This window comes from Sinomonas sp. ASV322 (assembly GCF_030908245.1).
Lineage (GTDB): Bacteria > Actinomycetota > Actinomycetes > Actinomycetales > Micrococcaceae > Sinomonas.
The window spans coordinates 1-228121 of the sequence record NZ_JAVFJJ010000005.1; the positions used below are offsets into that span (position 1 = coordinate 1).

Below are 228121 nucleotides of genomic sequence, written 5' to 3' on the forward strand. Positions count from 1 at the left end.
GTTCCAGCACCACGCCGTGACGCGCCGGAACGAGCGGTCGGGGCCCAGGCCGGCCTCGGCCTGCGTGTCCTTTCCCAGCAGCCAGCCGAGGAAGGCCTCGAGCTCGTGCCTGCGGGACAGGTCGGGGCGCCGACGAGTGGTCCCGGCCCGGCACGAGACGCACCTCCACCGCTGCGTCCCCGCGGCGGTCCGCCCGTTCTTTACCAGGACGGACCCGCATACCCGGCAGGACGTCGAATTGGAAGCAACCCTCACGCCTAAGGGTCACAGAGTAAGACGACCCCGATTTTCCCGCGCCAGCACTGGGATCCAGGCCAATCCCATCCCCACGTTTTGTCCTATAACCCGCCACGGAGGCCGCCCACGCCGATCCGTCCCACTCGCCTCAGTGAAGGCACCTACATCGCCGGAAGAGACTGCTCACCACGGAGATGCCCACACCAAACGGTACGGAATTCGCGGGGAACAACACTGAGTCCCCGAAAACGCCGCTAGTTTGATGCCTGCTCGGATAGAGCTCAAACAGCGATGGGGGATAACCATGAGTTCACTCTCAATTACTGCCGTAAAGACAGCGCACAAGAGGTCGGTTGCTCTTGCGCTAGCAACCGCCGTGCTGCTCTCGGCGCCAGCGGCAGTACGTTCGGCTTCAGCTTCAAGCGACATCACGGCAGCGTCGAGGTCCGTCGCGGCGACGTCGTTGGCAGCGAACGCGGCGGAAGCTTCAATACCTTCCCCATTGGCCATTGCCGGGACCGGCACGTCAGGACCATCAATATTGGAACACCAGAAGCGAATCAACATCGGGCCCGTGCTCAACTGGATCAGGTCGGCCGCTCCGTGGGTGTGGAACGCCATGGTCAATGCAGCCAGGTGGGGCTGGAGCGCCTTCATCAATTGGTGGAACGGGTTGGCTGGCTGGATCCGGGGCACCATCAATTGGTTCATCGGCGGCTATCTGTGGGACTTCTTCATGGAACTCCGTCGGCACTTCTTTGGCTGGTAAAGCATAGTTTGGGTCGCGTCCGAGGGAGTCGGCACGCTCGGACGCGACTAAATCAGAAAGGTCTTCCATGAGCAGTGCTCTAAATAGAGTCACCATTCAATTGGCTTCGCTCTGCGCGATCGCAGTACTGATTTCAACGGTGAGCTATCTGGCACTCTCAACGATTGAGATTGATGGGGATCTAGCATCGGGTCTTTCAATGGGCGCGACAGCACTCGGGCTGATGCTCTTCTCCCGCCTGTTTGCGATGCAGCCGGCGAGGATGTTAACCACTTCCTACCCAACACAAATTGCGGCCGCGCTGGCATTGGGGGCAATCTCCGTCACAGCCACATCATTTTTCTATCTTCCAATCGAGAGCGTCCGCCTCGGCCTCATCGGGATTTCGGCAGCACTCTTTGAGGAAGTCATCTTTCGTGGACTTCCGCTCTTGATAATTCTTCGAGAATCATGCGCGCCATTGGCCAGTGGCGGCATTATACTTTTGACCTCAATTGCATTCTCATCTCTCCACCCTTCCTTGCATCCAGTGATGTATGTGGATCGCCTCGTTTTTTCCGTACTTGCATTCCACCTCGCTACCGCAACAGAGTCCGTCTGGCCTGCGGTGGCTTATCATCTCTTCTCCAACTCGGCGGCAATAGCGCTCGTCTATTCATTTGAAGATGCCTCCGAATGGGCGATCCTCATCGCCGATTTGGCAATATTCGTCGGAATCCGTACAATTGTGGCGACGTCATGGGTCGTTGCACATGGACCAGTTGGGGGGATCTGGAACAGATGACACTGCTCGTCAACCGAATTTCCAAGACGTTCGGAGCCGTACAGGCGGTCCGCGAAGTTAGCTTTTCCTGCGAGTCAAGCTCGATCACGGGCTTCATCGGACCGAACGGATCCGGAAAGTCAACGACTCTGAAAATTGTCGCAGGCCTCGTGAAGCCTGACAGTGGCACGGTCTTGTTCAATGGCCAGCCTTACGCCTCTCTAGCAAATCCGGGTCGAGAGGTCGGGTTTCTACTGGATCCGACGGCCCACCACCCGGGAAGATCCGTGCGAGAGACCGCCCTGCTCAGCGCGATCATGATGGGCCACTCGAAGAGCCGAGTCCACGAGGTTCTGGAAGCCGTGGGCCTCGCAACCGTCAGCCGCAGGCGCGTTCAGACCCTGTCACTGGGTATGCGCCAGCGTCTGAGCCTTGCCATCGCCCTTCTTGGTGAACCCAAATGTCTCATACTCGATGAGCCGGGCAACGGCTTGGACGTCGAAGGTATGGCATGGCTCAATGAAGCCCTTCGTCTTCTCGCCTTAGACGGAGTATCCATACTCGTTTCCAGTCACTTGCTCAGCGAACTCGAAACCTACGTCGATCAGGTCGTTATTATCGATCGCGGGATGGTCGTCGCTGCGGAGTCCCTTGAACACCTGAAGACGACCGACCGCACGCATGTCAGCGGCCCTGAGTTACGGAATATTGAACTCGCCCTCCGCGAGGCCGGACTATCTGTCGAAGCCCACGATGGCTATGGATCTCATTATCTTGAAGTTCGAGCTCTCCCCGAGCTTGTTGGCGAGATCCTCTGGAAGAAGCATCTACAGGTGAATTTGCTGCAACAGGGGAAAGCCGATTCGTTGGCAGAATTTTACAAGGGTATTACCTCGCCTGAGTTCGCATCACCCAATAGAACGGATGGTGAGTGACCATGCCTTCCCTCAGCAATCCGGCAACCAATCCGCTGGGCGTTGCTCTATATGTTGAAATGCGAAAGCTGTTCGATACGCGAAGTGCACGATGGCTGCTCCTTTTTATGGGGATTTCGGGCATCTTAGCTGTTGGATTGGTCATCGTGCTGTCGATTATGCGGCACGAGCCGTTGAACCTGTCGGCATTGCTAGTGGTATTGGCACTTCCGGCCGGCTTCGGCACGCCGATCATAGCGATTCTTTCCATCACCTCGGATTGGCAGCACAAGGATGTCATCAAATTTTTTACCTTGCAGCCCCGCCGAGGCGTCATCCTGGGCGCCAAGTACCTCGCCGTTGGACTGTTTGCACTTGCCATAATGCTTCTTGCATCCTGCCTGGCGCTGCTTACAGTGCTGGCAATATCGGCAGCAACCGGTTCCGAATTGATCTACGGGGAGATCGGCGCCAATCTCTGGCTGGTCTTCTGCACGACCACGGTCGGCGCCGTCTCCGGAGCCGCCGTAGGTTCTGCCATCCTCTCCACCCCGCTGGCGATCATCTTCGTTCTATTCCAATCGTTTGTCTTCGATGCGCTGATTGGGCTCGTTGCCGAGAAGGCGACTCCCTACCTTCAGTCCGGCTCATTTGCCAAATTCCTGACAGAAGGCGGAGATATTCTCCCAGCCATCACATCATGCACAATTTGGATTGTTATTCCAGCCTCTATTGGCATCTGGCGCAACTTGAAGTCAGACATTTGATCGCACATCCACCGAACGAAAGGCTTCCGCTATGAATATTGGTCAACAGAAGCAGTTGGTCTTCCAGCTAAGACGAAAGGGAGTGCCGGAGTCCTCGCTGCCTGGCCTGCTGCAGAGCGCCCGCGAGGCATCCGCCGAGCAAGGTTCAACGTTTAGTGTGGCTGACTTCGCCGCGAAGGTTCCCAAGGGGCGGCAACGGTCAAAGGGAACCGTCCTCGGACTCATCGCCGCCGCAGTAGTTCTGGCGGGCCTGGGCGGGCATCTTTTCCTCAGCGGCGTTGTCGGTCTGCCGCTGAGCCTTCCCACACGTCTCTGGTCTATCGCCGGCACCCTTCTCATCTTGATAGCGCTCGTGTTCGCGGCTCACCACGTTGACCGCAGGCTTCCCGAGGGCTGACTGCACGTGAAAGCAGGCCATGCGCCATATCAGACGAGGCGCTCGAGGAGGTCTGCGAGCTCGATCGGCTTTGTGAGCATGGGAAAGTGACCCGTGTCGATGTCATAGACAGGCATGCCGTCCGCGCGAGCCCGCTCGGTGACCACGGACATGGGGTCATTCGCAGGGTGTTCGGTGCAAGTGATGTACACACGCGGGATCGTCTGCGTCGCGGGATTCCTCACGGTCATCACTTCACGGTACGTACCGATCGGGTGCGGGCCACGTCGCGACAACAAGGCCACGACCTTGTCGCCGTCAACCCCTTCACCGACTGACCCAATCCCGCCCAGCCGATCCAACGGCATAGGCGGGATACGCCAGCCATCCCCAGTTGCCTCCGCCGCCGCTTGAATGCTGTCGCGCACAGGCACGGGCAGGAGATCGAACATCGACATACCGTCCACTGGCAGGAATGCGTCGAGGTACACCAGCATCGAGATCTGATCAGGGATTCGCTCGCCGACGCCGGCGGCAACCAGTCCCCCGTAACTAAAGCCGACGACAGTGACTCGATGGACCCCGATCACCTCGCAGACTTGATCGATGTGGTCACTCAGTCGGGTCGCTGGGCCGCCCTCGCTGATCCGCTCGCCAACCCCGACCAGGCTGGGCGCCAACACCTCATGTCCGCGGCCGCGAAGGACCTCGGCAAAGTCGTCCCAGAGCCATGCTCCGGTTCCAGCGCCATGGATCAAAACGAACTCGCTCACCGGAACCCCTGCCCAACAAATCTTCGCGAGCCGCGACGCGGACGACGTCGACATTCTACTCGCAAACCAGCCCCCAGGGCAGGAGTAGGCCCTCGCCACCGGAAGGTGATCTACATCACTTCTCATGGCCATCCCGTAGGCTCCTCAAGGAGCATGGGCACCGTCATGCGTCAGGAGACCGGAGGAACATTCATGGCCGCAGCCGTCCACGAAGTCAAGGCAGTCGTCGTCCGCGAGAAGGGAGCCCCCGCAACCCTCGAGACGATCCTCGTCCCCGACCCAGGCCCCGGCGAGGCGCTCGTCGACGTCCTGACCTGCGGCGTGTGCCACACGGACCTCCACTACAAGCTCGGCGGGATCGGCAACGACTACCCGTACCTGCTGGGCCACGAGTCGACCGCCGTCGTGAGCGCCGTCGGCCCCGACGTCACCGACCTCAAGCCCGGGGATCGCGTCATCCTCAATTGGCGCGCCGTGTGTGGCGAGTGCCGCGCGTGCCGCAAGGGCCAGCCGCAGTACTGCTTCGCGACGCACAACGCGACACAGAAGATGACGCTCGCCGACGGCACGCCGCTTTCGCCCGCGCTCGGCATCGGCTCGTTCGCCGAAAAGACCCTCGTCGCCGCGGGGCAGTGCACGAAGATCGACGACGACGTCGACCCGGCCGCGGTGGGTCTCCTCGGCTGCGGCATCATGGCCGGCATTGGCGCGGCCATCAATACGGGTGCGGTGCAGCGCGGCGAATCGGTCGCCGTCATCGGCTGCGGCGGCGTGGGCTGCGCGGCGATCGCGGGCGCGAAGCTCGCGGGCGCGACGACGATCATCGCCGTCGACCTCGACCCGGCCAAGGTCGACATCGCCAAGAGCCTCGGCGCGACGCACGGCGTCGTCTCCCGCGAGCAGGACCCCGTCGAGGCGATCCGCGACCTCACGGGCGGCTTCGGCGCCGACGTCGTGATCGACGCCGTCGGCCGCCCCGAGACCTACAGGCAGGCGTTCTATGCGCGCGACCTCGCGGGCCGCGTCGTCCTCGTCGGCGTCCCGACGCCGGAGATGCTGCTCGAACTCCCGCTCCTCGACGTGTTCGGCCGCGGCGGCTCGCTCAAGTCCTCGTGGTACGGCGACTGCCTCCCGAGCCGCGACTTCCCGATGCTCGTGGACCAGTACCGGCTCGGCCGCCTGCCGCTCGACGCGTTTGTGACCGAGCGCATCGGCCTGGGCGACGTCGAGGCTGCGTTCGAGAAGATGCACCGCGGCGAGGTCCTCCGCTCGGTGGTGGAGCTCTGATGGCGGCTCGCATCGAGCGGATCGTCACCTCGGGCACGTTCTCGCTCGACGGCGGGACGTGGGACGTCGACAACAACGTGTGGATCGTCGGCGACGACGAGCAGGTCGTCGTGATCGACCCTGCGCACAACGCCGCCCAGGTCGCAGAGGCCGTGGGCGGGCGGACCGTGACGGCCGTCCTCCTCACGCACGGCCACGACGACCACATCCGGCACGCGGTCGACTTCGCCGAACGGGTCGGCGCTCCCCTGCATCTGCACCCCGAGGACCAAATGCTGTGGGAGGACGTCTACCCCGGGACGCGCCCGGACGCGGAGATCGCGGATGGGCAGCGGTTCGCGGCAGGCGGCACAGAGCTCGTGGCTGTCCACACGCCTGGCCACTCCCCCGGCTCGGTGAGCTTCCATGCGCCCGCGCTCGGAACGGTCTTCACGGGAGACACGCTCTTCCACGGCGGCCCGGGGGCCACGGGCCGCTCATTCAGCGACTTCCCCACGATCATCGAGTCGATCCGGGGCCGCCTCCTCACGCTGCCCGCGGACACGGTCGTCAACACGGGCCACGGCGACTCGACCACGATCGGCGCCGAGGCCCCTCACCTCCAGGAGTGGATCGACCGGGGCCACTGACACGGTCTCGCAAAAGTACGACGACGAAGGGCGGGCTCCGCGCGGAAGCCGCCCTTCGTCGTCGTACTCTCTGCGACCACCTGCTCAGCTGGTCTTGACGGTTCCTCCGTCGATCACGACGTCGGCGCCGACCAGGCTGAGCGCGGCCGGGGACGCGATGAAGGCGACCAGCCGCGCGACCTCCTCGGGCTCGGCAATGCGGCCAGAGGCGATGCCGAACATCCCGGGCATCGCGGCCAAGAAGTCTTCGTGCTCGGCTCCGTGGGCGGCGGCGACTTTAGCGCCGAACCCGTCAGGATCACGCCACAGCCCGGTGCCCACGGGGCCGGGAGACACCGTGTTGACACGCACGCCTCGCGGCCCGAACTCTTCGCTGAGGCGTTTGCTGAACGCGACCAGCGCCGCCTTGGCTTCGCTGTAGCCGACGGGGCCGGTCGCCGGCACACGGGCATTGATCGATGCGATGTTGATGATCACGCCCTGTCGGTCAATCAGACTCGACAACGCCGCCCGTGACGTCCAGACGGCGCTGAACAGATTCAAGTCAAAAAGGTTGCGCCACTGCTCGTCGTCGGCGTCGAGAAACCCGCCGAGCTTCAGCCGATCCGCGTCACCGGCACCCACGTTGTTGATGAGGATGTCGACTCCTCCAGTTTCGGCGAGAGCGGTTTCGACGACCGTTTGTGCACCATCGGGGGTGGACAGGTCAGCCGACACCGCCGCCACACTGGCCCGCTCCAATTCAGGAGTGACCGTGCGGGCCGCGCCCACCACGCGGGCCCCTTCGCGAGTCAACGCTTGAGCAATGGCGAGGCCGATCCCCCGGCTTGCACCCGTGACGACTGCGGTCTTTCCTTCGAGCTGGAGATCCATCTCAAACCAACCTTTCTTGAACTACTGGTCTAAAACGTGGGCAAAAGATAGGGCGGCCCGCGGGCCGCCCCTGGCTAGAACGTGGAGAGGGTCGTTTCGATGATCCGGTACAGAACTGGAGCTTCGTGGGTCATGGCCATGACGCGCAGACCTGCGAGTGTGTTCGCGAGGTACTCCGCGTAGGCGCGCGGGTCGAGGTCGCGGGAAACGTCGCCGTCCCGCTGCCCACGCTGGATCCTCGCTTCGAACCAGCCCGTCGACTCGTCCTGCATCCCCCGGATCTTCTGCGCAATGTCGGCGTCGTGGCCGGCGAGCTCGACGGCAGTGTTGCCGACGAGGCATCCCCGCCGGAGGGGCTGGGCCAGATCGGAATCAACAACGAACCGGAGCGCGGCGCCGATACATTCACGGGTGGTGCCGGGATGCTCGAGCAGGCCCTTCGCGAGCTCGGCGACCTGCCGGTGGTAGAGCTCCAGGCACTTGGTGAACAGCTCCCGCTTGCTCGCGAAGGCGTTGTACAGGCTGCCCTTGGCGATACCCGTCGCCTCCGCGAGCTGAGCCGGCGAGGTGCCGCCGTAGCCGTTGGTCCAGAACGCCTCCATCGCGCGGGACAGCACGACGTCGTCGTCGAAGGTCCGCGGTCTGCCCATGCCCCGACCGTAGACGTTTTAGTCCGATAGGTCAAGAACGTCGGGCCTGCCACCAGCAGGTCGCGGGCTACCCCCGCTTCTCAAAACGGATCATGACGGCCTTATAGGCGGGGGTGTTGGATTCCCGCGCGACGAGCTCCTTGTGGACCAGGACATTCGTCTCGGGATAATACGCAGCGGCGCACCCCTTGGCGGTCGGATACGCAACAAGCCTGAATCGTTCCGCGAGACGGTCGGACCCGTTGAACGTCGACACGACATCAACCAGCTCCTGATCGGCAAATCCGAGTTCGTCGAGGTCGTCTGGATGGACGAGCACGACTCGTCGCGCCTTGGAAATTCCGCGATAGCGGTCGTCGAGGCCGTAGATGGTCGTGTTGTATTGGTCGTGGCTCCGGAGGGTCTGGAGAATGAGATGGCCGGGCGGCGCCTCGAGATATTCGAAGGGGCTGACCGTGAAAATCGCCTTGCCGGCATCCGTGGCGAACGTCCGCGTATCGCGGGGCGGGCTCGGCAGCACGAATCCGCTCTTGCCCCTGACTCTGCCGTTGTAGTCCGCGAAACCCGGAATGGTCCGGGAAATGTGGTCGCGGATCACGTCGTAATCCTCCGCCATGGCCCGCCAGTCCACAGGGTGGCTGTCCCCGAACGTCGCCTGGGCCATCCGAGCGACAATGACCGGCTCAGCCAGGAGATGCTCGGAGACGGGACGGAGGCGGCCTTGGCTCGAGCGCACAACGGACATCGAATCTTCGATGGAGACGAATTGGCGACCGGAAGGGTGCTTGTCGTCGATATCCGTGCGCCCGAGCGTCGGGAGGATGAGCGACGTGCGGCCATGGACGATGTGGGATCGATTCGGCTTGGTCGAGATATGCACCGTCAGGCCTGCGCTTTTGAGCCCCCGCTCAAGGAGCGCCGTGTCGGATCCGGCCGAGGCGAAATTGCCGCCCATCGAGACGAAGACGTCGACCTCCCCGGCTTCGAGCGCGTGCTGGGTTTCGACCGAGTCGTAGCCGTGCTTTCGCGGCATCGGAAAGCCGAATTCCCTTTCGAGCGCGGCACTCAGGGCCTCTGTCGGCTTCTCCCAGATCCCCATCGTCCGGTCGCCCTGGACATTGGAATGACCGCGGACCGGGCAGGCGCCCGCGCCGGGCTTGCCGAAATTCCCCTGCAGGAGGAGGAGGTTGATGATCTCCTTGAGCGTGGGGACTGAATGCGGCTGCTGCGTGAGCCCGAGGGCCCAGCAGATGATGGTGCCTTTGGAGGCGGCCAGCATGTCAGCGACAGTTTCGATCTCCGCTCGGGCCAGGCCCGTGGCCGCCTCGGTGGCTGCCCAGTCGATCGCGCGGCGCGCCTCCGCATACGCCTCGAAGCCAAGCGTCTGCGACTCGACGAATTCACGGTCGACGACGGAGCCCGGCTCGCACTCTTCGCGCACCAGAAGGAGGTGGCCCAGAGCCTGGAGGAGGGCCAGATCTCCTCCGATCCTGATCTGCAGGAATTCATCGGCGATGGATGCTCCGTCGCCGACGACGCCTTCAATTGTCTGCGGGTCCCTGAAATTCAGGAGGCCCGCCTCGGGAAGAGGATTGACGGCGACGACCTTGCCGCCATTCTTCTTGCAATCGGCGAGCGCTGACAGCATACGGGGGTGATTCGTGCCGGGGTTCTGGCCGATGACGAGGACGAGCTGCGCGTGGTGGATGTCCTCGAGGGAAACCGTTCCCTTGCCGATGCCGATCGTCGGAATGAGCGCGACGCCCGACGATTCATGGCACATGTTCGAGCAGTCGGGAAGATTGTTGGTCCCGAGGCTGCGGGCGAAGAGCTGGTACATGAACGCGGTCTCGTTCGCGGTGCGCCCCGAGGTGTAGAACACGCAGCGGTCCGGCGTGGTCGCGTTGATGTGCTCCCCGATCAGGGCAAAGGCCTCATCCCACGCGATCGGCGAGTAATGCGTCTCGCCCGGGCGGATGACGACGGGAGCACTGATGCGGCCACGGCTTCCGAGCCAGAATTCGCTCTTGCCCTCGAGCTCCTCAATCGAGTATTCGGCCCAGAACTCGGGGGTCACGGTGCGAAGGGTGCCCTCTTCGGCGATCGCCTTGGCGCCGTTCTCACAGAACTCGGCCGGCTTCCGAGCGCCCGTGATCGACTCGGGCCACGCGCAGCCCGGGCAGTCGAAGCCGCCCCTTTGGTTGATGCGGAACATGGAGCGGGCCGTGCGGACGAGGCCAGCCTGGGCCAGGCCTCGTTCCATCGCCACCGCGACTGCCTTGACCCCCGCGGCGGCCGTCTTGGGGGGATGGACCTCCAGCGCATCCTCATCGATGTCGTGGGGGTCTGGCTTCTGGGCAAACACGGCCCGCTCCTTTCCGTGGATCGAGCCGCGCGGCGGCGGCCGATCCGAGGCAGTCGACTCAGGCGGACTGAAGGACCCCGGCCCCAGCAAGAGCGACGTGCCGGTCGTTCTCAACCACGTCTCCGCTGACACCTACCGCGCCGATGACCTCGCCCTCGCCGTTGCGCAGCGGGACGCCGCCGGGGAACGTGATGAGTCCGCCGTTGGAGACCTCGATCTGATAGAGAGGGCCACCGGGCTGGGAGAGGCCACCGAGGTCGCCGCTCTCCATGTCGAACTGCCGAGACGTCCGGGCCTTCCGGATGGAGATATCGATGCTGCCCAGCCAGGCGCCGTCCATCCGGCGGAACGCCTTGAGGTTGCCGCCGGCGTCAACGACAGCGACGTTCATGCGGCAGCCGATCTCGTGCGCCGCCCTGATGGCCGCCTCGAGAACCTGCTCTGCCTGGTCGGTGGAGATGTCGCTCATGATATGGCTCCTTTCGTAGGGAACTGCCATATCTGAAGGTATGAAACTAATATATGAGAGTCAAGGGGTCGGCAGCCTCATGAAGCGCTCGCCACGCCTGCTAGACCGCGAAGAGCGCCGCCCGCACCGCCGTCTCGAACCCTTCCACATGGAGGGCCGCAAGCTCGGCAGCCCGCTGCTCCTGGCCGTCGACGACGGCACGCAGGAGCGCGACGTGCTCATGGAGATGCCCGGCAAGGCCCGGGAGGCGATCCATGACAAGACACCAGATGCGGGTCGCGAGGTTGTCGTAGCGGACGAGGGCGTCCTCGAGGTGCGGATTGCCGGCGGCCGCGTAGATGCCGCGGTGCATTTCGGCGTCGAACCGAAGCGTCTCGCGGACGGTGGCCTTCGAGGCGTCGAAGGTGCGGACTTGCCCGAGGAGCGACGTGAGCTGACGACGCGCGGCAGGCGACGCCACGCGTGCGGCGCGGGCCGCGGCAAGGGGCTCGAGCTGGGCGCGGATCTCGGAGATGTAGGCGAGGTCCGTGACCTCTACGGGGGTCGCGAACGTGCCGCGCCGCGAATAGGTCACAACGAGCCGATCCATCTCAAGACGCTTGAGCGCCTCGCGCACGGGCGTGCGTCCGAACCCCAGTTCCCTCGCGAGAGCCTCGTCGTTGAGGGGGTCGCCCGGCCGGATCTCGAGGGTCAGGAGCCGGTCCCTGAGGGAGAGGTAGGCCATATCCGCCAAGGACGGCCTGAGCTGCGGATCGATCACCGCGTGGACCATGTCGGCACCCACCTCCACTGTTGACCCCACCGCTCTCGGCAGGATAGCCTGAGTCATACAGCTAATATATCAGAGTTGTATCAGACGGATATGACTCTCCTACCAGGAGCACCGATGTCCATGAGTGAGACCGCCACACGTCTGGCTGAGCCCGCTGCTTCGTCGCCCCGGCAGGCGAACCCCAAGGATGGGGAATCCCAGCATGGGAGAACTCACCAAGGGAAGGCCGGTGCAGCAGGGCACACCTCGGTCCTGACCCTCTCGTGCCCCGAGCGCCCCGGCATTGTCCAGGCCGTCACGGGCTTCCTGTATGAGCGCGGCTTCGACATCGTCGAACACCAGCAATTCGATGACCGCGGGCGCGGCGTGTTCTTCCTCCGCACGGCCTTCTCCGCAGAGTCGCCCGTCGACGCCTCGAAACTCGAAGAAGAGTTCCGCGGCACCGCGCGCGAGTTCGAGATGGAGTTCTCGTTCCACGACGAGACGAAGCCTCGGCTCCTCGTCATGGTGTCCAAGTTGGGCCACTGCCTCAACGACCTAATCTTCCGCTGGCGCGCAGGCACACTCGGCGGCGAGATTGCCGTCGTCGTGTCCAACCACGAGGACCTCCGCCCGATGGCCGAAGCCGCCGGGCTGGAGTTCGTCCACGTTCCGCTCACCGCCGACACGAAGGCCGAAGCCGAAGCGCGCCTCCTCGCGCTCATCGATGAACACAGCATCGACCTCGTCGTCCTCGCGCGCTACATGCAGATCCTCTCCGACGAGCTCACCACGGCCCTCAAGGGCCGCGCGATCAACATCCACCACTCGTTCCTCCCGGGCTTCAAGGGCGCCAAGCCCTATCACCAGGCCTACGAGCGAGGGGTCAAGCATGTGGGCGCGACCGCGCACTACGTGACGGCGGACCTCGACGAGGGCCCGATCATCGAGCAAGAGGTCATCCGGGTCGACCACACGTACCATCCGCAGACCCTCGCGACGGTCGGACAGGACGCCGAGTGCCTCGCGCTCTCGCGGGCCGTCCGCTGGCACTGTGAGCACCGCATCCTCCTCGACGGCGCGAGCACCGTCGTCTTCCGCTGACCCCGCACGACCGAAAAGCCGAAGGAAGAACTATGACTGTCTCACAGGCCTCACCGCGCGTCGTCATCATCGGCGCCGGCATCGTCGGAACCAACCTCGCGGACGAGCTCGTCCAGCGGGGCTGGACCAACATCACGGTTCTGGACCAGGGCCCACTCGACATGCCGGGCGGCTCGACGTCCCACGCTCCGGGCCTCGTCTTCCAGACGAACGCCTCGAAGACCATGAGCCTCTTCGCGAAGTACACGGTCCAGAAGCTCCTCTCCCTCGACTGCTTCAACCAGGTCGGGGGCCTCGAGGTCGCCACGACCGAGGCCCGCTACGAAGACCTCAAGCGCAAGCTCGGCTACGCGCAGTCGTGGGGCATCGAGGCCCGGCTCATCGACGCCGCAGAGTGCAAGCGGATCTACCCGCTGCTCAGCGAGGAGCTCGTGATCGGCGGCCTCCATATCCCGAGCGACGGCCTCGCCCTCGCGGCGCGCTCCGTCCAGCTGCTCATCGAGCGCACGCGCGAGGCTGGCGTCGTCTACAAGGGCTCGACGCCGGTCACAGGCATCGCCGTCGAAAGCACAGAGCACGACGGCGGCAAGGTCACCGGCGTGCAGACGCCCGACGGCGTGGTCCCCGCAGACATCGTCGTCTCCTGTGCGGGCTTCTGGGGCGTCGAGGTCGGCGCCATGGTCGGCATGTCGATCCCGCTCCTGCCGCTCGCCCACCAGTACGTCAAGACGGGCCCGGTCGCTGAGCTCACGGGCCGCAACGAGCTCCCCAACGGCGCAAGCCTCCCGATCCTGCGTCACCAGGACCAGGACCTCTACTACCGCGAGCACGGAGAGCGCTTCGGCATCGGCTCCTACGCGCACCGCCCGATGCCCGTCGTGGCCGCGGATCTCGGCCTGACTCCGAAGCAAGTCGACGAGCACAACATGCCGTCCCGCCTCGAGTTCACTCCCGAGGACTTCGCGGGGCCCTGGGAGGCCTCGAAGGAGATCCTGCCCGCGCTGCGTGAGGCCGAGATCGAGGACGGCTTCAACGGCATCTTCTCCTTCACCCCGGACGGCGGCCCGATCGTGGGCCAATCGCGCGACGTCGAGGGCTTCTACGTCGCCGAGGCCGTGTGGGTGACGCACTCCGCCGGCGTGGCCCGCGCCGTCGCCCAGCTGCTCACGGAGGGCAACTCGGAGATCGACCTCGGCGAATGCGATGTGGACCGCTTCGAGGACGTCCAGCTCGCCCCCTCCTACGTGAGCGAGACGTCCCAGCAGAACTTCGTCGAGATCTACGACGTCCTGCACCCGCTCCAGCCCAAGGAGTCGCCGCGCAACCTTCGCGTGAGCCCGTTCAACGCGCGGCACCGCGAGCTCGGCGGCTACTTCCTCGAGGGCGGCGGCTGGGAGCGGCCGTACTGGTTCGAGGCCAACGCTCCGCTGCTCGACGAGCTCCCGGCCGAGTGGCAGCCGCCGGCCCGCGACGCATGGTCGGCCCGCTACAGCTCCCCCATCGCCGCGGCCGAAGCGTGGAAGACGCGCACCGCCGTCGCCATGTATGACATGACGCCGCTCAAGCGCCTCGAGATCTCCGGACCCGGCGCCGTCGCCCTCCTCCAGAAGCTCACGACGGGCGATGTCTCGAAGAAGCCCGGCGCCGTCACCTACTGCCTCCTCCTGAACGAGCATGGCGGCATCCGCAGCGACATCACCGTGGCGAGGCTCGACGACGAGACGTTCCAGGTCGGCGCGAACGGCAGCATCGACCTCGCCTACTTCGCGAGGGAGGCGCGCCGCCAGCGCGAGGCCGATCCCACCCAGTGGGCCCAGGTCCGGGACATCACGGGCGGCACGTGCTGCATTGGCCTGTGGGGTCCGCTCGCGCGCGAGGTCGTCTCCTCGATCAGCAGCGACGACTTCTCGAACGACGGCCTGCGCTACTTCCGCGCCAAGAAGGCCACCGTCGGCGGGGTGCCCGTGACGGTCATGCGGCTCTCCTACGTGGGCGAGCTCGGGTGGGAGATCTACACGACCGCGGACAACGGGCAGCGGCTCTGGGACGTCCTCTGGCAGGCCGGCCAGCCGCACGGCATCATCGCCGCGGGCCGCGCCGCCTTCAGCGCGCTGCGGCTCGAGAAGGGCTACCGCTCGTGGGGCACCGACATGACCACCGAGCACGATCCGTACGAGGCCGGGCTCGGCTTCGCGGTGAAAACCGCAAAGGAGCACTTCGTCGGCAAGTCGGCGATCGAGGGCTGGACCGAGGAGACGCCTGGGCGGCGGCTCCGCTGCCTTACGGTCGACGACGGCCGGTCCATCGTGCTGGGCAAGGAACCGGTGTTCTACAAGGACGAGCCCGTGGGCTACGTGACGAGCGCTGCGTACGGCTACACGATCGGCAAGCCGATCGCCTACGCGTACCTTCCCAGCACGGTCACCGAGGGCGACGCCGTCGAGATCGAGTACTTCGGCGTCCGCGTCCGCGCGACCGTCACGCCCGAGCCGCTCTTCGACCCGGAGATGAAGCGACTGCGCGGCTGAATCCCGGGCAGCAGTCGCACGGCGGCCCGTCCCTCCCAAGGGGCGGGCCGCCGTCGTCCTCCTCGCGTTCGGATCCCGCGCCCGTTCCCCCGTGGCGAACCGCAGGCGATCCGGCGCGCCCTATACACCATCGTTCTGGCAGGATTGGCCCATGGGGAAGACAACAGAGTCCGAGGAACCGGACGAAGGACGATCCGCGAACGGCGTGCAGGCCGTCGATCGGGTGGTCCGCGCCCTCGAGATCCTTGCCAAGGAAGGAAGCGCCGCCGTCGGCGATATGGCCGATCGCATGGGCGTGCACAAGTCGACCGCCTCGCGCATCCTCGGGGCGCTCGAAACCCACGGCTTCGTGCAGCAGAGCACGCGCCGCGGGAAGTACCAGCTCGGCGTGGGCCTGCTCCGCGTGGCGAGCTCGATCCCGAGGCGGCTCAGCCTCGTCCACACCGCTCGCCCCGTGCTCGAAGATCTCGCGCAGCGCTACGGCGAAACCGTCAACCTCGCCGTGCGCCGCGATGTGTACGCCGTGAACGTCGACCAGGCACTGGGAGCGGCGAACCTCGCGAGCTACGACTGGATCGGCAACCTGACCCCGCTCTACGCGACGTCGAGCGGCAAGGTGTTCCTCGCCTACCTCCACTCGAGCGAACGGGACCAGCTGCTCGAGCGGGTCGAGCTCAAGGCCCTCACGCCGCACACACTCGACCGCGAACAGCTCGAGCGTGAGCTTCCCTCGATCGTCGAGCGCGGCTACGCGTCGACCCACGGCGAGCTCGAAGACGGGCTCAATGCCATCGCCGCGCCGATATTCGGCCACACGGGCGATCTCATCGGCGCCGTGAGCGTCTCCGGCCCAGCCTTCCGCTTCGACCCGTCCGATCCCGGCGTGATCAACGCCGTTGTCGCCGCCGGGGAGGAAATCACCGAGCTCATGGGCGGCCCGGCGCACGCCGAGTAAGTTCGAGGGCGCGCCGCCGCTGCGTTGGGAGCGCGCCTCAGAGCACGTCGCGGATCGCCATCTCAAAGCTTTTCACGTGTTCGAGGGTCAGGCTCGCCGCGGCATCGGCGTCGCCGTCCGCGATCGCGTCGAGGAGACGGGTGTGCTCGCGGACGTGGTGGGCGAGATCCGGCAGCCGGTCGATCACGAGGCACCAGATGCGGGTCGCGAGGTTGTCGTAGCGGATGAGCACATCCTCGAGGTGGGCGTTTCCGGCCGCCTGGTAGATGAGCTTGTGCACCGACATGTCGACGCGCATGAGGGCCGTGCGGTCGCCACTGCCGTCGACGCGGCCGATTTCCTTGGCCTTGGCCCGCAGCTCGGCGCGCATGTGGGGCCCGGCGTTCTCGGCGGCCCGGCGGGCGGCAAGCGGCTCGAGAAGCTCCCGGATCTCCGAAATCGCGGCGAGCTCCGTGATGTCGACGACGGTCGCGAACGTCCCGCGGCGGGGATAGGTCACCACGAGGTGGTCCGTCTCGAGCCGCTTGAGGGCCTCGCGGACCGGGGTGCGCCCGACGCCGAGTTCCGCGGCCAGCTGGCCGTCGTTGATGGGTTCCCCGGGGCGGATTTCGAGCGTGATGAGCTTGTCCTGCAGGCGCTGATAGGCGAAGTCGGCGAGCGAGACCCCGGCCCTCGATTCCCCCGATGCGAGCGCTTCCTGCAGCGTCATGAAAGTCCTGCCTTCCCTGTTCCGTGACGGTTGACTTCTCCTCCGGGCTCAATCATACTCGTCATCAGACATTGATATATCAGTGTGATACTAGTTTTGATCTAGCTCCCATAGGAGGAGGCGAGATGACTGATGTCCTGACCCGTTCGCTCGCAGAGACCGACCCCGAAGTCCACGCCGCGATTGCCAGGGAGCTGGACCGGCAGCGAGGCACGCTTGAGATGATCGCGTCGGAGAATTTCGCCCCGACCGCAGTCATGGAGGCCCAGGGCTCTGTGCTGACGAACAAGTACGCGGAAGGCTACCCGGGCCGGCGCTACTACGGCGGCTGCGAGAACGTCGACGTCATCGAGCAGCTCGCGATCGACCGGGTCAAGGCCCTTTTCGGCGCCCAGTTCGCCAACGTCCAGCCCCACTCGGGCGCGCAGGCCAACGCGGCGGCGATGTTCGCGGTCCTCGAGCCCGGCGACACGATCCTCGGCCTCTCTCTCGCCCATGGCGGCCACCTCACGCACGGGATGAAGATCAACTTCTCGGGCCGGCTCTACAAGGTGGTCCCGTACGAGGTGAGCCCCAAGGACTTCCTCATCGACATGGCCGAGGTCGAGCGGCTCGCACTCGAGCACCGGCCCAAGCTCATCGTCGCCGGCTGGTCCGCCTACTCGCGGCAGCTCGACTTCGCCGAATTCCGCCGGATCGCGGACCTTGTTGGCGCCCTCCTGATGGTTGATATGGCCCACTTCGCGGGCCTCGTCGCGGCAGGGCTCCACCCCAACCCGGTGCCCCATGCGGACATCGTGACGACGACGACGCACAAGACCCTGGGCGGGCCGCGCGGCGGCGTGATCTTCACGAACAGCCCGGAGCTCGCAAAGAAGATCAACTCCTCGGTGTTCCCGGGCCAGCAGGGCGGTCCGCTCGAGCACGTCGTCGCTGCCAAGGCGGTCGCCTTCAAGCTCGCCGCGGAGCCGGCATTCCGCGAGCGCCAGGAGCGCACGCTCCGCGGCGCGCGGATCATCGCAGAGCGCCTCCTCGAGAGCGACGTCGCCGCGGGCGGCGTCTCGGTGGTCAACGGCGGCACGGACGTGCACCTCGTCCTCGTCGACCTGCGGAACTCAGAGCTCGATGGGCGGCAGGGCGAGGACCGCCTGCACCGCATCGGCATCACGGTGAACCGCAACGCCGTGCCGTTCGACCCGCGGCCCCCGATGGTCTCCTCGGGACTGCGCATCGGCACGCCGGCCCTCGCGACGCGCGGCTTCGGCGAGGCCGAGTTCCGCGAGGTCGCGGACATCATCGCCACGGCACTCAAGCCCAGCTTCGACGACGACGTCGCGGATGCGCTGAGCGCCCGCGTGGCGCGGCTCGCCGACGCGCACCCGCTCTACCCAAATCTGACCCTGGTCCCGGCCGAAGACTCGAACCTCATCTCGAACGGAGCCCTGTGATGGCGGATCTCTTGCCCGAGCACCCGGATTTCCTGTGGCGCAACCCTGACCCGAAGCCCTCCTACGACGCAGTGATCGTCGGCGGGGGCGGGCATGGCCTCGCGACGGCGTACTACCTCGCGAAGAACCACGGGATGACGAACATCGCGATCCTCGAGCGCGGGTGGCTCGCGGGCGGGAACATGGCCCGCAACACGACGATCATTCGATCCAACTACCTGTGGGACGAGTCCGCGGCCATCTACGAGCACTCGCTCAAGCTCTGGGAGACCCTCCCCGACGAGCTCGAGTACGACTTCCTCTTCAGCCAGCGCGGCGTCATGAACCTCGCGCACACGCTCCAGGACGTCCGCGAATCGGTGCGGCGGGTGGGCGCGAACAAGCTCAACGGCGTCGACGCCGAGTGGCTCGACGTCGACCAGGTCAAGGAGCTCTGCCCGATCCTCAACACGAGCGACAAGATCCGCTACCCCGTGCTCGGCGCGACGTACCAGCCGCGCGCCGGCATCGCGAAGCACGACCACGTCGCGTGGGCCTTCGCCCGCAAGGCGGACGAGCTCGGCGTCGACCTCATCCAGAACTGCGAGGTCACGGGCTTCGTCAAGGACGGCAACCGCGTGGTCGGCGTCCAGACGAATCGGGGCACGATCGCCACTGAAAAGGTCGCGCTGTGCGCCGCCGGCCATTCGAGCGTGCTGGCGAAGATGGCCGGCTTCGACCTGCCGATCCAGTCCCACCCGCTCCAGGCGCTCGTGTCCGAGCTCCACGAGATCGTGCACCCGACCGTGGTCATGTCCAACCATGTGCACGTCTACGTCTCGCAGGCGCACAAGGGCGAGCTCGTCATGGGCGCGGGCATCGACTCGTACAACGGCTACGGCCAGCGCGGCGCGTTCCACGTCATCGAGGAGCAGATGGCCGCCGCCGTCGAGCTCTTTCCGATCTTCGCCCGCGCGCATCTCCTACGCACGTGGGGCGGCATCGTGGACGTCACGCTCGACGCGTCGCCCATCGTCGGCCTCAGCCCCGTCGAGAACCTATACGTCAACTGCGGCTGGGGCACGGGCGGGTTCAAGGGCACGCCCGGCGCGGGCTGGACCATGGCCCACACCATCGCAACCAACGAGCCGCACCGCCTCAACGCGCCCTTCTCCCTCGAGCGCTTCGTCACCGGGGCGCTCATCGACGAACACGGCGCGGCCGCCGTCGCCCACTAGCGCCGTCGCCCATTAATAAGGAGAGCCAGCGATGATCCTGATCAGCTGCCCGAACTGCGGGCCGCGCGACGAGACCGAGTTCCACTACGGCGGGCAGGCCCACGTGGCGTACCCCGACGACCCGAGCGCCCTGACCGACGAGGAGTGGGGACGCTACCTCTTCTACCGCGAGAACCCGAAGGGCCTTTTCGCGGAGCGGTGGGTCCACTCGGGCGGATGCCGGAAGTGGTTCAACGCCGTCCGGGACACCGCCACCTATCGCATCGCCGCCGTCTACCGCATCGGCGAGACCCGCAGTGTTCCGTCACTCGCCTCCGGCGAGACCCGCCCAACCCGCCCTGCCGCCTCGGACCAGAGCCTCCCTGGAGGAGCCAAATGAGCCGCCAACCCAACCGCCTTCGCCAGGGCGGCCGGATCGACCGCTCGGTGGAGCTGGCCTTCACCGTCGACGGGCGCGCCTACACCGGGCACCCCGGCGACACCGTGGCGTCCGCGCTTCTCGCGTCCGGAGTCATGGAGACGGCCCCATCGCTGTATCGCAACCGCCCGCGCGGCATCGTCGCGGCGGGGGTCGAGGAGCCGAACGCGCTCCTCAAGGTGCGCCGCCCGGGCCACTCCGTGACCGAGTCCATGCTCCCGGCCACGGCGCTCGAGCTCGTCGGCGGGATCGACGCCCAGTACCTCTCCGGCCTCGGCCAGCTCGACCCGGCCGAGGACACGTCCGTCTACGACAAGAAGTACGTCCACGCCGACATCCTCGTGGTCGGGGCGGGGCCGGCGGGACTCGCCGCGGCCCGCGAGGCCGCCCACACCGGCGCACGGGTGGTCCTCATCGACGACCAGCCCGAGCTCGGCGGTTCGCTCCTCTCGGACCCGAACGCGAAAATCGGCGGGCAATCAGCCCTCGAGTGGGTCGCCTCCGTCCGCGGGGAGCTCGACGCCGCGCCCGAGGCCACGGTCCTGACCCGCACCAACGCGTTCGGAAGCTACGACTCGAACTACGTCATCGCCCTGGAGAACCGTACGGACCACCTCGGCAGCCGGATCGAGAACGCCGCGCTCGCGAGCGTTTCCCGACAGCGTGTGTGGCACATCCGCGCCCAGCAGGTCGTGCTCGCGACCGGCGCCCACGAACGCCCCATCGTGTTCCGCAACAACGACCGCCCCGGCGTCATGCTCGCCTCCGCGGTCCGCACGTATCTCAACCGGTACGCGGTCGCGGCCGGCTCGCGCGTCGTCGTCTCCACGACGAACGACAGCGTCTACCCGCTCGTCGCCGAGCTCATCGCGGCGGGCATCCAGGTCGCCGCCGTCGCCGATGCCCGCCCCGAGCTCTCCGCCGCCGCCGAGGCAGCGAAGGCAAGCGGCGTCGTCGTCCTCCCTGGCGCCACCGTCGTCGACACAGTGACAGGCACCCAAGGCGGCCCGCGAGTCACCTCCGCGACGATCCGGGCGATCGACGACGACGGCGCCCCCGTGGGTGCCGAGCGAACCTTCGCGTGCGACCTCGTCGCCGTCTCCGGCGGCTGGAGCCCCGTGGTCCACTTGCACAGCCAGCGGCAGGGCAAGATTGGCTGGGACGACGATCTGGTCGCGTTCGTGCCGTCGGGCGCCGTCGAGGGCCAGCAGATCGTGGGCGCCGCCCGCGGCAGCTACGCGCTCGACGACTGCCTCGCCGAGGGGACCAACGCGGGAGCGGTCGCGGCGTTCAACGCCGGCTTCGTCACCGAGGGCGGCGCGCACGCCCTCTCCGTGCCGGGCACCGCGCCGCGCCCCGTGGGCACGACCCGCCCCCTGTGGGTGGTCCGGGACGAGGACGGGAGCCTCGCGGGTCTCGACGAGCACTTCGTGGACCTCCAGCGCGACCAGACCGTCGCGGACGTCCTTCGCGCGACCGGCGCCGGAATGCGCAGCGTCGAGCACATCAAGCGCTACACGTCGATCAGCACTGCGAACGACCAGGGCAAGACCTCGGGCGTCAACGCCATCGGCGTCATTGCCGCGGCGCTCAACAACGGCGCGACCCCGGGCGAAATCGGCACAACGACCTACCGGGCCCCGTACGCGCCCGTCGCATTCGCGGCCCTCGCCGGGCGCGAACGCGGGGAGCTCTTCGATCCCGAGCGCCTTACGTCGATCCACGCGTGGCACGTCGGGCACGGCGCGGAGTTCGAGCTCGTGGGCCAGTGGCTCCGCCCGCGGTACTACCCCCAGCCGGGAGAGTCGATGGACGACGCCGTCTACCGCGAGTGCGCGGCCGTGCGCTCCTCGGTGGGCATGATGGACGCGACGACGCTCGGCAAGATCGAGATTTGGGGCGGGGACGCTGGCGAGTTCCTCAACCGCATCTACACGAACGCGTTCAAGAAGCTCGCCCCCGGCTCGGCGCGCTATGGCGTCATGTGCACCCCAGACGGGATGATCTTCGACGACGGCGTCACCTTGCGCCTCGACGAGAACCGCTTCTTCATGACGACGACGACCGGCGGCGCCGCACGCGTGCTCGACTGGCTCGAGGAGTGGCACCAGACCGAATGGCCCGGGCTCGACGTGAACTTCACGTCCGTCACGGAGCAGTGGACGACGGTCGCCGTCGTCGGCCCGAAGTCCCGCGCCGTCGTCGCCCGCATCGCGCCAGAGCTGGACCTCGACAACGAGGCCTTCCCGTTCATGACCTTCCGCGAGACGACGCTCGCCTCGGGCATCCCCGCCCGCGTGTGCCGCATCTCGTTCTCGGGCGAACTCGCGTTCGAGGTCAACGTGGCCGGCTGGTACGGGCAGCAGGTTTGGGAGGACATCTTCGAGGCCGGCGCTGAGTTCGACATGACCCCGTACGGCACCGAGACGATGCACGTGCTCCGCGCCGAGAAGGGCTATCCGATCGTCGGGCAGGACACGGACGGCACCGTCACGCCGCAGGACGCGGGCATGGACTGGATCGTCTCGAAGGCCAAGGACTTCATCGGCAAGCGCTCCTACTCCCGCGTCGACACGGCGCGGACGGACCGCAAGCACCTCGTCTCGCTCCTTCCGGTCGACCCGACGTTCCGGCTCCCCGAGGGCACTCAGGTCGTCGAGTCCGGGATCACGGTCAACCCGGCCTACGGGCCCGTGCCGATGCTCGGGCACGTGACGTCGAGCTACCACTCGGCGGCGCTCGGGCGCTCGTTCGCCCTGGCCCTGATCAAGAACGGCCGCAACCGCATCGGCCAGACCCTCGTCGCCCCCGTGGGCAACCAGCTCGTCGATGTCGTCGTCGGCGACACCGTCCTCTACGACCCCGAAGGGAAGCGCCGCGATGGCTGAGCACCTGACTGCATCCACCCTCGCCGACCTCAACCGCCCGGCCGGCCCAGCCCTCGGCACTTCAGACCTGCGTCGCAGCCCCGCCGCCCACCTCGCGCCGCTCTTCGCGGCGGCCGAGGTGACCGGGCCGAACAGCGTCGCGCTGCGCGAAGTGCCGTTCCTGACCATGGTCGGCCTGCGCGTGGCCCCCGACTCGGACTCGGCGGACCGAGTCGAGGCCCGCCTCGGCACGCAGCTTCCTGCCCGCTGCGGCGACGTCGGCATCGGCACGGGCTGCTCGGTGCTCTGGCTGGGCCCCGACGAATTCCTCGTCGTCACCACCGCGAGCTCCGCAGAGTTCACCGCGCGCCTTGTCCAGGCCATCGGCACCGAGCCGGGCTCCGCCGTCGACCTCTCCGCGAACCGCACGACGTTCGAGCTCACCGGACGCGCAGCACGCGACGTCCTCGAGAAGGGCTGCCCGCTCGACCTGCACCCCCGGGCGTTCGCCGTGGGGTCCGCGTACGTCACCCAGCTCGGGCCCGTGCCGATCATCCTCTGGAAGACCGGCCCCGAGACGTACGAGATCTACCCCCGCGCGTCCTTCGCGGACTACCTCGGCCGCTGGCTCCTCGACGCAATGGCGGAGTTCAGGGCGCTGGAGCTGCTCTGATGGCGCTGAGCGCGCTCGATATGTTCTCGGTCGGCATCGGCCCGTCGTCGTCGCACACGGTCGGGCCGATGCGGGCCGCGGCACTGTTCATCGAGGGCTTGCGCTCAGCCGGCCTCTTGAGTGCCGTCGAGCGGATCCAGGCCGAGCTCTTCGGCTCGCTCGGAGCGACTGGCCACGGGCATGGCTCGGACAAAGCCGTGATCCTCGGCCTGCAGGGCGAACGGCCCGAGACCGTGGACACCGACACGGCCGACGCGCGGGTCGCTGCCGTCACCGCGCAGGGCAAGCTCCTGATCGCTGGCGAGCGCTGCATCGCGTTCTCGCGGGCCGACGACGTCGTGCTCCACCGTCGCCGCACGCTGCCGTCGCACCCCAACGGGATGGTGTTCAGGGCGTTCGACGACGGCGGGGAGCTCCTGAGGGAAGGGACCTTCTATTCCGTGGGCGGCGGGTTCGTCGTCGACGAAGACGCCGTCGGGGCCGATCGCATCGTCGAGGACGAGACGCCCCTTCGGTACCCCTTTACGAGCGGCGCCCAGCTCCTCGAACACTGCCGCCGCGAGGGCATGCGCATCAGCGACATCATGCTCGCGAACGAGCTGTCCTGGCGCACGGAGGCGGAGCTTCGCGCCGAGCTCCTGCACATCTGGGCGGTCATGAAGGAGTGCGTCCGCAACGGGTGCACCCGCACCGAGAAGCTGCTCCCGGGCGGTCTCAAAGTCCCGCGGCGGGCGCCGAAGCTCCTCGCCGACCTCGAGGCCGCACACGATGAGACCGACCCGTTCCGGGCGATGGACTGGGTCAACCTCTTCGCTTTGGCGGTCAACGAGGAGAACGCCTCGGGCGGGCGGATTGTCACCGCGCCGACGAACGGCGCGGCCGGGATCGTGCCCGCCGTCCTGCACTACTACGAGAAGTTCGTCCCAGGGGCTGACGACGACGGCGTCGTGCGCTTCCTGCTCACGGCGGCGGCGGTGGGCATCCTCTTCAAGGAGAACGCATCCATTTCGGGTGCCGAGGTCGGGTGCCAGGGAGAGGTCGGCTCGGCATGCGCGATGGCCGCCGGCGGGCTGTGCGAGGTGCTCGGCGGCACGCCCGAGCAGGTCGAGAACGCCGCCGAGATCGGCATCGAGCACAACCTCGGCCTCACATGCGACCCCGTGGGCGGGCTCGTGCAGATCCCCTGCATCGAGCGGAACGCGGTCGCAAGCAACAAGGCGATCAACGCCGCTCGCATTGCCCTGCGCGGGGATGGCAGCCACAAGGTCTCCCTCGACAAGGCCATCAAGACCATGCGGGAGACCGGCGCCGACATGAAGGTCAAGTACAAGGAGACGTCGCGCGGCGGCCTCGCCGTGAACGTCATCGAGTGCTGATGCGAGAAGGGCTGTGATTGCGCATGTTGTTGCAGGCCATCAAGACCGCGACCGGACGCGGACGACGGGACGACTGGTCACAGCTGATCGGCCGAACGGTAGAGGTGTGGCTTGGGGGCCAGCTCGTGACCACAGGCGTCGTGGACCAGGCGACCTCGGACGACATGGTCCTGTGGATCGCGGCCCAAGGGATCCAGCGCCGGAAGCTCTACGACAAGCTCACGGGCTACGAGATCTGGGCGTGACGGGGTCCCATTCGCGCGGCGGTGCGCTGCCGCCGGAGCGGCTGACGGCCGCTGCGCGGATGAGTCGGCTGGATTTCACAGGCCACTGGCTGGCACTCGGCGTTGACCCAGATCAGGCAGTCGAATGGCGGTCCGGCGTGCGCGATGACGTGCGCGCACCTTATTAATGGCCAGGGCGGGAATCAGTGAGGCGCTGGAAACCTGCGGCAAGCCAATCGCCCGAGCCAGTCGCTCACCCAACAGATCGAATGTATATTCGATTGTAGGGCTTGGCTGTGCTATGATTCGTACATATCTTTGATTGATGTTGGGGGGCATCGATGGCTGCGGACGTGGATTCGAGCACGTCAGGCGCTTGGAGGGCCAGGCCTGAGACTTCGGGGGCGGTGATACTGGTCCCTCGTCCGGGGTCACTGCTTGAGGGCTCGCTTTGGCATCCAGACCCCTCGACACTCTCAGGCGAGGACGCGCGGCGAGCGCTCGCAGATATCGGACGGGCGCGATCATTCCTTGCGGCCCTTGAGGCCCTCGCCGTGGAGCGCATCCGGCTCGCGAGCGAAGAGGAGGCCCGCGAGGTGGCCGCCCGCGCACATTCTGAGAGCCAAGCGGAGCGGTTCGGCGGCGATGTGGGCAGGGCGCTCGCGGTGTCCGAAGTGGCAGTCGCAGAGGGCATCAGCGAGTTCGCCGCCGCGAGGCTCGTCAACTCGTCGGAGGCTCTGTGCGGGCCGCAACAGGCTGTCCTGAGTTGGCTCGAGGGTGGAGTCCTGTCCGAGGCGCACGCGCGGGTCATCACCGACGAGACGTCGACCCTGCCCGAGGCCGTGGCGGAGGAATTCGGGATCGAGTGCCTGCGACGCCTCGAGACGCGCACCGGCCGGCGGCGCACGCCGGGCGAGTTCCGGAAGGCCGTGCGGGCGCTGCGCGAACGGCTCCACCCAGACTCGATCCGGGCCCGACGGGTGCGGGCCGAGCGGGATCGCGGCGTGTGGATCAGGCCCGAACCTGACGGCATGTGCACGCTGACAGCGTTCCTCCCCGCCGAGCTGGGCCTTGCCGCTTACAACCGTGTCGACGCCATCGCCCGATCGCGTCGGGATACCGAGTCAGGGGAAGGCCGCACGCTCCCCCAGCTCCGCGCGGACGAGCTCGCCGGCCTGCTGCTCGTCAACAACGGCGGAAGCTCCGAGCACAGCAATCGCAGCATCGAGCACAGCAACGGCAGCACCGCCCGCGAACGCGATTCCGCACGCATCGGTCGTGAAGTCACCCAGGCCGACGTGCCACGCCCGGCAGCCGAGGTCGTCGTCCATGTCTCAGCGGAGTCACTGCTTGGACTCGCTGAGGAACCGGGCGAACTGGAAGGCTACGGTCCGATCGACGCCGAGACCGCCCGCGCCCTGGCCGTAGACGCGCCCACGTGGCAACTCCTGTCCACGGGAGAAAACGGGGTGCCGCTCTCGCTCGGCCGCACGGCGTACCGACCGCCGAAACGGCTGCGTCGCTTCATCGAGTACCGCGACGGCAGCTGCCAGTTCCCAGGCTGCTTAAGTCCAGCATCGAAGGCCGAGATCGACCACATCGCCGAATGGCAGGACGGGGGCACCACGGACGCGGCCAACCTCCAGGCGCTCTGCAGAAAGCACCACGCCCTCAAGAGTCTTCACCTGTGGAAACCCACTCGGCTCGAGACGGACGGAGGCGCATGGGACGGCGATGTCCTCTGGGTCTCGCCGCTCGGCACACGCGTCCTCGCGGGCCCTGCCGACCGGGAGCTCGTCTCGACAAGCGAGAAGGGACTCGCGCCACCGAAGAGCCAGCAACTCGGGGGCGCGGACAGCAGCGGACTCCGGCCGGCGAAAAGCCCGCAACTCGGGCCGTCCGACCCACCTCCGTTCTGACGCCGCCGCCGTCCTGACGCCGCCGCCGTACGCCGCGACCTCAGCGCCCGCCGCTGTGCTCTGCCTGCGCGCCGCTTCCACGGCGTGGAGCAACAGGAGGGCCGTCGTCACGGTGCCCACGCCGCCAGGAACCGGGGAGAGGCCCGAGGTGACGGCCGCGACTGAGGCGGCGTCGGCGTCGCCCATTCACCAAGGCCGAGGGCCGTGCGCGCGAGGGCATCCGCGGCCTCGAGGATCTCCCGCGTGGCGGCTTCGTGCTCGGCATACTTCGGCCCTTGACCGAAGCGCGCGACCATGCCGATGAGGGCCGCGCCTTGGGCTGCATGGAGAGCCCCTGCGGCGCCTCCTCACGGCGTGGGCTCGCGTGAGGCGAGGCGGCCGAGATAGTCCTTTATGGCTTCGGAACCGATCACGGTTCCTCCTGTGCGGAACGCGGTGGCGGGATCAGAGGCGAGTTCGGAGCTCTCGCCTTCGGAGGCCTCGCACTCTTGATACACGATTGATATATCAGATCATGATATGTGCGGAGGCTGCAGCGGTCAACCCATCTGACGGTGATCCCCCGTTTACAGCGCATTTACAGCGCAGCCCTTGACGTCGACCTGTGAACTGCCTCACTGTTGTGTATGTCGCTTCGTGTTGCATTTACTGCAATTTACCTAGTCCCTCCCCAGTTCGGATGAGAAAGACCCATGAAGACTCTCGCGATTGTCGGATCCTCCCTCGCAGGCCTCTCGGCCGCCCGCGCGGCGCGCTCAGAGGGCTTCGACGGCCGGCTCGTGCTCATCGGCGACGAGCTCCACCGCCCTTACGACCGCCCGCCGCTCAGCAAGGACTTCCTGAGCGGGAAGGTCGGCGCGGACAGCCTCGCGCTCGAGGATCCCGACCAGGACTTGGGCGCCGAATGGCTCCTCGGAACGCGCGCCGAGGCGCTCGACGCAGCTGGCCGGACTGTCGTCCTCGCTGACGGGCGCCGGGTCTCGGCCGACGGCGTCGTCCTCGCCACGGGCTCGACGGCTCGCGTGCTGCCCGGCTTCGAGGGGTTCGAGAACGTCTACACGCTGCGGACGCTCGACGACGCGTGGCGCCTCCGCGACGAGCTTCGCCCGGGAGCCAAGCTGCTCGTCGTCGGTGCGGGACTCATCGGCGCCGAAGTGGCGTCGACAGCGCGGGCCGCGGGAGTCGACGTCGTACTCATCGCCGGTGCGGGCGTTCCGCTCGGCCGCAGCGTCGGCCCGGACATGGGGAGCATCCTTTCCGGACTCCACGCCGTCAACGGCGTCGAGCTCATCCGGGGTGCAACCATCGTCGGCCACCGTGGAGACTCCGGCAAGCGGCTCCGCGCCGTAGAGCTTTCGGACGGGCGCATCATCGAGGCCGACGCCGTTCTCGTCGCGATCGGCGGGGAGCCTGCGACCACCTGGCTCGAAGGCTCGGGAATCCACGTCTCCGACGGGATCGTCTGCGATGACCACGGCCGAACGAACATCCCCGGCGTCGTCGCCGTCGGCGACTGCGCGGCGTGGCACGACCGGCACCTCGGCCGCACTCACCGCCAAGGGCACTGGAACGCCGCACTCACCCAGCCCGCGCGCGCGGTCAAGGCCCTCCTCGGCACCCCCGATCCGGAGCCGCTCTCGACGCTTCCGTACTTCTGGTCCGACCAGTACGGCGTCCGCATCCAGTTCAGCGGGCACGCCGAGCTCGCGGACCGCATCGAGATCGAGGAGGGCGACGCGACGACGCACAGCTTCCTCGCCGCGTACTACCGGGGCGACCAGCCCGTCGCCGTGCTCAGCAGCGCCCAGCCGCGACTCTTCGCGAAGCGCCGGCGCGAGATCGAACGAGCCCAACGCGGCGAAGCTGGCCAACTCGGCGAACCTGGCCAACGCAGCGTCACGGCGGCCGAGCTCTCCGCGAGCTGAGACCACGAACTTCCCGCGACACGAACTACACCTCAGAAGGGACGACATGACTACCTCGACCGATTCGACCGAGAAGCTCGCATCGCAAGGAAGCGGTGCCACGAAGATCTCGGAGAGCCTCATCGCGACCTTGCCGGGCTCCACCTACGTGGAGGAGGCCGTGTTCCGCGCCGAGCAGGAGCGGATCTTCGAGCAGATGTGGTTCTGTGCCATCCGCTCGTCCGACCTCGACAAGGCTGGCGCGTGGCGCACGGTGCAGATCGGCCGCGAAAGCGTGCTGATCTCGCGGACCCGCAAGGGCGAGATCCGCGCCTTCTACAACATCTGCCGCCACCGCGGCGTGAAGCTCTGCATGGAGGAGCAGGGCGAAGCCGCCCGCAACTTCCAGTGCCCGTACCACGCGTGGACCTACGACTTCGAGGGCAAGCTCATCGCCGCGCCCAACCTCACGAAGATGCCGGACATCGACCGGGACACCTACGGCCTCGCGAAGGTCCACCTCCGCGAATACCTCGGCTATGTGTGGGTCTGCCTGGCCGATGAGCCGCCGTCGTTCGAAGAGGACGTCATGGGCGCGATCGAAGAGCGACTCGGCGACGTGCACAAGATCGATGGCTACGACGTCGCGAACCTGAGCCTCGGCCGGCGCATCCGCTACGACGTCAAGGCCAACTGGAAGCTCATCATCGAGAACTTCATGGAGTGCTACCACTGCGCCACGATCCACCCGGAGCTCACCGAGGTCCTCCCCGAGTTCGCCGACGGGCTCGCGGCGCAGTACTTCGTGGGCCACGGCGCCGAGTTCGGCGAGAACATCAAGGGCTTCACGATCGACGGCTCCGAGGGCCTGGACCAGCTCCCGGGCGTTGCGGAGGACCAGGACCGCCGCTACTACGCCATCACCATCAAGCCCACGGTGTTCGTGAACCTCGTTCCCGACCACGTCATCATCCACCGCATGTTCCCGCTCGCAACGGACCGCACGATCGTCGAGTGCGACTGGCTGTACCTCCCCTCGGTCGTGGAGAGCGGGAAGGACGTGAGCGCCTCCGTGGAGCTGTTCCACCGCGTGAACCAGCAGGACTTCGACGCCTGCGAGCGCTGCCAGCCGGCGATGGGCTCCAAGATCTACGCCAAGGGCGGCGTGCTGGTCCCGAGCGAGCACCACATCGGCGCCTTCCACGAATGGGTCATGGAGCGCGTCGGGGAATTCGTGCCGGAGAGCAGCCACGGGACTCGGACGGAAGTGCGATGACAGCCGACGACATGATCCGGGTCTGCCCGCTCTCGCAGCTGGACCGAGGCGACGCAATGCGCCTCGACACGCGTCCGCCGATCGCGCTGTTCCACACCGAAGAGGGCGAGCTGTTCGCGATCGACGACACGTGCACCCACCAAGACGCGTCCCTCACGGACGGCTACGTCGAGGGCTGCGAGGTCGAGTGCCCGCTTCACGCTTCCAAGTTCGATTTGCGGACGGGTATGGTGGACGCTCCGCCGGCCAAGCTGCCGGTCCGCGTACACGCCGTCGAGATTCACGACGGCGACATCTACGTCAAGGAATCCGACGAGGTGCCCAACCTCCCGCCCGGAATCACGATCGACGGCCACGCCTAGACCGCCCGCGCGAGGGCCTCGCCTAAGGAGCGACCAGCATGACAGCCAAAAACTACGACTACATCATTGTCGGCGGTGGCAGCGCCGGCTCCGTCCTCGCGGACAGGCTGAGCGCGGACGGAGACCGCACCGTCCTGGTCCTCGAGGCCGGGCGGAGCGACTACCCCTGGGATCTCTTCATCCAGATGCCCGCCGCCCTCACGTTCCCGAGCGGCAATCCGCTCTACGACTGGCGGTACGAGTCCGATCCCGAGCCGTTCATGGGAGGACGCCGCGTGGCCCACGCGCGCGGCAAGGTCCTCGGCGGATCGAGCTCGATCAACGGCATGATCTTCCAGCGCGGCAATCCGCTCGACTACGAGCGCTGGGGCGCAGATCCGGGCATGGAGTCGTGGGACTTCGCCCACTGCCTCCCGTACTTCAAGCGCATGGAGAACGCCCTCGCCGCCGCGCCCGACGATCCGTACCGCGGCCACGACGGTCCCCTCATCCTCGAGCGCGGCCCCGCAACGAACCCGTTGTTCCAGGCGTTCTTCGACGCCGCCGTCGAGGCCGGCTACCCGCGGACGGACGACGTCAACGGCTTCCGTCAGGAGGGCTTCGGCCCGTTCGACCGCAACGTCCACCGGGGCGAGCGCTACTCGGCGTCCCGCGGCTACCTGCGGCCCGCCCGGAAGCGGGGCAACGTCACGGTCCAGACGCTCGCCTTCGTCACCGGGATCGAGTTCGAGGGAACACGGGCGACGGGCGTGACCTACCGGCGCGGGGGCCAGAACCACACCGTGGGCGGCAGCGAGATCATCCTGTGCGGCGGCGCGTTCAACACCCCACAGCTCCTCCAGCTCGCGGGCATCGGCGACCCCGAGCACCTGCGCTCTGTCGGGATCACGCCGCGCATCGAGCTCCCCGGCGTCGGCGAGAACCTGCAGGACCACCTCGAGGTATACATCCAGCACGCGTGTCTCGAGCCGGTCTCCCAGCAGCCCTCGCTCGATCTGTGGCGCATGCCGTTCATCGGGCTCGAATGGCTCCTCGGCCGGAAGGGCCCCGCGGCGACCAACCACTTCGAGGGCGGCGGCTTCGTGCGCTCGAACGACGACGTCGACTACCCGAACCTCATGTACCACTTCCTCCCGGTCGCCGTCCGCTACGACGGCAAGAAGGCCGAGGTGAAGCACGGCTATCAGGTCCACGTCGGGCCCATGTACTCGGACGTGCGCGGCCACCTCAGGATTCGCTCGTCGGATCCCGCGGCACGCCCCTCGATCTTGTTCAACTACCTCTCGACTGACAACGACCGCCGCGAATGGGTCGAGGCCATCCGAGTTTCCCGCGAGATCCTCCGCCAGCCGGCAATGGCGCCGTTCAACGGCGGCGAGATCTCGCCTGGCGCGAGCGTCACGACCGATCAGGAGATCCTCGACTGGGTCGCCCGCGACGCCGAGACGGCCCTCCACCCCTCGTGCACGGCGAAGATGGGCCCGGCCTCGGACCCCCTCGCCGTCGTCGATCCGCTCACGATGAAGGTGCACGGCACCGAGGGGCTCCGCGTCGCGGACGCCTCCGCGATGCCCTACGTGACCAACGGCAACATCTTCGCGCCCGTCATGATGCTCGCGGAGAAGGCCGCGGACCTCATCCTCGGCCGGGATCTCCCCGCGGAGCCCGAGCCCTTCTACCGCCACCGCCACCAGTTCAAGGAGGCATCATGAGCGCCTCGGTCATAGACCCTACGAGTTCACGCCGCGCGGCCCGCAGCGCGGACACGGGCGAACCCGCCCTCAAAGTGGACGGGCTGTGGAAGATCTTCGGCCCGAAGGCCGACAAGATCCTCGGCACCCCGGACGAACAGCTCACCCGCAAGGAGCTCCAGGTCAAGACCGGCTGCCTCGCGGCCGTGAAGGACGTCTCCTTCGAGGTTGCGCAGGGCGAGGTCTTCGTCGTCATGGGCCTCTCCGGCTCGGGCAAGTCGACGCTCGTGCGCCTCCTCACGCGGCTCATCGAGCCGACGTCGGGCACGGTCACGATCGACGGCGAGGACGTCACCCGCGCGAGCAAGACCAAGCTGCGGGCCCTGCGCCGCAACCACATGGCCATGGTCTTCCAGCAGTTCGGGCTCCTTCCCCATCGGAAGGTCATCGACAACGTGGCCTACGGCCTCGAGGTCCGCGGCGAGGGCAAGTCCAAGCGCCTCGCCCGGGCGCAGGAGATGGTCGAGCTCGTGGGCCTCTCCGGGTACGAGCGCTCGTTCCCGGACCAGCTCTCGGGCGGCATGCAGCAGCGCGTCGGCCTGGCCCGCGCCCTCGCGGTCGACCCCCAGGTCCTCCTCTTCGACGAGCCGTTCTCCGCCCTCGATCCCCTCATCCGCCGCGACATGCAGAACGAAGTGTGCCGCCTCCACGAGGAGGTCGGGAAGACCATGGTCTTCATCACGCACGACCTTCAGGAGGCGCTCAAGCTCGGCGACCGCATCCTCATCATGCGCGACGGCGAGATCGTCCAGATCGGCACCCCCGCGGAAGTCGTCGCGAACCCGGCCGACGACTACGTGCGGGACTTCGTCTCCGAGGTTCCCCGCTCGCATGTCCTGACGCTCCGCTACGTCGTGCGGCCGCCGCGCGACGGCGAGTCCCTTGACGGGCCCATCATGCAGGCGAACCGGATCGTCCGCGACGCCGCGCAGCAGGTCCTGCACTCCGCGCTCCCCGTGCGGGTGTACGACGGCGACCGCTTCCTCGGCGTGGTTGACGACGACGACATCCTGCGCGTCGTCGTCGCCGAGGAGTCACCCGACGCGGCCGCAGGCAAGGAGCGCGCGCGATGAGCACGATCGCCGGGGCGCGCGAGCGCGCCGCCGAACCGGCCACGCGCCCGCCGACAGCTGTGCCGGGCGAACCCGCGCCGCGAGAAAAGGCGGGAGCGCTCCTCCGCCGCCGCTGGCGGCCTCTCCTGCTCGCCGCCGTCGTCGTCGTATGGCTCGTGCTGTGGGCGGTCCTGAAGGGAACGCAGACGCTCGAGCTCGGCGGCGCCGAGAAGACCGGCGTCCACCTCTGGCTCAACAGCCTGCGCGACGCCTTCGACGCCGCGCGCACCAACTCGGCGTTCTTCGAGTACGTCGTCCAGCCCATCACCGACGGCATCAACGGCCTCGTCACGTTCCTGCAGAACCTCTTCAGCCAGGCGCCCGCGGGGCGGCCCGTGCCCCAGGTGGGGTGGCTCGGCGTCGTCGTCCTCCTCGCGTGGGTGACGTTCGCGTTCGCCGGGTTGCGCTCGATGCTCCTCGTCGCGGCCAGCGTGCTCCTGTTCGGCTTCTTCGGCTACTGGCAGCAGAGCCTCGACACACTCATCGTGACGTTCGTCGCCGTCGGCCTCTGCACGGTCCTCGGCCTCCCGCTCGGTATCTGGATGGCCCGCAGCCGCCGTGCGTCGACGGCCATCACGCCCGTGCTGGACCTCATGCAGACCCTCCCCTCGTTCGCGTATCTCGCGCCGCTTGCCCTCGTGTTCGGCATCGGCCCCGCGGCCGCGATCATCACGACGATCATCTACGCCCTTCCGCCGCTCGTGCGCATCACCGAGCACGGCATCCGGAACGTCTCTCCGACAACGCTCGAGGCGGTCACCTCAATGGGCGGCACGGCGTGGCAGACCCTGACCAAGGTGCAGCTTCCCATGTCGCGCCGCACGATCGTCGTCGGCATCAACCAGTCCACGATGGCCGCACTCTCCATGGCCACGATCGCCGCGCTCATCAACGGCCCCGGCCTGGGCCAGCCGGTTCTCCAGGCCCTGCAGTCGCTCGACGTCGGCTCGGCCTTCGTCTCGGGCCTCGCGATCGTCCTCATGGCGATCATGCTCGACCGGACGACGACGGCCGCCTCCGAGCGCTCGAGCATCGCGGCCCGCGTGCAGCGCGGGGGCGGGGCCCTCCGCGGCCCCCGCCGACGGCGCCTCGTCGTCGTCGCGGGCGCCGTCATCGCCGCGATTGCCATCTATCTCTCGCACAGCTACCTCACGCTCGCGCAGTTCCCGGCGTCGCCCAATCTGGGGTCCCCGCTCGCGACGGCGGTCTCGACCATCGTGCAGTGGATCGTGACGACGTTCGCCGGCTTCACCGGGTGGCTCAAGGACACGGTCACCGCGCTCCTTGTCAACCCGCTCGAGTCGCTCCTCGCGCAATCGCCGTGGTGGGTCCTGGCCTTCGTGCTGCTCGGCGTCGCCCTCGCGCTCGGCGGGCTGCGGGCGGCGGCCATCACGGTCGTGTGCGAAGCAGTCATCCTCGGGACCGGCCTCTGGAACGAGAGCATGAAGACGCTCGCGACGACGCTCGTGGCGACGCTCCTCGTGGTGCTCGTGGCGCTGGTCATCGGCGTGTGGATGGGCCGGAACAAGCTCGCCGACTCGGTCATCCGGCCGATTCTCGACGCGTTCCAGACCATCCCGTCGTTCGTCTACCTCGTACCCGCCCTCGCACTGTTCGGCCCCACGCGCTTCACGGCCATCGTCGCCGCGTTCGCGTACGGCGTGCCGATCGCCACGAAGCTCGTCGCGGACGGCATCCGCGGCGTCTCGCCCGTGACCGTCGAGGCCTCGGAATCGATGGGGACCACGTCGTGGCAGATGGTCTCGAAGGTCCAGCTGCCCATGTCCCGCGCAGCGGTGGTCCTCGCCGCGAACCAGGGACTCCTGTACGTGCTGTCCATGGTCGTCGTCGGCGGCCTCGTGGGCGGCGGCGGGCTCGGCTACCTCGTCGTGTCCGGGTTCTCTCAGAGCCAGCTCTTTGGCAAGGGGCTTGCCGCCGGGATCGCCATCACGGCCCTCGGCGTCATGCTCGACCGCATCACCCAACACACCGCTGCCCGCCTGGGCCGCGCCTGACAAAGGAAGAAATCCGATGAAAAAGTGGATTGAAATCTGTGGGGGTCTGGAAAAAAGGACGAAGAAGAAGGCGTTCGCCGCCGTCGTCCTGACTGCGGTGCTGGGGCTCACCGCCTGCGGAGGCGGGGACATCTCGAGCGCCTCGAACGGCGGAGGGAGCTCCGCGAAGTGCGGCGCGTTCAATGTCGCCGTGAACCCGTGGGTCGGCTACGAGGCGGACGCGTACGTCGTCGGCACCGTGGCGAAGGCGAAGCTCGGCTGCACCGTCAATTACAAGACCCTCAAAGAAGAGGTGTCGTGGCAGGGCTTCGGCAGCGGCGAGGTGGACGCCGTCCTCGAGAACTGGGGCCACCCCGAGCTCGTGGACAAGTACATCAAGCAGCAGAAGACCGCGGTCGACGCCGGGCCCACGGGCAACACCGGCGTGATCGGCTGGTATGTTCCGCCGTGGATGGCCAAGAAGTACCCGGACATCGCGGACTCCAAGAACCTGAACAAGTACGCCGACATGTTCAAGACGTCCGAGTCCGGCGCCCAGGGCCAGCTCCTGGACGGCGACCCCTCGTACGTGACCAACGACGAGGCCCTCGTGAAGAACCTCGGCCTCAACTTCAAGGTCGTGTACGCGGGCAGCGAGCCTGCCCTCATCCAGGCGTTCCGCCAGGCCGAGCAGAACCACACCCCGCTCATCGGCTACTTCTACGAGCCGCAGTGGTTCCTGAACGAGGTCCCCCTCGCGAAGGTCAACCTCCCCGCCTACACGGACGGCTGTGACGCCGACGCCGCCAAGGTCGCGTGCGACTACCCGAAGTACGACCTCAACAAGATCGTCTCGACCAAGTTCGCCAACTCCGGCAGCCCCGCGTACAACCTGGTCAAGAACTTCAAGTGGACGAACGAGGACCAGAACGCGGTGGCCGGCTACATCGCGAAGGACAACATGAGCCCGGACGCGGCGGCCCAGAAGTGGATCGACGCGAACGCGGACAAGGTGGCGGCGTGGCTGAAGTAGCGACGCTTGCCGGCGCTGCCAGGTCCGTCGGTGAGGATGCGGTAAAAGGCCTCTTCATCGACGGCGCCTGGCAGCAGGCGGCCGACGGCGGGACCACCACCGTGCGCTGCCCCGCGGACGGGCGTGAGGTCGCCGTGGTCGTCTCGTCGACGCCGAAGGACGCGGAGCGCGCGATCGCCAGCGCGCGCTCCGCGTTCGACGGCGGCCCCTGGCGGCGGCTTACGGACCTCGAGCGCGGCGCGGTCATGCTGCGCGTGGCCGAGCTCCTCGAGCGGGACAAGGCGGTGTACGCGCAGGCCGAGGCGCTCGACACGGGCAAACGGCTCGTCGAGGCCGAGTACGATCTCGACGACATCGCGGCGTGCTTCCGGTATTACGGGAAGATCGCGGGCCTCGACGCGGGGCGCGTGATCGACACCGGGAGGCCGAACGCCATCAGCCGGGTCGTGTACGAGCCGCTCGGGGTGTGCGCCCTCATCGCGCCCTGGAACTATCCGCTGCTCCAGGCGGCGTGGAAGGTCGCCCCGGCCCTCGTAGCCGGCAACTCGTTCGTCCTCAAGCCGAGCGAGCTCACGCCGTCGACCTCGATCCTGCTCATGGAGACCCTCGCGGAGGCTGGCGTGCCCGCCGGCGTTGCGAACCTCGTGACCGGCACCGGGTCCAAGGTGGGCGGCCCGCTCAGCTCGGACCCGCGCGTCGACCTCGTCTCGCTCACGGGCAGCCTCCGCACTGGGCAGACGATCATGGCCGCCGCGGCGGAGACCGTGAAGCGCGTCGCGTTCGAGCTCGGCGGGAAGAACCCCAACGTCGTCTTCGCGGACGCGGATTGGGACGCCGCCGTCGACAACGCGCTCACCGCCGTCTTCCTGCACTCGGGGCAGGTCTGCTCGGCGGGGGCACGGCTCGTCGTCGAGGAGACGATCGCGGAGCGCTTCGTCGCGGAGGTCGTGGAGCGAGCGCGCAAGATCCGGATGGGCGGCCCGTTCGATCCGGGCGCCGAGACGGGGCCGCTCATCTCGGCGAAGCAGCGCGAACAGGTCCACGCCTACGTCCAGGCGGGAGTCGCCGAGGGGGCCGAGCTCCTGTGCGGGGGTTACATCCCCGACGAAGGCCCGCTCGCGGACGGCTACTTCTACCCGCCCACCGTGCTGGGCAACTGCCGTTCGGGCATGAGCGTGGTCCGCGAGGAATCGTTCGGGCCCGTGCTCACCGTCGAGACGTTCCGCGACGAGGCCGAGGCCATCGCGATCGCGAACGACACCGAGTACGGACTGGCCGGGGCGGTGTGGACTCAGGACGCGTCGAAGGCCCAACGGGTCGCGGGCGCGCTCCGGCACGGGACCGTGTGGATCAACGATTACCACCCCTACGTGCCGCAGGCCGAGTGGGGAGGCTTCGGGAAGTCCGGAATCGGCCGGGAGCTCGGCCGTGCCGGGCTCGACGAGTACCGCGAGGCCAAGCACATCTGGCAGAACCTCGCCCCGGCGCCGAGCGGCTGGTTCGGCGGGGGCGGCTAGGGAATCAGGCGACTGGCAAATCAGGCCGAGCGATCCAGGCCGACGAGGAATCAGCACGACTACCGAAAGGACGGACCATGGCAGGAAACAGAGCGGTTGCCTACAAGGAACCCGGTGTTGTGGAAGTTATCGACACTGACTACCCGACGTTCGAGCTCAAGGACGGGCCCGGGGTCAATCCCCTCAACGTGGGCCGGAGGGTCCCGCACGGGGTGATCCTGCGGACCGTGTCGACCAACATCTGCGGCTCGGACCAGCACATGGTCCGCGGCCGGACGACCGCCCCGCGAGATCTCGTGCTGGGCCACGAGATCACCGGCGAGGTCGTCGAGGTCGGCCGGGACGTGGAGTTCATCCGGGTCGGGGACATCGTCTCGGTCCCGTTCAACATCTCCTGCGGCCGCTGCCGGAACTGCAAGGAGCGCAAGACCGGGATCTGCCTCAACGTCAATCCCGACCGGCCGGGGTCCGCCTACGGATACGTGGACATGGGCGGCTGGGTCGGCGGGCAGGCCGAGTACGTCCTGGTTCCGTACGCGGACTGGAACCTGCTCAAGTTCCCGGATCGGGACCAGGCCCTCGAGAAGATCATGGACCTGACCATGCTCTCGGACATCTTCCCGACCGGCTTCCACGGCGCCGTGACCGCCGGGGTCGGGGTCGGCTCGACCGTGTACATCGCCGGGGCCGGGCCGGTGGGGCTCGCGGCCGCCGCCGGGGCGCAGCTCCTCGGTGCCGCCGTCGTCATCGTCGGGGACATGAACGAGGACCGCCTCGCCCAGGCCCGCTCCTTCGGCTGCGAAACGGTCAACGTGTCCCAGGGCGACCCCCGGGACCAGATCGAGCAGCTCCTGGGCGTGCCCGAAGTGGACTGCGGGGTCGACGCCGTCGGCTTCGAGGCCCGCGGCCACGGCAAGGACGCCTCCCACGAGGCCCCCGCGACCGTGCTCAACTCGCTCATGGACCTCACCGCCGCGGGCGGCGCGCTGGGCATCCCCGGCCTCTACGTCACGGGCGACCCGGGCGGGATCGACGAGGCCGCCCGGCACGGCTCCCTCTCCCTGTCCCTCGGCACCGGCTGGGCCAAGTCCCTCTCCTTCACCACCGGCCAGTGCCCCGTCATGAAGTACAACCGCCAACTGATGATGGCGATCCTGCACGAGAAGGTCCAGATCGCCAAGGCCGTCAACGCCAAGGCCATCACGCTCGAGGAAGCGCCCCGAGGCTACGCCGAATTCGACGCCGGCGCCGCGACCAAGTACGTCCTCAACCCCAACGGCTACATCAAGAACTGAAGCCCGCGACGGCACAGCCGTCCCTGAGCCGCATAACCGTCCCTCCCACCGGGATCTACGGGACGGTTATGCCCGCAACCGACGGTTGTGAAGCTCGGGGACGGCTGTGTGTGCGAGCCCGACGTGATTTCCCCCACCGGCAGCCCGGAAGCACCGAACTGGTCCCACCCCGCATGGAAGAATCGGCTGCGACGCTCGCCGGGAGGGGCATATGAAGATCTTGATCACCGGTGACTGGCACCGGGACGCCCACTGGGCAGTCGAGACCATCAAGGCGGCCCATCAGCAGGGCATCCAGCATCTGATCCACCTCGGCGATCTCGGCGCCTTCTGGCCGACCGACTACCCCGAGCTCCCGAGCCGCGAGAACCCCTTGGGCCGTGCCTACGGCTTCACGCGCTCGGTGGCGGACGCCGTCCGGGCCGCGAAGCTGCGCTTCCTGTTCATCGACGGGAACAACGACAATCACGAGTTCCTCGCCCGCCTGCCGCGTCGGCGCGGGGGAAGCGCCGACATGATGGGGCTCACGTACGTTCCCCGCGGAACGCGATTCCGGCTTGGCGGCCGACGCTTCGGCGCGCTGGGCGGCGCGTACTCGGTCGACCGAGCACAGCGCCGCCACCACGTGGACTGGTGGCCGGAGGAAGACGTCACGCCGGACGACGTCCGCCGCCTCGGCAGCAAGCCGCTCGACGTGCTGCTCGCACACGAGGTGCCCTCCGGCGTCGGCCTCCCGTTCCCCTACCGGCTGCATCCCGACGCCGCCGCCGTCGCGCATCGGAGCCGCGAATTCGTCCAGGCGGCCCTCGACGCGACCCAGCCGCAGCAGATGTTCTCGGGCCATTGGCATCAGCGCCTCACCGTCGATGTCCCCGGGACCAAGACGGCCCTGCACGTCTTGGACAAGCAGCGCAGGGCCGGCAACTCGGTTGTCCTGGACACGAAGACGCTGGGTGTCGAGCCGTTCATTCGCCCCGCGGCGGCCGGGCAGACGGCGCCGGCCTGACTTCACGCGCCGTTAACCCGGCCGTGCTCTATTGGGCGCGTGCCCGAACACGGTGGGCACCGCGCGCGTGTCCTCAGGAGGTTCCATGCCGCTGCTGCGCCAAGTCCCGGGCGTCGGCGCCCTGTCGCGACCGCGTCTCCGGTGGGCCGACGTCCTCATCGGCGCGGGCATCGCCGTCGTCTTCTATCTCGTCGTCAAGGCCTCGCTCGGCGCGGCCGCGCCCATCAACCTCGAGACCGCGCCCCAATCGGTATCGACCGATCCGGCGAATCTCCCCTATTACGCGCTCCGCTCGCTCCTGCGCATGTTCGCGGCCCTCGCGGCGTCCACGGTCTTCACCTTCGTCGTCTCGACGGCCGCGGCGCGGCTCCCCCGGGCCGAGAAGATCATCCTCCCCGCGCTCGACATCCTCCAGTCGGTGCCCATCCTGGGCTTCCTGTCGGTGACGGTAACCGGATTCATCGCGATGTTCCCGGGCTCGACGCTCGGACTCGAGGCGGCCTCGGTGTTCGCGATCTTCACGTCGCAGGCGTGGAATATGGCCTTCTCGTTCCACTCTTCCCTCGTGGCCCAGGCCAGCGATCTCGACGAAGCGGCCCGGCTCATGCGCCTCACGAAGTGGCAGCGCTTCTGGAAGGTCGACGTCCCGTCAGGGATGATCCCGCTGGTCTGGAACGGGATGATGAGCTTCGGCGGCGGCTGGTTCTTCCTCGCCGCGTCCGAGGCCATCAGCGTGGGCAACAACTCGTACGCCCTGCCGGGAGTCGGCGCCTACGTCGCCGCGGCAGTCGGCGCCGGCGAGCTCGACCACGTCTGGTGGGCCATCGCGACGATGGCGGTCATGGTCCTCGGCGTGAACTTCCTGTTCTGGCGGCCGCTCGTCGCGTGGACGGAGAGGTTCCGACAGGAGGACACGGCAGCGGCAGATCGTCCCCGCAGCGTCGTGCTCGAGGTCCTGTCCCATTCGACGATCCCGCGCGGGCTGGGCCGGGCCTTCGCTCCGGTCGGGCGCGGGCTCGACGCCGCGATGCGGCCCTTCGGGGTCGCCGAGCACCCGCTCTTCGTTCCCGCCATCCGGCGTCGCGCGACCGACGTCGTGCTCATCGTCCTCGTGGCCGCCGCCATCGCGTACGGGGCGTATTGGGCCTATGACTTCATCAGCTCGAACATCGGCCTCGGCTCGTTCGGCGAAGCCTTCGTTCTGGGGCTCGTGACGCTCCTGCGTGTCGCCGTCATCATCGTCCTCGCAACCATCGTGTGGGTGCCGGTCGGCGTGTGGATCGGGATGAGCCCGAAGATCAGCCGCCTCGCACAGCCCGTCGTCCAGCTGCTCGCGAGCTTCCCCGCGAACTTCCTCTTCCCGTTCGCGATCGCGTTCTTCGTGGCCACGAACATCCCGCTCGACGTCGGCGGGATCCTCCTCATGGCCCTGGGCTCGCAGTGGTACATCCTCTTCAACGTCATCGCGGGGGCGAGCGCGATCCCGACCGACCTCCGCCAGGCGATGGAGAGCTTCGGCCTGAGCCGCTGGCAGCGCTGGCGCCGGCTCATCCTGCCGGCGATCTTCCCGTCCTTCGTGACGGGCGGCATCACCGCAGCCGGGGGCGCGTGGAACGCCTCGATCGTCGCCGAAGTCGTGACGTACAACCACGAGACCATCACGGCCACGGGGCTCGGCGCCTACATCGCCCAGGCCACGAGCTCCGGCGACATGGCGCGCGTGCTCGTGGGCGTCATCGTGATGTCCGTCTTCGTCGTGGGCCTCAACCGCCTCTTCTGGCGGCGCCTTTACAAGATCGCGGAAACCCGCTTCTCCCTCTGACCCTCGCTTCTCCAACCGGCAGGAGGCCCCCGTGAGCATGACCGCCACGGCCACCGAACTCATCACGGTCGCCAACGTCAGCAAGTCGTTCGCGACAGACGGCGGCGAGAAGACCGTCCTCTCCGACATCAGCCTGACCATCCGCGAGGGCGAGATCGTCGCGCTCCTCGGCCGCTCGGGGTCCGGGAAGAGCACGCTCCTCCGGTGCATCGCGGGGCTCATCGGGCCGACGGCGGGCCGCGTCGCCTACCGCGGGACGCGGCTCAACGGCGCCAACCCTGGCACGGCCCTCGTGTTCCAGTCGTTCGCCCTGCTTCCGTGGTTCACGGTCCTCGAGAACGTCGAGCTCGGTCTCGAGGCCAAGGGCGTGAAGCCGGCCGAGCGGCGCGAGCGCGCCCTCCGCGCCATCGACGTCATCGGCCTCGACGGCTTCGAATCCGCCTACCCGAAGGAGCTTTCAGGCGGGATGCGGCAGCGCGTCGGGTTCGCGCGCGCGCTCGTCGTCGAGCCGGACGTGCTCCTCATGGACGAGCCGTTCTCCGCGCTCGACGTGCTCACGAGCGAGAATCTCCGGTCCGAGCTCGTGCGCATGTGGGCCGACGGCTCGATGCCCACGAAGACTGCCCTCATCGTGACCCACAACATCGAGGAGGCCATCCAGCTCGCGGATCGCGTCCTGGTCCTCGACTCGAATCCCGGGCGCATCAAGGCCGAGCTCGCCGTCGGCCTTCCGAAGCCGCGCGATCGGCGCAGCCCCGAGTTCGAGGCCCTCGTCGACGAGGTCTACGGCATCCTCACGGGGCAGAAGGCCGAGGCACGGCGCACCACCGGCGAAAGCACGACGACGACGGCGCCTTCCGGGCCAGGCCTCGAGACTCCCCTTCCGACCGCGAGCACGGGCGCGATCGGCGGCCTCCTCGAGCTCCTCGCCGCGCATGGCGGCACGGAGGGCCTCGCGGAGATCGCGGACGAGCTCCGCTACGAGATCGACGACCTCCTCCCCGTCGTCGATGCCGCGAACCTGCTCAACCTCGCGCGGCCCCAGGGCCCGGACCTCCGCATCACGGAGCAGGGGCGGCGCTACGCGGCGTCCGATCTCCTCCGCGCCAAGGAGCAGTTCGCAACGCTTGCGGTGGAGGCCGCTCCCCTCGTCCGGCACATCGTGCGTGCGCTCCGGCACAGCGACTCGGGCTCCCTCCGCGCCGACGACGTCCTCACGGAGCTCAAGGCCCTGTACGGCGACGAGGCCGAGCAGCAGCTCGACACGGCCATCGACTGGGGACGCTACGGCGAGCTCTACGAGTTCGATTCCGACTCCGACCGGCTCCTCCTGCCGACGCACCCCGACGCCGCCGCCGGGGCCGACCACCGCGATGCGCACGAGGGCTGACGCGTCGGTTTTCTGGGTCTTCGGACGTCACAGGGGTGGCGCGCTCGCGCGCAGTGGTTTAGGAACTCCATAATCTGTTTGTGAGGCCGCCCGTAGAGTCGCCCCCGATGAGGGGATCCACCGAAGACGCCGCCCGCGCCCGTGACCGGAGCGCGGTCCTCGTCGCGCGCCGCGGGGGTCGCCGCTACCGTCTCCTCTGGCTTCTCGCGGGGCCCGGAATCCTGGCCATGCTCGGCGAGAACGACGGCCCGAGCATGATCTCCTACGCCGTCTCCGGAGCGGGGTACGGGCTCGGGTTCTTCCTGCCGTTCACGATCGCGCTGTTCGCCGTCGCCTTCGTCTGCCAGGAGATGGCGATGCGGGTCGGCGCGGTGACGGGACGGGGCTTCGGAGAACTCATCCTGAAGCGATACGGTCCCGGATGGGGCTGGTTCGGCGCGGCCGATCTCGCCGTGACCAACCTCGTGACACTCGTCGCCGAGTTCGCGGCGATCAGGATCGGCCTCGCGTACTTCGGCTACCCCGCGTGGACCGCGGCGGCCCTCGGAATGGCCCTCGTGGTCGCCACGTCGGTCCTGGGGCGATACCGGAGGTGGGAGCGCACGGTGCTCGGCCTGGCCGCGTTCAATGCGCTGTTCCTCGTCGCGGCGATCCTCGTGCGACCCGCCCCGGCAGGCGTGGGCCAGGCTATCGCGACGTGGTCCCCGCTGCCGGACGGCAGCCCGGTCACGCTTCTCCTGCTCCTCACATCCACGATCGGGGCGACGGTCACCCCGTGGATGGTGTTCTTCCAGCAGAGCGCCTCGGCGGACAAGGGCCTCACGCGCGCCGATGTACGCTACGGGCGCGTCGAGACGGGCCTCGGGGCGGCTCTCGCGGCCGTGTTCGGCGCCTCCGCCGTCGTCGTCGGAGCCGTGCTGGCCGGCCCCGGTGGCGGCGATCAGCCGGTATCCTCCGACGCGATCCCCGCTCTCCTCGACCGCGCCGCGGGAACACCCGTCGGGGCCATCTTCGCGCTCGGCCTGATCGAGGCCGGCGCGGTCGCCCTCCTCACGATTTCGGCCAGCACCTCGTATGCGATCGCGGAAAGCCTGGGCCGCCCGCACAGCTTCAACGGCCCCACGCGCAGGGCAGTCGTGTTCCATTCGGTGAACTTGGCGACGGCGGCGCTCGCCGCCGCCGTCGTGCTCATTCCCGGCGCCCCACTCGTCGCGATCGCGCTCAACGCCAATGTGCTGGCGACGGTCCTCCTGCCCGTCACACTGACGTTCCTGCTCATGCTCGCGGCCGACCGCCAGCTCATGGGCGCCGCGGCGAACACGCGGCCGATGACGATCACGGCGGTCGCCGTCGTCGTCCTCATCGCGCTGTGCGCGGGCGCGTACGCGGTCGCGTCCTTCCTCGAAACCCTCGGCGTCCTGCCGCATCCCTAGTCGCCGATCGCACGATCCGCCGATCCGGCACGAGAACCGGACGCGGCCCGAGAACCGATGGAGAGTCCATGAGAGAACCCGACGCCCCGATCGTCCCGGTGCCGGTTGCGCGGGCCGTGCTCACCCCGCGGACGCGAGCGGCGCTGCTGTGCCTCCGGGTTCTGGCCCTCGCCCTGGCCGCGATGGTCGTGTACACGTTCGTCGCCAACGTCGCGGCGGGTCCCTGATCTCGGTCTCAGGTTGTGAGGCTACAATCCATCAATTCCTTCGCGCGACGAGAGATATCCATGCAGCATGATCGGCGTACGCCCGCGAGCCCCGAAGGGACGGGCGCCGCAGCCCTCCCCGGGCGCCATTTCCGTGTCCCCCGCAGGTGGCCCAAGGTCCTGCTCGGCGCAGGCCTCACGGCGGCGGTCGCGGTCGCGGGAGGGATCGTGTACGCCGGCGCCACTGCGGTGCAGATCAACAGCAACATCCACCGATCGGGCATCCTTGTGGACCCCGCGCAGTCCATCCAGGCCGTGCCGAAGCTGACGGCGGACACGAACATCCTCATCATGGGCATGGACTCTCGCCTCGGAGAGGACGGGAAGCCCCTTCCGCAGGACGTCTACGACGCGCTGCACGCGGGCGGCGACGACGTCGGCGGGTACAACTCCAACGTGCTCATGCTCGTGCACATCCCGGCCGACGGATCCAAGGCGACGGCAATCTCGATTCCCCGCGACGACTACGTGGTCACCGCAGGATTCCCGGGGGCCGGGTTCAAGGCCAAGATCAAGGAGGCCTACGGCTACGCCCTCGCGGCCGAGCAGGCCACGCTGCTGCGGCAGGGCAAGCCCAACGACGACGCGACCTACCAAGAGTCACGCGATGCCGGCCGCAAGGCGGAGATCGCGACGGTCACGAAGTTCCTCGGCAGCGTGCACATCGACCATTTCGTCGAGGTCACAATGGCCGCGTTCTATCAGGTCGCGCAGGTCATCGCACCGATCACCGTGTGCATCAACCGCGCAACGAAGGACACGTTCTCCGGGGCCGACTTCAAGGCCGGGACGCAGCAGATCGACGCGAAGCAGGCTGTCGCGTTCGTCCGCCAGCGCCGGGACACGAGCGACCCGTACTACTTCTTCACGGACCTGGACCGCGAGCGGCGGCAGCAGGCGTTCATCGCCTCAGTCCTCCACCAGCTCAAGCAGGCCGGCACCCTGACCGACATCCCGAAGATGCAGAGCGTGTTCGACGCCGTGAGCAAGAACATCGCCGTCGACTCGGGACTGGATCTCATCCAGCTCGCCCAGCAGGCCACGTCCCTCACGGGCGGCAACATCTCGTTCACGACCCTCCCGATCACCGGCTTCGGGACGTCGCCCGAGGGGGCGTCGATCAACACCGTGGATGTCGCGCAGGTGCAGGCCACGGTCAAGTCCCTGCTCGCGCCGCCGTCGGCCTCGGCGACGCCGACGCCCGGCTCCTCGACGGCGGCCGCGGTCCCCGCCGTCGTCGGAACGCCGGCTGCCACGGACCCCGCGGCGACAACGCCGTCTGGGGTGGCTCCCGGCGCGCCCGCCGGGTCGGGAGCAGGAGGGGCGACGACGGCGACCCCATCGCCCACGCAGAACAGCTATGCGGACTGGACGGGCGCACTCCAGGGCGGCGGCATTCCCTGCGTCAAGTAGGGCAAAAGCACAGCTTCCGACCCGGCCGCGGCCCGGGTGATCGGGTGCGGGTACGCATGCGCACATTTTCATGTATGCTTTGTGGGCAAGGTGCCGTTCGTTAGCTGAGGCTCCTTCGCGTAAACAAGCCAGCGACCGTAAACGTCGAGAGACGCCACTGGTCAGGACAGGCTGCCCCGGGCTAAGGGGCAACCCCGATTGGCTCCCTCTTTGGAGGGTCACGACGCGGAGTGCCAAAGGTCTTACGAGGAAGGGCACCCCGGGTTTTCTGCCCGGGGCCTCCGGAGGCACGTGAAGAACGATTCCTGGAGGTGACTCGCTATGCCAAGCGGCGATAGTAGTACCTCCTCGCGCGCCCTCTGAGCGTTCCGCTCAGACTCGCTCGCAATCGCCCCTCACTTCCGTTCCCAGCGCGCTGCCCGCTCCATTTCGGAGCGCCGTCAGCGTGCCCGCTTCTCAATCCCCGGCCACAGCCGGGAGGAAGCAGGTCCCCGTGATCAAGACCCCAATGACCGCAGCCCGCCGACCGTCCGCAACCTCCACCCCCCGCGCCACCGCACACGGGTCAGGCGCCCCCGCCGGAAGCGCGGTGCTCGATTCCGCGCACGTCGGCGACATCAAGGGCGCCTTCGGAACCATCCGCGCCGACGACACCTCGACGCCGAAGAGCTGGAAGACGCGCCTCAAGACCCTCCTGGCCATCATCGGACCGGGCCTCATCGTCATGGTCGGCGACAACGACGCCGGCGCCTTCGGCACGTACTCGCAGGCCGGGCAGAACTACGGCACGAGCCTCCTCTGGACGCTCCTGCTGCTCGTTCCCGTCCTCTTCGTCAACCAGGAGATGGTCCTCCGGCTCGGCGTCGTGACGGGCGTCGGCCACGCCCGGCTTATCCTCGAGCGCTTCGGCAAGTTCTGGGGCGCGTTCAGCGCGATCGACCTGTTCATCCTCAACGCGCTCACAATCATCACCGAGTTCATCGGCATCAGCATCGGCCTGGACTACCTCGGCGTGCCCAAGATCCCCGGGGTCATCGTCGCTGCGCTCGTCGTCATCGCCGCCGCGAGCACGGGCTCGTTCAAGCGCTTCGAGCGCACCTGCATGGTCCTCGTCTTCGGCTCGCTCCTGCTCGTGCCCATCTTCTTCATGAGCAGCCCCGACTACGGCCAGATCGGGCACGACTTCGTCGTTCCAGGCGTCCCCGCGGGCTCGAGCATCGCGGACGTGACGCTCCTGATCATCGCGATCGTCGGCACGACCATCGCCCCATGGCAGCTGTTCTTCCAGCAGTCCTACGTGATCGACAAGCGCATCACCCCGCGCTACATGAAGTACGAGAAGGCCGACCTGTGGATCGGCATCGTCATCGTGGTCGTCGGGGCCGCCGCGATCATCTCCTTCACCGCCTTTGCGTTCGCGGGCCAGCCCGAGTTCGGGCAGTTCACCGACGCCGGCGGGGTCGCGCAGGGCCTCGAGAAGTACGTCGGGCACCTCGCGGGCATCCTGTTCGCGCTCGCGCTCATCGACGCCTCGATCATCGGCGCCGCCGCCGTCGGCCTCTCGACCTCGTACGCGCTCGGGGACGTCCTCGGCCTCAAGCACTCCCTGCACCGCAAGGTCAGCGACGCGAAGGGCTTCTACGCCGCCTTCGCCGGGATCATCCTGCTCTCCGCCGTCATCGTGATCATCCCGGGCAGCCCGCTCGGCCTCCTCACCGTCGGGGTCCAGGTCCTGGCCGGGGTCCTGCTTCCCTCCGCGACCGTGTTCCTGCTCCTCCTGTGCAACGACAAGGCCGTCATGGGCCCATGGGTCAACGGCAAGGCGATGAACATCTTCACCTCCGCCGTCATCGCGGTCCTCATCATCCTCTCGATCGTGCTCACGTCGGCCACGCTCTTCCCGGGCATCGACGGCACCACCATCCTCGAGATCCTCGGCGGCGGCGCTGCCCTCGCCCTCCTCGTAGGCCTCGGGATGTTCACCGCGCGAGCGATCGCGAAGGCACGCGGCGGAATCTCGGCGGCTCCCGCCGTCGACCGTTCGGAGCGGCACACCTGGCGCATGCCCCCGCTTGCCCTGCTCGAGCGCCCGCAGCTCTCGCTCGCGCGGCGCGTGGGGCTCGGCACCCTGCGCCTCTACCTCCTGATCGCGATGGTCCTCGTCATCATCCGCGTCGTGCAGCTCGCGCTCGGCGCCGCCTGACCCTCATTCCCAAGTCACTCGGGCTGACGTACAGTCGTCCGAGAGGCCGACGTGCCCCTGAAAGGTATGACATGAACGTCGCTACCCAGACCTTGTCCCTGTCCACCGTCCTGCGCCGCCCCGTCACCGACTCCGACGGCCACCGCACCGGAACTCTCGCCGACGTCATCGTGCGGCTCCGGAAGGACAACTACCCGCTCGTCACGGGCCTCGTCGTCGCGATTGGCGGCAGCCGCACCTTCATCCCGGCCAGCGACCTCGCGGTGCTTGCCCCCGAACGCGTCGAGCTCGGGCACGGCCCCGCGGACGTCGGCGAATTCAAGCGCCGCGAGGGCGAAGTGCTCCTCTCCGAGGACGTCCTCGGCCACCGCCTCATCGACCTCTCCCGGGTCACGTTCGTCAAGGCGTATGACGTCCAGCTCAGCCCCGTCCTCGACGGCTGGGCCGCGACGGGGCTCGACGTGCATCGACGCCGCTGGCTCGGCCTCGGTCCCCGCCATGCCGCGCACGCGCCCCGGGACTGGATGGACTTCGAGCCGCTCATCGGCCACGCCGAGTCGGCCCGGGTGCGCCAGGCGACAGGGCGTATCCCCGAGCTCAAGCCCGCCCAGATCGCGGACATCATCGAGGAAGCGACCGAGCACGAGCAGGACGAGCTCCTCGCCCAGGTCCACGCCGACCCCGAGCTCGAGGCGGATGTCTTCGAGGAGCTCGACGAGGATAGCCAGTCCGAACTCTTCAAGGACCGCTCCGACGCCGAGGTGGCCGAGGTGCTCGCCCGCATGCAGACCGACGACGCGGCGGACGCGATCATGGACCTCCCGCAGGAACGTCGCTCGTCCGTCCTCGAGCGGCTGCCCGACGCGCAGCGCGCCGACGTCTACCGGCTCCTCGGCTACCACGACCTCACGGCGGGCGGGCTCATGGGCACGGACTTCATCGCGCTTCCCGCGACATCGACCGCCGCGGAAGCCCTCGCGGCCGTCCGCGGCGCGGGCGACATCCAGCCGCAGGCCCTCGTGACGCTCTACTCGCTGAATCCCGACGGCACTCTCGAGGGCGTTCTGAGCCTCGCCCAGGCCGTCCAAGCCGATCCGGCGGAGCGGCTCTCGGAGCTCGCCGACCCTGACGTTGTGCTCGCCTCGCCGGCGGACGACGTCGTCGACGTCACCACGCGTATGGCGGACTTCAACCTGCTCGCCCTGCCCGTGGTCGACGACGAGCGCCGGATCATCGGCGTCGTCACCGTCGACGACGCGCTCGAGGCGGCCATCCCCGAGGACTGGTCGCGCCGCGAGAGCAACCACCGGGAGACAGGGTCCGAGGGCTAGAGGGAGACCCGCTGGCCCGCATACATGCGTCCCCCGCGCCAGGTCGTGCACCTCGAGCGGCTCCTCGCCGGATTCCCGCTGTTCGGCCAGGCGCGGGAGCCCCTCACTGCGTGGTAACCCGCGCCGCGTAGGAGCGCGCCCGCACGGCCATGGGAACGCTGCGTTCGATCGCGATGGATCGGCTGGTCTGGGCGAGGGCGAGGAGTTTGAGGACGAGCTCGCGGCGCATGTGCATGCCGACGGCGACGTGGGCGACGAGGGCGTCGAGGTCCTCGGAGGAGGCGGCGTGGTCGAGGTCGACGTGGGCGATGAGGTCCACGGCCCGGCTGTAGACGTCCAGGGCCGCGGGCGGGACGGCGATCCCGAGGCGGTCCATCTCCTCGAGGTGGGCGTCGAGGGCGCCGCGGGCGGCGGTGGGCACGTCGGGCCAGCCGCGCAGGGCGACGACGGCGTTGCCGGCCGGGGCGCGCCCGGGCACGGGCTCGCCGAGCGACTGGACCTCGCGCTGGAGCGACTTCATGATCTCGACCCGGCTCGCGCCGGCGTCGATGAGGGCGGTGATGGCGCGGATCTGGGCAATGCTGAGGTCGTTAACCCCGCGCAGGGTCTGGATCGTGGCGATGCGGCGCGCGTGCGACGCGTCGTAGTCCGAGCGGGTCGCGGTCAGCGGCCGCCCGGGCGGGAGCAGGCCCTCGCGCAGGTAGAACTTGATGCTCGCGATGGGCACGCCGGTCAGGCCGCTGAGCTCGCGCAGCTGCATAGTCCGTTGACTCCTCATTCCCCCCATCGAAAACGACAAACCCCAACAAAGATACAGGAATGACAGCGTCGGGAAAACTCGGATATACGACACGCTAAATGCAAGGATAGTTCGGCGGCAACGAGGTATCGTCGCACCAGAGAATTTGACGGGATCGATGCGCGGAAAGGGTACGGGATCAACAATTGAAGCCACTGCTCGAACCCAGCGAGGACCGTCTCAGCCGCGCCATAGCGGGGATGCCGCCCCTCGCCGATTCCCTCCCGGGAGCAGTTTCGCGACGTCGCAATCGCACCGAAGTGCCACGCGATGAAGCCGATCTAAATGTCCGCAAAACCGGACGTCCGGAATATTCGAACACGTCTAACGGATTCCCCGGACGGCCCATACAAACCAAAAGGCCCCGCCACCATCAAAGGTGGGCGGGGCCCTTGGCGCGCTCCTCCGGGTCGCAAATCAACAGCGGAATGGAGGGGAACCAGACGCCAGCCTCTCGGCGATCTGGCTCTGAGCGGCGAAGGTCAGGTCAGAAGCTCTGCTTCATCGGGTCCGGCCAGTTGCCGATCGCGGTCGCCGACATCGGGTCCGGCCAGTTGCCGATGGCCGTGGCCTTCATGGGGTCGGGCCAGTTGCCGATCGCCGTGGCCGACATCGGATCCGGCCAGTTGCCGATGGCCGTGGACTTCATGGGGTCCGGCCAATTACCGATCGCGGTCGTCGAAGCTACCGAAACGCCTCCCAGCGCCAGAGCGCCCACGAGGGCGAACGACGCTGTCAACTTCTTCAGCATGTCATGTCCTTATGTTGTAGCGGGTGCATTCGGGCAGAGCGTGCTTTGTCGTGATTGACACACCAAGTAAAATAACATCCACAGCCAGTGTCAAGCCGCCAACGTACCGATTGCCCTGTTCAGCCGGTAAGGCGGCTCCGCGGTAGGAGGAAGTTGTGGGGAGCGGATTCGGAGAGAAGCTAAGGGCCGAGCGACTTGAGCGCGGCCTGACGCAGGCCGAGCTCGGTAAGGACCTGTACTCACCGAGCTATATCTCTCTGCTCGAAACCGGTCGTCGCGAGCCGACGCCCGAGGTCATCCAGGAGCTCGCGCGCCGCCTCGAGCTTGCCCCCAAGGCCCTCGAGGCCTGGAGCCAGCCCGTCTCCGTCAACGACGCCGAGTACGTCCTCGCAGGGCTGTACGCCCGGCAGGCGTGGGACATGCGCGACTATGCGCAGGCCGCGAGCCACGCCGCAACCGCCGCCCAGTTCGCCCTCGAGGGCAAGAACAACAGCGCGTGGTGGAACATGACCTACATGCAGGCCGAGTGCCTCATGAAGCAGGGCCAGCTGGCGGAATGCCAGCGGATCGTCCAGCATCTCCTCGAGCACCCCATCATCGCCGAATCAGATGGCCTTGCCGTGCGCGCGCATCAGATGCTCGCCGCGGTGTGCCACGGCCTCGGCCAGCTGGGCACCGCCGTCGAACATGCCCGGGAGGCCGTGCGCCTCGGCGCCCAGCTCCCCGCAGGCTCGACCATCTACATCGGTGCGCTGCGCGCGCTCATCGGCGCCCTCGCCGAGAGCGGTCGCCTCGACGAGGCGTGGGATTACTGCCGGATCCTCGGCACCCTCGTCGACGACGAATCCATGGGACAGCTCTCGGGCGAGGTCGAATGGGTCATCGGCAACGTGGCCTTCATGCGCGCCGACTACGAAGAGGGCGTCAAGCACCACGAGCGCGCCGCGAAGCTCCTCTCCCCCGCGAACGACATCGAACTGTGGGCGCGGTTCAACAAGGCCTCCGCCGCCGTCCGCCTCTCCGGCGGGATCGTCGAGCCGGAGACCCTCGCCGCGATCGAACGCGCCGAGCTTGCCCTCTCGATTGTGGGCGGATCGCGGCCCGAACAGCTCGAAGTCGCGTTCATCCGCGCCCGCTGGCTCTACCTCAACGGAGAGATCACCGCCGCGATCGAGCGCCTCAAGGAGATCCACGGCGAGAAGAACGTGCTGGGCCGCCACACCGCGGGCGAGGTCGCGCTCCTGTACGGCCGGGCCCTCAAGGCACTCGGCCGCAACGACGAAGCGCTCGAGCTGCTCAAGGACGCCCGCGAGCAGTTCAGCTACGCGGGCGCCTCGGACAAGGTGCAGCAGACCATGGACGCGATCCTCGAGATCCGCCTCGCCCAGCAGCGCTCGGACCGCCCGGCTTAGAGGCCCGAGGCCGCCGACTCAGGCCTCGAAGCGGCGGCCCGTGAGCTTCTCGTACGACTCGACGTACCGCGCGCGCGTGCGCTCGACGACGTCGGCCGGCAGCGCCGGGGGCTCCTCGCCCGACGCGCGGTCCCAGCCCGCGGCCGGAGACACGAGCCAGTCGCGCACGAACTGCTTGTCGAACGAGGGCTGCGCCTTGCCGGGCTCCCACGTCGCCGCATCCCAGAAGCGAGAGGAATCCGGGGTGAGCACCTCGTCCCCGAGCGTGATGTAGCCGGTCACGGGGTCGAGGCCGAACTCGACCTTCGTGTCCGCAAGGATGATCCCGCGCCCGCGCGCGATCCGCTCGGCCTCGCGGTAGAGCTCGAGGGTGAGGCTGCGCAGCTGGGCCGCGGCGTCGTCGCCCACCATCCCGGTGACGTCCTCGTAGGTGATGTTCTCGTCGTGCTCCCCGACCTCGGCCTTGGCCGACGGCGTGAAGATCGCCTCGGGCAGGCGCGAGCCGTCCACGAGCCCCTCGGGAAGCCGGATGTCGCACACCGTGCCGCGCTCGCGGTACTCCACGAGCCCCGAACCCGTAAGGTACCCGCGCGCGATGCACTCGACCGGATACATCTCAAGCCGCCGGCAGATCATGGCGCGGCCCTCGACCTCGGCGGGGACGCCGTCGTCCGCCGTCGAGCCGAGCACATGATTCGGCACGTTGAGCTGCTCGAACCACCACAGGCTCAGCTGGGTGAGGATGCGGCCCTTGTCCGGGATCGTGCTCGAGAGCACGTGGTCGTAGGCGCTGATGCGATCGCTCGCCACCACGAGCACCTGGTCCGCAGGCCCGTCGATCGGTTCGTAGAGGTCGCGGACCTTGCCCGAATAGACGTGCCGCCAGCCCTCGAGGACCGGGGCCTCAGTCTGGAAGCCGCGAGTCCCGGGGTTGCCGAAGTCGGCCATCAGACGCCTGCCTTCCCGGCCCGCTCCGGGACCGTGACCTCGCCGCGCGCCGCCTTGGCCGCGATGTCCGAACGGTACTGGCCGCCGTCGAGCCGGATGAGGCCGATGCCCTCGTAGGCTCGTTCGCGCGCCTCCTGGAGGTCTTCGCCGAGGGCGACGACCGCGAGCACGCGCCCGCCGGCGCTCACGACGTTGCCATCGTCGTCGAGCGTCGTGCCCGCGTGGAGGATGTGCACGCCGTCGACCGCGCCGGCCTTCTTGAGGCCGCGAATGCGGTCGCCCGTCCGCGGCGTGTCGGGGTAGTTCTCGGAGGCGAGGACGACGGCGACCGCGGACTCGCGCGACCAGCGCAGCTCTTGCGCCTCGCCGAGACGGCCCTTTGCGGCCGCGAGGAGAAGCCCGCCGAGCGGGGTCTTGAGGCGAGCGAGGACGGCCTGCGTCTCGGGGTCGCCGAAGCGCGCGTTGAACTCGATGACGCGCGTGCCGCGCGACGTGAGCGCGAGGCCGCAGTACAGCACGCCCACGAACGGGGTTCCGCGCTTGGCCATCTCGTCGACGGTCGGCTGCGCGATGCGCCGCACGACCTCGTCGACGAGGCCCTCGGGCGCCCAGTCGAGCGGCGTGTACGCGCCCATGCCGCCTGTGTTCGGGCCGCGGTCGCCGTCGTAGATCCGCTTGAAGTCCTGCGCGGGCGAGAGCGGAACGACCGTCTGGCCGTCGCTCAGGACGAAGAGCGAGACCTCGGGCCCGTCGAGGAACTCCTCGATGACCACCGTGCCGCCCGCGTCGAAGCACGCCCGCGCGTGGGCAAGCGCCGCCTCGCGGTCCTCGGTCACGACGACACCCTTGCCAGCCGCGAGCCCGTCGTCCTTGACGACGTAGGGGACGCCGAACGCATCGAGCGCGTCCGCGGCCTCGTCGGCGTTCGCGGCGACGCGGGCCATCGCCGTCGGGACACCGGCCTCCGCCATGATCTGCTTCGCGAAGGCCTTGGACGCCTCAAGCTGGGCGGCCTCGCGGCTCGGGCCGAAGACGGGGATCCCCGCGGCGCGGACCGCGTCCGAGACACCCGCGGCGAGCGGCGCCTCGGGGCCGACGACGACGAGGTCCACCTCGAGCTTCTGGGCGAGCTCGGTGACGGCAACGGGGTCGTTCGCGTTCACGGCATGAGTCGGCACGACCTGCGCGATGCCCGCGTTCCCGGGCGCGGCATGCACCTCGGAAACAGCCGGATCGGCCAGGAGGGAACGGACGATGGCGTGTTCGCGGCCTCCGGGGCCGATCACGAGAACCTTCACCCCCCAAGGGTATCGGGCAGGCCGCGCGCCGTGCACCGCGGGGCATCCCGTGACGGCCGATCCCGTCCGCATAGACTGCGCTCATGGCCTCCCACGCAACTTTCACGGTGGACGACGCCGTGGAACTCGCTGTGATCGAACGCAGCGGCTTCGTCGAGTCCCGCCACATCGGCTCCGCCGTCGTGCTCGCGGGCGACGGCACGGTCGTGACGACGCTCGGGGACATCCGCACACCCGTCTTCGGACGCTCCTCGCTCAAGCCGCTCCAGGCCCTCGCGACGCTTCGCAGCGGCGTCCCGCTCCGCGGCGCACAGGTGGCGCTCGCGTGCGCCTCCCACGTCGGCTCGCTCGACCACATGGACGTCGTCGAGGGGATGCTCAAGGCCGCAGGCCTGCGCGAATCGGACCTCCAATGCCCGCCCGACTGGCCGAACGACGAGGACGCCCGCGCGTGGCTCATCCGCTCCGAGACCGGCCAGCGCCGCCTCGCATTCAACTGCTCGGGCAAGCACGCGGGCTTCCTGTGGGCCTGCTCCGTCAACGGCTGGGACCGCCGCAGCTACCTCGAGCCGAACCACCCGATCCAGCAGCGCGTGCGCGAGACGATCGAGGAGTACACGGACGAGCGCATCTCCCACCTCGGCATCGACGGCTGCGGGGCGCCCGTCGCCGCCGTGTCGCTCACAGGGCTCGCGCGTGCATACTCGCGGCTCGCGAAGGCCGCCGGCTCGGGGCGGGACAACGTCGGCGACGCGCGGGCGGCCACGATTGCGACGTCGATGCTCGACTACGCGTGGGCCGTCCAGGGCCGGGGCCGCGAGAACACGGTCGTCATGCAGGAGCTCGGCATCCTCGCGAAGGGCGGCGCCGAGGGCGTCCTCGTCGTCTCGACGGCCCACGGCGCGGCGGCCGCCGTCAAGATGCTCGACGGGAACGCCCGGGCTGCGACGCTCGTCGCGCTCACGATGCTCGCGGCGGCGGACGCCGTCGACGTGCCCGACGTCGCCCGGGTCCTCGAGGCCGTCGTCGAGCCGATCATGGGCGGGGGCCGCCCTGTTGGACGCATCCGGCTGGGGCGCGCCGTCTCGGCGCTGCTGGATTAGGCTGCGGGACAGAGCTGCGTGCCGCGTTCCCGCCCGGTTGTGATTTCCCAATCGGTCGGAAGCCCGGCGTGGCGGACGGGACACGGCTCGCGCGCCGTAAGAAGTGGGCCAGAGCGCTCGCTAGCGTGGCTTCTGATACGGCGAAAGGACTGACAGTGCCCCCGAGACGGAGAATAGCGGTCGACGACGGACGCGCGGCCGTCGCACAGTGGCGCGCCGCGCGCGGCGAGCAGCCCCGCGGCGAGCAGCCCCGCGGCGAGCAGCCCGGCGGCGAGGAGCCCGGCGGCGAGGAGCCTCTCGAAGCCGGGTCGGCGCCGTCGTCTGCCCTGCCTGCCCTGCCTGCCCAACCTGCCCTGCCGCGCCCGACGCTGGCGACGGCGGTGCGGTACACGCTCGAGGAGCTCGCAAGCCGCGCTCCGGGGAATTCCGTCGAGGTCCGGGTCCCGCCGTTCGGCGTCGCGCAGTGCATCGAAGGGCCGCGGCACACGCGCGGGACCCCACCGAACGTCGTTGAGACTGACGCCGAGACGTGGCTCGGCCTCGCGACCGGCTCCCTCGCATGGGCTGACGCCCTCACGTCTGGGAAGCTCAGCGCATCGGGGACGCGGACGGACCTGAGCGAGCTCCTGCCGCTCGCGTGAGATCGCGGTCCGCCGGCTCGCCTCAGCTCCGCCGGCTCGCCTCAGTTCCGCCGGCTCGCCTCAGTTCCGCCGGTTGGCCTCAGTTCCGCCGGTTGGCCTCAGCTCCGCCGGTTGGCCTCAGTTCCGCCGGCCCCAACCCCCGCCCATGCGGCTGATCCCCTTCGCAACCGGATTTCCGGCGGTTCTGCGACGCGACGGAACTACCCCCGCCCCACGAACGGCATGCCCGCGGCCGTGATGAGGAGCGAGCCGACGGTCGCCGAGGGCGGGAGGGACGCCATGAGGAACACGGCGTTGGCGGCCTCCTCGACGGGGAACGTCGGCTCGACGCGGCGCGAGCCGTCGGCCTGGAGCGCGCCCTCGCCGACGCCGAGCGTGCTCATGATCTCGGTTTGCGTGTTGCCGATGTCGATCTGCCCGCACGTGATCCCGTAGGGTCGCCCGTCGAGCTCGATGCTCTTTGTCAGGCCCGTGATCGCATGCTTCGTCGCGGTATAGGCGACGGACTTGGGGCGCGGGCTGTGCGCCGAGATCGAGCCGTTGTTGATGATGCGCCCGCCCTGGGGAGTCTGCGCCTTCATGGCCCGGAACGCTGCCGCCGCGCACAGGAAGCTGCCCGTGAGGTTCACCGCGACGGTCGCATCCCAGCCGGCCGGGTCGATCTCGCCGATCTCCCCCGACGGCCCGAACATGCCCGCGTTGTTGAACAGCACATCGACCCGACCCCACCGGCCGGCGACCTCGGAGAAGAGGCGCTCGACGTCGTCTCGCGCCGTCACGTCCGCGGCGACGGCGAACGCGCGGTCACCGAAGCCCTCGGCGGCGGCTGCGAGCGGCTCGGCCCGCCGCCCGGCCAGGGCGACGTTCCAGCCCTCGGCGAGGAGCCTGCGGGCGACGGCGCGGCCGATCCCCGTCCCGGCGCCCGTCACAATCGCGACACGCTGCGCAGCGGGTGCTGCCATGTTCATAGAGTCTCCTCGGGTCGTTAACCACTTGACGAGCATCCGGCGGACGCGTCACTCTTAATCCACATTGCAATATTTCGTTTCCATTATACGGAAGAATGGAAACGACGGCGTTGGCTAGGCCATCGCGGGATGACGAAGTCCCGATGGACGAGCGCGCGAACCCCGCGCGAAGAGAGGTTGCACGTGTTGACTGGAGAGAATACTCAGGACATCCTCAGCGGTCTCGGAGCCCAGCTCCCCGATCGGGATCCGGAGGAGACCGCCGAATGGATCGAGTCCTTCGACGCCCTCGTCCACGAGCGCGGCACGGAACGCGCCCAGTTCATGGTGCGCAATATCCTCCAGCGCGCGGGAGCCCAGAGCGTCGGCGTCCCCATGGTGACGACGACGGACTACGTCAACACGATTCCGGCAGACCAGGAGCCCGAATACCCGGGCAATGAAGAAGTCGAGCGGAAGTACCGCGCGTGGATGCGCTGGAACGCGGCGATCATGGTGCACCGCGCGCAGCGTCCGGGCATCGGGGTCGGAGGGCACATCTCGACCTACGCCGGCGCGGCCACCCTTTACGAAGTCGGCTTCAACCACTTCTTCCGGGGCAAGGACCACACCGGCGGAGGCGACCAGGTGTTCTTCCAGGGGCATGCGTCGCCGGGCATGTATGCCCGCGCGTTCATGGAGGGCCGCCTGACCGAGGAGGACCTCGACGGATTCCGCCAGGAGAAGTCGCACCAGGGCCACGCCCTCTCGTCCTACCCGCACCCGCGGCTCATGCCGTCGTTCTGGGAGTTTCCGACCGTGTCCATGGGCATCGGCCCGATGAACGCGATCTACCAGGCGCAGTCGAACCGCTACCTCCAGCAGCGCGGGATCAAGGACACCTCGGACCAGCACGTGTGGGCGTTCCTGGGCGACGGCGAGATGGACGAGCCCGAGAGCCGTGGCCTGCTCCAGCTCGCGGCGAACGAGAACCTCGACAACCTCACGTTCGTCGTCAACTGCAACCTCCAGCGCCTCGACGGGCCCGTGCGCGGCAACGGCAAGATCGTCCAGGAGCTCGAGGCGTTCTTCCGCGGCGCGGGCTGGAACGTCATCAAGGTCGTGTGGGGCCGCCAGTGGGACTCGCTCCTCGGCAAGGATCGCGAGGGCCACCTCGTCCGGATCATGAACGAGACCCCGGACGGCGACTACCAGACCTACAAGGCCGAGGACGGCGGGTTCGTCCGCGAGCACTTCTTCGGGAAGTCGCCCGAGACGAAGGAACTCGTCGCGGACCTCACGGACGAGCAGATCTGGAACCTCAAGCGCGGCGGCCACGACTACCACAAGGTGTACGCGGCCTATAAGGCGGCCACCGAGTTCAAGGGCAAGCCCACGGTCATCCTCGTCAAGACGGTCAAGGGCTACGGCCTGGGCTCCCATTTCGAGGGCCGCAACGCGACCCACCAGATGAAGAAGCTCACGCTCCAGGACCTCAAGGACTTCCGGGACCACCTCCGCATCCCGATCACGGACGAGCAGCTCGAGGCGAACCCCTATCTCCCGCCGTACTACCACCCCGGCCTCGACGCGCCCGAGATCCAGTACCTCCTCGATCGCCGGCGCGCGCTCGGCGGTTCGGTTCCCGAGCGGCGGAGCAAGCACGCCGAGGTGACGCTTCCGCCGTCGTCCGCCTATGCCGTCGCCGCGCGCGGCTCGGGGAAGCAGCAGGCCGCGACCACGATGGCCTTCGTGCGCCTGCTCAAGGACCTCATGCGGGACAAGGAGTTCGGTCGCCGGATTGTGCCGATCGTCCCGGACGAGAGCCGTACCTTCGGTATGGACGCGTTCTTCCCGACCGCGAAGATCTACAACCCGAAGGGCCAGAACTACCTCTCGGTGGACCGCGACCTCGTGCTCGCGTACAAGGAGTCGCCGGCCGGCCAGCTCATCCACCCGGGCATCAACGAGGCGGGGGCCGTCGCGGCGTTCACCGCCGCCGGGACTTCGTATGCAACGCACGGCGAACCGCTTGTGCCGATCTACGTGTTCTACTCGATGTTCGGCTTCCAGCGCACGGGCGACTCGTTCTGGGCCGCGGGGGACCAGATGACGCGCGGCTTCATCATCGGCGCCACCGCGGGCCGCACGACCCTCACGGGCGAGGGCCTCCAGCATGCCGATGGGCACTCCCCCATCCTTGCCTCGACCAACCCGGCTGTCATCACGTACGACCCGGCATACGGGTACGAGATCGGCCACATCGTGCGGGCTGGGCTCGAGCGGATGTACGGCGGGGCACATCCTGATCCGAACGTCATGTACTACCTCACGGTGTACAACGAGCCGATCGTCCAGCCCGCCGAGCCGGAGGGCCTCGACGTCGACGCACTGCTCAAGGGCATGTACCGCCTGCCTGGGCGTGGTTCGGGCGGCGCCGATGGGAATGGAACCGCCGACGACGCCGTCTCGCGCCTTGCGGACGACGCTCCCCGCGCGCAGCTGCTCGCCTCCGGCGTCTCCGTGCCGTGGGCCATCGAGGCGCGCCGCCTCCTCGCCGAAGACTGGGGCGTAGCCGCTGACGTGTGGAGCGTGACCTCGTGGACCGAACTACGCCGCGACGGCCTCGCCGCCGAGGAGCAGGCGTTCCTGCACCCCGAAGCCGAGGCGCAGGTGCCGTTTGTGACGCAGCAGCTCGCGGGCACTCGTGGGCCGGTCGTGGCCGTGACCGACTACATGAAGTCGGTGCCGGACCAGATCCGCCAGTTCGTCCCGGGCGACTACGCCGTCCTCGGTGCCGACGGCTTCGGCTTCTCGGACACCCGCGCCGCCGCCCGCCGGTTCTTCAAGATCGACTCGACGTCCGTCGTCGTCCGCACGCTCCAGATGCTCGCCCGCCGCGGCGAGATCTCGCCGGACGCGCCGCGCGAGGCGATCACGAAGTACCAGCTCCTCGACGTCAACGCGGGCCCGGAGGCCAGCACGGAGGAGTAATCCTCCGTTCAGGGGTCACCTCCCGCGGGTGCGCGCCCGTTCAGGGGTCACGTCCCGCCGGTGCGCGCCCGTTCAGGGGTCACGTCCCGCGGGTGAACTCCCGTTTGGGGGTCACCTCCCGCGGGTGCCACCCACGGGACGTGACCCCCGAACGTCAAAGAAGAGAGCTCCCGACACATGGTCGAGAGCCCTCTTCTTCGCGTCTGGTCAGCGGGCGGCGAACCAGCCGAGCACGCGCGTGAACCAATCGCGACGCTCGTGCCGGTCGGCGCTTACCGCGAAGTCGGGATCCGTGGTCCACTCTCGGGGAATGTAGACGGCTGCCGCCTCCTGCGTGGGTGCAAGCTGGTTGATCTCTTTCGTGGGCATCTTCCTCCCCTTTCTGGACTCGTTGCTCATTCGCTCTTCCATATGTCGGAAAAAGTTTTCTGATACATGAAATTCTAGGTGGGATACCGGTTGGGGGTCAAGAGTTTGGCCTCGCTCCAGCCCGTTTCTTCCGGGCCAAAATCGTGGCGCGGCCCAACACGCCGTGTTCCTGACCGATTGGGACATCACAACCGGACAGGAACGCAACGAGCAGCGAGCAGGGCCCGGGCCACGCGGCGGCGGACCCTCTACGCGCCCAGCGCGGTCGCGGGCGCGGGTGAGGCGGGCCGCAGGGGCAGGGCCAGGCCAGCCTCCTTGAGGGCGAGATAGATCCGGTCCCGTGTGACCGGGAGTTCCGTGAACCGAAGCCCCGTGGCCGCCCGCAGTGCGTTGGCGAGGGCCGGCGCGACCGGATTGAACGGGCTCTCGCTCATCGACTTCGCCCCGAGGGGCCCCAGCGCGTCCGACGTCTCCGCGAAGTACACCTCGCTCCGGGGAACGTCCGCGAAGGTCGGGATGTGGTACTGCCGCAGGATGTCGGTGGTCACCCTCCCGGTGTCGTCGACGCGGACCTCCTCCCACAGGGCCGCGCCGAGAGCCTGCGCAATCCCGCCTTCGACCTGGCCGCGACACTGCCGTGGGTTCACCACGACCCCGGCATCCGCGGCCTGGACGCTCTGCAGGATCTGCAGCTCGCCCGTTCCGCGGTGCACGGCCACGCGGAAGCCGTGGACGTTGAACGCGACCGAGCGCGGCGTGCCGCCCCAGCGGCCCTCGGCGGTCAGCTCGACGCCCCGCGCTGCCGCCGCGGCCGCCACCTCGGCCAGCGGGATCCTCCGGCCCGAACGGACGACGGCGCCACCCACGAGGGTGCATTCGTCACCGCCCAGCCCGCCCACGTCGGGCCCGGCGGGGACCGTCTCACGGACGAAACCCACGATCCGAGCGGCGAGCTCCTCGGCCGCGGCAAGCGTCGCCTTCCCGGCCACGACGGTTCCGGTGGAGCCGAACGCGCCCGTGTCGTACTCGGTGAGGGCAGTGTCGGCATTCCGGAGGACGACGTCCGAGGCCCCGGCCGAGAGCGCCGTCGCCGCGAGCTGCACGTGCACGGTGCTCGTGCCGTTGCCGAACTCGGCCGTGCCGACGTCGAGCCCGTAGCGGCCATCCGGCAGGAGAGCGATCCGCGAATGAGCGTAGTGCCCGCGCGGGGGCACGGTGTCGATCATCGACAGGGCGGAACCCTCGCCGACCATCCACTCGGGCCCGAGCTCGCCGGTGCCGAGGGGGCCATTGGCACTGAAAACCCGATTGAACTGCCGCTCGCGCTCGCGGCCGCGCTTGAGCGCCTTCGTCACAAGCCGCACGCACTGGTCGAGGCCGTAGCTCCCATACAAGACGTCCGGCTCGGGCTCGGGGTGCGAAGCAATCATCGGGTCGCCCCGGTGCACCATGTTGCGCCGGCGGAACTGCAGCGGGTCCATGCCGATCCCGGCCGCGAGCTCGTCCACGGCCGATTCGACCGCGAAGATCATCTGGCTCAGCCCGTAGCCCCGGAACGCCCCAGCGGGAACCGTGTGCGTGTAGACGCTCCGCGCGTCGATCTTCTTGTTCGCGCACCGGTACACGCTCACGGACTCGTTGCAGCCGTGGAACATGACGCCGGGACCGTGGTTCCCGTAGGCGCCCGTGTCGGCCACGACGTCGAACGCGAGCGCCGTGAGCGTGCCGTCCCGCTTCGCCCCGGCGCGCACGCGGATAGTAAACGGGTGCCGCGTGGTCGAGGCCTGGAACTGCTCCGTGCGCGTGAACTCAAGCTGCACGGGCCGGCCGAGCCGCAGGGCCGCGAGCGCCGCGACATCCTCAGTCAGGACCTCCTGTTTGCCGCCGAAGCCGCCGCCCACGCGCCCTGTGACCACGCGGACTCGATCGAGCGGAAGCCCGAAGATCCGCGAGAGCGTGCGTCGCGCGAGGAACGGGACCTGGGTCGAGGACCGCACGACGAGGGACCCCGAACCGCCGAGCGGATCGCCCTCGGTCCACGCGATCGAACAGTGCGTCTCGAGCGCGACGTGCTGGACGCGGTGGGTCCTGAACGTGTCCTCATAGACGAAATCCGCAGCAGCGAGGCCCGCCTCGACGTCCCCGACCTCCGAGTGGAGCTCCGCGACGACGTTCCGCAAGGGGTCAGCGATGCGCGCGGCAGCGGCGTCCTTCTCGCCATGCACGAGTGGCGCGCCGGGGACGAGCGCGTCTTCCGGGGTGAAGACGGCCGGCAGCACGTCATAGTCGACGACGACGGCGCGCACCCCTGCTTCCGCCGCCGCCACGGTCTCGCCCACGACGGCGGCGACCCGCTGACCGCGGAAGCGCACGACCGTGTCGAACAGGCGCGTGTCGTCAGGATCGTCCTCGACGAGCTCGTGCTGGGCGGTGGAATACAGCACGCCGGGATCGTCGTCGGGCGTGAACACCGCGACGACGCCGGGCACCGCGAGCGCGGCGGCAGCATCGATGGACCGGATCCGGGCATGGGCGTGCGGCGAGGGGACGAGCTTGAGGTGCAGGAGCGCAGCCTGGCCTCCGGGGACTTCGGCGTCCGTGACGTCGAGCGTGTACCGCTCGGCACCCGTCACGATGCGGGCGCCTGCGAGCGCCGGGACATCCTCGCCCAGCTGCCCGTCCGTTGGCCCACCCTGCCCCGCGCCGGTAACGGCGGCTTCGATCGCGGCATAGCCCGTGCACCGGCACAGGTTCCCCTTGAGATTCCGGGGCAGGTCGGCGAGCTGGCCGCCGTCGAACGTTGCCGCCGTCATGACCATGCCGGCCGTGCAGAAGCCGCACTGGAAGCCCTGCGCGTCGACGAATTGGCGCTGCATGGGGTGCAGGTCCTCCTTCCCCGTTTCCCCCAGCGCGCCGTGCGAGCACGTCGCCGCGAGACCCTCGATCGTCGTGATGGCGTGGCCCTCGGCGCGCTGCGCCGGGTAGAGGCACGAGTGCACGGGCACGCCGTCGACGTGCACGGTGCACGCGCCGCAGTCACCGGCGTCGCAGCCCTTCTTGACGCCGAGGGCGCCCTGTTCGCGCAGGAAGGTGCGCAGGCACTGGCCCGGCCGGGGCGTCCCGTCCGCGGGGTGGCCGTTGATCTCGATGGCCATGTCAGGCTCCTCGCTGTTCATGGGGCGGCTGCGCCGCCGGCCACCCGCCCGGGTCCGCGCACAGTTCAAGCCGGAGCTCCTCGCCGAGCCGGTAGGTCATGTCGCGGCGCCACACGGGCAGGCCGTGGATGTCGTCGTGGTAGAGGTCGGTGGGGATCGCGGCGTCGAGCGCCTCGGCGAGGGCGACGGCGTCGGGCAGCTCCGCGTGACCGAAGCGGAGCTGGACGGGCCGCTTCGTCGACGCCGTGACGGTCAGCACGAAGCCGCCGTCCGGATCTCGCCGCCCGATGAGCAGCACGCCCGAACGCCCCAGATTGCTGAGCGAGAGGCGGCGGAACGCCGTGCGGGCGCGCAGCGCGTGCCCGGGGAGCCGGATCGAGCGGATGAGCTCGCCTGGCGCGAGCGCGTTGCGGCCGTCGCCCGTCACAAGCTCGGCGACGGCGAGCTCGCGCGCGCCGTGGGCACCCCACAGGGTCGCGACGCCGTCGAGCCCCGCGCACAGGGACGTCATCGGCCCCGCGGGGAGCGACGTCGCGATGTTGCCGCCGACCGTCGAGAGGTTCCAGATCTTGAACGAGGCGACGAACGCGTCGCAGCACGGGCGCACGACGGCGAGCCCCGGCCACCGCGCGACGGCCGCCCCGCCCGGGTCCCCCAGGCCCCACAGCCGCGCGACGGTGCACGTGGCCGCGAGCGTCAGGCCGTCCGCGTCCTCCTCGATGGGCTCCCAGCCCGCGGACGTGAGGTCGAGGAGGCGCTTGAGCGTCTGGCTCCCGTAGGAGAACAGCACGGTGCCGCCCGCGAGCCACGCGTCGCCGTCGCGCCACTCGGCGGGGTCGGCGGTGGGGACGAGAGCCTCGATCGTGTTCAGGTCCATGAGGGCTCACCCTTCCGCTCTCGTTCCAAGTCCTTCCGCTCCCATCCAAGGGTCACGTCCCGCGGGTGGCTCCGCCCAAGGGTCACGTCCCGCGGGTCCTCACCCGCGGAAGGTGACCCCTGAACGGAGTGGATGCGGCCGGGGCGGTCGCGAAGCGGCGCGCCCGTCGCGGCGCCGGGAGCCCGCGACGCGACGACCTCGGCGAGGATCGAGACCGCGACCTCGGCGGGGGTCACGGCTCCGAGGTCGAGGCCGATCGGCGAATGCAGCCGCGCGAGGTCCAGCGGCCCGTGGCCGGCTTCGAGGAGCGACGCGATGCGCTGCTCGTGGCTGCGGCGCGATCCCATCGCCCCGACGTATGCCAGGTCGAGCCGCAGGGCCGCGTCGAGGAGCGGGACATCGAACTTGGGGTCGTGGCTCAGGACGCACACGACGCTGCGCGCGTCGAGCCGCCCGGCGGCCGCCTCCGCGGCGAGATACTCGTGCGGCCACGCGACCGCGACCTCGTCCGCCGCGGCGAAGCGCTCCTGCCCGGCGAACGCAGGGCGCGCGTCGACGAGCGTCACGCGGTAGCCCAGGAGCTTCGCGGCCGGGATGAGCGCCGCCCCGAAGTCGTTCGCGCCGACGACGACGAAGCGCGGCGCCGGCAGGCGGCTCTCGACGAGGAGCCGCACGGGCCGCGCTCCGGGGACGCAGCCGCCCGCCGGTTCCACGAGCACGACGGCGGTGCTCCCCTGAGCAAGCACGGGTCCCACGAGCGCTGCGGCGCGGCGGGCGGTCTCGCCCGCGCCGGGGAACAGGCCAGCGAGCGCGCGGGCCAACTCGGTCCGGTCCAGCTCGGCGAGTCCCGCGGGCGGCGCGGTGAGCAGCACGAGGCGGGCGGCGCCGTCGTGCACCGCGGTCTCGCCCTCAGCGGCAAGGCGACGGACGACGGCGAACGGCGCCCGGGTGCCGGCGACGAGTGCCCGCGCGGCCTCCGTGGCGAGGGGTTCGAGGTGGACTTCGAGTTCGCCGCCGCACGTGAGGCCCACGGCGAACGGGTCATCGGGGCTGAAGCCGAAGCGCTCGAGGCGAGCGGCGCCGTCGTCGATCACGTCGAGCGCTGCTGCGACGACCGAGGCCTCCACGCAGCCCCCGGAGAGGCTGCCGAGGACCCGCGGCGCAGCGCCGTCGGCGACGGGCGGGGCGACGAGCATGGACGTGCCGATGGGCCGCGGCACCGACCCGCTCGCCGCAACAACGGTCGCGACGGCGCAGCGCTCCCCTCGGGACGCGGGCTGCCAGGCGGGCAGCGTGCTCAGGAGCTCGATCACTGGCTCCCCCTTCTAAGTGGATGTAGTCAATGGTGCGCCCGCGGGGGCCCGGAGCGTCACATCCGGGGGCCCCGCGGGCGCGGTCTAGGGGTGGTTTTCCTGTCGGTGAGAATTCGGGTGCGCGGCCTAGCCGCCCGCCCCGATGAGGTGCCCCAGCGGCCCGCGCACGAAGTACACGATGAACCCGACGGCGACGATCCACATGAGCGGGTGGATCGAGCGCGCTTTGCCGCTCGCGGCCCGGATCACGACCCACGTCACGAACCCGGCGCCGATGCCGTTCGCGATCGAGTAGGTCAGCGGCATCGTGACGATCGTGAGGAAGGACGGCAGCGCGATGTCGAACCTCGTGAAGTCGATCTCGCGGATCTGTCCGGCCATCATCGTGCCGACCACGACGAGCGCCGCGGACGCGACCTCGAGCGGGACGACGCTCGTGAGCGGCGTGAGGAACATCGAGCCGAGGAACAGCGCCCCCGTGACGACGGACGCGAGGCCCGTGCGGGCGCCCTCGCCGATGCCGGCGGCCGAGTCGATGTACACGGTGTTCGACGAGCCCGAGTTCGCGCCGCCGAGCACCGCGCCGAAGCCCTCGATGATGAACGCCGACTTGAGCCGCGGGAACGTGCCGTCCTGGTGGGCGACGCCCGCGCTCTTCGCAAGGCCCGTCATCGTGCCCATCGCGTCGAAGAAGTTCGTGAACACGAGCGTGAACACGAGCGTGATGGCCGCGAGCACGCCGACCCGGCCGAAGGCGCCGAAGAGGTCGAAATGGCCCACGAGGCTCAGGTCCGGGATCGAGACGAGCTGCCCCGAGAGGACGGGCGTGTTGAGGTGCCAACCGTCGGGGTTGTTCGGTCCGCCGGCGCCGATGTGCCAGATCGCCTCGACGGCCATCGCGAGCACCGTCGTCGCGACGATGCCGATCAGGATGCCGCCCTGGATCTTCCGCGCAACGAGGATACCCATGAGGATCAGCCCGACGATGAACACGAGCGTCGGCAGCGTGGTGATGGAGCCGTCGTGGCCGAGCTGGACCGGCGGGCCGGCCTTCGTGCCGCGGACGAAGCCCGAGTCGACGAAGCCGATGAACGCGATGAAGAGGCCGATGCCGACCGTGATGGCGGCCTTGAGCTCTCGCGGGACGGCCCGGAAGATCGCGGTCCGCGCGCCGGTCACGCCGAACACGACGATGAGCACGCCGTTGATCACGACGAGGCCCATGGCCTCAGGCCACGAGACGTCCTTGACGACGGCGACGGCGAGGAACGAGTTGATCCCGAGCCCCGCGGCGAGCCCGAAGGGGAGGTTCGCGAAGATGCCGAAGAGGATCGTGAGGACGCCCGCGGTGAGGCCCGTGATGGCCCCAACCTGGGCGGCGGGGAGGAACGCGCCCGTGACGTCCGTGGGCGCTGTGTTCGAGTTGAACCCGCCGAGGATGAGCGGGTTGAGGATCACGATGTACGCCATCGTGAAGAACGTCACGAGGCCGCCGCGGATCTCGCGCGGAATCGTCGAGCCCCGCTTCGTGATGCTGAAGACTCGGTCGAGGAGTCCCCCGCGGGAAGGCGAGGTGCGCACCTCGCCCGCGGGCGCCGTCGTCGTCTGCGTGACGGTTTCGGGCTCGGGTTCGAGCTCGTCAGTGGACACAGTGCTGGTGTTGATGCTCATCGCGGCCGCCTCAGTACTCGATGCGCTGCGCGAAGCTCGACCACTGCTCGAAGGGCGCCGTGCGGCGGATCCCCTCGGGCTCGGCGTGCACGACCGGCATCGAGCGGAGCTCGACGGGCGTGTCGAAGTAGTCGTAGAACGCGGCGTCGTCGAAGCCCGCTGCCGCGGCGTCGTGACGGTCCGCGGCGAAATGGACGACGGCGATGCGCGCCCAGAGTGCCGACGCGAGGCACATGGGGCACGGCTCGCAGCTCGAGTAGAGCACGGCGCCGCTCAGGTCGAACGTGCCGAGCGCGCGGCACGCCGTGCGGATGGCCGTGACCTCGGCGTGGGCGGTCGGGTCGTTGTTCGCGGTGACGCGATTGACGCCGTCGAAGATCTGGCCGTCGGCACTGACGACCACGGCGCCGAACGGGCCGCCGTTCTCGAGGACGTTCTGCGCGGCGAGCTGGACTGCTCGCGCAAGGTGAAGGCTGCTGTCCACGGAAGTGGACGTGCGGCTGGGGATGGTGGTCATGGGGAGACTCCCTCACTTGGGGAAGTCCAGCCCGACCGGGGAGAAACGGGAAACCGAGGCCGACCAGACTTCCATAGCTCTGCTTTGAGGATGCCTGGTAGATAGCTTCCCGGGATCCGCTTACTCGGATCGCCCGGGGGCCCGCCGTGACACATCGACGATAGCAAGCCGATGTGAGCTAGGCCATAGTTTTGCGGAACTTTTTTGGAATCCCATTTCCGCCTAGTGGAATCCCACCTCATCCAAGGGTCACCACCCGTGGGTCGCGCCTCATCCAAGGGTCACCACCCGCGGGTCGCGCGCGAAAGCACCCACCGAAGGTGACCCCCAAACGCGCCCACACCCACCGAAGGTGACCCCCAAACGCGCCCACACCCACCGAAGGTGACCCCCAAACGCCCCACACCCACCGAAGGTGACCCCCAAACGCCCCACACCCACCGAAGGTGACCCCCAAACGCCCCACACCCACCGAAGGTGACCCCCAAACGGGGGCGCTACGCCCGGTTGAGGTCCTCCGAGATCCGCGCCGCAGCCTCGCGCAGGAGCGGGACGGCGCGCTCGCCGAACGCTTCGTCAACCCGGGACACGGGGCCGGACACGGAGATCGCCGTCGGCGTCGGCGCGTTCGGGACCGCCATCGAGAAGCAGCGCACGCCGATCTCCTGCTCCTGCTCGTCGATCGAATACCCGCGCGCGCGGATCTTGTCGAGGTCCGCGAGGAGCGTCTCGACGTTGCCGATGCTGTACGGCGTCGGGGTCGGCATGCCCTGGCGGCCGACGATGGCTCGGACCTGCTCGTCGCCGAGCTGGGAAAGGATCGCCTTGCCCACGCCGGTGTCGTGGGTGTGGGCGCGACGGCCGACCTCGGTGAACATGCGCATCGAATGCGGCGAAGGGACCTGCGCGACATAGATGACCATGTCGGAATCGAGCACGGCCATGTTCGCGGTCTCGCCGAGGAGGTCGACGAGCGTGCGGAGCTCGGGCTGGGCGAGCGCGCCCAGCTGCTTGTTGGCGCCCTCGCCGAGGCGGATGAGCCGGGGGCCGAGCGCGTACCGGCGATTCGCGAGCTGCCGGATGTAGCCGAGCGAGACGAGGGTGCGCAGGAGCCGGTGGATCGTCGGCAGAGGAAGCTCGGTCGACGACGAGAGCTCGCTCAGCGTGACGTCGCCGCCGGCGTCCGTGATGAGTTCGAGGAGCTCGAAGACGCGCTCGACCGACTGAACGCCGCCTGAGGCCTTCTCGGCCATGGTGTCCTCCAAGGGGGTAGCGGCCGGATACTGGTCCCGGCATTAATTATCCGCATCCCGGAAACACTGCGGCTATCACCACGATAACGCAGCATCCCCGCACCGGGCCGTGCCACGTCGCGGGACTTGTTTTTCCAAGATGTAGACAATAATATCCGTAGTACGGAAATTGATCGAGGCCGATGCCTCCCCGACCGAAGGACGATTCAATGGCGAGTCCCAGCCCCGGAAACTCCATCACCCTCCGCGTCGACGCGCCGTCGCGCATCAGCATCACGGGCGAGCTCGCCGCCGCTGTCGCGGCCGCCGGCGCCCCGGTCACGGCCCTCGACATCAGCGAGTCCCACCACGACCGCCTCGTCGTCGACATCACGTGCAACACGACGTCGGAGCAGCACGCCGAAGACGTCGCCGCCGCGCTCAACGCGCTCGACGGCGTGAGCGTGCGCAAGGTCTCCGACCGCACCTTCCTCATGCACCTCGGCGGCAAGCTCGAAGTCGTCCCGAAGGTGCCCCTCCGCAACCGCGACGACCTCTCGCGCGCCTACACCCCCGGCGTCGCCCGCGTGTGCCTCGCGATCGCCGCGAACCCCGAGGACGCCCGCCGCCTGACGGTGAAGCGCAACACGGTCGCCGTCGTCACGGACGGCTCGGCCGTGCTCGGCCTCGGCAACATCGGCCCGGCCGCCGCCCTCCCCGTCATGGAGGGCAAGGCCGCGCTCTTCAAGCAATTCGCGAACGTCGATGCGTGGCCCGTGTGCCTCGACACGCAGGACACCGAGGAGATCATCAAGATCGTCAAGGCGATCGCGCCAGTCTATGGCGGCGTGAACCTCGAGGACATCGCCGCTCCCCGCTGCTTCGAGATCGAGGCCCGCCTCCGCGAAGAGCTCGACATCCCCGTGTTCCACGACGACCAGCACGGCACGGCCATCGTGACGCTCGCCGCGCTCGTCAACGCGCTCAAGCTCGTCGAGAAGAAGATCGAGGACGTCCGGATCGTCGTCTCGGGCGTCGGCGCCGCGGGCAACGCGATCATCCAGCTGCTCCTCGCGCAGGGCGCGAAGAACATCGTCGCGTGCGACCGCAAGGGCGCGATCCACAAGGGCCTCGAGCTCACGGACGCGCACCGCATCTGGATCGCCGAGAACACCAACCCCGAGTCCTTCTCGGGCACGCTGCACGAGGCGCTCAAGGGTGCCGACGTGTTCATCGGCGTCTCCGCGCCGAACCTGTTCGGCCCCGAGCAGGTCGCCACGATGGCCGAGAACGCGATCGTCTTCGCGATGGCCAACCCCGATCCCGAAACCGACCCGATCGCCGCTGCCGAGTACGCCGCCGTCGTCGCCACCGGCCGCAGCGACTTCCCGAACCAGATCAACAACGTCCTCGCGTTCCCCGGCGTCTTCCGGGGCCTGCTCGACGCTGGCGTGGCCGACATCAAGCCTGCCATGCTGGTCGCGGCCGCACAGGCCATCGCGGCACGCGTCTCGGACGAGGAGCTCAACGCGAGCTTCATCATCCCGAGCGTGTTCGATCCGCACGTCGCGCAGGACGTCGCCGCGGCCATCGTCGCCGTGGCCCACGCGTAGTTCTTGACAGTTCAGGGAACCAGGGAGAAGGAAAGCAGAACTATGGCCATCACCGTCACCGACACCAACCCGGTCGAGCGCGCCGAGCAGATCCTGACCGACGAGGCGCTCGCGTTCGTCGAACAGCTGCACCGGCGCTTCGGCGGCGAGCGCAAGGAGCGCCTCGAGGCCCGCAAGGCACGACGCGCGGAGGCCGCCTCGACCGGGCGCCTCGACTTCCTGCCCGAGACGGCGGAGATCCGCGCGGGCGACTGGAAGGTCGCCCCGGCGCCCGAGCCGCTCCAGGACCGCCGCGTCGAGATGACGGGCCCCGCAAGCCCCGCGAAGATGGCCATCAACGCGCTCAACTCGGGCGCGAAGGTGTGGCTCGCGGACATGGAGGACGCGTCGAGCCCGCACTGGGGCAACGTCGTCGACTCTGTGCTCAACCTCCGCGACGCCGCCCTCGGCACGCTCGCGTACACGTCCCCCGAGGGCAAGGAGTACAGCCTCCGCACGGACGCGCCGCTCGCCGTCGTCGTCACCCGCCCGCGCGGGTGGCACATGGAGGAGCGCCATGTCCTCATCGACGGCGAGGCCGCCTCGGGCGCCCTCGTGGACTTCGGCCTTCACTTCTTCCACGTGGCCAAGCTCCTCATCGAGTCGGGCCGCGGCCCGTACTACTACCTCCCGAAGATGGAGAGCCACCTTGAGGCCCGCCTGTGGAACGAGATCTTCGTGTTCGCGCAGGACTACCTCGGCATTCCGCAGGGCACGATCCGCGCGACGATGCTCATCGAGACCATCCCGGCCGCGTTCGAGATGGACGAGATCCTGTACGAACTCCGGGACCACGCCTCGGGCCTCAACGCCGGCCGCTGGGACTACCTGTTCAGCATCATCAAGTTCTTCCGCGATGCGGGCGAGAAGTTCACGCTCCCGGACCGCGCGTCCGTCGTCATGACGGCGCCGTTCATGCGCGCCTACACCGAGCTCCTCGTCCAGACGTGCCACAAGCGCGGCGCGTTCGCGATGGGCGGCATGGCGGCGTTCATCCCGAACCGCAGGGAGCCGGAGATCACGGCAGCAGCGATCCAGAAGGTCCGCGCGGACAAGACCCGCGAGGCCACGGACGGCTTCGACGGCTCGTGGGTCGCGCACCCGGATCTCGTCGAGACGTGCGAGGCGGTCTTCGACCGCTTCTTGGGCGAAAAAGCAAACCAGGTCGACCGCCAGCGTCCCGAGGTCCACGTGACCGCGGACGATCTCCTCGACGTCTCCTCCGCCGAGGGCGTCGCGACCGAGGAGGGCCTGCGCCTCAACCTCTACGTCGCGGTCGCGTACACGGCCGTGTGGCTCTCGGGCAACGGCGCCGTCGCGATCCACAACCTCATGGAGGACGCGGCGACGGCGGAGATCTCCCGCTCGCAGGTGTGGCAGCAGATCCACAACAAGGTCGTGCTCTCCGACACGGGGAACACCGTCACGCGCGAACTCGTGGGACGCATCCTCGGCGAGGAGACCGAGCGCCTGCGCGGCGAGGTCGACTCTGACTTGTTCAACAAGTATTACGAGCCGGCGAGCCGCCTTATCGCGGACATCTGCCTCTCGGAGGACTACACGGACTTCCTCACGACGCCCGCGTACGAGCTGGTCGGCTGATGAGCCTGCCCGCCGCGGGCGCCTACCCGAAGGCGGTCTTCGGGGACGCCGACTACGAGCGGATCGACGCCGGCCTCGCCGACACCGACCGCCTCCTCTCCGATGGCTACCCCGGGGACTCCGGGACGCGCCAGCCCGTGCACACCGTGTACGTGCCCGCGGACCGGTACACGCCGTCGATCGCCGCGGACTGGGGCCAGCAGGCCCTGGCCGCGGCGGCCGAGGCCGGCGGGATCCAGCGCCTCGCGGAGCTCGTGGGCCTCTCCCCCGAGCTCGCCGCCGAGGTCGCCCCGCGCGTCGAGGCGAAGCTGCGCACCGAGGCCATCGAGGATCTGCGGATCGACTTCGAGGACGGCTATCTGGCCCCGGGAAAGTCGCAGGATCCCGAGGCAACGGAGGACGCCGAGGCCGTCCGGGCGGCTGACCAGGTCGCCGCCGCGATGGCCGCCGGGACCGCGACGCCGTTCGTCGGCATCCGCTTCAAGTGCTTCGAGGAGGCCACGCGTCGGCGCGGCCTGCGGACGCTCGAGCTCTTCCTGGCGCGGCTCGTTGGGGTGGGTGGTGGCGGGCCGGACAGCCTCCCCGAGGGATTGATCCTGACCCTGCCCAAGGTGAGCACGGTCGACCAGGTCGAGGCGATGGTCTACGCCGTCGAACGCCTCGAATCCGCGCTCGGCCTGCACCGGGGCCGCCTCGGGTTCGAGGTCCAGGTCGAGACGCCGCAGCTCATCATCGGCGCGGACGGAAGCCACCCGGTGGCCCAGCTCCCGCACAAGGCGGACGGGCGCATCACGGCGCTCCACTACGGCACGTACGACTATTCGGCGTCGCTCCAGATCGCCGCGGCGTACCAGTCGATGGAACATCCCGTCGCGGACTTCGCGAAGGAAGTCATGCAGCTCGCGGTCGCCGGGACGGGCATCCGCCTCTCCGACGGGTCGACGAACATCCTCCCGCTCGGCGACTCCGCCCAGCGCGAGGAGGCGTGGAAGCTCCACGCGCGCCTCGTGCGCCGCTCGCTCGAGCGCGGCTACTACCAGGGCTGGGACCTTCACGCCCACCAGCTGCCCACGCGGTACATCGCGACCTACGCGTTCTACCGCGAGGGGCTGCCCCAGGCGACCGAGCGCCTCCGCAACTACGTCCAGCAGACCGTCGGCGCCGTCCTCGACGAGCCCGCGACGGCCCGCGCCCTTGCGGCCTTCGTGCTGCGCGGCGTCCAGTGCGGCGCGGTCGGCGCGGACGAGGTGCAGGTCTCAGCTGGTCTCACGGAAGCTGAGCTCACGCGCCTCGCACACCCGCACCTCCGGGTTGCTTTGAATTCGAACTAGCTTCGACCTCCCACTAGTAAGGACTCACACATGGGCAAGTACTACTACCCCGAGGGCGGCCTGCCGCCACAGACCCACCTCACGACCGAGCGCGCGATCGTCAAGGAGGCCTACACGGTCATCCCGAAGGGCGTCCTGACCGACATCGTCACGAGCAACCTCCCGGGCTTCACGAACACGCGTGCGTGGATCATCGCGCGCCCCATCTCGGGGTTCGCGACGACGTTCTCCCAGCTCATCGTCGAGATCGGCCCGGGCGGCGCTGCCCCGAAGGCCGAGTTCGAGGCGGGCGTCGAAGGCGTCGTCTTCGTGACGAAGGGCAAGGTCAACCTCACGCTCGGCGGTGAAGTGCACGAGCTCGAGGAGGGCGGCTACGCCTACCTCGCCGCAGGCGACGCGTGGGGCCTCGAGAACGCCTCGGAAGACATCGTCTCGTTCCACTGGATCCGCAAGGCGTACGAGCGGCTCGAGGGCTACGAGGCCAAGTCCTTCGTGACGAGCGACGCCGAGGTCGCACCCCGCGAGATGCCGAACGTCAACGGCGTGTGGAAGACCACGCGCTTCGTGGACCCGGACGACCTCGCGCATGACATGCACGTGAACATCGTGACCTTCCAGCCCGGCGGCGTGATCCCGTTCCCCGAGACCCACGTCATGGAGCACGGCCTCTACGTGCTCGAGGGCAAGGCCATGTACCTCCTCAACAACGACTGGGTCGAGGTCGAGGCCGGCGACTTCATGTGGCTCCGCGCGTTCTGCCCGCAGGCCTGCTACGCGGGCGGCCCGGGCGAGTTCCGGTACCTCCTCTACAAGGACGTCAACCGCCAGGTCCGCCTCACGGGCGCGCCGCTCCCGGGCTGACCCCCACCCGCCCGCGACCCATCTCACCCGCCCGGCCGACCTCGGCGGCGGGCCCCCAAAGCACGACGGCGCGGGGCAGGACTGGCACTGAGCCGCCCCGCGCCGTCGTACCCACCTGACGGGCACACGCCCCCGCCCGATCTCACCCACCCGCCACCCATACTCTCCGCCCCCGGTCGCGCAACGCCGGGGGCGGAGGCCCTTAAACCGCTCGAAGGCGCATTGTCGCCGACTGGCAGCAAAGGAGGGGGCTAGCACCGGCGGATTTGCCCCTGACCGGCGGAAATAACGGCAACCGGCGGAAATGCGCAAAACCGGCGGAACCGCAAGGCGCTCAGCTTCTCCCCGCCCCGCCCGCGATCCGGTACGACTCCCCGATCATCTCCGCGAGCTCGTCGCGACGAATCCGCTCGAGCCGAACCAGCACGAGGTTCGCCGGGGGGCGCTCGTGATGCTGCGTCCAGAAGAACGTGTCGGGATCGGTGGCCGCGAGCGCCTCGCGCTCCTCGGTCTTGAGCGTCACGACTCCGGGCTCCCAGATCCGCGCGAAGAGGGTTCTCGCGAACCACGCCGGCTGCTGCCAGCTCATGCGCTCAGTGACTCCGGGGAGCGCGAGGCACAGCGCGCGGACGTCGCCCTCAGTCGCCATGGTCAGGCCGACTGGACGTCGTACACGAGCTCGACGAGACCATCGAGAATGGCCGTTCCCGTGAGCTTGAGAAGCTGGGTGCGCTCCGGTAAGAACCCGCGGCCTGCGCCGAGCGCGACGGGCATCACGAGGAGCCGGAGCTCGTCGACTTCCCCGGCGGCGAAGAGAGAGCGGGCAAGGCTGAGGCTGCCCCAGACGACGACGGCGCCGCTCGCCTCGCGCTTGATCCGCCGGATCGCCTCGGCTGCGTCGCCCGATTCGATGCGGCACTCGCCGAGCGTGCCCCACGGCGCCGTCGAGAGCGTGGTCGAGAAGACGTAGCGGTCGAGGGCGTTGAGCTTGTCGGCGATGAGCTCGCTCTCCGAGGCCGGTGTGGGCCAGAAGCCGTTGAACATCTCATACGTGCGGGCGCCCAGGGCCATGGCCTCGACGCCGTCGAGCCATGCGAACTGGTGCCGGTCCCACTCCGCCGTGCCGCCTTCGAGCTTCTGGGTGAACGTGAAGTTCCCGTCGGCATCCGCGGCGAATCCGTCGGCGCTGACAATTTCCTGTACGACGAGCCGTCCCATGCACCCCACCGTGACACTCGCCCGGACGATGCGGCAAGGCTTCGCCGAAGCCATTGATAATCAACGCATGGGGCGTCACGTGGTTCACAGGGCAGTTCCGCATCCGGGCCTTTCGGTCGGCGATCAGCCCGCCGAAGTCCTTCGCGTCGCGGCTGATCGGTCCAGCGCGTTCGTCGTCGGCCTCGGGGTTCAGGGAACTGGCAAGAGCGAGTGGGGCCGGCAGCTGATCGCAGGCGTGCGCCGGCGGGCCGTGTGGGTGGCGGCGGATCCGTACGAGGCCGATGTGCCCTTCTCGTTCGCCGACCGTCTCGCCCGGGCGGCAGGCTCTCCCCCGCGACCGCTGCAGTCGGCGAGCGCTGATGAGACGACGGCGGCCGCCCTCGACGTGCTCGAACGGCTCATGGCGAGATCGGGCAGGCGCGCGCAGGTCTGCCTCGTCGTGGACAATCTGCAGTGGGTCGACGACGCCTCCGTCCGCTTCGCGAGGTTCGTCCTCTCCCGCCTGGCCTACGCGCCCTCGATCGTTCTCGTCCTCGGCCGTCCGGCGGCCTCGGCGACCGCCGCACTGCTCCAGGGAGCAGACCCGAGCGCGTGGGGCCTCGTGCGAGACATCGCGTTCGAGCCGCTCACCACGCAGCAGGTGCGCACCTTCATCTCGCGCACCCACGGCTGGGACGTTTCACTGCGCCTCGCCGAGCGCATCCGCGAGCAGTCCGGCGGGCTCCTGTCCCTCATCGACGCGGGCGTCGAAGCACCCGTTCCAACGCCGGGTCAGCTTTGGGACGCACACGTCGACGTATTCGGGCCTGCGGCGGCTCCGCTCGTGTGGCCTGCCGCGGCACCCGCGGCCGTTCGCCACGTCGTCGAGATCTGCAGCGCGCTCGGCAGCGCGACTCCCCCGAGCGAGGTCGAGGCCATCGCCGCGTCGCTTGGGCTCGCGGTCGACGTCGACGCGGCCCTCCTTTCGGGGCTCCTCGTAGCGGCCGGCGATGGCGTCGCGGTCTGCCACGGCGTGCTCGCGCGGCAGGCCACGGCCTCGATGGACCGCGGCGCCGTATCCGCGATCCTCGCCGCAGCCGCCGAGCAGGCCGACGACGAGTTCCGGCGCCTCGAACTGCGTCTCGCAACGGCGGATCGTCTCGAGCCGTCGCTGCTCGACGAGGTGCGTGCTCGGGCCGCCTCGGCACCGGCTCATCGGACTGAGCAGCTGCTCCGATGCCTGCGGCACGCAGCAGAGCTATGCGTCGGCCCAGACCGCGAGGAGCTCCTGCTCGAGGCGGGCGTGCTCGCCGTCGCCCGCTACGAGACCCAGCTGGTGCTCGACCTCGTCCCAGCCCTGCGCGCGATGCCCGGATCGCCGGTGAGGGACCTGGTCTTGGCGAATGCCCTGCAGATCTCCGGGGCGGCCGCCGAGGCCAAGGAGATCCTGGGCCTCATCCTGTTGCAGCCCATGGACCATCCCGATGCCGCGCTCGTGGGCGTGGAATCCGCGCTGCTCGCCGCCGTCGCCCATATGGTCGGCGACGACGGTCCGCCGCCCCGGGGGCTGCTCGACCGTGCCCGACAGCTCGTCGACGAGTTCCCCGATCGCGCGCCGAGCGACGCCCGACTCCTGCCGCTGTTCCGCCCCCACGATCTGAGACTCCGCCTCGCGGCCCTCTTCCTCGTCGACGCCGGACGGCGGGGATCTGCCGAGGAGGTCACCGCGTCGCTCGGGACACTCCTCGCGTTGGTCGAGTCCGCGCCGCCGTCGCCGGGCCTCGTCGACGCCCTGACGTGCCTCGCGGGCGTCCACCTCCGGCGCGGCGAGATCGCGCGGGCCGCACGCGGGCTTGAGCAAGCCCTCAGTGTCGCGAGCGACGTCGGCGGCGGCTGGAGTCTCGGCCAGGCCCGCTGCCTCCTTGTCTTCGCGTATTGGATCCTCGGGCGCTACGAGGACGCGCGGTCCCAACTGACGACCGCGACCCACATGATGCTCGACACGATGGACGTCTCCGTCCGGCCCCACACGCACGCGCTCGAGGCCCTGCTTGCCGCAACCGGTGGGGATGCCGAAGCCGCGGCAGCCGGCCTCGCCGCGCTCGACTCCGCGAAAATCCCGGAATATGGCGGCGGTGGACCGGTCTTCGAACTCGTCGCCCGCGCCGAAGCTGCACGGACGGGTGGCAACTACGGAGGCGTCCTCGAGGTCCTGACCCCGGCGGCCCTGACGGCGGCCGGCCTCGGCGGTCACGGCGTCGTGGCCTACCGCATCGAGGCGCTTGCAGCCCTCGGCCACGCCGAAGCCGCAGACCGCGAGCTCGCAGCGTTCAGGGACGGGGTCGAGCCAGGACAGGCCCTCCCGTTCGGAGACCTCGACTGGCTCGAAGGCCGCGTCCACGAGGCCTACGGGTTCCACGACGAGGCGCGCCGCAGCTTCCACCGAGCCGCGCGCCGGACGGAGTTCCCCCTCCCGGCGGCCCGTGCGCGCGAGGCGCTCGGGCGCGTACAGATCGCGAGTGGCAGCCGGACCGCGGGCCTCCGCAACCTCAAGGCTGCTCGGGACGCGTTCAGGGAGCTCAACGCCGACCCATACTGGCAGAACACGCTGTTGACACTCGGCGAGCCCCCGCTTGCGGGGGACGCCCGCCTCGCCGGCCTCTCGGCCCGCGAACGCGAGGTCCACCTCCTCGCCGCGGCCGGCCGAACCAACAGGGAGATCGCCGACGAGCTCTCCATCTCGGCGGCAACGGCCGCCTTCCACATGCGCAACGTGCTCGCCAAGACGGGAGCAAAGTCCCGCCGCGAGCTCAGATAGCGAACCTATCCATTCTTGATAGGTTTTCGCGATTTCGAGGCCTTCGCGCAGAGAGCGGCCGTAGCTTCACAGCGACAGAGTTCGCTCGGATGGGGATGGCGGGAATGCAGTTCAAGCAGTTCTTGAGGATCACGACGGCGTCGGCCCTCGCGGCGGGGGCAGGTCTCGCCGGGCTGGCCGTGGCCAGCCCGGCGCACGCCGCAGGCGGCTCGTGCACGGTCGCGGGGACGACGGTGACCTGCGTCTACGCCTACACGGGCACCGAACAGACGTTCACGGTCCCCCAGAACGTGAGCCAGGTCCAGGTGACGGCCGTGGGTGCTTCGGGTGCTTCGGGATCCTTCGCTGGCCCCCCTTCCTACTTGGCATCAACTGGCGGCGCTGGCGGGGTCGGGGCGATCGCGAGCAGCGCGCTCTCCGTGACGGCCGGCTCCGTGCTCTACGTCGAGGTCGGCGGGACGTCGACAAACGCTGGCGCAGATCCCGCCCGTATGTGGTTGGTCCCCGGGGGCTGGAACGGTGGCGGCGGCGGGGTCTTCGGACCCGGGGGCGGCGCCTCCGACATCCGCACGCTCCCCCGGACGGATGCGGCCACGCTGGGCTCGCGGCTGCTCGTCGCCGGCGGCGGAGGCGGCGGCGGGTTTTCCCACCCCAGCGCGAACGGAGGGGCCGCCGGCCAGGACGGCTCGCCAACCCCGCAAGGCGGAGGGGCCGGATCGCTCACAGCAGGGGGCACAGGCGGAACGGCCATGGGCAGTGGCGGTAATTGCGGGAGCGGGACCCCAGGGAGCCTCGGTCAGGGCGGCGGCGGCGCGACCTTCAGCGGCGGCGGCGGTGGTGGCGGCGGCTACTACGGCGGCGGCCAGGGCAGCGACATCTGTATCTCAACCTACGGAGGCGGTGGCGGCGGGTCGTCGCTCGTGCCCGCCGGCGGCACGGTCGCGCTCGCGGCCGTCGGCACCGCGCCGTCCATCGCCATCTCCTTCACGGGAGCCGCACCGACCGGATTCACGGCAGACACGCCGCCCGCCCTGGGCGTCACAGGGTCCGCCTATGGGCCGTACACGTACGCGGCAGACGGGATCCCGGGCCCGACCTACACGATCGCGACCGGCGCGCTCCCGCCGGGGCTTGCCTTGGATGCAGCAAGCGGCGTGCTGTCCGGCGTCCCGACGTCGTCCGGCACCTACACGTTCGCCGTCGCCGCCACCAACCCGCTCGGCACCGTCGTGAGCAGGACGGCGACACTCACCGTTCGAGCAGCACCCCAGACGACGGCGTGCACCCCGCCGACGACGGCGGTCGCCGCCGCGCCCTACGGCCCGTACGCCTTCGCCGCCACCGGGTTCCCTGCCCCCGCCTTCGCCGTCACGTCGGGCGCGCTCCCGCCGGGACTGACCCTTGACGCGGCAACCGGCTCGCTGGCCGGGACGCCGAGCACGGCCGGGACGTATACGTTCGCGGTGACCGCCACGAACGCGATGGGAAGCGCAGCGTGCCCGTCCGTCACGATCACGGTCCACCCCGCGCTCGTGATCACTTCGGGCGGCACGCTGTCCGGCGGCACGGTCGGCGCCGCCTACACCGCGACGCTCACGGCCACGGGCGGGGACGGCTCACCCTATGTCTGGAGCCTCGCGCCGGGAAGCACGCTCCCGCCGGGCCTGACCCTGACCGGCAACACGATCACGGGCACGCCCACGCAGGCCGGCACGTACGCGTTCACGGTCTCCGTGAACGACCCGGTCACCCAGACGCTCACCCTCACGATCGCCGCTGCCCCGACGCCGACGCCCACGGCAGCTCCGAGCGACCCCGGAGCGGTCGTCGAGACGGGCGGCCACGCGGTCGACGCAGGGAGCACGACGGCGGCGTGGTTCTGGGCGCTCACGGCCGCCGTCGGGATCGCTCTCGCCGCCGTCACCGTGGTGATCGCCCGCCGACGCGACGATGCCTAGGCGTCCGTGAGCCTGCGCCGTCGTCCGGGCCGGAGGCCGCGCCTGCTGCTCCTCGCAGCCGGCGCGGCCTCCGCCGTCCTCATTGCCGTTGGCCTGACCGGATTCGCCGCCTCGACGACAGGCTCAACGGCCGCCCCGCTCGAGGCGCACTCCGCGCCCGTCGATCTGCGCGGCAACGCCGTGGCGCCGGACCAGGCGGACATCCCGGCAGCCGCGGCCGTCCAGAAGGCCAACCCTGTCGAGGCAAGCGGGGGCGACCGCTTCAGCGTCCCGTCGGTCGGGCTCAACGTCCCGCTCGGAGCGCTCGACGAGGTCGACGGCGCGATCGTCCCTCCCGGATTCCGCTCCGCCTACCTCGTCCGCAATCGCGGCGCATCGCCGCAGGATCCGGGGAAGGGCACGGTGTTCGTCGTCATGCACGCGGTCCGCGGCGGCGTGGGACCCGGCAACTACCTCATCGACGTCGACGGCGGCCGCGCAGCCATCGCCCGCGGCGCCGAGATCGCCGTCCAGGGGAAGGTGTACGTCGTGAGCGGAGCCGAGACCGTCGGCAAGACCGATCTCCCGCGCCATGCCGAGGTCTGGGCCAACACGCCCGACCGACTCGTGGTCATCACGTGCCTCCTCCGCCCGGCAGACAAGACGCCCGTGGACAACGTCGTCATCTTCGCGACCCTCCGCCGGTAGGCGTGTCGCTGCCACGGCCGAGCGCTTCGCAAGACCGGAATGACCGGACTCAGCTCGCGAGCTTCTCGCCGTCGTCGGGCTCGCCGTCGCCGTCGGGCTGGTCGCCGGCCTGGGCGGCGGCATCTTCCCGCGGCACCCAGCGGACGGTGACCATTGCGCCGTCGCCGTCTTCCTCGATCCGCAAGATCAGGTCCTCGCCGTAGAGGTGCACGTGCTCGGCATAGCGCCCGTCGAGACGGGCAGCCTCAAGCAGCCGCTCAAGAGCGACAGCCAAGGCGCGTCCCCAATCCCGCGGGTCAGTACTTGAGGCGCGCTCGGCGCCCACGTAGCTGGCCATGAATCGATTGTGGTCCTCTCACAGCCAGACACGCCAGTGACGGAGGTCACTGCTAGCCTGAAGGGCATGGATGAGGCTCTGGGGAAGTTCATCGACGATTTCGGCGCACTCGTGCGGATCGCGGCCCAAAGTGGGGTAGCTTCGAGCGGCCGTGCGCTGCGAGACGTGCTCGCCGAACACCTCGGCTCGGACCCCGACGCGCTCACGATTGTCGTGGAGTCAGTCCCTCCGCATCGGCTGGTCGACATCGACTCGATCCTCGAGAGTCTCGCGGCGGAAGACCCCGAGGCGCAGCTCGTCGGCGTCTCCGGCGGGGAGGCTCGAAACCACGCGACACTGCGCGACATGGTGCAGAGCACGCCGTGGATGGGGCGTTTTGCCCTGTCTCAGCCCGACTTCGCGAATCTCCCCGTCGGTCCTGACCAGCAGCGGCGCACCGTCTCGTTCGGCGTCCGCCTCTTCCGGTTCGCCGGAAGGCCGGTCACCGTGCTCCAGCGGGAACCGTCGGCGCGGTTCGGGCGGCCGAACGTCACGCTCGAGGTCATCACGCCAGACGACGACGTCGCCTCCGGCCTCCTCGCCGAACTCCACCGGCGATTGGACCGGGAAAGTGTCTTCAAGGGGCAGGTCATCTCGCTCGCGGCCGAGGGCTACGGCCCGGGCCGCTCCGAGGCCGCGGGGGGCGGGGCCACGTTCATCGAGCGACCGCGCGTTCCCGACGACGAGGTGATCCTCCCGGACGGACTCCTCGGCCGAATCCACGCACACACGCTCGGCGTGGGGCGCAACGCGCGGGCGCTCACCGCGCGAGGACAGCACCTCAAGCGCGGACTGCTCCTCTACGGCCCGCCCGGAACCGGGAAGACGCACACCGTGCGCCACCTCCTCGGCTCGGCACGGGGGACCACAGTCGTCATGCTCACAGGCCGAGCCCTCGCGCGCGTCGCGGAGGCTGCCTCGCTCGCGCGGGCCCTCGCGCCGTCGATCGTGGTGCTCGAAGACGTCGACCTCGTTGCCGAGGACCGCAGCTTCAGCCCGGGCCCTCAGCCCCTCCTGTTCGAGATCCTCGATGCGCTCGATGGCCTCGAAGGCGACGCCGACGTCGCCTTCGTCCTCACGACCAACCGGGTCGAGCTGCTCGAGCGCGCCCTCGCCCAGCGGCCGGGCCGCGTGGACCTCGCCGTTGAGCTTCCGCTGCCGGCGCTTGCCGAACGGCGCGCGCTGCTGAGGCTGTATGGCCGCGGCATGGACTTCTCCGAGGACGCGCTGGACCGCGCGGCTTTGCAGACCGAAGGCACGACGGCGGCGCTCGCCAAAGAGCTCGTGCGGCGTGCCGTGCTGGGCGCGGCCGAGGGAGGCGCTGAACCCGGAGACAGCCATCTCGACGACGCCGCTGCGGCGCTGATGGCGGAGGCCGAGTCGCTCACCCGCAGCCTTCTGGGCGGACGGCCCACGGGTGCGCAGCCGCCGGTCGGACAGCCCGCAGGTCCGCAGCCGCCCTTCGGACGGCCCTTCCCGCAGCCGCCGGTCGGACAGCCGTTCCCGCCGCCGCCAGGCCGCTGACCCAGGCCCCCTCCCACCGCCCGACGCATCACCAACTTCCCCAACTCCTACCGCCGATCTCCCCAGTTTCCGGACCGGCTTCCCCAGCTCTTGGCGACGACACGCTGCGTGCAGCGTCCGGACACCGGCGTGTCCCGCCGTCGTCCGCTCGAAAACCGGGGAGGTTGGCCCAGGCGATGGGGAGGCTGGCGCAAGACCCGGGGAACCCGGCTCGCAAACCGACGAAGCGGACCCTCGAACTCGGGCGCCCCGAGGAGGTATACCGGGTTGACCCCGCTCACACCCGAGGCCTACACTTTCATCAAGAGAAAATCTTCTTCCGCAATGTGAAAGACTGACCCACGTGTCAAGCGAAGAGAGGCCCCTGACAATGACGTATACGGTGAACTGCTCCATCCTCCTCACGGAGCTTCCGCTCCTCGAGCGCCCGGCCGCCGCGAAGGCAGCGGGCTTCGACGCCGTCGAGTTCTGGTGGCCCTTCGCCGAGGCCGTTCCGGCCGACAAGGATGTCGACGCCTTCGTGTCCGCGATCAAAGACGCCGGCGTGCAGCTGAGCGGCCTCAACTTCTTCGCGGGAGACATGCCCGCGGGCGACCGCGGCCTCGTCTCGTGGACCGGCCGCGAGGGCGAGTTCAAGGCCAACATCGCGGTCGTCGCAGCCATCGGCGAGCGCCTCGGCACGAAGGCCTTCAACGCCCTCTACGGCAACCGCCTCGAGGGGGCCACTCCGGAGGCGCAGGATGAGCTCGCCCTCGAGAACCTCGTCGCCGCAGCGAAGGGCATCGCCGAGATCGGCGGCACCGTGCTCCTCGAGCCCGTCTCCGGCACACCGGCCTACCCGCTCAAGACCGCCGCGGACGCGCTCGCCGTCATCGCGAAGACGCAGGAGGCCGGCGTCGACAACATCAAGCTCCTCGCGGATTTCTACCACCTCGCGGTCAACGGCGACGACGTCGCGGCCGTCATCGAGCAGCATGCGAAGGACTTCGGCCACATCCAGATCGCCGACAACCCCGGCCGCGGCGCCCCCGGCACCGGCGAGCTCCCGCTCGGCGAGTGGATCGCCCGCTCCCGCGAGCTCGGGTACGAGGGCTACATCGGCCTCGAGTACAAGGCCCCGCAGGCCGAGGCCTTCACGTGGGCCATCCGGCCGGTCAACGGCTGAGCAGCCCTCCGGCCCCGCCGGCCCTCCCCAAGCAGCCCACCCGCCCCACAGACTTCCCAGGAGATCACCAATGAGCAACGTTGCAGTCATCGGTCTCGGCATCATGGGCCTTCCCATGGCCGTCAACCTCGTCAAGGCCGGCCACCAGGTCACCGGCTACAACCGCAGCACGGACAAGATCCAGAAGCTCGTCGGCGAGGGCGGCAACGGCGCCGAGAGCATCGCCGAAGCCGTCAAGGATGCCGACGTCGTCATCACGATGGTGCCCGACTCCCCCGACGTCGAAGCGGTCGTGAGCGGACCGGACGGCGTGTTCGCGAACGCGAAGCCGGGCGCCCTCTGGATCGACGCGTCCTCGATCCGCCCCGACGTCGCGGTCCGCCTCTCGGAGGACGCCCGTGCGGCCGGCATCCGCCCGCTTGACGCCCCGGTCTCCGGCGGTGAGCAGGGCGCGATCGACGCGGTCCTCTCGATCATGGTCGGCGGCGCCCCCGAGGACTTCGAGGCCGCGCAGCCCGTCCTCAATGCGGTCGGCAAGACGATCGTCCACGTCGGCCCCTCGGGCTCCGGCCAGACGGTCAAGGCCGCGAACCAGCTCATCGTCGCCGTCAACATCCAGGCGCTCTCCGAGGCCATCGTGTTCCTCGAGGCCTACGGCGTGGACACCGACGCGGCGCTCAAGGTCCTCGGCGGCGGCCTCGCCGGCTCGAAGGTCCTGGACCAGAAGGGCCAGAAGATGCTCGACCGCAACTTCGACCCCGGCTTCCGTCTGGCCCTCCACAACAAGGACCTCGGCATCGTCACCTCCGCGGCCCGCGAGGCCGGCGTCGTCGTCCCGCTCGGCGCGGCTGTCGCCCAGCTCGTGTCCGCTCTCGTCGCCCGCGGCGATGGTGGCCTCGACCACTCGGGGCTGTTCAAACTCACCAACGAACTCTCCGGCAAGAACTAAGACTTCAAGACACGAAAGGAGCACCGACATGGCAAAGATGCGCACTGTCGACGCGATCGTGGCCATCCTCGAGAAGGAGGGCGCCACCGAGGCCTTCGGCCTGCCCGGCGCCGCGATCAACCCCCTGTACTCGGCGATGCGTGCCCACGGCGGCATCCGCCACACCCTCGCGCGTCACGTCGAGGGCGCCTCGCACATGGCCGACGGCTACTCGCGTGCGAAGGCCGGGAACATCGGCATCTGCCTCGGCACCTCCGGCCCGGCGGGCACCGACATGATCACGGGCCTCTACGCGGCGCAGGCCGACTCGATCCCGATGCTGTGCTTCACGGGCCAGGCCCCGGTCGCGAAGCTCCACAAGGAGGACTTCCAGGCCGTCGACATCGAGTCCATCGCGAAGCCGCTCACGAAGATGGCCATGACCATCCTCGAGCCCGGCCAGGTCCCCGGCGCCGTGCAGAAGGCGTTCCAGCTCATGCGGACGGGTCGCCCCGGTCCCGTGCTGCTCGACCTGCCGTTCGACGTGCAGATGGCGCAGATCGAGTTCGACATCGACGCCTACGAGCCGCTCGCGGTCGAGAAGCCCCGCGCGACGCGCAAGCAGGCCGAGAAGGCCCTCGACATGCTGACGGCCGCCGAGCGCCCCCTCATCGTGGCCGGCGGCGGCATCATCAACGCGGACGCGGCGGACAAGCTCGTCGAGCTCGCCGAGCTCCTCAACGTCCCCGTGGTCCCGACCCTCATGGGCTGGGGCACGATCCCGGACGACCACCGCCTCATGGCCGGCATGGTGGGCCTCCAGACGAGCCACAAGTACGGCAACGCGACGTTCCTCGAGTCGGACTTCGTGATCGGCATCGGCAACCGCTGGGCGAACCGCCACACGGGCTCGATCGAGAAGTACACCGCGGGCCGCACCTTCGTGCACATCGACATCGAGCCGACCCAGATCGGCCGCGTGTTCTCGCCGGGCTTCGGCATCGTCTCGGACGCGGGCCTTGCCCTCGAGGCCCTCCTCGAGGTGGCCCGCGAGCGCCAGGCCGCCGGCGCGCTGCCGGACTACTCGGCGTGGGCCGAGTCCGCGCAGGAGAAGCGCGGCCGGATGCAGCGCAAGACGCACTACGACAACGTGCCCATGAAGCCGTTCCGCGTCTACGAGGAGATGAACAAGGCGTTCGGCCCCGAGACCACGTACGTCACGACGATCGGCCTCTCCCAGATCGCCGGCGCGCAGATGCTGCACGTGTTCGGTCCGCGCAAGTGGATCAACGCGGGCCAGGCGGGCCCGCTCGGCTGGACGGGCCCCGCGGCACTCGGCGTCGTACGCGGCAAGCCGGGCGAGACGGTTGTGGCACTCTCGGGCGACTACGACTTCCAGTTCATGATCGAGGAGCTCGCGGTGGGCGCGCAGCACCAGCTGCCGTACATCCACGTGGTCGTGAACAACTCGTACCTCGGCCTCATCCGCCAGTCGCAGCGCGGCTTCGAGATGGACTTCGAGGTCTCGCTCGCGTTCGAGAACGTCAACGCGACCGGCTCCGAGCGGGCCCAGGGCTACGGCGTGGACCACGTCAAGGTCGCCGAGGGCCTCGGCTGCAAGGCCATCCGCGTCGAGCACCCGGACGATCTCGCCCCGGCCTTCGAGAAGGCCCGCGCCCTCATGGCGGAGTACAAGGTGCCGGTGGTAGTGGAGGCCATCCTCGAGCGCGTCACGAACATCGCGATGGGTACCGAGCTGGACAACGTCGTGGAGTTCGAGGAGCTCGCGGAGCGCCGCGAGGACGCCCCGACCGCGATCGTCGCGCTGCTGGACTGAGCCGAGGTGAAGATCGTCCTCGCCCCGGACAAGTTCAAGGGCTCGCTCACGGCCCCCGAGGTCGCCGAGGCGCTCGCCGACGGCATCCGCGGGGAGCTTCCCGAGGCAGAGCTCGTCCTGGTCCCAGTGGCCGACGGCGGCGTGGGCACGGTGAGTGCGGCGCTCGGCGCGGGGTTCTCCCCGCGCCGAGCGCGCGTCTCCGGCCCCACCGGCCAGCCGCTCACGGCCGAGTTCGCCGTGGATCCCGCACGCGGCCGCGCCGTCGTCGAAATGGCCGCCGCCTCCGGCCTCGACGCGCTTCCTGGGGGCGTCAAAGATGCCCGAAATGCGACGAGCCTCGGCACCGGCCAGCTCATCCGTGCAGCGCTCGACGCGGGCGCGCGCGAGATCGTCCTCGGCGTCGGCGGGAGCGCGTGCACCGACGGCGGCGCCGGCATGCTCCAGGGCCTCGGCGCGCGCTTCACGGACGACGCCGGCAACGAGCTTCCGCTCGGCGGCGCGGCCCTCGCGCGCATCGCGGAGGCGGACCTCGGCGGGCTCGACGCTCGACTCGACGCCGCACAACTGATCCTTGCCGCCGACGTCGACAATCCCCTGCTCGGCGACCGCGGCGCCGCCGCCGTGTTCGGCCCGCAGAAGGGGGCCACGCCGTCGGACGTCGTGGAGCTCGACGCGGCCCTCGCGCGCTTCGCCGACGTCCTCGGCGCGGCGCTCGGCTCGCGCGCGGTCGCGGCCAAGGACGCGCCGGGCGCCGGTGCGGCCGGCGGCGTCGGCTACGCGGCACTGGCCCTTGGCGCGCAGCGCAGGCGCGGCATCGACGTCGTCGTCGAATTCACCGGCCTGCGGGAAAAGCTCGAAGGCGCCTCGCTCGTCGTCACGGGCGAGGGAAGCCTCGACGCGCAGTCCCTCTCGGGGAAGGCACCGGTCGGCGTCGCCGCGGAGGCGCGCGCCCAGAACGTGCCTGTCGTTGCGGTGTGCGGGCGGAGCCAGCTCGACGGCGCCGCGCGCGCCTCCGCGGGATTCACCGCCGTCCACGCGCTCACCGATATTGAGGCCGACGTCGAGGTGTGCATCCGCGACGCCCGTCGCCTCGTCCGCGAGACGGGCCGGATCATCGCGCAGGGCCTCGCCGCCCAAGCGCCCTCGGGAACGTCGGAGGGCGTCACTATTGTTGAGACTGACAGCAGGAAGGAGTCTGTGCGATGAATGACATCGAGTTCGACCTCGTCATCCGCGGGCAGCGGGTCCTCACGACGGCGGGCATTGTGCCGCGCGAGGTGGGCATCATCGACGGGCGCATCGTCGCGCTCGAGCCGTTCGGCAACGGCCTCTCGGGGCGCGAGGTCATCGAACTCGCCGACGACGAGACGCTCATCCCGGGCCTCGTGGACAGCCACGTCCACGTCAACGAGCCCGGCCGCACGGAGTGGGAGGGCTTCGCCTCCGCGACAAAGGCGGCCGCGGCCGGCGGCGTGACGACGATCATCGACATGCCGCTCAACAGCATCCCGCCGACGACCAACGTCGAGGCGCTCAAGCTCAAGCGCACCTCCGCGGAGACGCAGTCGTTCGTCGACGTGGGCTTCTGGGGCGGCGCGATCCCGGGCAACACGGGCGATCTGCGCGCGCTGCACGACGAGGGCGTCTTCGGCTTCAAGTGCTTCCTGCTCCATTCGGGCGTCGACGAGTTCCCGCACCTCGAGGTCGACGAGCTCGAGAAGGACCTCGCGGAGATCGCGTCGTTCGACGGGCTCATGATCGTCCACGCCGAGGATTCGCGCGCGATCGACCGTGCGCCCAACCCGGACGGCGACGTCTACGACAGCTTCCTCCACTCGCGCCCGCGCGGCGCCGAGAACGTCGCGATCGCCGAGGTCATCGAGCGGGCCCGCTGGACCGGTGCGCGCGCCCACATCCTGCACCTCTCGTCGTCGGACGCCCTGCCCATGATCGCCACGGCGAAGCGCGACGGCGTCAAGCTCACCGTCGAGACGTGCCCGCACTACCTCACGCTCCTGGCCGAGGAGATCCCGAACGGCGCGACGGCGTTCAAGTGCTGCCCGCCGATCCGCGAGGCGTCCAACCGCGAGCTCTTGTGGAAGGGCCTCGAGGACGGCGTCATCGACTGCATCGTCTCGGACCACTCTCCCAGCACGATCGATCTCAAGGACCTCAAGAACGGCGACTTCGGCGTCGCGTGGGGCGGCGTCGCGTCGCTCCAGCTCGGGCTCTCGATCATCTGGACCGAGGCCCGGCGCCGCGGCATTCCGCTCGAGCGCGTGGTCGAGTGGATGGGCCACCGGCCGGCGCAGCTCGCGCGCCTTCAGCGCAAGGGCCTCCTCGCCCCCGGATACGACGCCGACCTCGCGATCTTCGCGGCGGACGACGCGTTCGTCGTCGACGCGGACAAGCTGCACCACAAGAACCACATCACGCCGTACCAGGGCAAGACCCTCTCCGGCGTGGTGCGCCGCACCTTCGTGCGCGGCACCGAGGTGGACTTCGGCGCGCCCAAGGGCCAGCTGATCCGCCGCGGCACGGCCTGACCCCCTACAGGAGGAGGAACCTATGACAACCACCACGAATCTCGCCGCCGGGCAGCCGGCCCCCGAGTTCACGCTCCCGGACGCGTCCGGGACAGGCGTCTCACTCGCGGACTACCGCGGCCGCCGCGTGGTCGTGTACTTCTACCCGAAGGCCGCGACGCCCGGCTGCACGACCGAGGCGTGCGACTTCCGCGACAGCCTCGATGCGCTCAACGCCGCGGGCGTGAGCGTCGTCGGCATCTCGCCCGATCCGGTCGAGGCCATCGCCTCGTTCGCCGACGACTACAGCCTCACCTATCCGCTCCTCGCTGACGACGGCGCCGCCGTCGCCAAGGCGTGGGGCGCGTGGGGCGAGAAGATCGTGAACGGCGAGGTCGTCGAGGGCATCCTGCGTTCGACGGCGGTTGTCGCCCCCGATGGCACCGTCGAGTCGGTCGACTACGCCGTTCAGGCGGACGGCCACGTCGCCGCACTGCGGGACCGCCTCGGCGTCTGACAGCTCCCCCAGCGACCCTCGGGCCCCGGACACTGCGTCCGGGGCCCTTTTTTCGACCCCACCCGCGCTTCCTGCCCGGTTGTATCTTCCCCATCAGTCGCGATCGCGGCGTGTTTCGGCCCGGCGCGGCTTGGGCCCGAGAAGAACCGGGCTGGAGCGCGGCCCGCAACGCGCGCGAAACAGGTCACACAGTAGGGTGTTGACAATCACACTGTGATGCACCACACTAATTACACATGCTGAAATAACAGTTCCACGATACGGAACCACAGAAACCGACGTTCCGTATAGCCGTCACCGTGGATGCCAGCATTGAGCAGTTGAGGACCAGACAAGCCATGTTGCTTGAACAGTTCAACGCCGCCCCAGCCGCCGAGGCACACGAGCTTCTCAAGCCGTGCCTCGACGTGCCTCGCTGGATCGAGGAAATCACCGCAGCCCGCCCCTTCGCGAGCCTCGACGATCTCCTCTCCGCAGCGCGACGCGCAGCCGACCCTTTCACCTCTGAGGAGCTGGAGGGCGCGCTCGCCCACCACCCCCGCATTGGCGAACGGGCCGCCGGCGCATCGGCCGAGGCCTCGATGTCCCGCAGCGAGCAGTCCGGTGTGGACGCCCGCGACGCGGCGACCATCGCGGCCCTCGCCGAGGGCAACAAGGCGTACGAAGAGAAATTCGGCCGCGTCTTCCTGATCCGCGCCGCTGGCCGCTCGGCCGAGGAGATGCTCTCCGCCCTCCAGGAACGCTTGGGCCACACGCCCGAGGAGGAGGAGCCGGTCGTCGCCGAGCAGCTCCGCGAAATCGCCGTCTTGCGACTCGAGAGGAGCATGAACTCATGAGCGTCTCCCACGTGACCACCCACATCCTGGATACCGCTGCCGGGAAGCCGGCCGCAGGTGTCGCCGTCGAACTCTACGCCCGCGACGGCGAGGCATGGTCCCAGATTGGAACGGGCACCACCGATGCCGACGGGCGGGTGAAAGACCTCGGCCCCGAACGGCTCGAGAGCGGTTCGTACCGACTCGAGTTCGCGACCGGAGCCTACTTCGCCAGCATCGGGCAGGAGACCTTCTTCCCGGAGGTTTCTCTGACCTTCACGGTCGACGAGAACGAGGCGCACTACCACGTGCCTCTCCTGCTGAGTCCATTCGCCTTTTCCACTTACCGAGGGAGCTAAGTAGCCATGTCTGAGAACACGAACACCAAGATCGTCTTGGGCAAGAACCAGTACGGCAAGGCCGAAGTCCGCGTCGTCAAGATCACGCGCGACACCGACCGGCACGAGATCGAGGACCTCAACGTCACGTCCCAGCTCCGCGGCGACTTCGCCTCGGCCCACTTCGACGGCGACAACTCGAAGGTCGTCCCGACCGACACCCAGAAGAACACCGTCTACGGCTTCGCCCGCGACGGCATCGGCTCCCCCGAGGAGTTCCTCATCCGCCTCGCGAACCACTTCACGTCGGAGTTCAGCTGGGTCTCGGGCGGCCGCTGGGAAGCCGAGCAGTACTCGTGGGAGCGCATCATCGCCAACGGCGCTGAGCACGACCACTCGTTCGTCCGCAAGGGCCAGGAGGTCCGCAACGCGGTCGTGACGAAGGACGGCGACAACATCTACGTCATCTCCGGCCTCAACGACCTCACGGTCCTCAAGTCGACCCAGTCCGGCTTCGTGGGCTACCCGAAGGACCGCTTCACGACCCTCGCGGAAACCACGGACCGCATCCTCGCGACGGACGTCACGGCCCGCTGGCGGTACAACAACGAGGCGATCGCGAACCGCACCGTCGACTTCAACAAGACGTACGACGACGTCAAGGCGCTCCTGCTCGAGGGCTTCTCGGAGGAGTACTCCTACGCGCTCCAGCAGACGCTGTTCCAGATGGCCCAGAAGGTCCTCGACGCGCACCCCGAGATCGACGAACTCCGCTTCTCGACCCCGAACAACCACCACTTCCTCGTCGACCTGACGCCGTTCGGGCTCGACAACCCGGGCGAGGTCTTCTTCGCGGCCGACCGCCCGTACGGCCTCATCGAGGCGAACTTCCAGCGCGAGACCATCTCGGACGCCGGAAACTCCTGGGACGGCATCGCCGGCTTCTGCTGAGCCTCGGCTAGGCCCGCGATCCCGGCCTACCGAACCTGCCCTACCTTCCTTACCCACCCCACCTTCCTCACCCACCCCACCTTCCTCACCCACCCACCACCCGTACGGACGACGGCGGGACTCCCTGCCCGCCGTCGTCCGCCTCCGGCGTGCCCTACTCCGCCCTCTTCTCGCCGCTTCGCACCCACCCCACCACGCACAAAGTTGCGCATTCGGAAACCAAGCTGACAAGGAGGTCCGCTATGACTCGAAAGACTGCGCCCGTTCCCTCTGCCCCCAACGCGGAGGCCACAAGTCCCGAACACCAGAAGCTGCCGATCCCGACGGCCTTTGCCTACGGCATCCAGCACGTTCTCACGATGTACGGCGGCATCATCGCCCCGCCGCTCATCGTCGGCTCGGCCGCTGGACTCAAGGGCCCCGACCTGGCCCTGCTCATCACGTCCTGCCTCTTCATCGGCGGCCTCGCGACGCTCCTCCAGACGCTCGGCATCAAGTGGTTCGGCTCGCAGCTTCCGCTCGTCCAGGGCACGTCGTTCGCCTCGGTCGCGACCCTGCTCGCGATCATCAACGGCGGCGGCGGCCTCCCGGCCATTTTCGGCGCCGTCATGGCCGCCTCGCTGATCGGCCTCATCGTCGCGCCGTTCTTCGCCAAGGTCATCCACTTTTTCCCGCCGGTCGTGACGGGCGTGGTGATCACGACGATCGGCCTCTCCCTCGTCCCGGTCGCGGCCAACTGGTCGCTTGGCGGCAACGCGAAGGCCCCGAATTACGGCGACCCGGCCAACATCGGCCTCACGGCGCTCACGCTCGTGATCATCATGCTCCTGAGCAAGCTCGGCAGCGGCATGATCTCGCGCCTCTCCATACTCCTCAGTATTGTCATCGGCACCGTCATCGCGGCGGTCGTCGGCAAGGCGGACTTCTCGCAGGTCTTCAACGGCCCGATCTTCGCGTTTCCCCAGCCGTTCCACTTCGGCCTCCCGACATTCGAGCCGGCGGGCATCATCTCGATGGTCATCGTCGTCCTCGTCATCCTGACGGAAACGACGGCGGACATCCTCGCCGTGGGCGAGGTCACCGGCGCCAAGGTCGACTCGAAGCGCATCGCGAACGGCCTCCGCGCCGACATGCTGTCCTCGGCCGTCTCCCCCGTCTTCAACGGATTCACGCAGAGCGCGTTCGCACAGAACGTCGGCCTCGTGGCGGTCACCGGGATCAAGAGCCGCTTCGCGGTCGCGGCCGGCGGCGTGGTTCTCGTGCTCCTCGGCCTGCTCCCCGTCCTCGGCCGCGTCGTTGCCGCGGTCCCGATGCCCGTGCTCGGCGGCGCTGGGATCGTCCTCTTCGGCACCGTCGCCGCCTCCGGCATCCGGACGCTCGCGAAGGTGGACTACAAGGACAGCATGAACCTCATCATCGTCGCGACGTCGATCGCGTTCGGCCTCGTTCCCGTGGTGAGCCCCACGTTCTACTCGAAGTTCCCGACGTGGGTCCAGGTCATCTTCGACTCGGGCATCAGCTCGGCCGCGATCATGGCCGTCCTGCTCAACATCCTCTTCAACGTCATCAAGAGCGGGAACCCGAAGAGCAGCCCCTCCGTGTTCGCGGCCGCTCCGACCCGGCTGATCCCCCTCGTGGTGCTCGATGCCCTTGAGGACGGCGACCGAATCGAGAACGGCAAGATCTACGACAGGGACGGCAACGAAGTCGACATCGAAGCCTCCGGAGGGTCGCACGACCACTGAGACGCCACCGGCCGTCACCACTGAGATAGGCCCTGCTCACCACTGAGGTGGGCAGGGCCTGCTCTATGCTGGGCCATAAGTGTGTCACCCGAAATTCTTCCGATACTGGTTTGGGAGCATTCCGGTCGAGTCCGCGATCGCTTTGCGCATGGCACGCCCATCGGCGAATCCGCTCTTCCGGGCAATCGCGTCGAAGGAGACGCCATTCGCCGCATCGGATCCGAGAATCCTCAGCGCCTCTTGCGTGCGATAGGTGCGAATGACATTTGTGACACCTCCCCTATCCGCAAATGCGCGCTGGAGAACGCGGAGGGAAATGCCGAGCGCCTCGGCGACGTTGCGCGCCTTGAAGTCCTTGCGGCGGAATTCCTCCGCGATGATCCGGAGTCCGACGACCACGAGCTTGTCGTCCCTGGGCTCGGCCTCCGAGGCGATATAGGCGTCGAGCAGGACCATCCCGCACACCCCGGCCAGGATCTCGCTCATCGCCGCATCCCGTTCCTCGGATCGGAAGACGAGCTCGGCGACGGCGCGCACGACCGCAACGCTGGGCGACGACGAGATGACCAGCGAGGGCGACTCCTTCGAGAAGATGGCGCCTGAGGACCGGACACCCTCGGTCATGCTCACGACGAGGACCCGCCCGGCGGACTCCATGCGGATTCTCGGCAGATTCGCCTCCCCGAACGCCACGAGGCCGCCCACGGGAACCCCCTGGTCGATGAAGTCCTCAACGACCAGCTGGGTATCGAACGGGAAGACCATGTGGAGGGCCCGGTCCACTGAGGCGGAGACCGTCTGACCACTGAGATAGCACGGACTCGCCGCGACGTAGCTTACGTAGAGGCCGCCCACCGCGACCGACTTCATCCGGAGCGCGAACGAGCCGGCCTCCGCGAGCGGCGACACGAGTCCCCCGAGCTCGGCGAGCCCCCCGGGCCCCAGGAAATCCTGCTGGACGCCTTCCGTCCATTCCCTCACAACAAATCCCCCACGTCTGTCGGATAGAGTTTCACGGCGTGGGGGCGGGCGTGGTGCACCGCCAGCCCCGAGCACCGATCGATCTTCCAAGATAACCGCTATCCGACCGAGGTGTCGCGAAAATGCCCCTCGAATGGCGCAAAAGTGCTCTTTCGACCGGTCGCCCCGCGAGGAGCCTCTACCGTTCAGAGTGTCCGACGCCCCGAATTGCCGCCGGCGTCGAAATCTTCCGAAGAAAGAGGCATCATGCCAGACCCGAATATCCCCGTGTCCCCGGAAGGCGGGACCGCATCGCCGGGCGGAATTCCGCGACGCACCGTCACTCGTGCGGCGGCGTGGAGCGTTCCCGTCGCCATGGCCGTCGTCGCGACGCCGCTCGCGGCTGCCTCTGGGGGCCAAAGCGGCACCATCGTGTTCGACTATCCCGAGTACGTCACCGGGCCGGGAATGGTCTACGGGACGATCACCGGAAAGGTCATCCCGACCCCGGGGACGGCGCTTCCGGCATCGATCACTCTCGGGTACCCGAACACCTGGGGCGGACCCACGACCGTGTCGGTCAACGTCGACGGGACGTTCAGCGTCGTCGGTGTCACCGCGCCGCCGAACGTCGGCAGCGCAACGCTCACCGCGTCCGCCCAGAACTTCACGTCTGGCACCACGAAGCTCACGGTCCTCCAGAACGCCGTTCCGCCGGCGACCGACGGCATCGTGTGGGGCGAGAACCTCGACGTCACGCTGTTCAGAGGCAATGCTTCAACACTCGAGAAGTATGCGGTGCCGGCCGAGGGCCTGAGAGGAGCAGGCACGCTGGCTGCGTCCTCGGTCATTGCCATGGCTGGGGGCTACCGCGGCGTCAACAGCTACCTCATCCGCAGCGACAACACCCTCTGGAGCCACGGCGACGGGGGCAACGCCACCGCCCCGGGCACGAACCAGCCGGTGTTCTACGCCGGCCAGTTCAGCTTCTCCGGCAGCACGGCCCTCTTCACCGGCGAGAATTTCGTCGATGTCGTCGGGTTCACAGGCGGCGGCTACGTGCTGACGACCCACGGCCGAATCTTCTCGTGGGGCTACAACTCGGGCACCGGCTCGCTTGGCAACGGCACGTTCGGCCCCGACACGAACATCCCGAAGCTCGTCACGATCCCCAAGCCGGACATCTTCGTCACGGCGATCTCGGCGAGCTACACGGGCGGCATCGCGCTCGACAGCAAGGGCCGCGTGTGGGCGTGGGGCATCAACGATTTGTCCGATCTCGGTACGGGTTTGACCGGCAACCAGTCGATCATGAAGCCCGTCGTCCTGTCGGACGGCACCACCCAGCTCTCCGGCGTGACGCAAATCCGCGGAAAGTTCAAGGGAGGCTACGCCCTGCGCTCAGACGGGACGGTCTACAGCTGGGGCGACGGCACCGGCTACATGAACGGCAATGGACTCTTGACCAACCAGAATTACGCGGCGCCCGTTCTGACCGGTCCAGGAACGACCCTGACCGGGATCAAGCTGCTGCCGAAGTTCTACCACGAGGCGTATCACAGCGCAGCGCTCGGGACCAACAACGTGCTCTACACGTGGGGCTACGGCTCTTACTTCGTCCACGATCCAGCAAGCGTGGCAAACCGACAGTACGCGACGCCATACAGCGGCTCGCTTCCCACGGGAACGATCACTGACGTGGCGCTGAGCTACTACGGCATCCACATCCGGCTCTCCGACGGCACGTCCTGGAACTGGGGAGACGGCGACTACGGCCAGGACGGCAACGGAACCCTGAACACGCCTCAGCGGACCCCGGTGCAGACCTTGACCGGGCCTGGAACGCCCGCCATCATCGGCGGCTTCTTCCCCAACAGCCACGGCGGCGTCATCGCGCACAAGTAGCACGTAGCGCGCACAGTCGTTCGGCCCGGCACCGGCAATTCGGCCCTGGGTCGAGCGCTCCGGCTCGCACCCGGATCACGTGGCCCCCGCATCGCGTCGATGCGGGGGCCACGCTCCTGTCCAGGCGCCGTCTCAGTGGCGGCAGAGCGCGGCCCCGCGCGGAGATCGGTACGCTTGAATCATGCCTTCTCAGCGCCGCATCACCGTTCGCCGTGCCCCGAAATACGTCCCGTTCCTGGTAGCGGGCGCGCTCCTCGGGGCGATCGTAGCCGCGATCATCGGCTACACGGGGCCCGTTCCGGACGGCTACACGCGCGGATCGATCTTCGGCTACTTCCTTGTGATCTTCGTGGCCGCCGGCCTGCTGGTGGGCGGCGTCGTCGTCCTCATCCTGGACCGCGTGAGCATCGCCCGGGCCCGGAAGGCCATCGTCGAGGAACTGCCCGAAGACGAGGCCGAGGAAGCACCCGGCGAGGGGCACGCGGAGACGGAGGACGACGGCGAACAGAGCCCGCCGTCCCCGTGAGAGGGACGCTCCCGCGGCCATGAGACAATTGACCAGTGGTACGCGGTGACGGACTCCTCTCACTTGACCTAGACCCTGTTGACAAAGGCCCCAAGGACGCCTGTGGCGTCTTTGGCGTATGGGCACCCGGCGAAGAAGTCGCCAAGCTGACCTACTACGGCCTGTACGCCCTGCAGCACCGCGGCCAAGAGTCCGCGGGCATCGCAGCGAGCGACGGAACGCGCATCAGCGTGTACAAGGACATGGGCCTTGTCTCGCAGGTGTTCGACGAGTCGACGCTCAACACGCTCACGGGCCACATCGCCGTTGGGCACTGCCGCTACTCGACTACGGGAGCCAGCCACTGGGCCAACGCCCAGCCGACGCTCGGCGCCACGGCCAACGGCACGGTCGCCCTCGCGCACAACGGCAACCTCACGAACACCGCCGAGCTCCGCGAGATGATCGAAGAGCTCACGGGCGGCCACCTGACTGGCGAGATGAAGCAGGGCAACACGTCGGACACGGCTCTCGTGACGGCCCTCCTCGCGGGCGAGCGGGGCCACACTCTCGAGGAGACCGCGATGGAGCTCCTCCCCAAGATCCGCGGCGGCTTCTGCTTCGTGTTCATGGACGAGGGCACGCTCTACGCCGCGCGCGACACGTACGGGATCCGGCCGCTGTGCCTCGGGCGCCTCGAGCGCGGCTGGGTCGTCGCGTCCGAGCAGTCCGCGCTCGCGACCGTCGGCGCGAGCTTCATCCGGGAGATCGAGCCGGGCGAGTTCATCGCGATCGATGAGAAGGGCGTGCGCACGCACCGCTTCGGCGAGGCGACGCCAGCCGGCTGCGTCTTCGAGTACGTGTACCTCGCGCGCCCGGACGCGGCCATCGCGGGCCGCTCCGTGTATGAATCGCGCGTCGAGATGGGCCGCCAGCTGGCCCGCGAGAACAGCCACGAGGCGGACATCGTCATCCCCGTGCCGGAGTCGGGCACCCCGGCGGCCGTCGGCTACGCGGAGGAATCGGGCATCCCGTTCGCGCACGGCTTCGTCAAGAACTCCTATGTGGGCCGTACGTTCATCCAGCCGTCGCAGACGCTGCGCCAGCTCGGCATCCGACTCAAGCTCAACGCCCTCGAGTCGGTGATCCGCGGCAAGCGCGTCGTCGTCGTCGACGATTCGATCGTCCGCGGCAACACGCAGCGCGCGATCGTGCGCATGCTGCGGGAAGCCGGCGCGAAGGAGGTCCACGTCAAGATCTCCTCGCCGCCCGTGAAGTGGCCGTGCTTCTACGGCATCGACTTCGCGTCCCGCGCCGAGCTCATCGCCAACGGTGCAACGGTCGAGGAGATCTCCCAGGCCATCGGCGCCGACTCCCTCGGCTACATCTCCGAGGACGGCATGATCGCCGCGACGCAGCAGCCGCGCGAACGGCTCTGCACGGCATGCTTCACGGGCAAGTACCCGATCGCTCTGCCGAGCGCGGACAAGCTCGGCAAGAACGTCCTCGAGCGGGGCCTTGAGCCGGCGGGCGCGGAGCGCACGGAGCCGGCCGACGACGAGGATCCGGGCGTGCGCCCCGGCGCCGCGGGCTGCGACCCGGGACCCGGTTCCGAACTCGAATCCCTGCTGACCCCGGAAGACCGCGAGGCCACTGTATGACGACTCCCGCCCCACGCACTGATTCAGCCGCCCACGCCTCCCCGGCAACCGGCATCACCTATGCCGCCGCCGGCGTCGACGTCGAAGCCGGGGACCGCGCCGTCGAACTCATGAAGGACGCCGTCAAGGCGACGCACAACGCCTCGGTGCTGGGCGGCGTCGGCGGTTTCGCGGGGCTGTTCGACGTGAGCCGCCTGCTCACGTACCGCCGCCCGCTGCTCGCGACGTCGACGGATGGCGTGGGCACGAAGGTCGCGATCGCGCAGGCCATGGACGTGCACGACACGATCGGCTTCGACCTCGTGGGCATGGTCGTGGACGACATCGTCGTGGTGGGCGCCGAACCGCTGTACATGACGGACTACATCGCGTGCGGGAAGGTCGTTCCTGAGCGCATCGCGGACATCGTGCGCGGCATCGCGGCGGCCTGCTCGGTCGCGGGCACGGCGCTCGTGGGCGGCGAGACGGCCGAGCACCCGGGCCTGCTGGGCGAGAACGAGTACGACGTCGCGGGCGCGGCCACGGGCGTCGTCGAGGCCGACGCGCTGCTCGGCCCCGAGCGGGTTCGCTCAGGCGACGTCGTGATCGCGATGGCATCCTCGGGCATCCACTCGAACGGCTACTCGCTCGTGCGCCGCGTCATCAATCACGCGGGCTGGGCGCTCGACCGTCAGGTCTCCGAGCTCGGCCGGACCCTCGGCGAGGAGCTCCTCGAGCCCACGCGCGTCTACGCTGCGGACTGCCTCGATCTCGTCCGCGCCCTCAACGGCACGGCGGGCGGGCACGACCTCGCGCTGCGCGGGTTCAGCCACGTGACGGGCGGCGGACTCGCCGCGAATCTCGCCCGCGTCCTGCCGAAGGGCCTCCTCGCCACCGTCGACCGCTCGACATGGGAGCTTCCCGCCGTCTTCAAGCTCGTCGCCGAACTCGGCGGCGTGCCGCAGGCCGATCTCGAGCGGACCCTTAACCTCGGCGTCGGGATGGTCGCGATTGTCGCGTCGAGCGCCGCCGACGCGGCCCTCGCGCGCCTCGCCGAGCGCGGCGTGCCGGCGTGGGTCATGGGCACCGTGGGAACTGACGACGTGTCCTCTTCGGCTGGCGCCTCAGCCGCCGGCCCGGACTACGTCCAGGGTGCCAAGGGCGTCGACGGCGGGGCGGTCCGCCTCGTCAACGCGTACGCCTAGGCGTCCCCTACCCGCAATTGTCGGGTTGCGCAGGGTGGATAAGCCTTCGACCCTGCACAACCCAACAAATCCCCTGAGTCACGCGGCTCTGGGCGACAACACACCGCGTGTCATTGCGAAAGGTCGGCGAGTCGCCGGCCGGCGCCCCTCAATGCTGGGGAGCTCGGCGGCAAACCTGGGGACGTTGGCGTGCGCATGCTCTGCGAAGCTTCTGACGACGCCGCAGCGTGGAGGTTCAGAGGCTGGCCGCAAGCACCTCGAGCGCCTCGCCGACGTCCGCGCGCCAGCGCCATTCCGCGCGACTGTCGCCGCGCGTCGGCCCGGCGTTGACGATCCCGACCCGCTTCCCCTCGCGAACGGCGTCGAGCACGAACCTGAATCCGCTCATGACCGCGAGCGACGAGCCGAGGACGAGCAGGCTCCGCGCCTCGGCGAGCATCGCCGTCGCCCGCTCCTTGCGCTCGAGCGGCACGCTCTCGCCGAAGTAGACCACATCGGGCTTGAGCTCGACGGAACCGCACACGAGGCACCCCACCATGAGGAAGCGGTCGACCCAGGACTGGGGAAGCTCGACGTCACCGTCCGGATTCACCGTCCCCGGGTCCAGGCGCACGGCCTCCGCGTAGCCGGGGTTCGCCTGCGCGAGGCGCTCGTCGAGATTGGACCGGCCCTCGATCGTGCCGCAGTTGAGGCACACGACCTTGTCGAGGTCGCCGTGGAGCGTCACGAGGTTGCGGGACCCGGCGGCGGCATGCAGCCCGTCGACGTTCTGGGTGACGACGCCGAGCACCGCACCCTCCGCTTCGAGCTGGGCCAGCACCCTGTGCGCGCGGTTCGGCTGCGCCCGGTCGATGTGCCGCCAGCCGATGAAGCTGCGCGCCCAGTACCGATGGCGCGCCGCCGGATCGTGGCGGAACTCCTGGTACGTCATGGGCCGATGCTTGCGCCACGCGCCCTGGGGACCGCGATAGTCGGGGATCCCGGAGGCCGTCGAGACGCCCGCGCCCGTGAGTGCCATGACGCTGCCTGCGCGGAGGAGCCCTAGCAGTCCGGCGCGCGCCTCGTCAGGATCCTGGAGTTCGACGGATTCGACTACCTCGCGCGCGATCGAGCGGAGCGCGGCCGCATGGGCTCGCGCCACGGCGGGATCGTTCGTGCGATCAGTGACCTCGCTCATGCGCGCTGGTCAGCCGGTCTGCCGGGTGTCCTCGCCGTCATCGTCAAATTGATCCGCATACTTGTCCTCGTACTCGGAGTAGTCCGGTTCGAGGTCGTTCGCGTCATGATGCGGGTGGCTGTTCGAAGCGCCGAGTTCGCGCTGAAGTGCCGCATAGTCAGTGTTCGGGCTGTAGTACTTGATGTCCCGAGCCTGCTTGGTTGCCTTAGCCTTTTGACGGCCGCGCCCCATGGCGTGACCCCCTCTTTTGCCTCGTCCCGGAGGTAGTCGCGAAGGCAGGCTCGCGAGGCCCCGGAGTCATGATCAATTTGTCGTAGGTCTAGACTACATGTAATTGCGGTCGCCTGCGTATTCGGGAGGAGCCCGCTGTTGGCTTGCGGGGACCCAGCTCCCCTCTCTCCTCGTTGGCACAACGGAAGGGCATTGAACGGCATGGAGAGCGCGCAGGGTTCGTACGTCCCGTCCTCGGACCCCACGTCGCAGCCCACCACGCGCCGTCAGGCCCGTGTCCCCCTACGACGACGACGGACCGCCGCCTTCCCCGCGAACCTCGGCGTCCGCTGGCCTCACACGGCGTGGGGCCGCGTGCTCGCGTCGGGGAGCGCCGTCGTCGTACTCCTCGTCCTCTGGGCGATGGTCGCCTCGCTCACGGCAAAGCACGAGGGGCCCGCCCCTGCCAGCGAAAGCGCCACGTCCTCCGCGGACTACAAGGTGGGCGACTGCTTCGCGGACTTCGACGGCAAGGCCCAGGCCAATCGCGTCGTCGCCTGCACGTACGATCATTCGGCCCAGCTCGTGGCCGTCACCACCTACGCGGCCGGCGATTCCTACCCCGGCAAGGACGCCCTCGAATCCCGGGCGTCCGAGCTGTGCCGCCAGACGAAGCTCAACATCCCGCAGGATACGAGCAGCCTCAAGCAGAGCACCGGCTACCCCACCCAGGGCGGGTGGGGCAACGGCGACCGGCGGGTGGACTGCTTCGTCGTGAGCTCGAAGGGCAACTCGCTCACCGCATCGCTGCTCCCGTAGCCCACGGGCGCGCCGGGCAAGGCGCGCCGCGCTAGGCCTCCTGATCCGCCGAGAGCTTCCGCGTGACGCTGAGCCCGCCGCTCGTCGCGCCTGTGAGGTCCTGAAGGTCGACTGAGACGTCCGCGACGTCCACGAGGACCGTATCGCCCTCGCTGATCTCCCCCGCGAGGAGCCCCCGCGCGAGCCGGTCACCGATCTCGCGCTGGACGAGCCGCCGCAGCGGGCGCGCGCCGTAGGCCGCGTCATAGCCGGACATCGCAAGCCACGCCCGCGCGCCGTCGCTGACCTCGAGCGTGAGCCGACGGTCGTGCAGGCGCCGCTGGAGCGCGTCGACCTGGAGCTGGACGATCTCGGAGAGCTCCTCGACGCTCAGGGCATCGAACATGATGACCTCATCGAGCCGGTTGAGGAACTCGGGCTTGAACGACGAGTTCACGATGCCCATGACGGCCTCGCGCTTCGTCTCGGGGCTCAGGTCCAGGTCCACGAGGAACTGGCTCCCCAGGTTGGACGTGAGAACGAGGATCGTGTTGCGGAAGTCCACGGTGCGGCCCTGGCCGTCGGTGAGGCGGCCGTCGTCGAGCACCTGGAGCAGGATGTCGAACACCTCGGGGTGCGCCTTCTCGACCTCGTCGAGCAGGATCACCGAATACGGGCGCCGCCGCACGGCCTCGGTGAGCTGCCCGCCCTCCTCGTAGCCGACGTAACCGGGAGGCGCCCCGACGAGACGCGCGACCGAATGCTTCTCCGAATACTCGCTCATGTCGATCCGCACCATGGCGCGCTCGTCGTCGAACAGGAAGTCCGCGAGCGCCTTCGCGAGCTCGGTCTTGCCGACACCGGTCGGCCCGAGGAACAGGAACGAGCCAGTGGGCCGGTTCGGGTCGCTGATGCCAGCGCGGGCGCGGCGGACGGCGTCCGAGACCGCCCGGACCGCCTTCGACTGCCCGATGAGCCGCTTGCCGAGCTCCTCCTCCATGTTCAAGAGCTTCTGGCTCTCGCCCTGGAGCATGCGCCCGGCGGGGATGCCGGTCCACGCCGAGATGACCTCGGCGATGTCGTCGGCTGTGACCTCCTCGGCTACCATCGTGGCCTTGCCGCCGGCCTCGGCCTCGGCGGCCTCCGCCGCCGAGGCAGCCGAGAGTTCGCGCTCGAGCGTCGGGATCTCGCCGTACAGGATGCGGGACGCCTCGGCGAGGTCGCCGTCGCGCTGGGCCTTGTCCGCGAGCGAGCGCAGCTCGTCGAGCTTGGCCTTGAGCTCGCCGACCCGGTTGAGGCCGGCCTTCTCCGCCTCCCAGCGCGCGTTGAGGCCCGCGAGCTGCTCCTTCTTGTCCGCCATGTCCTCGCGCAGGGCCTCGAGCCGCTCGACGGAGGCCGCGTCCGTCTCGCCTTCGAGCGCGAGCTCCTCCATCGTGAGACGGTCGACGGCGCGGCGGAGCTGGTCGATCTCTTCCGGCGCGGAGTCGATCTCCATGCGGAGCCGTGACGCGGCCTCGTCGACGAGGTCGATCGCCTTGTCCGGAAGCTGACGCCCCGTGATGTAGCGGTGAGAGAGCGTCGCGGCGGCGACGAGCGCGGAGTCGGCGATCGCAACCTTGTGGTGCGCCTCGTAGCGCTCCTTGAGGCCGCGGAGGATCGCGATCGTGTCGTCGACGCTCGGCTCGCCCACGAACACCTGCTGGAAGCGGCGCTCGAGGGCCGCGTCCTTCTCGATGTTCTCGCGGTACTCGTCGAGAGTCGTGGCGCCGATCATGCGCAGCTCGCCGCGCGCGAGCATGGGCTTGAGCATGTTCCCCGCGTCCATCGAGGAATCGCCGGTCGCGCCGGCCCCGACCACCGTGTGGAGCTCGTCGATGAACGTGACAATCTGCCCCTCGGAGCTCTTGATCTCCTCGAGGACGGCCTTGAGCCGCTCCTCGAATTCGCCGCGGTACTTCGCGCCCGCGACCATCGAGCCGAGGTCGAGCGAGATGAGGGTCTTGCCGCGCAGGCTCTCGGGAACGTCGCCCGCGACGATGCGCTGGGCGAGGCCCTCGACGACAGCCGTCTTGCCGACGCCGGGCTCGCCGATGAGCACGGGATTGTTCTTCGTGCGGCGCGAGAGCACCTGGATGACCCGGCGGATCTCGGCGTCGCGGCCGATGACCGGATCGAGCTTCCCCGAGCGGGCGATCGCCGTGAGGTCGGCGCCGTACTTCTCGAGCGCCTGGAACGTGTTCTCGGGATCGGGACTATCCACCTTGCGGTCGCCGCGCACGCCAGGGAGGGCGGCCTTGAGCGACTCGAGGGTGGCCCCGTTGTCGCGGAGCGCCTTGCCGGCGGCGCCGCCGTCGGCCGCAAGCCCGAGCAAGAGGAGCTCGGTCGAGACGTAGCTGTCCCCCAGACGCTCCGCCTCCTGCTGTGCCGCATGGATGACCTGAAGGCCCTGGCGGCTCAGCTGGGCCTGCGCGACCGTGGTGCCCGAGCTCGCCGGCAGGGCCTTGATCGCGGTGCTCGCGGCGACGCTCACGGCGTCCGGGTCCGCCCCGGCAGCCCGGAGAAGCGCGACCGCCACGCCCTCCCGCTGATCCATGAGCGCCTTGAGCAGATGAGCGGGCTCGACCTGCGGGTTGCCTGCCGTCGAGGCGTTCATGGCAGCAGCCGAAAGCGCCTCCTGGCTCTTCGTGGTGAATTTGACGTCCAAAAGAGAGCTCCTTCCCCGGTTACCGGACCCCATCCAACCGCGTCGGCCTCACTCAGGTCAACGCATTTAACTTGAGTCTACTAGACTCAAGTCACGGCGACAAAACGAGCATGCGATGCTGTGACGTATGGCCATCCTCATCGACTCCCCGATGTGGCCCGCGCACGGAACCGTGTTCGCCCACCTCATCTCGGATACGTCTCTCACCGAGCTCCACGACTTCGCCTCCGGGGCCGAGATTCCCGAGCGGGCCTTCGACGAGGACCACTACGACGTCCCCGAACGCCGCCACGCGGACCTCGTCCGCCGCGGCGCCATACCCGTCGACGGCCGTACTCTTGCCCGGACGCTCATCGCCTCCGGCCTCCGAGTCCCCGCTCGCGAGCGTGCGAAGGCCCTCGCGCTCCCGCTCGCCCAGCGCTGGGACCGACTGCTTCCGGGCCGCCCCGAGCTCGGGCGCGAGCTCGTCGAGCGCTGGTCCGAGCCCCATCGTCGCTATCACACGGGGGCTCACCTTTTCGCGGTCCTCACGGCGCTCGAATCGATTGCCGACGACGGCGCCGCACCTCCCGCCGTCGTCCTCGCCGCGTGGTTCCACGACGCGGTGTATGCCGGCGCCGCGGGACGGGACGAGGAGGACTCGGCCCAGCTCGCGGAGACGCGGCTTGCCGACGCGGGGCTTGCGCGAGGCGAGGTCGCCGAGGTTGCGCGCCTCGTGCGGCTCACGGCGAGCCACGCCCCCGCGGCGGACGACGGCGCAGGGCAGCTCCTGTGCGACGTGGACCTTTCCGTCCTCGCCCGGGACCCCGCGGGGTACCGCCGCTACACGATCCAGGTCCGGGCGGAGTACTCGCAGATCCCGGACGAGCTGTTCAGGGCTGGGCGGGCCCGCGTCCTCGAGCATCTCCTGGCCCTCGATCCCCTGTTCCACACCGAACGGGCACGCGAGCTCTGGCTCGAGCGCGCCCACGCGAACCTCCTCACGGAACTCGACGAACTGAGGGAAGCGGCACGCCAGGCCTAGTGCCCCTTCACCGCATCGGTATTCCTTCGCCGCAATGATGCCGCGGGTCCGCAGCTCCATTGCGGGGAAGGACGCCCAATGCGCCAACCGGGGGTCCCTAGGCCTGAGGCGCCCACTCGGCGACGACGTCACGCACCGACGTGTCGCCGCCCGGCGCCATGTCGACGAGCGAGACGGTCTCGAGCGAGAGCCACTCCCCGCGGCGCACACGCCGCGTGCCCTGGACCGAGACGTGGGGTCGGAAGCCCCGGCCCGTGTGCTGCGGGCTGTGCACGTGGCCGCCGCCCTCGCGCACCGCAGTCTGCACCTCGGCAAGGACTCCGTCGTGAAGCTCTTGGAGCACGGGATCGGCCTCGACGAGCGAGACGCGCACGCGACCGCGGTAGCCGAAGTCGGCCTCCCCCGCGACGCGGACGCGGATCGCGCCGTCGAGCGCCGACAATGCCCTCCCGCACGCGGCCAGGGCGGCAGCGCGCGGCGCGTCGAACCGCACGAGCGTCACGTGGAGGGGCCAGGACCGCTTGCTGAAGCGCGTTCCCACGGGCGTCGGCTCGACGAAGGAGACAACGACAAAGGCGCCCAGCGGCCCTGCCGAAGCCGAACCGTCGGGCGCCTCTCGCGCGGCCATGAGACCTAGTTCTGCGACGCCTCGGTCTTGACGGCCGAGATCTCGAACTCGAGCAGGATGCGGTCGGAGACGAGCACGCCCCCCGAATCGAGCGCGACGTTCCAGTTGAGTCCGAAGTCCTTGCGGTCGATGCGCCGGGACCCCTCGAAGCCGGCCCGCAGGTTGCCCATCGGATCGCGCTCGACGCCGACGAACTCAAGCGGCACAGCGATCTCCCTCGTCACGCCGCGGATGGTGAGCTGGCCGTTGACGATGAAGCTGCTCTCCTCGACCTGATCGATGCGCGTGCTCTCGAACGTGATCTCGGGGAAGTGGGGCGCGTCGAAAAAGTCGTTCGTGCGCAAGTGCTCGTCTCGTTGAGCGTTGCGCGTGTCGATGCTCGCGACCTTGATCGTGACCTTGACGGCCGATTCGGTGGGGTCCTGGGCATTGACGCTGATGACGCCTTCAACGTCGTTGAAGGCGCCGCGGACCTTCGTGACCATCGCATGGCGGGTCGAGAAGCCGAGGCGCGTGTGGGTAGGGTCGAATCGCCATTCGCCGGAATACGACGGGTCGATGTCTGGCATGGGGCCTCCTTTGACGTAGACAACCTATCCGCACGGGCCTCAGGTAACAAAGGCGGTGCGCTCAAGTTGCGAAAGTCAGCGGGTATAGCCCGCCATGAGGCGGTCCGTGCGGACGATGCGCTTGCCGAGCGGGGAGAGCGAGACCGGGATGAGCTTGAGGTTCGCGATCGCGAGAGGGATCCCCACGATCGTCGCCGCCATCGCGATGGCCGTCGCGACATGCCCGATCGCGATCCAGATCCCCGCCACGAGGAGCCAGATGATGTTGCCGAGCTCGGCCGGGACGCTCACGTTCTCATGACGGTCCACGATGGCCCGGCCGAAGGGCCACAGCGCGTAGGCCCCGATGCGGAACGACGCGATGCCCCACGGGATCGTCACGATCAGAAGACAGCACACCATCCCCGCGAGGAAATAGCCGAGCGCGAGGGCGAAGCCACCAAAGACAAACCAGATCACGTTGAGCAGGGTCTTCATGCCACCAGTCTGCCCCGCCCGGGCACCGCGCGCCTACGCCCCGATCGGCATCGCCGGGAGCCAGCGGCGCCCGGAGTCAGCCGCGCCGGGTGTTCGACGCCGGTGCGCTCGCCCGCCGCGGGCCGCGCCGACCGCCGTCGGAGCCGCGCTGCCCGGCACCACGCGATCCGGAGGCTGCGCCGCCCCCGCGTCCGCCGCCGTAATTCCCGCCGGAGGTGCCGCCCGTCGTCGTGCTCCACACCGCGCTGCTGCCCGCGCGGGGCGTGGACCGCCGCGACTGGCTGCCGCGAGACTCGCCCTTCTCCCCGCTCCGCGGTGCGGAGGAACGCTCGCCGCCACGGGCCTCGCTCCGCGGTGCGGAGGAACGCTCGCCGCCACGGGCCTCGCTCCGCGGTGCGGAGGAACGCTCGCCGCCACGGGCCTCGCTCCGCGGTGCGGAGGAACGCTCGCGGGCCTTCGAGCCACGCTCGCCGCCACGGGCGTCCCCACGGCCCGCCGAGGGAGCTCCTCCGGCCGCGGCCCCGCCTGAACCGCGGCCGCGCCGCGCGCGCTTGCGCTGCGCGTTCGCGCCGGTCGACTTCCCGCCGCCCTGCTGCGGGAGCTTCGCCGCGACCTCAGCCGCGCGCTCCGCCGGGTCGACGTAGTCGGCCGGCTCGCCGACGAGCTCGGCCACGGCGGCCGACGACGACGTCACAGGCTGGAATTCGACCTTGACGCCCGCGTGGCGCAGGAGATCGCGCACCTCGTGCTGCTGCTCGGGCAGGGAGACCGTGACGACGGCGCCCTCGGAGCCCGCGCGGGCGGTGCGGCCCGAGCGGTGCAGGTAGGACTTGTGCTCGGCCGGCGGGTCGACGTGGACGACGAGCTCGACGTCGTCCACGTGCACGCCGCGCGCGGCGACATCCGTCGCGACCAGGACGCGCACGGCGCCCGACGCGAAGTCCGCGAGGTTGCGGTCGCGCGCGTTCTGCGAAAGGTTGCCGTGGAGGTCGACGGCGGGGATCCCGGCCAGGGTGAGCTGCTTCGCAAGCCGCTTCGCGTGGTGCTTGGTCCGCATGAAGAGGACGCGACGCCCACGGCCGGAGGCGAGCGCGTGTACGAGATTCTTCTTGGCGCCCGCGTCGGCGGCCACAAAGACGTGGTGCTCCATCGTCGTGACGGCGGCACGCGCCTCGTCGACGGAGTGGGTGAGCGGATTGTGGAGGTACCGCTTGACGAGCGCGTCGACGCCGTTGTCGAGCGTCGCGGAGAAGAGGAGCCGCTGGGCATCCTTGGGCGTCGCGTCGAGGAGGCGCTTCACGACGGGCAGGAAGCCGAGGTCCGCCATGTGGTCCGCCTCGTCGAGCACCGTGACCTTCACGTGGCCGAGGTCCACGAGCCCTTGGCGTCCGAGGTCCTCGAGGCGCCCCGGGCACGCGATGACGATGTCGACGCCGGCGTTGAGCGCGCGCTCCTGGCGCTGCTGGGAAACGCCGCCGTAGATGACCGTCGTCGTGAGGCCCGCGGCGTGGGCCAGCGGCTCGACGGTCGCGTTGATCTGGGTCGCGAGCTCGCGGGTCGGGGCGAGCACGAGGCCGAGCGGGCGGCGCGGGGCGCGGGCGACGGCGGCGCCCGCCGCATCGAGGCGCGCGACGAGCGGGATCGCGAACGCGAGCGTCTTCCCCGAGCCGGTGCGGCCGCGGCCGAGCACGTCGCGGCCCGCGAGCGTGTCGGGCAGCGTTGCGGCCTGGATCGGGAACGGGGTCTCGATGCCCTGGTGGGCGAGGGCGCTATCGAGCACGGACGGCACGCCGAGCGTCGCAAACGTGGGGGAAGGAGTGGTGGGGGCAGGCATGAGTACAGTCAGCTCCAGCATCGGAAGGTCCCCGCAGACCGGGCGGCAAGCGGGTTCGCCGAAGAAAGGGAGCCTGGCACGGGGCCTGTCAACGCGTTCATCGACGCAGGGCTCTGCGTCCGACGCCTACGGAGGAAAGTGTTCCGTGAGGCGAAGTAGCCTGTCAGGCGAGGTTTGCCTGTGAGGCGCCGCGGGTCATGAGGCGCCGCGGCCGCGGCCCAATTGAGTCATTCTATCAGGATCGGGGACGCGACCACGTCTCCGGTCGCCGTACCGTCCGGCCTCAGCATGCACCCGACGCGCTTGACGCTGCTCAGCATGACCGTGCTCTGGACGAGCTCGATCCCGGGAATCCGCTCCTGGAGGGCGAGCTCCGCGGTCATGACGTCTGCCACGGTGCGCAGCCACATCATGATCGTGAAGTTCGTCTGGCCCGTCGTCGACGCGACGAGACGCACGTTCCGGAGGCCGCTGAGCGCCGCGGCGGCCTGGACGTGCTGGCCCGGCGGGACTTTCGTGAGCCACTTGCACGCGACGGGATACCCCGCTGGCCCTTGCGCGACCTCGCATCGGAACGAGAGCAGGCCGCTCCCGATCACGCGCGCGAGCTGCCGGTGGACGGTCGCGGGGCTGCGGCCGAGCTCGCGCGCCATGTCCGCGGCGCTCGCGCGCCCGTTGCGGGCGAGGAGCGGGAGGAGGTCGAAGCACGCGGGTGGGAGCCGGCCGCTGAACGGCTCGGACCGCGCGAGTGCCGAGAACGCGGCGATCTGCTCGCGATCGAGGGCCGCGAGCCGCCACGAGTGCCCGCCCGAGTGGAGGCGCGTGCACAGTTCGGTCTGGATCCGGCTCACCCCGGGCGCCGTGGCGAGGCGCGGAAGGATCGACTCCGCGCATTCGGAGAGGTTGCGCGCGAAAACCGTGAGGGCGATCTCGGGCTGGCTCGTCGCGACGTCGATCGTTTGCACAACGGGAATGACCGCAAGCGCCGCGACGGCCTCCTCGCGGCGGCCCGGCACGCATTCGACGTCGACGAACGCGAGCACCATCTCGGACGGGTCGCCCTTGAGGTGGGCGGTCACCCACGCGAGCCCGGCCGAGTGGAGGCGCTCCCACCGGCGCGCGAGCGTCGCGGGATGCGCGCCGAGGATGTCGGCGGCGTCGAGCCAGGCGACGCGCGGGGCGATCTGCAGCGCGTGGAGGAGGGCGAGATCGTCCTCCGAAAGCTCGACGACGGGGGCACCCCATGAGAGAAATCTCTGCCGGGCAGAATCCATGTGAGCGATTATTGCATTTTTACGCGCGGGAAATACGGCGTCCCGCACACTGTCTGACGAACACAAAAAACGTGGCGCACGCCACACGTGGGCGCCGTCCGGCGCCGTGAAGGAGGAGCCGAATTGATCGACGAGGCACGCGGCCTGCAGGACACACTCACGGCGTGGCGGCATGCCCTCCACCAGGAGCCCGAGATCGGCCTCGACCTCCCCCGCACGCAGGAAAAGGTCCTCGCCGTCCTCGACGGCCTCGGGCTGGAACTCAGCACGGGCACCGACACGACGTCGGTCACCGCAGTGCTCCGCGGCACGGGAGGATCGGCCGCTCGCGCCGAGCACCGCGGCGGCGAGAACGACGACGACGGCGGGTCGCCGTCGTCGTCCACTGTGCAGGGATCTGCGGCGCAGGCCGAGCGACCCGTGGTGCTCCTTCGCGCGGACATGGACGGCCTCCCCGTCCAGGAGCGCACGGGCGTCGAGTTCACGTCGCGGATCGACGGCGCGATGCACGCCTGCGGGCATGACCTGCACACGTCGATGCTTCTCGGCGCGGCCACCATCCTGGCGGACAATCGGCACAAGCTCGCGGGCGACGTCGTCCTCATGTTCCAGCCCGGCGAGGAGGGCTACGACGGTGCGAGCGTCATGGTGCGCGAAGGCGTCCTCGACGCCGCGGGGCGCCGCGCCGACGCGGCCTTCGGCCTCCACGTCTTCTCGTCCATGGAACCGCACGGGCGCTTCGTGACGCGCCCCGGCGTCATGATGAGCGCCTCCGACGGCCTCTTCGTCACGGTGCGCGGCGCGGGCGGGCACGGCTCCGCCCCGCATGCGGCCAAGGATCCCGTGACCGTCGCCGCGGAGATGGTCCTCGCGCTCCAGACGATGGTCACGCGCCAGTTCAACATGTTCGATCCGTGCGTCGTGACGGTCGGGCGGCTCGCTGCGGGCACGAAGCGCAACGTCATCCCGGACGCCGCCGAGTTCGACGCCACGATCCGCACGTTCTCCGATGCGAACCGCGACCGCATGCAGCGCGCTATCCCGCGCCTTCTCGAGGGCATCGCCCACGCCCACGGCCTCGAGGTCGACGTGCGCTACGCGGCCGAATACCCGCTCACGGTCACCGACGTGGCCGAGACGGAGTTCGCGGAGTCGACCATCAACGAGCTCTTCGACGGGCGGCACTCGCGCCTCGCGCAGCCTCTGAGCGGCTCGGAGGACTTCTCGCGCGTCCTCGCAGAGGTCCCCGGGAGCTTCATCGGGCTGAGCGCCGTTCCCGCGGGAGTCGACCCCACGACGACCGCGTTCAACCACTCCCCGTTCGCGGCGTTCGACGACTCGGTCCTCACCGACGGCGCGGCGCTGTACGCCCAGCTCGCCCTCGCCAAGACGGCGGAACTCGCCGCCCGCTGACGGCCGCCGCCCCCGGACGGTCCGCACACCCGGCCGTCCGGGGGCTTCGCCCACCGCATCCACGCCCACCACTCCCCCGCACCCACCGCCCCCTGGAGACATCCATGACAGCCAGCACCGGCCCCAGCACGCGCACGGCGAGCGCCGCCGTCGTCGCCCCCTCCGCGCGTCGCACGCTCGTCAGCACCGGCATCGGCAACGCCGCCGAGTGGTACGACTGGGCCATCTACGCGACCTTCGCGCCGTACTTCTCGAAGCAGCTGTTCAGCCCGTCCGACCCGACCTCGGCGATCCTCTCGACGCTCGCGATCTTCGCCGTCGGCTTCGTGGCCCGCCCGTTCGGCGGCTTCGTCTTCGGCTGGGTCGGCGACCGATTCGGGCGGAAGACGTCGATGACGATGACGGTCGCGCTCGCTGCCGTCGGCAGCCTCCTCATCGGCATCGCCCCGACGTTCGGGGCCGTGGGTGCGCTTGCCTCGCTCGTGCTCCTCGTCGCGCGGCTCGTGCAGGGCCTCGCGCACGGCGGCGAGCTCCCCTCCTCGCAGACGTACCTTTCCGAGATGGCCCCGCGCGAGAAGCGCGGCTTCTGGTCCACCCTCATCTACTTCTCGGGCACGCTCGGCAACATGACCGGCGCGCTCATCGGCGCGATCCTCGCGGCCGCCCTTCCCAAGGCGGACATGGCCGCGTGGGGCTGGCGTCTCCCCTTCATCCTCGGCGCGCTCATGGGCCTCTACGGGCTCGTCATGCGCGCCCGCATGCCCGAGACCGAGGCGTTCGAGGAGCTCGACACCGCTCACCACAAGTCGCAGGGGCTCATCAAGGACATCCTCGAACACCGCAAGCAGGCTCTCCAGGTCATCGGCATGACGGTCGGCCTCACGGTCATCTACTACGTGTGGGCCATCGTCGCGCCCACGTACGCCGCGACGAGCCTCAAGCTGGACCCGGGGCAGGCGCTCTGGTACGGGTTCGCGGCGAACCTCGTCTTCCTCGCGGTTCTCCCACTGTGGGGCAAGCTGAGCGACAGGATCGGACGCAAGCCCGTGCTCATCATCGGCGGCCTCGGATGCGCCGTCCTGCATTTCCCCATGACGTGGCTCCTGCACGACTCGCTGTGGCAGCTCTTCGTCTCGATGTCCGTCATGCTCATCTTCATCGCGGCGGGCGCCGCGATCGCCCCGGCCGCGTACGCTGAGCTGTTCCCCGCCAAGGTGCGCACGGCCGGCGTCGGCGTACCCTACGCGATCGCCGTCGCGGCCTTCGGCGGCACGGCCCCGTACCTGCAGACCCTCTTCACGGACGTCGTGAAGCAGCCGTGGATGTTCAATGTGTACGCCGTGGTCATGGTGCTCGTCTCCGTCGCCGTCGTGCTCAGCCTGCCTGAGACGAAGGGCAAGGACCTCAGCGTCTGACCGTTCAGGGGTCACCTCCCGTGGGTGCGTGGCGCGCGCACCCACGGGAGGTGACCCCTCGACGAACCGGCACCCACGGGAGGTGACCCCTCGACGAACCGGCACCCACGGGAGGTGACCCCTCGACGAACCGGCACCCTCGGGAGGTGACCCCTGAACTAGGCTTGAGGGCGATGAGCGAGCACCCCGAATCCCCCGCCGCCGAGCACCAGCCAGGCGACGCCAACCCGATCACCCCCGGCAGCCAGGCGTCCTTCGGCACGTACCGGCGCCAGCCGGTGAGCTTCGTGCGCCGCGGCACGCGGCTTCAGGGCCGGCGGCAGCAGGCGTGGGACGAGCACGCGGAGGCCTTCGTCGTCGACGTCCCCCGGCACGTCGCCGACACGTCGGTCCACCCGGAATACGTGTTCGACGCCGGGGCCGAATTCGGGCGTCCGGCTCCCCTCGTGATCGAAATAGGCTCCGGGCTCGGCGAGGCCGTTGTCGCCGCCGCGGAGGCCAGCCCCGAACGCAACTTCCTCGCGGTCGAGGTGTACCGGCCCGGCCTCGCCAACACGCTCCTGCGCATCGCGCAGCGCGGACTCACGAACGTCCGCGTGGTCCAGGCCAACGCGCCGGAGGTCCTCGGCACGATGCTGCCCCCGGGCTCCGCGAGCGAGGTCTGGGTTTTCTTCCCCGATCCGTGGCACAAGACTAAGCACCACAAGCGGCGGCTCGTGAACGATTCGTTCGCGGAGCTCGCCGCTCGCGTCCTCGCGCCGGGCGGCCTGTGGCGGCTCGCGACCGACTGGTCCGGCTACGCGCAGCAGATGCGCGACGTCGTCGTCGCCTCGCCTGCGTTCCGCAACGCGCACGACGGCGAGCGCACCGGGGCGGCGAGCCCCCTCACGGCGGCGTGGGCCTCCGGGGTCGACTGCGAGCCGACGGGCGAGACCGATTCCGTAGGCGGGTGGGCGCCGCGGTTCGAGGGCCGCGTGCTCACGAGCTTCGAGAACAAGGCCCTCAAAGCCGGGCGAGTGATCTTCGACCTGACGGCGGTGCACGACTAGCGTTCGCGAGCCTGCGTCGAGCGACGGCCGGCGCCGTCGCCCTCGGCCGGGGCGTCGGGCGACTTCGTCCGGGCCACCCGCCCCGACGCGCGGAACGCCCCAGAATCGGACGTTTGCCTCAAGTTTCAGCGCGAGGCAAGTCCGAAAGGCAGGGCACTCCTGGGAAAGACGGCTTGTGGCCGAGAAGACGGACTCGGCCCGTCTTCTCGGCCACAACGCGTCTCAGCGTCGGCCGTTCGCTCGCCGCCCGCCCCTATCCAACGGGCCGCGGACAAAGAGAGCTCGCGAATGCCGCAAGAACGGCCGTCGCGACGGGCAGAACCACCGGCCATAAGATTCTGCGCAGACCAATCTCACCCATCACCGCAAGTAGCGGGCCCCAGAGGAGTTGGGCCGCCGTCAACGTCAGGATGAGGGCGAAAGCGAACGCGCCGAGCACGCTGTCCAGCGTCGCTGCCGTCCGCGGAATCGACTACAACTCGTAGACGCCAGCGACCAACCCAGCCGACGCAAAGCACCCAAAGACTCCAGGCCTGTGGACGCGCAGGACGTATCTCACCGCACTATCTGGCCCGCAGCGCGCCCACGAGGGCCTCCGCGAGCGGGTTCCACGCGCGGTTGGCCGGGCCGCTCAGGACGAGTCGGCGCCCGAGGGTCGGCTCGAGCGGAACCATCTGGAGCTCGTCAGGGAGCATGGCCGCGCCCAGGCCCGGCATGATGGCCACCCCGACGCCCTCTTGGACCATCACGATGAGGGTCGCGAGCTCGCGCACACGCTGTCGCATCTCGAACGGCATGCCGGCCTTGGCATGGATTCGGCGGACCTCGTTCTCGCACCCGCCCGTGTTCACGATGAGGCCGTCCTCATGGAGCTCTCGCAGCGGGATCCGCTCCTCCCCCGCGAGCGGGTGATCGCGCCGCACCACGGCACAGTATTCGTCCGCGCCGACGACCACGGATCCGGGAGGATCGGGGTGCGGGTCGACGAGGATCGCGGCGTCGACGGTGCCGTTTTCGAGCCATTCGGGGATTTCGTCGTCGTCGCCCTCGAAGAGGCTCACCTCGACCTTCGGCAGGCGGGCGGCCCACACGGTCAGCAGCCCGGGGACGAGCCCCTGGCACACGGTCGGAACGGCGCCGAGCCGGACACGGCCCTCGGGCACCCCGGACCGGGCGCGCATGCTTCCGTCGAGCGCGTCCAACGCCGCGACCGCAGCCCTCGCGTGGGGGATCACCTCGCCCGCGAGCACGGTGGGCGCGTTGGCCCGCTCGCGGTCCAGCAAGATCCCGCCGATGTCCTCTTCGAGCGCACGGAGCGTCCGGGACACGGACGATTGGCTCACGCCGAGAAGCTGGGCCGCCGACGTGAAGGAGCCGCTGTCGACGACGGCGAGCAGCGTGCGCAACTGCGGAACGGTCGGTGCCATGCATTCATGGTATAGCCAAATGCGTTCAATGTATTTGATTCATGACGACGGCGGGGCGACAGTGAGGACATGACCCGCCGCTTCGCCCTCACCGCCGCATTCGTCGCGCTGGCCCTCGTCTGGGGCGCTAGCTTCCTGCTCATCAAGGAATCTCTCGGGGCGTTCACACCGGGTCAGGTGACCGTGGGGCGGATCGTCCTCGGGGCTCTGACGCTGCGCACCATCATGGTCGTCACCGATCGGCCCTGGCCTCGCGAGCCCCGGTTCTGGGCTCACATGGCCGCCGTCGGAATCCTGCTCTGCGTCGCGCCATTCGGCCTCTACGCGTGGGCCGGCGAATCGCTCCCCTCGGGCCTCTCGGCGATCCTCAACGCCTCGACGCCGCTCATGACCGCCCTCGCGACGGCCGCCGTCGTCCCGCTGGAAAGGCTCGCCCCGCGGCAGGCGATGGGGGTCGCGATAGGGGGTGCCGGCGTCGTCCTCGTCGTGGGGCCGTGGGGCCTCGCGGGGGACGCCATCGCGCCCGCCCTCGGCTCGCTCCCCGCCCAGCTCGCGTGCCTCGGCGCAACAGCGTGCTACGGGCTCGGGTTCGCGTACCTGCGGCGCTTCGTCGTCGGGCGCTATCGCTACGACGCCCTCAGCGTCTCAACCGTGCAGCTCACGATGGCCGCCGCCGTTGCGCTCGTGTGCGCGCCCCTGCTCGGCGCGGTCGCGCCCCTGCAGTCGCCGAGCCTTGGGGCCGTCGGCGCGCTCGTGCTGCTCGGCGTCTTCGGCACAGGCATCGCATACATCTGGAACACCGCGATTGTGACGCAGTGGGGCGCCGTGGCGGCCTCGACGGTCACGTACCTGACCCCTCTCGTGGGCGTGGTTCTCGGGACCATGCTGCTGGGCGAAAGCCTGAGCTGGAACCAGCCGGTCGGGTGCCTTGTGGTGATCGCCGGCGTCGTCGCGGTGCATCGGAGCCGGGCCCGTACGACGGCGGTTCCCAGGCCTGCGGCCCGGCCGGAACCGGCGCTCGACGCCGCGGGCGCGCGCGGCTGACGGCGCGGCCGAGGGATCGGGGCTGGCGACCGAAGGGATGTGCGGCGGCCCGCGCCCGCGTCACCGTCAGCTGACAGGCGCGAGGACGATGTCGAACGTGGTGCGGGCCCAGTCACCGCTGAGGACGCGCCCGTCGGGGGTGGGGGTCCCCGCGAGCTGGGTGTGGAAGGGCTTGATGAGGGAGTCCTTGACACCGAAGACCGAGTCGCCCGCAACGAGCTGGGGGTCGCCCTCGACGAAGATGTGCGTGACGAGGGTGCGCAGGTTCGGCGCGGTGACCATGAAGTGCAGGTGCGCGCAGCGGAGTGGGGATCGCCCGACGGCGGCGAGCAGCTTCCCGACCGGTCCGTCGTGTGGGATCGGATACGGGGTCGGTGTGATCCCCCAGAATGCGTATCGGCCCTCGTCGTCCGCGAAGAGGTGTGCACGCCCGGCGACCCTGCCGTCGGCGTACTGAACGTCGTAGAAGCCCTCGTCGTCGGCCTCCCACACCTCGATGCGGGCGCCCGGCACCGGGTTTCCGTCGGTGTCGCTGACAGTTCCGTCGACCCAGCAGGGCTGGCCGTGAGCGCTCCCGGCGATGTCCCCGCCGATCGGGATCTCGGGGGCGTCCTCGAGGAAGAACGGTCCGAACACGGTGGCCTCCGTGGCGTCCCCGTGGGTCTTGTTGTTGACGTTGACGGTCTGCATCGAGAGGCCGAAGACGTCGGAGAGCAGGATGAACTCCTGGCGCTTGTCATCGGTCAGGTGCCCCGTCTCGGTGAGGAACCTGATCGCGGCGTTCCACTCTTCCTCGGTCAGGCGCACCTCGCGGACGAACGCGTGAAGGTGTCTGGTCAGGGCATCCAGCAGCTGGCGGAGCCTCGGGTTTTGGGTGTCACCGAACGACGCGACAACACGGTCGGTCAGGGCCTGCTCGATCTTGGCCTGCTCCCCCGAGACGGTCGCGGCGGTGGTGTCATCGGTCATGGCGGTCTCGTCCTTCGGTGGTCAGTCGGCGTTCTCGGCGAACGTCTGGGGGCTCTCCCCGGCCAGGGCCGCAGTCAGGAGGGCGGTCAGGTTCGCGGCCGTGACGGGGCGGGGATTGGAGGCCGGGATGGCAGGCAGCGCCACGGCCGCAGCCTCGGCGATGTCGCCCTCGGTGAACCCGTAGTCGGCCAGCGCCTTTGGGGCGTCGAGCTTCTCTCGCAGGGATTGGAGGCCCCCGAGCGCGTCGGCGGCGCCGAAGGCGGCCGCGATCCTGGCTGCCGCCTCGGGGGCGGCCGGGGCGTTGAACGCGAGCACGTACGGCAGCACGGTCGCGTGGGTCTGGGCGTGGGGGAGGTTGAACGTGCCTCCCAGCACATGGCAGATCTTGTGATGCATGCCAGACCCGGCGGAGGCGAACGCGACCGCGGACAAGTAGGCCCCGTACAAGGCCAGTTCCCGCCCGGTCAGGTCGGACGGCTCCGTCGCGATGGCCGGCAGGCCTGCGGCCAGGGCGCGGATGCCTTCGGCGGCCATGGCGGAGTTGATCGGGTCCGCCCGGGGCGCCCACATCGAGTCCACGCAGTGCGCGATCCCGTTCAAGCCGGACGCCACGGAAAGGCCGACGGGGAGGGACAGGGTCAGCTTCGCGTCGTACACCACGGTCACCGGCAGGACGCGGTCGTCCACCCCGGTCCGTTTGCGTGCCCCCTCGGTCAGGCCCCACACGTTGGTCGCCTCCGATCCCGCATAGGTAGTCGGGACCGCAACGATCGGGATTCCGGTGGTCAGCGCGACGGCCTTGGCAAGACCCGTCGTCGAGCCCCCTCCCACGGAGACGATGAGGTCGATGCCGCGCTCTTCGGCGGCGGCCCGCGCGTCGTCGGCGGCCTTGGCCGGCACGTGCATGACGACGTCGCTGTGCACGTACGCGACCTCGATCCCCGCCGCCGCTCCCTGGGCGATCTCGGCCTCTTGAGCTGCGGCGATGACCATCACCCGCTTCGCGCCGAGGTGCCCGACGGCAGCGGCCACGTGCTCGGCGGCCCTCCCCGACCCGAACAGCACCCGCTGTCCCAGGGTCACATGGTCAAAGGCAAGTGGTGAGTGGCTCACGCTTCTGTTTCTCCTTCTCGGCTGAGGACGTCGGCAAACCAGTCCGCGACGGAGGCGGTGCGCTCGGTCGAGTGGTTGTAGATGGTGTGTTCACCGTCGTCCCAGACCCGGAGGGTGCCGTCGCTCGCAGCGTCGAGGAAGGGCTGCTGGTCCTCGAGGCTGATGAGCGGGTCTGCGCCGCCGTGGAGCACCAGGAGGGGGCATTCGATCCGGTCGCCGCGCATGAGGGCGAGACGATCGAAGTTGTCTTGGACGGTGGAAGGGTCGTCGCTCCCGAGCATCGCGAAAGCCTGCTCTCGGAAGGCGCGGAAGGGAAGGAGCACCGGGCGGGCGGGGGCGCCGTTGACGCACACCGCGCCGACGCGGGCATCCGAGGCCGCGGTCGTGGCGGCGTAGAGCCCACCCATGCTGTTGCCCCACAGGCCTACTCCCGGGCCCATGCCACGGGCCAGCACCTCGCCGACGAACGCGGAGTACGCCGCACGGACGTCCACGTCGAGGAGAACGCCGCCTTCGAGGCGCGTGGCGCCCTGCCCCGGTCCTTCGGCGAGCAGCGCCGCGAGCCCTCGGCGGTTGAGCTCGTCGGCCTGGCGGAGATACGCCGCGCCCCAACCGCTCTGCCCGCCGAAAACCACGACCGTGCCACGCACCGGAGCGTCGGGGGCAACGAGCCACCCGAACATCCGGCCGGCCCCGAACGGGACCTCGACCCGTTCCCAGGTTCGAGCCTGCAGCCGCCCGGCCGAGGCGACCGCCTGGTCGAAAAGCGCGTACAGGGCACGCTTGCGGGGGACGTCGAAGCTGTGGGCCATCTGAGCGAAGAGGAAGCACGCCGCGCCGGCGCGATACGACTGCACTGCCGTGACGGCGTGCCCAGCCGATTCGGCTTCACGCCCTGTGGCCATCCGCTGCGACCCCAGCTGTTCGGCCGCGTCGTCCCACGCGACCCCCTCGCCGGTGAGCCGCTGCAGGCCGAGCAGGTCCGCGTAGTCCATGCCGCAGTCGAGCAGGCGCGTCGGGCCCATGGCCCGCCAGAGGGCGTCAGTGGGAGGAATGCCCGTCGATGTGCCCGCGGAGGGCGCGGCGCTCACACGAGCTCCTTCGCCGGGAGCCAGGCGAGGCGCGCCTTGAGCTCGTCGAGGGCCGCCGGGAGCTCTGCGAGCTTTCCGGCCCAGAACAGGTGGTAGTCCGGGCGGCCGATGAAGGCCTCGATCCCGTGCTGGTCGAAGTAGCCCGCATAGGTGCCACGGACGTCGTCGACCGAGTCGACCGCGCCCGGCTGCACGGTGGCGATCGCGGCGCCGAGCTCAGCGAGGAACTGCCGCTGCACCGAGGTGAGCACGGCGCAAGTGTCGCGGGCACTGACGACTGAGAAGCCGCGGCCGACGACGTCGTCGAAGAGGCCCTCCCGCCCGTTCCGACGCACGACGCCCTGCGGCGCCAGGGTGCCGGCGAGGCCGCTTGGCCTGCCCTCGCCGTCGTGCTGGATGACCCCGGCCACGATGGTCGGGAACGGCGGTGGCGGCGGCACACTGCCGGTGCGGAACGCCTCATCTCGGAGCCTAGCCTCGACCGGGTCGTGGGTATTGGCCACCTTGCCCAGCGCCGTCGAGATCTCGGTGATCGCCGTGGCATGGGGTCGGCGCTCGGCCTCGTACGTGTCGAGCAGGCTGTCATCCGCCTTGCCGCGGAGTACCAGATCGAGCTTCCAGCCGAGCGTGATCCCGTCGCGCATGCCCGAGCACGCTCCCTGGCCCATGTACGGCGGGGTGGTGTGCGCGGCATCGCCGGCGAGGAAGACGCGGCCCTGCCTCCACCGCTCGGCAATGCGGCCTTGGAAGGTGTAGACGACCTGGCGCAGGATCTTCACATCCTCGGGACCGAGGCCGTGCGTCTCCCGCAGCCACTGCCACGCGAACTCCCGGTCCTCGAACCGGTCCTGGTCTTCGCCCTTCAGGACTGCGAGTTCGAAGCGCTGCCGGCTCCGACCGATCGGCATGTACATGTGCCCACGCTTCGGATCACAGAACTGGGTGACCTTCATGAAGCGCTCGGGCAGCTCCCGCAGCCTCTCGGTGTCGATGTTGAGCCAGCGGTCGTCCACGCCGTTGTCGCTCCGCTCGATGCCGAGGGTGGCCCGCACGAGGCTGCCGGCACCGTCGGCACCGACGAGGTACTTGGCTGTGACCGTGCGCTCCTCATCCGAGTGCGACCACTGGCCAGTTCGGTCCTTGGTCCAGGGCCGGGCGGTGACCTGCACGCCGTCGTCCGCCGCACGGACGTTGACGACCGCCCATCCCTGGTTGACCTCGACATGGCCCGTCGCCAGGACCTGCTGATGGATGGCGTCCTCGATGTCCGGCTGGTACATCGAGATATGCGCCGGGTGCCCGCATGACTCGCCGCGCCAGTCGAGCTCGATGAGAAGTTCGCCCTCACCACTGAAGTAGCGGTAATCCGGGATCGGGTATGCGTCCCGGAGGGCGTGCCCGAGGTCACCGACGCTCGCGATGATTCGGGCGGTCTCGCCGTCGATGTGGGTGAGTCGGGGCAGGCCGTAGAGACCTGGCCAGCGCTCGAAGACCACAACCTTGTGGCCCGCCTTCCCCAGCAGTGACGCGAGCACGAGCCCCGTGGGTCCGTAGCCGACGACCGCAACGTCGTAATCGTGGTCCATAACCTAACTCCCTTGTCGATTGGACAAAAGTGACGTTAGACACAGCCAGTTACGGACGCGATCCGATATGCGACGGGTTGATCCGAGCGGCGACAGAACCTTGTGGCGGGAGGTCCAGATCAGGAACGAAGCGTCACGGACGGCGGCACGCCGTAGCGCTGCTGGTAGGCAGCCGCGAACCGCCCCAGATGGCTGAAGCCGCAGCCGAGCGCGATGTCCGCGACCGTGTTTCCGTCGCCCGGCGTGGCCGCACGCAGAGCGTCGTGGACGCGCGCGAGACGAACCTGCATGACAAACTCCCGCGGACTCACGCCGACGTGCTCCTGGAAGTGGCGCTGCAGCGAGCGAGGGCTCACTCCGACGGCAAGAGCGAGCCGTTCAATCGAGAGATCCGACTCGGGTTCCAGTTCGATGAGGTCGATCGCCTTCTTGAGAGGTGCGGGCCGGTGCGCCCTCTCCTGCCGGGCAGCGAGCTGCTCGGAGTAGTTGTGCGGCTGGGCCAAAAGCAGGCCAGTCATGAGGAACGACGACCACGGGTTGGACTCGGTGGGCGTGCTCCCCAGGCCCATCGGCTCGTCGAGGTCACTGGCCAGCAGCCGCACCGCCTGCTCCCACGAGCGGGCCGCCGGGAGGCTCAGGTCCATGGCCGGGCGGAACCGAAGGGGCGCCGCGATCGGCCGGTCCAGCAGCCCCTCGAGATGCCGCTCGAGAGCGAAACGCTCGATGCGCACGTGCATCTGGCGATAGTCCTCGCTCAAGTGCATGGCCACTTTCGTGTGCGGCGAGATGATCCCTGCTGTGCCCGGGGAGACGATGACCTCGTCGTCTCCGCAGACGATCCGGTTGTGGCCGCCCCACGACATGTTCACGTCGTAGTAGTCGACCTGTTCGGTCAGCCGCACGCCGAGTTCGGCGCCGCGATGGTCTGCGTACACGAGCGTGAGCGACCCGAGCGACGCGGCGGCCACGTCCGTCCGGACCCCAGCCCCACCGTGTCCCAATGGCTCTGACCGGTGGGGACTGAGATAGCGCGACACACAGTCCCTCATGGCATCGAGGTCGGCCTCGTGCAGGAGCGAGAAGCGCTCCAGCACCCCGATTCTCCCTGTCACGCCGGACTCCTGGCTCACAATTGGCGCGTCAACTGACGCCATCATGGTACCGCCGCGGACCGCGGGCAACGCCTGATGCGGCGCCGAATCCATCGACCACCGCGCCTGACCGAGGCTCGCCCCTCGTCATCTTTGCTGGGCCGCTGCACCACCCCAGCTGGTCCCGGCGACGGGTCAGAAAGACGGTCTCGGCGGCATTGCCCGCGAGCTCGATGGCGCGGTCGTAGGCCGTGAGCGACTCGTGACTGCGTCCCAGCCTGCGCAGCAGGTCGGCGCGCGCGGCATGGTAGGCGCGGTAGCCGGACAGCGTGTCCCCGAGGCGGTCGACGACGGCGAGCGCCACCTCCGGGCCGTCGAGCTCGGCGACGGCGACCGCGCGATTGAGGGCGATGATCGGCGAGGGATCGAGGCGTACGAGCTGGTCGTAGAGCGCCACGATCTGCGACCAGTCGGTATCGCCGACTTCGCGCGCAGAGGTGTGGACCGCGTTGATCGCGGCGAGAATCTGGTAGCGGCCAGGCGCCACCCCCGAGGCCAGCCGCTCGCGCACGAGCCGATGGCCCTCTGCGATGAGCGCCCCGTCCCACAGACCGCGGTCCTGCTCGCCGAGCGGGACCAACTCGCCGCGCGCCGAAACCCGGGCCGCGTGACGGGCCTCGATGAGAAGCATGAGCGCGAGCAGCCCGGCCACCTCGCCGTCGTCCGGCATGAGGGCGCGGATCAGTCGGGTGAGCCGGATCGCCTCGGCGGTCAGGTCGGGGCGCACGGGATCGGTGTCGGGGCCACTCGCGAGGTAGCCCTCGTTGAACACGAGGAAGAGGACGGCGAGCACGCCAGAGACCCGGGCCGGCAGATCCTCCGCGGACGGGACTCTGTAAGGAATGCGCGCCGCCTTGATCTTCGCCTTCGCGCGGGTAATCCGCCGCCCCATGGCGTCCTCCTGCACGAGGAAGGCCCGCGCGATCTCAGGCATGGTCAGGCCACCCACCATGCGGAGCGTAAGCGCCGTGCGCGCCTCCATCGCGAGCGCGGGGTGACAGCACGTGAAGATCAGCCTGAGCCGCTGGTCCTCGATGGCGCCGAGAGGCTCGGGAGGGTCGTCGTCGTGCAACGCGAGCGCCTCCCTCTGCTTGTCGTCGCGCTTGTTCTCGCGCCGGATCCGGTCGATGGCCTTGCGATTCGCCGTGGTGGTGAGCCAGGCACCTGGGTTGGGCGGCACGCCGTCGGCCGGCCACCGCTCGACGGCGGTCGCGAACGCCTCCGCAGCAGCCTCCTCGGCGAGGTCGAGGTCGCCGAAACGCCGCGTCAGGGTGGCGACCACCCGCGCCCACTCCTCGCGGTGGGCTCGGGTGATCGCCTCCCGCGCATCGCTCGCACTCACAGGAACGGCCGCACCTCGACCTTCCGGTTGCAGGCCTTCGACCCTTCGGCGGCGAGCTTGAGCGCGACGTCGAGGTCGGGCGCCTCAAGGATCCAGAAGCCGACGATGTACTCCTTCGTCTCGACGAAGGGCCCGTCGGTGAACACCGGCGCCTCGCCGCGGTTGTCGAGGACGGTCGCCATGTCCGGCCCCCCGAGTCCGCCGGCGAACACCCAATAGCCGTCGGCGATGAGCTGCTCATTGAACACGTCGATGGCGGCCTGCTCGCTGTCGGTCGCGAGGTCAGAGCTGTCATTGATCACGGAAACCAGGTACTGCATGTCGGTTCTCCCTTCGGTTGGGGGACACCCCGCGTGGGCGGCCGCTCACCCATGCAACGAACAGCCCCGCGCCAATCCGACACCCTCTGGCGAGGTCTCTTCAAGTCCTTCCGCGGCGCTGGTCAGCTCAGCGTCGCGCTCGCGAGCGTCTTCTGCGATTCGTCGCGGACCTCGATGCTCCGAATCGAGGCGAGCTGATACGACGTCGCCCCGGTCAGGACGGCCTGGCCCGCATAGCCCGTCGAGCTCCAGCTCGCGGCGCGCTCCCGCTCGCCGTCCGCCGTCACGATCCACACGCTGAACACGCCTTCGCTCGGCATTCCCCGGCACACGAGGTCGAGCTCGGTGCCCCAGCCCTTGCGCACGAATGCGACGTCGATGTGCGCCCCGTCCGGGGAGACCAGGCTCGCGCTCGCGGCCGGCACGACGCTCTGCGTGGGAGTCGCGATCGGCTCAGCCGGGGGCCGCCCGAGCGCGGGACCGAGCGCGATCCCCCCGGCGAGGGACGCCGCGGCGGCTCCCGCAACGACGCCGACCCAGCGCACCCGCAGCGAACGACGGCGGCCCCGCACCCTTGCGAGGAGGGCGGATGGGACGGCGACGGCCGCGGAAGCAGTCGAGAGGCCTGCGAGTGCCTCGGCGCGGGGCGCGGGGACGACGTCGAGCAGGGCCGGCAGAACGTCGAGCTGGTCGATCTCGGCGCGGCATTCGGGGCACGAGGCGAGATGGGCCTCGACGTCGCGCGCTTCCTCCGGTTCGAGCCCACCCAGAACATAGGCTCCGAGCGACATCCGGAAATCCCGATGGTTCACCGTTCCACCCCCAGTTCGTCGAGCGCCGCGCGCAGCGCCTTGAGCCCGTAGAAGCAGCGCGACTTGACCGTCCCGACGGGGACACCCAGCTCCTCCGCGGCCTCGGCGACGCTGAGGCGCCGATAGTGGACCGCGACGAGGGCCTGGCGATGCTCCCGCGTGAGCCGCATGAGCGCCTCCTCCATGACGACCCGATCGAGGAGGTCGTCGACGCGTTCTGCGACGATCGCGGCGTCGAAGCTGTTCTCGATCGACGCGACGGTGCGTGGGCGGCGGGCCTGCGCCCGGTGCTGGTCCACGATGAGGTTCCGGACCGTGCGGTACAGGTAGGCCCGCAGTCCGGCGGTGGGCTCGGGCGCGAGCCGCCACACCCTGATGATGGCTTCCTGCACGATGTCCTCAGCCTGTTCGTCACTCTCGACGGCCCCGCGCGCAAAGCGTCTGAGCGCGGCGCCGTGGTCGCGGTAGATCGCCGCGACCGCATCCTCGTCCATCGGCATGGGGCCTCCCGGCTGCCTCATCGAACCGTTCCCCCTCTAGACGACTCGCGCGTCCAAACGGTTCACAGCCATTGTCGCGCGGAGGAGCTGGTCCGCCGCGCCGTGAACCAAACGGCCCGGCCGGTCGTCTCATGGTCAGCGGCAGCAGCCGTCCCACGACCGGAAGGCGGAATCATGAACAAGCGGGCAGCTCTCGCCCTCGCCGCGGTCTCGACGGCGCTCGCGCTCGCCGGATGCGGCGGCAGCCCGGCAACGTCGCCATCGTCGTCCTCTCCGCCGGCGACGTCGTCATCCGCACCGAGCAGTTCGGGCTACGGGGCACAGGCGCCGTCGTCGTCCAGCTCGCCGTCGCACGCGGCGGAGCTCACCCTCACGACGGCGACCATCGGCGGGCAGAAGATCATCGTCGACGGCAAGGGCATGACGGTCTACGTCTACACGCGCGACAACCCAGGCACCGCGAAGAGTGCGTGCGTCGGCGGATGCGCCTCCCTGTGGCCCGCCGTGACGAGCAGCGAGCCGCCCGCGCTCCAGGGCGTCACGGGCAAGCTCGGCAGCATCCAGACGGCCGACGGGAAGATGCAGGTGACCGTCAACGGCATGCCGATCTACTACTACTCGAAGGACACCGGCCCCGGGAAGGCAACCGGGCAGGGCGTCGCGGGCGTGTGGTACGTCCTGGGCGCCGACGGGACCATGATCCAGGCCAAGCTTTCGGGCGGCTCGGACAACTTGGGCTACTGATCGAGCGAGCTGCTCCGCGTCTGGTGGGCTCCTGAACCGGGGAGTAGATTGGATGTCCCCGAAAGCTAGGAGGAGTCATGTCAGGCTTCCGGAGCTACACGGAAGAGGAGAGGCACACGTTCGTCGCCCCGACCTGCGAGCTGTGCGGGCAGCATCGCCACATCGTGTGGCGTGAAGAGGACGGACGCTGGATCCCGCGCGACCATGGGTGCTCGAACGAGGCCTGTCCGCAGTTTGGCGGCGCGGCCTAGCCTGATGCGGGGCGCTCCCGGGGGACGCCCCGCATCGTCGCGTCTCAGCGGCTACTTCGCCGCGTTCTCGGGGGCGTGCTCGGCCGGCGCGTGCGCGTCATCCTTGTTTTCGGCGTCGTCGGCATCTTCGGCGTCGTCGGCATCTTCGGCGTCGTCGAGGTCATCGAAGTCGTCGTCGTAAGCGTCGCCGAAGCCCTCGTCGTCGAGCCCCTCCTCGAGCTCCGCCGCCTCGGCTCGCCGTTCCTCGAGGTCGGGGATGAGGCCGACGCGGCGAGCGATCTCGTCCTCGATGCCGTCGTCGTCGAGCGCGAGCAGGCCCTCCTGCGTGCGGAGCCATGCCGCGTTGAGGGCGACGAGGTCCTCGACGGCGAGGAGTTCCTCGAAGCGCTCGTCGAGGTCCTCGACGGCCTTGACGGCGTCGGTCGGCTCGCCGTCGCCCACGATGTAGATCTCCTCATCGTTGTCGTCGAGCGCGTCGAACGCCGCGACGATCGCGTCGAAGAGCTCGAGGTGCTTCGCGGCGCCCATCTCGCGGAGTCCGTCGCGGACGTAGCCGTCGATCTCCTCGCGATCGCCCGCGCTCACGGCGTACTGGGCGAATCCGCCGTCGAGCACTTCCGTGAAGTAGAAGTCGACGTAGTAGCTGCGCAGGGCGTTGACCGCGATCTCTTCTTCGCCGAGCAGCTCGGAATACATCGCGTTGACGACGTCGATGTTCGCGTCGACGACTTCGTCGTCAGGCGCCTCGAGGACTTCGGCGGGCAGGACGACGGGGTGCTGGTTCGTGCTCATGGGGCTCCTCGCTCAGGCTGGCCGGCAACGTTTCGACCGTACGACGGCGGAGCGTGCCCCACGCGGGAGGCCGAGGTGAACGTTGGGCGAACCTTGGGCGAGAACAAGAAGTGGCCACGGGTCCGGCGAGAGGTGGCGACTCGTCCGGGACGCGTGGCCGGATCTCGCCTTACGCGTGGTCAGATCGGTCCCGGGCCCTACTCGGGCCGGGCCCTCCTCGGGCCGGGACCTACTCGGGCCGGGGCCGCCACACGACGACGGCGTGCGAGCGCTGCTCGGGCCGCTGCCCGCGGGCGAGGGTCACGACGTCGCCCCCGATTCCCGCAGCGAAGACGCGGCGGGACTCGGCGCCGCCGCGCCGCGCGTCCTCGACTTCGCGCTGGAGCTCGGCGACGCGGGATCTGAGGGCCGCGACCTGATTCTCGAGTTCGAGGATGCGCCTGATGCCTTCGAGCGAGACGCCGTCCTTCGAGAGGCGCTGCACCTCCCGCAGAAGCTCGACGTCGTGCTGCGAGTAGCGACGCTGGCGGCCTGGCTGCCGCGACGGCGAGACGAGCCCCAGGCGGTCGTACTGGCGGAGCGTCTGGGGGTGCATCTCGGCCAGCTCCGCCGCTACGGAGATCACGAAGATCGGAGCGTACGGATCGATGGCCATGGCTCAGAGCCTCGCTCTTGCTGCGAGCCCCGCGCGGGGGTTGGATTCGGAGTTCTTCGCGGTCGCCGCGGCGAAGGCACGCACGGCTTCCTCGGCTTCCTTCGAGAGGTTCTGGGGCACGACGACGTCGATCGTCACGAGGAGGTCTCCCGCGCCCTTGGTGGTCTTGACGCCTTGTCCCTTGACGCGGAGCGTCTTGCCGGAGCCCGTGCCCGCGGGGATCTTCATGGTGACGTGCTGGCCGTCGAGCGTGGGCACGTCGATCTTGGCGCCGAGGGCTGCTTCGTCGAAGCTCACGGGAACGTGGATGCGGATGTTGTCGCCGTCGCGCACGAAGAACTCGTGCGGCGTGACGTTGACAGTGACCATGAGGTCGCCGGGCCCGGCCGATCCTGGCCCGCCCTTGCCGCGCACGCGGACCTTCTGCCCGTCGCGGATGCCTGCGGGGATGCGGACGTCGATGACGTCGCCGTTCTGCTCGCGCAGGCCCACCGTCGTGCCGCGGATCGAGCCCGCGAAGGAGATCGTCGTCGTCGCCTGCCTGTCGGCGCCCTTCTGCTGCGGCGCCTGGAATCCGCCGCCCGTGCCGAAGCCGCCGAAGAGGTCGGCGAATTCCGGCGGGAGGTCGCCCGTGCTGAAGCCGCGCGAATGACGGCCCGCGGTTCCGCCGAACAGCCCACCGAAAAGATCCTCGAAGCCCCCCGCGCCAGCGCCGCCGCCGGGACCGCCGGCCGAGAATCGCGCCCCGCCCATGGCCCGGATCGCGTCGTACTGCTGACGCTCCTCGGCGTCGCTCAGCACAGAGTTGGCCTCGGTGATGTCCTTGAATTTCTTCTCGGCCTCGGCATCCCCGGGGTTCTGGTCCGGGTGGTACTGGCGGGCGAGCTTGCGATAGGCCTTCTTGATATCGGCCTCAGAGGCGTCCTTGGGCACGCCGAGAATGGAGTAGAAGTCCTTCTCCACCCAATCCTGACTGGCCACAAGGGCCTCCTTTCACTGCATCGAAAACTAACGTTACGCCGACAGCCGCATAGGCGACCTGCACGCGAAAGCCGCGGCGGATGAGGGAGGGGCCCGGGAGTGACACAAGGATCGCGGCCGAGGGACCCGGTGCGAGCTTGCGAGCTTCGGGAAGGCCGCATCCGCTGTCGGAGCGCGGGGGGGGGGGGGGGGGGGGGGCCCCCCCCCCCCCCCCCCCGGGGGGGGGCCCCCCCCCCCCCCCCGCGCCAGGGGCGGGGCCCCTCATCCTCCGCGGCGTCCCGGCTCCGAGCTAAGGAACGGCGACGATGACCTGCGCAGCCCGCAGCACCCGAGCCTGCGTCCGGTAGCCGGAGCGCAGGACCTGCTGCACGGTGTCCACCGTGATGCCTTCGCCGGGCTGCTGGATGAGGGCCTCGTGGATGTTCGGGTCGAACTCGACGCCGGTCGCATCGATCCGCTCGAGCCCGTGGCTCGTGAGGATCTGCTCGAGTTTCGCGGCAATCGACGCGAACGGCCCGTCGGACAGGTCGCCGTGGGCGCGCGCCGCGTCGATGTCGTCGAGCACGGGCAGGAGCGAGGTGAGGACGCCCATGACGGCGACCTCGCCCGCGACCGCACGGTCGCGGTCCACACGCTTCCGGTAGTTGATGTACTCGGCCTGGAGGCGCTGGAGGTCCTCGCGGAGCTCGGCAGCCTCGTCCTGGATGCCGGCCGCCTCGCTCAGGATGCGCTCGGCCTGGGCGAGGACGTCCTCTGCGTCGTGGGCCTCGTCCACGGGACGGAGGTCCTCGTGCTCGGAGCCGCCGCGCTGCGGGCCGCCGGCGTCGGCCGAAGCCGCCCGGCCGCCGTCGTTCGCCTTCTCGCTCGCACCCTGGTCGGGCTGCCGCACCCCGCCGGTGACCGGATCAACCTTGCGGTTGTCCCGGATCACCGGCTTCTGCGGCTCGCCGCGAACCTCGTGCTCGTCGTCGTTGCCGTGGTGGGGAGCCATGGCCTACTTCTTCTTCTCGTCCTCGTCGACGATCTCCGCGTCGACGATGTCCTCTTCCTTGTGCCCGGCCGCCCCGGCCGAGCCGGCGCTGCTCGCGGTGTGCGAGCCGTCGCTCGAGGCATCCGCGCCAGCGGCGCCCTGCGAGCCCGCGTAGATGGCCTCGCCGAGCTTGGACTGCGAGTGCTGGAGCTTCTCGAACGCGGCCTTCACGGCCTCGTCGTCGGTGCCCTCGAGCGCCTTCTTGAGGGCGTCGACGTCGGCCTGGACCTCCGTCTTGACCGCCTCGGGCAGCTTGTCCTTGTTGTCGGCGATGAGCTTGTCGACGGAGTAGGCGAGCTGCTCGGCCGTGTTGCGGCGGTCGGCGGCCTCGCGGCGCTTCTTGTCCTCGGCCGCGTGGGCCTCGGCGTCGGAGACCATGCGCTCGATGTCCTCCTTGGACAGCGCGGTGCCGCCAGTGATGGTCATCGACTGCTCCTTGCCCGTGCCCTTGTCCTTCGCGGAGACGTGGACGATGCCGTTCGCGTCGAGGTCGAACGTGACCTCGATCTGCGGGATGCCGCGCGGGGCCGGGGCGATGCCCGTGAGCTCGAACGTGCCGAGCGGCTTGTTGTCCCGGGTGAACTCGCGCTCGCCCTGGAACACCTGGATGGAGACGGACGGCTGGTTGTCGTCGGCCGTCGTGAACGTCTCGGAGCGCTTGGTCGGGATGGCGGTGTTGCGCTCGATGAGCTTCGTCATGACGCCGCCCTTGGTCTCGATGCCGAGCGAGAGCGGGGTCACGTCGATGAGGAGGACGTCCTTGCGCTCGCCCTTGAGGACACCGGCCTGGAGCGCGGCGCCGACGGCGACGACCTCGTCCGGGTTCACGCCCTTGTTGGGCTCCTTGCCTCCCGTGAGCTCCTTGACGAGCTCGGAGACGGCGGGCATGCGGGTCGAGCCGCCGACGAGGACCACGTGGTCGATGTCGGAGACCTTGATGCCGGCCTCGGCGATGACATCGTGGAACGGCTTCTTGGTGCGGTCCAGAAGGTCCTTCGTGAGGTCCTGGAGCTTCGCGCGGGTGAGGGCCTCATCGAGGTGCACCGGGCCGTCGGGGGTCACGGAGAGGTACTGGAGCGAGATGTTCGTGCTCGTCGAGGACGAGAGCTCCTTCTTGGCCTGCTCGGCGGCCTCGCGGAGGCGCTGGAGGGCGATGCGGTCCTTCGAGAGGTCGATGCCCTTGAGCTTGAGCTGGCCGAGGAGGTACTCGACGACGCGCTGGTCCCAGTCGTCGCCGCCGAGGCGGTTGTCGCCCGCCGTCGCGCGGACCTGAATGGTCGAGAAGCCGTCCTCGTCCTTGCCGACCTCGAGGAGGGAGACGTCGAACGTGCCGCCGCCAAGGTCGAAGACGAGGATGAGCTCGTCTTCCTTCCCCTTGTCGAGGCCGTACGCGAGCGCGGCCGCGGTCGGCTCGTTGATGATGCGGAGCACGTTGAGGCCCGCGATCTCGCCGGCCTCCTTCGTGGCCTGGCGCTCGGCGTCGTTGAAGTACGCCGGGACGGTGACGACCGCGTCGGTGACCTTCTCGCCGAGGTACGACTCGGCGTCGTTCTTGAGCTTCATGAGAATGCGCGCCGAGATCTCCTGCGGCGTGTACTTCTTGTCATCGATGCCGATCGTCCAGTCGGTGCCCATGTGGCGCTTGACGGACGCGATGGTGCGCTCGATGTTGTTGACCGCCTGGCGCTTGGCGATCTCGCCGACGAGGACCTCGCCGGTCTTGGAGAACGCGACGACGGACGGCGTGGTGCGGCCGCCCTCGGCGTTGGCGATGACCGTCGGCTCGCCGCCCTCGAGGACGGAGACGACGGAGTTGGTGGTACCCAGGTCGATGCCGACTGCGCGGGACATAGTTCCTCCTGCTGTTTTGCTCATGGACAGAAGCCAACCGCCGAGGCACCCAGAAGAGGCCCGATCAAGTTGAGCGATCTGCACTCAAGTCTACGCAGCGGGTTCTGGATGTCAAATGAAGTTGAGTCGAGTGCGCTCAACTTGGCCCAACCGGGGCATTTCGGCTAGTCTTTCTCGTGTATCGGAAGTAAGTTTCCATAATATGGAATATACGATTCGGAGGCCCGATGAAGTTCCTCAGACTCGGCGACCGCGGCTCGGAGCAGCCCGCAGTGCTCGCCGTCGGCCCGGACGGCCGCGAGCACGCCTACAGCCTCAGCCCCCTCACCTCGGACATCGACGGAGCCTTCCTCGCGGACGACGGCGTCACGCGAGTCCGCGCGGCCCTCGCCGCCAGGGAGCTCTCCGAGATCGACGGCGCCGAGGGCCTTCGCGTCGGGGCACCCGTTGCGCGGCCGGGCAGCGTCATCGGCATCGGCCTCAACTACGCGGCGCACGCAGCCGAGTCCGGGCTCGACCTCCCGACGGCCCCGATCGTGTTCCTCAAGCCGAGCAACACGGTCGTCGGCCCGCACGATCCGGCGCCCATTCCGCCGTCGTCCGCTGCCTTCGACTGGGAAGCCGAGCTCGCGATCGTCGTCGGCCGCGCAGCGTCCTATCTGGCCACGGACGGCGAAGCCGCGGCCTGCATCGCGGGGTACACGCTCGCGGACGACCTCTCCGAACGCGACTACCAGACGTCCGGCTCGGGCCAGTGGACCAAAGGGAAGTCCCTCCCGGGCTCGACGCCGCTCGGCCCGTGGCTCGTCCCCGCCGACGAGCTCGACGCGTCAGCCCTCCGCGTCCGCAGCTGGGTCAACGGCGAAGCCCGCCAGGACGCCCACACGGACGACCTCGTGTTCGGGCCCACCGAGCTCGTGCGCTACTGCAGCCAGTACATGCTCCTCGAGCCCGGCGACGTGATCCTCACGGGGACGCCCGCCGGCGTCGCGCTCTCGGGGAGGTTCCCGTACCTCGCGCCCGGGGACACGCTCGAGGCCGAGATCGAGGGGCTCGGGCGGCAGCGGCAGAAGCTCTACCGGGCCGGTGCGATATCGACTGCTCCAGAACTGTCGTTTTAGGCGCTCAAAACGACAGTTACGGAGCAGTCGATGCAGGTTGGCACGCTCAGCGCCTCCCGCTCACCTGGGTCCCTGCGTGGCGCGGGAGCAGGAGGCTGTCGGCGACGCTCACGAGCATGAGCGCGGCGATCGCCACGAACGCAACGCGGTACGGCATCGCGTGGTCCGCGCCGTCCGGGCCGAAAGCCGCGCCGACGCGGATGAGGAGCGCCCCGACGGCCACGCCGAGCGCCGCCGCGAGCTGGACGAGCGTGTTCGCGATCGCATTGGCGCTCGGGAGCTGCGCGCCCGAGACGTCGGAGTACTGGACGGTCATGTACGCCGAGAAGCCGATCGAGCGGAAGGCCCCGGACACGAGCAGAAGCCCGGCGATGAGCACGTCGGGGGTGGACGGCGTGAGCAGCGCGCAGGCCGCGAACGTCGCCGCGGAGACTGCCGCGGCGACCACGAGCACGGGCTTGAATCCGAAGCGGCGGATGAGCGGCGTCGTCGTCGGCTTGATCCCGATGTTCCCGACGAACACCGCCGCGACAAGGAGCCCCGAATGCACGGGGTCCCACCCGAAGCCGTCCTGGAACAGGAGCGGGAGGAGGAACGGGACGGCCATGATGGTGAGCCGGTAGATGAAGCCGCCCGTCTGGGTCGCCCGGAACGTGCGCACGCCGAGGACGCGGAAGTCGAAGAGCGGCCGTGGGGCGCGCCGCATCCACCACACGGCCGCGGCGAGCGCGCCGGCACCCGCGGCGAGCGCCGCCGTCGCCCATCCAGCGGGGCGCCCCTCCGAGAAGAGCTCGAGGCCGACGACGACGGCCGCAACCCCCGCGGTGGTCAGCACGAGCCCGGGCCAGTCGAGCCGCCGCTCGCGGTCCGATCCCCCGCGGGGCACGAGCCGCAGCGCCGCGAGGAACGCGGCCAGGCCGAGGGGGAGGTTGACGAGGAAGATCCAGTGCCACGAGAGGTACTGCGTGAGGGCGCCGCCCACGAGCGGGGCGATCACGGGCGCGAGGAGGCCCGGCCACACGAGGTAGGCGGTCGCCGTGAGGAGCTGGTCCTTGGGCGTGCCGCGCAGGACGACGAGCGAGCCGACCGGCACCATCATCGCGCCGCCGAAGCCCTGCAGGGCGCGGAACGCCGTGAGCGCGCCGAGGTTGGGACTGAGCGCGCACAGGAGCGAGGCGAGCGTGAAAACCGCGATCGCCGAGCAGAACACGCGACGGGATCCGAAGCGCTCGGCAAGCCACGAGCTGAACGGGATGCCCATCGCGACGGCGACGAGGTACGCCGTCATGGCCACGTTGACGTCAGCGGGAACGACCCGGAAGTCCGTGCCGATGGCGGGCAAGGCCGTCGAGAGGGCCGTGCCGTCGAGGAACTCCATGAAGTACGTCGCCGCGACGAGAAGCGCGAGCCGAGGGTTCCACGTGCCCGGCGCGGGGGTCGCTCGCCATGCCGACGGCGACGCGGAGTCGGCGGACGACGGCGTGGGCTCGGGTGTGGTCATCGACCAAGCCTATCGGCGCGGCGCCCTGCCTCTCAGGGTCGGGCCCCGCCGCGTCAGGACCCGGAATAGAGCGCCGTGGTCTGGTTGAAGACCTCGGGGCCGCTCGCCATGCCGACGGTGACGACAAACGCGATGAACAGCGCCGAGGCGACCGCCCACGCGGCCGTCGCCCATCCCAGGGCCCTGAGGTCCTCTCGCGAGAATTCGTTCCGGACGTCCTGGACGTGCAGCGACAGGCGCTGGGCGGGCGTGAGCGCGAGGGCCGGGACGAGCGCGTTCGGCGCGTGGTCTGTCGAGCCGTCGACCAGGACGGCGACCGTGCGGCCATTGCGGCGGTCGTTCGCAAAGTGGCGGATGCGGGCTCCGTGGCGCGCGAGGAGGATGTCTTCGCCCAGCGGAATCGCACGGTGGCGGCTGAAGAGGCCCTTGCGGCGGTGGCGGATGCTGCTTGTGTTGAGAACGGTCATGGGAGTGCTCCTTTCGCTGCGAGAGGGCACCTTTGCCCACGGGGTATCCCAGGACATTTCCCAGGATGCTTGTCTCTTCAAGCTTAGGGCGGTAGGGTGGAGGATTTTCGCCGGATTCCGGGTTTCGTCGGCAAGCTCACGGTCCCGCGTAGCCAAACTCACAGGACCTTGTCGCGTCTGCCACGGGCCCGATACCCGGGGCGCGTAACGTGGTTCCATGGACGGCCAGCAGAGCACTCCCGACGATGTCTACACCCATGGGCACCACGAGAGCGTCGTGCGTGCGCATGCCGCACGAACCGCCGAGAACTCTGCGGGCTTCGTGCTCCCGCACCTCGCCCCCGGCCTCCGGGTGCTCGACGTCGGCTGCGGGCCAGGAAGCATCACGTGCGACTTCGCGGCGCTCACCGCGCCCGGCCAGGTCCTCGGCCTCGACCGCTCGGAAGACGTCGTCGCCCAGGCCCGTGCCCTCGCCGAGGACCGCGGAATCGAGAACGTGAGCTTCGCCATCGGCAACGTCTATGACCTCGACCTCGAAGACGAATCGTTCGACGTCGTCCACGCCCACCAGGTGCTCCAGCACCTGACGGATCCCGTCGCGGCGCTGCGCGAGATGCGCCGCGTCGCGGAGCCGGGCGGCATCGTGGCCGTGCGCGACGCCGACTTCCACGGCATGAGCTGGTATCCCGAGATCTCGGAGCTCTCCGAGTGGATGGAGCTCTACCAGCGGATTGCCCGGCGCAACGGCGCGGAGCCGGACGCCGGCCGTCGGCTCGTGAGCTGGATGCAGGAGGCGGGGTTCACCGACGTCGCGCCGTCCAGCAGCAACTGGCTCTACGCGACGCCCCAGCAGCGCACGTGGCAGGCGCGCGTGTGGAGCGAGCGGGTGCTCCACTCGGCGTTCGCGGAGCAGGCAGTCGCGTATGGCTTCGCCGAGCGCGCGGATCTCGAGCGGATCGCGGCCGGCTGGCACCGCTGGGGCTCGTCGTCCGACGGCTGGTTCCTCATCCCGAACGGGGAGGTCATCGGGCGGGCCTGAGGGCTGCCGTTTCCCCTCCACACAATGCCTCCGCGCGTGTCTTCCACATACGACGGCGCCGCTCCCCTTCCGCGGGGTGCGGCGCCGTAGCGTCGAGGCATGAGAACTTCCGGAGCTGGTTCTGCCGTGGGCATTGACCAAGTAGGGTTGATCAACATGGGGACCTACAACATCCTTGACGCCAAGACGCGGCTGTCCGAGCTGCTCCATCGCATGGACGCCGGGGAGGACGTGATCATCGCGAAGGCGGGCCGCCCCGTGGCGCGCCTCGTCAAGATCGAGTCCCCCAAGAAGCGGCCGCTCGGCTTCATCAAGGGGCACCTGCCAGAGAACTTTCTCGAGCCGATGAGTGAGGAGGAACTCGCCGAATGGGAAGGACCCCTTATCTCCTCGACACCCATACACTCGTCTGGGCACTGACCGAACCGCGAAGGCTCTCCCGCAGGGCGCGAGCGGCTCTCGAATCGTGGGACTCGAAGCTCATTGCTTCAGCCGTCTCCGGGTTCGAACTCGCCAACAAGCGCCGCATCGGCAAACTCGCAGATCTCGACGGACTTCTTACGGGCTATGAGAAACACGTGCTCGCCCTCGTGTCTGAGGAGCTTCCGATAACGGCCGGACACGCTCTCGAAGCAGGACGCCTCGCGTGGGATCATCGCGACCCGTTCGATCGGATCATCGCGGCACAGGCGCTCGTCGAGGGCTACACGCTCGTCACCGCTGATTCAGCCTTCTCGGCCCTGCCCGGCCTCGACATCCTCTGGTGATCCGCGGCCGTAATCTGGAGGGGTGCCTTTTTCGATCTGGGCCGCCCTCCTGGGCGCCTGCCTCCTCATCAGCTTCACCCCCGGCGCGGGCGCCATCAACACGATGAGCAACTCGCTCAACGCGGGATTCCGCCGCGCCATCTGGGGAGTGCTCGGGCAGCAGGCGGCCCTCGTCGTGCATCTGGCCGTCGTGGCGGCGGGCCTCGGGGTGCTCGTCGCGAGCTCACCGGTCGCGTTCAACGTCATCCGCTACCTCGGAGCCGCCTACCTCATGTTCCTCGGGGTCAGGCAGTTCCTCCGCAGGCCGGACGTCACCCAGGAAGCCGCGCAGGCTCTCGGGAACGAGCCCGCATTCTCCATGTTCCAACGGGGACTCTGGGTCAACCTCCTCAACCCGAAGGCAATCGTCTTCTTCCTCGCCTTCATCCCCGGGTTCGTCCGGCCCGAGCTTCCGCTCTGGAGCCAGTACGCCGTCATCGGGGCAACGATCGTTGGAGTGGACATCGTCGTGATGTGGTTCTTCTTCGCCCTCGCGGCCAAGAGCTTCCAGCGGTTCACACGGGACGAGCGCGGCCAGCGCCTGCTCAATCGCATCTTCGGCACCCTCTTCGTGGGCGTCGGCGTCCTGCTCGCCGTTGTCTAAGCGCTTTCATCTTCCGCCGCTGATTCCGGCTCGGCGATCCGCGGACCCTATGCTTAGTCGCATGAACTCGACGGCGAGCCCCTACCGGATCATCACGGTCTGCACCGGGAACATCTGCCGCTCGCCCATGGCCGAGTTCATGCTCGTCGAAGCCCTCGCCGCCGCAGGCCTTTCGGAGCGCACAGTGGTCGATTCGGCGGGCACCACCAGCTACGAGGTCGGTCGGCCGATCGACCCGCGCGCCGCGCGCGTCCTCGACGCGCACGGCATCCACTCGCACGCCCACATCGCCCAGAAGTTCCGGCCGGAATGGTTCGACGAGCGCGACCTCATCCTGGCGCTCGACGTCGACCATTACGGCCACCTGCGCGAGATCGCCCCCGCCGGGACAGAGCACAAGGTGCGCATGATGCGCGAGTTCGATCCCGCCGTCGCGCATCTCGACCACCTCGACCAGGGCATCGAAGACCCCTGGTTCGGCGGTCAGAGCGACTTCGAGCTCACGTGGGAGCTCATCGACGCGGCAGTGCCCGGCGTCGTCGAGCACGTGCGCGCCGAGCTCTCCCAGCGGCCTCCGGCCTTCGCCGAGGCGTGACCAGCAGCCGCCCCTCCCGCCCGACCGTCATCGCCGTCGACGGCCGCTCGGGTGCGGGCAAGACGTCCCTCGCCGTTGAGCTCGCGGCCGCCCTCCGCGAGCACCGCTCCGTCACACTCGTCCACCTCGAAGACCTCTACACCGGGTGGGACGGCCTCGCGCAAGGCATCCGGCGCTGCGCCGACGACGTGCTCGGCCGGCTCCGCCGCGGCGAGGACGCGCGCTGGCGGGCGTGGGATTGGCTCGCCGACGCGTACGGCGAGGAGCGCGTGACCGAGCCGGGCGACGTCGTCGTCCTCGAAGGCGTGGGCGCAGGCGCCGAGCCCTTGCGCGCGCTCGCGGACGCCGTCGTCTGGGTCGAGGCGTCCACGGCCGAGCGCAAGAGCCGGGCCCTCGCGCGCGACGGCGAGACGTATGTGCCGCACTGGGACCGCTGGGCGGCGCAGGAGGACGCCTGGCTCGCCGCCGACGACGTACCATCCGCCGCCGCGGTCACCGTCATCGCGGGAGCCGGCGAGGCCCGCCCGGACGGGGCGACGGCCCGCGTCCTCGACGCGCTCGCCGAGCTCCCCGCGCTGCGCGAGGCCCTCGCGCCCGAGCGCGCGGCACGGGAGTCCGGGACCGTCTCAGCCCGGCGTCTCGCGGCCACCCCCGACCCCGAAGCCCTCTTCGCGTCGCTCTTCGGCGAATCGACTTACGCGGTGTGGCTCGATTCCTCCGACGCATGCACGGACAGCGCAGGGCAGCGCAGCCGCTTCAGCATCATGGCCGACGACGGCGGAGCCCGCGGCAGGCGCATGACGCACCGCGGCGGACGCACGAAGGTCACGTTCGGCCCGGAATGGGGCACTCCGACGACCGCCGTCTTTGAGCAGCCCTTCTTCCGTTGGCTCGACGCGGCATGGGGCCGCCCGTCCCTCCCCCGAGTCGGCGTCGAAGGGCTCGAATGCGGGTTCGCGCTCGGCTGGCTCGGTTATCTCGGGTACGAGCTCAAGCGCGAATGCGGTGGGAACGACGTGAGCCCCGGTTCGTTCCGCGGCACGCCCTCCGAGGATGCGCAGCTGGTGTTCGCTGCGCGCGCCGTCGTGCTCGACCACGAGCTCGGCGAGACCTGGCTCCTCGCCCTCGACGCGCCGGGCGCCGTCGGGTGGCTGGACGAGGCCGAGCGCGCCGTGCGCGGGGCGACCCCGCCTGCCCCCGCAACGCCGCCGGCCCCCGCGACGCCGGCCGCCGTCGCGCCGCCGGCCGCCGCTGCGCCGCCTGCCGCCGTCGGGGAGGCACCCCGCTTCACCGCCCGAGACTCGGCGGACGCCTACCGCGACAAGGTACGGGACGCGAAGGCCGAGATCGCCGAGGGCAATACCTACGAGGTGTGCCTCACGACGACGCTCGAGGCCGAGGTCGCCCCCGGCTCGGCGCCCGACCCCTGGCTCGCCTACCGAGCGCTCCGCCGCCGCAGCCCTGCCCCCTTCGCCGCATTTGCGCGCTTCGGGCCACTCGCCGTCGCGAGCACGTCCCCCGAGCGCTTCCTGAGCCTCGCGGACGACGGCCGGCTTCGCGCCGAGCCGATCAAGGGCACGCGCCGGCGGGCGCCCGGCGCCGACGCCGCCGAGGACGCCCGCGTGCGCGCGGAGCTGGCCGCGAACCCCAAGGACCGGGCCGAGAACCTCATGATCGTGGACCTTCTCCGCAACGATCTGAGCCATTTCGCGGTCCCCGGCTCCGTGGCCGTCTCGCGGCTCTTCGCCGTCGAGACGTACGCAACCGTCCATCAGCTCGTCAGCACGGTCGACGCGCAGCTGCGCCCCGACGCGTCGCGCGCCGAAGCCGTTGCTGCGGCATTCCCTCCCGGATCGATGACCGGCGCGCCCAAGATCAGCACGATGCGCATCCTCGACCGCCTCGAGGCAGGCCCTCGAGGCGTGTACTCCGGCGCGATCGGCTACTTTTCGCGGACGGGCGCCGCAGACCTTTCCGTCGTCATCCGGACGCTCGTCGTCCAGAGCGCGGCCGACGGATCGGCGCGGCTCACGCTCGGGGTGGGCGGCGCCGTCGTCGCCGATTCCGATCCCGACGCCGAACACGACGAAATCCGGGCCAAAGCGTTCGCGGTGCTGACCACGCTCGGGGCCGAGTTTCCCGACTGATCCCGCGCTCCAGCCCGTTTCTTCGCCCGGGACACGGGCGGAACGCGCGACGCGCCGGGTTCCTGACTGATCGGGAAGGTTCAAGCGGGCAGGAGCGCGCGGCCGGCGGTGCGCGGGCCTCCGGCGGCGCGAGCCTCGGTCCTACTGAACGGTCGCCGTAAGCCGCGCCACGTTGTCGACGTAGCGGCTCAGGATCGGCCGGCTCCGCCACGCCTCGAGGTCAAGTGGCAGGCTGACCTTGCGGTACATGTCCTCGACTTGGCGCATCTGGGCCACAATCCCGGCGCCCGGAAGCATGAGCGAGACCTCCATGTTGAGCGAGAACGAGCGCATGTCCATGTTCGAGGAGCCCAGGACGGCCACGTCGTCATCGACGGTGAAGTGCTTCGCGTGGAGCACGAACGGCTTGGGGTAGCGGTAGATCTTGACGCCCGCGGCGAGCAGCACCTCGTAGTACGACTGCTGCGCGTGGTGGACCAGGAACTGGTCGCCCTGCTCGGAGACGAACAGCTCGACGTGGACCCCGCGCTGGGCTGCCGTGGTCACGGCGTAGAGGAGCGAATCGTCGGGGACGAAGTACGGGCTGCAGATCGACAGCCGGTGCTGAGCCGAGTAGATGAGCGTGTTGAACAGCCGAAGATTATTCTCATTCGCGAAGGCGGGGCCGCTGGGCACGACCTGCGCCGCGACCGATCCCGCCGCAGAAGGCGGCGCCATCTGCTCTGCGAGGAGCTGGCCGGTCTCGCCGAGCCAGTCGGTCGCGAAGACGACGTTGAGCGTCGTCACGGCGGGCCCGTCGAGGCGCGCCATGAGCTCGACCCATTGCCGCCCCGCGCGGCGGTGCCGCGGGTTGCGGTACGAACGCTCGATGAGGTTGAGCGACCCGGTGAACGCGACCTCGCCGTCGACGACGAGGATCTTGCGGTGATTCCGCAGATCTGGCCGGCGCCACTGGCCCAAGAGCGGCAGAAGCGGCAGCATGCGCCGCCATTGGATCTTCGAGGCCCGGAGCCGACGCAGCAGCCCGCGGTATCCGCGGATCCGGGCGGTCCCGATGTGGTCGAAGAGGAGCCGCACCTCGACCCCGCGCTCGGCGGCCTCCTCGAGGGCGGCGAAGAACTCGTCCGTCAGCTCGTCCGAGCTCATGATGTAGAACTCGGCGTTGACGAAGCGCTTCGCGTTCCGGACTGCCTCCGCCATGGCCGCGAGGGCGTCCTCGTACCCGGGGATGAGGCGCACAGAATTGCCATCCACCATGGGCAGCGCCCCGAGCTGCTGATTGAGCTTCGACGCCGAATGCAGCCATTCCGCGCCGGCGAACGCAGAGGCGGGTTCGCCGCCGTCGGACTCGGCGACCAGGGCGCGAACCTGCTCGTCGACCTCCTGCTGCTGTTCGCGCCGCTTCCGGGAGAGACGGAAGTTGCCGAACATGAGGAAGAGGAGCAGCCCGACAGTCGGGATGAAGAAGATGGCCAAGAGCCAGGCCATGGCAGTGGTGGGACGGCGGTTGCCGGGGATGATGCCGACGACGGCGACACGGATCACGAGATCGACGACGGCGAGCAAGAACGTTATCCAGTTGGGCAGGACCCCCACAAGCGGCAGCTGGAAGAGCATGGGCACAGCCTAAGCTGTGACCATGACTCAGACCGTGCTTGTCTTCCTCGATCCCGCTCACCCGGACGGACGCATCGAGGATGCCAGCAAGCCCACGCTCTACGCGACCGACCAGGGCGTGAACCGGGGCGACGGCGTGTTCGAGACTCTCCTCGTCCTCGACGGGCACGTGCGCAAGCTCCCGGCGCACCTCTCACGGCTCGCCTCGAGCGCCGGGATGATCCACCTCGACGTGCCCGGCCACGAGCAGTGGGAGCGCGCGATCGTGACGGCGCTCGCCGAGTACCAGCGAACGGTCGGCGTCCTCGACGAGGTCGTCGTGCGGCTCGTCGCGACGCGCGGAGTGGAGGGCACGCACGTGCCGACCTGCTGGGTCGCCGCGTTCCCGCCCGCGCACTCGGCGAAGCGACAGCGCGAACACGGCATCGACGTCCTCCTCCTCGACCGCGGCTACGACTCCGACCTCGCCGAGCGCGCCCCCTGGCTCCTGCTCGGGGCCAAGACGCTCAGCTACGCCGTCAACATGGCGGCCCTCCGCTTCGCCCACGACCGCGGCGCCGACGACGTCATCTTCACCTCCCGCGATGGCAAGGTCCTCGAGGGCCCCACCTCGACGGTCTTGGTCGCCCATGCGGAAACGGACGACGCCGGCCGGGTCACCTTCAAGCGGCTCGTGACCCCTGAGCTTGACTCGGGGATCCTGCCGGGCACCTCCCAGGGAGCGCTCTTCGCGGCGGCCAAGAAGGAAGGATGGGAGCTCGGCTACGGGCCTCTCGAGCCCGACGACCTGTTCGACGCCGACGCCGTGTGGCTCATCTCGTCGGTCCGGCTGCTCACCCCGGTCAATCACATCGACGGCAAGCCGATCGGCACGAACCCCGCCCTCGTCAAGGCTCTCACCGAGGAGCTCGCGGGGCTCTTCGACCGGATCGCGTAGCACCGTCCAGGGGTCACCTCCCGCGGGTCCCGCACCGTCCAGGGGTCACCTCCCGCGGGTCCCGCACCATCCAGGGGTCACCTCCCGCGGGTCCCGCACCGTTCAGGGGTCACCTCCCGCGGGTCCCGCACCATCCAGGGGTCACCTCCCGCGGGTGTTGAGCGAACGACGACGCCACGCACCCACGGGACGTGACCCCCAAAGCGCCACGCACCCACGGGACGTGACCCCTGAACGGGGGATGCGCGCCGGCTCTGGCACTTACTTGGAAGTCCGAGTATCTTCGGAACTGGGCTTTCCATGAGATGTAAGTCACACCCCAATCGGATGCAAAGGAGCGTTCGCCATGGTCCACGAGTCCTCCGCGACGGTCTACGAACTGAGCCATTACCTGGGCGGGCAGAGGGTCGACGGCGCTTCGGGCCGCTACGGCGACGTCTACGATCCGTGCACCGGCCGCGTGCAAGGCCGCGTCCCGTTCGCGAGCGCAGACGAGGTCCGCAACGCGATCTCCGCGGCTGAGAAGGGGCAGGCCGAGTGGGCGGCCATCAACCCTCAGCGCAGGGGCCGGATCCTGCTCAAGTTCGTGGACCTCGTCAACGAACACCTCGACGAGATCGCGACCGCCCTCTCGAAGGAGCACGGCAAGACGCTCGCCGACGCGAGGAGCGACGTGCAGCGCGGCATCGAGGTCGTCGAGTTCGCCGCCGGTGCGCCGCATCTGCTCAAGGGCGAGTTCTCTGACGGCGTCGGCCAGGGAATCGACGTCCACTCGCTCCGGCAGCCGCTCGGCGTCGTCGCCGGGATCTCGCCGTTCAACTTCCCCGCCATGATCCCGCTCTGGCAGTGCGGCCCCGCCCTCGCGGCCGGCAACGCGTTCATCCTCAAGCCATCCGAGCGCGATCCGTCCGTTCCGCTCATGCTCGCCGAGCTCTTCACGGAAGCCGGAATGCCCGACGGCGTGTTCAGCGTCGTGAACGGAGACAAGGAGGCCGTGGACGCGCTCCTCGAGGACCCGCGGGTCAAGGCGATCGGCTTCGTCGGATCGACGCCGATCGCGCAGTACATCTACGCGACGGCCGCGGCCCACGGCAAGCGCGCCCAGTGCTTCGGCGGCGCGAAGAACCACATGGTCGTCATGCCGGACGCGGACCTCGACGTGGCCGCGGACGCGCTCATCGGCGCGGCGTACGGCTCGGCCGGCGAGCGCTGCATGGCCATCTCGGTCGCCGTCCCGGTCGGCGAGGAGACGGGAGACAGGCTCATCGCGGCGCTCCAAGAGCGCATCAAGGGCCTCACGGTCGGCCCGAGCCTCGAGAAGGGCTCCGACTTCGGGCCCGTCGTCACGCCGGCTGCGAAGGAGCGCATCGAAGGCTACATCGCCACAGGCGTCGAGGAAGGCGCGACGCTTGTCACCGACGGCCGCGGCGCGACGGTGGACGGCTACGAGGGCGGCTTCTGGATCGGCCCCACGCTGTTCGACCGGGTCACCCCGGAAATGAGCATCTACCGCAACGAGATCTTCGGCCCCGTACTGAGCGTCGTCCGCGCCGAGGACTACGAGGAGGCGCTGCGCCTCTGCAGTGAGAACCCCTACGGCAACGGCGTCGCGATCTTCACGCGCGACGGCGATTCGGCTCGCGACTTCGCAAGCCGCGTCGAGGTCGGCATGGTCGGGGTTAACGTGCCGATCCCCGTGCCCATCGCGTACTACACGTTCGGCGGCTGGAAGTCCTCGGGCTTCGGGGACCTCAATCAGCACGGTCCGGACGCGTTCCGCTTCTACACCAAGACGAAGACCGTCACGAGCCGTTGGCCTTCCGGAATCCGGCAGGGCGCGCACTTCGTGATGCCTGAAGGGAGCTAGTGACATGAGCGACGGCGAAGCCACAGAAGTCACGGGCGGGACGATCGCGTTCCTGGGTCTCGGCCACATGGGCGGTCCCATGGCCGCGAACCTCGTCAAGGCGGGACGCGACGTCGTCGGCTTCGACCCGTTCCCCGCGGCCGCGGAAGCCGCGCGGGCCCACGGGGTAGAAGTAGCCCAGTCAGCGGAAGAGGCGGCCAAAGGCGCCGCGATCATTCTCACTATGCTCCAGAAGGGAGAGCAGGTCCTCGAGCTCTACCGCGGAACCGAGGAGCAGTGGGGCCTCCTCGCGAGCGCCGCGCCCGGGACGCTCTTCCTCGACTGCTCGACGATCAACGTCGACGATGCCCGCGAGGCCGCCGAGGCGGCGACGGCCGCAGGCCATCGGTTCATCGACGCGCCCGTCTCAGGCGGTGTGATGGGCGCCGAGGCGGCCACGCTCACCTTCATGGTCGGGGCCAGCGACGAGGACTTCGCACAGGTCGAGCCCCTGCTCGGGCTCATGGGCAAGCGGATCGTGCACTGCGGCGACCACGGCGCTGGCCAGGCGGCGAAGGTGTGCAACAACATGATCCTCGGCGCCTCGATGATCGCCGTGTGCGAGGCGTTCGTCCTCGCGGAGAAGCTCGGCCTCAAGGACGACGTGCTGTTCGACGTCGCCGCCCACGCCTCCGGCCAATGCTGGGCCCTCACGACGAACTGCCCGGTCCCCGGCCCTGTCCCGGCGAGCCCCGCCAACCGGAACTACGAGCCGGGATTCACGGGCGCCCTCATGTCCAAGGACCTGCACCTCGCGCTCCAGGCCATCGAGAGCACGGGCACGATCGCGCCCTTGGGCACGCTCGCGGCGAAGATCTACGACGAGTTCGCGACGCATGGCGGCGCGACCCGCGATTTCTCGGGCATCATCACGGACATCCGCTACCGCTCGAACCCGCAGATCTGAAGGCGGGCGCGGGCACTCACGGGTCCACGAAGTCGCCGGCCCTGCGGCGAAAGGCGCCGAGCACGCGGATGAGCTGATCGACGTCGTCGTCCGTGAAGCCCGAGCGCGCGAAAACCTCGGTGTTGAGCGCCGCCGTCGCCCGCTCGGCGAGCGCCCGCCCACCGCCGGTAAGCCCGACGAGCGTCGTGCGACCGTCCGTGGGGTGCGGCGTGCGCTCAACGAGACCCGCCTGCTCAAGGCGGTCGACGGCGTTGGTCACCGACGTCGGATGGACCTGGAGGAGTGCGCTGGCCCGGCTCATGGGCAGCGCGCCGCCGCGGGCGAAGCTCAGGAGCGCGAGCAGCTCGTAGCGCGCGAACGTCAGCCCGTGCGGCTTGAGGACCTCCTCGATGCGTGCGAGGAGGATCTGCTGGGTCCGCATGATCGCCGTGATCGCCGCCATGGGCGCGGCGACGTCGCCCCACCCGTGCCGCTCCCAGTTGCGACGGGCGTCATCGATCGGGTCGCGGGGAAGCGGGGTGCTCATGGCTAGTCCTTGAGGCCCGGAAAATCCGCCTCGGAATACTCGACACCCGCAGCCTGCAAGGCACCGGCGCCCGGCCCCGCATGCCGGGCCTCCTCGCCGTGCCGCAGCTCGACGCGGCGGATCTTCCCCGAGATCGTCTTGGGCAGCTCCGAGAATTCGAGGCGGCGGATGCGCTTGAACGGCGCGAGGTGCTCGCGCGCAAAGCGGAGGATCTCCTCGGCGAGCGCGGGGCTGGCCTCGTAGCCGCGCGCGAGGACCACGAATGCCTTGGGTACCGAGAGCCTCACCGGATCCGGCGACGGCACGACCGCGGCCTCCGCGACCGCCGGGTGCTCGATGAGAACGCTCTCGAGCTCGAACGGCGAGAGCCGGTAGTCCGAGGACTTGAAGACGTCGTCGTCGCGGCCCACGTAGGTGATGACGCCGTCCGCCGCCCGGCGCGCCATGTCCCCGGTGTGGTAGTAGCCGCCGCGGAACGCCTCGGCCGTGCGCTCGGGGTCGCCGTGATAGCCAGCCATGAGGCCCACGGGACGGGGGTCGAGGCGGAGGCACAGTTCGCCGTCGTCCGTCTCCTCACCCGTCGCGGGGTCCACGAGAACGACGTCGTAGCCCGGGAGCGGGCGTCCCATCGCACCGGCGGTGACGGGCTGGCCGGGCGTGTTCGCGACCTGGACTGTGGTCTCGGTCTGGCCGAAGCCGTCCCGGATCGTCACGCCCCACGCCTTCTTCACCTGGTCGATGACCTCCGCGTTGAGCGGCTCCCCCGCCGAGACGACCTTGCGGGGCGGTGCGCCGAGCTTCGTGAGATCGGACTGGATGAGCATGCGCCACACGGTGGGCGGGGCACAGAAGCTCGTGACTCCTTCGCGGCCCATCTGCTCCATGAGGGCCGCGGGGTCGAAGCGCTCGTAGTTGTAGATGAAGACCGTGGCCTCGGCGATCCACGGCGCGAACACGTTCGACCATGCGTGCTTGGCCCAGCCCGGCGAGGCGACATTGAGATGCACATCGCCCGGTTCGAGGCCGATCCAGTACGCGGTCGAGAGGTGACCGACCGGGTAGGACGTGTGCGTGTGCTCGACGAGCTTGGGCTTCGACGTGGTGCCGGAGGTGAAGTAGAGCAGGAGCGTCTCGTCGGCGTGGGTTCGCGCGTCGGGCTCGAAATCGGGGCTCGCGTCGGCCGAATCCGCATAGTCGAGCACAGCGCGGCCGGAACGGGCGACGCCGCCCTGCCGCCCGCCGTCGTCGTCGTGCGCTGCGTCGGGCTCGGCGGCTTCCTCACCCACCCCGGTGGACTCACCCACCCCGGCTTCCTCACCCACCCTTCCCACCCTGATGAGCGTGTAGTCGCCGGCCACGTTGTCGAACTTGGCGAGATGCGCCGCACCCACCGCGGCCCAGCGCGCGGCGCCGCGCTCCACGCGGTCTTGGAGGTCGCGCGGGCCCATGAGGGTCGTGGTCGGGATCATGACGGCGCCGAGCCGAATGCTTGCGAGGATGAGCTCCCAGAGCTCCACCTGGTTGCCGAGCATGATGATGACGTGGTCGCCGCGGCGGACACCCTGCTCGTGGAGCCACGTCGCGGCGCGGCGCGAGGCCTCGGCGAGTTCGGCAAAGGTGCGACGGGTCGAGCTGCCGTCCTGCTCGACGATGATGAGCGCCGGCTGCTGGCCGCGGTCCGGATCTGCTGCGAGGGCGTCGAACCAGTCGGTCGCGAAGTTGAACTCGTCGAAGCGGGGCCACACGAAGGCGCGGCGCGCCTCGTCGTAGTTCTCGCTCAGCGCGAGGAGCCTGTCGCGAGCCTGCCTGAAGTCGTCGGTGACCGTCATCCCGCGCCCTTCTCCGCTGCGGCCGGGCCCTTCGACCCGCCCCGAAAGTGATTCACGTCACCCTGAAATCTACTAGGACGTCCAAGGGCTTGGAAGGGGTGCGGGGTCTCAGAGCCGTCGGCCTCGGCTGGCAGAATCCGGGGAATGAAGATCGGGAGAACGAGTACGGGACCTACGTCGAGCGGGTTGCGACTTCCCCCTAGCCACAGCTGGACGTGGCGGGCGGTCGATTCTGAGTCGGGCGACGTGGCGCCTCATGGTCAGGGATGGAACAAATGGTGATGTTCCGGGGGCTACGTTTGTAGCCTCAGTGTCTCGGCGCGAGAAGGGAAGTGACGGCCATGGCGCCCTCATTAGGAGAGAGATCTATCAGCGGCCTCCAAGCGGACCGGGTAGCGCGGATCCGGGCCCTCCCGACTGCGGAACTGCATCTCCACATCGAAGGCACGCTCGAACCGGAGCTGGCATTCGAGCTCGCGGCCCGCAACGGAATCGCCCTGCCGTTCGATTCGCTCGACGACCTGCGCAGCCGCTACGAGTTCACCGATCTGCAGTCGTTCCTCGACCTGTACTACGAGTGCATGGCCGTGCTGCGGACCCGGGACGACTTCCGCACGCTCGGCGAGCGGTACGTGCAGCGGGCCTTCGAGCAGGGCGTGCGCCACGTCGAGATCTTCTTCGACGCCCAAGCCCACACGGTCCGCGGGGTCAACGCCGAGGACGTCCTCGACGGTCTTCTCGACGCCCTCGAGACCGGCAGGCAGAGGGGGATGAGCGGCGGGCTCATCCTTTCGTTCCTGCGCGACCGTCCGGTGCTGGAGGCGATGGACACCTTGGAGTCCTTGGCCCATCGGGCCGCAGACCTCTTGGCCGTCGGGCTCGACTCCGCCGAGGTCGGCTACCCGCCGCAGCTCTTCGTCCCCGTCTTCGCTCGCGCAAAAGAGCTGGGGCTTCACCGCGTCGCTCACGCGGGCGAGGAAGGTCCCGCCGAGTACGTGCGGGACGCCCTCGACCTCCTCGGCGCCGAGCGCATCGACCATGGCGTCCGTTCCCTCGAGGACCCGGAGCTGATCAAGCGTCTGCGCGATGAGCGGATCCCGCTCACGGTGTGCCCGTTCTCCAACGTGAGGCTCGCCGTCGTACCGGACCTCACGAAGCACCCGATCCTGGACCTGCTCGCCGCGGGAGTCCTCGCGACCGTCAACTCGGACGATCCGGCCTATTTCGGCGGCTACCTCGCCGACAATATGGCCGGCCTCGCCGAGGCCTTCGACCTTGGCGACGACGTCCTCGTGCGGCTCGCGCGCAACTCCGTCGAGGGATCGTTCGCGAGCGTCGAACGCAAGGCCGAACTCCACGCCCTCATCGACGAATGGGCGCGGGGAGGCGGCGGCGAATTGTTGGGTTGAGCAGGGTGAACGCACGTTCCACTCTGCTCAACCCAACAATTCCCGAATGACACAAGCGCCCGGCGAGGCGAACGCCTCTGGCGCGCGGCGCCGTCGTCCGTCTACGGTGCCTTTATGGAACACCCCGCCCCCACGGAACAGAGCGATCGCGTGGCCCCTCCCCCGGGCCTCGCCGCGTTCGACCGGGACGCGCCGCTCGACGAGGGCTACAACCAGGACGACCACTACGGCCACAACCAGGACTTCCTCCTGCTGCGCGATCCCCGCGAGGGCGACGAGACACAGCCCGAGCCCGCCCACCGCGAGCGACGGCGGCGCATCGCGGGGATCGGCCTCGGCACGGCTGGCGCCGCGGGTATCCCCGACGGCGAGGGACACACGCACACCGGTTTCGGGGACTCGGACCGGGACTAGTCGTTCGCGACGGAGACGAGCGCGGCCACGGCCGCGCGCAGGTCCTCCGGGGTGCTGGGCCGCTTGGGCGCGCTGCTGTCGGCCTGGAGCACGAGAGCGGCATACACGAGGGTCACGGCGAGGCGCGCCCTGCGCGGCTCCGTCCGCTGCTCGGCGAGCCCGATGACCTGCTCGCGCAGCGCCGTCGCCCATTGATGGACCTCGCGCAGGAGGTCGGGCTCGTGGGCCATGAGCTTCTTGAGGCTCATGACGTCTCCTCGCGCCCCCGCGGTGTCGGCGACGAGCTTGCACAGGTCATCGATGAGTGGATTCGTGCTCGCGAGGAAGCGCTGCTCGTACTCCTCGGTGATCGCGACGGGCGGGAGCCCGAGCGCGGCGGCGGCCTTCGACGGGAAGTAGTTGAAGAACGTCCGCTCGGAAATCTCGGCGCGGGCGCAGACATCCGCGATGGTGATATTCGCGAAGCCGCGCTCCATCACGAGGTCCCGGGCCGCCTCGTGGATCGACTGCCGCGTCTGGAGCTTCTTGCGCTCGCGCAGTGACGTGGTCTTGCCCTCAAGGGGCGTGGCGTTGGTGCTCACGTGCTTATCCTGTCGCACCGCTCCCCGGGGCCCCGCGTGCGGCGGGGCCCCGGGGCAACGGATCAAGGCCTGTGGACTCGGATAGGCCCGGTCGCGGGCGCGGTCGGCGCCCCGGTCTCCGCGGCGGCCGCGACGGCGTAGACCTCGAGGTCGTCGGCGGTGTTCTGCTGGTCAGCCTGCTCCTGCAAAGCCGAGCGCTGGCGCAGCGGCGGCGTCTTGAAGAACCAGCTCAGGATGAACGCGAGCAGGATCACACCGAGGCCCACCCAGTAGATGCTCACGGCGGAGGCGTTGAAGCCCGCCATGAACGGCCGCGTGAGCCGCGAGTCGGCCCCCTTGAGGTACGACGTGTCCGAGGTGTTCGACGATGAGGACTGGCCCGAGGACGTCGCGCCCTTGAGCTTGTCGATCATCGTCGGCACAAGCTTGTCCACGATCGCGGAGCGCTGGGCCTGGTCCGCGTAGTTCACCGCGAGACCGCCGTTGACGACGGCGGCGCCCGCCTTCTGCGCGGCCGTTTCGAGGGCCTTCTGCTCGGCGGCAGGCTTGGCGGCGGCGACCTGCTGCTCGATGACCGACGGCGCGGCTGCGGCCGGGACGCGGCCCGCAGCGACCTGCTGCTGGACGGCGGCCGTCACCTGCTGCGTGACTGCCTGGTCGGCGGCCTGCTTCGCGGCGGCCGTGCCCTGGTCGAGGCCCGCCTGCACCTGCTGCTTGATCGGGGTCACGATGGGGTTCCAGATCTGCTGCATGACGCCCGCGTTGGCGGGGTCGGTGGCGACGGACGGCGTGAGGGCCGCGTCGAGCGCGCTCGTGAGGTCGTCCTTGTTCTGCATCGCGGTCGTGATGTTGGTCGGCATGACCGCGAACAGGATCGAGAGCAGGACGGCGGTGCCCATGGTGCCGCCGATCTGCCGGAAGAACGTCGACGAACTCGTCGCAACGCCCATGTCCTGCGGCGTCACTGAGTTCTGCGACGCGAGGGTGAGCGACTGCATGAGCTGGCCGAGGCCCAAGCCGATGAGGAACATCGCGATCATGAGGTACCACAGCGGCTTGTCGATGGTCATGAAGGTCAGGACCAGGTAGCCGAAGGCCGTGAAGAGGGTGCCCGTGATCGGGAAGATGCGGTACTTGCCGGTGCGCGCCACGATCTGGCCCGAGACGATCGAGGCCACCATGAGACCGCCGACCATGGGAAGGGTCGCGAAGCCGGACTCGGTCGGGGTGAGGCCGGTCACGAGCTGCAGGTACAGCGGGAGCGTGAGCATGGCGCCGAACATCGCGAAGCCGACGAGGAAGCCGAGGATCGTCGACATCGAGAACGTGCTCGAGTGGAAGAGCCGCAGCGGGATGATCGCGTCATCCTTCATGGCCGCCTCGACGAGGATGAACGCGACGAGGCCGACGCCGCCGATCACGAAGCATGCGATCGAGCCCACCGAGGTCCAGCCCCATTCGCGGCCCTGTTCGGCAACGAGGAGGAGCGGCACCAGGGTCGCGATGACGGCGGTTGCGCCCCACCAGTCGATGCGCGCCGTCGAACGATCGTGGAACTTGGGCAGGTGCAGGAACGCGAGGACCATGCTCAGGGCAATGAGGCCGACCGGCACGTTCACGAGAAACACCCAGCGCCACCCGGCGACGAACAGGATCTCGTTCGCGCCCGCGAAGACGCCGCCGATGAGCGGGCCAATGACCGCGGAGACGCCGAACACGGCGAGGAACAGGCCCTGGTACTTCGCACGCTCGCGGGGCGCGAGCATGTCCCCCATGATCGCGAGCGGGAGCGACATGAGCGCGCCCGCGCCGATGCCCTGGACCGCACGGAACGCGGCCAGCATGAGCATGGACGTCGAGAAGGACGAGAGCACCGACCCGAGGATGAACACGCCGAGGCCGAAGATGTACAGCGGCCGGCGCCCAAAGAGGTCGGAGAGCTTCCCGTAGATCGGCGTCGCGATCGTCGACGTGATGAGGTACGCGGTCGTGACCCAAGCCTGCTGGTCGAGGCCGTGGAGGTCGTCGCCGATCGTGCGGATCGCGGTGCCGACGATCGTCTGGTCGAGCGAGGAGAGGAACATGCCGGCCATGAGGCCGTACATGACAAGCAGGATCTGCCGGTGGGTCATCACCGGATTCGTCGATCCACCGGATGCCCCGGGGTGGGAGGCTGCGCTAGACATGTGAAGAAGATCCGAATCTCTCGAGGGACGGATGCCGTGGAGTGCTTTGGCAAGATTTTTGCAGACTCTGCAAGTTTACGCACTCTGCAAGAAAACGTCCAGCGACACAGTCGCGACACCGGGCTCGCTTGGGCGAGACTGGCCCCATGCACGAGAGCACCCATGCCGCTCTGAACCCCACGGTCACCCTCCGCTTCCTCGCCGCGCCGACCGACGTCGGCCATTCCGGCTCCGTCGACGCCGGCATGGTCCTCGAGTGGGTCGACAAAGCCGCCTATGCGGCCGCCGTCGGCTGGGCGAAGTCGTATTGCGTGACGGCCTACGTGGGGAACATCCACTTCGCGGATCCCGTGAACGTGGGCGACATGGTCGAGGTCACGGCGTCGATCGTCTACACGGGCCGCTCCTCGATGCACATCCGCACGGTCGTCTCGTCCGGCGACCCGAAGGGCGGAGCCCCGACGATGCGGAGCGACTGCCTCGTGATCTTCGTCGCCGTCGACACGGACGGCAAGCCGATCCAGGTGCCCAAGTTCACGCCGGGCACCGAGGCGGAGCGCGAGTCCGAGCAGCACGCGATCGCGCGCATCGGGGTGCGCGACGAGATCGTGATGGCGATGGGCCGCCAGGAGTACACAGACGCGGGAACCGGCGAGCGCGTCGTCCTGCGCTTTCTCGCCGCGCCCACGGACGTGAACTGGGGCGGAAAGGTCCACGGCGGCACGGTCATGAAGTGGATCGACGAGGCGGCCTACGTGTGCTCCGCGAGATATTCCGGGCGCGACACCGTGGCGGTGTTCTCGGGAGGCGTGCGCTTCTACCGACCGCTGCTCATCGGCGACGTCGTCGAGGTCGAGGCCCGTCTCGTGTACACGGGCAACAAGGGCATGCACATCGCCGTCCACGTGCGCTCGGGCAGTCCCAAGGGCACGGAGCTGAACCTCACGACGTACTGCCTCACGGTCATGGTGGCCCGCGACGAGAGCGGAACCGCGGTGCCGATCACGCCGTGGACCCCCACCTCCGATGAGGACAAGCGACTGTGGGCGCATGCGCGCGAGCTCCTCGAGATCCGTGGACGCGCCCCGGGCAACCGGCTCCCTAACCACCTTCAGGAGAACGGCTACACGTAGGATCTCGCGGGCGAGTTATCGTGATGCAGCCCTGATCAGGCCGTTCGACGCCCTCTCGGCCCTCGTCGCCCGGAACCCGTTCGAGGGCCGCGGCGACGAGCGGACCTATCGCGAGACATTCACGTTCTTCGACGGCGGCTCGCCGCTGACCGCTTCTCCACTGGGCGCCCTTTCCCGCATCGGGGCTGCGGACCGGCGGACCCAAAGCGGGGACGGAGCACCGGTGCAGGGAAAGAGCACCATTACCGCCGAGTAGGCGAACCCGCGACTGAGCTGGGATGACGTCTCCGTGAACATCGGCGAACGTTCGCCGCTTTCGCAGTCTCAGCCCTCAGCAGAACCGTAGAGTCGCTTGCGCACGCACCACCGCACGCCCCCGACCAGCGCGGGCGTGTTCATACGGGGAGGAACACATGACCAACGAAAAAGCCATGCCCGCTGCCATGGCGCTGACCGAAACCAGGCCGGACGGCGGAGCGACGATCGAGCGCTCCGACTTCATCCGGGCCACCGTGTCCGTGTGGCTCGGGACCACGATGGAGTACGTCGACTTCGCGCTCTACGGGCTCGCCGCGGGCCTCGTCTTCGGCGACCTGTTCTTCCCCGGAACGGACCCGGCGATTGCGCTCCTCTCAGGGTTCGCGACGTACGCGGTGGGCTTCCTCGCACGGCCGGTCGGCGCCGTCGTCCTCGGCAGGCTCGGGGACAAGCACGGCCGCAAGGCGGTCCTCGTGGCGACGATCATCCTCATGGGCGGATCGACGACCCTCATCGGCGCCCTCCCGACCTTCGGGCAGGTCGGCCTCTTGGCCCCGGCGCTCCTCGTGTTCCTGCGGATCTGCCAGGGCTTCGGCGCGGGCGCGGAGCTTTCGGGCGGCGCCATCATGCTCGCCGAGTCGTCGCCGAGCCGCATCCGCGGCTTCCTGTCCGCGTTCATCGCGCTCGGCTCGAACAGCGGAACGCTTCTCGCCTCGGGAGTCTGGCTCCTCGTGACGCAGCTCCCGAAGGGCGACCTCATCAGCTGGGGCTGGCGCATCCCGTTCCTCTGCAGCATTGTGATCACGCTCGTCGCGCTCGTCATCCGCCGGCTCATGAAGGAGAGCCCCGTCTTCCTCGCGGAGAGGGAGCGCCGCCTCGAGCACGCCGAGACCGCGGCGCCGGCTCAGCAGGACGGCCGCGGATTCCTCGCCCGCAACAAGGCCTTCTTCGTGATGCTCGGGCTCCGCATCGGGGAGAACGGACCGTCGTACCTCGCGCAGACCTTCGTCGTCGGCTACGTCACGAAGGTCCTCGCGCTCGACAAGTCCCTTTCGCCCACCGCGGTCTTCGTCGCCTCGCTCATCGGCTTCGCGGTCATCCCGCTCGCGGGCTACGCATCCGATCGCTTCGGACGCCGCGTGACCTACCGCGCCTTCTGCGTTGCCCTGGTGCTCTTCGCCTTCCCCGCGTTCATGCTCATGGACACGAAGAATCCCGCGATTGTCTTCGCCACGATCGTCGTCGGCATGGCCCTCGCGAGCCTCGGCATCTTCGCGGTCCAGGCCGCGTACGGCGTCGAGCTCTTCGGCGCGTCGAACAGGTACACGAAGATGGCGACCGCGAAGGAGGTCGGTTCGCTCCTCTCGGGCGGCACGGCCCCGCTCTTCGCCTCGGCCCTCCTCGTCCAGTTCGGGCACTGGTGGCCCATCGCCGTTTACTTCGCCCTCACGGCGGGCATCGGACTCGTGACCACGTTCTTCGCCCCCGAGACGCGTGGCCGGGACCTGACACTCGAAGGTGACGCAATCTGACGCGAGGCTCCATGCGCATCGTCATCGACTGCGACCCCGGAAATGGGGTACCCGGCGCGAACACGGACGACGGGCTCGCGCTCGGGCTCGCCATGGCCTCCCCCGCGATCGATCTCGAGCTCGTCACCACGGTGGCCGGGAACGTCCCGGCCACCGTCGGGGCAAGCGTCGCGCGCGGGCTCCTCGCGGAGTGGGGCGCGGACGTACCGGTCGTCGCTGGGGCCCGCACGCCCCTCGTGCGGGATCCGGCCCCTTGGCGGCGGATCCTCGACCGCTCCGGGATGTCGGCTGAGCACCGGCGCCTGTGGGACGGCGTCCCCAGGCCCGCGTCGCCGGCCGGCCATAACGGCGGAACGGGCGACGGCGGAACGGGCGACGGCGGTCCGGGCGGCGGCGGGGCGAGCGACGGCGACCCGCTCGCGGCGGCCCACGCGATCGGCCGTCTCGTGACGGCCAACCCCGGCGCGATCACCGTCGTCGCCATCGGTCCGACCACCAACCTCGCGCACGCCCTCCGCCTCTATCCGAACCTCGCCCGGGACGTGGCGGGCATCGCCGTCATGGGCGGGGCAATGGCCGTCCCAGGCCGCCCGGTTGACACGAACTTCGGCTACGACCCGCACGCCGCCCACGCCGTCCTCGCGGCGGGCGCTCCGGTCACGGTCGTCCCGCTCGATACGACCGTGAAGACGATGTTCACCGACGCCGAGCTCAAGCGCCTGCGCGAGATCGGGACGCCCATCACATCGAGCCTCGCCCGCACGACCGCGCCGTGGCTGCGCTATTCGGCGGAGACCCGCGGGATTCCGGGCTGTTGGCTGCACGACGTCCTCGTCGTCGCGATGCTCGTCGACCCGGCGATCGTGACGCGCAGGCCCGCACGCCTCGCGGTGAACCTCGACGACGGCCCCGACCAGGGCGCGACGATCCGCCTCCCGGACGACGAGAGCCATGCCGGCCACACCGTGACGCTCGTCGACGGCGTCGACAACGCGCGGCTGCTCGAGGTCTTCTTCGCGGCGCTGGAGGCGTAGGGCAGGGACGGGCAAGGCAGGGCTCGGTCGGTGGAAAGACGCGCTGTGGCCGAGAAGCGGTCCTCAGGCCGTCTTCTCGGCCACAAGGCGTCTCGCGGACGGACTTCAGGCACCGTTCATCCGGGCTTCACCGGGCCGCGCCCTGCGCATTCACGCCCAGCCGATAGCCTCAGGACGTCAGCGTCGACATGTCCTGAACCGCGACCGTGAGGTACTCAAGCCATGACTCCAGCTGCCCGCCCGCTCAGCCTCGACGAAGCCCTCCCCGTGCTCGCCCGCACGCGGGTTGCCGCGAAGACGGCCGGCCTCGACGCCATGGGAGACACGGCTGCGTCACTCGAGGCACGCATCGAGGGACTCCTCGGCGCCGAGACGCCGTCCTCGTCTGAGGCCTGCGAGCGGACGCTCGCCCGGGCCGAGCAGGCGGCGCGCGCCGCCGCCGATCTCATGCGCTCCTCCGGCGCTTCTCAGGGATTCGCCGATGCCCACTCCCTCGACCTCATGCTCGTGAGCGAGGCAGTGAGCCAGCACGTGAGCCGCCTCGAGATGCTCGCGCGCACCTATCGCGCTGAGGCCGGCCAGCTCGCCGGCTGACGTCGCCTAGCGCACCCAGACAACCCGAGCGGACGACGACGGCGGGCGGCCCCGGCGTCGTCGTCCGCCGTCCTCTGTGCGCACCCCGGCGCGCCGTCTCAGCGCAGCCTCCCACGCGCGCCGCCCCATGCGCACCGTCCCACGCGCCGTCCCACGCGCCGTCCCACGCGCGCCGTCTCAGCGCACCCCGGGCGCGCCGTCCCACGCGCCCGGGACCATAGCCCAGACCACCGCGCGGTCGCTGCCACCCCTAGCCTGCGATTGGTATACCTACAAGCTCGCACAGGCCAGTGATTTACATCTCTCCGATCACACTCTAAAGTGATTTGGTATACAGAAATCGCGAAGGGCGACGAAGCCCTCCGCGATCGCGCGGCCACACAGGGCCCGCAGAAGTCTTCCCCAAAGGACAGTGATCACATGGCGCCACAACCGCAGACGGTTGGCCAGAACACCGAACAGAGAACGAGCCAGCAGACAGGGATCACGCGAGGGCACTGGACGACCGTGATCGTCGTGTCCGCCGTCATCTCCGTCGTCGCGGTGCTTATCGGAACGTACAAGTTCCAGATCGGTCCCGCCGCCCTCGTGCTGCTCCCCATCATCTGGGCGGTCATCATCGGGGGGATCGTCGGGACGCAGCGCGTGCGGCGGCTCTCGGCGTCGAGCCGCGCCGTGGCGACGCTCCTGCTCGAGATCGGCATCATCGTCTTCCTCGCGCGGCTCGGCCTGGGGATCGGCCCGTCGCTCGCGAAGATCACCGAGACCGGGCCGGCCGTGCTCCTCCAGGAGGCCGGGCACATCTTCGGCACGGTCATCCTGGCCCTGCCCATCGCGGTTGCGCTCGGCCTCGGGCGGGTCGCGATCGGCGCGACGTGGTCGATCGACCGGGAGTCCTTCCTCGCCTACGCCCTCCAGCGCTTCGGCGTCCGCTCGGGCGAATACCGCGGCGTCTTCTCGGTGTGGCTCCTCGGGAGCCTCTTCGGCGCCGTCTTCATCTCGCTCCTCGCCGGGACGATCGGCAACCTCGGCATCCTCGACCCGCGGGCCCTCGCGCTCGGCCTGGGCCTCGGCTCGGCGTCGATGATGCTCGGCGGCGTGGGCGCGCTGTCCATCATCTACCCGCAGCACGCGGGCGAGATCGCGGCCCTCGCAGCCCTCTCCAACCTCGTGACCAACATCGTGGGCTTCTATGCTGGCGTCTTCCTGTCCCTTCCCCTGGGCCGCAGGCTGTACCGCTTCTGGAGCCGCCTGTTCGGCCGGAACGACGAGGGCAAATCCATCAGGAAGCTGGCCGCGAACGCCGAAGCCTCGACCAACGAAGGCGTGGCCCCCGTGGCCGTCGAGAACGACCCGACGGTCAAGACCAGGCCCCGGACCCTCGTCTTCGCGTACGCCGTCATGGGCGCCATGGCCCTCCTGACGAATGCCGTGGGCACGAAGGGCTTCCACGCCGAGGATGTCCTCGGCGTCGTCGTGCTGCTCGCGCTCACCGGGGTGTCGTTCGCGCTGGCCAAGCTCGTGCCCTCCGTCCCGTCGAGCGTGTGGGTCCTCTCGCTCGCGACGATCGTCTCGGCGCCCTTCATGCCGACCGCGGGATTCGTCGCCGGCATCAGCCAGCACCTCGACTCGACCCTCGTGGGCCTTCCGTCGCTCACGCTCATCGGCCTGACGCTGGGCCGCGACGTCGCGGCCCTCAAGTCGCTGAGCTGGAAGATCATCGTCGTCGCCCTCGTGACGTACAGCGCGTCGTTCATCGCGGCCGCCGTGCTCGGGCAGCTCGCCCTGCACTGAACCTGACAAGGCGAGGGGACGACGGCGGGGCCTCCCGCCGTCGTCCCCTCGCGTGTGCGGGCGCCCACGGACCGATGTTGCCAATCGTTACTGGCCTCCCATGGCTGGCCTCATCGGGGCATGCTACGTTCGACGAAGAGTAACGAGAGCCAGCGCGCGACGGCGGAGCCATCCTTCCCGTCGCACTGCCCTGACACGCTGGCCGGCAACCCTCCGCCCGGCGGGGTGCCTCAGGTGACGACTCGGCATTCGACGATCGATACGCAAGCCCGAAGGAGCCCGCCATGCCCGAGACAGCCATCGAGACGGGAGAGGCGGCCACCACACCGCTCAACGATCCCGCCGCCCCGGCCGACCCCTCCGAGGAACGCCTCGCCTACCGGCTGCTCACCGGCCCGGACACCCGCGAATTCTGCGCCCGCATCTCACAGGCCCTCGCAGACGGCTACGTTCTCCACGGAAGCCCCGCCGCGACGTTCAACGGGACAGACGTCATCGTGGCGCAGGCCGTAATCCTCCCGCACGCCGTCGCGCGCGCCGATGCCGCGGTGGCCTCCGCCGTCGAGGGATTGACCGTGGACGGCGAGTACGACGGGGAGGGCCACGCGTGAGCTACGCGGGAGACATCACGCCGGACGAGGCGTGGAAGAAGCTCAAGTCCGGCGCCGCCGTCCTCGTGGACGTGCGCACGGAAGAGGAATGGGCCGTCATCGGCATCCCGGACACGCGGCAGACCGACAACGACCCGCTCTTCATCCCGTGGGTCTTCGCGGGGGGCGTCCCGAACCCGGACTTCATCATGGAGCTCGAGCTCCAAGGCCCCGAGGACAAGAACACCGAACTGCTGTTCCTGTGCCGCTCGGGCCACCGCTCCGCGGCCGCGGCGGCGGTCGCGACGAACCTCGGCTTCACCGCATACAACGTGTCCGAAGGCTTCGAGGGCGTCCCGGGCCCCGACGGGCGCCGCAACGTCAACGGCTGGAAGAACCGGGGTCTCCCCACGAACGTAGGACAAGAGTAAGTCAGTGACCTTCAACATCAACGCCGCAAGCTGGAGCGAAGACACCAAGGCTGTGCGCGGCGGGCTCGACCGCACCAATTTCCAGGAGACCTCCGAGGCGGTCTTCCTCAACTCGGGGTTCGTCTACGAATCCGCCGAGGCCGCCGAGCGTGCTTTCACGGGCGAGGACGAACGCTTCGTCTACTCCCGGTACGGCAACCCCTCGGTGGCCACCTTCCAAGAGCGGCTGCGCCTGCTCGAGGGCACGGAGGCATGCTTCGCGACGGCGTCCGGGATGTCGGCGGTGTTCACGGCGCTCGGGGCTCTGTTGGCTGCGGGCGATCGAGTCGTGGCCGCGCGGAGCCTGTTCGGCTCGTGCTTCGTCATCCTCAACGAGATCCTGCCGCGCTGGGGCGTCGAGACGGTGTTCGTCGACGGCCCGGACCTTGAGCAGTGGCGCGACGCGCTCTCCGTGCCGACGACGGCGGTGTTCTTCGAGTCGCCGTCGAACCCCATGCAGGAGCTCGTCGACGTCCAGGCCGTCGCGGACCTCGCGCATGCCGCGGGGGCAACCGTCGTCGTCGACAACGTCTTCGCGACCCCCATCCTCCAGCGGAGCCTCGACTTCGGCGCGGACGTCGTCGTGTACTCGGGCACGAAGCACATCGACGGCCAGGGCCGCGTGCTCGGCGGCGCGATACTCGGCACCAAGGACTTCATCGACGGCCCGGTCAAGCAGCTCATGCGCCACACCGGGCCCTCACTCAGCGCGTTCAATGCGTGGGTCCTCACGAAGGGCCTCGAGACCCTGGCCCTGCGCGTGCGGCACTCGTCCGCGAGCGCGCTCGCGATCGGCGAATGGCTCGAGGCGCAGCCCGAGGTCAGCTGGGTCAAGTACCCGTTCCTTCCCTCGCATCCCCAGTACGAGCTCGCGCGCAAGCAGATGAGCGCCGGCGGGACCGTGCTGACGTTCGAGCTCAACGCGCCCGACGGCGGCGGCAAGGACGCGGCCTTCCGGCTCCTCAACGGCCTCCAGATCATCGACATCTCGAACAATCTGGGCGATTCGAAGTCCCTCATCACGCATCCGGCGACGACGACGCACCGCGCCATGGGTGCCGAAGGCCGGGCCGCGATCGGGCTGGGCGACGGCGTGCTGCGGCTCAGCGTGGGCCTCGAGGACGTCGGGGACCTCATTGGTGACCTCGAGCGGGCGCTGCGCGGGTAGGCCTGTGCCCCTCCCAATGCGTGGCCACCTCGCACCCAACCGGGGCCCACGCCGGCGAGGGCCCCGGCCTGAGCATGCGAAGGCTGGGAGCCGGTGGGGATGGCCACGTCCCACCCGACCGGTGGCCACGTGAAGCGGTTCGAGCTGCGACTCGAGTCGCATCTGCCCGCGGCGCAGGCGTGGGCGCGGATCCTCAATCTCCGCGCCCACGACCGCCTCATCCCCTTCACCCACATCGTCGAGGGCATCGCCTCCGCGGACGAGCTGCGGCCGGGCCACCGCTTCGTCGCGTGCACGATGATCGACGGCGTCAGGTTCCGGGGCCGGCGGCTGGGCTTCTTCGACGTCATGACGATCGAGGAGATCTCGCCTCCGTCGGCCGACGCCCCCGGCCACGCGCGGATCGTGAAGTCTGGGAAGCTCATCCGCGGTTCGGTGGAGGTCACGGTCTCGCCGAGTCGCGCGGGCGCTTCGACTGCGGCGGGCGCCTCGACGATCCTTTGGGCCCAGGAGTTCGGCCTCGCCCGGTTTCCCCGCGTGATCGGCGCTATCGCTCAACAGGTCGCGCCCGTCGCGTACCGGTCGATGCTCAAGCGCCTGCTCCGGGGCTAGGGCACCACGCGCGACGGCGTCCCCGTCACCTGAAACCTTGCGGCGGGAGAGACGTGGCGGCTACTCGCCGATCGATTCGGCCCGCCTGATGACTTCCGTCATGAGAGCGGCCGCGGCGGCCTGAAGCGTGGCCACGTCGTGCTTGCCGCCCGTGTGGGTCTGCCACGTGTGGCGGTTCCGGTCGAGCTGGTACTTGAACGCCGAGGAGACCTGCGTCGCGGGGACCGTCAGATAGCACGTGAATGACTCCCTGTTCGCGGCCAGGGCGCAGTTCATCATGGATTTGACCTGGTTGTACGTCGCCTCCATGAGTTCCGGACCATCCGGCACCCCCTGCCGAGGGGTCAGAACGACCTCGGCTACGTCCGGGATCGTCAGCCCGCCCGGGTTCGGAAAGTACTTGCAGGTCGGGTCGGCGTATTGGTACTGCGTGACGCTGAGCCCGGCGATCTGCGCAACCTCTCCCGCGCTCAACCGGAGGCGGTCGCAGTTCAGGCCGGATTCCGACGGGGTCCTAGATGGCGGCGCGGAGGATTGGGCGCCCCGCGCGCTCGGAGACGGCGTTTCTGTCGCGCTTGCCTGCCCGACGGCTTGGCTCGGCGGCGTGCAGCCGACGACGGCCAGCATGAGAGCGCAGCCCAAGGCCGCAGAGGCGAAGAGGCGCGCGCGTAATTGATGCATGTTTCCCCCAAGAACGTTGGCCTGCGCGGTGCGATGCGCAGGTGCCGTTCCACCGATCCTAGCGCGAGGCGCGGCGGCGCCATGACCGTCCCTCAGGGGCATAACCGTCCCTGAGACCACGGAGCGAGGGACGGTTATGGTGCCCACCGACGGTCATGCAGCCTAGGGACGGTTATGCGCGACAGCACCCTAGCCACCCGGCCGCGCCCCGCCGTCGCCCGCGCCCCGCCGTCACCCGCCGACCCGCCCGCGCCCCGCCGTCGCCCGCCGACCCGGCCGCGCCCCGCCGTCTACCGCCGTCGCACGATGCTCAGGGTGGCGCGCGCGCCGTCGTTCCAACTGCCGGTGGGCGAGGCGGTGCGCGAGAGGGCCATCTCGACGACGGCGGCGAGCCCGCCCTTGCCCGCCGCTTGGCGCTGGGCCCGCTCCCCGGAGCCCCGCGCGAGGAGCTCGGCGACGGCGAGCTCCGTCCGCGCATATTCGCCCCCGTCCCGCAGCACGGGCCCGATGTAGGCCATGAGGGCCTCGACCGCGACGCCGGCGGGGACGGGAATGCCCTCGACCGGGTGCACGAGGTCTCCGTCGAGACCCGAGCGGCTCGCCCTCCACGCGGCGAGGCGCAGGACGGCGACGGGCGTGCCGAGGGGGGCGACGCCGTCGGCCGCCTCACGCGCGGTCGTCTCGACGAGGGCGCGGACGAGGACGGCGAAGAGCGCCGAATCGCCCGCGACGAGCGGGACATCGGGCACGCGCACCTCGACGGTCGGATGGTTCCGAGACAGGCGGGCGTCGAAATAGGCCATCGCCTCGTCGAAGATCGAACCCGTCGCGATCATCGCGGCGATCCGCTCGCGGTACGCCGCGGCCCTCCCGTACAGCTCTTGGGGGCCGGACGAGGGCCAGCGGTTCCACGCCTGGGTGCGGTAGCTCGCGTACCCGGTCGCGTCGCCGAACCAGAACGGCGAGTTCGCGCTCAAGGCCACGACGAGCGGGAGCCACTCGCGGATCCTGTCGAGCACGGCCACACCCTCGTCCGGTGAGGCGACCCCCACATGCACGTGCAGGCCACACGTGAGCTGCTCGCGCGACGTGAGGCGGAATTCCTCGGCCATGCGGGCGTAGCGATCGCCGGGCGAGAGGGTCGTCGGGCTGCTCATGGGCGAGGTCGCGAGGGCGACGACGCGTCCCCCACACCGCCGCGCGGCACGGTCGGCGAGCTGCCGTCCCGCGTAGAGGCACTCGAGCAGCTCGTCGTGATCGCGGCACGGCGGGGTCTGGACCTCGATCTGCTCGAGCTTGAACTCGCGCACCATGTCGGGCGGCCTGCCCGTGACCGCGAGCATGCGGTCGGCGAGGGCTGCCGGCTGGCCCGTCGCCGGGTCGACGATGAGCAGCTCTTCCTCCACCCCGAAGGTCCGCATGCGGCCATTGTGGCAGGAGCTGGCGCACGCCTGAATGGGGCGATTGCCGAAGTGTTCCCCGAGGGCCAGAGTAGTGAAGCATGGGCCTGACCATTGCCGAAGTCTCCGAACGCACCGGGCTGAGCGCGCACACCCTCCGGTACTACGAGCGCGACGGACTCATGCTCCACGAGGTGGACCGCACGCCGTCCGGGCGCCGCGAGTACACGGATCAGGACGTCACCGGGATCCTTATGGTCGCGCGTCTCCGGGCCACAGGGATGCCCGTGCGCGAAATCCGCCGCTACGCAGGGCTCGTCAGAGCCGGCGAGGGCAACGAACGGGAACGCCTTGCGCTGCTCGAGGCCCACCGCGAGCGCGTCCTCGCGCAGCTCGCCGAGATCACGGAGAACCTCAACGCGGTCGAGACCAAGATCGGCCTGTACCGGTCGCTTCTCGAGGAGAGGTGAGCCCCGCCCGGGCGGGCGGGCGCGGCGGTCGCGGCGGGCGCGGCTCGGGGGTCGCCGGCAACGAACGGCTGACGGCGTTGGCCGGGTCCATTCTGCTTGTCTTGTTCGCCGCAGAAATCATCACAATCGTCCTGCTCCGCGAGCTCATGCTGTGGCATTTCGTCGTCGGAGTCCTTCTCGTTGGCCCCGTGGCGGTCAAGACCGCAAGCACGGGATGGCGCTTCCTGCGTTATTACATGCGAGATGCCGCCTACCGCCGGAAGGGGCCGCCGCTGCTGCTCATGCGTGTGCTCTCCCCGATCCTCATCCTGGCCACGTTCACGGTGATCGGAAGCGGGATCGCCCTCGCGATCACGGGCCCGGCCCCCGACGTCCTCCTGAAGATGCACGTCGTGAGTTTCCTCGTGTGGCTCGTGCTCGTGATCGCGCACGTCGTCGCGTACGGGGCGCGGGCGGTGACGTCGGTCCGCGAGGACTGGCGGCGCCGAACCGCCGGTGTGCCGCGCGAGCCAGCCGGCCGCGGGGCCCGCCTCGCCGTCAACACCGCGGCCTTCGCGTGCGCGATCCTCCCGGCGGCCCTCATCGCACCCACCGCGGCGGCGTGGGACGGATGGTTCGGGCAGCCGTTGACCGGTTTCGGCGTCCTCGCCGTGATCGCCATCGCGGCGACGGCCCTCGCCGTGATCGCCGCGCGCGGCGCGCGCCGTCGTCGTTAGTCCGCGGCCGCAGCGGCCGAGCGCGGGCCGCGCACGAAAACCGCGACCGCGACGCCGATCGCGACCCCCAAGAGGTTGTCGATCCCCCGGTCGCGCAGGAGCGCAAAGGGCTCCGCGGGCTTCGCGAGCTCGGTCATGACCAGGATGAGGGGCGTGAAGAACGCGAGCGCAAGCCCGTAGTGGTAGCCCATGAACAGCTCAGTGGGAAACAGGAGCGCGACGACGATGAGCGCGAGCCACAGCGGTTCGAGGCGCGGCACGAGCAGGAGGGCCGTCACGGCGAGGCCCACGAGCGTTCCGAGGACGCGGTGCAGACTTCGGTGCACGACGCTGCGGAGGCCCGGGTGGAGGCGGCTCCCGGGATCCGCGGCGGCGAGCGGAACGATCGCGGCGGCCATGGCCCAGTTTGCGTGGTCGAGCCCGAGGAGCACGCCGACGGCGCCCGCGACCGAAATCGCGAGGGCGTAGCGGCCAGCGTTGACAACGGCGTGCAGGATGGGGCGGCCGTCGTCCCGCACGAGGCTCGCCGAATCCCCGGGGAGGACGACGACGGGGCGGGCGACGCCGTCGTCGTCCGCGGGAGGCTGCGCGCCGACCACGCCGACCCGAGTGCCGCCGGCGTAGCCGACGAGGACCGCGAAGAGGACCGAGGCGAGGCAGATGAGGACGGCGACCCACGGCGCGACGCGGTCCGGCGGCACCGAGGCCATCGCACCGAGCGCGAAGACCCCGAAGAACGGGCCTTGCGGGACGAGGCCGAGCCGATTCGTCACCAGCGCACCGGCGAACGCGAAGCAGACCTCCGTGAGGACCAGTACCCACGGCGCCGCGTGGACGGCGGCGAGGAGCACGCCGAGACCCACGCCCGCCACGAGCACGCCGCCGGCCTGGAGCTGATGGCGCAGTCGGAGGCCGCGGGACTCCGCCCGCCCGTACATGCCCGTGAACGAGCCGAAGACTGCGCAGATCATGAGGTCCGGGCGCCCGGCCACGATGAGTGCCAGACCCGGGACCGCGAGCCCGACGGCGACGCGGCGCGCGTGATGCCAGTCCCTGCCCGGAGGCCCGAGCCTCGAAAGCCTCCCGGCCGGGGTGCGGGCAGCGCGCACAGGGTCTCCGATCGTCGTCGTCAAGGACACTGTGTCGGACGGCGGGGGTGCTGTCCACCCGGCCCCTCGGGTGAGGGGCCGGCTTGACTTAGAGCGCGCTCTAAGCGATTGGCTGGGGGCATGACTGAGCAGAAGAGAACCCTCGGCATTGTTTCCCCGCTCACCGTTTCGTCCATGGGCCTCGGCTGCATGGGGATATCCGAGTTCTACGGCGCACCGGACGAGGCCTCGGGCCTCAACACGATCCGCCGCGCCCTCGACCTCGGCATCACGTTCCTCGACACTGCGGACATGTATGGGCCGTTCACCAACGAGTGGCTCGTAGGCCGCGCGATTGCGGGCCGCCGCGACGAGGTCCAGCTCGCCACGAAGTTCGGCATCCTTCGCGGCCCGAACGGCGAGCGTCTCGGCATCGGCGGCAGCCCGGAGTACGTCCGTGCGGCCTGCGATGCGTCCCTCCAGCGGCTCGGCGTGGACCACATCGACCTGTATTACCAACACCGGGTCGACCCGAACGTCCCGATCGAGGAAACCGTAGGAGCGATGGCTGAGCTCGTCGAGGCAGGCAAGGTGAGGCATCTCGGCCTCTCCGAGGCCTCGGCCGCAACGATCCGCCGCGCGCACGCCGTCCACCCGATCACGGCCCTCGAAACCGAATACTCGCTCTTCACGCGCGACCTCGAGGACGAGATCCTCCCGACCATCCGCGAGCTTGGGATCGGCCTCGTGCCCTACTCCCCCTTGGGCCGCGGGATCCTCACGGGGCGCCTCACAGCCGAATCGATGGCGGACGACGGCGATGCCCGCGGCACGCGCTACTTCCCGCGCTTCCAGGGCGAGGCACTTGAGGCGAACCTCCGGCTCGTTGCGGAAGTCGAGGCCATCGCCGAGCGCAAGGGCGTCACGCCGGGGCAGATCGCGCTCGCATGGGTCCTCGCGCAGGGCCAAGACATCGTGCCGATCCCCGGGACGAAGCGCGTGGCGTATCTCGAGGAGAACGCGGCCGCCCGGCACGTCACGCTCTCCGACGACGAACTCGCGGCGCTCGAACGGGCGGTGCCTCGCGGCGCCGTCGTCGGCTCTCGCTACGGCGACATGAGCCACATCGACCAAGGCTGACCCTCGCGGGCCCCTCCCGTTGCGCCGTCACCTCCAGCGGGTGACCAACCGTTCAAGGGTCACGTTCCGCGGGTCCTCCCGCGTTCAAGGGTCACGTTCCGCGGGTTCCATCCACCGAAGGTGACCCCCAAACGACCGCGCACCCACCGAAGGTGACCCCTGGACGGAGGCGCACCCACCGAAGGTGACCCCCAAACGACCGCGCACCCACCGAAGGTGACCCCTGGACGGAGGCGCACCCACCGAAGGTGACCCCCAAACGACGACGGCGGGCCCGCAGGAAGTCCTGCGGGCCCGCCGTGCGGAGGAGGTGCTCGGGCTGAACCTCGCACCCGCCTCTCTATCCCCGGGCAAAGCGGGAGCTGCGCCCCGGGGGTCCTATGCGGCGACCGGTTTAGCCGTCAGAGCCGGCCGGGGTCGTCGTGGGCGTGAGGCCGAGGGTCTTGTTCGCCTCAAGCGCGTACTTGTTGGTGAACGTGCCGCCGAGCGCGATCTTCGACGTGTCCATGCCGAGCAGGTTCTCCATCGCGCCGATCGTCTTGGGGCCGCCTGCAGGCATGATGCCGTCCGGGAGGAACTGGGTCTTATCCTGCTCGAGGGCCTTGACGTAGTCCTCCTTCTTGATGTTCTTGTTCTGCGTGTAGTCGGCCGGCAGCTTGTCCGCGATCTCCTGCGCGGAGTGCGTGTTGATCCAGTGCATCGTCTCGACGAGGGCGTTGACGACCTTCTGCACCGCGTCCTCGTGCGACTTGACCCAATCGGCGTTCGCGATGACGCTTGCCGCGGGCCAGTTGCCGCCGACGGCCTTCGTGGCGCCGTCGGTCGAGGCGAGGTCGATCGCGGACTGCGCGATGCCCTGGTTCTGCATGGCCACGACCGTCGGCTGGGTCGTCATGACGCAGTCGGCCGCACCGGTCTTGATGGCCGCGATCGCGGTCGCTCCGGCGCCCGCCTTGACGGTCGTGTAGTCCGACTTCTTGAGGCCCGCCTTCGCCGCGATGAACTGCGTGAGGGAGTCCGTGCCGGAGCCGAGGTCCGTCACGCCCATCTTCTTGCCCTTGAAGTCGGCGCCTGAGTGGACGCCGGCGTTCGGGTTGCACATGACTCGCTCGCCGGGCGCACCCGAGAGCTGGACGATGTCGATGACGTTCTTGCCCTTGGACTGGAAGTCGAAGGTGTGGATGTACCACGCGCCGGCCATGTCGACCTGACCGGACGCCATCGCGTCCTCGGCGCCGACGCCGCCCTCGGTCTCGGTCGAGAGCTCCATGTCCACGCCGTACTTCTTGTACAGGCCAAGCTGCTCGGCGAGCTTGTACGGGAGGTAGATCTGCTTGTCGATGCCGCCGATCATCATCTTGACGTTCACCGGCGCGGCGTTCGTCGCAGCGCCGCCACTGCTCGAGCCTCCGTTGGCAGCAGGGGTGCTGCTGCCACACGCCGCGAGGCTGAGCGCGACCGCGCTCGCAGCGGCGGCGGCAAAGATAGTGCGCTTCATCATTGTTTTACGCATCCTTTGTTTGATCCACAGGGGAATTGATTGTTTTTGGGTGAGAACGGATTATCTGCTAGGCGCGAGAACTCTGTTGCGGCATCAGATCGACTGGGCCTCCGAGCGGTTCGGCGGACGCCACTTGAGCAGCTTCTTTTCGAGCAGGCCGATGAGGTACTCGGCAGAAAGCGTGACGACGGCGATGATGATCATGCACGCGTAGACCGTGTCTGGGTCGAAGCTGCCCTGTGCTTGGCTGATGATGAGGCCCAGGCCCCTTTGAGCGCCGAGCACCTCGGAGACCAGCGCACCGATGATCGAAAAGCCAAGCGCCGTGTGGAGGCTCGCGATGATCCAGGTCGTCGCGGACGGGATGGTCACGTGCACCGCCACCTGGAGCGGCGAGGCACCCAGCACCCGCACGTTGGCCACGAGGTTCTGGTCGACCTCTCGAACGCCCTGGAAGGCGTTGAAGAACACGACGAAGAACACGAGCACGGCCGCGAGGAGGATCTTCGGGAAAATGCCGAGGCCGAACGCGACGACGAAGATCGAGCCGAGCACGATGCGGGGAATCGAGTTGACGATGCGGATATACGGACCCACCACCGCCGCAAGATACTTGTTCGAGCCCAGAAGGATCCCCAGAATGGCCCCGGCGAGCGTGCCGACGATAAAGCCGTACAGGGCTTCCTGCATGGTGACCCAGATGTTCTCCCAGATGGAACCGAATGCGGTTCCCTCGGTGAAGAGCTTGACGAGGCTGTCCCAGATCTGCGTGGGCTGGCCGAAGAAGAACTTGTCGACCCAACCGACCTCGGTGAACCACTGCCATCCGCCGAACACGATAACGGAGAGCAAGATCCTTCCGATCCAGACGAGCGTCGTCCTCCGCCGCGCCGCCCGTCGGGCGATCGCCTTCCCGTCGAGCGCCTGAGCTTCGTTGCGCGCATTGCCGTTGCGCGCTTCTCCGTGCGTGAGAGTTGTCATGCTGCACCTGCCGTTCGCGCGTAGGCGCGGGTCACTTCGTCCTTGAGGGATTCCCAGATCTGTCCTTGGAGTTCGATGAAGCGCTGCTCGTGGCGGATCTGCTGGACGTTGCCGCGCGGACGCGGGAGATCGATGTCGAAGACGTCCTTCACGGATCCAGGGCTGCTCGTCATGATGACAACGCGGTCCGAGAGCGCGACGGCCTCGTCGAGGTCGTGCGTGATGAAGAGGACCGACGGACGCAGTTCCTCCCAGAGCTGGAGCAGCTCGTTCTGCATGATGGCCTTGGTCTGGACGTCGAGCGCGCCGAACGGCTCGTCCATGAGAAGGATCCGCGGGTTGTTGATGAGCGCCGCGGCCATCGCCACGCGCTTGCGCATGCCGCCCGAGAGCTGGTGCGGGTAGCGGTCCTCAAACCCGGCGAGGCCCACGCGGCGCAGCCAGTCCCTCGCGAGCTCCGTGGCCTCGCGCTTGGGCATGCCGACGAGCGTGGGGCCCATCATGACGTTGCTCAGGACGCTCTTCCACGGGAACAGGGCATCGGCCTGGAACATGTAGCTCACGCCGTCCGTGACTCCGTCGACGACATTGCCGCCCACCTTGACCGAGCCCGCGCTCGGCTTCTCGAGGCCGGACACCTGGGCGAGCGTCGTGGACTTGCCGCAGCCGGTCGGGCCGACAATCGAGCAGAACTGCCCGGGCTCGATGGTCAGCGTCACATCGCGGATCGCCGTGAACGTCTCGCCCTTCGGCGTGAGGTAGCGCTTGGTCAATCCCGCGATCTCGATGCGCGCCTGTCCGTCAGCCCCCTCTCGGGCCGCGGGCGGGCGAATTGGATTGTCACCCATCTGGGAAGACCTCTCTGTCTTTTCGGGAAAGACACCTGCGTCTTTCAGTGCAAAAACCTGTGGATTCTGGGCTTCGGGCATTCAGGACCCCGCGAACGGTTCAATCGGACGCCATACGGTTCGTGGCCGATGGGAATTTGCCTCGACGTCGCCTTCTGCGGGATCCTTTCTGTATGCCCCGGTGAGCTGAATCACAGTGGCTTCACCAACCATAGAAAGGGCCGCGAAGATGCAGCCAGAGTTGCGCGGATTGCGAGGGTTCTTAGCTTTCATTCAGGTTTTGAGCCTTTTGATCGCCCGGTGAGAATCCCGTGAATCTCGGTCGTTGGTGGCGCGCTCGGCCACTCGCTTCACAGATCCTCGTGTGGACCCTGTGCATCCTTCTCCTCACCGTGGCGCTCGGCGGCTTCGTGACGAGCCGGATCGTGCGGCAGACGCTCGACGACCAGTACCGCCTGCGCGCCCTGGGCATCGCGACGACCGTTGCGCAGATGCCGGAGATCGCGACCGATCTCGAAACCGGCGATCCGTCCAAGCGCATCCAGGCCATCGCCGAGGAGGTCCGGATCCAGGCGCACCCCGACTACGTCGTCGTCGCCGACCGCAACGGCATCCGCTTCTCCCACCCCAACCCCGCGCTCATCGGGAAGGCACTCGAAGAACCGGTGGCCGCGCTCGACGGGGAGACGCACGTGGGCACGGACCCGGGCAGCCTCGGGGTGTCCGCGAATGCCAAGGCCCCCATTCGCGACGCCGAAGGAAACATCGTCGGCCAGGTCTCCGTGGGCATCCTCGAGGCTGCGGTGGACACGGCGATCGGCGAGGAGGCCGGCCTCATCGTCGGCTACTCGGCACTCGTCCTGCTCATCGGCACGGCGAGTTCCGTGCTGCTCGCGCGGGCCATCAAGCGGGCCACCTTCGGACTCGAGCCGGCTGAGATCAGCTCGCTCCTCCAGGACCGGGAGGCGCTCCTCCATGGAATCCGCGAGGCGATGATCGGGCTCGACGACGACCACCGCATCACGGTCATCAACAACGAGGCCCGGCACCTGCTCGGCGTCGAGGGCAACGCGCTCGGCCAGCCCATCGAAGAAGTCCTGCCCGCCGGTCGCCTGCTGGACATCCTCACGGGCAAGGCCGAGGGCGCGGACCAGACGGTGCTGACCGAGGACGCGCTCCTCGTGGCCAACCGCATGCCGGTGAGCGTCGGCGGGCGGAGCGTCGGCGCCGTCGTCACCCTTCGCGACCGCACCGAAGTCGAGGCGCTCGTCCGCGACCTCCGGTCGACTGAGGGGCTCATCCAGGCCCTCAGGGCCCAAGAGCACGAGTACGCGAATCGCCTTCACGTCGTGAGCGGGCTGCTCGACCTCGGCGACGTCGACCAGGCGAGGACGTTCATCTCCGGTGTCTCGGACACGTCCCGATCGCTCGGCGAAGGCCTTCGCGCACGCGTCGAGCCGCCCGAGCTCGCCGCGCTCATCCTCGCCAAGATCACGATCGCGGGAGAGCAGGACATCAACCTGTCCATCACCGACGATTCCCGCCTTCGCCAGCCATTCCTCGGCACCCAGGATCTGCTCACGATCGTCGGCAACCTCCTCGACAATGCGATGGACGCCGTCGTCCCCCAGCCCGAGCCTCGCAGCGTCACGCTCCAGCTCGACGACTCGTCCGGCATCTTCATCTCGGTGACGGACAGCGGGCCGGGCGTGCCCGCCGAGGCGATCGACGACGTCGTCCGCGACGGCTACACGACAAAGCCGGTCAAGCCAGGCAAGCGGCCCGATCTGCGCCGCGGGATCGGCCTCGCGCTCGTCGCGCGGATCGTCCACCGGGCTGGTGGCACGATGGACGTGTTCGCGGGCCCGGGCGGACGGTTCGAAGTATGGATTCCGGTGCCCGCATCGGTGAGTGAAGGAGTGGTTCAGGGATGATCCGGACCCTCGTAGTCGACGACGACTACCGGGTAGCGCGCATCCACGCGACCCATGTGGCCCGCGTGGCCGGCTACGAATGCATCGGCGAGGCGCATTCGGCGGTTGAGGCGCGCGCCGCCGTCGCCCGCCTCAAGCCCGATCTCCTGCTCCTCGACGTGTATCTCCCGGACGAAGACGGGATCGCGCTCCTCCGCTCCCTGCGCGAGTCGGGCGAGGACGTCGACGCCATCATCATCACGGCGGCGCGCGACGTCGCGACCGTGCGTGCCGCGATGCGCAGCGGCGCCGTCTACTACCTCGTGAAGCCGTTCACGTTCGACCAGCTCACGATCCAGCTCGAGGCCTACCGGCGGTGGCGCGCAGAGACGGAGTCGCGGCATATCTCGGGGCAGACCGACGTCGACGCCCTCTTCGCCTCGCGCCACGCCCCCGCGCCCAAAGCGAGCGCCCGGACCCTCCCGCCCACGATGCAGAAGGTGCTCGACGCCGTCCGCGCGGCGGAGCGCCCGCTCGGAGCCCAGGACGTCTCGGACCTCATCGGCATCTCTCGGCCGACCGCGCAGCGGTACCTGAGCGAGCTCGAGCGGAAGGGCCGGCTCGAGCTGCGGCTCGAGTACGGGACTACGGGACGGCCGGTCAACACGTACACGGTGCGTGCGGGTATCTAACCGTCTGGGGGTCACCTCCCGCGGGTGCCCGCGCATCCAAGGGTCACCTCCCGCGGGTGCCCGCGCATCCAAGGGTCACCTCCCGCGGGTGCCCGCGCATCCAAGGGTCACCTCCCGCGGGTGCCCGCGCATCCAAAGGTCACCTCCCGCGGGTGGTGAGCGCACGACGACGACGCGCACCCACCGAAGGTGACCCCCAAAACCCCGCGCACCCACCGAAGGTGACCCCCAAAACCCCGCGCACCCACCGAAGGTGACCCCCAAAACCCCGCGCACCCACAGAAGGTGACCCCTGAACGGCTTGCCCTACGCGAGGCTCCGCTGGAACAAGAACGTGTCGATCCACCGCCCGCGCTTGTAGCCGACGCCGCTCAGGTGCCCGGCGTTCGCGAATCCCAGGCGCTCGTGCAGCCGAGCCGAGGGTCCGGTCGCGGAGTCGGCGATGACGGCGATCATCTCGCGCATTCCAGCGCGGGCCGAGTGCGCGACAAGCTCCCCGAGCAGGACGGTGCCCCAGCCGCGCCCGCCCGCGTCGGGCGCGAGGTAGATCGTGTCCTCGACGGTGTGCCGGTAGGCGGGCTTGGCGCGCCACGGAGCGGCGTAGGCGAAGCCGCGCACCGACCCGGCGTGGTCGGCGACGAGGAACGGAAGGCCCAACGCCGCCAGATCGCCGAGCTTTCGCTCCCAGGCGTCGACGGTCCACGGGACCTCTTCGAACGTCGCGACCGTGTTGAGCACGTAGTGCTCGTAGATTCCGGCCACGTCCGCGAGATCCTCCGGGCCAGCTGGCCGGATGTCGAGCTGATCCGATGTCACGAGCGCGAATCTACTACGACGCCGCCCCCACACGCCCGGACGACGGCGCCCACGCACCCTCCGCATGCACGGAACCGATCGCCGCGCCCACCTCCGCGACGCGGGACTCGGGAATCCCCGCGAGGTTGATACGGCCGGACGGAATCCCGTACACGGCCGCGCGGTCCCGGAGCACGGCCATCTGCGCCGCGTCGAGCGGGAGCCGGAGGAACATGCCCCGCTGCCCGCCCATGGCGCGCCACGCCGGGGAATCGACGCTGGCCACGAGGCCCGCACGAAGCCGGGCCAGCCGGAGGCGCATCGACTCAAGCTCGTCGCGCCACGCGGAGCGCAACACGGGGGAGCCGAGCACTTCCGCCACGACGTCCGCGCCGTGGCCCGGCGGCTGGGAGTAGCTCGAGCGCGCGATGCCCTCGAGCAGCGTGCGGGCCGCGGCGCCCTCCCCCGGGGTCCGCGCGAACACGTACGCCGCGCCGACGCGCTCGCTGTACAGGCCGAACGCCTTCGAGCACGAGACGGCCACGACCGCCTCGGGCACGTTCGCGAGGAGGCGACGCATCCCCGCCAGGTCGGCGTCGAGGCCGTCGCCGAGCCCGTAATAGGCCTGGTCGATGAACGGCACGACGCCGGCCGCGGCGAGTGCAACGGCCAGGTCGCCCCATGCGTCCGCGGGCAGGGAGAGGCCCGTCGGGTTGTGGCAGCAGCCTTGCAGGAGGAGGACGTCGCCCGGCCTCGCGTGCCGAATCGCGTCGAGGGTTGCCGCGACGTCGAGGGTGCCGTCACCCCCGACGAGGGGATAGGTCCGAACGGCCAGGCCCGCGGCCGTGAGGATCGGGACGTGGTTGACGTACGCGGGCGTCCCGACGAGCACGGTCCGCCCGGGCCCGGTAACGGCGATGAGCTCGGAGAGCATGCGCAGCGCACCGGTGCCCGCGACGCTCTGGATGCCGACGGCCCGCGCCGCGAGGTCGGGCCCGAGGACGAGGTCGCCGAGCAGACGCGTGAAGACCTCGCTTCCACCCAGCCCGCGGTATTCCTTCGACGCCGGCCCCGGGTTCGCCGCGGTGCCTCGCGCGAGCCGCAGCTCCGCGGCGCGGACCGCGCCCATGACGGGGCACACGCCGTCGTCGTCCCGGTAGACGCCGAGGATGAGGTCGAGCTTGCCGGGCCGCGGGTCGGCGTCGTACACCTCGCGGAGGGCCCACAGCGGGTCGGCTTCGACGGCGGGAAGGTCGATGAGGAGCATGTCACAGGGCTTTCTCGTGGGCTTCGGACCGGACGACGGCGTGGGGCGGGTGTGGCTCGGCCGCCGGCGACGGCGTGGGGCGGGGTCGCGGGGCAAGGAGGGTGAAGGCGAGGACGCCGGCGACGATCGTCACGAGGGCTGCAATGGCAGCCGAACCCGGCAGCTCCCCGAAAAGCGGCACGGCAGCGAGGGCCGTCGCGACGGGGCTGAGCGCGCCGAAGGCCGCGGCCGGCCGGGGCCCGAGGGAGCGGACCGCGACGGCGTAGCACAGCCCTGCTACAACACCGACGCCAAGGCCCTGCACGACGACGAATTCGACGACGTCGCCCGCCGCCGCCGTCCCAGCGGCGAGGCGGCTCGGGAGCCAGCCGAGCGCGATCCCCGCGGCCACGGCCACAGCCGACGGAACGCAGAGGACGAGGGCCGCGCTCACGGGGTCGAGGCTCGTGCGCCGCAGGCCGAGCGTGTAGATGCTCCAGAGGAGGCCCGCGGCCAGGAGGACTCCGATCCCTGCCGAGACGCTCGACGCCGAGCCGGCCGCGGCGATCCCCACCCCGGCGACGATCACGACGACGGCAATCACCTGCGTGCGCGCGAGGCGGTCACGCCACACGACGGCGGAGATGGCACTCACGAAGAGCGGCACGCTGCCGGGGATGACGAGCCCTACCAGGGCCGCGCTCGTCATCGACCCGCCGAGGGAGGCCAGGAGAAGGAAGGGAGCCCCCGCCCCTGCGGCGATCGCGGCGAGCGTGCGGGGATTCTCGCCGCGCAGCGCACGGACCGTCCGCGGGAGCCACGGCGCGAGCACGAGAATCGGCACCGCGAACCGGAGCAGCGCGACGTCGGCGGACGTGAGCGTCGAGGAGCCGATCCCCCGCACGCTCAGCGCGAAGCCGGCCCACACCGCGACGGTGAGGAGCATCGCCACCGCGCCGCGCGCCGTCGTACGCCCGATCCTCGCGTCCATCCCACCGTCCTCCCGCCTCCGGGCGAGCACCGCCCGATGCCACGATGCTAGGACGAAACCCGCGGCAGGCGATTGCGAATCTGCCCCAGTCAGCCGCCGAATTGGCAGAATCTGCTAAGTTCAGGTTCATGGACAGCATCGACCGCGCGATCGTGACCGAGCTGCAGCGGGATGGCCGGCTCAGCAACCAAGACCTCGCGGACCGGGTGGGGCTCTCGCCCTCGCCGTGCCTGCGGCGCGTGCGGCAGCTCGAGACGGACGGCGTGATCACCGGCTACCGCGCGGACGTGAGCGCGAAGGCACTCGGCCTGCCCATCACCGTGTTCGTCACGCTGACCCTCGAGCGTCACGCGGTCGAGACGACCGAGGTCGTCGAGGAGCGCATCAACGCGCTCGAGAACGTCACCGAGTGCTATCTCCTCGCGGGCGACGGCGACTACCTCCTCAAAGTCGCGATCGGAAGCCTCGAGGAGTACGAGGACCTCGTGCGGTCGAAGCTCCGCTCGATCCCGGCCATCGCCTCGATCCGAACGAGCTTCGCCTATTCGACAATCAAGAAGCCATCGCCGCTTCCGGTGCGCGCATAGGCCCACCCGAACGCAGTGCAAGGCTTTCCCAAGGTTCACCCGAGATTCGGCCACCGGCACCGCCCGCCCCCGTACCGTCGAAATCGACGCTGGCACACCGCCCAGCACGGAACGACAGAAACGGGGGATACCCATCAAAAAGCTACTGTCCTTCGCCGGCGCGGGCCTTCTGCTCGCGGCCGCCCTTGCCGCCGGGAGCACTCCGGCCGTAGCGGGACCGAACCTCCACGCGCTCGAGAACAGCGTCCGGGTCTGTTCCCTCCCCGTCGCTGGCGAGGCGGCCTGCACGGCACGGCAGGCCACGCCCAATGGCAAGGCCGCTCCCCGACTGAGCGCCCCGCCGTCGTCCGGCCTCACCCCCGCCCAGCTCCGCGACGCCTATAAGCTCACGGGCACCGCCTCGGGCGGCCGAACGGTCGCGATCGTCGATGCGTACGGCTACCCGAACCTTACGGCCGACCTCGCGACGTATCGCGCGCAGTTCGGCCTGCCCGCGTGCACCGTCGCGAGCGGATGCCTGCGCATCCTGAACCAGAACGGCGGCACCGCGCTTCCGGCCTTCAACCTCGGCTGGGCCCAGGAACAGGCGCTCGACGTCGACGCCGTCTCGGCCGCGTGCCCCGACTGCAAGATCGTGGTCGTCCAGGCGAACTCGGCGTCGTTCACCGACCTCGGGACAGCGGTGCAGACCGCGGCCAAGGTCCCGGGCGTCGTCGCGATCTCGAACAGCTATGGCGGCTCCGATGCCTCCGACGCCTACTACGGGAAGTACTACAACTTCCCCGGCATCGCCGTGACCGCGAGCGCGGGCGACAGCGGCTACCAAGGCGCGTCGTACCCGGCGACGTCGAGCTACGTGACGGCCGTCGGCGGCACCTCGCTCGTCGCGGCTCCCGGCACGGCGCGCGGCTGGACCGAGTCGGTGTGGAGCGGCACGGGCTCCGGCTGCTCGGCCTACAACGCGGCCCTTCCGGCGGCGGCCTCCTACAACACGGGCTGCTCGAAGCGCGCGATGAACGACGTCGCCGCGGCCTCCGATCCGAACCACGGCGGCCTCGCGGTGGTCTACCCGACGTCGAGCTCGTCCTCGACATGGGGCCAGTTCGGCGGAACGAGCGAGGCCTCGCCCATCATCGCGTCGGTGTACGCACTGTCGGGGAACACGGGTTCCGGGTCCATCTACGCGAACAGCATCCCGTACGCGCATCCCGGCGCGCTGTTCGACGTCACGTCGGGCTCCAACGGGACCTGCCCGACCGCCCAGTGGTGCGCCGCCCGCACCGGCTGGGACGGCCCGACCGGGCTCGGTACCCCGAACGGCGTGGGCGGCTTCTGACCCACGCCCTGCGAGGCCCGGGACGCACGATGGGGGGCGTCCCGGGCCTCATCCGTGTCATCGGCCCCCGGCCGCCAAGTATTCGGTGGCGTTGTAGTGAATGCGGAGCGACTTGATTTCGCCGCCGTCGAGTTCGAAGAATTCGGCGAAGCGGACTGTGCCGCCCGGAAGGACGGCGTCATAGAGCACCGCGGCGCTGTGCGCGGTCACCACGGCTTGGATCATGTCGATCTTGCGCACCGCCTCGATGAAGCCCCGCACCCCGCGGGCAAAGCGCTCCGCGCCGGAAACAGTCCCCGCGATAGGGCCTTCGAAGACAAAGCCCGCGCCCAGGAAGGGAATAAGCTCGAGCCCTTCGCCATATCGGTCGACTCCGCCCGTGAGAATCGAATAGTAGGCGCGGAGAACGGGCGATGCGTCGACGATCTCTTCAGCGGACATGATGCGCTCCTTGTTCGGGCTGTGTCTTCAGTATGAGGAACCCGGCTGGAAGGATGGAGGCCATGAGCCAAGACCAGACCGCCCGGTTGTCCACCGCGTCCCGCGAGATCAACGCGCCCGCCGCCGCGATCTTCGAGCTGATCGCCGATCCATCCCGCCAGCCCGAATGGGACGGCAACGACAACCTGGGCGAGGCCGCGCCCGGCCAGCGGGTTCACGCCGTCGGCGACGTCTTCACGATGGCGCTCACGGCCGGGGTCCTGCGCGAGAACACGATCGTCGAGTTCGAGGAAGGCCGCCGGGTCGCGTGGCTGCCTAGCGAGCCGGGTCACCCTGCGCCGGGCCATCTGTGGCGCTGGGAACTGGCTCCCCTCGACGAGCAGCGCACCCTTGTCACGCACACCTACGACTGGACGAACCTGACCGACGCGAACCGCTTCGAACGCGCCCGACGGACCACGTCGGAGCGCCTGCTGGCCTCGATCGACCGGCTGGCTGCGCTCGCGGAGGCTCGCGCCTAGCGCAGGGGTCACGGCGGGCCCGGCAGCTCCATCGGATCCTCCGTGAAAACCGTTGACAAGCTTGTACAACTCTTTCCATACTGGGTGAGGACAAGCTCGACGACGCGCACGGAGGATCGATGGCAGCCACCCTGACGGATGTAGCGAAACTCGCAGGAGTCTCGCTCGCCACGGCCTCGCGAGCATTCAGCGACCCCGGCCGGCTCGCAGCCGAGACCCGGCAGAGAGTGCTTTCCGCCGCGGCGGCCCTGGGATACGAGGCGGCCACGGTGTCGACGGGAGCCCGCACTCTCGGCGTCGTCGTCCCGGACGTGTCAAACGCCGTCTTCGCCGCGTTGATCAAGTCCGTGCAGGAGCGCGCGTGGCCCGGCCGGCACCGGATGATCGTCGCGGACACGGCGGAGTCCACCGACCGCGAGCGCGAGCATCTCGCGGCCCTCGCGAGCTCCGTGGACGGCATTATCCTGTGCTCGCCGCGTCTGCCCGCCGAGGAGGTCCGCGAGCTCGCGGGCCGGACCCCGCTCGTCGTGATCAACGGCGAGGCCGTCGGCGCCGCACGGGTCCTCATGGACGCGGGCGAGGGCCTCCGCCAGGCGGTCGAGCACCTCTTCTCCCTCGGACACCGGCGCTTCGCGTACGTGCCCGGCCCGGCGTCGTCGTGGGCCAACGGCCAGCGCCTCGCCGCGGTGACCCGGCTGTGCGAGGAGTGGGGAGTCGAACTCGTCACCGTGGGCAATCAGAACGCAACGGTCGACGGCGGCCTTGCGGCGGCGGCGTCGGTCGTCGCGAGCGGGGCCACGGCCGCCATCGCGTACAACGACCTTGTCGCTGTCGGCCTCCTCGCCGGCGCCCGCACGCTCGGCTACCACTGCCCGGAAGACCTGAGCGTCGTCGGGATCGACGACCTCGACATCGCCGCCGCGGCCGAGCCCGGCCTCACGTCAGTGCGCGTCGCGATCGAGCGCAGCGGCGCCCTCGGCCTCGACCTCCTCCTCGAGCAGCTGGCAGGCAAGTCCCGGGCCACAGAGGCGGTCCACTTGACCTCGCAGCTCATCGTCCGAGGCTCGACGTTCGCCGCCCGCGGCGCGGACTCCGCCCTCCGGGGCGGCCAGCACAGAGGCCGCAAGTGAGCCCCACGGTGCATGCGGACATGAGGGTCGTCATCGCGGACAGCAATCTCCTGCCCCATCGCACGCTTCTCGAGGAGGCCCTTCCCGCGGGCACGGCGACCTCCTGGCACGACACGTGGAACGAGGCCGCCCTCGTCGACGACCTGCGCGACGCCGACGTGTACGTGGGCCCGCGCTTCACGGCGCGCATGGGCTCGGCCGCGGAGAAGCTCCGCCTCGTCCACGTGGCGGGCGCCGGGTACGACGGCATCGACGCCGACGCCCTGCCCGCGGCCTGCGTGTGCGCAAACACGTTCCACCACGAGAACTCGATCGCCGAGCACATCGCGGCCGTCCTCGTGGCTCTCCGGCGCAACCTCCTGGGCCAGGACGCAGCGCTCCGCACGGGCGCATGGGCCTCGTCGGTGTACTCGCCGGCCATCCCGCAGCCGGAGACGCTGCGCGAATCAGTTGTCGCTTTCCTCGGCTTCGGCCACATCGGCCAGGCGTCGTGGAGCCTCCTGCGCGCGTTCGGCGCCGAGGGCATCGCGGTCACCCGAAGCGGAGCGGTCGACGCCGCGGCGCACGACCTCCGCTGGGCGGGAACGACGGCGCAGCTCGGCGCGGCGCTGACCGAGGCGGACGTGCTCGTGGTGAGCATCCCGCTCGGCGACGAGACACGCTCGGTGATCGGCGCCGTCGAACTCGACGAGCTCGGCCCCGCGGGGCTGCTCGTCAACGTTGCGCGCGGGCCTGTCGTCGATGAGGCCGCGCTTTACGAGGCCCTCCGCGACCGCCGCATCGCCGGGGCCGCGATCGACGTCTGGTACCGCTACCCCGGCGGCGACGGCAAGGCGGAGCCCGCGAACCTGCCCTTCGGCCGCCTCGACAACGTCATCATGACGCCCCACTCGTCCGGCGTGACAGCCGAGACCTTCCGCGGCCGCGTCCGCGACATCGCCGCGAACATCACGAGTCTGTCCCGCAACGAACCCCTCAAGAACGTGGTAATCCCCTCATGACCCGAAAGATCGTGGACGTCGACGTCCTCATCACCAGCCCGTCCCGGAACTTCGTCACGCTCAAGATCACGACCGACGACGGGATCGTCGGCTGGGGCGACGCGACCCTCAACGGCCGCGAGCTCTCCGTGGCGAGCTACCTCCGCGACCACCTCGCGCCCGCGCTCCTGGGCCGGGACGCGGACCGCATCGAGGACACGTGGCAGTTCCTCTACCGCGGTGCCTATTGGCGCCGCGGCCCCGTGACCATGGCGGCCATCGGCGCCGTCGACCTCGCCCTGTGGGACATCAAGGGCAAGGCCCACGGCGTCCCCGTGTACCAGCTCCTCGGCGGGGCGGCACGGGACAAGATCCTCACCTACACGCATGCGACCGGCTGGGACGTGCCCGAGCTGCTCGACTCCATCGAACGACGGCGGGAGCAGGGCTTCCGCGCGGTCCGCGCCCAATCGGGCGTGCCGGGACTCGACAAGGTCTACGGCGTGACGCGCGGCGCGGCGAGCTACGAGCCCGCGGGGCGCGGCGGCGGGCCGGCCGAGGAAACCTGGGACACGTCCGCGTACTTGCGCCACGCGCCCAAGGTCCTCTCCGCGGTGCGCGAGCACGTGGGCCCCGAGCTCAAGCTCCTCCACGACGTGCACCACCGCCTCAACCCCACCGAGGCAGCCCGGCTCGCGAAGTCGCTCGAGGACGTCGACCTGTTCTGGCTCGAGGACGTCACGCCAGCCGAGAACCAGCGCCTCCTCCGGGCCGTCCGCGCGCAGACCACGGTCCCGCTCGCGATCGGCGAGGTCTTCAACACGATCTGGGACTGCGAGGCGCTCCTCACCGAGCGGCTCATCGACTACATCCGCACCGCCGTCGTGCACGCGGGCGGCATCTCCCACGTCCGCAAGATCCTCGCCCTCGCCGAGGTCTACCAGGTCAAGGGCGCCCCGCACGGCCCGTCCGATGTTTCACCGATCAACCTTTCCGCGTCGCTCCACGTGGGCCTCGCCACGACGAACTTCGGCATCCAGGAGTACATGGGCTACGACCCGCTCGTCTCCGAGGTGTTCCGCAGCAGCTTCACGTTCGAGGACGGCTACCTCCACCCCGGCGACGAGCCCGGCCTCGGCGTCGAGGTCGACGAGGCCGCCGCCGCACGCTTCCCCTACTCCCCCGCCTACCTGCCGATCGCCCGCGAGCTCGACGGCACCATGAAGGACTGGTGAGCATGGCGCACCTCGACCCCGCACCGTCCGCAGCGCTTCCCCCGCTGTCCGCAGCGTACGACGACGGCGCCGCACCCCGCCGTCGTCCGTCCGCCGCGGGCATCGTCCACCTGGGCCTCGGCAACTTCCACCGGGCGCACCAGGCCGTCTACACGCGGGCGGCGCTCGACGCCGCAGGGGCGGGAGGGGCGGGTGAGGCCGGGGCCGGGGATGACGCGTGGGGCATCATCGGCGTCTCTAGCCGCTCGGACACGATTCCGACGGCCATGAAGGCGCAGGACCTCCTGTACACGGTCGTCGAGATCTCACCCGAGGGCGAGTCGTTCTCCGTGCCGGGCGTGCACACGGACGCGTTCGTGGGCGCGGCCGAGCCCGAGCGGGTCGTTGCGTCCATCGCCGCGGCGGGCACGCGCATCGTCTCGCTCACCGTCACGGAGAACGGCTACTTCTATAGCCCGCGCACGGGGCATCTGGCCGTCGACGATCCCGCGATCCAGCACGATCTGCGCACTCCGGGACGGCCGACGACGCCGATCGGCCAGATCGTCCGCGGCCTCCAAGAGCGGGCCCGCAGCCACGGCGAACCGGTCACAATCCTGAGCTGCGACAACCTCACGGACAACGGCCATCACACCGAGCGCCTCGTCAAGGAATTCGCGGGCCTCCTGCCTGGGCCCGAGGCGGCAGAAACGCTCGCGTTCATTGAGGATCACGTCACTTTTCCGTCCACGATGGTGGACCGGATCGTCCCGGCGACCACGGACCACTATCGCGAGCTCGTCGCGCACGGGCTCGGCTACGCCGACGGGGTTCCTGTTCCCGCTGAACCTTTCAGCATGTGGGTCCTCGAGGACCGGTTTGCCGCGGGACGTCCCGCGTGGGAGGCCGGCGGAGCCGTGTTCTCCGACGAGGTGGCCCTGTACGAGCAGCTCAAGGTCCGGCTCCTCAACGGCACGCACTCGCTCATCGCCTACCTCGGGGCGCTGTGCGGCGTCGCGACCATCTCCGAGGCCGTGAGCTCGGGGCCCATCGAGGTCGCGGCCCGGACGGTGCTGCGCGAGGAATACCTCCCGAGCGTCACGGCCCCGCGCGGCGTCGACCTCGCGGCCTACGAAGAACAGCTGTTCGTGCGGTGGCGGAACACGGCGCTCGGCCACCGGACGAGCCAGGTCGGCACCGACGGTTCGGTCAAGCTGCGCCAGCGGGTTCCCGCGCCCGCGCTCTCCTTGCTCGACGCCGGCACGATGCCGCACTTCCTCGCCCTCACGACGGCCGCGTATCTCGCGTGTCTCGCGCCGCTCAAGGGCTTCGACCCCGGACCGCACGCCGCCGCGATGGTCGATCCCGCGCGGCCGATGCTCGCCCGCGCTGCAGCCGAGTCAGCGACGGGCCACGACCTCGCGCGGCGCGTTCTCCGCGACCACCACCTTCTCGGCGAGGCTCTCGCCGGCCGCGACGACTTCATCCAGCGGACTGGCGAACTCCTCGACACCATCCACCGTCACGGCGCGTCGGCCGCAGCCGCAGAGGCCGGCGCCGCCGCGGCCAACCGCTGATCTGAGAATCCAGGAGACCTCCATGACTGCACCAACTCACTCCATTGTCTGGGATACCGGACATCTTGGCCGCACCGAAGCCGCCGTCCTCCATGCCGCGCGCGATATCCGCGTCGAGGACCGGCCCCTTCCGCCGCTCGGGGTACGCGACGTCCTCGTCGAGATGAAGTCCGGCGGCATCTGCGGCTCGGACATGCACTACTTCGCGGACGGCCAGAACGGCACCAATGTCCTCCAAAAGCCCACGGTCCTCGGGCACGAGGCCGCCGGGGTGATCATCGCGAGCGGCGAGGAATCGGCGCTCGAGCCGGGCACCGCCGTCGTCATCGAGCCGAGCCTCCCGTGCGGTACGTGCGCGACGTGCCTCTCGGGGCATTCCAACGTCTGCCCCAACGGCCGGTGCTTCGGTTCGCCGCCCACGGACGGGCTGTTCGCGCGGCACACCGTGGTTCCGGCGTCGTCGGTCCACGTCCTGCCCGACGCGATCCCCGCCGAGATCGGTGCGGCCGTCGAGCCGCTCGCCGTCGCGGTGTGGGCCGTGGAACGGGCTCAGGTCGAGCCGGGGCACCGCGTGCTCGTGACGGGGGCCGGGCCCATCGGGCTGCTGGTCGTCCAGGTCCTCGCGGCGCGGGGCGTGCGCGAGATCGTCGTGACGGACGTCAACGACGCGCGGCTCGCCGTCGCCGCCGGGCTCGGGGCGACCGACGCCGTCAACACAGCGACTCAGCACCTCGCCGCCGCGGGCTTCGACTGCCTCATCGAATGCTCGGGCGTGACCCGCGCCCTTGCCGACGGCATCCTGGCCCTCCGCCCGGCGGCGCGTGCCGTCGTCGTCGGCCAGGCGAAGGCCGCGGTGGACGGCATCCCGCTCGGGTTCCTGCAGCGCTACGAAATCGACCTCGTGACTGCGTTCCGGTACAACAATGCGTTCCCCACGGCCATCGAGCTCGCGGCCTCGGGGAAGGTCGATCTCCGGTCGATCATCACGAGCACGTATCCCCTGTCCGATGTCGCGGCGGCGCTCGAGGCGCCCGTGAGCGACCCGAGCAATCTCAAAGTGCTGATCAGGTACTAACCCGCGCCTTTACACCCACCCCGCCACCCATACCCACCCCCGCCACCCATACCCACCCCCGCCACCCACACCCACCCCCGCCACCCACACCCACCAAGAAGAAAACCCTGTCGTTCCATTCAAAGGAGTTTGGACATGACCGCAGCACCCGCACCCCGAGGCCACACCGCCGTCGATCGGTCGATCGATCAGGCCAAGGTCCGCAAAGCCGCCTTCGCCGGGCTCGTCGGCACGACGCTCGAGCTGTATGACTTCGTCATCTACGGCGCGGCGTCCGCGCTCGTCTTCAGCAAGCTCTTCTTCCCCAACGTCTCCCCTGCGGCGGGGCTCCTCGCGAGCTTCAGCACGTTCGCCGTCGGCTTCCTGTTCCGGCCGGTGGGCGGGATCTTCTTCTCGCATTTCGGCGACCGCCTCGGTCGCAAGTGGGTGCTCGTGACCACGCTGTTCCTCATGGGCGGCTCGACGCTGGCGATCGGCGTCCTGCCCACCTTTGACCAGGTCGGCCTCCTCGCGCCCGTTCTGCTCATTCTGTGCCGCGCGCTGCAGGGCTTCGGTGCGGGCGCTGAGCAGTCGGGCGGCGCGACGCTGCTCACTGAATCGGCGGCACCCGGGACCCGCGGGCGCCTCGCGTCGCTCATCATGGTCGGTGCCGCCGCGGGCACCGCGCTCGGCGCGCTCGTGTGGATCGCGGCGCAGTCGCTCGCGCCGAACGACATGATGTCGTGGGGCTGGCGGCTCGTGTTCCTCTCCAGCATCTTCGTGACCGTCGCGGCGATGATCATGCGGCGCAAGCTCGACGAATCGCCCGTGTTCGAGGAGATCAAGCAGGATCGCACCGAGCCGCCCGCGCCGCTGCGCGAGGTGGTGAGGCACGGCAAAGCGAACGTCTTGCGGGTCATCCTCATGAACCTCGGGGTGAGCACGCAGTCGTACACGATCCAGGTGTTCATGGCCTCGTACCTCATCACGGTCGTCAAGACCGACCCGAAGTACATCCCTGTCGTCCTGCTCATCGGCTCGCTGTGCGGCGGCGGCGCGGCGTTCGCGTTCGGCATCCTGTCGGACCGCATCGGCCGGCGCCGCGTTGTCTCCCTCATCACCGGCGCGCTCGTGCTGTTCCCGGCGCCCGCTTTCCTGCTCCTCACGACGGGCGATCCGGTTGCGATCCTGCTCGTGATCGTCATCGGCTTCATGCTCGCGTGCCAGGGCGTTGTGGGTGTTCACATGAGCTACTTCCCGGAGGTCTTCGGGAGCCGGTACCGGTATGCCGGCGTGACGCTCGGGCGCGAATTCTCGGCGATCATCGGCGGCGGCATCGCGCCGATGGTGTGCGCGGGCCTGCTCGCGGCGTTCAACAACTCGTGGGTTCCCGTGGCCGTGTACATGGGCGCGACGATGCTGGTGAGCTTCATTGCGACGCGCATGACACCGGAGACCCTCAACCGGGACCTCACGGACCCGGAGGATGCCTCGTTCGGGCGCGCGCCCGCCGTCGTTCGTTCCTCCGCCGCCGTGGGTGACGGCGCCCGCTGACCCGGCGCGGCGTCCTGAGCCCTCGCACACCCGTTGTGTCGTCAGATTGAGTGGGTCCCACCCGCTCGATCTGACGGCGCAACGAGTGTGATGGCGACGGCGCGGCCTGCCGTCCGCCCTCCGCTAGGTGGACCGCCCCGTCAGACGATGTCGCTGAGAATGACGGCGATCTCGAGCTCCCGGCTGGTGAACTCCCGCCGCCGGGGGTTTGCATCCAGGTCATTCGTCGGCGAGCCGGGCGTCGCCGGGTCGAAGTGGACTCGCGCGGTGCGAGGCCGGCGCCGCTTCACCGCTGGCCTCCCGTCGGGGTTTCGCTGGCGGTCACGAGCGGGCCGAGTCCTTCACTCGCGAGGTCGCTGAGCAGCTGGCGATAGCTCGAGAGCGCAAGGGGCGGCAGCTGATGGAGGTCCGCCACGGTCGCGGCGGGACGGTCCACACGGTACATGGCGAGGATTGCGCGGTCTTCCCCGGCGTCGTCGAGCGCGTGGTACGGGCCGACTGGCCCGTCGGCGGTCAGAGCCTGCGCGTAGAGGGAGAGTCGGACGTCCGGGGTGCTGTTGCCCGCCCGATGCCAGGCTTGGACGAGACCGTTCGTGTCCAACATCGCCCGCTCCTCGACTCGCTGCCCGATCCGTCCGGGCCGATGTCACGATCGTCCCGCGCTCAACGAGCCCCGCGTGGGATCTTCACCGAATCCTGCGACTAGTTTCGGCACACCTTCGCCAATGGCGTCGTCGCTGAGGAAATGCGGCGGCTTTCCCTAGATCCCGAGCCCCTCGGCGACCCTCTCCCCTTCGCGTTCGAGCCACCCGATCCGTCGCTCGATCCGTTCCCCCACCCCGTCCTCCCACATGCGAAGCCAGCCCCCGCCGTCGTGCTCGGCGCGGTATTTCATGAGGTGCCAGCTCCGCTCGGTGCGGCGGATCGCCGTCGGGATCAAGCGGGCGCGGTCAGCCGCGGAGAGGCCATAGGCGTCTGCCACGAGGCGGGTGCGGACGACGGCGTCGACGCCCTTGAGCGGTCCCGTTCTGTCCTCGTCAGGGGCCAGGGGCGCCCACCAGAGGCACAGGTTGAACACCTCATCGACGCGGGTGGCCGGCTTCGCGAGGTCGAAGTCGATGAGGGCGTGCGCGCGCCCATTGCGGAACACGACGTTCCCCGGCGTGATGTCCAGGTGGCCGATGAATTCGGGTTCTTCGTCCGGGGCCGGCGGCATCCCCGGGATGTCCGGCACTGCAACGCCTTCCAGAACGGCCGACGACGGCGCGAAGCCGGCCAGGGCGTCATCGAGGCGTCTAACGAGGCGCGCCACCGAGACGAGGCGGTCCTCGTCGGCGAGCCACGCCGGATGCGGGCGTCCTGCTACCTCGCCCTTGACGTAGCTCAGGACCTCGCGGCCCTGCTCGTCGATGCCGAGGAACTGCGGGGCGCCGTCGAAGCCTTGCTGTTCGAGGTGCTGCAGGATGGCGTGAACGAGAGGCGAGTGCGGTCCTTGCGGGCGGCGGACGGTGTCACCCACGCGCACGACACCTTCGGTGACGTCCCCGCCGGGGAGGGGGAGCTCGGGTTCGGGATGGGCCACGCCACTATTTTGTCGGACGGCCTTCGTAGCCTCGGCCTATTGGCTAACGCGGAGGGGGAACGATGGCCGAGGAGACCAGCGGTGTGCGATACGACGGGAAGAGCGAGCTTGTCGCCTTGTTCTTGTCCATCCACCACCAACTCACCCAGGTAATCCACGCGATCTGCATCTCCAAGGGTCCCGACGCGTACAAGAACCACGCTGCCGACGCGTTGGAGTGCCTCATCAGCCAAGATCCGAGCGCCCTCGCTCCGCTCGACCATCTGCTGGCACTGCGGATCCAGGAGTACATCGGCCTCTTCGGGCCTATGACGTTCGTCCGGGCCGTCGCTGCCGAATACGGCCTGGACTACATCGTCGACGAGTACTGGAGTTGGAAGACCGGCTCCCGTGGACGGAATCGGGAGACGGCGACGTGATCGGCGAGTGGGAGTTCGAATCCGACTATCGCCCCATTCCAACTGCGGAAGGCGACCTCGTGCGGCACATCGACCAGACGCGCGGCTACCCTATGAACCGGGTCTGGTCGATCGTCGAACCGGGAGACAACAACCTTTATGCCATCCCCGGCTATCACCTCGTGAATCTCGTCGGGTACGTAGTAACCGAAACCCCTTGGCACGACGAAGAACTTGAAGCTGAATGGTTCATATCTCAAACCGAAGAGGAATGACCGTCAGCTGCCTTGAAAGCGCCCCCAGGCAATCTCGAGCAAGTCGCGTCGTGGCCTTCGCGATGTTTCCCTCGGCACTGCCACCTTCTTGCCGTCTATCTCTTGAAATGCATAACGAACCATCTGCCCGTCAAACTCTATGAGCAGATCTGGCTTTACCTGGACGACCAGATCCGGTCGGATTCCCAGTAGACGTGCGTCGAAGGCCGCGTGGTGAAGCTTGCAGAGCGCAATTCCGTTGACGACCGACGGGATTCCATCGTCGTCTCGGTCCGGAACGATGTGTGCCGCGTCGAGAAGCTGCGGATGCCCTAGATTGCACACCGCACACCGGTTCCGATAGGCCCCAAGAACTTCCCTCCGGAAAGCAGCCTGGTGCAGGCGCTGGAGCACCTCTCGATTTCGGTACCGACGATCATATTCCGCAGCCGCAGGATCAACGGCGTCCTCAACGACCAGCAAGCTCACGATGAACTCCTGCTGTTGGTGATCCTCCCCGACAACATAGATGGGAAAGCACGGTTCAAATCGTCCCTTGGCAATTCCGCGGAACCAGATGAGCGGCGCTCGATACTGCATCGCCGCCCGAAGCGACCTGTTTGTCGCAGCCTCTGGATCCGCGCCGTCCCATTTATATCGGAGCAGCATGTCTCCGCTGAGGTCGCCAGAAACGTCGTCTTCGTACGGCTTCTCCGCTCCCGGAGGACGGAACGTGGTCGTGATAGAAAGCGCGGCGCTAAACCCAGCGGGTTTCCAGATCCCCTTCACCCGGTCCTTCAGCGGAAGTCGTTCACCAGCGACAGCGAAATCGTGCAGCTCGCCATAGGTGAACGTATCCCTGCCTTCGCCCCGCGCCGCCAGCCATTCCATCGCCCTCTGGCGAAGGTCTGCCTCGGAGAGCCCGAACCGTTCGATCACAGGGACAGGCTATGACACATTCCGTCCCGGTCAAGGGACGCGATTGTCCCGCTTGGGAACTTACCCCTTCTGCTGGCGCTCCCGCTCCAGCCGCTCCCGCCGCTCGCGTTCCTCGCGATGCCGGCGGAGCTGCTCGTGGATGAGCTGCTCCTCTTCGGTGAAGCGGAGGGCGTTGGCTTCGTCGCCGGAGTCGCCCGGGCCGGAGGCTTCCTGCTCGGCCGGGTATTCGACGCCGTCGTCAGTGGAATCGGGCTTGGATTCGGCGGCGTGCTCGCGCGGCTCTGTCATGCGCACACTGTAGACCCGCAGGTGAAAAGGGAAAATAGGCGAAAGAACCCAACATGTAGGGGCGTACGACCCACCCATGACCACCTCCGCTCCCCCGCTCGCGATCACCGGAGTCACGGGCTTCGTGGGCGCCCAGGTCGCCGGCATCCTCGCCGAAGCAGGCCTCCCGCTCCGTCTCCTCGCACGCACGCCGGCGAAGGCACCCCAGCTGCCGGGCGCCGTCGTGCTTCCTTGCGACTACGGGAACCGCGGCCTGTGCGAACAATCGCTCGAGGGCGTCGAGACCCTCTTCATGGTCTCGGGAAGAGAGAACGAGCACCGCGTCGCGGAGCACAAGGCATTCGTGGACGCCGCCAAAGCGGCGGGCGTTCGCAGCATCGTCTACACGTCGTTCATGGGCGCCGCGCCCAACGCCGTCTTCACCCTCGCGCGCGACCACTTCGCGACCGAGGAGCACATCAAGGCAGCTGGCTTGAGTTACACGTTCCTCCGCGACTGCCTCTACATGGATTACCTCGAATACTTCGCGGGGGACGACGGCGTCATCCGCGGTCCCGCTGGCGACGGCAGGGTCGCAGCAGTGGCCCAGGCCGACGTCGCCCGTTCAGCCGCCGCAGTGCTCCGCGCCGCGGACGAGCACACCAACGCGGTCTACACCCTCGCCGAAGCCGCGGCGATCCTCTCGAAGGCGCGCGGCAAGGCCTCACCTTCCACAACGAGACCATCCCCGAGGCCTACGAATCCCGCAGGAAGTGGCCCGCACCGCAGTGGCAGTACGACGCCTGGGTCTCCACCTACACCGCGATTGAGGCGGGCGAACTGGCTGAGGTGACGGACGACGTCGAACGCCTCACCGGCCGTCGCCCGTTGAGCCTCGCGGAGCTGCTCGCTGAGAGGTAGCGACCTCAGTGCCGCGCGAGCCTCAGCTCGAGCCCGTTACGGACCATGGGCCACTCGGAGGCGATGATCGAGTACACGACCGTGTCCCGCAGCGAGCCGTCGCGCATGATCTGGTGGCTGCGGAGCACTCCGTCCTGCTTCGCGCCGAGCCGCTCGATCGCGGCGCGTGACTGGGCGTTCATCCAGTGCGTCCGAAATTCGACGGCGATGCACCCCATCGTCTCGAAGGCGTGCCGGAGCAGGAGGAGCTTCGACTCGGGATTCGTGCCCCTGCCGTGGACGCTCGCGGCGTTCCAGGTCGAGCCGATCTCGACCCGCCGGTTCGCGGCATCGACGTTCATATAAGTCGTCATCCCGATGAGGTGTCCGTCGGAGACTCGGCGCGTCGCGAACGGCAGCATGCTGCCCCGCCGTTGGAGCTCGAGCCGGCGCTCGATCTCAACCGCCATGCCCTCGGGCCGGGGCACCGACGTGTACCAGAGATTCCACAGCTCGCCGTCGCGCGCCGCGTCTTCGAGACCCTCGCGGTGATCCATCGAAAGCGGCTCGAGGGTGACGAGCCGGCCGCGCAGGGTCACGGGGTCGAGAAAGGACATGCGATGAGTCTGCCACGCGAAGTGTTTGTCGGCGGCGCGTGCATGGGCCAACCCGATCCGCGGGAACCCACCGCCGGAAGCGAACAAGCGGCGCGCCGATGCCGGCGCGCCGCTTTCAGCTGAGCTGACTCAGTGAGACCGGAAGGTCACATGCCGGGCGCCGCGAGGAACTCGAGCACCTCGATAGTGCCAACCTGCCTGTGGGGGTGGTCTACGAGGAGTCCGTCGAGTGCATCCCGGGTCTCCGCTTGCAGGACGGAGTATCCGCCGATGGTCTGGTCGTCGCCGGACACCGGCGAGCCACCGTCAACGACGGCCTCGCCAGCCTTGCCGAACCATTCCATCCAGGCCTGCATCCCGGCCGCTGCCTCCTCAGGGGAGGCATTGCCCATCTGCTCGCTCGCTGGGACGTCCGAGCGGTAGAGGACGAGGAACTTAGTCATGTCATTCTCCTTCTTCGGCGACACAGCGGTCGCGGTTTCAGCGGCGCCCGGCGGACGTCACTTCTTCTTCGTGGCCTTGGGGGCTTTGGGTGGGAACGTGCCGACATACGTCACAGCCCGATCGATCCACGCATCGGCGTTCTGATCATCCGGGATGGTGATGTATCCGGGCATGGGGCGCTCTTCGGGTCCGAACGGTTCGCCGCCGATCGCCGCGAGCTCCTGCACGCCTGCCTCGTCGAGCTTTACGCCAACCGAAGAGCCGAACAGTCCGGCGAACATGTTCCCGTTCACGAACGCCCCGAGCTGGCCGAACATTGGCTTGACCTCCACGGCCGGCGATTCCTCGGCGAGCGGGGCGATCAGGTCGCGGAAGCGCTGCTTGTCGTGATCGGTGGCCTTGGGCATCTGCATGTCAGTCCGCCTTCTTGATCGTCGCCGGCTTGGCGAATGCCTCGTCTGGGCTAACCGACAGCGAAGCCGCCTCGGCAAAGCTCATCGCTTGTCCCTCAATTCGTTGGCGGCGGTCGACGAGCCGCCCCTCAAGAAAAACGTTAGTAGCCACTAACGCATTCGTCAAACGCGGTTTGCTGTCTGCCAGAGGTCCCCCGGGTGGACTTCACCCGGCGCTGCGCGAGCGCTTCTTGGGCGCGGCCTTCTCTTCGGCAGGCTCGGCCTCCCCGCTCGCGTTGCTCCCGGCAGCGGCCTTCCGCCGGTTCTCGACGCTGCGGCGCAGCGCCTCCATGAGGTCAAGCACCTCAGCTCCCTCGCCTTCCGCCGCGGCGACGACGCCGAACGTCGCCTCCGTGTCGATCGACTCCCCCTGCTCAAGCTTCGCCTCGACGAGCTGGCGCAGCTGCACTTGGTACTCGTCGGTAAACGACTCGGGCGAGAAATCGGTCGCGAGGCTCTCGACGAGCGACGACGACATCGTCAGCTCCTTGTCCGAGATCCTGACCTCCTCGTCGAGGATCGGGAACTCGGCCTCGCGCACCTCGTCCTGCCACAGGAGGGCCTGAAGGACCATGGTGTTCCCCCGCACGCGCAGCGCACCGAGCCGTGTCTTCTGCCGCAGCGCGAATTTCACGACGGCGGTCAGTTCGGTCTCCTCGAGCGTCTGCCGCAGAAGGTGGTACGGCTTGACTCCGACCTTCTCCGGCTCGAGGTAGTAGCTCTTCTCGAACAGCATGGGATCGATCTGCGAATCCGGCACGAACTCGACCACTTCGATCTCGCGGCTCCGCTCGACGGGAAGCGACTCGAGGTCCTTGTCCGAGAGCACGACCGTCTGGCCGCCCTCCTCATACGCCTTGTCGATATCCGCATATTCAACGACCTCGCCGCACACCTCGCACCGGCGCTGGTACCGGATTCGGCCCTGATCGGCGTCGTGCACCTGGTGCAGCTTGAGGTCGTGGTCCTCCGTGGCGCTGTACACCTTCACGGGCACGCTGACCAGGCCAAAGCTGATGGCGCCCTTCCAGATAGACCGCATGTGTCCCAGTGAACACTGGAACACCGCGTTTGGCGAGCAACTTCCCGGCGAATTAGCGGCTCAACCGTCCCTGAGTGGCATAACCGTCCCTGAGTGGCATAACCGTCCCTGAGGACGGTGTCCGAGGGACGGTCATGCCCACGACGGACGGTCATGAGCCCCAGGGGGTCATGCCGGCGACAAACGACGACGGCGCCGCGCGGTCAGTCGAAGAAGGCGACCTCGAGCTCGTCGACCGTCACGTCGGAGGACGCGAAGAATTCGATCGACGTCCGCTCGCCGTGCGGGAAGACGAGATCCGTGATGGTCGAGAGGCCGCCTTGGGCGAAGACCTCGATCGAGCACGCGTCGATGTAGACGTCGAGCTGGATCCGGCCGTCGACCAGATCGAGCGGCGCGTGCTCGACGGACGGGAACAGCTCGTGGAAATCCACGACGCCGGAGGCCGTCCGGTCCAGCCGGATCTCCTGCGCCCTCGCGTCCACGGTCACGCACGCGCCCTCGCCGCCGCCTGCGCCGAAGCACAGCCCGAACGTGCCGCGGGCGGGAGCGGGCGCGGTCAGACGCACGCGGCACGCGGACCCCCTGGACATCGTGGTGAGCCACGTGCGACGCGCGGACAGGGGGCGGCCGACGGCGTCGCTCGCGTCAGTGGTTCGCGTCGCCTCGGGTGCGATGGGACTCTGCGCGAGCCGCACGCGCCCGTCGACCGTCCTGAGCGTGATCTCGCGGGGCAGGGCCATGGCGCTGCGCCAGCCCTCCGTCGGCGTCGAGTTCGCGTAGTCCCAATTGCTCATCCAGCCGATCATGACGCGGCGATACGGCAGCCCGCTGAACGAGACGGCGGCGTAGTAGTCGCGCCCCCAATCGAGCCACGAGCCCCGGAGCCCGCCACCCAGGCGAGTCGACCCGCCGGGCTGCCGCGCGCCGTCGTCCGCCGCTCCCGCATCGGGACCTGCCGACGGCGACTCGACGAAGCGCACGCCGTCGAACGTCCCGATGAAATAGCGCGTGCCGGAACCGCCCGCGACTCCGCCCGGGTTGACGCTCACGATGAGCACCCACGCTGTCCGCGTCAGGTCCCCGTCGATGGGCACCTCGAACAGGTCGGGGCACTCCCAGAGGATGTCGCTGGGGCCGTCGGCCGTGAAGTCGCTCAGGTACTCCCAGTCGAGGAGATTGGTCGACTTGTGGAGGAGAACGCGCTGCTCGGTGGCTTCGACGGCGACCATGACCCAGTAGGGGCCGTCGGGGCCCTCGTAGCGGAAGACCTTGGGATCGCGGAAGTTCTCTGAGGCGCGGTCGAGGACTGGGTTGCCCGCGTGCTTCGTCCAGGTCTGGCCGCCGTCCAGGCTGTAGGCGAGGGACTGGGCCTGGATGCGCGGACGCGCGGCGGTCTCCGAGTAGGCGCTCGTGTAGATCGCGACGAGGGGCGAGGTGCCGGGAGCACCGAAGCCGGCCGTGTTGTCCTCGTCGAGGACGGCGCTGCCCGAGAAGATCTGCTCGTCCTCGTCGCACGGGATCGCGACTGGATGCTCAGTCCACGTGAGCAGATCGGTCGACGTCGCATGGCCCCACGACATGTTCCCCCAGCCCGTTCCGAACGGGTTGTACTGGTAGAAGAGGTGGTACACCCCGTCGGCGTACACAAGCCCGTTCGGGTCGTTGAGCCAATTCTGCGCAGCGGAGTAATGCAACCGCGGTCGGTAGAGATCGTGCGTTGACGCGGGAACCGTCGAAGTCATGTGTCTGCTGTTCTCTCGGTTTCGAAAGGCGTAGAAGCGAAGGCCGGGGCCGCAATTCACGGTGGAACAGCGGGCCCGCCGACTTTTGTGGCGGGCCCGCTGGCATAAAACCCCCAACACCCAATTCGTCAGCGGAAGGAGCCGGCGGTGATGCCTTCGACGAAATACTTCTGGGCGAGGAGGAAGATCGCGATGCTCGGGATGAGGGCGGTGACAACACCCGCGAGGACGATCGAGATGCTGCCGGTGCCGAAGTTGCCCTGGAGGGAAACGAGGCCGAGCGGAAGCGTGAAGTTGTTGGTGGACTGGAGGAAGATGAGCGGCCGGAAGAACTCGTTCCAGTAGCCCGAGAAGGTCAGCACCGCGAGCGTGGCCATAGGCGGCAGGGCGATCGGTACGTAGATCTTCGAGAAGATCTGGAAGTTCGAGGCGCCGTCCACACGGGCGGCCTCCGCGAGCTCGCCCGGCATCTGGAGGAAGTACTGGCGCATGAGGAACGTGCCGAACGCACCGCCGATCGCCGGGACGATGAGGGAGGACAGGTTGTCCGCCAGGCCCATGTACCGGATGAGGATGAAGATCGGGATGATCGTGGTCTGGGCGGGCACCATCATGGTGGCCAGGACCATCGCGAACACGGCGCCCTTGCCGCGGAAGCGGACCAGGGCGAACGCGTAGCCGCTCATCGTCGAGGTGATGAGCTGGAGCACGACGATGGCGCCCGTGACGATGACGCTGTTGAGGAAGAAGGTCGCCAGCGGAACCTGCTCGAACACGGCCGAGTAGTTCGACCACACCGGGGCCAGAGGGATCCACTGGGGCGGGTTGCTGAAGGATTCCGAAGGCGTGCGCAGCGAGGTCGAGACGGTCCAGAGGATCGGCATGACGAAGCCGAGCGCGATGACCGCGAGCAGGGCCAGGCCGACGCCGCGCCACACCTTGCGAGTGGCGGCGTGCGGGATGAGGCGCGAACCGCGCCCGGGGCCGGGTGTCCCCGCGGAGCGGGTGCGGGCGCGGGCCGGATCAGCGGGCGCCGAGAGGGTGGGCGGGTTGACGGAGCTCACGAGTAGAACACCCACTTCCGGGAGATGTAGAACTGCAGTCCCGTGATGGCCAGGAGCAGCACGAACAGGACCACCGAGATCGCCGAGCCGTAGCCGAACTGGATGTTCTGGAACGCGGTGCGGTAGATGAGCATGACGGTCGTGGTGGTCGCGTCGCCGGGGCCGCCCTTGGTCATGACGTATGGCTGGTCGAAGATCTGCATCGCGTTGATCAGGCCGATCACGGAGGCGAAGAAGATCGTCGGGCTGATGAGGGGCAGCTTGATCGCGAAGAAGGTCCGGATCGGGCCCGAGCCGTCGATCGAGACGGCCTCGAGGACGTCCTTGGGCAGCGAGCCCAGGGCCGCGGTGAAGAGGATGAACACGAAGCCGAGCTGCTGCCACACGGCCACGATGACGATGGTCGCGGTCGCTCCGGCCGGGGAGGACAGCCAGGGAACCTGCGGCAGGTTCAGCAAGCCCAGGTAGTAGTTGATCACGCCGAAGTGGTCGTCGAAGAGATAGCTGAACACGATCGAGATCGACGCGGCCGAGACGAGCAGGGGCAGGAAGAACGCGGTGCGGAAGATCGACCGCGCCCACGTCGAGACCCGCTGCTGGACGAGGATCGCCATCGCGAGACCGATCACGATCTGCAGCACGACGACGAGGATCGCGAGCCAGGCGGTGACCCCAAAGGAGTGCACGACGGCGGTGTCCCCCGCGAGCTTGGCGAAGTTCTTGAAGCCGACGAACTCGGGCGGGGAAATGATGTCCCAGGAGAAGAAGGCCAAGACGAACGTGAACACGATCGGAGCCGCGGTGAACACGAGGATCGTCAGGGCCGAGAGCGAGATCATGGCCCAGCCGAAGGCGGCCTCGCGGCGATGGGCCTTGTTCGAGTTGCGGTTGCGGTTGAGGGGCCGGGGCCCCCCGGGGCGAGTGGCCCCGGGGAGCTCGGCGCGTGTAGCGGACGCGGACATGACTAGCTTCCGATCGCAGCGGCTGCGGTCTCGAGGTCCTTCTGCAGCCCGGCAAGGGCGTTCTTGGCGCTGCCGGAAGACATCGCCTCGGTCGTGCGCTGGTTCAGCGCGTTGGCCATTGCGTTGTAGTACGGCGGGGCCGCGATCGGGGCCGTGTTCGGGTACTTGTCGAGCGTGTCGTAGAACACCTTCCAATTCTTCGGCCCGGTCGGGGCGTACCGGTCGGCAGTCATCATGGACCGGCGCGACGGAGTCGTCGAGTTGCCCTCGGTGAGGATGCCGATCGCGGCAGGGTCGACGAGGGACTTGAGGAACTCCCAGGCCAGGTCCTTGTTCTTCGAGGACTCGAAGATGCCGTAGCCGCCGGTGCCGAACAGGTGCCGCTGGACCTTCCACTTCGGGAAGAACTGGACATCGAACGTGTCCGGGCCCATGCCGGCATTGTGCAGGCCGCCGGCCCAGAAGCCGCCGCCGATCGCCATGCCGATCTTGTTGTTCGAGAACAGACCCTGCAGGGTCGAGCCGCCGCCGACGTCGGGCTTGGCCGAGAGGCCGGAGTTGGCGAGCTCGATCATGAGGTCGAGGGATTCGACGACCGCGTCCGAGGTGGCCGTCGGCGCGCCCCACTTCCAGCCGCCGCCCCGCCCCTGGGCCGCCGCGTCGCCAGCGTAGAACTGGCTCCAGAGCCAGTCGCCGCCGTCGTACTTGCCCTCGGTGACGAGGTTCCCGCCGTTGGCGTACATGAACGAGGTCCACGAGCCCCACAGGCGCACTACCCAGTCGAACGGAACTGCGTCGGGGGAAGCCTTCTTCATCGCCGTCGCGACGGTCTTGAAGTCGTCCATCGTCCAGTCGGCCTTGGGCAGCTCGAGCCCGGACTTCTTCAGCAGCGACGTGTTGAAGTACATGTTGCCCGCATTGAAGTCGGTGGGCAGCTCGTACAGGTGGCCGTCGTACATCATCGCCTCGACGAGCGACGGGTGGACGTCCTTGAAGTACGGCGCGAGCTGGTCCTTGTCCCGCTTCACAAAGTCATCGAGGGGATGCGCGAGCTTCTTCTGCGCGAACAGCTGCACGCCCTCGGTGGCCACCGAGACGATGTCCGGCGGGTTGCCCGCGGCGATCTGCGTGAGGACCTTCGTGAAGAAGTCATTCCAGTCAGTGCCATTGATGCCGTTGAACTTCACCGACGTGCCGGGGTTCGCCTTGATGAACGCATCCGCGACCTTGGCCGTCTTGTCGGCCTGCTGCTGCGTGCCGAAGTACGCCACATTCAGCGTCTTCGACCCGCCGGACCCCGAACCGCCCCCGCCCGGGGAGCACGCGGAGAGCCCAGCGGCCCCCACCAAAGCGGCGCCGCCAACCAGCACCGCGCGCCGCCCGACCGGCGCAGACAACAACGAACCCATGAGAAGAACCTCTCTGTTCATACGTATGAATTACTAGGGTGAAAGTAGTCTGGCGCACGGTGCGCGAGACTGTCAAGGAGAATTTTTGACCTAATGATTCGCTTGGAATCTTCGATTCCGAAGCCACCCGAATGAGGCATCAGGGGTCCCCTGGAATCCGGGCAAACCGCGGCCCTTGACGGACCGGCCCGTCGCCCTCACGGGCGACGGAGCACGTGCGATCGGCGCATGGCGCCAGCCGCAACAATTAACGCGCGTGAAGCCTTATGGGCATTCAACGGCATCAAAAACATTTTCAAAACCCATAAAACCGACGGGGCGGTTTCATTCAGCAATACCGCCTCAATGCGAGGCCTGAAATGTTCCTCAACCCGGCACCTCCTCGAGAGTTGGCGGTTCGGCGCCGGCACGCGAGACGGTCACGGCCGCCGCACGCGCCGCAAAGGACCCGGCGGACGCGAGGTCGTCGCGTGTCCCCGGCACAAGTCGCGGGTGCCCCGCGGCGAGCAGCGCCCACAGGAGCGCGGACATGTAGCTGTCGCCAGCGCCCACCGTGTCGGCAACGCTCGTCACCACGGGGGAGATCTCGACGAGCTCTTGTCCGGCGACGAGAAGCGAGCCCTGCGCTCCCGCCGTGACCGCGACGACGCGGGCTCCGAGCGCGGAAATCGCGAGGGCTGCCTCGCGCACGCTCAGCGCCGGATAGAGATATGCCGCGTCCTCGTCGCTGAGCTTGACGACGTCGGCCCGTGCGGCGAGGCGCTCGAAGCGCGTCCGCGCGTCGTCCGGGTCGCCCACCAGCGCGGGGCGGATGTTCGGGTCGAAGCTCACGGTCGCGCTCGGAGCAAGTCCGGCGACGATCTCTTCAACCCGCTCCGCGCCGGGAGTCAGGAACGCGGCAATCGAGCCGACGTGAACGTGCCCGGCGGCAGGGAGGCCGACGTCGGCGGGCAGCGCCCAGGCGATGTCGAACGTGTAGTGGGCGGCACCGTCGTCCTGAATTGCGGCGGCCGCCGTCGACGTCGCCTCGAGCGACCAGGACTCGGGCAGCACCGCGACCCCCGACTGCGCGAGCCGGCCCGCGATCGCCGCGCCGCGCTCGTCGCGGCCGATCGCCGTGAGGAACGCCGTCGGGACGCCGAGCCGCGCGAGGCCGAGGGCCACGTTCGCCGGCGATCCGCCCGGGTGCTCCTTGCTTGCGCCCGCGGTCTGGATGATGTCCGTGAGCGCCTCGCCGATCACGAGGACCTGCTGGCCGGGCGCGGTCACGCGAGCTCCTCGCTCGCCGGAGGGAGAGTGTTCATGCGCGAAGCATCCTTCTGCTCGGAATCGCTGGGAGAAAGAGAGCGGGGAGGGGCCACCGAGCCCCGCCGGACAATCGGGCATTCGAAGAGGAGTCGCTCGGGCGCCTTCGCCTTCTCGGGATCCTCGATCTCGTCGAGCAGGCGGCTCACGGCCCATCGGCCCATCTCGTAGTGTGGGAGGGCCACGGTGGTGAGGCCGGGCCAGAGGCCCTCGGAGATGATCTGGAAGTCGTCGATGCTCGTGATCGAGAGGTCGTCCGGAATGCGGAGTCCCAGGCTGTGCGCCGCCTCGTAGGCGCCGAGAGCCTGCGGGTCGCGGAAGCAGAACAGCCCGGTCGGGGGCTCGGGGAGGCTCAGGAGCTTGAGCGCGCCGTCGCGGCCACCCGAGACATCCGGGACCTCGAAGGTGACGAGGTCGTCGTCGTACTCGATCCCCGCCTCGGCGAGCGCGGCATGGTAGCCCTGAAGACGGCCGTGGGTCGCGGGAATGTCCTCGTTCTGATTGACGAAGCCGATCCGCCGATGGCCCGCATCAATGAGTTCCTTGACCGCCGTCCGCGCGGCCGCGAGCTCATCCGGCGCGACCGAGGAAACCTTGCCGTCGAGGTCCTCGGCGTCGAGGAGGACGACGGGAACGCCCGTGATCTCGCGTGGGACGGTGAGCCGCTGGTGGTACATCTTCGCATAGACGATGCCATCGACCTGATGCTGGAGGAGCGTGCTCACCTGGCGCTCCTCGAGAGCGCGATTGCCTCCGCTGTCGACGAGCATGATGAGCCAGCCTCGCTCGTACGCCGCGTCCTGGGCGCCGAGGACCATCTCGCCGGCGAACGGGGTGCTCGCGATCTCGTCGCTCACGAGGCCCAGGAGATACGAGCGCTGGTTCCGGAGGCCGCTCGCCAACCGGTTCGGCGCGTAGCCGAGGCGGGCCGCGACCTCCTGGACGTGGCGGCGCGTCTCGGGGTTGACGCGGGCCTGATGCACATCGCTCAGGGCGTGGGAGACCGTCGTGACGGAGACGCCGGCCGCCTTGGAGACGTCTCGGATTCCGACCTTGGCCATCATCGCCCTTTCCAACAAAACGTTTTGCATGTCCTGGGTCACAAGTGTGGGGCAAACCGTTTTGCACTGTCAAGGGGGTCCTCGGCCTGGGCACTGGCAGCGCTCGAGGAGTGGGCTTCATCTCCGCGGGCTCCGCCGCGCCGCCAGCGTCGCCGGGCGCTCGGAGCAGACGTTATCAGACACTCGGCGCCACCACTTAGACCAGAAACTGGGCCTGAAGCGTACGTTATCCGTGGTCCACGGACCAAAAGTCTCCAATCTCAGTGGTGCATCGTCAAAACTCAGTGTTCCAACAAAATCAAAGTTCAGTACCGGCGGCCATTGCAATACTGACCGACCTCGAACTATGCTTCAAGCACCCGCGGACAAACGCGGACAAAGATGTGATCGCCGCGGCCCAGAGCGGTCGCTAATTCTCTGAACTCTCATGGGGGGAAAAATGAGGGGTATAGTCAAATCGGTCTCGGCAATCATTGTCTCGTTAGGCCTTCTGACGATTTCGGCACCAAGTACGTTTGCGTCCGAGACAGACTCCTACGGCGATTCGCTCCGCGACGCGAATCAACTGATCTCGGATCTCAACCGACCGCAGTCTGTCCACGAGAAGGCGGCATCTCAGTCCGGAAGAGGTTCCGCGACCAAGTCGGTCCAGACCGCTTCGATGTACGCAGTCGGTTATGGACGCGCGACTCTCATGACCGCCGGGACTGTCGACTGGGCGCTCTTCTCGGAAATGAACGTCGATTTCTCTTTCGACTGGACAAGAGTTATTGATAGTTCAGGGTGGCAGCGAGTGGGAGCAGCCGGCTTCAACACTGTCCAGGCGCTGGGCATTAGTCGCACTTATACAGATGGCTGGAAGCACAGCTGGCGGGCCCAAACCGACATGGGCGTCGGGGTTCCCACTCCGTGGGGCTACTGGAATGTAGCCCACCAGACGCTGACCCAGTTCGCAGACGTGTACGGTGACGGCGCCTGGAACGCGTGGCGATAAGAAGTCATTCTAGTTGCGCTGGAGGATCTGACCATTTGCGGGCCCTCCAGCGCCCCGACTCACGAGGTTTGATCATGCTCGAAGCAAAGGATATGACCATCGCGATTTCTGGGAAGCGCCTCATAGAAGACGCTTCCTTTTCGTTTCCAACTGTCGGCACGAGCTTGATCCTGGGGGCCAACGGGGCTGGCAAATCAACGCTCTTCAGGTGTCTTGCAGGCCTTCAGAGGTTTGATGGCCAGATATCCTGGAACGGTGAGCAGCCCGACGGACGGGTCTTCGTGGCGTTTGAAGACCCACCGTTACACAAGAATCTCACGGGCTATCAAAACCTTTGCGCCTCGCTCGACATGAGAATGCGCGATGTTATCAGCAATCCCAGCACAACAATGTTTTCCTCGCACGAGGTCCTGAGCAAAAGGGCTCGAAAGCTCTCCTTCGGGCAGCAGAAGAGGGTCTCGCTCACTACCGCCTTCATGACGTCCGCGCCATGTCTCATCTTGGACGAACCTACGGTAGGACTCGACTATGCGAGCCTGAAGGGGCTTTCAAGGGCTATCGTCGAGGCGGCAAAGTCTCGCAGCGTCGTCATGAGTGGACATCAACTGGATTTCTTTGAAGGGCTGGCCGATCGAGTGTTCCTCATAAAGGATCGCCGCGTGATCGATATGACCAGCGAATGGAATACTGAACACCGCGGAGGGTTGGATCACTTCTATGCGAAGCATCCTTCGTTCGGCCAGAACTGAACTCCGCTACCAACTTTGGGGACGAGGCATGACGGCTCTATCGGTCGCCGTCTTCATTAGCGGCTGCCTAGGCCTTCTTGGCGCCACTGCCAACGTTTCCGCGCGAATTGAACGCTTCCTCGTCACAAGGGACCAGACAGAACGGGTCGGGCTAACACTCCAGGCAGCCATGTCAGCCCCTGTCAATATCGTCCGCGAGGGGCCGCAGAGCTTCATCGACAATCCCCTGAGGTACGACTACGAGGCCGCCTTCAATGCCCTTCGCGCACTGGAGCCTCAGTTTGCCGTGGGGTCGAGTCTCGAGATGGCTACATTTATCTTCTTCCCAATGATCTTCTTCATCTACGGATGTTCACTCGCTGTGGCCGACCTTAGACACGGACTATTGAAGCAGCGATTCGAACTCGAGAATCCCAGAGCAGTGTTTATAGGGAAGATGACGATATCAGTGGTGCTCCCCTCTGTGTCCATACTTTTGGCTACGGCAATCCTATCGGGACTGGCGATGCTGATTCGAGCATTCGTTGAGTCTGGCGGCCCGGAAACCTTCCCATACGCCGTTACATATTCACCAACGGCATCGAATCCTGTCATGCAAGTCGCATTCTCGGCGTTGGTGGCCGTCTTCTTTTGCCTGATTGGGCTCTTCGTCGGGGCCGCATCCCGAATGCTGCTAGTTCCGTCTTTGGCGTGCATCCTCGTTCTCATGATGGTTCCCTTTGCGGGCGGGGGCGATCCAAGGAATCTTATGGCGACAATTGGGAGAGGTGTTTTCAACTACTGGTCAGGTTTCAATCCGAACCTTCCCCTTCCAGCCGATTCGTGGCTGCTATGGACGCCCACTGTAGTGATGATGTCGGCGCTTGGAGCGGGTTCGTTCATGGTCTGGCTCCTCCGGTCAAAGTCTGTGAAGGTCGGATAAATGAGCCTGCGCGATGCGAAGACTCCGACTACGTGGGGCGGACGCACTATTCTGTACTTTGCCCACGTAGCCGTCCTCTGGGGTGTGCTGTGGATTCTCTGGGGCGTCGGTTTCGCAATATATGCCCCCTGGAGCGGGGTAGGGCTGCTTGGGTGCGCTGTGACGCCGCTATACGTGTTCTGGTTCCCGCGGTGCTATTGGTTCCGCCTCGGCGAACTACCGGCCGACCGGTAGTCTCCCCGCCCCTTCACTCCCGCCCCGCACCATGGCAGGGTGGCGCCATGGCAGCGAAACGCGAGCGCGTGACCGTTGAGGGCCGCCAGCTGAGCCTCTCCAATTTGGACAAGGTGCTCTATCCGGAGGCGGGGGTCACGAAGGCGGACGTCCTCGACTACCTCCGCACGGTAGGCCCCGCGATGATCCCGGCGATCCGCGACCGCCCCGCGACCCGCAAGCGGTGGGTCCACGGCGTCGGCACGAAGGACGAGCCGGGCGAGGTGTTCTTCCAGAAGAACCTCGACGTCGCGACCCCGAAATGGGTCAAGCGCGTCACCCTCGAACACCGGCACTCCACGAACACGTACCCGATCGTCAACGACCTCGCGACCCTCGTATGGCTCGGCCAGATCGCATCACTCGAGGTCCACGTGCCGCAATGGCGCGTCGATGAGAAAGGCCGCATGCTCCATCCGGACCGTCTGGTCCTCGACCTCGACCCAGGACCGGGCGCGGGTCTGCCCGAATGCGTCGAGGTGGCCCACCTCGTCAAACCGATCCTCGACCACATGGGCCTGGTCTCCGTACCCGTCACGAGCGGGAGCAAAGGCATCCACCTCTACGCGAAGCTCGACATGAGGCAGTCCTGGGAGCAGGTTTCCTCCGTGGCCCACGAGCTCGCGCGCTCGCTCGCCGCCGACCATCCCGACCTCGTCGTGAGCGACCAGAAGAAGACGCTCCGTGAGGGCCGGGTGCTCGTGGACTGGAGCCAGAACAGTGGGCAGAAGACCACGATCGCGCCGTATTCGCTCCGCGGACGGCTCCAGCCCATGGTGGCCGCGCCGCGGACGTGGGAGGAGATCGGCTCCCCCGATCTAGCACACGTGCGCTATGACGAAATGCCGGCCCGGCTCGAGAGATACGGCAACCTGTTCGCGCCCGTGCTGCCCGAAGGCGTCGCTCTCGCCTTCGGAGCCGAGGACGCAGGAGACGACGACGGGAGGCCCCCGCCGTCGTCGTCCGCTCCCGGCGGCCGCGCCCACGGCGAGCCGGACCGCCTCACCGTCTACCGATCCAAGCGCGACGCCGCCGCGACGCCCGAGCCCGTTCCCGCAGAAGCACCTGTGCCAGGCGAAGGGAACGCATTCGTCATCCACGAGCACCACGCGCGCCGCCTGCACTGGGACCTGCGGCTCGAGCACGAGGGCGTGCTCGCCTCGTTCGCGCTGCCCAGGGGCGTGCCGACCGATCCGGGACGCAACCACCTCGCCGTGCACACGGAAGACCACCCCATCGAGTACCTCACGTTCTCCGGCACGATTCCCAAGGGCGAATACGGCGCCGGCGAGATGTTCGTGTGGGACACGGGCACGTACGAACTCGAAAAGTGGCGCGAGGACAAGGAGATCATCGTCATCCTCACGGGGAAGCCGGGCGGCGGGCTTGCGAGCATCGAAAGCGGCAAGCCAATGCGCCTCGCGCTTATCCGGACCGAGGGCGGGCTCGGTGGCGACAAGGACAACTGGCTCATCCACCTCATGAAGGACCAGGCCAAGGGACACTGGCGGCGGGGCGCGCGCCGAGACGGCGACGCCGCGGAAGCCGCAACAAACGACGGCGGCGTCACGCCTTCCGATGCGCCGTCACCTCCGCAGGGTGCCGGCGATGCGACGCCACCCGCACGCGGTGGAGGTGACGGCGCAACAGGAGGGAACAGCGCGACGGGTCGCGGGGCGTCGGGAGGCGGGGCGTCGGGAGGCGGGGCGTCGGGAGGCGGCGCCCCGCCGTCGGCCATGCTCGCCCAGATCGGCACGCCGGGCCTCATCCGCGGGGACAAGTGGGCCCTTGAGATGAAGTGGGATGGCGTGCGCGCGATCGTCGACGCGCGCGGGCCGCTCAAGCTTATCAGCCGGCGCGGTCTCGACACGACCGCGACGTACCCCGAGCTCGCCGAACTCGCCGAGCTCGGACCCGCCATCCTCGACGGCGAGATCATCGCGACGGATTCCAGCGGGCGGCCGTCTTTCGCGCGACTCCAGCAGCGCATGGGCCTGACGGACCCGACCGACGTCGCAGCGGCGCGCCGGGAAGTGCCCGTGCGGATCGTCCTGTTCGACCTCCTCGAATTCGAAGGCCACGACCTTACCTCCCGCCCATTCAGCGAGCGCCGCAGGGCGCTCGAGCTCCTGGCCGAGGGCGGCCTCCCCCAGAACGTCCAGCTCTCCCCCGTGTTCGACGACGACGTGGAACACGTCCTCGCTGCGTCCGCCGAGCACGGCATGGAGGGGATCATGGCGAAGCGGCTGTCGTCCCGGTACGAGCCCGGGAGGCGATCGGGCGCATGGCTCAAGATCAAGCACGAGCGCACGCAGGAAGTCGTCGTGGGCGGCTGGCGCACCGGGAAGGGCGGGCGCGAGGGCACGATCGGCTCGCTCCTCGTGGGCATCCCGGACGACGACGGCGGGCTCCGTTACGCGGGCCGCGTCGGCAGCGGATTCTCGGACCGCGACCTCAAGGACATCGTCGCGAGGCTCGGCCCGCTTGCGAGAGAGGCGTCGCCGTTCGCCGACGTCCCCCGCGAGGACACCGTCGACGCGCATTGGGTCGCGCCCGAGCTCGTCGGCGAGGTGCGCTACGGCGAGTGGACCCCGGACCACCGGCTGCGGCACCCGGTGTGGAAGGGGTGGCGGCCCGACAAGGGACCGGGAGACGTGGTCTTCGAGGGCTGATGCGCCGTCCAGGGGTCACCACCCGCGGGTCCCCAACAGTCCAGGGGTCACCTCACGCGGGTCCCCCACCATCCAGGGGTCACCACCCGCGGGTCCCCCACCATCCAGGGGTCACCACCCGCGGGTCCCCCACCATCCAGGGGTCACCACCCGCGGGTCCCCCACCGTCCAGGGGTCACCTCCCGCGGGTCCCCCACCCACCGGACGTGACCCCCAAACCACCCCCCACCCACCGGAGGTGACCCCCAAACCACCCCACACCCACCGGAGGTGACCCCCAAACGGGGAAGATTGTTGAACAATCCTCCAACTTGAGGCATGCTGGATGCATCACAGCATCCTGAGACGGAGGTCACTCGTGGCAAGCATCGACCGCCTAGGCATCGACCGCTTAGGAATCGACCTAAACAGCGACGTCGGCGAGTCGTTCGGCAACTGGACGTTCGGCGACGACGCGGCGATCTTCGCGAGCGTCTCGAGCGCGAACGTCGCGTGCGGTTTCCACGCGGGCGATCCGAGCGGCATCCGTGCGACGTGCCGTGCCGCGGCCGCGGCGGGCGTCACCGTCGGCGCGCATCCTGGCTACCGCGACCTCGCGGGATTCGGGCGCCGCTTCATGGACGTCGCCCCGAACGAGCTGACCGACGACGTCGTCTACCAGATCGGCGCGCTCCGCGGCCTCGCGCAGGCGGCAGGCACCGAGGTCCGCTACGTCAAGCCGCACGGCGCCCTCTACAACACGATCGTGCACCACGCCGAGCAGGCCAAGGCCGTTGCCCGCGCCGTCGCGGAGGTCGACCCCGCGCTCCCGATCCTCGTGCTGCCCAACTCCGAGATCGAGCGCGCTGCCCGCGCCGCCGGCCTCCGCACGGTCGCGGAGGCGTTCGCGGACCGCGCCTACAGCCCCGACGGGACGCTTGTCTCCCGACGCGAGCCCGGCTCGGTGCTCCACGACCTCGACGCGATCGTCGAGCACGTGCTTCGCCTGCTCGACGGGGAGGTCCGCGCGATCGACGGGAGCGTCGTCCCGATCGCGGCGGAGAGCATCTGCGTCCACGGCGACACCGCGGGAGCTGTCGCGATGGCGGCGCGCATCCGCGAGGCCATCACGGCCGCGGGCGTCCCGATCGCGAGCTTCGTATGAGGACGGCACCGAACCGGGACGCCACCGCGGAAGGCCGCGAGGCGGTCGTCGGCATCCGCCCGTCCGGCGAGCGCGCGATCCTCATCGAGCTCGCCTCCCCGGGCGCCGTCCTGAGCCTCGCCCGCGAGCTCGACGCCGCTCCGCCGCCCGGCGTCGTCGACGTCGTCGCCGCGGCCACCACCGTCCTTGTGGCCGCGGACTCCCCGGCTTCGCTGCCCGGGATCGTCCGCCGCGTGCGCGAGCTGGGCGGGGCATCCGCGGCGCCCCGAGCCGGCAAGCTCGTCGTCATCGAGACGGTGTACGACGGCGCTGACCTCGACGAGGTCGCGCGGCTCGCGGGGCTGAGCCGCGAGGGTGTCGTCGCCGCGCATGCGGGGCAGGTCTGGAGCGCGGCGTTCATCGGCTTCGCGCCGGGCTTCGCGTATCTCACGGGCGACGGCGCGCTCGACGTCCCGCGGCGCACCTCGCCACGGACGGCGGTTCCAGCGGGCTCAGTGGGCCTCGCGGGGACGTACTCGGCCGTGTACCCAAGCCAATCGCCCGGCGGCTGGCAGCTCATCGGCCGCACCTCGGCGCCCATGTGGGACCTCGGACGGGACGACCCCGCGCTCATCCACCCGGGCGACGAGGTGCGCTTCGAGCCGGTTCGCGCACGCGCCGAGCTCACCCAGCCCGGGCCCGCGGCGCGGACGCACGCGGAGGGGGCCGCGCCGTCGTCGTCCGATGTTTCCACGGCGGGCCTCGTCATCGAGCCGGGGCTCCGCGCAGGGGGCCTCGTCGTCGTCGCGCCGGGCCTCCAGACCACGGTCCAGGACCTCGGCCGCCCCGGCCTCGCCGCGCTCGGGGTGAGCGCCGCGGGGGCCATGGACCGCGACTCGCTCCGGAGCGCGAACCGCGCCGTGGGCAACTCCCCCGACGCGGCGGGCCTCGAGGTCCTGTTCGGCGGCCTCGCCCTGCGCGCGGCGGGGGATCAGGTGCTCGCGGTCACCGGCGCGCGGGCCGTCCTGAGTGTCACGACCGACGACGGCGCCGCCCCCTCGCGCTCCGAGCGGCACCCCGCGCTCGGCGAGCCGTTCGCGCTCCTCGGGGGCGAGACGCTCCGGCTCGGCACGCCGTCCGCCGGGCTTCGCAGCTATGTCGCGGTGCGGGGCGGACTGGATGTTCCGCCGGTGCTTGGGAGTCGCTCGACGGACACGCTCGCCGGGATCGGGCCTGAGCCGCTCACAGCCGGGGACCTGCTCGAGGTGCTGCGGCCCCGGGGCGCCCACGTCGTCGGTCTGCCCGAGACTCCCCCGCCTCTGCCCGAGGGCGTGACCGCGCTGCGCGTCGTGCCGGGGCCGCGCCAGGACTGGTTCACCGAGGACGCCGCGCGCGGCTTCTTCGACGCCGAGTGGACCGTGACCCCGCAGTCCAACCGCGTGGGACTGCGCCTGGCCGGATCGGCCCTCGCGTGGAACCGCTCGGACGAGCTCAAGAGCGAGGGGACCGTGCGCGGCTCGATCCAGGTCCCGCCCAACGGCCAGCCGGTTCTTTTCCTCGCCGACCACCCCGTGACGGGCGGCTATCCCGTGATCGGCGTCGTCGTCGAGGCCGACCTCGACCTCGCGGGCCAGCTCCCGCCCGGCGCGCGCGTCCGGTTCGCCGCCGTCGCCCCCATCCATGCCCCCCTCCGCCCAACCCACGCTCTCCCGCCCCACCCACCCTTAGGAACCCCCCGTGCGTAAAGTCCTCATCGCCAACCGCGGCGAGATCGCCGTCCGCGTGGCCCGAGCCTGCGACGACGCGGGCCTCGCGAGCGTCGCCGTCTACGCGGACCAGGACGCCGACGCCGTCCACGTCGCCGCGTGCACCGAGGCGTACGCGCTCGGCGGGACGTCCCCCGCGGAGACCTACCTCAACGTGGCCAAGATCCTCGAGGCCGCGGCCCGCTCGGGCGCGGACGCCGTCCATCCCGGCTACGGCTTCCTGTCCGAGAACGCGGACTTCGCCCAGGCCGTCCTCGACGCGGGGCTCGCGTGGATCGGGCCCTCGCCCGAGACCATCCGCATGCTCGGGGACAAGGTGAGCGCCCGGGCCGTCGCCGTGCGCGCCGGCGCCCCGCTCGCGCCCGGCAGCGACGGGCCGGTCGCGAGCGCCGAAGAGGTCCGGGAGTTCGCGCGAGCGCACGGACTGCCGGTGGCCATCAAGGCCGCGTTCGGCGGCGGCGGGCGCGGGCTCAAGGTCGCCCGCACGATGGGCGAGATCGAGGAGAGCTTCGATTCCGCCGTGCGCGAGTCGCGCGCAGCGTTCGGGCGCGAAGAGTGCTTCGTCGAGAAGTTCCTCGATAAGCCGCGGCACGTCGAGGCCCAGGTCCTCGCGGACACGCACGGGAACGTCATCGTCGTCGGAACGCGCGACTGCTCCCTCCAGCGCCGCCACCAGAAGCTCGTCGAGGAGGCGCCCGCGCCGTTCCTCACCGACGGGCAGCGGGCCCGCATCCACGAATCCGCCAGGGCGATCTGCCGCGAGGCCGGCTACGTGGGCGCCGGCACGGTCGAGTACCTCCTCGACCGCACCGGGACACTGAGCTTCCTCGAGGTCAACACTCGCCTCCAGGTCGAGCACCCCATCACCGAGGAGACCTCGGGCATCGACCTCGTCGCCGCGCAGCTCGCGATCGCGGCCGGCGCCCCCGTGCCCGTGCTCGAGGACCCCGAGCCGCGCGGGCACGCGATCGAGTTCCGCATCAACGCCGAGGATCCCGGCCGCGGCTTCCTGCCCTCACCCGGAACCGTGACGCGCTTTGCCGCGCCCACGGGGCCGGGGATCCGCGTGGACTCGGGGGTCCGCGACGGCTCTACCGTGCCGGGGCAGTTCGACTCGCTCCTCGCCAAGCTCGTCGTGTGGGGCGCCGACCGCCAGCAGGCCCTCCGCCGCGCTCGCCGGGCCCTGCGCGAGTTCGAGATCCACGGCCTCGCGACCGTCCTGCCGTTCCACCGCGCCGTCGTCGAGAGCCCCGCCTTCACCGCCGAGGGCGAGCTCAGCGTCTACACGACGTGGATCGAGTCCGAGTTCGCGTCCGAGCTCGCCGCGAACCCGGAGTTCAGCCCCGCCGCGGCCGACAGCGGCAGGCGCACGTTCGCCGTCGACATCGACGGCAAGCGCGTCACGCTGGGCGTCCCGGAAGCGCTGTTCGCGGGCCTCGCGCTCGTCACGCCCGGCTCGCCCCGCGTGGCCCGAGCGGACGACGACGGCGCCTCCGTGAGTGCCACGGCTGCCGCGCCGGCGGCGGCGCTCACGGCGGACATGGGCGGGACGATCGTCAAATGGCTCGCCGACCCGGGCGACGCCGTCGAGGCGGGCGACGCCGTCGTCGTCCTCGAAGCCATGAAGATGGAGACGACCGTCCGGGCCCACCGCGCAGGACGCCTCGGCGAGCATGCCGCGGCGGCGGGCAACGCCGTCGCCCCCGGTGCCGTGCTCACGACCATCTCGTAACCGTCCCATCGACTGCTCCGTAACTGTCGTTATGAGGCCCCAAAACGGCGGTTACGGAGCAGTCGTTGCGGTGGTCGCGCGAGAGGGACCGCTGCACGCGCCGCTAGGGTGGTTCCATGACGTCAGAGGAGGTCCTGGCCAGCCTGCGCTCCGAGGCGGGCAGCACGAAGCATGCCGAAACGAGCTCGTGGGTCGCGGCGCAGCTGCGGCAGCGCATCGCGGACGGCCTGCTCGCGCCCGGCGCGAAGCTCGCGGAGGAGGCCCTCCGGGAAGCCCTTGGCGTCTCGCGGAACACGCTGCGCGAGGCGTTCGCGACGCTCCACGCCGAGCGGGTCGTGACGCGCATCCCGAACCGCGGGGTGTTCGTCTCCCACCCGACGGCCGAGGACATCCAGGAGATCTACAGGGTGCGGCGGCTCGTCGAGCCCGCGTCGCTCCTGTGGTCCCCCGCCGGGCCGACGGCGCCGCTCGCCGAGATCGTGCGGGCGGCACAGAAGGCCGCGAAGGCCGGCGACGTGCCCGCGATGGCCAGTGCGAACCAGGAGTTCCACCGCGCGCTCGTCGCCCGCGCAGGGAGCGAGCGCCTCGACAGCCTCATGGAGCAGATCCTCGCCGAGATGCGGCTCGTGTTCGCGTCGATGGCCGCGGATCCGCGCTTCCACGCGCCCTACGTCGAGGACAACGCGGCGATCCTCGGGCTCCTCGAGGCCGGGCGCCATGCCGAGGCCGCGGACTTCATGGTCGACTACCTCGGCCGGGCCGAGCAGCAGCTCCTGGCCGCCGTCGCCCGCTAACCCGCGCTGACCGGTGGCGGGCCGAGCAGCAGCTCCTGGCCGCCGTCGCCCGCTAACCCGCGCTGACCGTCGTCGCGCCCGCCCGCCGCCCGTCCCTCGTCGGGCCCGCCCGCCGCCCGTCCCTTCCAGTACGCGTACACGAAGGAACGAGCCAATCTCCGTTCCTTCGTGTACGCGTTTCGCTCATCGGCGAAACGAAGACCCCCGGAATTCCCGGGTTCGGGACGCCAACCGAGAGCGTTTTCCCGCGAAACGCGTACATCTCGGAACGCGGGCCGTCGTGTACGCGTACAGGATCGGACGCGGGACGGGACGGGAGGGGGAGGTCGGCGCGCGGTCAGTCCCGGGCCGCCGCGAGGCAGGACTTGATGCTGTCCAAGGTGCGCATGATCCCACCGATTCGGCGACCGGCAGGAGCGGTGACTCCAGCCGCCCGACGGGAAAACCCCTAAGGATTGTTCAACAAGCCTTGCCTGATTGTTCAACAAAAGGCTATGCTGTGGGTCACAACCGTCCCCGCGCCACTCCCCCCTTTGCGCAGGACCCGCACCTCCGGAACGGACAATCATGCTCGTACTCATCGGGGTACTTCTGGTGATCGTTGGCTTTGCCATCCGCCTGAACCCACTCGTCGTCGTCACCGTGGCCGGCATCGTCACGGCGCTCCTCGGTGGACTCAATCCCCTCCAAATCCTCGAAGCCTTCGGAAGCGGCTTCGCGAGCAGCCGCTCGGTCACGATCTTCGCAGTCGTCCTCCCGGTCATCGGCATCATCGAGTACTTCGGCCTTCAGGAGCAGGCCAAGAACCTCATCGCCAAGCTCGCACGCCTCACGGCGGGCCGCGTCCTCCTCGCTTACCTCGCGATCCGCCAGATCACCGCCGCAGTCGGCCTCACGAGCATCGGCGGCCACGCCCAGGCCGTCCGCCCGCTCGTGTTCCCGATGGCCGAGGGCGCGGCCCTGCGCCGCTACGGCCACGTCCCCGAGCACATCAAGGAGCGCATCAAGGGCCACTCGGCCGCGGCGGACAACGTCGGCGTGTTCTTCGGCGAGGACGTCTTCGTGGCGGTCGGCTCGATCCTGCTCATCACGACGTTCGTCGACACGACGTACCACCTTCACCTTGAGCCGCTCCAGCTCGCCCTGTGGGCGATCCCCACGGCCATCGCGGCCTTCCTCATCCACGGCTTCCGGCTCCTGCGCCTTGACCGTGCCCTGGACAGGGAGTTCGCCAACACCACCACAGCTGACGAGGCCGCTGCAACGGCAGGAGACACCAAGTGATCAACGTCGAAGCCGTCTACTGGCTCATCGGAGCGCTCTTCATCGCGTGGGCCTCGCTCATCGCGCGCGACGCGAACCATCCGCATCGTCTTGGAGCGTCGTCCTTCTGGGGCCTCCTCGGCCTGTGCTTCTTCTATGGCACGTGGGTCCAAGCAGGAACCGCGCCCGCATGGATCCTCGGCGTCGCCGTTCTCGGCCTCGTGGCCCTCGCCGCAACGGGCCGCATCAAGCACGGCCAGACCAAGACCTCGACGCCTGCCGAGCGCGAGGCGTCGGCGGCCCGATTCGGGAACCGGCTTTTCATCCCGGCCCTTACGATCCCGCTCGTCACGGTCGTCCTCGTGCTCGCAGCGCCGGTCCTCAAGATCGGCAGCACCCCGATTCTCGATCCGAAGAACACGACCCTCGTGGCCCTTGCGCTCGGCGCCGTCGTGGCGACCATCGTCGCCGTCGTGCTCCTGAAGCCCAAGAACAAGCTCGGGCCTGTCATCGAGAGCCGCCGCATCCTCGAGTCGATCGGCTGGGCGGCCCTCCTCCCGCAGATGCTCTCGACGCTCGGCATCCTCTTCACGAAGGCCGGGGTGGGCACCGCGGTCAGCACGCTCGTGACCGGCCTCATGCCCAAGGGCTCCCTCCTTGCGGCCGTCATCGTGTACTGCGTGGGCCTGTTCGTGTTCACGGTCCTCATGGGCAACGGCTTCGCCGCGTTCCCGATCATGACGGCGGCGATCGGCTGGCCCGTGCTCGTTCAGCAGTTTCACGGCAACCCCGCGATCGTGTTCGCGATCGGCATGCTTGCCGGCTTCTGCGGCACGCTCTGCACCCCGATGGCTGCGAACTTCAACCTCGTTCCGGCGGCGCTGCTCGAGATGAAGAACAAATACGGCGTCATCACGGCCCAGCTCGGCACGGCGTTCCCGCTGCTCGTCGTCAACACCGCCCTCATGTACTTCCTCGCGTTCTAGGAGCCGCCCCGTGCCGCACGATCCCTTCCCCGCAGCCGCGGAGCATTGCGCCGCCGTCGTCCTCGACAACCTGTCCCGCACGTACCCGTACGCGGCGCACCACATCCAGGTGTCCGACGACGACCGGCCCACGCCGTCCGAGCTTCACCCCGCGTTCGACACGTCGTTCGACTGGCACTCATGCGTGCACATGCATTGGCTGGGCGTGAGCGTCCTGAACGCAGCGCACAACACAGCGGCTCGCATCTCAGCGGACGACGGCGGCGCCCACCTCGAGCCGCCGACGGCGGCACGGCTGCGGGCGGCCTTGGCGGACAACCTCACGGCCGAGAAGCTGGCCGTCGAGGCGGAGTACCTCGCGGCCAACCCGTCGTGGGAGCGCCCGTACGGCTGGGCGTGGCTCGTTCGCCTCGCGGCGGCGTGCGCCGCGTCGGGCGACGACGAGATCCGCGGCTGGGGGCGGAACCTCGAAGGGTGCGTCGACGTCGTCGCCCGCCTCGTCCGCGCGTGGCTCGCCAAGGCCGAGTACCCCGTGCGGCACGGTCTGCACACCAACTCGGCGTTCGGCGTCGCGCTCTTGCTCGACGCATTCCGCGCGCTCGGCCGGACGGATGCCGCCGAGGCCTGCGAGGCCGCGGCCCGCGCATGGTTCGGCGCCGACGCCCGCTGGGCCTCGGAGTGGGAGCTCAGCGGGCAGGACTTCCTCTCGGCTGGCCTGAGCGAGGCCGACCTCATGCAGCGCGTCCTCGGCGCCGACGAGTTCGCGGCGTGGTTCGGGCGCTTCCTTCCCGGGCTCCGCGCGGACTCGCGCATGCTCGCGGTCGTGGGCGTGACCGATGAGTCCGACGGATACATGGTTCACCTGCACGGCCTCAACCTGAGCCGCGCGGGCCAGCTCGCGCGGGTGGTGCGGGCCCTGCGGGCGGCGGCAGCGCCGTCGACCACTCCTGCGGCGGAGCCGCTGCTCGCGGCGGCAGCGCCGTCGTCGGTTTCCTCAGCCGAGCCCGTCCTCGCCGCCGCGCTCGAGCCGCTTCTCAAGGCGGGGCTTGCAGCCCTCGACAGCGAGGACTTCATGTCGACGCACTGGCTCGCGAGCTTCGCGTGGGACGCGCTCGAATCGCGGCGCGCTCTGCAGCCCGCGTAAGACGCCGTCCAGGGGTCACCTCCCGCGGGTGCGCGGCCATCCAAGGGTCACCTCCCGCGGGTGCGCGCCATCCAAGGGTCACCTCCCGCGGGTGCGCGCCATCCAAGGGTCACCTCCCGCGGGTGCGCGCCATCCAAGGGTCAGCTCCCGCGGGTTACGACCCACGGTAGCTGACCCCTGAACGGTCATGGCACCTCGGCAAGCTGACGGCGCAACCCAAGGCGACGGCTAAGGCGACGGCGTCACGACCATCGCCGACCCGCCGCCCCTACGCACGGGCTCCGCCGCCGCGAGCATCCTCCCGTCGGGCAGGAACTCGATCGCAGTCTCGGCGCCGATCTCGGCCGCCGAGGTGAAGGAATCCCCGGACGGCTGGAGGACGTGCCCGAACGGCGTCAGCTGGCTCCCGTATTTCGTGATGAAGTCCGGCTCAGCAATGACCTTCGGCGTATTGCGCTGGGTCGCGCGCGGCGCAGCGATAGCCTGCGGCGTCGTCATCCCCCGGTCGATCCGGTTGAAGATCGTCTGCAGGACGGTCGTGATGATCGTCGAGCCGCCGGGCGAGCCGAGGGCGAGGAACGGCTTGCCGTCCCGGAGCATGATCGTCGGCGACATCGACGAGCGCGGGCGCTTGCCGGGGTCGATGCGGTTCGGATCGTTGGGGTTGAAGACGGTCGAGAAATCCGTCAGCTCGTTGTTCAGGATGAAGCCGCGCCCGGGCACGACCATCCCGGAGCCGCCGGTCTGCTCGATCGTGAGCGTGTACTCGACCACATTGCCCCACTTGTCCGCGACCGTGAGGTTCGTCGTCGAGATGTTCTCGGTGTCGGCGTCGCCCGCGCTGGCAGCCGCAGCGGCCGGGCAGGCGCCGTCGATCGTCTCGACGTCGCCCGGAGGCACGGGCTTCGTGGCCGCCGTTGTCGGGCTGATCGAGCACGCGCGCTCCTTGCCGAATTGCGGGTCGAGCAGCTCGTCTGTCGGGACGTCGACGAAGTCCGGGTCGCCCGCGTACTTGCCGCGGTCGGCGAAGGCGAGGGCGCTCGCCTCGAGGTAGTGGTGCAGAGCGTTGGCGTCGTTCATCTCGGCGAGGTTGAACTGGTCGAGGATATTGAGCGACTCCCCCACCGTCGTGCCGCCGCTGCTCGATGGCGCCATGCCGAAGACGTCGTAGCCGCGGTAATTCACGTGGGTGGGGTCGCGGTCGACGGTCTTGTACGCCGCGAGGTCCGCCGCCGTCATGTGGCCGACGGGAACGGGGAGCGTCGTCGTCGCAGTCTTCGGCGGGTTCTGGACTGTATTCGTGATCTCGCCCGCAAGCGGCCCGCCATAGAAGGCCCCGATGCCGTTCGCCGCGATGAGCCTGTACGTGGCGGCAAGGTCGGGGTTCGTGAAAATCGAGCCGACGGCGGGAGCGTCTCCCCCGGGAAGGTACAGGCTGCTCGTCGTCGTGAAGGCGGCGAAGCGAGCCTTGTTATCGAGCGTCTGCTGGCGGAACGTCGGATCGACGACGAAGCCGCGGTCAGCGACCGTGATTGCCGGCTGGAGTGCCTGGCCGAGGCCGATCGTCCCCCACCGGTCGAGGGCCCGCTGCCACGTCGCAAGGGTCCCCGGGACGCCGACGGAGATCCCGCTCGTCACGAGCTCGGGCGTGAACCGGTAGGGCTTGCCGGTGGCCGGGTCGATGAACGCATCGTGCGGCATGACCGCGGGCGCGGTCTCGCGTCCGTCGATCGTGCCGATCGTCCCGTCCTGGGCGTTGTAGAAGACGAAGTATCCACCGCCGCCGATGCCAGCGCTGTAGGGCTGAGTGACGCCGAGCGTCGCAGCCGCGGCGACGGCGGCGTCCGCGGCGTTGCCGCCATTGCGGAGCACTCCGAGGGCCGCGGCGGAGGCCTCCGCGTCGACGCTGCTGACGGCGCCGCCGAAGCCGACGGCGGTGGGCTGCTTCTGCGTGACCTGGCCGTCGGCGACGGCGGGACCGACGACGGCGCCGCCCGTCACCGTGAGCGCGAGGGCCGCGCCAAGGGCTGCCAGTCGATATCGAAGAGTGGTCATGATGCCTCCCGGTTCATGGGGAATGAAGACAGGGCGTGACCCAACCTAGTTCGCACCCGAGGCAACGTCAGCCCGCGGAGCAATCGAGTTTCTGCTGCCCGGTGGGGTGAACTAGGGGTTGTTGCTGTTCGTTTGATGTATCGGGGAGGACGACGGGAGCACGATGGCTGACCTTGACGGCATCGCTGTCACAACGCTCGCCGGGCAGACGACGGCGTTCGGCGAGTGGGCGGACAAGGTCCGGCTCGTCGTGAACGTCGCGAGCCGCTGCGGCCTCGCGCCGCAGTATGAACAGCTCGAGGAGCTCCAGAAGCGCTACGGGTCCCGTGGCTTCACGGTGCTCGCGTTCCCGAGCAACCAGTTCCTCCAGGAGTACGCGGACTCGGAGAAGATCGCGGAGTACTGCACGACGACGTGGGGCGTCACGTTCCCCGTCATGGCGAAGGTGCGCGTCAACGGCCGCGCGGCGCATCCCCTCTACCGCGAGCTCACGAGGACGCCCGACGGCGAGGGCAAGGCCGGGCGCATCACGTGGAACTTCGAGAAGTTCCTCGTGCTGCCGGACGGCACCGTTCACCGATTCCGGCCGCGCGTCCCCCCGGACCATCCCGCGATCATCGCCCTCATCGAGGCCGCCCTCGCGGGAGACCCCGCCGAGGACTGAGAAGACCTCAGTCCTGGAAGTACTCGATCCGTGCGCCGATCGAGTTCAGGCGCTGGGCGAGGTCCTGGTAGCCGCGCTCGATCACGTAGATGTTGCGCAGCTCGCTCGTGCCGCGCGCCGCGAGCATCGCGAGGAGGATGCACGCTGCAGGGCGCAGCGCCGGCGGGCAGCCGACCTCGGCGGCGCGCCATTTCGTGGGCCCGTTGACGTAGATGCGGTGCGGGTCGAGGAGCTGGATCTGGGCGCCGAGCCGGTTGAGCTCCGTGAGGTAGATGGCCCGGTTCTCGTAGACCCAGTCGTGAATGAGGGTCTGGCCCGTCGCGTTCGCGGCGATGACGGCGAAGAACGGGAGGTTGTCGATGTTGAGGCCCGGGAACGGCATGGGGTGGATCTTGTCGGCCGGCGCCTCGAGCTCGGACGGGAGCGTCGTGACGTCGACGAGCCGCGTCCGGCCGTTGCGGGCCATGTATTCGCCCGAGATCTCGAGCTGCTGGCCCATCTGCATGAGCGTCGCGAGCTCGATCTCCATGAACTCGATCGGCACGCGCCGCACGGTCACCTGCGAGTTGGTCACGACGGCCGCGGTGATGAGGCTCATGGCCTCGATCGGGTCTTCAGACGGCCAGTAGTCGATGTCCTGCTCGATGCGCGAACGGCCCCGGATCTGCAGCGTCGTGGTCCCGACGCCCTCGATCTCGACGCCGAGGCCCTGGAGGTAGAAGCACAGGTCCTGGACCATGTAGTTCGGCGAGGCATTGCGGATCACGGTGAGGCCCTCGCGGTGCGCGGCGGCCATGATCGCGTTCTCGGTGACGGTGTCGCCGCGCTCGGTGAGGACGAACGTGCGGTCGTGGCGGTCGGCCTCGGGCGCGCGCACCGAGTAGAAGCCATTCGTGGCCTCGACCGCGAGCCCGAACGTGCGGAGGGCCTGCATGTGCGGCTCAACCGTGCGGGTCCCGAGGTCGCAGCCGCCCGCATACGGGAGCTTGTATTCGCTGCGCTCGTCGAGGAGCGGTCCGAGCAGCATGATGACGCTGCGCGTGCGGCGCGCGGCCTCGACATCCATGGCCTCGAGGTCGAGCACGGCGGGGCGGCGGACCTGCAGATCGCGCGGCTGTTCGCCCGGCGCGGCGGGCAGCCACGTGCATTCGACGCCGATCGAGGTCAGGACCTCGACGATCCGGTTGACCTCTTCGATGCGCGCGAGGTTGCGCAGCGTCGTGGTGCCGCGGTTGATGAGGCTCGCGCACAGGAGCGCGACGCCGGCGTTCTTGGACGTGTTGACGTCGACGGCACCGGACAGCCGGCGCCCGCCCTCGACCCGCAGGTGGGTCATCTTGGACGGGCCGATGTTGAGGATGCGCTGGCCGAGGATGTCCTCGATGCGCTGGAGCATCTTGAGGCTCAGGTTCTGCTTGCCCTGCTCCATGCGCGCAACGGCGCTTTGGCTTGTGCCAAGCTCCGCGGCGAGTTGGCCTTGCGTCCAGCCCTTGTCGCTGCGCACTTCGCGCAGAATCGCCCCGACGGTTTCAGCAGTCTGTTGCGCCATGTCGCCAAAATATCACAGATGCGATAGTTGACCTGAAATCGACACGAAATGGAGACACAGGGCGGTCTAGACCGCCCTGTGTCTCCATTTCGTGAGATAAATCAAGCGTCTTGGGGGCCCGTGACCACCGAAATGACGTTGCCCGCGGGGTCCTTGAACCACGCCATGCCGAAGCCTGCCGGGGCCGCCGGATCGCGGAAGATCCCGTTTTCGTCGAGCGGCATTTCCTCAGTGCTCGGGTAGTAATCGGTGCGGATGCCGGCGTCGTGGAGCGAGGCCACGGCCGCACCGATATCCGGGACGACAAGGTTCAGCACCGTGTGCGTCGCCGGAACATGGTCCGACTTCGGGTACGCGTAGACTCGCCCTCCGCCGGGAAGCGTGATGTCGAGCCCGCCTCCCATTGCCTCCGCCACGCCGATTCCGAGGGTTCCTGCATAGAAGTCGCGCGCCTTCTCGACGTCGTCGACACTGAAGCTCGAGAACGATCCAACGATTTCAACCATCATGGGCTCCTTTGGCTGGGTCATAGCGTGGGTCCCCCGGGGCAACGATTGCATCCCCGGCACGCGGAGCGCCAGAGACGAGCATGCCCATTGCGGGCGGCCCCGGCTGTGCCGTCACCTCTGCCGGACGCGCGACTTGCGCCGTCAGATCCGCGGGGTGCGGACCTCCCCACCGACTTCCAGCCCTCGCAGGCTCGGGCCGGGTCCCTCGTCGGTGTGGGCCCAGCAAATCTGACGGCGCAACAAGGGGTCACCCCCACACGACGTTCCACGCTCCGAGGACGACGGCGGCGCCCACCGCGAGCGCGGCGATTCCCACCCCGGCCGCGACCACCCACGCGTCGAGCCGCGAAAAGCTCGACTCACGCGCCCACGTGCGCGGTGCCGGACGCCCGTCCACGACGCCGCCGAATCCACGCGCCTCCATCGCGACGGCGAGGCGTGTGGCCCGACGAATCGCGAGGACGAGGAGCGCGAACGCCTGGCCGAGAAACGCGCGGAACCGGGCAACGGGGCTGTGGCCTGTTCCGACCCCGCGGGCGCGGCGGGCGAGGCCGAGCGTGCGCCACTCGTCCACGAGCAGACCCACGAGCCGCATGCCGGCGAGGGCGCCGAGCACAAAGCGGCTCGGGAGGTGGAGTTTTTGGGCGAGGCCGTCGGCGAGGTCGGTCGGATCCGTGGAAAGGAGAAGAAACACGCCCGGCAGGGCGATCGCGAGGCCGCGGAGCCCGATCGCCACGCCCGTGAGCACGGAGTGCTCGGTGAAGACTGCGGGCCCGAGCTGGAACCAGACCGGCCCCGCCTTGACCCCGAGCAGGGCGGTCGAGTACGCCGCGATGGCGGCGGCCACGACGAGCGGCCACGTGCGCTTCGCGAGGCTGGCCGGACGCACGCCCAGCAAGGGGACGAGGCACAGCTCGCACGCGAGGGCCACCGACGCCGAGACCCAATCGACGCTGAACAGGAGGGTCAGCGTGATGCAGAGGGCCGCGGCGAGCTTCGCGACGGGGTTGGCCCGCGCGAGGACGGAGTTGGCCACGTCGGGGGTGAGAATGTCAACGCTCACTTGAGGGCCCCCGCCCAGCCGGTCCGCGCAGGGTTGCGGATAGCGCCGCGCTCACAGTGCAGCCTCCAAGCGCGCGGCGCGCCCGCCGTCGATGCGGTAGACAGTGTCGGAGAGGGCCGCCGTGAAGTCCTCGTCGTGGGTTACGGCGAGCAGGGACGTGCCCTGCCCGAGCAGTTCCGCGAGGAGCCGCACGAGCTCGGCCCAGGTGAGGGCATCTTGGCCGAACGTCGGTTCGTCGAGGACGAGGATCCGCGGGCTCGTCGCGAGCATGGTCGCGACCGAGAGGCGCCGCTTCTCGCCACCGGAGAGCGTGAACGGGTTCGCCCCGGCGAGGCGATCTAGGCGCAGTCGGTCGAGGAGTCCGTCGACGACGCGCCGCACCTCTTTCTCGGACAGCTTCGCGACGCGACGGGGCCCGAACTCGAGCTCGTCGAGGACGCGCGGCGTGAGGAACTGGTGCTCGGGCTCTTGGAACACCGTGCCGATCCGGCTCACAAGCTCGCTCGACCGCCATCGGTGCGGGCTCGTCGCAGCCCCGCGGGCAAGCGGCGGGAGCGCATCGAGTCGACCGCCGACGGCGGGGAGGAGCCCCGCGAGCGTGAGCGCAAGGGTGGACTTGCCGGCGCCGTTCGGGCCCGTCACGCTCGCGGCGTGGCCCTCGCGGAGCGTGAGGTCGATCCCGTCGACCACGGGCGGAGCTTTCGATGAACGCCCGACGGCGAGGCCGTCCGCCAAAAGCAGAGGAACAGCGAGCAGCTCGCCCTGGCTATCCGGCGCCTCCGGGCGCAGCACCCGGCCGGCGTCGTTCCCAACCTCATCCCCGGTGAGCGGATGCCAGCCCGGAATCCACACGCCCGCGGCGGCCAGCCGCCGTCGTACGCCCGCGTCGGCGAGCACTCGCTCGGGCGGACCATCCGCGAGCAGGCCGCCGCCCGCGCCGAGCACGACGACGCGATCCACAAGCTCGGACCACACCGAGACCCGGTGTTCGACGACGACGAGCGTCGCCCCCGTGCGGTCGAGGCTCCGACGCACGGCCTCGCGAACCTCTTGGACGCCCTCGGGGTCGAGGTTCGCGGTCGGCTCGTCGAGGAGTACCAGGCCGGGTTCCATCGCGAGGATCCCGGCAAGCGCAAGGCGCTGCTTCTGGCCGCCTGAGAGGGCTGCGGTGGGGCGGTCGAGCGGGAGGTCGAGGCCCACGTCCGCGAGGGCCCGGTGCACGCGCGGCCAGATCTGCTCGCGCGGGACGGCGAGGTTCTCGCAGCCGAACGCGACCTCGTCGCCCACGCGGGCCATCGCGATCTGGCTCTCAGGGTCCTGGAGTACGAGCCCCGCGCGGCCGCGCGCCCTCGGCGCGGGAACGCCGTCGACCGTCAGCTCGCCCTGCTCCTCGCCCTCCTCGGCCGCGCCGAGGACGCCCGCGAGCGCGTGGAGCAGCGTCGACTTGCCCGCGCCGGACGCGCCGAGCAGGAGGACCCGCTCGCCCGGGGCAATGTCGAGGTCTAGGCCGCTCACGGCGAACGCCTTGCGGCCCGCGTGCCGCCAGCCCCAGCCGCGAGCCCTCACGCCGGCCGGCGCGCCCCCGGATGCGGCCCAAGGCATGGCGGGGGACATCTCAGACGTCCGCGGCGCGTCCCGCGGCGAAGGCGGACAGCGCACCGGTCTTCGCGAGCGCCTTGACCGCGAGCCAGCTCAGCAGGCCCGCGATGACGATGCCCGAGATCACGGCGAAGACCGTGTACGCGACCTTCCAGCCGAACTCCCATTCGACGAAGAACTGGATGACCTCGCTCACGCCCAGCGCGAGGCCTGAGAGAGCGCCCGCGAGGAGCGCGACGGCGACGTTCCAGCGGCGGTACGCGAAAATCGCGAAGCCGAGCTCGGCGCCAAGGCCCTGAACGAGACCTGAGAGCAGGACCGTGACACCGAACTGCGAGCCGAGCAGTGCCTCGACGACCGCGGCGAGGATCTCGCAGAAGAGGGCCGCGCCCGGCTTGCGGATGATGAACCCGCCGAGGACCCCGGCGAGCAGCCAGCCGCCGGAATAGAGGCCGCTGAGCGGGGCGAACGCAGCCGTGACCGCCAGGACACCGGTATACGCCTGGTCCCACAGCCAGAAGATGACGCCGCAGGCCACGGACACAACCGCGGCGACCACGATGTCGACAACTCGCCACGTGTAAACGGGCTTGGTGGTGGTGCTCATCGTCTTTCTACCTCCCACTGGAGCAGGAGGGGCGGCAGCTGGTCTGCCTGAGAACTCGACTTCCTTCGCCGGTATTAGCCGGAGCAGGTTCGAGGGTCTGCGGTGGTCCGCACTCTCAGCGCCCTGGTGCGCGACGGACACGTCCGACGGCGGCGCTCCCCTGTCGTATGAAGTGCAGCTAGTCTACCGCTACGCTGGGCGGAGAACTGTGCCGACTGCGAAGGAGACGGACGTGACCATCCTCATCAAGCTGCTCGGAACCGCCATCAGCGTCGGCGCCGGATTCGTGGCCACGAAGGCGGTCGACGCGGTGTGGGAGAAGAGCACCGGCAACAAGCCGCCCAAGGACGCGACGAACATCGAGCAGAGCCTTCGCGACACGCTCGTGTTCGCCCTCGTGTCCGCGTCCGTCGGGGCTGTGATCCAGGTTCTCACGCAGCGCTTCACGCAGAAGGCGATCGCGCGCTTCAACAGCACGCCGGACGTCGTGTAGCGGCCGTCTTCCCCAACTTCTCCGCCGGCCACCCCAACTTCGCGTCCGGCCACCCCAACTTCTCCGCCGGCCTCCCGAGCATCACCTGAAGACGCCTTGTGGTCGAAAAGACCCACTGAGGACGTCTTATCGACCACAAGCCGTCTCGTGAACACGCGGCCGTCGTGACGAGGCGGAATTCCCGGCCGGCTCAGCCCGCGTCGTCGGTCCGCTCGACGCGGGCCACGACCTCGTCGAGCTCATCGACCGTGAAGCGCCCCTTGTCGGCGTGCTTCGTCCGGTACCCGGCCCGGCCAACCATGTGCGCGGACACGGGAACGGTCAGGAGCTGGAAGATCCATGCGACGACAAGCAGCGGCACGAGCGCCCACGAGCGCAGCTCGAGCCCCAGAGCCGTCAGCAGGAGCAGCGAACCGAGCACCTGCGGCTTCGTCGCGGCGTGCATGCGCGTGAGCAGGTCGGGGAAGCGGAGCAGCCCGATCGCGGCCCCGAGCGACATGAGCGCGCCGAGCACCATGAGCACGCCCGCCACCATGTCCACCAAACTCATCACGGCCGCCTCCGGTCCTGCACGAAGCGTGCGACGGTCACGGATCCCACGAAGCCGATGAGCGTGATCGCGACGACGAGCGCGAGATTGTCCGTGTGCCGGTGCGCAGCCATGTCCACGATGAGTGCGGACGCGAGCACCACGAGGAGGACGTCGGCCGCGAGCACCCGATCGAGCAGCGCGGGCCCCTTGATCATGCGGACCACGGCGCCGAGCGCGGCCAGCGCGAGAAGGACGCTGCACACTGCGAGGACTCCGTCCATGAACGTCATCGCGCTCCCCCCGACTCGGCCTGCCGCAGCTGTTCCTCGTCCCGTACGAGGGCCAGCTCGTCCTTCGTTCCCATGATCCGGATGAGCTCGGCCTCGGTCGCCAGCACGGAGCGACGCACGCGCTCGGCGGCCGCGGCGTCCGGCACGTCGATGCCGTGGACGTAGAGCGTCGCGTTCGCGCGGTCGACCTCCACGATCAGGGAGCCCGGGATGAGCGAGATGACGTGGCCTGTCGCCGTCACCATGAGGTCCGCGTGGCTCCGCAGGGGGACGGCGACGACGGCGCTCGTCACCCGCGGCCCGGCGGTCACCGCGAGCCGCAGCAGGTTCGCGCTCGCGGCGACGAGCTGCCCCACGAACTTGAACGCAAAGCGAACGGCGTGGAAGACGTTGAAGCGCCCGCTCAGCTCGACGGGCGGGAGGGCCAGGAACCGGGTCACGAGGAGCGCAAGCACGAGCCCGAACACGAGGTTGCCGGGGCTGAAGTCCCGCCACAGGGCGCCCCACACGATGACGAGCCACGCGAGGAGCGGGAGCTCCTTGCGCAACGACGTACGACGGCGAACGGGGCTCACGGCCGCACCGTCCCTTGGGGGCCGGGAGGCTGCGAGGCGGGCGACTGCGAGAAAGGCTGCGAGGCGGGCGACTGAGCGGCAGGCTGCTGCGCTCCGAGCAGCGCCGCACCCTGAGGCCCAAGAACAGCCGTGACGTACGGCGTACGATCGAGCATCTCCTTCGCGGCCTCCTGGCTGACTTGGAACAGCGGCCCGGCGAATACCGAGAGGGCGAGGCCGAGCCCCACGAGTCCGGCCGTCGCGCCCACCATCGCGCGGGGCATCGAGCTAGCCCGCGCGGGGGCGAGGAGCGCTGGGTCGGGGTTCTCGGCGTCGTCCGTCGACCGCCAGAACGCGCGCCCCCACACACGGGCCATCGCGAGGAGCGTCAGGAGGCTCACCACGACTCCGGCGACGACGACGGCGAGCGCCATGGGCGTGCCGAGCGCGACGCCGGCCTGCACGAGGCCGAGCTTGCCGAGGAAGCCCGAGAGAGGCGGGATGCCTGCGAGGTTCATCGCCGGGATGAAGTAGAGGAGCGCAAGGAGGGGCGAAAGCTTTGCAAGGCCGCCGAGGCGATCGATCGACGCCGATCCGGCCCGCCGCTCGATGAGTCCCGCAACGAGGAAGAGCGAGGTCTGCACCGTGATGTGGTGCATGACGTAGAAGACCGTCGCCGCAAGCCCGATCACCGAGCTCATCGCGAGCCCGAACACCATGTATCCGATGTGACTGACCAAGGTGAACGACAGGAGTCGCTTGAGGTCGGTCTGGGCGAGCGCGCCGAGGATCCCGACTACCATCGTCAGGAGCGCGACGACCATGAGCGGGACGTTGAGCAGTTCGCCCGGGAAGAGAAGCGTCTCGGTGCGGACGAACGCGTACACGCCCACCTTCGTGAGGAGCCCCGCGAACACCGCCGTCACGGGGGCCGGCGCGGTCGGGTACGAGTCCGGGAGCCAGAACGAGAGCGGGAACACCGCGGCCTTGATGCCGAAGCCGATGAGCAGCATGACGTGCAGGAGCACCTGGGTGTCGGGGGCGAGCTGGCCGAGTTTCACAGCGAGGTCGGCCATGTTCACGGTGCCCGTCGCGGCGTAGACCATCGCGATTGCCACAAGGAAAAGCAGCGAGGAGACCACGCTCACGACGACGTACGTCACCCCCGCACGGATCCTCGCCGTCGTGCCGCCGAGCGTGAGGAGGACGTAGCTCGCGGTGAGCAGCATCTCGAAGCCGACGTAC

At 69.1% G+C, this 228121-nt stretch carries 208 protein-coding genes, 3 pseudogenes and 3 riboswitches (1 of these 214 cut by a window edge); of the genes and pseudogenes, 118 read left to right on the forward strand and 93 right to left on the reverse strand.

Features of this window, described 5'->3' with window-relative positions; translation table 11 throughout:
- Window positions 1-255: pseudogene (locus RBS12_RS08630) on the reverse strand (IS256 family transposase); the annotation flags it as partial.
- A gap of 165 nt (window positions 256-420) precedes the next feature.
- Window positions 421-948 (reverse strand): hypothetical protein, encoded by a 528-nt coding sequence (locus RBS12_RS08635; protein WP_307965674.1) that lies wholly within the window; start codon window positions 946-948, stop codon window positions 421-423.
- Window positions 949-1073: 125 nt separating this feature from the next.
- Here RBS12_RS08635 and RBS12_RS08640 point away from each other — a divergent pair, with 125 nt between their 5' ends.
- The 4 genes from RBS12_RS08640 to RBS12_RS08655 are packed head-to-tail and all read left to right on the forward strand — an operon-like array spanning window position 1074 to window position 3847.
- The gene (locus RBS12_RS08640) at window positions 1074-1790 is read left to right on the forward strand and encodes a CPBP family intramembrane glutamic endopeptidase (protein WP_307965675.1); all 717 of its coding nucleotides are present in this window, start codon (window positions 1074-1076) and stop codon (window positions 1788-1790) included.
- Window positions 1787-2704, forward strand: coding sequence for an ATP-binding cassette domain-containing protein (locus RBS12_RS08645; protein WP_307965676.1), 918 nt, complete (start codon window positions 1787-1789; stop codon window positions 2702-2704). The genes RBS12_RS08640 and RBS12_RS08645 overlap by 4 nt, the downstream gene beginning before the upstream one ends.
- The gene (locus RBS12_RS08650) at window positions 2701-3450 is read left to right on the forward strand and encodes a hypothetical protein (RefSeq protein WP_307965677.1); all 750 of its coding nucleotides are present in this window, start codon (window positions 2701-2703) and stop codon (window positions 3448-3450) included. Before RBS12_RS08645 ends, RBS12_RS08650 begins: the two co-directional genes overlap by 4 nt.
- A 31-nt stretch (window positions 3451-3481) precedes the next feature.
- Entirely contained in the window at window positions 3482-3847 is a 366-nt protein-coding gene (locus tag RBS12_RS08655) for a hypothetical protein (protein WP_307965678.1), read from the forward strand.
- A 29-nt stretch (window positions 3848-3876) separates the two neighbouring features.
- Here the strand turns inward: RBS12_RS08655 and RBS12_RS08660 are convergent, their stop codons facing one another.
- Complete coding sequence (locus RBS12_RS08660; protein ID WP_307965679.1) at window positions 3877-4599, reverse strand: alpha/beta hydrolase; 723 nt, start codon at window positions 4597-4599, stop codon at window positions 3877-3879.
- A 192-nt stretch (window positions 4600-4791) separates the two neighbouring features.
- On the opposite strand from RBS12_RS08660, the gene RBS12_RS08665 reads away from it, so the two are divergent.
- Together RBS12_RS08665 and RBS12_RS08670 are read left to right on the forward strand one after the other, a co-directional pair.
- Entirely contained in the window at window positions 4792-5886 is a 1095-nt protein-coding gene (locus RBS12_RS08665) for an S-(hydroxymethyl)mycothiol dehydrogenase (protein WP_307965680.1), read from the forward strand.
- The gene (locus RBS12_RS08670; protein ID WP_307965681.1) at window positions 5886-6515 is read left to right on the forward strand and encodes an MBL fold metallo-hydrolase; all 630 of its coding nucleotides are present in this window, start codon (window positions 5886-5888) and stop codon (window positions 6513-6515) included. Before RBS12_RS08665 ends, RBS12_RS08670 begins: the two co-directional genes overlap by 1 nt.
- An 84-nt stretch (window positions 6516-6599) precedes the next feature.
- Here the strand turns inward: RBS12_RS08670 and RBS12_RS08675 are convergent, their stop codons facing one another.
- The 5 genes from RBS12_RS08675 to RBS12_RS08695 all read right to left on the reverse strand — a co-directional run bounded on the left by RBS12_RS08675 (window position 6600) and on the right by RBS12_RS08695 (window position 11644).
- Complete coding sequence (locus tag RBS12_RS08675; protein WP_307965682.1) at window positions 6600-7388, reverse strand: oxidoreductase; 789 nt, start codon at window positions 7386-7388, stop codon at window positions 6600-6602.
- Window positions 7389-7462: 74 nt separating this feature from the next.
- On the reverse strand, window positions 7463-8038 hold the full coding sequence (locus RBS12_RS08680; RefSeq protein ID WP_307965683.1) for a TetR/AcrR family transcriptional regulator: 576 nt from the start codon (window positions 8036-8038) through the stop codon (window positions 7463-7465).
- A 67-nt stretch (window positions 8039-8105) separates the two neighbouring features.
- Window positions 8106-10403, reverse strand: a complete 2298-nt coding sequence (locus RBS12_RS08685) for an FdhF/YdeP family oxidoreductase (protein ID WP_307965684.1) — start codon at window positions 10401-10403, stop codon at window positions 8106-8108.
- 58 nt (window positions 10404-10461) lie between these two features.
- A complete protein-coding gene (locus RBS12_RS08690; RefSeq protein WP_307965685.1) occupies window positions 10462-10872 on the reverse strand; it encodes a heme-binding protein in 411 nt (136 codons plus the stop codon).
- 100 nt (window positions 10873-10972) lie between these two features.
- Window positions 10973-11644 (reverse strand): GntR family transcriptional regulator, encoded by a 672-nt coding sequence (locus RBS12_RS08695; RefSeq protein ID WP_307965923.1) that lies wholly within the window; start codon window positions 11642-11644, stop codon window positions 10973-10975.
- Window positions 11645-11758: 114 nt separating this feature from the next.
- Here RBS12_RS08695 and purU point away from each other — a divergent pair, with 114 nt between their 5' ends.
- From purU to RBS12_RS08710, 3 genes are all read left to right on the forward strand, one after another.
- Window positions 11759-12727, forward strand: coding sequence for a formyltetrahydrofolate deformylase (gene purU, locus RBS12_RS08700; protein WP_373886499.1), 969 nt, complete (start codon window positions 11759-11761; stop codon window positions 12725-12727).
- Window positions 12728-12759: 32 nt separating this feature from the next.
- Entirely contained in the window at window positions 12760-15255 is a 2496-nt protein-coding gene (locus RBS12_RS08705; RefSeq protein ID WP_307965687.1) for an FAD-dependent oxidoreductase, read from the forward strand.
- Between the two features lie 151 nt (window positions 15256-15406).
- Window positions 15407-16210: an IclR family transcriptional regulator gene (locus RBS12_RS08710; protein WP_307965688.1), complete on the forward strand. Its 804-nt coding sequence runs from the start codon at window positions 15407-15409 to the stop codon at window positions 16208-16210.
- Between the two features lie 37 nt (window positions 16211-16247).
- Here RBS12_RS08710 and RBS12_RS08715 read toward each other — a convergent pair whose 3' ends face one another.
- The gene (locus RBS12_RS08715) at window positions 16248-16919 is read right to left on the reverse strand and encodes a GntR family transcriptional regulator (protein ID WP_307965689.1); all 672 of its coding nucleotides are present in this window, start codon (window positions 16917-16919) and stop codon (window positions 16248-16250) included.
- A 125-nt stretch (window positions 16920-17044) separates the two neighbouring features.
- Here RBS12_RS08715 and glyA point away from each other — a divergent pair, with 125 nt between their 5' ends.
- The 8 genes from glyA (at window position 17045) to RBS12_RS08755 (ending at window position 27061) form a co-directional block, all read left to right on the forward strand.
- Window positions 17045-18367, forward strand: a complete 1323-nt coding sequence (glyA, locus tag RBS12_RS08720; protein WP_307965690.1) for a serine hydroxymethyltransferase — start codon at window positions 17045-17047, stop codon at window positions 18365-18367.
- Window positions 18367-19584 carry a sarcosine oxidase subunit beta family protein gene (locus RBS12_RS08725; protein ID WP_307965691.1) on the forward strand — a complete coding sequence of 406 codons (1218 nt, stop codon included), beginning with the start codon at window positions 18367-18369 and terminating at the stop codon, window positions 19582-19584. The genes glyA and RBS12_RS08725 overlap by 1 nt, the downstream gene beginning before the upstream one ends.
- Window positions 19585-19615: 31 nt before the next feature.
- A complete protein-coding gene (locus RBS12_RS08730; protein WP_307965692.1) occupies window positions 19616-19963 on the forward strand; it encodes a sarcosine oxidase subunit delta in 348 nt (115 codons plus the stop codon).
- Window positions 19960-22890, forward strand: coding sequence for a 2Fe-2S iron-sulfur cluster-binding protein (locus RBS12_RS08735; protein WP_307965693.1), 2931 nt, complete (start codon window positions 19960-19962; stop codon window positions 22888-22890). The genes RBS12_RS08730 and RBS12_RS08735 overlap by 4 nt, the downstream gene beginning before the upstream one ends.
- A complete protein-coding gene (locus tag RBS12_RS08740; protein ID WP_307965694.1) occupies window positions 22883-23542 on the forward strand; it encodes a sarcosine oxidase subunit gamma family protein in 660 nt (219 codons plus the stop codon). Before RBS12_RS08735 ends, RBS12_RS08740 begins: the two co-directional genes overlap by 8 nt.
- Window positions 23542-24918, forward strand: a complete 1377-nt coding sequence (locus RBS12_RS08745) for an L-serine ammonia-lyase (protein WP_307965695.1) — start codon at window positions 23542-23544, stop codon at window positions 24916-24918. Before RBS12_RS08740 ends, RBS12_RS08745 begins: the two co-directional genes overlap by 1 nt.
- A gap of 23 nt (window positions 24919-24941) precedes the next feature.
- Window positions 24942-25163 carry a hypothetical protein gene (locus RBS12_RS08750; protein WP_307965696.1) on the forward strand — a complete coding sequence of 74 codons (222 nt, stop codon included), beginning with the start codon at window positions 24942-24944 and terminating at the stop codon, window positions 25161-25163.
- 320 nt (window positions 25164-25483) lie between these two features.
- Complete coding sequence (locus tag RBS12_RS08755) at window positions 25484-27061, forward strand: DUF222 domain-containing protein (RefSeq protein WP_307965697.1); 1578 nt, start codon at window positions 25484-25486, stop codon at window positions 27059-27061.
- Window positions 27062-27118: 57 nt separating this feature from the next.
- Here RBS12_RS08755 and RBS12_RS08760 read toward each other — a convergent pair.
- Both RBS12_RS08760 and RBS12_RS08765 read right to left on the reverse strand, forming a co-directional pair.
- Window positions 27119-27247, reverse strand: a pseudogene (locus tag RBS12_RS08760) (bifunctional 5,10-methylene-tetrahydrofolate dehydrogenase/5,10-methylene-tetrahydrofolate cyclohydrolase); the annotation flags it as partial.
- Window positions 27248-27270: 23 nt separating this feature from the next.
- A pseudogene (locus tag RBS12_RS08765) lies at window positions 27271-27396 on the reverse strand (cyclodeaminase/cyclohydrolase family protein); the annotation flags it as partial.
- Between the two features lie 357 nt (window positions 27397-27753).
- Between RBS12_RS08765 and RBS12_RS08770 the strand changes: the two are divergent.
- From RBS12_RS08770 to RBS12_RS08850, 17 genes are all read left to right on the forward strand, one after another.
- Entirely contained in the window at window positions 27754-28986 is a 1233-nt protein-coding gene (locus RBS12_RS08770; protein WP_307965698.1) for an FAD-dependent oxidoreductase, read from the forward strand.
- A gap of 46 nt (window positions 28987-29032) precedes the next feature.
- Window positions 29033-30241 carry an aromatic ring-hydroxylating dioxygenase subunit alpha gene (locus tag RBS12_RS08775; protein ID WP_307965699.1) on the forward strand — a complete coding sequence of 403 codons (1209 nt, stop codon included), beginning with the start codon at window positions 29033-29035 and terminating at the stop codon, window positions 30239-30241.
- A gap of 11 nt (window positions 30242-30252) precedes the next feature.
- Entirely contained in the window at window positions 30253-30603 is a 351-nt protein-coding gene (locus RBS12_RS08780) for a bifunctional 3-phenylpropionate/cinnamic acid dioxygenase ferredoxin subunit (RefSeq protein WP_307965924.1), read from the forward strand.
- A gap of 38 nt (window positions 30604-30641) precedes the next feature.
- On the forward strand, window positions 30642-32315 hold the full coding sequence (gene betA, locus RBS12_RS08785; protein WP_307965701.1) for a choline dehydrogenase: 1674 nt from the start codon (window positions 30642-30644) through the stop codon (window positions 32313-32315).
- Window positions 32312-33427, forward strand: coding sequence for a glycine betaine/L-proline ABC transporter ATP-binding protein (locus tag RBS12_RS08790; protein ID WP_307965702.1), 1116 nt, complete (start codon window positions 32312-32314; stop codon window positions 33425-33427). Before betA ends, RBS12_RS08790 begins: the two co-directional genes overlap by 4 nt.
- Window positions 33424-35481, forward strand: a complete 2058-nt coding sequence (locus tag RBS12_RS08795; protein ID WP_307965703.1) for an ABC transporter permease subunit — start codon at window positions 33424-33426, stop codon at window positions 35479-35481. The genes RBS12_RS08790 and RBS12_RS08795 overlap by 4 nt, the downstream gene beginning before the upstream one ends.
- A gap of 16 nt (window positions 35482-35497) precedes the next feature.
- Complete coding sequence (locus tag RBS12_RS08800) at window positions 35498-36493, forward strand: ABC transporter substrate-binding protein (protein WP_307965704.1); 996 nt, start codon at window positions 35498-35500, stop codon at window positions 36491-36493.
- A complete protein-coding gene (locus RBS12_RS08805) occupies window positions 36481-38010 on the forward strand; it encodes an aldehyde dehydrogenase family protein (RefSeq protein WP_307965705.1) in 1530 nt (509 codons plus the stop codon). The genes RBS12_RS08800 and RBS12_RS08805 overlap by 13 nt, the downstream gene beginning before the upstream one ends.
- 77 nt (window positions 38011-38087) lie before the next feature.
- Window positions 38088-39305, forward strand: a complete 1218-nt coding sequence (fdhA, locus tag RBS12_RS08810) for a formaldehyde dehydrogenase, glutathione-independent (protein ID WP_307965706.1) — start codon at window positions 38088-38090, stop codon at window positions 39303-39305.
- Window positions 39306-39516: 211 nt separating this feature from the next.
- The gene (locus tag RBS12_RS08815; protein WP_307965707.1) at window positions 39517-40311 is read left to right on the forward strand and encodes a metallophosphoesterase; all 795 of its coding nucleotides are present in this window, start codon (window positions 39517-39519) and stop codon (window positions 40309-40311) included.
- An 85-nt stretch (window positions 40312-40396) separates the two neighbouring features.
- Window positions 40397-42133 (forward strand): ABC transporter permease subunit, encoded by a 1737-nt coding sequence (locus RBS12_RS08820; protein ID WP_307965708.1) that lies wholly within the window; start codon window positions 40397-40399, stop codon window positions 42131-42133.
- A gap of 37 nt (window positions 42134-42170) precedes the next feature.
- On the forward strand, window positions 42171-43523 hold the full coding sequence (locus tag RBS12_RS08825) for a nitrate/sulfonate/bicarbonate ABC transporter ATP-binding protein (protein ID WP_307965925.1): 1353 nt from the start codon (window positions 42171-42173) through the stop codon (window positions 43521-43523).
- Window positions 43524-43630: 107 nt separating this feature from the next.
- A complete protein-coding gene (locus RBS12_RS08830; RefSeq protein WP_307965709.1) occupies window positions 43631-44956 on the forward strand; it encodes a divalent metal cation transporter in 1326 nt (441 codons plus the stop codon).
- 68 nt (window positions 44957-45024) lie between these two features.
- A complete protein-coding gene (locus RBS12_RS08835; RefSeq protein ID WP_307965710.1) occupies window positions 45025-45183 on the forward strand; it encodes a hypothetical protein in 159 nt (52 codons plus the stop codon).
- A gap of 60 nt (window positions 45184-45243) precedes the next feature.
- On the forward strand, window positions 45244-46635 hold the full coding sequence (locus RBS12_RS08840; protein ID WP_307965711.1) for an LCP family protein: 1392 nt from the start codon (window positions 45244-45246) through the stop codon (window positions 46633-46635).
- Window positions 46636-46724: 89 nt separating this feature from the next.
- A riboswitch (M-box (ykoK) riboswitch) is annotated at window positions 46725-46894 on the forward strand.
- 249 nt (window positions 46895-47143) lie between these two features.
- Window positions 47144-48838 (forward strand): NRAMP family divalent metal transporter, encoded by a 1695-nt coding sequence (locus RBS12_RS08845; RefSeq protein WP_373886503.1) that lies wholly within the window; start codon window positions 47144-47146, stop codon window positions 48836-48838.
- A 71-nt stretch (window positions 48839-48909) separates the two neighbouring features.
- Window positions 48910-50169 (forward strand): magnesium transporter MgtE N-terminal domain-containing protein, encoded by a 1260-nt coding sequence (locus RBS12_RS08850; protein WP_307965713.1) that lies wholly within the window; start codon window positions 48910-48912, stop codon window positions 50167-50169.
- 103 nt (window positions 50170-50272) lie between these two features.
- Here RBS12_RS08850 and RBS12_RS08855 read toward each other — a convergent pair whose 3' ends face one another.
- On the reverse strand, window positions 50273-50929 hold the full coding sequence (locus RBS12_RS08855; protein ID WP_307965714.1) for a MerR family transcriptional regulator: 657 nt from the start codon (window positions 50927-50929) through the stop codon (window positions 50273-50275).
- Between the two features lie 526 nt (window positions 50930-51455).
- Window positions 51456-51719: a hypothetical protein gene (locus RBS12_RS08860; RefSeq protein ID WP_307965715.1), complete on the reverse strand. Its 264-nt coding sequence runs from the start codon at window positions 51717-51719 to the stop codon at window positions 51456-51458.
- 155 nt (window positions 51720-51874) lie between these two features.
- Between RBS12_RS08860 and RBS12_RS08865 the strand changes: the two genes are divergently transcribed.
- Window positions 51875-53131 (forward strand): helix-turn-helix transcriptional regulator, encoded by a 1257-nt coding sequence (locus tag RBS12_RS08865; protein ID WP_307965716.1) that lies wholly within the window; start codon window positions 51875-51877, stop codon window positions 53129-53131.
- An 18-nt stretch (window positions 53132-53149) separates the two neighbouring features.
- On the opposite strand, the gene RBS12_RS08870 is transcribed toward RBS12_RS08865, so the two are convergent.
- The gene (locus tag RBS12_RS08870; RefSeq protein WP_307965717.1) at window positions 53150-54079 is read right to left on the reverse strand and encodes a phosphoribosylaminoimidazolesuccinocarboxamide synthase; all 930 of its coding nucleotides are present in this window, start codon (window positions 54077-54079) and stop codon (window positions 53150-53152) included.
- Window positions 54079-55377, reverse strand: a complete 1299-nt coding sequence (gene purD / locus RBS12_RS08875; RefSeq protein WP_307965718.1) for a phosphoribosylamine--glycine ligase — start codon at window positions 55375-55377, stop codon at window positions 54079-54081. Before purD ends, RBS12_RS08870 begins: the two co-directional genes overlap by 1 nt.
- An 83-nt stretch (window positions 55378-55460) precedes the next feature.
- On the opposite strand from purD, the gene RBS12_RS08880 reads away from it, so the two are divergent.
- Both RBS12_RS08880 and RBS12_RS08885 read left to right on the forward strand, forming a co-directional pair.
- Entirely contained in the window at window positions 55461-56480 is a 1020-nt protein-coding gene (locus tag RBS12_RS08880; RefSeq protein ID WP_307965719.1) for an asparaginase, read from the forward strand.
- A 155-nt stretch (window positions 56481-56635) separates the two neighbouring features.
- A complete protein-coding gene (locus RBS12_RS08885; RefSeq protein WP_307965720.1) occupies window positions 56636-57121 on the forward strand; it encodes a sterol carrier family protein in 486 nt (161 codons plus the stop codon).
- 200 nt (window positions 57122-57321) lie between these two features.
- Here RBS12_RS08885 and RBS12_RS08890 read toward each other — a convergent pair whose 3' ends face one another.
- Window positions 57322-58089 carry an SDR family oxidoreductase gene (locus RBS12_RS08890; RefSeq protein WP_307965721.1) on the reverse strand — a complete coding sequence of 256 codons (768 nt, stop codon included), beginning with the start codon at window positions 58087-58089 and terminating at the stop codon, window positions 57322-57324.
- 183 nt (window positions 58090-58272) lie between these two features.
- On the opposite strand from RBS12_RS08890, the gene aceE reads away from it, so the two are divergent.
- Window positions 58273-61062: a pyruvate dehydrogenase (acetyl-transferring), homodimeric type gene (aceE, locus tag RBS12_RS08895; protein WP_307965722.1), complete on the forward strand. Its 2790-nt coding sequence runs from the start codon at window positions 58273-58275 to the stop codon at window positions 61060-61062.
- A gap of 207 nt (window positions 61063-61269) precedes the next feature.
- On the opposite strand, the gene RBS12_RS08900 is transcribed toward aceE, so the two are convergent.
- The 7 genes from RBS12_RS08900 to RBS12_RS08930 all read right to left on the reverse strand — a co-directional run bounded on the left by RBS12_RS08900 (window position 61270) and on the right by RBS12_RS08930 (window position 70217).
- Window positions 61270-61431 (reverse strand): hypothetical protein, encoded by a 162-nt coding sequence (locus RBS12_RS08900; protein WP_307965723.1) that lies wholly within the window; start codon window positions 61429-61431, stop codon window positions 61270-61272.
- 248 nt (window positions 61432-61679) lie between these two features.
- Window positions 61680-64586, reverse strand: a complete 2907-nt coding sequence (locus RBS12_RS08905; RefSeq protein ID WP_307965724.1) for a molybdopterin cofactor-binding domain-containing protein — start codon at window positions 64584-64586, stop codon at window positions 61680-61682.
- A 1-nt stretch (window position 64587) separates the two neighbouring features.
- A complete protein-coding gene (locus RBS12_RS08910) occupies window positions 64588-65463 on the reverse strand; it encodes an FAD binding domain-containing protein (RefSeq protein WP_307965725.1) in 876 nt (291 codons plus the stop codon).
- On the reverse strand, window positions 65454-66776 hold the full coding sequence (locus tag RBS12_RS08915; RefSeq protein WP_307965726.1) for an XdhC family protein: 1323 nt from the start codon (window positions 66774-66776) through the stop codon (window positions 65454-65456). The genes RBS12_RS08910 and RBS12_RS08915 overlap by 10 nt, the downstream gene beginning before the upstream one ends.
- A 126-nt stretch (window positions 66777-66902) precedes the next feature.
- Window positions 66903-68447: an NCS2 family permease gene (locus tag RBS12_RS08920; protein WP_307965728.1), complete on the reverse strand. Its 1545-nt coding sequence runs from the start codon at window positions 68445-68447 to the stop codon at window positions 66903-66905.
- Window positions 68448-68457: 10 nt separating this feature from the next.
- Window positions 68458-68964 (reverse strand): nucleoside deaminase, encoded by a 507-nt coding sequence (locus RBS12_RS08925; RefSeq protein ID WP_307965729.1) that lies wholly within the window; start codon window positions 68962-68964, stop codon window positions 68458-68460.
- A 497-nt stretch (window positions 68965-69461) separates the two neighbouring features.
- Complete coding sequence (locus RBS12_RS08930; protein WP_307965730.1) at window positions 69462-70217, reverse strand: IclR family transcriptional regulator; 756 nt, start codon at window positions 70215-70217, stop codon at window positions 69462-69464.
- A 209-nt stretch (window positions 70218-70426) separates the two neighbouring features.
- Between RBS12_RS08930 and RBS12_RS08935 the strand changes: the two genes are divergently transcribed.
- From RBS12_RS08935 to RBS12_RS08950, 4 genes are read left to right on the forward strand one after another with little or no spacing between them, the layout of a single operon-like run.
- The gene (locus RBS12_RS08935; protein ID WP_307965731.1) at window positions 70427-71809 is read left to right on the forward strand and encodes an NAD-dependent malic enzyme; all 1383 of its coding nucleotides are present in this window, start codon (window positions 70427-70429) and stop codon (window positions 71807-71809) included.
- Between the two features lie 42 nt (window positions 71810-71851).
- Complete coding sequence (aceB, locus tag RBS12_RS08940) at window positions 71852-73450, forward strand: malate synthase A (RefSeq protein WP_307965732.1); 1599 nt, start codon at window positions 71852-71854, stop codon at window positions 73448-73450.
- Entirely contained in the window at window positions 73450-74781 is a 1332-nt protein-coding gene (locus tag RBS12_RS08945) for an aldolase (protein WP_307965733.1), read from the forward strand. The genes aceB and RBS12_RS08945 overlap by 1 nt, the downstream gene beginning before the upstream one ends.
- A 30-nt stretch (window positions 74782-74811) precedes the next feature.
- Window positions 74812-75642: a bifunctional allantoicase/(S)-ureidoglycine aminohydrolase gene (locus tag RBS12_RS08950; protein WP_307965734.1), complete on the forward strand. Its 831-nt coding sequence runs from the start codon at window positions 74812-74814 to the stop codon at window positions 75640-75642.
- Between the two features lie 334 nt (window positions 75643-75976).
- Here RBS12_RS08950 and RBS12_RS08955 read toward each other — a convergent pair whose 3' ends face one another.
- Both RBS12_RS08955 and RBS12_RS08960 read right to left on the reverse strand, forming a co-directional pair.
- Entirely contained in the window at window positions 75977-76291 is a 315-nt protein-coding gene (locus tag RBS12_RS08955; RefSeq protein WP_307965735.1) for an MmcQ/YjbR family DNA-binding protein, read from the reverse strand.
- Between the two features lie 2 nt (window positions 76292-76293).
- On the reverse strand, window positions 76294-76860 hold the full coding sequence (locus RBS12_RS08960) for a dihydrofolate reductase family protein (protein WP_307965736.1): 567 nt from the start codon (window positions 76858-76860) through the stop codon (window positions 76294-76296).
- A gap of 67 nt (window positions 76861-76927) precedes the next feature.
- Here RBS12_RS08960 and RBS12_RS08965 point away from each other — a divergent pair, with 67 nt between their 5' ends.
- From RBS12_RS08965 to RBS12_RS08975, 3 genes are all read left to right on the forward strand, one after another.
- Entirely contained in the window at window positions 76928-79657 is a 2730-nt protein-coding gene (locus RBS12_RS08965; RefSeq protein WP_307965737.1) for a LuxR C-terminal-related transcriptional regulator, read from the forward strand.
- 104 nt (window positions 79658-79761) lie between these two features.
- A complete protein-coding gene (locus tag RBS12_RS08970) occupies window positions 79762-81615 on the forward strand; it encodes an Ig domain-containing protein (RefSeq protein ID WP_307965738.1) in 1854 nt (617 codons plus the stop codon).
- 6 nt (window positions 81616-81621) lie between these two features.
- A complete protein-coding gene (locus RBS12_RS08975) occupies window positions 81622-82302 on the forward strand; it encodes a class F sortase (protein WP_307965739.1) in 681 nt (226 codons plus the stop codon).
- Window positions 82303-82351: 49 nt separating this feature from the next.
- Here the strand turns inward: RBS12_RS08975 and RBS12_RS08980 are convergent, their stop codons facing one another.
- The gene (locus RBS12_RS08980; protein ID WP_307965740.1) at window positions 82352-82639 is read right to left on the reverse strand and encodes a hypothetical protein; all 288 of its coding nucleotides are present in this window, start codon (window positions 82637-82639) and stop codon (window positions 82352-82354) included.
- Between the two features lie 66 nt (window positions 82640-82705).
- Here RBS12_RS08980 and RBS12_RS08985 point away from each other — a divergent pair, with 66 nt between their 5' ends.
- From RBS12_RS08985 to RBS12_RS09035, 11 genes are all read left to right on the forward strand, one after another.
- Complete coding sequence (locus RBS12_RS08985; protein ID WP_307965741.1) at window positions 82706-84202, forward strand: ATP-binding protein; 1497 nt, start codon at window positions 82706-82708, stop codon at window positions 84200-84202.
- A gap of 370 nt (window positions 84203-84572) precedes the next feature.
- A complete protein-coding gene (locus tag RBS12_RS08990; RefSeq protein WP_307965742.1) occupies window positions 84573-85367 on the forward strand; it encodes a TIM barrel protein in 795 nt (264 codons plus the stop codon).
- A 70-nt stretch (window positions 85368-85437) separates the two neighbouring features.
- Entirely contained in the window at window positions 85438-86316 is an 879-nt protein-coding gene (locus tag RBS12_RS08995; protein WP_307965743.1) for a 2-hydroxy-3-oxopropionate reductase, read from the forward strand.
- A 28-nt stretch (window positions 86317-86344) separates the two neighbouring features.
- Window positions 86345-88132 (forward strand): glyoxylate carboligase, encoded by a 1788-nt coding sequence (gene gcl / locus RBS12_RS09000; RefSeq protein WP_307965744.1) that lies wholly within the window; start codon window positions 86345-86347, stop codon window positions 88130-88132.
- A gap of 6 nt (window positions 88133-88138) precedes the next feature.
- A complete protein-coding gene (locus tag RBS12_RS09005) occupies window positions 88139-89338 on the forward strand; it encodes a glycerate kinase (RefSeq protein WP_307965745.1) in 1200 nt (399 codons plus the stop codon).
- On the forward strand, window positions 89335-90678 hold the full coding sequence (gene allB, locus RBS12_RS09010; protein ID WP_307965746.1) for an allantoinase AllB: 1344 nt from the start codon (window positions 89335-89337) through the stop codon (window positions 90676-90678). Before RBS12_RS09005 ends, allB begins: the two co-directional genes overlap by 4 nt.
- Before the next feature lie 22 nt (window positions 90679-90700).
- Complete coding sequence (bcp, locus tag RBS12_RS09015) at window positions 90701-91174, forward strand: thioredoxin-dependent thiol peroxidase (RefSeq protein ID WP_307965747.1); 474 nt, start codon at window positions 90701-90703, stop codon at window positions 91172-91174.
- A gap of 320 nt (window positions 91175-91494) precedes the next feature.
- Window positions 91495-92010, forward strand: coding sequence for a 2-oxo-4-hydroxy-4-carboxy-5-ureidoimidazoline decarboxylase (gene uraD / locus RBS12_RS09020; protein WP_307965926.1), 516 nt, complete (start codon window positions 91495-91497; stop codon window positions 92008-92010).
- Window positions 92007-92348, forward strand: a complete 342-nt coding sequence (uraH, locus tag RBS12_RS09025) for a hydroxyisourate hydrolase (protein ID WP_307965748.1) — start codon at window positions 92007-92009, stop codon at window positions 92346-92348. The genes uraD and uraH overlap by 4 nt, the downstream gene beginning before the upstream one ends.
- A 6-nt stretch (window positions 92349-92354) precedes the next feature.
- Window positions 92355-93278, forward strand: coding sequence for a factor-independent urate hydroxylase (gene pucL / locus RBS12_RS09030; protein WP_307965749.1), 924 nt, complete (start codon window positions 92355-92357; stop codon window positions 93276-93278).
- A gap of 242 nt (window positions 93279-93520) precedes the next feature.
- On the forward strand, window positions 93521-95023 hold the full coding sequence (locus tag RBS12_RS09035; protein ID WP_307965750.1) for a nucleobase:cation symporter-2 family protein: 1503 nt from the start codon (window positions 93521-93523) through the stop codon (window positions 95021-95023).
- Window positions 95024-95107: 84 nt separating this feature from the next.
- Here RBS12_RS09035 and RBS12_RS09040 read toward each other — a convergent pair whose 3' ends face one another.
- Window positions 95108-96004: a helix-turn-helix domain-containing protein gene (locus RBS12_RS09040; protein WP_307965751.1), complete on the reverse strand. Its 897-nt coding sequence runs from the start codon at window positions 96002-96004 to the stop codon at window positions 95108-95110.
- A gap of 246 nt (window positions 96005-96250) precedes the next feature.
- Between RBS12_RS09040 and RBS12_RS09045 the strand changes: the two genes are divergently transcribed.
- The 4 genes from RBS12_RS09045 to purM all read left to right on the forward strand — a co-directional run bounded on the left by RBS12_RS09045 (window position 96251) and on the right by purM (window position 101238).
- Complete coding sequence (locus RBS12_RS09045) at window positions 96251-97888, forward strand: hypothetical protein (RefSeq protein WP_307965752.1); 1638 nt, start codon at window positions 96251-96253, stop codon at window positions 97886-97888.
- A 181-nt stretch (window positions 97889-98069) separates the two neighbouring features.
- Complete coding sequence (locus tag RBS12_RS09050; protein ID WP_307965753.1) at window positions 98070-98414, forward strand: hypothetical protein; 345 nt, start codon at window positions 98070-98072, stop codon at window positions 98412-98414.
- A 35-nt stretch (window positions 98415-98449) separates the two neighbouring features.
- The gene (gene purF, locus RBS12_RS09055) at window positions 98450-100054 is read left to right on the forward strand and encodes an amidophosphoribosyltransferase (RefSeq protein WP_307965754.1); all 1605 of its coding nucleotides are present in this window, start codon (window positions 98450-98452) and stop codon (window positions 100052-100054) included.
- Window positions 100051-101238, forward strand: a complete 1188-nt coding sequence (gene purM / locus RBS12_RS09060; RefSeq protein ID WP_307965755.1) for a phosphoribosylformylglycinamidine cyclo-ligase — start codon at window positions 100051-100053, stop codon at window positions 101236-101238. Before purF ends, purM begins: the two co-directional genes overlap by 4 nt.
- A gap of 235 nt (window positions 101239-101473) precedes the next feature.
- On the opposite strand, the gene RBS12_RS09065 is transcribed toward purM, so the two are convergent.
- The gene (locus tag RBS12_RS09065) at window positions 101474-102415 is read right to left on the reverse strand and encodes a Sir2 family NAD-dependent protein deacetylase (RefSeq protein ID WP_307965756.1); all 942 of its coding nucleotides are present in this window, start codon (window positions 102413-102415) and stop codon (window positions 101474-101476) included.
- 9 nt (window positions 102416-102424) lie between these two features.
- Window positions 102425-102646 carry a DUF3073 domain-containing protein gene (locus RBS12_RS09070; protein ID WP_307965757.1) on the reverse strand — a complete coding sequence of 74 codons (222 nt, stop codon included), beginning with the start codon at window positions 102644-102646 and terminating at the stop codon, window positions 102425-102427.
- A gap of 201 nt (window positions 102647-102847) precedes the next feature.
- Between RBS12_RS09070 and RBS12_RS09075 the strand changes: the two genes are divergently transcribed.
- Window positions 102848-103444, forward strand: coding sequence for a septum formation family protein (locus RBS12_RS09075; RefSeq protein ID WP_307965758.1), 597 nt, complete (start codon window positions 102848-102850; stop codon window positions 103442-103444).
- 31 nt (window positions 103445-103475) lie between these two features.
- Here RBS12_RS09075 and clpB read toward each other — a convergent pair whose 3' ends face one another.
- Complete coding sequence (gene clpB / locus RBS12_RS09080; protein WP_307965759.1) at window positions 103476-106127, reverse strand: ATP-dependent chaperone ClpB; 2652 nt, start codon at window positions 106125-106127, stop codon at window positions 103476-103478.
- A 127-nt stretch (window positions 106128-106254) separates the two neighbouring features.
- On the opposite strand from clpB, the gene RBS12_RS09085 reads away from it, so the two are divergent.
- Window positions 106255-107151 carry a DUF4031 domain-containing protein gene (locus RBS12_RS09085; RefSeq protein WP_307965760.1) on the forward strand — a complete coding sequence of 299 codons (897 nt, stop codon included), beginning with the start codon at window positions 106255-106257 and terminating at the stop codon, window positions 107149-107151.
- A gap of 97 nt (window positions 107152-107248) precedes the next feature.
- Here RBS12_RS09085 and RBS12_RS09090 read toward each other — a convergent pair whose 3' ends face one another.
- From RBS12_RS09090 to RBS12_RS09110, 5 genes are all read right to left on the reverse strand, one after another.
- Complete coding sequence (locus RBS12_RS09090; protein ID WP_307965761.1) at window positions 107249-107779, reverse strand: 2'-5' RNA ligase family protein; 531 nt, start codon at window positions 107777-107779, stop codon at window positions 107249-107251.
- A 5-nt stretch (window positions 107780-107784) separates the two neighbouring features.
- On the reverse strand, window positions 107785-108348 hold the full coding sequence (locus RBS12_RS09095) for a YceI family protein (protein WP_307965762.1): 564 nt from the start codon (window positions 108346-108348) through the stop codon (window positions 107785-107787).
- Window positions 108349-108423: 75 nt separating this feature from the next.
- Window positions 108424-108825: a YccF domain-containing protein gene (locus RBS12_RS09100; protein WP_307965763.1), complete on the reverse strand. Its 402-nt coding sequence runs from the start codon at window positions 108823-108825 to the stop codon at window positions 108424-108426.
- Between the two features lie 76 nt (window positions 108826-108901).
- Window positions 108902-110680 (reverse strand): DEAD/DEAH box helicase, encoded by a 1779-nt coding sequence (locus RBS12_RS09105; protein WP_307965764.1) that lies wholly within the window; start codon window positions 110678-110680, stop codon window positions 108902-108904.
- A 206-nt stretch (window positions 110681-110886) separates the two neighbouring features.
- On the reverse strand, window positions 110887-111933 hold the full coding sequence (locus tag RBS12_RS09110; RefSeq protein ID WP_307965765.1) for an Lrp/AsnC family transcriptional regulator: 1047 nt from the start codon (window positions 111931-111933) through the stop codon (window positions 110887-110889).
- Window positions 111934-112056: 123 nt separating this feature from the next.
- On the opposite strand from RBS12_RS09110, the gene RBS12_RS09115 reads away from it, so the two are divergent.
- The 3 genes from RBS12_RS09115 (at window position 112057) to trmB (ending at window position 115810) form a co-directional block, all read left to right on the forward strand.
- Window positions 112057-113346 carry a M20 family metallopeptidase gene (locus RBS12_RS09115; protein WP_307965766.1) on the forward strand — a complete coding sequence of 430 codons (1290 nt, stop codon included), beginning with the start codon at window positions 112057-112059 and terminating at the stop codon, window positions 113344-113346.
- 104 nt (window positions 113347-113450) lie between these two features.
- Window positions 113451-114761, forward strand: a complete 1311-nt coding sequence (locus tag RBS12_RS09120; RefSeq protein WP_307965767.1) for an MFS transporter — start codon at window positions 113451-113453, stop codon at window positions 114759-114761.
- A 173-nt stretch (window positions 114762-114934) separates the two neighbouring features.
- A complete protein-coding gene (gene trmB, locus RBS12_RS09125; RefSeq protein WP_307965768.1) occupies window positions 114935-115810 on the forward strand; it encodes a tRNA (guanosine(46)-N7)-methyltransferase TrmB in 876 nt (291 codons plus the stop codon).
- Window positions 115811-116373: 563 nt separating this feature from the next.
- Here trmB and RBS12_RS09130 read toward each other — a convergent pair.
- Window positions 116374-117237: a LysR family transcriptional regulator gene (locus RBS12_RS09130; RefSeq protein ID WP_307965769.1), complete on the reverse strand. Its 864-nt coding sequence runs from the start codon at window positions 117235-117237 to the stop codon at window positions 116374-116376.
- A gap of 69 nt (window positions 117238-117306) precedes the next feature.
- On the opposite strand from RBS12_RS09130, the gene RBS12_RS09135 reads away from it, so the two are divergent.
- Window positions 117307-118281, forward strand: a complete 975-nt coding sequence (locus RBS12_RS09135) for a DMT family transporter (protein WP_307965770.1) — start codon at window positions 117307-117309, stop codon at window positions 118279-118281.
- Window positions 118282-118347: 66 nt separating this feature from the next.
- Here RBS12_RS09135 and RBS12_RS09140 read toward each other — a convergent pair whose 3' ends face one another.
- The 9 genes from RBS12_RS09140 to RBS12_RS09180 all read right to left on the reverse strand — a co-directional run bounded on the left by RBS12_RS09140 (window position 118348) and on the right by RBS12_RS09180 (window position 127165).
- Window positions 118348-119250, reverse strand: coding sequence for a dioxygenase (locus tag RBS12_RS09140; protein ID WP_307965771.1), 903 nt, complete (start codon window positions 119248-119250; stop codon window positions 118348-118350).
- A 21-nt stretch (window positions 119251-119271) separates the two neighbouring features.
- Window positions 119272-120363 (reverse strand): maleylacetate reductase, encoded by a 1092-nt coding sequence (locus RBS12_RS09145; RefSeq protein WP_307965772.1) that lies wholly within the window; start codon window positions 120361-120363, stop codon window positions 119272-119274.
- Window positions 120360-121454: an alpha/beta hydrolase gene (locus RBS12_RS09150; RefSeq protein WP_307965773.1), complete on the reverse strand. Its 1095-nt coding sequence runs from the start codon at window positions 121452-121454 to the stop codon at window positions 120360-120362. The genes RBS12_RS09145 and RBS12_RS09150 overlap by 4 nt, the downstream gene beginning before the upstream one ends.
- Window positions 121451-123040, reverse strand: a complete 1590-nt coding sequence (locus RBS12_RS09155) for a bifunctional 3-(3-hydroxy-phenyl)propionate/3-hydroxycinnamic acid hydroxylase (protein WP_307965774.1) — start codon at window positions 123038-123040, stop codon at window positions 121451-121453. Before RBS12_RS09155 ends, RBS12_RS09150 begins: the two co-directional genes overlap by 4 nt.
- 119 nt (window positions 123041-123159) lie before the next feature.
- The gene (locus tag RBS12_RS09160; RefSeq protein ID WP_307965775.1) at window positions 123160-124152 is read right to left on the reverse strand and encodes an AraC family transcriptional regulator; all 993 of its coding nucleotides are present in this window, start codon (window positions 124150-124152) and stop codon (window positions 123160-123162) included.
- A gap of 28 nt (window positions 124153-124180) precedes the next feature.
- The gene (locus RBS12_RS09165; protein ID WP_307965776.1) at window positions 124181-125533 is read right to left on the reverse strand and encodes an RNA polymerase sigma factor; all 1353 of its coding nucleotides are present in this window, start codon (window positions 125531-125533) and stop codon (window positions 124181-124183) included.
- A complete protein-coding gene (locus RBS12_RS09170; protein ID WP_307965777.1) occupies window positions 125530-125853 on the reverse strand; it encodes a YciI family protein in 324 nt (107 codons plus the stop codon). The genes RBS12_RS09165 and RBS12_RS09170 overlap by 4 nt, the downstream gene beginning before the upstream one ends.
- A gap of 122 nt (window positions 125854-125975) precedes the next feature.
- On the reverse strand, window positions 125976-126644 hold the full coding sequence (locus RBS12_RS09175) for a zf-HC2 domain-containing protein (RefSeq protein ID WP_307965778.1): 669 nt from the start codon (window positions 126642-126644) through the stop codon (window positions 125976-125978).
- A gap of 17 nt (window positions 126645-126661) precedes the next feature.
- Window positions 126662-127165, reverse strand: a complete 504-nt coding sequence (locus RBS12_RS09180; RefSeq protein ID WP_307965927.1) for a sigma-70 family RNA polymerase sigma factor — start codon at window positions 127163-127165, stop codon at window positions 126662-126664.
- A 174-nt stretch (window positions 127166-127339) separates the two neighbouring features.
- On the opposite strand from RBS12_RS09180, the gene RBS12_RS09185 reads away from it, so the two are divergent.
- Both RBS12_RS09185 and RBS12_RS09190 read left to right on the forward strand, forming a co-directional pair.
- The gene (locus RBS12_RS09185) at window positions 127340-127909 is read left to right on the forward strand and encodes a hypothetical protein (protein WP_307965779.1); all 570 of its coding nucleotides are present in this window, start codon (window positions 127340-127342) and stop codon (window positions 127907-127909) included.
- Window positions 127910-127986: 77 nt separating this feature from the next.
- Entirely contained in the window at window positions 127987-128160 is a 174-nt protein-coding gene (locus RBS12_RS09190) for a hypothetical protein (RefSeq protein WP_307965780.1), read from the forward strand.
- A 51-nt stretch (window positions 128161-128211) separates the two neighbouring features.
- Here RBS12_RS09190 and RBS12_RS09195 read toward each other — a convergent pair whose 3' ends face one another.
- From RBS12_RS09195 to dnaK, 5 genes are all read right to left on the reverse strand, one after another.
- A complete protein-coding gene (locus tag RBS12_RS09195; RefSeq protein ID WP_307965781.1) occupies window positions 128212-128952 on the reverse strand; it encodes a hypothetical protein in 741 nt (246 codons plus the stop codon).
- A gap of 229 nt (window positions 128953-129181) precedes the next feature.
- On the reverse strand, window positions 129182-129607 hold the full coding sequence (locus RBS12_RS09200; RefSeq protein ID WP_307965782.1) for a heat shock protein transcriptional repressor HspR: 426 nt from the start codon (window positions 129605-129607) through the stop codon (window positions 129182-129184).
- Between the two features lie 3 nt (window positions 129608-129610).
- Window positions 129611-130588 (reverse strand): DnaJ C-terminal domain-containing protein, encoded by a 978-nt coding sequence (locus tag RBS12_RS09205; protein WP_307965783.1) that lies wholly within the window; start codon window positions 130586-130588, stop codon window positions 129611-129613.
- 289 nt (window positions 130589-130877) lie between these two features.
- Window positions 130878-131579 carry a nucleotide exchange factor GrpE gene (locus RBS12_RS09210; RefSeq protein ID WP_307965784.1) on the reverse strand — a complete coding sequence of 234 codons (702 nt, stop codon included), beginning with the start codon at window positions 131577-131579 and terminating at the stop codon, window positions 130878-130880.
- A gap of 3 nt (window positions 131580-131582) precedes the next feature.
- A complete protein-coding gene (dnaK, locus tag RBS12_RS09215) occupies window positions 131583-133469 on the reverse strand; it encodes a molecular chaperone DnaK (protein WP_307965785.1) in 1887 nt (628 codons plus the stop codon).
- 227 nt (window positions 133470-133696) lie between these two features.
- Between dnaK and RBS12_RS09220 the strand changes: the two genes are divergently transcribed.
- On the forward strand, window positions 133697-134590 hold the full coding sequence (locus RBS12_RS09220; RefSeq protein ID WP_307965787.1) for a fumarylacetoacetate hydrolase family protein: 894 nt from the start codon (window positions 133697-133699) through the stop codon (window positions 134588-134590).
- A 46-nt stretch (window positions 134591-134636) separates the two neighbouring features.
- On the opposite strand, the gene RBS12_RS09225 is transcribed toward RBS12_RS09220, so the two are convergent.
- Together RBS12_RS09225 and RBS12_RS09230 are read right to left on the reverse strand one after the other, a co-directional pair.
- Entirely contained in the window at window positions 134637-136091 is a 1455-nt protein-coding gene (locus RBS12_RS09225; protein WP_307965788.1) for an MFS transporter, read from the reverse strand.
- A 53-nt stretch (window positions 136092-136144) separates the two neighbouring features.
- A complete protein-coding gene (locus RBS12_RS09230; RefSeq protein WP_307965789.1) occupies window positions 136145-136558 on the reverse strand; it encodes a hypothetical protein in 414 nt (137 codons plus the stop codon).
- 217 nt (window positions 136559-136775) lie between these two features.
- Between RBS12_RS09230 and RBS12_RS09235 the strand changes: the two genes are divergently transcribed.
- The 6 genes from RBS12_RS09235 to pabB all read left to right on the forward strand — a co-directional run bounded on the left by RBS12_RS09235 (window position 136776) and on the right by pabB (window position 141749).
- Window positions 136776-137597 carry a class I SAM-dependent methyltransferase gene (locus tag RBS12_RS09235; protein WP_307965790.1) on the forward strand — a complete coding sequence of 274 codons (822 nt, stop codon included), beginning with the start codon at window positions 136776-136778 and terminating at the stop codon, window positions 137595-137597.
- Window positions 137598-137696: 99 nt separating this feature from the next.
- Window positions 137697-138017: a type II toxin-antitoxin system prevent-host-death family antitoxin gene (locus tag RBS12_RS09240; RefSeq protein ID WP_307965791.1), complete on the forward strand. Its 321-nt coding sequence runs from the start codon at window positions 137697-137699 to the stop codon at window positions 138015-138017.
- Window positions 137966-138364 (forward strand): type II toxin-antitoxin system VapC family toxin, encoded by a 399-nt coding sequence (locus RBS12_RS09245; RefSeq protein ID WP_307965792.1) that lies wholly within the window; start codon window positions 137966-137968, stop codon window positions 138362-138364. Before RBS12_RS09240 ends, RBS12_RS09245 begins: the two co-directional genes overlap by 52 nt.
- 22 nt (window positions 138365-138386) lie before the next feature.
- A complete protein-coding gene (locus tag RBS12_RS09250) occupies window positions 138387-139007 on the forward strand; it encodes a LysE family transporter (RefSeq protein ID WP_307965793.1) in 621 nt (206 codons plus the stop codon).
- Between the two features lie 61 nt (window positions 139008-139068).
- Window positions 139069-139602 (forward strand): low molecular weight protein-tyrosine-phosphatase, encoded by a 534-nt coding sequence (locus RBS12_RS09255; protein WP_307965794.1) that lies wholly within the window; start codon window positions 139069-139071, stop codon window positions 139600-139602.
- The gene (gene pabB / locus RBS12_RS09260; RefSeq protein WP_307965795.1) at window positions 139599-141749 is read left to right on the forward strand and encodes an aminodeoxychorismate synthase component I; all 2151 of its coding nucleotides are present in this window, start codon (window positions 139599-139601) and stop codon (window positions 141747-141749) included. Before RBS12_RS09255 ends, pabB begins: the two co-directional genes overlap by 4 nt.
- A 141-nt stretch (window positions 141750-141890) precedes the next feature.
- Here pabB and cls read toward each other — a convergent pair whose 3' ends face one another.
- Window positions 141891-143366 (reverse strand): cardiolipin synthase, encoded by a 1476-nt coding sequence (gene cls, locus RBS12_RS09265; protein WP_307965796.1) that lies wholly within the window; start codon window positions 143364-143366, stop codon window positions 141891-141893.
- A 22-nt stretch (window positions 143367-143388) separates the two neighbouring features.
- Here cls and RBS12_RS09270 point away from each other — a divergent pair, with 22 nt between their 5' ends.
- From RBS12_RS09270 to mmsB, 3 genes are all read left to right on the forward strand, one after another.
- Window positions 143389-144303 (forward strand): aminodeoxychorismate lyase, encoded by a 915-nt coding sequence (locus RBS12_RS09270; RefSeq protein WP_307965797.1) that lies wholly within the window; start codon window positions 143389-143391, stop codon window positions 144301-144303.
- Window positions 144304-144649: 346 nt separating this feature from the next.
- Window positions 144650-146170, forward strand: a complete 1521-nt coding sequence (locus tag RBS12_RS09275) for a CoA-acylating methylmalonate-semialdehyde dehydrogenase (RefSeq protein ID WP_307965798.1) — start codon at window positions 144650-144652, stop codon at window positions 146168-146170.
- Window positions 146171-146174: 4 nt separating this feature from the next.
- Window positions 146175-147116, forward strand: a complete 942-nt coding sequence (gene mmsB, locus RBS12_RS09280; RefSeq protein WP_307965799.1) for a 3-hydroxyisobutyrate dehydrogenase — start codon at window positions 146175-146177, stop codon at window positions 147114-147116.
- Between the two features lie 16 nt (window positions 147117-147132).
- Here the strand turns inward: mmsB and RBS12_RS09285 are convergent, their stop codons facing one another.
- Together RBS12_RS09285 and RBS12_RS09290 are read right to left on the reverse strand one after the other, a co-directional pair.
- A complete protein-coding gene (locus RBS12_RS09285; protein WP_307965800.1) occupies window positions 147133-147642 on the reverse strand; it encodes a MarR family transcriptional regulator in 510 nt (169 codons plus the stop codon).
- A gap of 2 nt (window positions 147643-147644) precedes the next feature.
- Window positions 147645-149471, reverse strand: coding sequence for an AMP-binding protein (locus tag RBS12_RS09290; RefSeq protein ID WP_307965801.1), 1827 nt, complete (start codon window positions 149469-149471; stop codon window positions 147645-147647).
- A gap of 341 nt (window positions 149472-149812) precedes the next feature.
- Here RBS12_RS09290 and RBS12_RS09295 point away from each other — a divergent pair, with 341 nt between their 5' ends.
- Both RBS12_RS09295 and RBS12_RS09300 read left to right on the forward strand, forming a co-directional pair.
- Window positions 149813-150880 (forward strand): adenosine deaminase, encoded by a 1068-nt coding sequence (locus RBS12_RS09295; protein ID WP_307965802.1) that lies wholly within the window; start codon window positions 149813-149815, stop codon window positions 150878-150880.
- Between the two features lie 114 nt (window positions 150881-150994).
- Complete coding sequence (locus RBS12_RS09300; protein WP_307965803.1) at window positions 150995-151294, forward strand: hypothetical protein; 300 nt, start codon at window positions 150995-150997, stop codon at window positions 151292-151294.
- Here RBS12_RS09300 and RBS12_RS09305 read toward each other — a convergent pair.
- Window positions 151291-151875 (reverse strand): TetR/AcrR family transcriptional regulator, encoded by a 585-nt coding sequence (locus tag RBS12_RS09305; protein WP_307965804.1) that lies wholly within the window; start codon window positions 151873-151875, stop codon window positions 151291-151293. The two genes, RBS12_RS09300 and RBS12_RS09305, sit on opposite strands and share 4 nt — an antisense overlap.
- A gap of 62 nt (window positions 151876-151937) precedes the next feature.
- Window positions 151938-154007, reverse strand: coding sequence for an MDR family MFS transporter (locus RBS12_RS09310; protein ID WP_307965805.1), 2070 nt, complete (start codon window positions 154005-154007; stop codon window positions 151938-151940).
- Between the two features lie 200 nt (window positions 154008-154207).
- Between RBS12_RS09310 and RBS12_RS09315 the strand changes: the two genes are divergently transcribed.
- From RBS12_RS09315 to RBS12_RS09355, 9 genes are all read left to right on the forward strand, one after another.
- Window positions 154208-155194, forward strand: a complete 987-nt coding sequence (locus RBS12_RS09315) for a hotdog domain-containing protein (RefSeq protein ID WP_307965806.1) — start codon at window positions 154208-154210, stop codon at window positions 155192-155194.
- 413 nt (window positions 155195-155607) lie between these two features.
- Window positions 155608-156984, forward strand: coding sequence for an MFS transporter (locus RBS12_RS09320; protein WP_307965807.1), 1377 nt, complete (start codon window positions 155608-155610; stop codon window positions 156982-156984).
- An 11-nt stretch (window positions 156985-156995) separates the two neighbouring features.
- Window positions 156996-158018, forward strand: a complete 1023-nt coding sequence (locus RBS12_RS09325) for a nucleoside hydrolase (RefSeq protein WP_307965808.1) — start codon at window positions 156996-156998, stop codon at window positions 158016-158018.
- Between the two features lie 222 nt (window positions 158019-158240).
- Window positions 158241-158612 carry a hypothetical protein gene (locus RBS12_RS09330; protein WP_307965809.1) on the forward strand — a complete coding sequence of 124 codons (372 nt, stop codon included), beginning with the start codon at window positions 158241-158243 and terminating at the stop codon, window positions 158610-158612.
- 420 nt (window positions 158613-159032) lie between these two features.
- Window positions 159033-160406 carry a DUF3100 domain-containing protein gene (locus tag RBS12_RS09335; RefSeq protein WP_307965810.1) on the forward strand — a complete coding sequence of 458 codons (1374 nt, stop codon included), beginning with the start codon at window positions 159033-159035 and terminating at the stop codon, window positions 160404-160406.
- A gap of 138 nt (window positions 160407-160544) precedes the next feature.
- A riboswitch (SAM riboswitch) is annotated at window positions 160545-160682 on the forward strand.
- A gap of 8 nt (window positions 160683-160690) precedes the next feature.
- The gene (locus RBS12_RS09340; protein ID WP_307965812.1) at window positions 160691-161017 is read left to right on the forward strand and encodes a DUF1737 domain-containing protein; all 327 of its coding nucleotides are present in this window, start codon (window positions 160691-160693) and stop codon (window positions 161015-161017) included.
- Window positions 161014-161427 carry a rhodanese-like domain-containing protein gene (locus RBS12_RS09345; protein WP_307965813.1) on the forward strand — a complete coding sequence of 138 codons (414 nt, stop codon included), beginning with the start codon at window positions 161014-161016 and terminating at the stop codon, window positions 161425-161427. Before RBS12_RS09340 ends, RBS12_RS09345 begins: the two co-directional genes overlap by 4 nt.
- Before the next feature lie 4 nt (window positions 161428-161431).
- Window positions 161432-162634 (forward strand): O-succinylhomoserine sulfhydrylase, encoded by a 1203-nt coding sequence (locus tag RBS12_RS09350; RefSeq protein ID WP_307965814.1) that lies wholly within the window; start codon window positions 161432-161434, stop codon window positions 162632-162634.
- A gap of 99 nt (window positions 162635-162733) precedes the next feature.
- Window positions 162734-163246, forward strand: coding sequence for a hypothetical protein (locus RBS12_RS09355; RefSeq protein WP_307965815.1), 513 nt, complete (start codon window positions 162734-162736; stop codon window positions 163244-163246).
- 60 nt (window positions 163247-163306) lie between these two features.
- On the opposite strand, the gene RBS12_RS09360 is transcribed toward RBS12_RS09355, so the two are convergent.
- Both RBS12_RS09360 and RBS12_RS09365 read right to left on the reverse strand, forming a co-directional pair.
- A complete protein-coding gene (locus tag RBS12_RS09360; RefSeq protein ID WP_307965816.1) occupies window positions 163307-163927 on the reverse strand; it encodes a hypothetical protein in 621 nt (206 codons plus the stop codon).
- A 290-nt stretch (window positions 163928-164217) separates the two neighbouring features.
- Window positions 164218-165348: a glutamate--cysteine ligase gene (locus tag RBS12_RS09365; RefSeq protein WP_307965817.1), complete on the reverse strand. Its 1131-nt coding sequence runs from the start codon at window positions 165346-165348 to the stop codon at window positions 164218-164220.
- A gap of 80 nt (window positions 165349-165428) precedes the next feature.
- Here RBS12_RS09365 and RBS12_RS09370 point away from each other — a divergent pair, with 80 nt between their 5' ends.
- A complete protein-coding gene (locus RBS12_RS09370) occupies window positions 165429-165797 on the forward strand; it encodes a MerR family transcriptional regulator (protein WP_307965818.1) in 369 nt (122 codons plus the stop codon).
- Complete coding sequence (locus tag RBS12_RS09375) at window positions 165794-166513, forward strand: hypothetical protein (protein ID WP_307965819.1); 720 nt, start codon at window positions 165794-165796, stop codon at window positions 166511-166513. Before RBS12_RS09370 ends, RBS12_RS09375 begins: the two co-directional genes overlap by 4 nt.
- Here the strand turns inward: RBS12_RS09375 and RBS12_RS09380 are convergent.
- Entirely contained in the window at window positions 166510-167652 is a 1143-nt protein-coding gene (locus RBS12_RS09380; protein ID WP_373886500.1) for an FUSC family protein, read from the reverse strand. The two genes, RBS12_RS09375 and RBS12_RS09380, sit on opposite strands and share 4 nt — an antisense overlap.
- A gap of 90 nt (window positions 167653-167742) precedes the next feature.
- Here RBS12_RS09380 and RBS12_RS09385 point away from each other — a divergent pair, with 90 nt between their 5' ends.
- Window positions 167743-168741, forward strand: a complete 999-nt coding sequence (locus tag RBS12_RS09385) for an aldo/keto reductase (protein ID WP_307965821.1) — start codon at window positions 167743-167745, stop codon at window positions 168739-168741.
- Between the two features lie 394 nt (window positions 168742-169135).
- On the opposite strand, the gene RBS12_RS09390 is transcribed toward RBS12_RS09385, so the two are convergent.
- The 3 genes from RBS12_RS09390 to RBS12_RS09400 form a co-directional block, all read right to left on the reverse strand.
- Complete coding sequence (locus RBS12_RS09390; RefSeq protein ID WP_307965822.1) at window positions 169136-170242, reverse strand: ABC transporter substrate-binding protein; 1107 nt, start codon at window positions 170240-170242, stop codon at window positions 169136-169138.
- A gap of 93 nt (window positions 170243-170335) precedes the next feature.
- Window positions 170336-171223: an ABC transporter permease gene (locus RBS12_RS09395; protein ID WP_307965823.1), complete on the reverse strand. Its 888-nt coding sequence runs from the start codon at window positions 171221-171223 to the stop codon at window positions 170336-170338.
- Window positions 171220-172071, reverse strand: coding sequence for an ABC transporter ATP-binding protein (locus RBS12_RS09400; RefSeq protein ID WP_307965824.1), 852 nt, complete (start codon window positions 172069-172071; stop codon window positions 171220-171222). Before RBS12_RS09400 ends, RBS12_RS09395 begins: the two co-directional genes overlap by 4 nt.
- 311 nt (window positions 172072-172382) lie before the next feature.
- On the opposite strand from RBS12_RS09400, the gene RBS12_RS09405 reads away from it, so the two are divergent.
- Window positions 172383-174005 (forward strand): sensor histidine kinase, encoded by a 1623-nt coding sequence (locus tag RBS12_RS09405; RefSeq protein ID WP_307965825.1) that lies wholly within the window; start codon window positions 172383-172385, stop codon window positions 174003-174005.
- A complete protein-coding gene (locus tag RBS12_RS09410) occupies window positions 174002-174676 on the forward strand; it encodes a response regulator (RefSeq protein ID WP_307965826.1) in 675 nt (224 codons plus the stop codon). The genes RBS12_RS09405 and RBS12_RS09410 overlap by 4 nt, the downstream gene beginning before the upstream one ends.
- Window positions 174677-174982: 306 nt before the next feature.
- Here the strand turns inward: RBS12_RS09410 and RBS12_RS09415 are convergent, their stop codons facing one another.
- From RBS12_RS09415 to RBS12_RS09425, 3 genes are read right to left on the reverse strand one after another with little or no spacing between them, the layout of a single operon-like run.
- A complete protein-coding gene (locus tag RBS12_RS09415; protein ID WP_307965827.1) occupies window positions 174983-175492 on the reverse strand; it encodes an N-acetyltransferase family protein in 510 nt (169 codons plus the stop codon).
- A gap of 13 nt (window positions 175493-175505) precedes the next feature.
- Window positions 175506-176738: an aminotransferase class I/II-fold pyridoxal phosphate-dependent enzyme gene (locus RBS12_RS09420; RefSeq protein ID WP_307965828.1), complete on the reverse strand. Its 1233-nt coding sequence runs from the start codon at window positions 176736-176738 to the stop codon at window positions 175506-175508.
- A 1-nt stretch (window position 176739) separates the two neighbouring features.
- Window positions 176740-177708: a DMT family transporter gene (locus RBS12_RS09425; protein WP_307965829.1), complete on the reverse strand. Its 969-nt coding sequence runs from the start codon at window positions 177706-177708 to the stop codon at window positions 176740-176742.
- Window positions 177709-177836: 128 nt separating this feature from the next.
- Between RBS12_RS09425 and RBS12_RS09430 the strand changes: the two genes are divergently transcribed.
- Together RBS12_RS09430 and RBS12_RS09435 are read left to right on the forward strand one after the other, a co-directional pair.
- Window positions 177837-178295 carry an Lrp/AsnC family transcriptional regulator gene (locus RBS12_RS09430; RefSeq protein WP_307965830.1) on the forward strand — a complete coding sequence of 153 codons (459 nt, stop codon included), beginning with the start codon at window positions 177837-177839 and terminating at the stop codon, window positions 178293-178295.
- 634 nt (window positions 178296-178929) lie between these two features.
- Entirely contained in the window at window positions 178930-179631 is a 702-nt protein-coding gene (locus tag RBS12_RS09435) for a hypothetical protein (protein WP_307965831.1), read from the forward strand.
- 57 nt (window positions 179632-179688) lie between these two features.
- Here the strand turns inward: RBS12_RS09435 and RBS12_RS09440 are convergent, their stop codons facing one another.
- Window positions 179689-180072: a hypothetical protein gene (locus tag RBS12_RS09440; RefSeq protein ID WP_307965832.1), complete on the reverse strand. Its 384-nt coding sequence runs from the start codon at window positions 180070-180072 to the stop codon at window positions 179689-179691.
- A 53-nt stretch (window positions 180073-180125) separates the two neighbouring features.
- Here RBS12_RS09440 and RBS12_RS09445 point away from each other — a divergent pair, with 53 nt between their 5' ends.
- The 7 genes from RBS12_RS09445 (at window position 180126) to RBS12_RS09475 (ending at window position 188102) form a co-directional block, all read left to right on the forward strand.
- Window positions 180126-180593 (forward strand): SRPBCC family protein, encoded by a 468-nt coding sequence (locus RBS12_RS09445; RefSeq protein WP_307965833.1) that lies wholly within the window; start codon window positions 180126-180128, stop codon window positions 180591-180593.
- A 119-nt stretch (window positions 180594-180712) separates the two neighbouring features.
- Window positions 180713-181723: a LacI family DNA-binding transcriptional regulator gene (locus RBS12_RS09450; RefSeq protein ID WP_307965834.1), complete on the forward strand. Its 1011-nt coding sequence runs from the start codon at window positions 180713-180715 to the stop codon at window positions 181721-181723.
- Window positions 181724-181743: 20 nt separating this feature from the next.
- Window positions 181744-182724 carry a 2-hydroxyacid dehydrogenase gene (locus tag RBS12_RS09455; RefSeq protein WP_307965835.1) on the forward strand — a complete coding sequence of 327 codons (981 nt, stop codon included), beginning with the start codon at window positions 181744-181746 and terminating at the stop codon, window positions 182722-182724.
- The gene (manD, locus tag RBS12_RS09460) at window positions 182721-183938 is read left to right on the forward strand and encodes a D-mannonate dehydratase ManD (RefSeq protein ID WP_307965836.1); all 1218 of its coding nucleotides are present in this window, start codon (window positions 182721-182723) and stop codon (window positions 183936-183938) included. Before RBS12_RS09455 ends, manD begins: the two co-directional genes overlap by 4 nt.
- Window positions 183939-183940: 2 nt before the next feature.
- Entirely contained in the window at window positions 183941-185494 is a 1554-nt protein-coding gene (locus RBS12_RS09465) for a mannitol dehydrogenase family protein (protein ID WP_307965929.1), read from the forward strand.
- Between the two features lie 22 nt (window positions 185495-185516).
- Window positions 185517-186569 carry an NAD(P)-dependent alcohol dehydrogenase gene (locus RBS12_RS09470; protein WP_307965837.1) on the forward strand — a complete coding sequence of 351 codons (1053 nt, stop codon included), beginning with the start codon at window positions 185517-185519 and terminating at the stop codon, window positions 186567-186569.
- Between the two features lie 135 nt (window positions 186570-186704).
- Complete coding sequence (locus tag RBS12_RS09475; RefSeq protein ID WP_307965838.1) at window positions 186705-188102, forward strand: MFS transporter; 1398 nt, start codon at window positions 186705-186707, stop codon at window positions 188100-188102.
- A 286-nt stretch (window positions 188103-188388) separates the two neighbouring features.
- Here the strand turns inward: RBS12_RS09475 and RBS12_RS09480 are convergent, their stop codons facing one another.
- Together RBS12_RS09480 and RBS12_RS09485 are read right to left on the reverse strand one after the other, a co-directional pair.
- On the reverse strand, window positions 188389-188706 hold the full coding sequence (locus RBS12_RS09480; RefSeq protein ID WP_307965839.1) for a hypothetical protein: 318 nt from the start codon (window positions 188704-188706) through the stop codon (window positions 188389-188391).
- 156 nt (window positions 188707-188862) lie between these two features.
- The gene (locus RBS12_RS09485) at window positions 188863-189684 is read right to left on the reverse strand and encodes a phosphotransferase (RefSeq protein ID WP_307965840.1); all 822 of its coding nucleotides are present in this window, start codon (window positions 189682-189684) and stop codon (window positions 188863-188865) included.
- Between the two features lie 62 nt (window positions 189685-189746).
- Here RBS12_RS09485 and RBS12_RS09490 point away from each other — a divergent pair, with 62 nt between their 5' ends.
- Together RBS12_RS09490 and RBS12_RS09495 are read left to right on the forward strand one after the other, a co-directional pair.
- Window positions 189747-190103: a hypothetical protein gene (locus RBS12_RS09490; RefSeq protein ID WP_307965841.1), complete on the forward strand. Its 357-nt coding sequence runs from the start codon at window positions 189747-189749 to the stop codon at window positions 190101-190103.
- Window positions 190100-190357 carry a hypothetical protein gene (locus tag RBS12_RS09495; RefSeq protein ID WP_307965842.1) on the forward strand — a complete coding sequence of 86 codons (258 nt, stop codon included), beginning with the start codon at window positions 190100-190102 and terminating at the stop codon, window positions 190355-190357. The genes RBS12_RS09490 and RBS12_RS09495 overlap by 4 nt, the downstream gene beginning before the upstream one ends.
- Before the next feature lie 3 nt (window positions 190358-190360).
- On the opposite strand, the gene RBS12_RS09500 is transcribed toward RBS12_RS09495, so the two are convergent.
- Entirely contained in the window at window positions 190361-191275 is a 915-nt protein-coding gene (locus tag RBS12_RS09500; RefSeq protein WP_307965843.1) for an HNH endonuclease, read from the reverse strand.
- Window positions 191276-191335: 60 nt separating this feature from the next.
- Window positions 191336-191563: a hypothetical protein gene (locus tag RBS12_RS09505; RefSeq protein WP_307965844.1), complete on the reverse strand. Its 228-nt coding sequence runs from the start codon at window positions 191561-191563 to the stop codon at window positions 191336-191338.
- Window positions 191564-191639: 76 nt separating this feature from the next.
- Between RBS12_RS09505 and RBS12_RS09510 the strand changes: the two genes are divergently transcribed.
- Entirely contained in the window at window positions 191640-192395 is a 756-nt protein-coding gene (locus RBS12_RS09510; protein ID WP_307965845.1) for an NAD(P)H-binding protein, read from the forward strand.
- 73 nt (window positions 192396-192468) lie between these two features.
- On the opposite strand, the gene RBS12_RS09515 is transcribed toward RBS12_RS09510, so the two are convergent.
- From RBS12_RS09515 to RBS12_RS09565, 11 genes are all read right to left on the reverse strand, one after another.
- Window positions 192469-193059 (reverse strand): GNAT family protein, encoded by a 591-nt coding sequence (locus RBS12_RS09515; RefSeq protein WP_307965846.1) that lies wholly within the window; start codon window positions 193057-193059, stop codon window positions 192469-192471.
- A gap of 146 nt (window positions 193060-193205) precedes the next feature.
- Window positions 193206-193502, reverse strand: a complete 297-nt coding sequence (locus tag RBS12_RS09520) for a hypothetical protein (RefSeq protein WP_307965847.1) — start codon at window positions 193500-193502, stop codon at window positions 193206-193208.
- Window positions 193503-193559: 57 nt separating this feature from the next.
- On the reverse strand, window positions 193560-193916 hold the full coding sequence (locus RBS12_RS09525) for a TfoX/Sxy family protein (RefSeq protein WP_307965848.1): 357 nt from the start codon (window positions 193914-193916) through the stop codon (window positions 193560-193562).
- Window position 193917: 1 nt separating this feature from the next.
- Window positions 193918-194067, reverse strand: a complete 150-nt coding sequence (locus RBS12_RS09530) for a hypothetical protein (protein ID WP_307965849.1) — start codon at window positions 194065-194067, stop codon at window positions 193918-193920.
- 54 nt (window positions 194068-194121) lie between these two features.
- Window positions 194122-194997 (reverse strand): Ku protein, encoded by an 876-nt coding sequence (locus RBS12_RS09535; protein WP_307965850.1) that lies wholly within the window; start codon window positions 194995-194997, stop codon window positions 194122-194124.
- 203 nt (window positions 194998-195200) lie between these two features.
- On the reverse strand, window positions 195201-196742 hold the full coding sequence (locus RBS12_RS09540) for a glycoside hydrolase family 32 protein (protein ID WP_307965851.1): 1542 nt from the start codon (window positions 196740-196742) through the stop codon (window positions 195201-195203).
- Between the two features lie 128 nt (window positions 196743-196870).
- On the reverse strand, window positions 196871-197806 hold the full coding sequence (locus RBS12_RS09545; protein ID WP_307965852.1) for a carbohydrate ABC transporter permease: 936 nt from the start codon (window positions 197804-197806) through the stop codon (window positions 196871-196873).
- On the reverse strand, window positions 197803-198768 hold the full coding sequence (locus tag RBS12_RS09550; RefSeq protein WP_307965853.1) for a sugar ABC transporter permease: 966 nt from the start codon (window positions 198766-198768) through the stop codon (window positions 197803-197805). Before RBS12_RS09550 ends, RBS12_RS09545 begins: the two co-directional genes overlap by 4 nt.
- A 2-nt stretch (window positions 198769-198770) precedes the next feature.
- Entirely contained in the window at window positions 198771-200177 is a 1407-nt protein-coding gene (locus RBS12_RS09555; RefSeq protein ID WP_307965854.1) for a sugar ABC transporter substrate-binding protein, read from the reverse strand.
- 366 nt (window positions 200178-200543) lie between these two features.
- Window positions 200544-201446: a PfkB family carbohydrate kinase gene (locus RBS12_RS09560; protein ID WP_307965855.1), complete on the reverse strand. Its 903-nt coding sequence runs from the start codon at window positions 201444-201446 to the stop codon at window positions 200544-200546.
- Window positions 201443-202546 (reverse strand): LacI family DNA-binding transcriptional regulator, encoded by a 1104-nt coding sequence (locus RBS12_RS09565; protein ID WP_307965856.1) that lies wholly within the window; start codon window positions 202544-202546, stop codon window positions 201443-201445. Before RBS12_RS09565 ends, RBS12_RS09560 begins: the two co-directional genes overlap by 4 nt.
- 1065 nt (window positions 202547-203611) lie before the next feature.
- Here RBS12_RS09565 and RBS12_RS09570 point away from each other — a divergent pair.
- From RBS12_RS09570 to RBS12_RS09600, 7 genes are all read left to right on the forward strand, one after another.
- The gene (locus tag RBS12_RS09570; protein ID WP_307965857.1) at window positions 203612-204286 is read left to right on the forward strand and encodes an ABC transporter ATP-binding protein; all 675 of its coding nucleotides are present in this window, start codon (window positions 203612-203614) and stop codon (window positions 204284-204286) included.
- A gap of 28 nt (window positions 204287-204314) precedes the next feature.
- On the forward strand, window positions 204315-205208 hold the full coding sequence (locus RBS12_RS09575) for a hypothetical protein (RefSeq protein WP_307965859.1): 894 nt from the start codon (window positions 204315-204317) through the stop codon (window positions 205206-205208).
- A gap of 281 nt (window positions 205209-205489) precedes the next feature.
- Window positions 205490-208153, forward strand: a complete 2664-nt coding sequence (locus RBS12_RS09580; RefSeq protein ID WP_307965860.1) for an ATP-dependent DNA ligase — start codon at window positions 205490-205492, stop codon at window positions 208151-208153.
- A 358-nt stretch (window positions 208154-208511) separates the two neighbouring features.
- Entirely contained in the window at window positions 208512-209297 is a 786-nt protein-coding gene (locus RBS12_RS09585; protein ID WP_307965861.1) for a 5-oxoprolinase subunit PxpA, read from the forward strand.
- A complete protein-coding gene (locus RBS12_RS09590; RefSeq protein ID WP_307965862.1) occupies window positions 209294-211021 on the forward strand; it encodes a 5-oxoprolinase/urea amidolyase family protein in 1728 nt (575 codons plus the stop codon). Before RBS12_RS09585 ends, RBS12_RS09590 begins: the two co-directional genes overlap by 4 nt.
- Complete coding sequence (locus RBS12_RS09595) at window positions 211014-212774, forward strand: biotin carboxylase N-terminal domain-containing protein (RefSeq protein WP_307965863.1); 1761 nt, start codon at window positions 211014-211016, stop codon at window positions 212772-212774. The genes RBS12_RS09590 and RBS12_RS09595 overlap by 8 nt, the downstream gene beginning before the upstream one ends.
- A gap of 116 nt (window positions 212775-212890) precedes the next feature.
- On the forward strand, window positions 212891-213568 hold the full coding sequence (locus tag RBS12_RS09600) for a GntR family transcriptional regulator (protein WP_307965864.1): 678 nt from the start codon (window positions 212891-212893) through the stop codon (window positions 213566-213568).
- Here the strand turns inward: RBS12_RS09600 and RBS12_RS09605 are convergent.
- A complete protein-coding gene (locus RBS12_RS09605; protein WP_307965865.1) occupies window positions 213565-213723 on the reverse strand; it encodes a hypothetical protein in 159 nt (52 codons plus the stop codon). The two genes, RBS12_RS09600 and RBS12_RS09605, sit on opposite strands and share 4 nt — an antisense overlap.
- Window positions 213724-214135: 412 nt before the next feature.
- Here RBS12_RS09605 and RBS12_RS09610 point away from each other — a divergent pair, with 412 nt between their 5' ends.
- Genes RBS12_RS09610 through RBS12_RS09620 form a run of 3 tightly spaced genes read left to right on the forward strand, consistent with a single transcriptional unit; the run spans window position 214136 to window position 216961 of the window.
- On the forward strand, window positions 214136-214852 hold the full coding sequence (locus RBS12_RS09610) for a DUF969 domain-containing protein (RefSeq protein WP_307965866.1): 717 nt from the start codon (window positions 214136-214138) through the stop codon (window positions 214850-214852).
- Window positions 214849-215817, forward strand: coding sequence for a DUF979 domain-containing protein (locus RBS12_RS09615; protein WP_307965867.1), 969 nt, complete (start codon window positions 214849-214851; stop codon window positions 215815-215817). The genes RBS12_RS09610 and RBS12_RS09615 overlap by 4 nt, the downstream gene beginning before the upstream one ends.
- 10 nt (window positions 215818-215827) lie before the next feature.
- Complete coding sequence (locus RBS12_RS09620) at window positions 215828-216961, forward strand: DUF2891 family protein (protein ID WP_307965868.1); 1134 nt, start codon at window positions 215828-215830, stop codon at window positions 216959-216961.
- A gap of 228 nt (window positions 216962-217189) precedes the next feature.
- On the opposite strand, the gene ggt is transcribed toward RBS12_RS09620, so the two are convergent.
- Entirely contained in the window at window positions 217190-219016 is a 1827-nt protein-coding gene (gene ggt, locus RBS12_RS09625) for a gamma-glutamyltransferase (RefSeq protein ID WP_307965869.1), read from the reverse strand.
- Between the two features lie 163 nt (window positions 219017-219179).
- Between ggt and RBS12_RS09630 the strand changes: the two genes are divergently transcribed.
- Window positions 219180-219680: a glutathione peroxidase gene (locus tag RBS12_RS09630; RefSeq protein ID WP_307965871.1), complete on the forward strand. Its 501-nt coding sequence runs from the start codon at window positions 219180-219182 to the stop codon at window positions 219678-219680.
- A gap of 7 nt (window positions 219681-219687) precedes the next feature.
- On the opposite strand, the gene RBS12_RS09635 is transcribed toward RBS12_RS09630, so the two are convergent.
- From RBS12_RS09635 to RBS12_RS09655, 5 genes are all read right to left on the reverse strand, one after another.
- Window positions 219688-221229 (reverse strand): UDP-N-acetylglucosamine 1-carboxyvinyltransferase, encoded by a 1542-nt coding sequence (locus RBS12_RS09635; RefSeq protein WP_307965873.1) that lies wholly within the window; start codon window positions 221227-221229, stop codon window positions 219688-219690.
- A 101-nt stretch (window positions 221230-221330) separates the two neighbouring features.
- A complete protein-coding gene (locus RBS12_RS09640; protein ID WP_307965874.1) occupies window positions 221331-221738 on the reverse strand; it encodes a VOC family protein in 408 nt (135 codons plus the stop codon).
- Between the two features lie 247 nt (window positions 221739-221985).
- Complete coding sequence (locus RBS12_RS09645) at window positions 221986-222801, reverse strand: energy-coupling factor transporter transmembrane component T (protein ID WP_307965876.1); 816 nt, start codon at window positions 222799-222801, stop codon at window positions 221986-221988.
- A gap of 51 nt (window positions 222802-222852) precedes the next feature.
- Window positions 222853-224415 carry an ABC transporter ATP-binding protein gene (locus RBS12_RS09650; RefSeq protein WP_373886501.1) on the reverse strand — a complete coding sequence of 521 codons (1563 nt, stop codon included), beginning with the start codon at window positions 224413-224415 and terminating at the stop codon, window positions 222853-222855.
- 1 nt (window position 224416) lies between these two features.
- Window positions 224417-225007, reverse strand: a complete 591-nt coding sequence (locus RBS12_RS09655) for an ECF transporter S component (protein WP_307965878.1) — start codon at window positions 225005-225007, stop codon at window positions 224417-224419.
- A gap of 43 nt (window positions 225008-225050) precedes the next feature.
- Window positions 225051-225179: riboswitch (TPP riboswitch) on the reverse strand.
- Window positions 225180-225239: 60 nt separating this feature from the next.
- Here RBS12_RS09655 and RBS12_RS09660 point away from each other — a divergent pair.
- The gene (locus RBS12_RS09660) at window positions 225240-225500 is read left to right on the forward strand and encodes a DUF4235 domain-containing protein (RefSeq protein WP_307965879.1); all 261 of its coding nucleotides are present in this window, start codon (window positions 225240-225242) and stop codon (window positions 225498-225500) included.
- A 190-nt stretch (window positions 225501-225690) separates the two neighbouring features.
- Here the strand turns inward: RBS12_RS09660 and mnhG are convergent, their stop codons facing one another.
- The 4 genes in view from mnhG to RBS12_RS09680 are tightly spaced (at most 5 nt apart) and all read right to left on the reverse strand, a layout consistent with a single transcriptional unit that may run on beyond the window.
- Window positions 225691-226050, reverse strand: coding sequence for a monovalent cation/H(+) antiporter subunit G (mnhG, locus tag RBS12_RS09665; protein ID WP_307965880.1), 360 nt, complete (start codon window positions 226048-226050; stop codon window positions 225691-225693).
- Window positions 226050-226313, reverse strand: coding sequence for a monovalent cation/H+ antiporter complex subunit F (locus RBS12_RS09670; RefSeq protein WP_307965930.1), 264 nt, complete (start codon window positions 226311-226313; stop codon window positions 226050-226052). Before RBS12_RS09670 ends, mnhG begins: the two co-directional genes overlap by 1 nt.
- A 5-nt stretch (window positions 226314-226318) precedes the next feature.
- Entirely contained in the window at window positions 226319-226897 is a 579-nt protein-coding gene (locus RBS12_RS09675) for a Na+/H+ antiporter subunit E (protein WP_307965881.1), read from the reverse strand.
- On the reverse strand, window positions 226894-228121 hold the 3' portion of the coding sequence (locus tag RBS12_RS09680; protein ID WP_307965882.1) for a Na+/H+ antiporter subunit D. Its footprint extends 413 nt past the window's final position; the window shows 1228 of its 1641 coding nt (coding positions 414-1641); its start codon lies beyond the right edge, outside the window; the stop codon is at window positions 226894-226896. The genes RBS12_RS09675 and RBS12_RS09680 overlap by 4 nt, the downstream gene beginning before the upstream one ends.

Excerpts from the sequence above, each read along its gene's own strand:
- RBS12_RS08745 (WP_307965695.1), top strand. The coding sequence starts at position 23,542 with ATGGCGCTGAGCGCGCTCGATATGTTCTCGGTCGGCATCGGCCCGTCG.
- RBS12_RS08920 (WP_307965728.1), bottom strand. The coding sequence starts at position 68,447 with ATGAGCATCAACACCAGCACTGTGTCCACTGACGAGCTCGAACCCGAG.
- RBS12_RS08715 (WP_307965689.1), bottom strand. The coding sequence starts at position 16,919 with ATGACGCTGCAGGAAGCGCTCGCATCGGGGGAATCGAGGGCCGGGGTC.
- RBS12_RS09600 (WP_307965864.1), top strand. The coding sequence starts at position 212,891 with ATGACGTCAGAGGAGGTCCTGGCCAGCCTGCGCTCCGAGGCGGGCAGC.
- RBS12_RS08970 (WP_307965738.1), top strand. The coding sequence starts at position 79,762 with ATGCAGTTCAAGCAGTTCTTGAGGATCACGACGGCGTCGGCCCTCGCG.
- RBS12_RS09110 (WP_307965765.1), bottom strand. The coding sequence starts at position 111,933 with ATGGATTCTGCCCGGCAGAGATTTCTCTCATGGGGTGCCCCCGTCGTC.
- RBS12_RS08780 (WP_307965924.1), top strand. The coding sequence starts at position 30,253 with ATGATCCGGGTCTGCCCGCTCTCGCAGCTGGACCGAGGCGACGCAATG.
- RBS12_RS09420 (WP_307965828.1), bottom strand. The coding sequence starts at position 176,738 with ATGCTCCTCATCGACCTTCCCGCCGTCGAAGCCGACCCGCTGTGGGCC.
- RBS12_RS08955 (WP_307965735.1), bottom strand. The coding sequence starts at position 76,291 with ATGGCGACTGAGGGCGACGTCCGCGCGCTGTGCCTCGCGCTCCCCGGA.
- RBS12_RS09175 (WP_307965778.1), bottom strand. The coding sequence starts at position 126,644 with ATGTCGCTCGGAGCCTATGTTCTGGGTGGGCTCGAACCGGAGGAAGCG.
- RBS12_RS09065 (WP_307965756.1), bottom strand. The coding sequence starts at position 102,415 with ATGAGCGAGGTCACTGATCGCACGAACGATCCCGCCGTGGCGCGAGCC.
- RBS12_RS08800 (WP_307965704.1), top strand. The coding sequence starts at position 35,498 with ATGAAAAAGTGGATTGAAATCTGTGGGGGTCTGGAAAAAAGGACGAAG.
- RBS12_RS09555 (WP_307965854.1), bottom strand. The coding sequence starts at position 200,177 with ATGGGTTCGTTGTTGTCTGCGCCGGTCGGGCGGCGCGCGGTGCTGGTT.
- RBS12_RS09670 (WP_307965930.1), bottom strand. The coding sequence starts at position 226,313 with ATGGACGGAGTCCTCGCAGTGTGCAGCGTCCTTCTCGCGCTGGCCGCG.
- RBS12_RS09330 (WP_307965809.1), top strand. The coding sequence starts at position 158,241 with ATGACTCCAGCTGCCCGCCCGCTCAGCCTCGACGAAGCCCTCCCCGTG.
- glyA (WP_307965690.1), top strand. The coding sequence starts at position 17,045 with ATGACTGATGTCCTGACCCGTTCGCTCGCAGAGACCGACCCCGAAGTC.
- RBS12_RS09200 (WP_307965782.1), bottom strand. The coding sequence starts at position 129,607 with ATGGCCATCGATCCGTACGCTCCGATCTTCGTGATCTCCGTAGCGGCG.
- RBS12_RS08640 (WP_307965675.1), top strand. The coding sequence starts at position 1,074 with ATGAGCAGTGCTCTAAATAGAGTCACCATTCAATTGGCTTCGCTCTGC.
- RBS12_RS08950 (WP_307965734.1), top strand. The coding sequence starts at position 74,812 with ATGGGCAAGTACTACTACCCCGAGGGCGGCCTGCCGCCACAGACCCAC.
- RBS12_RS09050 (WP_307965753.1), top strand. The coding sequence starts at position 98,070 with ATGCCTTCTCAGCGCCGCATCACCGTTCGCCGTGCCCCGAAATACGTC.
- RBS12_RS08900 (WP_307965723.1), bottom strand. The coding sequence starts at position 61,431 with ATGCCCACGAAAGAGATCAACCAGCTTGCACCCACGCAGGAGGCGGCA.
- RBS12_RS09075 (WP_307965758.1), top strand. The coding sequence starts at position 102,848 with ATGGAGAGCGCGCAGGGTTCGTACGTCCCGTCCTCGGACCCCACGTCG.
- RBS12_RS09290 (WP_307965801.1), bottom strand. The coding sequence starts at position 149,471 with ATGACGGTCACCGACGACTTCAGGCAGGCTCGCGACAGGCTCCTCGCG.
- RBS12_RS09240 (WP_307965791.1), top strand. The coding sequence starts at position 137,697 with ATGAGAACTTCCGGAGCTGGTTCTGCCGTGGGCATTGACCAAGTAGGG.
- RBS12_RS09315 (WP_307965806.1), top strand. The coding sequence starts at position 154,208 with ATGCACGAGAGCACCCATGCCGCTCTGAACCCCACGGTCACCCTCCGC.
- RBS12_RS09565 (WP_307965856.1), bottom strand. The coding sequence starts at position 202,546 with ATGATGGCCAAGGTCGGAATCCGAGACGTCTCCAAGGCGGCCGGCGTC.
- RBS12_RS09135 (WP_307965770.1), top strand. The coding sequence starts at position 117,307 with ATGACCCGCCGCTTCGCCCTCACCGCCGCATTCGTCGCGCTGGCCCTC.
- RBS12_RS09610 (WP_307965866.1), top strand. The coding sequence starts at position 214,136 with ATGCTCGTACTCATCGGGGTACTTCTGGTGATCGTTGGCTTTGCCATC.
- RBS12_RS09045 (WP_307965752.1), top strand. The coding sequence starts at position 96,251 with ATGCCAGACCCGAATATCCCCGTGTCCCCGGAAGGCGGGACCGCATCG.
- RBS12_RS09285 (WP_307965800.1), bottom strand. The coding sequence starts at position 147,642 with ATGAGCACCCCGCTTCCCCGCGACCCGATCGATGACGCCCGTCGCAAC.
- RBS12_RS08655 (WP_307965678.1), top strand. The coding sequence starts at position 3,482 with ATGAATATTGGTCAACAGAAGCAGTTGGTCTTCCAGCTAAGACGAAAG.
- RBS12_RS08705 (WP_307965687.1), top strand. The coding sequence starts at position 12,760 with ATGACTGTCTCACAGGCCTCACCGCGCGTCGTCATCATCGGCGCCGGC.
- RBS12_RS09340 (WP_307965812.1), top strand. The coding sequence starts at position 160,691 with ATGCCCGAGACAGCCATCGAGACGGGAGAGGCGGCCACCACACCGCTC.
- purM (WP_307965755.1), top strand. The coding sequence starts at position 100,051 with ATGACGACTCCCGCCCCACGCACTGATTCAGCCGCCCACGCCTCCCCG.
- RBS12_RS08855 (WP_307965714.1), bottom strand. The coding sequence starts at position 50,929 with ATGCAGCTGCGCGAGCTCAGCGGCCTGACCGGCGTGCCCATCGCGAGC.
- RBS12_RS08870 (WP_307965717.1), bottom strand. The coding sequence starts at position 54,079 with ATGGCCGACTTCGGCAACCCCGGGACTCGCGGCTTCCAGACTGAGGCC.
- mnhG (WP_307965880.1), bottom strand. The coding sequence starts at position 226,050 with ATGAGTTTGGTGGACATGGTGGCGGGCGTGCTCATGGTGCTCGGCGCG.
- RBS12_RS08925 (WP_307965729.1), bottom strand. The coding sequence starts at position 68,964 with ATGACCACCATCCCCAGCCGCACGTCCACTTCCGTGGACAGCAGCCTT.
- RBS12_RS08985 (WP_307965741.1), top strand. The coding sequence starts at position 82,706 with ATGGATGAGGCTCTGGGGAAGTTCATCGACGATTTCGGCGCACTCGTG.
- RBS12_RS09520 (WP_307965847.1), bottom strand. The coding sequence starts at position 193,502 with ATGACTAAGTTCCTCGTCCTCTACCGCTCGGACGTCCCAGCGAGCGAG.
- purU (WP_373886499.1), top strand. The coding sequence starts at position 11,759 with ATGTCCATGAGTGAGACCGCCACACGTCTGGCTGAGCCCGCTGCTTCG.
- RBS12_RS09475 (WP_307965838.1), top strand. The coding sequence starts at position 186,705 with ATGACCGCAGCACCCGCACCCCGAGGCCACACCGCCGTCGATCGGTCG.
- RBS12_RS09470 (WP_307965837.1), top strand. The coding sequence starts at position 185,517 with ATGACTGCACCAACTCACTCCATTGTCTGGGATACCGGACATCTTGGC.
- RBS12_RS08990 (WP_307965742.1), top strand. The coding sequence starts at position 84,573 with ATGACGTATACGGTGAACTGCTCCATCCTCCTCACGGAGCTTCCGCTC.
- RBS12_RS09210 (WP_307965784.1), bottom strand. The coding sequence starts at position 131,579 with ATGGCTCCCCACCACGGCAACGACGACGAGCACGAGGTTCGCGGCGAG.
- RBS12_RS09515 (WP_307965846.1), bottom strand. The coding sequence starts at position 193,059 with ATGTCCTTTCTCGACCCCGTGACCCTGCGCGGCCGGCTCGTCACCCTC.
- RBS12_RS08740 (WP_307965694.1), top strand. The coding sequence starts at position 22,883 with ATGGCTGAGCACCTGACTGCATCCACCCTCGCCGACCTCAACCGCCCG.
- RBS12_RS08890 (WP_307965721.1), bottom strand. The coding sequence starts at position 58,089 with ATGAACATGGCAGCACCCGCTGCGCAGCGTGTCGCGATTGTGACGGGC.
- RBS12_RS08675 (WP_307965682.1), bottom strand. The coding sequence starts at position 7,388 with ATGGATCTCCAGCTCGAAGGAAAGACCGCAGTCGTCACGGGTGCAAGC.
- RBS12_RS08790 (WP_307965702.1), top strand. The coding sequence starts at position 32,312 with ATGAGCGCCTCGGTCATAGACCCTACGAGTTCACGCCGCGCGGCCCGC.
- dnaK (WP_307965785.1), bottom strand. The coding sequence starts at position 133,469 with ATGTCCCGCGCAGTCGGCATCGACCTGGGTACCACCAACTCCGTCGTC.
- gcl (WP_307965744.1), top strand. The coding sequence starts at position 86,345 with ATGGCAAAGATGCGCACTGTCGACGCGATCGTGGCCATCCTCGAGAAG.
- RBS12_RS08850 (WP_307965713.1), top strand. The coding sequence starts at position 48,910 with ATGAACGTCGCTACCCAGACCTTGTCCCTGTCCACCGTCCTGCGCCGC.
- RBS12_RS09105 (WP_307965764.1), bottom strand. The coding sequence starts at position 110,680 with ATGCTGGAGCTGACTGTACTCATGCCTGCCCCCACCACTCCTTCCCCC.
- pucL (WP_307965749.1), top strand. The coding sequence starts at position 92,355 with ATGTCTGAGAACACGAACACCAAGATCGTCTTGGGCAAGAACCAGTAC.
- RBS12_RS09335 (WP_307965810.1), top strand. The coding sequence starts at position 159,033 with ATGGCGCCACAACCGCAGACGGTTGGCCAGAACACCGAACAGAGAACG.
- betA (WP_307965701.1), top strand. The coding sequence starts at position 30,642 with ATGACAGCCAAAAACTACGACTACATCATTGTCGGCGGTGGCAGCGCC.
- RBS12_RS08665 (WP_307965680.1), top strand. The coding sequence starts at position 4,792 with ATGGCCGCAGCCGTCCACGAAGTCAAGGCAGTCGTCGTCCGCGAGAAG.
- RBS12_RS09630 (WP_307965871.1), top strand. The coding sequence starts at position 219,180 with ATGGCTGACCTTGACGGCATCGCTGTCACAACGCTCGCCGGGCAGACG.
- RBS12_RS08930 (WP_307965730.1), bottom strand. The coding sequence starts at position 70,217 with ATGGCCGAGAAGGCCTCAGGCGGCGTTCAGTCGGTCGAGCGCGTCTTC.
- RBS12_RS08680 (WP_307965683.1), bottom strand. The coding sequence starts at position 8,038 with ATGGGCAGACCGCGGACCTTCGACGACGACGTCGTGCTGTCCCGCGCG.
- RBS12_RS08860 (WP_307965715.1), bottom strand. The coding sequence starts at position 51,719 with ATGCTGAAGAAGTTGACAGCGTCGTTCGCCCTCGTGGGCGCTCTGGCG.
- RBS12_RS08995 (WP_307965743.1), top strand. The coding sequence starts at position 85,438 with ATGAGCAACGTTGCAGTCATCGGTCTCGGCATCATGGGCCTTCCCATG.
- RBS12_RS08795 (WP_307965703.1), top strand. The coding sequence starts at position 33,424 with ATGAGCACGATCGCCGGGGCGCGCGAGCGCGCCGCCGAACCGGCCACG.
- RBS12_RS08835 (WP_307965710.1), top strand. The coding sequence starts at position 45,025 with ATGAGAGAACCCGACGCCCCGATCGTCCCGGTGCCGGTTGCGCGGGCC.
- RBS12_RS09590 (WP_307965862.1), top strand. The coding sequence starts at position 209,294 with ATGAGGACGGCACCGAACCGGGACGCCACCGCGGAAGGCCGCGAGGCG.
- RBS12_RS09635 (WP_307965873.1), bottom strand. The coding sequence starts at position 221,229 with ATGGCGCAACAGACTGCTGAAACCGTCGGGGCGATTCTGCGCGAAGTG.
- RBS12_RS09395 (WP_307965823.1), bottom strand. The coding sequence starts at position 171,223 with ATGACAACTCTCACGCACGGAGAAGCGCGCAACGGCAATGCGCGCAAC.
- RBS12_RS09355 (WP_307965815.1), top strand. The coding sequence starts at position 162,734 with ATGGCCACGTCCCACCCGACCGGTGGCCACGTGAAGCGGTTCGAGCTG.
- RBS12_RS09300 (WP_307965803.1), top strand. The coding sequence starts at position 150,995 with ATGGAACACCCCGCCCCCACGGAACAGAGCGATCGCGTGGCCCCTCCC.
- RBS12_RS08910 (WP_307965725.1), bottom strand. The coding sequence starts at position 65,463 with ATGGACCTGAACACGATCGAGGCTCTCGTCCCCACCGCCGACCCCGCC.
- RBS12_RS09505 (WP_307965844.1), bottom strand. The coding sequence starts at position 191,563 with ATGACAGAGCCGCGCGAGCACGCCGCCGAATCCAAGCCCGATTCCACT.
- RBS12_RS09035 (WP_307965750.1), top strand. The coding sequence starts at position 93,521 with ATGACTCGAAAGACTGCGCCCGTTCCCTCTGCCCCCAACGCGGAGGCC.
- RBS12_RS09570 (WP_307965857.1), top strand. The coding sequence starts at position 203,612 with ATGCTCGAAGCAAAGGATATGACCATCGCGATTTCTGGGAAGCGCCTC.
- allB (WP_307965746.1), top strand. The coding sequence starts at position 89,335 with ATGAATGACATCGAGTTCGACCTCGTCATCCGCGGGCAGCGGGTCCTC.
- RBS12_RS09070 (WP_307965757.1), bottom strand. The coding sequence starts at position 102,646 with ATGGGGCGCGGCCGTCAAAAGGCTAAGGCAACCAAGCAGGCTCGGGAC.
- RBS12_RS08775 (WP_307965699.1), top strand. The coding sequence starts at position 29,033 with ATGACTACCTCGACCGATTCGACCGAGAAGCTCGCATCGCAAGGAAGC.
- RBS12_RS08815 (WP_307965707.1), top strand. The coding sequence starts at position 39,517 with ATGAAGATCTTGATCACCGGTGACTGGCACCGGGACGCCCACTGGGCA.
- RBS12_RS08825 (WP_307965925.1), top strand. The coding sequence starts at position 42,171 with ATGACCGCCACGGCCACCGAACTCATCACGGTCGCCAACGTCAGCAAG.
- RBS12_RS09230 (WP_307965789.1), bottom strand. The coding sequence starts at position 136,558 with ATGACCGTTCTCAACACAAGCAGCATCCGCCACCGCCGCAAGGGCCTC.
- RBS12_RS09430 (WP_307965830.1), top strand. The coding sequence starts at position 177,837 with ATGGACAGCATCGACCGCGCGATCGTGACCGAGCTGCAGCGGGATGGC.
- RBS12_RS09295 (WP_307965802.1), top strand. The coding sequence starts at position 149,813 with ATGGCGCCCTCATTAGGAGAGAGATCTATCAGCGGCCTCCAAGCGGAC.
- manD (WP_307965836.1), top strand. The coding sequence starts at position 182,721 with ATGACCCGAAAGATCGTGGACGTCGACGTCCTCATCACCAGCCCGTCC.
- RBS12_RS09190 (WP_307965780.1), top strand. The coding sequence starts at position 127,987 with ATGTCAGGCTTCCGGAGCTACACGGAAGAGGAGAGGCACACGTTCGTC.
- RBS12_RS09640 (WP_307965874.1), bottom strand. The coding sequence starts at position 221,738 with ATGATGGTTGAAATCGTTGGATCGTTCTCGAGCTTCAGTGTCGACGAC.
- trmB (WP_307965768.1), top strand. The coding sequence starts at position 114,935 with ATGAGCGAGCACCCCGAATCCCCCGCCGCCGAGCACCAGCCAGGCGAC.
- RBS12_RS08980 (WP_307965740.1), bottom strand. The coding sequence starts at position 82,639 with ATGGCCAGCTACGTGGGCGCCGAGCGCGCCTCAAGTACTGACCCGCGG.
- RBS12_RS09510 (WP_307965845.1), top strand. The coding sequence starts at position 191,640 with ATGACCACCTCCGCTCCCCCGCTCGCGATCACCGGAGTCACGGGCTTC.
- uraH (WP_307965748.1), top strand. The coding sequence starts at position 92,007 with ATGAGCGTCTCCCACGTGACCACCCACATCCTGGATACCGCTGCCGGG.
- RBS12_RS09090 (WP_307965761.1), bottom strand. The coding sequence starts at position 107,779 with ATGGCCGCGCGAGAGGCGCCCGACGGTTCGGCTTCGGCAGGGCCGCTG.
- RBS12_RS09325 (WP_307965808.1), top strand. The coding sequence starts at position 156,996 with ATGCGCATCGTCATCGACTGCGACCCCGGAAATGGGGTACCCGGCGCG.
- RBS12_RS09455 (WP_307965835.1), top strand. The coding sequence starts at position 181,744 with ATGAGGGTCGTCATCGCGGACAGCAATCTCCTGCCCCATCGCACGCTT.
- RBS12_RS09410 (WP_307965826.1), top strand. The coding sequence starts at position 174,002 with ATGATCCGGACCCTCGTAGTCGACGACGACTACCGGGTAGCGCGCATC.
- RBS12_RS09580 (WP_307965860.1), top strand. The coding sequence starts at position 205,490 with ATGGCAGCGAAACGCGAGCGCGTGACCGTTGAGGGCCGCCAGCTGAGC.
- RBS12_RS08840 (WP_307965711.1), top strand. The coding sequence starts at position 45,244 with ATGCAGCATGATCGGCGTACGCCCGCGAGCCCCGAAGGGACGGGCGCC.
- aceB (WP_307965732.1), top strand. The coding sequence starts at position 71,852 with ATGGCCATCACCGTCACCGACACCAACCCGGTCGAGCGCGCCGAGCAG.
- RBS12_RS09095 (WP_307965762.1), bottom strand. The coding sequence starts at position 108,348 with ATGCCAGACATCGACCCGTCGTATTCCGGCGAATGGCGATTCGACCCT.
- mmsB (WP_307965799.1), top strand. The coding sequence starts at position 146,175 with ATGAGCGACGGCGAAGCCACAGAAGTCACGGGCGGGACGATCGCGTTC.
- RBS12_RS08735 (WP_307965693.1), top strand. The coding sequence starts at position 19,960 with ATGAGCCGCCAACCCAACCGCCTTCGCCAGGGCGGCCGGATCGACCGC.
- RBS12_RS09390 (WP_307965822.1), bottom strand. The coding sequence starts at position 170,242 with ATGATGAAGCGCACTATCTTTGCCGCCGCCGCTGCGAGCGCGGTCGCG.
- RBS12_RS09085 (WP_307965760.1), top strand. The coding sequence starts at position 106,255 with ATGGCCATCCTCATCGACTCCCCGATGTGGCCCGCGCACGGAACCGTG.
- RBS12_RS09360 (WP_307965816.1), bottom strand. The coding sequence starts at position 163,927 with ATGCATCAATTACGCGCGCGCCTCTTCGCCTCTGCGGCCTTGGGCTGC.
- RBS12_RS09310 (WP_307965805.1), bottom strand. The coding sequence starts at position 154,007 with ATGACCCACCGGCAGATCCTGCTTGTCATGTACGGCCTCATGGCCGGC.
- RBS12_RS09275 (WP_307965798.1), top strand. The coding sequence starts at position 144,650 with ATGGTCCACGAGTCCTCCGCGACGGTCTACGAACTGAGCCATTACCTG.
- RBS12_RS09480 (WP_307965839.1), bottom strand. The coding sequence starts at position 188,706 with ATGTTGGACACGAACGGTCTCGTCCAAGCCTGGCATCGGGCGGGCAAC.
- RBS12_RS09385 (WP_307965821.1), top strand. The coding sequence starts at position 167,743 with ATGACTGAGCAGAAGAGAACCCTCGGCATTGTTTCCCCGCTCACCGTT.
- RBS12_RS08755 (WP_307965697.1), top strand. The coding sequence starts at position 25,484 with ATGGCTGCGGACGTGGATTCGAGCACGTCAGGCGCTTGGAGGGCCAGG.
- RBS12_RS09225 (WP_307965788.1), bottom strand. The coding sequence starts at position 136,091 with ATGACCACACCCGAGCCCACGCCGTCGTCCGCCGACTCCGCGTCGCCG.
- RBS12_RS08690 (WP_307965685.1), bottom strand. The coding sequence starts at position 10,872 with ATGAGCGACATCTCCACCGACCAGGCAGAGCAGGTTCTCGAGGCGGCC.
- RBS12_RS09370 (WP_307965818.1), top strand. The coding sequence starts at position 165,429 with ATGGGCCTGACCATTGCCGAAGTCTCCGAACGCACCGGGCTGAGCGCG.
- RBS12_RS08965 (WP_307965737.1), top strand. The coding sequence starts at position 76,928 with ATGGGGCGTCACGTGGTTCACAGGGCAGTTCCGCATCCGGGCCTTTCG.
- RBS12_RS09535 (WP_307965850.1), bottom strand. The coding sequence starts at position 194,997 with ATGCGGTCTATCTGGAAGGGCGCCATCAGCTTTGGCCTGGTCAGCGTG.
- RBS12_RS09140 (WP_307965771.1), bottom strand. The coding sequence starts at position 119,250 with ATGACCGATGACACCACCGCCGCGACCGTCTCGGGGGAGCAGGCCAAG.
- RBS12_RS09650 (WP_373886501.1), bottom strand. The coding sequence starts at position 224,415 with ATGTCCCCCGCCATGCCTTGGGCCGCATCCGGGGGCGCGCCGGCCGGC.
- RBS12_RS08880 (WP_307965719.1), top strand. The coding sequence starts at position 55,461 with ATGGCCTCCCACGCAACTTTCACGGTGGACGACGCCGTGGAACTCGCT.
- RBS12_RS09170 (WP_307965777.1), bottom strand. The coding sequence starts at position 125,853 with ATGCAGTACCTGGTTTCCGTGATCAATGACAGCTCTGACCTCGCGACC.
- RBS12_RS09525 (WP_307965848.1), bottom strand. The coding sequence starts at position 193,916 with ATGCAGATGCCCAAGGCCACCGATCACGACAAGCAGCGCTTCCGCGAC.
- RBS12_RS09550 (WP_307965853.1), bottom strand. The coding sequence starts at position 198,768 with ATGTCCGCGTCCGCTACACGCGCCGAGCTCCCCGGGGCCACTCGCCCC.
- RBS12_RS08645 (WP_307965676.1), top strand. The coding sequence starts at position 1,787 with ATGACACTGCTCGTCAACCGAATTTCCAAGACGTTCGGAGCCGTACAG.
- RBS12_RS09445 (WP_307965833.1), top strand. The coding sequence starts at position 180,126 with ATGGAGGCCATGAGCCAAGACCAGACCGCCCGGTTGTCCACCGCGTCC.
- RBS12_RS08710 (WP_307965688.1), top strand. The coding sequence starts at position 15,407 with ATGGGGAAGACAACAGAGTCCGAGGAACCGGACGAAGGACGATCCGCG.
- RBS12_RS08750 (WP_307965696.1), top strand. The coding sequence starts at position 24,942 with ATGTTGTTGCAGGCCATCAAGACCGCGACCGGACGCGGACGACGGGAC.
- RBS12_RS08670 (WP_307965681.1), top strand. The coding sequence starts at position 5,886 with ATGGCGGCTCGCATCGAGCGGATCGTCACCTCGGGCACGTTCTCGCTC.
- RBS12_RS09220 (WP_307965787.1), top strand. The coding sequence starts at position 133,697 with ATGAAGTTCCTCAGACTCGGCGACCGCGGCTCGGAGCAGCCCGCAGTG.
- RBS12_RS09195 (WP_307965781.1), bottom strand. The coding sequence starts at position 128,952 with ATGAGCACGAACCAGCACCCCGTCGTCCTGCCCGCCGAAGTCCTCGAG.
- RBS12_RS09120 (WP_307965767.1), top strand. The coding sequence starts at position 113,451 with ATGACAGCCAGCACCGGCCCCAGCACGCGCACGGCGAGCGCCGCCGTC.
- RBS12_RS09655 (WP_307965878.1), bottom strand. The coding sequence starts at position 225,007 with ATGAGCACCACCACCAAGCCCGTTTACACGTGGCGAGTTGTCGACATC.
- RBS12_RS09235 (WP_307965790.1), top strand. The coding sequence starts at position 136,776 with ATGGACGGCCAGCAGAGCACTCCCGACGATGTCTACACCCATGGGCAC.
- RBS12_RS09465 (WP_307965929.1), top strand. The coding sequence starts at position 183,941 with ATGGCGCACCTCGACCCCGCACCGTCCGCAGCGCTTCCCCCGCTGTCC.
- bcp (WP_307965747.1), top strand. The coding sequence starts at position 90,701 with ATGACAACCACCACGAATCTCGCCGCCGGGCAGCCGGCCCCCGAGTTC.
- RBS12_RS09130 (WP_307965769.1), bottom strand. The coding sequence starts at position 117,237 with ATGGCACCGACCGTTCCGCAGTTGCGCACGCTGCTCGCCGTCGTCGAC.
- RBS12_RS08830 (WP_307965709.1), top strand. The coding sequence starts at position 43,631 with ATGAGGGGATCCACCGAAGACGCCGCCCGCGCCCGTGACCGGAGCGCG.
- RBS12_RS09185 (WP_307965779.1), top strand. The coding sequence starts at position 127,340 with ATGAACAAGCGGGCAGCTCTCGCCCTCGCCGCGGTCTCGACGGCGCTC.
- RBS12_RS09450 (WP_307965834.1), top strand. The coding sequence starts at position 180,713 with ATGGCAGCCACCCTGACGGATGTAGCGAAACTCGCAGGAGTCTCGCTC.
- RBS12_RS09155 (WP_307965774.1), bottom strand. The coding sequence starts at position 123,040 with ATGGACCACGATTACGACGTTGCGGTCGTCGGCTACGGACCCACGGGG.
- RBS12_RS08635 (WP_307965674.1), bottom strand. The coding sequence starts at position 948 with ATGAACCAATTGATGGTGCCCCGGATCCAGCCAGCCAACCCGTTCCAC.
- RBS12_RS09180 (WP_307965927.1), bottom strand. The coding sequence starts at position 127,165 with ATGCCGATGGACGAGGATGCGGTCGCGGCGATCTACCGCGACCACGGC.
- RBS12_RS09270 (WP_307965797.1), top strand. The coding sequence starts at position 143,389 with ATGACTCAGACCGTGCTTGTCTTCCTCGATCCCGCTCACCCGGACGGA.
- RBS12_RS08845 (WP_373886503.1), top strand. The coding sequence starts at position 47,144 with ATGACCGCAGCCCGCCGACCGTCCGCAACCTCCACCCCCCGCGCCACC.
- RBS12_RS09540 (WP_307965851.1), bottom strand. The coding sequence starts at position 196,742 with ATGACTTCGACGGTTCCCGCGTCAACGCACGATCTCTACCGACCGCGG.
- RBS12_RS09575 (WP_307965859.1), top strand. The coding sequence starts at position 204,315 with ATGACGGCTCTATCGGTCGCCGTCTTCATTAGCGGCTGCCTAGGCCTT.
- RBS12_RS09400 (WP_307965824.1), bottom strand. The coding sequence starts at position 172,071 with ATGGGTGACAATCCAATTCGCCCGCCCGCGGCCCGAGAGGGGGCTGAC.
- RBS12_RS08960 (WP_307965736.1), bottom strand. The coding sequence starts at position 76,860 with ATGGGACGGCTCGTCGTACAGGAAATTGTCAGCGCCGACGGATTCGCC.
- cls (WP_307965796.1), bottom strand. The coding sequence starts at position 143,366 with ATGCTCTTCCAGCTGCCGCTTGTGGGGGTCCTGCCCAACTGGATAACG.
- RBS12_RS08905 (WP_307965724.1), bottom strand. The coding sequence starts at position 64,586 with ATGGCCATCGAGATCAACGGCCACCCCGCGGACGGGACGCCCCGGCCG.
- RBS12_RS08820 (WP_307965708.1), top strand. The coding sequence starts at position 40,397 with ATGCCGCTGCTGCGCCAAGTCCCGGGCGTCGGCGCCCTGTCGCGACCG.
- RBS12_RS08730 (WP_307965692.1), top strand. The coding sequence starts at position 19,616 with ATGATCCTGATCAGCTGCCCGAACTGCGGGCCGCGCGACGAGACCGAG.
- fdhA (WP_307965706.1), top strand. The coding sequence starts at position 38,088 with ATGGCAGGAAACAGAGCGGTTGCCTACAAGGAACCCGGTGTTGTGGAA.
- RBS12_RS09100 (WP_307965763.1), bottom strand. The coding sequence starts at position 108,825 with ATGAAGACCCTGCTCAACGTGATCTGGTTTGTCTTTGGTGGCTTCGCC.
- RBS12_RS08695 (WP_307965923.1), bottom strand. The coding sequence starts at position 11,644 with ATGGTCCACGCGGTGATCGATCCGCAGCTCAGGCCGTCCTTGGCGGAT.
- RBS12_RS08935 (WP_307965731.1), top strand. The coding sequence starts at position 70,427 with ATGGCGAGTCCCAGCCCCGGAAACTCCATCACCCTCCGCGTCGACGCG.
- RBS12_RS08770 (WP_307965698.1), top strand. The coding sequence starts at position 27,754 with ATGAAGACTCTCGCGATTGTCGGATCCTCCCTCGCAGGCCTCTCGGCC.
- RBS12_RS09365 (WP_307965817.1), bottom strand. The coding sequence starts at position 165,348 with ATGCGGACCTTCGGGGTGGAGGAAGAGCTGCTCATCGTCGACCCGGCG.
- RBS12_RS09320 (WP_307965807.1), top strand. The coding sequence starts at position 155,608 with ATGACCAACGAAAAAGCCATGCCCGCTGCCATGGCGCTGACCGAAACC.
- RBS12_RS08725 (WP_307965691.1), top strand. The coding sequence starts at position 18,367 with ATGGCGGATCTCTTGCCCGAGCACCCGGATTTCCTGTGGCGCAACCCT.
- RBS12_RS09490 (WP_307965841.1), top strand. The coding sequence starts at position 189,747 with ATGGCCGAGGAGACCAGCGGTGTGCGATACGACGGGAAGAGCGAGCTT.
- ggt (WP_307965869.1), bottom strand. The coding sequence starts at position 219,016 with ATGACCACTCTTCGATATCGACTGGCAGCCCTTGGCGCGGCCCTCGCG.
- RBS12_RS09425 (WP_307965829.1), bottom strand. The coding sequence starts at position 177,708 with ATGGACGCGAGGATCGGGCGTACGACGGCGCGCGGCGCGGTGGCGATG.
- RBS12_RS09255 (WP_307965794.1), top strand. The coding sequence starts at position 139,069 with ATGAACTCGACGGCGAGCCCCTACCGGATCATCACGGTCTGCACCGGG.
- RBS12_RS08945 (WP_307965733.1), top strand. The coding sequence starts at position 73,450 with ATGAGCCTGCCCGCCGCGGGCGCCTACCCGAAGGCGGTCTTCGGGGAC.
- RBS12_RS09245 (WP_307965792.1), top strand. The coding sequence starts at position 137,966 with ATGGGAAGGACCCCTTATCTCCTCGACACCCATACACTCGTCTGGGCA.
- RBS12_RS09440 (WP_307965832.1), bottom strand. The coding sequence starts at position 180,072 with ATGTCCGCTGAAGAGATCGTCGACGCATCGCCCGTTCTCCGCGCCTAC.